Below are 220063 nucleotides of genomic sequence, written 5' to 3' on the forward strand. Positions count from 1 at the left end.
GGACCTACAAAGTGCGTGGCGCCCAGGCCCAGGTCGAGCAGAACGATGCCAACCTGCAGCAAGTGCAGCAGCAGGTGGCGCTGGAGGTGCTGCGGGCCCACGCGGACGCAATGTCAGCCCTGGGCAATCTCGACACGGCGAACGATCTGCTCACTGCGGCCGAGGCGTCGATGCAGAGTTCACGCCGCCGTTATGACAAGGGCGTGGCCGACCTGGTGGAGCTGCTGTCAGCGCAGGGAACCCTGGCCGAAGCCCAGCAGGAGCACATCCGCAGCATTGCCGAGTGGCACGCCGCACGACTGCGCCTGATTGCGGCCACCGGTCAGATCAGCCCGGCCGATGCGCCTTGAGATCTCCGGCTCGCCTGCGGGTTCTCCTGCGGACAGACCGCGTGGAACCACTGCCTAGAATCAGCCGCCATGCGCGCCTGGCTTCTGTTTCTCTTCACCCTCTTCAGCACCGCCCTGGGGGCCGCGCCCGTGGAGCCGGCCTGGCTCCACGCCTACGCCGCCTTCAGCGAGCCCAAGTACCCGGCTGACTTCCAGCACTTCGACTACGTCAACCCGGCCGCGCCGCGCACCGGCACGCTCAACCTGCGCAACCCGGACCGGCGCAGCAGCTTCGACAAGTTCAACCCCTTCACCATCAAGGGCAACGCGCCGGCCGGCGTCGGGCTGTTCATGTTCGAGAGCCTGGCCACCCGCTCGATGGACGAACCGCAGACCCTGTACGGCCTGCTGGCGGCGCAGATGGCGGTGGCGCCCGACCTGTCGGCCATCACCTTCCGCATCCACCCCCAGGCGAAGTTCTCCAACGGCGACGTCGTCACCGCCGACGACGTGGTGCACAGCTTCCAGCAACTCACCAGCGCGCAGGCCGCGCCGGGCGTGCGCATCGGGCTGGCCGATATCGACCGCGTGGTCGCGCTGGACGCCCGCACCGTGCGCTTCGAGCTGAAGGAACGCAAGATCGACGCGCTGTTTGCCGCCGGCGGCATGGCAGTGTTCTCCAGGAAATGGGGAGCGGGCAAGAAGTTCGACGCCATCGTCACCGAGCACCCGATCGCCAGCGGCCCCTACCTGATCGACGCGGTCGACATGCCGCGCCGCATCGAGTTCAAGCGCAATCCGGCCTACTGGGCCAGGGATCAGGGCGTGCGGCGTGGCCACTTCAACTTCGACCGCATCATCTACCGCATGTACTCGGACCCGGCCGTGGCGGCCGAGGCCTTCAAGGCCGGCGAATTCGACCTGATGAAGGAATACAGCGCGCGCGCCTGGGTGCGCCAGCACCAGGGCGTGAAGTGGCGCGACGGCCGCATCGTCAAGGCCAGCCTGCCGACGGCCTGGGGCCAGGGCCTGCAGTCGCAGAACTTCAACCTGCGCCGGCCGCAGTTCCAGGACGCCCGCGTGCGCGAGGCGCTGACGATGGCCTGGGACTTCGAGCGCCTCAACCGCTACGGCCAGTACCAGCGCTCGCACAGCCTGTTCAACAACTCCGAGTTCGCGGCGCAGGGCGAGCCGTCCGCCGCCGAGCTGGCGCTGCTGGAACCCTTCCGTGCCGAGTTGCCCGCGCAGGTCTTCGGCCGCACCTACACCGCCCCGGTGCACGGCAACGCCCAGGCACTGCGCGCCAACCTGCTGCGCGCGCGCGACCTGCTGGCGCAGGCCGGCTGGAAGGTCGCGCCCGATGGCGTGCTGCGCAACGCCAAAGGCCAGCCCTTCGAGATCGAATACCTCGAACCCAGCCAGCCCGGCCGCAACACCGATTTCCAGCACAACCTCAGCAAGCTCGGCATCACGCTCAAAGAGCGCGTGGTCGACTTCGCGCTCTACCGCCGCCGGCTCGAAGCCTACGACTACGACCTGATCACCATCGTCGAGGGCGACTTCACCCTGCCCAGCGCCGGCGACCTCAAGGCCACCTACGGCAGCGCCACGGCCGACGAGCCCGGCGGCAACAACCTGCGCGGCGTCAAGAGCCGCGCGGTCGACGCGCTGATCCAGGCCATCGCCGACGCCAAGACCCGCGACGAGCTGCGCACCGCCTGCCGCGCGCTCGACCGCGTCGTGATGTGGAGCTTCTGGCAGATCCCCGAGCTCTACCTCAACAAGGAACGCGTCTCGTACTGGAACCGCTTCGGCATTCCCGCCGTGCAGCCGGGCTACTTCTCGATCGACTCGGACGCGCCGTGGCCGCTGTGGACGTGGTGGGTGAAGGAGGGTGCGAAGTGAGGCAAAGATCAGTTCCGTCATTCCCGCGTACGCCGCTGACCTTGCCGCCCAGACCCCCGTCATTCCCGCGCAGGCGGGAATCCAGTGCTGCCTCATGCAGGGCGGCATGGCCGTTTCACCACTTCATCGTTACAGCGCCTGGATTCCCGCCTGCGCGGGAATGACGGGAAAAAGGTCTGATCCCATGCTCGCCTACATCCTCAAGCGCGTCCTGCTGATGCTGCCCACCCTGCTGGGGGCGCTGACCATCACCTTCATCGTGATCCAGTTCGTGCCGGGCGGGCCGGTCGAGCAGCTGATGGCCGAGGCGCGGCAGACGCAGAAGGGGGGCTCGGGTGGTGAGGGCGGCGGCTACAAGGCCAGCCGCGACATCGACAAGAAGCAAATCGAGGAACTCAAGGCGCTCTACGGCTTCGACCAGCCGGCGCATGTGCGCTTCATGGACATGCTGGGCCGCTTCGCGCGCTTCGACCTGGGCCGCAGCTTCATGTTCAACAAGGACGTGTGGAGCCTGATCAAGGAGAAGCTGCCAGTCTCGATCAGCCTGGGGCTGTGGAGCTTTCTGCTGTCCTACCTGGTGTCGGTGCCGCTGGGCGTGGCCAAGGCGGTGCGCGATGGCTCGCGCTTCGACGTGGCGACCACGCTGCTGGTGCTGGTGGGCTATGCGATTCCTGGCTTCGTGCTGGGCGTGCTGCTGATCGTGGTGTTTGCCGGCGGCACCTACCTGGACTGGTTTCCGCTGCGCGGGCTCACCTCCGACAACTGGGCCACGCTGAGCTGGACAGCGCGCATCGCCGACTACTTCTGGCACCTGGCGCTGCCGCTGGTGTGCATGACCATCGGCAGCTTTGCCGTCACCACGATGCTGACCAAGAACACCTTCGTCGAGGAGATGCGCAAGCAGTACGTGCTGGTGGCGCGCGCCAAGGGCCTGTCGAGCCAGCGGGTGCTCTACAAGCACATCTTCCGCAATGCGCTGATTCCGCTCATCACCGGTTTCCCGGCAGCGTTCGTGGGGGCGTTCTTCGCCGGCTCGGTGTTGATCGAGAACCTGTTCTCGCTCGACGGCCTGGGCCAGCTGGGCTACGAGGCGGTGATCCGGCGCGACTATCCGGTCGTGCTCGGCTCGCTCTACTTCTTCACGCTGATCGGGCTGGTGGTCAAGCTGGTGTCGGACCTGCTGTACGTGGCGGTCGATCCGCGCGTGCAGTTCACGAAGGCGGGGCGCTGAAGCATGGCTGGATCTACTTCGCTTTCTCCTAATCAACGGGCGTGGGCGCGCTTCAAGCGCAACCGCATCGGCTATGTCTCGCTGTGGCTGTTCGGCATCTTGCTGGTGCTGTCGACGCTGGCCGAACTGGTCAGCAATGACCGGCCGCTGCTGGTGCGCTACCAGGGCGAGTTCAGCCTGCCGATGCTGGCCAATCCGCCCGAGACCGCCTACGGCGGCGACTTCGCCACGCCGACCGACTGGAAGGACGACTTCATCGTGCAGCGCTTCCAGCAGCCGGGCAACTGGGCGCTGTCGACGCTGAACCCGCACTCGGCCACCTCGCTGAACTACTTCGACCCGCTGCCCAGCCCGATGCCGCCGAGCGCGCTCAACTGGCTCGGCACCGACGCGCAGGGCCGCGACATGCTGGCGCGGCTGATCTACGGCTTCCGCATCAGCATCTGGTTTGCGCTGGCGCTGACGCTGGCGGGCACGCTGCTGGGCATGGCCGCCGGCGCGCTGCAGGGCTATCTGGGCGGGCGGACCGATCTGGTGCTGCAGCGGCTGATCGAGATCTGGGGCGCGGTGCCCGAGCTGTACCTGCTGATCATCTTCGCGTCGATCTTCGAGCCCTCACTGCTGCTGCTGCTGGTGCTGCTGAGCCTGTGGGGCTGGATGGGCCTGAGCGACTACGTGCGCGCCGAGTTCCTGCGCAACCGCAACCTGGAATACGTCAAGGCGGCGCGTGCGCTGGGGCTGTCGCGGCGGCAGATCATCTGGCGGCATGTGCTGCCGAACTCGCTCACGCCGGTGATCACCTTCCTGCCGTTCCGCATGAGCGGGGCCATCGTCGCGCTGACGTCGCTGGACTTCCTCGGCCTGGGCGTGCCGGCCTCGACGCCGTCGCTGGGCGAACTGCTGCGCCAGGGCAAGGCCAACCTGGACGCCTGGTGGATCATCGGCCCGACTTTTGCGCTGCTGGTGCTGACCATGCTGGCGCTGACCTTCATCGGCGAAGCGCTGCGCGACGCTTTCGACACGCGCAAATCATGACCCCAGACACCCCGATTCCTGCCGCGCCGCTGTTGAGCGTCGAGGGCCTGACGGTCAGCTTCGGCAGCCAGCGCGTGGTCGACGGCGTGAGCTTCGCGCTCGCGCCCGGCGAGCGGCTGGCACTGGTGGGCGAGTCGGGCTCGGGCAAGTCGATCACCGCGCTGTCGCTGCTGCGGCTGGTGGATGCGGCGCAGACGAGCGGCGCGATCCGCTTCGACGGCGTCGACCTGCTGCAGCACAGCGAGCGCCAGATGCGCGGCCTGCGCGGCCGCGACATCGCCATGATCTTCCAGGAGCCGATGACGGCGCTCAACCCGCTCTACACGGTGGGCAACCAGATCATCGAGGTGCTGGAGCTGCACGAGGGCCTGCGCGCCAACGCCGCCCGCGCCCGTGCCATCGAGCTGCTGGCGCGCACCGGCATTGCCGAGCCCGAGCGCCGGGTCGACGCCTACCCGCACGAACTCTCCGGCGGCCAGCGCCAGCGCGCCATGATCGCCATGGCGCTGGCCTGCAAGCCGCGCCTGCTGATCGCCGACGAGCCGACCACCGCGCTCGACGTGACGGTGCAGGCGCAGATCCTGGCGCTGCTGACCGAGCTGCAGCAGGAGTTCGGCATGGCGCTGCTGCTCATCACCCACGACCTGAACCTGGTGCGCCGCCACAGCGACCGCGTCGCGGTGATGGAGCGCGGCCAGCTGGTCGAGACCGGCCCGACCGAAGCCGTCTTCGCCCAGCCCCAGCACGCCTACACCCGCCACCTGCTGGCGAGCCGGCCGCAGCGGCTGGTGGAAGCCGCGCCGCCCAACCCCACCACGGTGCTGCGCGCCCAGGGCGTGAAGGTCGATTTCGCCATCGCCCAGGGCCTGTGGCGCAAGAAGGTGTTCAGCGCGGTGCGCGACGTCAGCCTGACAGTGCCGCGCGGCCAGACGCTGGGCATCGTCGGCGAATCGGGCTCGGGCAAGACCACGCTGGGCATGGCGCTGCTGGCGCTGCAGCCGCTGGCGGGCGGCACGGTGGAGCTGGCGCTCGGCGGCGGCACCACCAGCCGCATCGACACCGCCGACGCCCGCAGCCTGCGCGCACTGCGCCGGCGCATGCAGGTGGTGTTTCAGGACCCGTTTGCGTCGCTGTCGCCGCGCCAGACGGTCGGCCAGATCGTCGGCGAGGGGCTGGCGCTGCATTGCCCCGAGCTGAGCGCCGAACAACGCACCGTGCGCACCCTGGCCGCGCTGGGCGACGTCGGCCTGAACACCAGCGGCAACCTGCACGACCTGCTCGGCCGCTATCCGCACGAGTTCAGCGGCGGCCAGCGCCAGCGCATCGCCATCGCCCGCGCGCTGGTGCTGAAACCCGCGCTGCTGGTACTGGACGAGCCGACCTCGGCGCTCGATGTGTCGGTGCAGCAGCAGGTGCTGACGCTGCTGGCGCAACTGCAGCGCGAGCACGGCCTGAGCTACATCTTCATCAGCCACGACCTGGCGGTGGTGCGTGCCATGTCGCACCAGGTGCTGGTGATGAAGGACGGCCAGGTGGTCGAGCGCGGCAGCACCGAAGCCATCTTCCGCACCCCGCAGCACGCCTACACCCAGGCGCTGCTGACGGCGGCGCTGGGCGCGCGGTCGCAGCCTCGTCATTCCCGCGAAGGCGGGAATCCAGAAGCTCGGTGACGGTGAGTGCGCCTGGATTCCCGCCTTCGCGGGAATGACGGTCAAGCCTCGCGGTCCCAGCCGGCGCCGTCCTCGGTCAGCATCGCGTCCAGCGGCACGTCGTGCGGCTCGGCCTTCAGCCACGGAATGAAACCGTGCGCGTAGCCCACGCCGGCGGTGTAGGGCATGGGCTTGAGTGAAGCCAGCGTGCGGTCGTAGAAGCCGCCGCCGTAGCCCAGCCGCACGCCGTGGGGGCCGAAGCCGACGCAGGGCACCAGCAGCAGTTCGGGGTGGAACTGCTCGGTGTCCTTGGGCTTCAAGATGCCGTAGGCGTCTTCCTCCATCGGGCAGCCGGGGTACCAGACGTGGAAGCGCAGCTGCTTGGTCTTCTTGTCGATCACCGGCAGACCGATGCGGCGGTTGGCCTCGCCCTCGGTCCAGCGGTAGAGCGCGGGCAGCGCGTCGAACTCGCCCTTGATGGACCAGAACGCGCCGATGCTCTGCTCCTTGCGCGTCAGCAGCCAGACGCGCAGCACCTCCTGCAGTTGCACCGAGCGCTGGTGGCGGTCGCTCATCGACATGCGTTCGGCCTGCAGTTGCTTGCGCAGCGAGGCCTTGTCGCGCGGCGGTTCAGGCAGTTGGAAGGTGGACATGCGGTCGGGCCGAAGCGGCAGAGGCAAAGGAATGCCGATTGTGCGGTCACGCCCCGGCGGCATCAAGCCTGCAGCGGGCCGCCAGCGCGTCCAGCCCGCGGGCCAGCCGGCTCAGGAGCCGCGCCAGGCCGTGCGCCGCCCAGTGAAGTGCACGCGGTACGGCCCGGCCCTGTGGTTGCCAGTGCCAGCTCACCCCGGACGCCGTCTTTCCAGCCTCCCAGGCACTGAGCGTGACTTGCTCGCCCACCGCCAGCGGCAGGGCGCTGCCGGCGGGCAGCACGTGGTCGGTGAGGTGGCCCGGGCGGGTCAGCCACAGCGCGCCGTCCTGCACGTGCAGGACGCCGGCACGGCGCACGCGCCAGTGCTGCACACCCACGGCACCGAGGTGGGATTGATGCGCAGCAAGCAAGTCTTGAAGGTGGCTCATGGGGCGCTCCGGTGGCGTTAGGATGATGGGATCATCTGCAGAAACAGGAGCATCGTCCAATGAGATCGGTCGTGATGATTGATGCGCCTGGCGCATGAGCAGCCGGCAACGGCCGCTGTCGCTGCAGGCGCTGCGGGCCTTTGAGGCCGTGGCGCGGCACCTGAGTTTTCGGGTGGCGGGCGAGGAGCTGTTCCTGACCCAGTCGGCCATCAGCCGCCAGATCAAGGGCCTGGAAGAAGAGCTGGGCGCGCAGCTCTTCCAGCGCGACACCCGCCAGGTGGCGCTGACTGGCGCCGGTGCCACGCTGCTGCGCGCGGTGCAGCCGGGGCTGGAGCGGCTGGACCTGGCGGTGCGCCAGATCCGCAGCGCGGGCGCGCGGCCCCGGGTCAGCGTGACCACGTTTGCCTCGTTCGCGACGCTGTGGCTGATTCCGCGGCTGGAGGCCTTCCAGCGCCAGCAGCCGGCGCTGGACATCCGCATCGCCGCGCACGACGCGCTGCACGACATGGACGATCCCGACATCGACATGGCGCTGCGCTACTGCCACCCCGATGCCGCACCGCCCGGCGCGCTGCGCCTGTTCGACGAGGTGCTCACCCCGGTCGTCAGCCCCTGGTACCTGGAGCGCGCCGCCCGCGGCGAGGTGGCGCCGCTGCGCACGCCGGCCGATCTGGCGCAGCACACGCTGCTGGAGGTCGAGGCGCTGCACCTGGGCAGCAGCGGCTACCGGCGCTGGGAGCACTGGCTGGCCGAGCGGGGCCTGGCCGCGCTGCAGCCGCAGCGCTGGGTCTACCTCAACTACGACCACCAGCGCGTGCAGGCGGCGCAGGTCGGCCAGGGCGTGGTGCTGGCGCGGCTGCCGCTGGTGACCGAGATGCTGGCGCGCGGCGAGCTGGTCGAGCCCTTCGGCCCCGCCGGCCGCGACGCCGTGCCCTATGGCTACTGGCTGATCCTGGCCAGCAGCTCGGCGGCGCGGCCCGAGGTGCTGAAGCTGCGCGACTGGATGGCGACACAGGCCGCGCAGGTGCGCGCCGCCATCGACATGGCGGCGACCTGAAGCGCAGGGCAGCACAGGAATCGCCGGGCGATGCGCCAGGGTGATGATTCAGGTACATACAGCGGCAAGCTTTGCGACCTATGCTTGACGCTGTCGAGTCCGCCGCGTGCGGACGCTGTTCCGAGATCACCGCCATGAAGCACGTCCCCGCCACCTTGCCCCTCCTGCTCGCCGGCCTGTCGCTGGCCGCAGCCGCTCAAACTGCGCAGCCTCCGGTCGATGCCGGCGCGCCCGCCGTGGTCGACTCACGCCCGGCCGACCTGCGGCCGCTGGACGCGCGCCTGCTCGATGCGCGCGAAGCCCTGCGCAAGAAAGACCGCGCCCGGCTCGCTGCCGCACGCGATGAGCTGACCGCCGCCCGTCACCCGCTGGCACTGTGGGCCGACTACTGGGAACTCAACAACCGCCTGACCGACGCCAGCCAGCCCGAGCTGGAAGCCTTCTACGCCCGCTGGCCGGGCAGCTACGTCGAAGACCGGCTGCGCAACGACTGGCTGCTCGAGCTGGGCCGGCGGCGCGACTGGCGCAACTTCAGCGCCGAGTTGCCGCGCTTCCGCATGGCCGACGACCGCGAGGTCGCCTGCTACGCGCTGGTCATCCGCCACCTCAACGGCGAAGACGTGCGCAGCGCCGGCCGTACCGCCTGGCTCAGCCAGCGCGAATCCGGCGACGGCTGCAACCTGCTGGCCGCCACGCTCTACGACGCCCGCAAGCTGACCTCGGCCGACGTCTGGCTCAAGGCCCGCCTGAGCGCCGAGACCGGCCGGCTCAAACTGACAAGGGAAGCGCTCGCGCTGCTCAACGACGGCACGCTCGACAAATCACTGACCGAGCTGTGGGACCAGCCGCTGCGCTTCCTGGCCAGGAAGGCTGACGCCAACCACCGCACCGGCGCCGAGTTGACCGTGCTGGCGCTGGTGCGCCTGGCCACCAGCGACCCGGCCGCCGCCGCCGGCCAGCTCGAAGAGCGCTGGGCGGGCCAGCTCTCGCCCGACACCCTGGCCTGGACTTGGGCCGCCGTGGCCAATCAGGCCGCCCGCAAGCTGCAGCCCGAAGCCGACGCCTGGTTCCAGCGCGCACTGGCCGTGCCTCAGGCACGCGAGGTCGACTGGAGCGACGACACCCTGGCCTGGCGCGCCCGCGCCGCGCTGCGCGCCACCGACCCCGGCCGCTGGCAGCGCGTGGCCGATGCCATCAGCGTGATGGGCCCCGCCGCCCGCGCCGAGCCGACCTGGGTCTACTGGCGTGCCCGCGCCACCGCTGCCACCGCCCGGCCCGGGGCCGACGGCGAAGCCCAGCGCCTGGCCGCGCAGGCACTGATGGAACACATCGCCGGCGACTATCACTTCTACGGCAAGCTGGCCGCCGAGGAACTCGGCCGCGCCCAGACCCTGCCGCCGCGCCCCGCGCCGCTGACGCCGGACGAGCGCCGTACCGCCGACCAGAAACCCGGCCTGAACCGCGCGCTGCAGCTCATCGCCATCGGCCTGCGCAATGAAGGCGTGCGCGAGTGGAACTTCAGCATCCGCGAACTGAGTGACCGCGACCTGCTCGCCGCCGCCCAGCGCGCCTGCGACCGCGAGGTGTGGGACCGCTGCATCAACACCAGCGAGCGCACGCGCAGCGAGATCGACATGGCGCAGCGCTTCCCCACGCCCTACCGCGCCGAAGTGCTGGCCGCCGCCACCGAAGTCGGGCTGGAGCCGGCCTATATGTACGGGCTGATCCGGCAGGAGTCGCGCTTCATCAGCGATGCGCGCTCGCACGTCGGCGCCTCGGGCCTGATGCAGGTCATGCCTGCCACCGCCAAGTGGACGGCCAAGAAACTCGGCATGAACTTTTCGCCCGAACAGATCACCGAACGCGCCACCAACCTGCGCCTCGGTGCGGGCTACCTGAAGCTGATCCTGGACGATTTCGAAGGCTCGCAGGCGCTGGCCGCCGCCGCCTACAACGCCGGCCCCGGCCGCCCGCGCCGCTGGCGCGAAGGCCCGGTGCTGGAAGTGGCCGCCTGGGCCGAGAACATTCCGTTCAGCGAAACGCGCGACTACGTCAAGAAAGTGCTCTCCAACACCAGCTACTACGCGGCCTTGATGGGGCAGCGCACCGCGGTCAACCTCAAGCAGCGGCTGGGCGCGGCGGTCGCACCGCGCAACGTCACCGCCACGATCGAAAACAAGGACCTGCCCTGACATGAAAAAAATCCTGATCCTCGGCGGCACCGGCTTCGTCGGCAGCGCACTGGTGGCCCACTGGGCGCAAGAACGCGCCGAAGCGGCCAGCGGCGACACCCAGACGCTGCGGATCCCGAGCCGCCGGCCGCAGCGCGCCAAGGCCCTCGCCATCCAGCCCGGCGTCGAGTTGTGCACCGCCGATGTGCACGACCCGGCGCAACTCGACCGGCTGCTGGCTGGCTGCGACGCGGTGGTCAACCTGATCGCCATCCTGCACGGCAGCGCGGCGCAGTTCGACGCCGTGCACGTGCAGCTGCCCGCCCGCCTGGCGCAGGCCTGCCAGCGGGCAGGCGTGAAGCGGCTGGTGCATGTCAGCGCGCTGGGCGTGCCCGATGAAGGCGGCACCGCGCCGTCGAACTACCTGCGCAGCAAGGCGCGCGGCGAGCAGGTGCTGCGCCAATCCGGCCTGGAGGTGACCGTGCTGCGCCCGAGCGTGATCTTTGGCGAGCAGGACCGTTTCATCAACCTCTTCGCCGGCCTGCAGGCGCTGGCGCCCGTGATGCCGCTGGCCGGCGCGCACGCCCGTTTCCAGCCGGTGTGGGTGGGCGACGTGGCCGCCGCGCTGCTGCGCTGCCTGCACGACCCGGCCACCCTCGGCCAGACCTACGAATGCGCCGGCCCGCAGGTGCTGACGCTGGCGGAGCTGGTGCGCCTGGCCGGGCGCTGGTCCGGCCACGCCCGCCCGGTGCTGCCGCTGCCCGAATGGGCTGGCCGCGTGCAAGCCGCCGTGCTGGGCCTGGCGCCGGGCGAGCCGCTGATGTCGGCCGACAACCTGGCGTCGATGCGCGTGCCCAACGTCGCCACCGGCCGCCTGCCAGGGCTGGAGGCGCTGGGCATCCGCGCCGCGTCGCTCGAAGCCGTCATGCGCCCGTGGCTGGCCGAGCACGCCGCGCACCAGTGGCCGCGCCTGGATGTCTGGCGCTCCACCGCCGGACGATGAAGCCCGCCGCCCGACTCCCCGCCGGCGCCCGCGCGCTGCTGGTCGGCGGCGCGGTGCGCGATGCGTTGCTGGGCCGACCGCAAGGCGACCGCGACTGGGTCGTCGTCGGCACCACGCCCGAACAGATGGCCGCCGCCGGCTTCCTGCCCGTCGGGCGCGACTTTCCGGTCTTCCTGCACCCGGCCACGCATGAGGAATACGCGCTGGCCCGCACCGAGCGCAAGACCGCCGCCGGCTACCACGGCTTCGTCTTCCACACCGGCGCCGAGGTCACGCTCGAAGACGACCTGGCGCGCCGCGACCTGACCATCAACGCGATGGCGCAGGACGAGAGCGGTGCGCTGCTCGACCCGCTCGGCGGCGCGCGTGATCTGGCCGCGCGCGTGCTGCGCCACGTCGGCCCCGCGTTCACCGAAGACCCGGTGCGCATCCTGCGGCTGGCGCGCTTCGCGGCGCGGTTTGATGACTTCACGGTCGCGCCCGAAACCATCGCGCTGTGCCGGCAGATGGTTGCGGCCGGCGAGGTCGACGCGCTGGTGCCCGAGCGCGTCTGGCAGGAACTCAGCCGCGGCCTGATGGAAGCGCGCCCGAGCCGCCTGCTGCAGGTGCTGCGCGACTGCGGCGCGCTGGCACGCCTGCTGCCCGAGGTCGACCGCCTCTACGGCGTGCCGCAGCGCGCCGATTACCACCCGGAGGTCGACACCGGCATCCACCTGGAAATGGTGCTCGACCAGTCCGCCCGCATGAACCTGCCGCTGGCGGCGCGCTTTGCCTGCCTCGGCCACGATCTGGGCAAGGGCAACACGCCGGCGGATATCCTGCCGCGCCACCTGGGCCACGAGGGCCGCAGCGTCAAGCTGCTGGTGCCGCTGTGCCAGCGCCTGCGCGTGCCGACCGACTGCCGCGAGCTGGCCGAACTGGTCGCCCGCGAGCACGGCAACATCCACGCCAGCCTCAACCTGGGCGCCGAGGCCACCGTGCGCCTGTTCGACCGCTGCGACGCCTGGCGCCGCGCCGACCGTTTCGCGCTGGCGCTGCAGGCCTGCGAGGCCGATGCGCGTGGCCGGCTGGGCCTGGAAGAGCAAAGTTATCCACAAGCGGGCCGCCTGCGCGAAGCCCTGGCCCGCGCGCTGGCGCTGGACGCCGGCAGTGTGATTGCTGCAGCGCAGGCGCGTGGTCTGAAGGGGCCGGATCTGGGCCGTGCGCTGACGGTGGCGCGCGTAGAAGCCGTTGAAACAACCTGTGGATAACCAGGTTTCTGTCATTCCCGCGCAGGCGGGAATCCAGAAGCTCGATGGCGGTTAGTGCGCCTGGATTCCCGCCTGCGCGGGAATGACAGAATTCACTTGCTCACAAAGTTATCCACAACCCTGACGCACCTATAACCACCGTGCCAGCGCCGCCGCAATCAGGCTGAGCAAAATGGTCGAGCCGAACGGAAAGTACCAGTGCCGCCCCGCCACCCGCACCTTGAAATCACCCGGTACGCGCCCCAGGCCGATCTTCTCCAGCCAGCCCTGCAGGCCGTTGAAGACCAGGAAGCTGAGGGTGAAGATGATGAGCCAGCGCATGGATGGGTTGCCTCGGCGTGAGGTCAGAGCGTGTGGCTGCGGTCGCCCTGCACGAACCCGAGCGGGTCGAGCGGGGTGCCGGCAACGGCCAGGGCGATGACCTTGAAGAGTTCGCCCATCTCGTGCTCGGTGACCAACTTCTGCGCCATGGCGCGCTGGCGCAGGTCGGCGCTGGCCAGGTCCTGCAGCAGGCCGCAGTTGAACAGGAAGCGGGCCTGGCTGGTGTAGCCGAGCACGTCCATGCCGGCGTCCTGCGCGGCCAGCGCTATTGACGTGAAGTCGACGTGGGCGGTGATGTCCTTGTCGCCGACGTCGACCAGCGGGTTGCCGTCGGCCTGGTGCGCGCGGTGGCACATCAGCGTGCCGCCATGGCGCTGCGGCAGGTAGAACTCGTGCTCGGGGAAGCCGTAGTCGATGAAGAAGGCCGCGCCGCGCGTCAGGGTGGCCGCCAGCGTGGTGATGAAGGCGCTGGCGATGCGCGGCAACTCGGTCACGGTGCCAGGCACGAAGGCGGCCTCAACGGGCAAACGCAGGTCGGTCGGGCGATCGGCGTAGGTGAAGGCGCCAGTGGCATCAAGCGCCACGCCGCGCTCGAACCACTGCGCGCCGTCAAACGCCAGCAGCGCCACGGGCATGGCGTCGAGCACCTCGTTGCCGACCACCACGCCTTCGATCTGCGCCGGCAGCGCGTCCAGCCAGCGCACCTTGTCCACCTGCGCCGGCACGGCGGCCTGCAGCGTCAGCGCCTGGCGTTCGCGCAGCGTGCCGGACAGGTCGACGATGGTGTAGCGGCTGATCTGGTCGCCCAGCGCGCCGATCAACTGCGCGGCGAGCGCGCCCGAGCCGGCGCCGAACTCCCAGACCTCCGCCGTGCCGCTGGCCTGCAGCGCCTGCTCGACCTGGCGCGCCAGGGCGCGGCCGAACAGCGGCGACATCTCGGGCGCGGTGATGAAGTCGCTGCCGGGCGTGGTGGCGGTGGCCGGAAAGGCGCCGAACTGGCGGTCGCCGCGGCTGTAGTAGCCCAGGCCGGGGGCGTAGAGGGCGAGCTCCATGAAGCGCTCGAAGCCGATCCAGCCGCCGGCGGCGTCGATCTCGGCGGCGATGCGCCGGCCGAGTTCGCTGACATGCGCGCTGGCTTGGCCCGCCACCCCGGACGGTTGGGGGGCGCTGGCTACACTGGTGGGTTGTTGGTTGGTATTCACTCTGGGATTGTAGAAAGCCGATGCCTGCGCCTGTTTTGACTGTCCGTCCCGTCGCGTTGGTGACCGGCGCCGCACGCCGCCTGGGGCGCGAGATTGCACTGGAACTGGCGCGTGCCGGCCACGACATCGCGCTGCATTACCGCGGCGCGGCGGCCGAGGCCGAGCAGACCGCCGCCGACCTGCGCGCCCTCGGCGCCCGCGCCGAACTGTTCCAGGCCGACCTGGCCGACGAGGCTGCCTGCCGCGCGCTGCTGCCGGCCGTGCTGGCCGCGTTTGGTCGGGTGGATGCGGTGGTGAACAACGCCTCCACCTTCGAATACGACGACCCGGCCAGCTTCAGCTTTGCCGCCATGGACCGCCACATGCGCGCCAACACCGCGCCGGCGGTGCTGCTGGCGCAGGCGCTGCACGCGCATCTGGTGGCGCGCGACGGCCATGGCTGCGTCGTCAACCTGCTCGACCAGAAGCTGGCCAACCTCAACCCGGATTACTTCTCGTACACGCTGTCCAAGGCCGCGCTGCAGGCCGCCAACCAGATGCTGGCGCTGGCGCTCGCGCCCCGGCTGCGGCTGGTGGGTGTGTCGCCGGGCGTGACGCTGGTCTCGGGCCCGATGGACGAGACCGAGTTCGCCGCCGCGCACCAGCTCACGCCGCTGGGCCGCTCTTCGACCCCCGCCGACATCGCCCGCGCCGTGCGCTTTGCGATTGAATCTCCCGCCCTCACCGGCACCACACTGATGATCGACGGCGGCCAGCACCTGCTGGGCCAGCCGCGCGATGTGCTCTATCTCGTCAAGGAAAACTGAATGCACAGCCTGCTCATCCACCCGGCCCTGATGGACTGCCGACGCGTTTTCCTGAGCGATTACGCCATCTGGATCAACATCGGCGTGCACGACTTCGAGAAGCGCGGCGAACAGCGCGTGCTGATCAACGTCGACCTGTTCGTGCCGCTGGCTGAAACCACGCCCACAGCCGACGAACTCGACGAAGTGGTCGACTACGACTTCATCCGCCGCACCGTGGGCGAGCGCGTCTCGCGCGGCCACATCCAGCTGCAGGAAACGCTCTGCGACGACATCGTCACGCTGATGCTGGCCCACCCCAAGGTGCGCGCCGCGCGCGTGTCGACCGCCAAGCCCGACGTCTACCCGGACTGCGCCGCCGTGGGCGTGGAGGTGTTCCGGATCAAGGAGGCCGCATGATGAGCGAAGTTGTCCACAGCCCCGCCGCCGACAGCCGCGCCGCGCTGGAGACCAACAAGCTCTCCAAGCGCCTGCACCGGCTGGTGGGCCAGGCGATCACCGACTACAACATGATCGAGGATGGCGACCGCGTCATGGTCTGCCTGTCGGGCGGCAAGGACAGCTACGGCATGCTGGATGTGCTGCTCAACCTGCAGCAGCGCGCGCCGATCCAGTTCAGCCTCGTGGCGGTCAACCTCGACCAGAAACAGCCCGGTTTCCCCGAGCACGTGCTGCCCGAGTACCTCAAGAGCCGCGGCGTCGAGTTCCACATCGAGAACCAGGACACCTACAGCATCGTCACCAAGCTCATCCCCGAGGGCAAGACGATGTGCAGCCTGTGCTCGCGGCTGCGGCGCGGCATCCTGTACCGCGTCGCGGGCGAGCTGGGCGCGACCAAGATCGCGCTCGGCCACCACCGCGACGACTTCCTGGGCACCGTGTTCCTGAACATGTTCTTCGGCAGCAAGTTGAAGGGCATGCCGCCCAAGCTGGTCAGCGACGACGGCAAGAACACCGTGATCCGCCCGCTGGCCTATGTGGCCGAGACCGATCTGGAGCGCTGGGCCGAGCATCGGCAGTTCCCGATCATTCCGTGCACGCTGTGCGGCAGCCAGGAAAACCTGCAGCGCGTGCAGATCAAGAACATGCTGCGCGAGTGGGAGAAAAAGCACCCAGGCCGCGTCGAGAACATGCACCGCGCGTTTGCCAACGTGGTGCCGTCGCACCTGCTGGACCGGCAGCTGTTCGGCTTCGAGACGCTGGTGCCCACCGGCGTGGCCGACGCTGCAGGCGACAAGGCCTTTGACGAGGACGAAGACGCCTGCGCGCCCAGCGTGCCAAGCTCGGACGCCGGCTTGAACGCCGCGCAGGTGACGATCCCGCTCGACCAGATCGGGCGACGCTGATTTCATCCACCCACCCCGGAAGGAACGCCATGCACGCGAACGCCCTGTTGACCCGCTGGAGCCGCGCCGCCGCGCTGCTGCTGGCCGCCGTGGTGCTGACCGGCTGCGCCGCCTTCAACCAGGTCGGCGTCGATGTGGCGAGCTTCGGCGCCTGGCCCACCGGGCGCGCTGCCGGCGCGTTCGCGTTCGACCGCCTGCCTTCGCAAACCGACGGCGGACCGGCGCAGGACACGCTGGAAGCCGCGGCGCGTGAGGCGCTGGAACGCGTCGGCTTCAGCGCCGCCACCGACGCAGCCCGCGCCGACGTGCTGGTGCAGGTCGGCACGCGCGCCGGCAGGCTGATCGATCCGTCGGGCAGCAGCATCGGCTGGGGTGTGGGAATAGGGACGGGTGGGCGCTCGGGCGGACGGGTCTCCGGTGGCGTGAACCTGGGTTTCCCGATCGGCACGGCGCCCGGCTCGCTCTACTTCGGCCCGCCGGGCTGGCCTGACAACTACAGCCGCGATTACCGCGAGGCGTCGCTGCTGCTGATCGACCGGCCAAGCCGCAAGGTGCTGCTGGAGTTGCGCGCCCGCGCCGAAGGCCGCCTGTCGGGCGATGCACTGCTGGCGCCGCTGTTCGAGGCCATGCTGCAGGGCTTCCCGGACATCGCGCCGGGCACGCGCCGCGTCACGGTGCCGCTCGACCCGACGCGCTGACGGCGCCAACCACGCCGGGCGCGCCCGCCACAGGCACGAAGCTGCGCAGGTCGGCAGCCCAGCCGAGCAGTTTTCCGGCCACGTTCTCGCGCTGTGCCGGCGTGGTGCGGCGGTGCAGTTCGGCGATGAAGCGGCACTGGTAAGCCATCAGCGCTTGGCGCTGGCTTTTCTGGGCTTCGCTGGCGGGTTGGGTGAAGCGCTGCAACCAGGCCTGCACCTGTTCCTGGCGCTGACGCGGGTGCTGTGCCGCCGCACCGAGCTGGGCAAAGCGCTCCAGCGTGTCGCGCTGGCGGGCCTGGCGCTCGGTCAGCCAGCGCTCGGCGTCCCAGGGCGAGCGGCGTACCTGCTCGGCCAGAAAGTCGCGCTGGCTGCTGTCGAGTCGGCCGTAGAGCGATTCGATGCGCTCCTGCACCCGGTCGATCGCCGCCTGTTCGCGCTGGCGCGGGTCGCGCGGCAGTTGTTCATCGCGCCAGGTGGCGTCGTTCTTGGCGAAGCGCGCTTCCAGGTGGCGCAGTTGCTGGGGCGTCAGCGTCGGCAGCAGTTCGGCCATGGCCGGCACCAGCGGCTGCAGATAGGCGTCGCGGCGCTGTTCGAGCTTCTGCCACCAGCCGCAGACCTGCTCGGGCGTGACTTCCTGGCGCGCTTCCTGTGCGGCCTGCTCCAGCAGGGCAACGTCGCCCGCCAGCCCCTGCCCAACCACCGCGCCTTGGCGGTGCACCACCAGCCACTGATCGAGCGCAGCGCGCACCTGGCGGCCCTGGGTCTCGTCGAGGTCGAGGTAGCGATCGACCCACCAGGTACCGAGCCGGGCGCCCTGGCCGTAGCCCAGCCGCAGCGTGCTGCAGCCGCACAAGACCAGGGCAAGCGCGGCGAGGGTCACGGTTCTGGTCCAGCGCCGGTTCAGCCGACACGATCGGCTGCCGATAATCCGGGATTCCCCAAACAAGATCCATCGAGAGGATGAGCGCATGAGGCTAGATGTCGTGATCATGGCGGCCGGCAAGGGCACGCGGATGAAATCTGCCCGCCCCAAGGTTCTCCACCCATTGGCTGGGCGGCCTTTATTGCAACACGTCCTGGAGACGGGTGCCGGCCTGGGGGCGGATCGCCTCATCACCATCACCGGCCACGGCGCCGAGTCGGTCGAAGCCGCCATGCGCGCCGCGCTGCCCACCGCACCGCTGGCCTTCGTGCGCCAGGAGCCGCAACTCGGCACTGGCCATGCGGTGCAGCAGGCGATTCCCGCGCTGGGCCCGGATGACCAGGGACCCGGCGTCACGCTGATCCTCAACGGCGACGTGCCGCTGGTGCGCGCCGAGACTGCCCGCGCGCTGGTCGCCGCGTGCAGCGGTGAAAAGCTCGCACTGCTGACGGTGCAACTGGCCGACCCGACCGGCTATGGCCGCATCGTCCGTGACGCAGCGGACCACGAACGCGTGCTCGCCATCGTCGAGCACAAGGACGCCACGCCCGCGCAACGCCAGATCACCGAGGGCTACACCGGCATGATGGCCGTGCCGACCGCGCAGCTCAAGCGCTGGCTGGCCAACCTGCGCAACGACAACGTGCAGAAGGAGTACTACCTGACCGACATCGTCGCCATGGCCGAGGCCGACGGCGTGCCGGTGGTGGCCACGCTGGCCCAGAACGAGACCGAGGTGCTGGGCGTCAACAGCCCGCTGCAGCTGGCCGAACTGGAGCGCCGCTTCCAGCGCCAGCAGGCCGACGCGCTGATGGAAGCCGGCGTGCGCCTGATGGACCCGGCCCGCTTCGACCTGCGCGGCACGCTGGCCTGCGGGCGCGACGTGGCCATCGACGTCAACTGCGTCTTCGAGGGCACGGTCACGCTGGGCGACGATGTCAGCATCGGCGCGAACTGCGTCATCCGCAACGCCGTCATTGCGGCCGGCGCGGTGATCCACCCGTTCACCCACATCGACGGCGAAGCGCTGGGCGTGGAAGTGGGCGAGGGCGCGCTGATCGGCCCGTTCGCCCGCCTGCGCCCCGGCGCCAAGCTGGGCGCCGAAGTCCACATCGGCAACTTCGTCGAGGTCAAGAACAGCACGCTGGCGCGCGGCGCCAAGGCCAACCACCTCGCCTACCTGGGCGACGCGACCGTGGGCGAGCGCGTCAACTACGGCGCCGGCAGCATCACCGCCAACTACGACGGCGCCAACAAGCACCGCACCGTGATCGAGGCCGATGTGCATGTGGGCAGCAACTGCGTGCTGATCGCGCCGGTGACGCTGGGCGCGGGCACCACGGTGGGCGGCGGCTCGACCATCACCAAGGACGTGCCAGCCGGCAGCCTGGCGGTGGCGCGCGGCAAGCAGGTGGTGTTGAGCAACTGGACGCGGCCGGTCAAGGCCAAGAAGTAAGGACGGCACGCAGTCACGCACGCAGCCCGCCGCCATGGACCCGCTCTCGCCCCGCCAGATCCGCACGCCCGACGTTTCCGCGCCGGTGCATGCGACGCGGCCGGCGTCCCCGCGTGACGCGGAGCCGGGCGGGCCGGGCGTGGGCCAAGGCGCGCGCAACCCCTTGCTGCACCCCACGCACCACGAGCGCCTGGGCGTGCCGCCCGACGCCGATGAGGTGACGCTGAGCGAGGCCTATCAGCGCGCAGCCTCTGAGCAAGGGGCGGAACAGGCCATCGGCCAGGACGCCGACGCCACCTGGCCGCAGCCCGGCGTGCCCGAAACTGCCGCCGCCAAGCAACGCCAGTTGAAGCTGGCTTACGACGTGCTGCAAGACCCGCAGCGCCGCGCCGTCTACGAACAATGGCTGGCGCGCGAGCAGCAGAAACTGCAGGCCGCAGCAGGTGGATCGGCACGGTGGCGTTGGGCCTTGACCCTCACGGTGATCGCCGTGCTGGTGCTGGCGGTGTGGGCGCTGGCGTAGACACGCTCAGCGAGCGACCCTCAGCGCGGCGTCTCCGGCAACTCGATCTTGACTTCCAGCACTTCCAGGTTGTCCTGACGCTCCAGGTGCACCTTGATGTCCTGCAACTGGATCTGCACGTACTTGGAGATCACTGCCAGCAATTCGCGCTGCAGCGCCGGCAGGTAGTCAGGCGTGCTGCTGCTGCGGTCGCTGCGCTCATGGGCGAGGATGATCTGCAGGCGCTCCTTGGCGACGCTGGCCGTGTGTTTTTTCTCACCGAGGAAAAGGGACATCAAGCTCATCGCATCACCTGCCGCCAAAGACGCGCTTGAAGAAGCCGGGTTTGACGGCTTCGGTGAAGCGGATCGGGCAGTCGCGCCCGAGGAAGCGCTCGACCAGATCCTTGTAGGACTCGGACACGTCGGTGCCCTTGATGTGGATCACGGGCACGCCCTGGTTGGAGGCGTCGAGCACGGCTTCTGACTCCGGAATCACGCCGATCAGCTTGATGCGCAGGATGTCCTGGATGTCATCGAGCGACAGCATCTGCCCGCCCTGCACGCGGGTCGGGTTGTAGCGGGTGATGAGCAGGTGCTCCTTGATCGGCTCGCGGCCTTCGATCGCCCGCTGCGTCTTGGACGCCAGCATGCCCAGGATGCGGTCGGAGTCGCGCACCGACGACACCTCGGGGTTGGTGACCACCAGCGCCTCGTCGGCAAAGTGCATGGCCATCAGCGCGCCGGTCTCGATGCCCGCGGGCGAGTCGCAGACGATGTACTCGAAGCCCATGTCGGACAACTCGGACAGCACGCGGGCCACGCCGTCCTGCGTCAGCGCGTCCTTGTCACGCGTCTGCGAGGCCGCCAGCACGTAGAGGTTCTCGCACTGCTTGTCCTTGATCAGCGCCTGGTTGAGGTTGGCTTCCTGGTGGATGACATTGATCAGGTCATAGACGACGCGGCGCTCGCAACCCATGATCAGGTCGAGGTTGCGCAGGCCGACGTCGAAATCGATCACGGCGGTCTTGTGACCCGCCAGCGCCAGGCCGGTGGCGAAGCTGGCGCTGGTCGTGGTCTTGCCTACGCCGCCTTTGCCGGAGGTGACGACGATGATTTTGGACATCGTGAGGTCTCTGCTTTCTTTTTATAGGAATGGGGTGGGGCGGGCCGTACTCAGGACTTGATCGGCTCGATCACGAGTCGCTCGCCGTCCATGCGCACTTGCGCCGGCTTGCCTTGGATATCGGCAGGAAAAGGCACATCGACGGTGCGATAGGTGCCCGCAATCGAGATCAGCTGCGCTTCCATGCAACTGCTGAAGATCCGCGCCTGGCTGTTGCCCTTGGCACCGGCAATGGCCCGGCCGCGCAAGGGTGCGTAGACGTGGATGCTGCCGTCGGCAATCACCTCGGCACCGGCGCTGACCATCGCCAGCATGACCAGATCGGTCCCGCGCGCATAGATCTGCTGGCCCGAGCGCAGCGGCCGGTCGACCACCAGGGCGGGCAACAGCCTGGCTGCCTCGGGCGCCGCGTTGGCCGCCTGGTGCACCGCCTGCTCCAGGGCCGTGATCTGTGCGGCGAGCATCTCGGACGGGTTGTCCACAGGCATGCTGCTGCCCGTGCGAATGCCGGCTTCATCAGGCGCCTCGGCCAAGCCGGCCGCGCGGGCGGCGGCCATCTGGTCGACGTTGCCACCACAGGCCGCCAGCGGCAGCAGGTGGTATTTACGCAGCAGCGCAATCAGCGCAGGCAAGTCCAGCGGCGTGGTGGCCTCTCGAACCCGCGCCAGGTCGATCAGCAGCGGATCGTTGTCGAACAGGCCGGGAGCATCCGCCGCCTGGGCCTGCAACTCGCGCGCAAGCTCGGTCAAGTCAGGCGACTTGAGCGCCAGAGAGGTCAGCGTCAGCGAAGCGCTCTTCAATTCAAGCGTGGACACAGTCTTTTGGCGACGAAAGGCAAGGGCCATGACGTTTACGAGTTGGTTGCTTGCAGTTTAGCGGCCAGATGTTCCAGCACGGTGGCGTCCAGACGGCCGCCTTGGCGCACCAATTCGAGCTGACGCAAACCAAATGCACGAAAAATCTCGACATGCCCTGGGCCCAGCGCTGACAACGCGGCCAACTGACGCGCCACCACCGCCGCATCTCCGCGCGAAATTGGCCCCGACTGCGCGCCCACCAAGCCCCGCGACGCAGCCGCATCGAGCGTGCCGCGCGCCAGCGGCAGCAGCGCGCGCAGCGCGTCGGCCTCATTGACACCCAAGCTGGCCCAGACCTGCGTGGCCTCATGCAGCAGCGCCAGCAGGTAGCTGGCCGAATAGGCCGCCGCCGCGTGATAGCGCGCCCGCGCCCCGGCCGGCAGGCGCAGCGGCTGCAGGCCCAGGTCGGCCGCCATGCGCTGCAGTTGCGCCAGCAGCGCGCCGTCGGCCTCGATCGCCGCGCTGCAGCCGGCCAGCGTGGTGTGCGCCGGGTCGGAGAAGATCTGCAGCGGATGCAGGCCGCCGATGGCCGCGCCCGCGTCGGCCGCCGCCTGCAGCGCGCTGACCTCGGTCGCGCCGCTGCAGTGCACCACCGCCACGCCGGGCCGCCAGCGCAGGCTGGCCACCGTGGCTGCGATGGCGTCGTCGGGCACCGTCAACACCACCAGCGCGGCACGGTCGACCGCATGCTGGACGCTGCAGGCCAGGCCCGGGTCGCCCAGCCGCTGCGCCAGCGCCCGGGCCGATTCGAGCCGCCGACTGGCTACCGCCACCAGCGGCCAGCCAGCGTGCTGCAAGGCGCCGCTCAACACCTGGGCGACGCGGCCGGCGCCGATGAAGGCCAGACGCGGCCGGGCAGGGGAATCGGGGTTCTGCTCCATGAGCGTGAGTGTGCAGGATCGCCACCGCGACACAATGCGGACAACACCCGGAGCCTGCTGCATGAACATCCCCGAGCTGCAATCCCGCCTGCGCGCCTTCTCGGCCGAGCGCGACTGGGAGTCCTATCAAACGCCCAAGAACCTGGCGATGGCGATGGTGGTCGAGGCCGCCGAGCTGCTGGAGATTTTCCAGTGGCTCACGCCCGAGGAATCGCAGCAGCTGACGCCCGAAGTGCAGCAGCACCTGGGCGAGGAGATGGCCGACGTGCTGGCCTACCTGCTGCAGATCGCCGACCGCTGCGGCGTCGACGTGGCCGCCGCCGTGGAGCGCAAGCTGGCACTCAACGCCATCAAGTACCCGGCGCGGCCGCAACGCCCCAAACCGCCCGCGCCGGTGGCAGCGCCAGCCGCCATCCCCGTGCTCGACTACACCGCGCCCGACACGCCCGAGCGCTTCTGCCGCAGCCTGCGCGAAACCGGCTTCGCGGTGCTGACGCAGCACCCGATCGCGCAGGCGCTGGTCGAGCAGATCTACGCCGAGTGGTCGGCCTTCTTCGACCTGCCCGCCCGCCACGCCTACGCGTTCGATGCCGCCACGCAGGACGGCTACGTCAGCACGGCGCTGTCCGAGACCGCCAAGGGCCGCACTCAGAAGGACCTGAAGGAGTTCTTCCACCTCTACCCCTGGGGCCGCTACCCGGCCGAGGTGTCGGACGCCGCGCAGCGCTACCGCGTGCAGGCCGAGACGCTGGCGGCGCAGCTGCTCGACTGGGTCGACGCGCACCTGCCGGCTGACGTGCGCGCGCGCCTGTCGATGCCGCTGCCGCAGATGATCGAGGCCAGCCAGCAGAACCTGCTGCGCGTGCTGCGCTACCCGCCGCTGACCGGTGACGAGCCCGCCGGCGCGGTGCGCGCCGCCGCGCACGAAGACATCAACCTGCTCACTGTGCTGCCCGCCGCCAGCGAGCCCGGCCTGCAGGTGCTGGGCCTGGACGAGGTCTGGCGCGACGTGCCGTGCGACTTCGGCATGCTGGTCATCAACACCGGCGACATGCTGCAGGAGGCCACCGGCGGCTGGCTGCCCTCGACCACCCACCGCGTCATCAACCCGAGCGGGCCGGCGCGGCTCAAGGCGCGCGTCTCGCTGCCGCTGTTCCTGCATCCCCGGCCCGAGGTGCGCCTGTCCGAGCGCCACACCGCCGGCAGCTACCTGGCCGAGCGGCTGCGCGAGCTGGGCCTCAAGGCCGCTTAGAACACTGAGTCATTCCCCACCGTCGTGCTTTTCCTGGAGTCCGCATGAGCTACGTTTTTGAACCCTCGCCCCGCGTCACCGTGCCGGTGGCGGGCAGCACCGATCTGTTTCCGGTGCGCCGCATCTACTGCGTCGGCCGCAACTACGCGGCGCACGCGCGCGAAATGGGGTTCGATCCGGACCGCGAGCCGCCGTTCTTCTTCTGCAAGCCCGACAACGCGCTGGTCGTCGTGCCGCCCGGCCAGACGGTGGATGTGAGTTATCCACCGCTGAGCAGCGACTACCAGCACGAGATCGAACTGGTCGTGGCCATCGGCCAGGCCGGCCGCAACATCGCGGTCGAGCAGGCGCTAGCGCACGTCTGGGGCTACGCCGTCGGGCTGGACATGACGCGCCGCGACCTGCAGCTCAAGCTGCGCGACAAGGGCCGGCCGTGGGAGCTGGGCAAGGCGTTCGACCAGTCGGCGCCGATCGGCGAACTGCATGCGGCGGCACAGGTCGGCCACCCGGCCACGGGTGCGATCTGGGTGCAGGTCGACGGCGCGGACCGCCAGCGCAGCGACATCGCCAAGCTGATCTGGTCGGTGCCCGAGGTGATCGCCAACCTGTCGACCTACTTCGAGCTGCAGCCCGGCGACCTGATCTTCACCGGCACGCCCGAAGGCGTGGGCAGGGTCGAACGCGGCCAGACGATGCGCGGTGGCATCGACGGCCTGGGTGAACTGGCCGTGCGCGTCGTCTGAGCGACGCACAGGCAGGTCTCACCCGCCGGGGTCAGCGTGGGCGGCCTGGACCGCCGCGTGACGGGCCACGCGGTCCACGAGCATCACCGCGACCCTCGCCACGCGCGTCGTCCCGGCCCGGACGGCCACCCCGGCCGGACGGACGGGGATCGCGCTCGAAGCGGCGCGGCGCGGCGGCGTCTTCAGCGGCCTCGCGGCGGGCGATGTCGAGCAGCGCGTCGAGCTTGTCTTCAGGCACGTCTTTCAACGCGCAGAAGTTGGCCCGCGTCAGCGTGGTCTTCTCGAAATCGCGCAGCAGGCCGGCGCGGTTGTAGCGCTGCTGGCCTTCCAGCGCACGCTGCTGATCCTCCAGCGCGCGACGCTCCTGGGTCAGGTTGCGGCGACGTTCGAGTTCCTCGTTGGCGACCTGGCGGTGCTCGTCGCTGACCTCGCCGGCGGGCTGGCCCGCCAGGTCGTAGCGCTGGGCCGACTTGGCCAGCGCCAGCAGGTAGGACGTGCTGCCGGTGTGGCGGCGCAGGAAGGCCGACAGCGCCGGCTTGCTGAACTCGCCGGGCGCAGCGGCCTGGATGTCGGCCTGGATGCGCAGCTTGACCGGCTTGGGCGAGCCGGTGAACAGCAGCGGGAAGCGGGCCTTGATCGCCTGCGCCACGGCCGCGTGGTCGATGCTGGCACGCGGTGCCGCAGGGGCCGCACCAGCCGGAGCCGGCTCGGCTTCAGCAGCCGCGCCGTCTTCAGCCGCAGCGTCAGCGGTCTCGTCATCGGCAGGAAGCTCGGCGGCCGGGGCGGCCTCCGAGACGGATTCCGCCACCGGCAGCGCCTCGGCCACGGCAGCGGCTGCCGTGTCAGGAACCGGAGTGGAATCGGCCGCTTCCGGCTGCGGCGTGGGAGTAGCGGACATGGGTGCAATTCAAGCGGGAAGGGCGCCGATTGTGCCGTTGTTATGCCGTTGTCTGGCGTGGGGCCTACAACAGCTTGGTCACGAGCTTGAAATCGGGGTCTTCGCTGCAGTGGCCGACCTTGAATCCCAGCCCCTGCATCAGCCGCAGCATGTTGGGGTTGTTGGCCAGCACCATGCCGACGATTTCGCTCAGGCCGCGGCTGCGGGCGATGTCCATGATGGCCTGCATCAGCCGCGTGCCCAGGCCCTGGCCCTTGTAGGCGTCGGACACCACCAGCGAGAACTCGCAGCTGGTCTGGTCGGGGTTGGTGATGTAGCGCGACACGCCGATGATCTGCTCGGTATCGGTGAAGCCACCCTCGCTGTCGGGCGTGCGCTCGCGGTGCACGGCGACGAAGGCCATCTCGCGGTCGTAGTCGATCAGCGTGTAGCGCGCCAGCATGCGGGCAGGCAGCTCGTGCATGGCGCTGGCGAAGCGGAAGTAGCGGCTCTCCTGCGACAGGCCGCGCGTGAAGGCCTGCAGCATCTCGGCGTCGTCGGGGCGGATCGGGCGGATGGTGTAGAGGTCACCGCCCTTCATCGGCCACTCGCGCTCCTGGCTGGCCGGGTAGGGCGGGATCGCCAAGTGTGGATAACTCTCGGGCAGGCCGGGCGGCGCCGGGCCGATGACGATGCGGGCGTCCACCGCCACCGCGCCGTCCTCGTCGACGATGATGGGGTTGATGTCCATCTCGCGCAGCTGCGGCAGCGCGCAGACCATCTCGGACACGCGCAGCAGGATCTGCTCGATGGCGCCCTGGTCGACCGCCGGTGCGCCGCGCCAGACCTCCAGGGTCTCGGCGACGCGGGCGCGCTCGATCAAGCGGTGCGCCAGGAACTGGTTGAGCGGCGGCAGCTCCATGGCGCGGTCGGCGATCAGCTCGATCATGGTGCCGCCGGCGCCGAAGGTAATGACCGGGCCGAACGGGTCGTCGGTGGTCAGGCCGATGTAGACCTCGCGGCCGCGCCGCTTGGCCGCCATCGGCTGGATGGTCACGCCGTTGAGGCGGGCGTTGGGCTGGGCGCGTTTGACGGCCGCGAGCATGTCGTTGTAGCTGTCGCGCACCTGGGTGGCGCTGGCGACGTTGAGCACCACGCCCTGCACGTCGGACTTGTGGCTGATGTCGAAGGTGTCGATCTTGAGCGCCACCGGGTAGCCCAGCTGGCTGGCGATCAGCATCGCCTCGTTGGCGCTGCGTGCCAGCATGGTGCGGGTGACCGGGATGTGGAAGGCCGCCAGCAGCGCTTTCGACTCCATCTCGGTCAGCACCTGGCGGCGCTCGGCCAGCACGGCCTCGATCAGCAGGCGTGCGCCTTCGGTGTCAGGCTGCGCCGGCAGCGACAGCGGCGGCGGCGTCTGCTGCAACAGCTGTTGATTCTGATAAAAGCTCGCGACGTTGTGGAAGGCGTCCACCGCCGCCTCGGGCGTGCGGAAGGTCGGGATCGACTGGGCGTTGAGCAGGGCGCGGGCCTCGCGCACGCTGTCCTCGCCCATCCAGCAGGTCAGCAGCGGCTTGGCGACCAGGTTGAAGCTCTCGCACACGGCGCGGGCGATGGCGGCGGCGCACTCGACCGGGTCATCGCAGGGCTTGGGGCTGTAGATCACCATGACGCCGTGCACGCCATGCTCCTTGGCGCAGGCCAGCAGCGCGGCGCGGTAGTGCTCGGCGCTGGCGTCCTCGCCCAGGTCGATGACCTGCTCCAGCGTGGCGTGGGCCCCCAGCTTGGGCGCCAGTTCGGTGCGGGTGGTGTCGCCCAGTTGCGCCACCGCCAGGCCCAGCTCGTTGGCCCGATCAGCGCCCAGCACGGCCGGCCCGCCACCGTTGGTGATGATGGCCAGCGTGCGACCGACCGGCCGGAAGCGCGAGGCCAGGCACTTGGCGGCCGAAAACAGCTGGGTGAACGAGCGCACCCGCACCACGCCGGCACGGCGCAGCGCGGCCTCGAACACATCGTCGGAGCCGACGATGGCGGCCGAATGCGTCAGCGCTGCGCTGGAGCCCGCCGGCTTGCGGCCCGCCTTCATCACCACCACCGGCTTGGCGTAGGCGGCCGCGCGCATTGCGCTCATGAAGCGGCGTGCGCTGTGGATACCTTCCATGTAGACCAGGATGCTCTGGGTGGCGGCGTCGTGGGTCAGGAAGTCCAGCACCTGCGGCAGGTCGACCACGGTATTGGGGCCGAGCGAAACCACCGCCGAGAAGCCGACACCGTTGCGCTGCGCCCAGTCGAGGATCGATGCCGTCAGCGCACCAGACTGCGACACCAGCGCCAGCGGCCCGCGTGCCGCCAGCCGCCCGACGGCGCTGACGTTGAGCTGCAGGTGCGGCCGCTGGAAACCCAGGCTGTTGGGACCGAGCAGGTGCATGCCGTGGCGGCGCGCAATCGTCTGCAGTTCCTGGCAGGGCGCGCTGGCCATGCCGGAGGAGATCACCAGCGCCGCGCGGCAGCGGATGCGCCCGGCAATCTCCAGCGCGGCGGCCACCTTGTCCACAGGCAGGGCGATGACGGCCAGGTCGGCGCGGGCGTGCACCAGTTCGCTCAGGGTGCCGGTCATCTCGGTGTCGAGATGCGTGATGTGGATATCTTCAGGCCCGGCCTGCAAGGCCTGGAGCAGCGCGCGCGCCTGCGGCGCCACCGTGTCGGCCTGGGCCGGATCGCCCGCGAAGACGACGATGGACTTGGGCGAAAACAGCGGGGTCAGGAAATGGACGTCCAAGGAGTGATCCGTAGCTGATCTGTGAATGGGTCAGCATACGTCAGCCCGGAGCGTCCGACGCTCAGCAAAAAGGGCAGAGGCCCTGACCGCGTGGCGGCCGTGCACTCTGCCCTGTGGATAACGCAGCGGCGACGCTGCGGGTCCGTGAACGACCGATCAGCGCACCACGCCGATGTTGGTCTGCTTGCCGTCCTTGTAGCTGTGCAGGGTCAGCGCACCGTTCTTGATGTCGCCCTTGTCGTCAAAGGAGATCAGGCCCGTGACACCCTTGTAGCCGGTGGTCTTGGCCAGCACCGGCAGGTACTTGGCCGGGTCCGAAGAGCCGGCCTTGACCATGGCCGCAACCATGACGTTGAGCGAGTCGTACACGTAGGGCGAGTAGATCTGCACATCGACGCCGAACTTGGTCTTGAAGTTGGCACGGAAATCGGCCATGCCCTTCATGGCGGCCGAGTCCTTGTCGTCGATGCCGCCGGCTTCGGCGCACACCACCTGGTCGTCGTCCATCGCGCCACCGGCCAGCTTGGGCAGTTCGCCCGAGCAGATGCCGTCGCCGCCCATGAACTTGGCCTTGATGCCCAGCTGCTTCATCTGGCGCAGCATCGGGCCGGCCACCGCGTCCATGCCGCCGAAGAAGACCACGTCGGGCTTCTTGGCCTTCAGGTTGGTCAGGATGGCGGTGAAGTCCGTGGCCTTGTCGTTGGTGAACTCGCGTGCCACGGTCTTGCCGCCTGCGCCCTTGACGCCCTTCTCGAACTCGTCGGCCACGCCCTGGCCGTAGGCCGTGCGGTCATCGATCACCACGATCGACTTGCCCTTGAGCTGGGTCACGGCGTACTTGCCGAGCGTGCCGCCCAGCTGGCCGTCGTTGGCGACCACGCGGAAGGTGGTCTTGAAACCTTGCTGGGTGTACTTCGGGTTGGTGGCCGAGGGCGAGATCTGCGGAATGCCGGCGTCGCTGTAGATCTTGGACGCGGGAATCGAGGTGCCCGAGTTCAGGTGACCGATGACGCCCATGACCTTGGAGTCGACCAGCTTCTGCGCAGCGGCCGTGCCTTGCTTCGGATCACCACCGTCGTCTTCTGCCAGCAGTTCGAACTTGACCTTCTTGCCACCGATGGTGACGCCTTTGGCATTGAGCTCGTCAATGGCCATGCGGGCACCGTTTTCGTTGTCCTTGCCGAGGTGGGCAATCGCGCCACTGGTCGGGCCGACGTGACCGATCTTCACCACCTCTTGAGCGGAAACAAAACCTGCCGACCCCAGAACAGCCGCAGCGATCACGACGTTGAACTTGAACTTCATGGAGGAACCTTCCAACTGTGTTGAACAAACTAAGACAGGCGTAGAGCGTACCAAGTTACGTGCCAACCCTGACCCGGTGTTTGTTCTGACATCGGCTCAACAGCTGTTGCTCACGTGTCAGCTTGAAGCGCGTGAGCGACTTCGTTTGAAGATTTCTTCGACTTTCTGGTGATGTCTTCTTAGTTGGTATTTCTATTTTCATAAATTAGTAGTCATAGTAGAGGCTCGTACCTCCTGTGGGTAAGTCAATTTTTCTTTTGAAAATCAAATACTTAATGCTTTGCTAAGCATGTGGGTTGTACCCGGGACAAGCGCGGGACTCACAGACAACAACTTGGCCGCAGGCACACTCCCGGTGGATAAACCCACAGCTGTTCACGAGTTGCCCACAGTGTTGTCACTTGACAGAGCGGGGCTGCACCTGTTTGATGCGGGCTTCTCATTCACAGCTGTGTAAAACCGACATGGGCACCCCTGCCAACCCCCAGAAATTTGCCGTCGTGAACGGCCCGAGCCTCATCGACGGGACGGGGGCCTTCGCGGCCGAGGCCATTCCCGCCCGGCGCAAGATCGGCGAGATCCGTGGCGAGACCATCAGCGTCTACGAGGCCTGGGAGCGGGCCAAGAAGCTCGAACGCATCATGATCGTGGAGGTCAACGAGCGTCGCGCGATCGATGCCTCGCGCTCGACCGACCCGCTGCGCTACACCAACCACAGCTGTAGTCCCAACGCCGTGCTGCGCATTCGCCAGGGCCGGGTCGAGATCTACGCCATGCGCGCCATTGCCCTGGGCGACGAGATCACCTGCAACTACGGCGAAACGCACCACGAAGGCAAGCTGACGTGCCAATGTGGTGCGCCCAACTGCATCGGCAAGCTCTGACCCCCTGGGTTTCGATGTTCCATGTCCACTGACTGTGGAGAACTGGATTCATGCGCTGGTTGATCAATGTGCTCAAAGCCCTGCTGGTGCTGATGGCCCTGCTGTCCTTGCTGGCCTACGCGCTGCCCGAGCGTCGCCAGATCGAGCGCAGCCGGGTGATCGTGGCCAGTGCCGAGCGGATCTGGCCGCTGGTCATCGAGTCGCGCCGCTGGGCCGCCTGGTCGCCCTGGTATGCCAAGGACCCGGCCATGACGCTCAGCTACAGCGGCCCGGTCAGCGGCGCCGGTGCGCAGTGGTCGTGGACCAGCGCCAGTCAGGGGCGCGGTACCGTGCGCTTCGAGTCGGCCGAGCCGCTGCGCCGCCTCAGCTACAGCCTGGTGTTCGAGGACATGGGCAGCACCGCCAGCGGCGATATCCGGCTCGAACCTGTCACGGGTGGCACCCGCGTGACCTGGACCTTCGAGACCCGCCTGGGCAGCAATCCGCTGATGCGCTGGTTGGGTCTGGTGCTGGATGGCATGCTGGGCGCCGACTTCGAGGCGGGTTTGGCCAAGCTGGCGAGCCTGGCCCAGCCGCCTGACTGAAGCCGCCTGCCCACTTGTCCACAGGTTTCAGCTGTCGAGTTCGCGCACCAGTCGGGTGGCGGCGCTGTGTGAGAGGCGCAGCAACTGGGCGATTTCATCGATGTCATCGGGCAGCGCCGGGTTGTCCCAGCCGGCCGCGGAGTGACGCGCGAGTTGCACCGCCAGCCGCACGGTGCAGATCTGTGGATAAATCAGCGCCTGGCCTTCGGCCTTGTCGTCGGTCAGGCGGATCAGCAGCTCGGGCAGGTGCCAGGCGCGCATCAGGTTCTGCTCAAGCGCGCCCAGCGTGACGTTGAGCACGGCGCGCTGCAGGTCGGCCGAGCGCAGCGTCGGGTCGGCCTGGCGTCGCTGCGCGAGGTCGGTGGCCAGCGCCGGGGCGTGGCACCACAGCAGCATTTCGGCAAAGTCGTGCAACAGCGCGGCTTCCTGCAGGATGGCCGCATCGCCGTCCATGCGGTGCACCGCAAAACCCAGTGCAAAGCGGGCCGCGCGATGCGAGCGCTGCAGCACCTTGTCCAGCCCCTCGCGCGCCTGTGGATAAGTTGTCAACAGGTTTTCAACAGACTCCAAGGTGCTGAATGTCCGAAAGAATGGGCCGATGCCCATCATCATCACCGCCGCCGTGACGGTCTCGGCATCGGTGATCTGCTGAGCGCGGCGGTGGGTCGATACATGCACCAGCAGTTGCAAGGTCATCAGCGGATCGCCCGCGATGGCCTCGCTGACCATGTGCGCGTCCACGCTGCCGTTGGCGTCCTCGATCTCGGCCAGATGCTGCAGTTCGGCAGCCGTCTCGGCCAGCACGGGAATGCGCAGCTGGCGGAAGGCGGCGGTCCAGGCGTTCAGATCGGGCAGGGGCTGGGTCAACATGGTGCGACGGCGAGGGGTGTGAAAGGTTTATCGGTGCCTGGCGGACAGGGCTTGAGCCGGAGGAACCCGCATGTCCTGCATCAAGTCTGATGCGAGGTGTTTGGACTAGCATGATGCATGGAAGTCGACACCGCCACCCCCGATCTTGCCCTGCGTACCGTGCGTCCCCTGCAGCCCCTGGTGTGGCTGGAGCGTGCCTGGCACGACATCCGTGCCACACCATGGCTGAGCCTGGGCCACGGACTGGCGCTGGCGCTGTTCGGTGGCACGCTGATGGCGCTGGCGCATCACCGCTTCTGGGTGCTGGCCGGAGCGTTTTCGGGCTTCATGATCGTGGCGCCGGTGCTGGCCACCGGGTTGTACGCCCTGAGCCGTGCGCTGGAGCGCGGTGAGCGCGGGGACTGGCGCACGGTCTGGGCGGTGTGGCGCTCCTTCGATCGACGCCTGGTGGCGTTCGGCCTGCTGCTCGGCCTGGCGGGCACGGGCTGGGTGCTGACGTCGGCGGCGCTGATCACGCTCTATGCGCCAGCGCCGATCGCCACGCCGCTTGATTTCCTGCGCGAGGTGGTCGTGGCGCGCGATTCCTGGCTGTTCGAGGTCTGGCTCGGGCTGGGTGGCCTGCTGGCGGCGCCGGTATTTGCCTCCAGCGTGGTGGCGATTCCGATGCTGCTGGATCAGCCCGTGAGCCTGCGAACCGCCGTGCTGACCAGCTGGCGCAGCGTGGTCGAAAACCCGCTGCCGATGGCGGTCTGGGCAGCTCTCGTGATGAGCTTCACCTTGCTGGGCTTGGCGTCGCTGCTGCTGGGACTGATTGCCGTGGTGCCAATGCTGGGCCATGCCAGCTGGTACGCCTACCGTGATCTGGTGGCGCAACGCTGAGCGGGGCACATCATGTTTGGCTACAACGAAGAACAGATCGCCCAGTTCGGTCTGACGATTGGCGTCAGCGCCTTCATGATCTACATGCTGTTCGTGATCGCACAGCTGGCGCGCGAGTCCAAGGCCGGGCGCTTCGGCACCTTCGTGCTGTTCCTGGTGCTGTCGTTTGGCATGCTCGGCTTCGTGGCCAAGAGCATCATCGCCTGGGTGCTGAAGATGTAGCGCCCAGGCCGGCCCCGGGCGTCACGCTTACAGCACGATCTTGACCATCGGGTGGGTCGACAGCGTGCGGTACAGCTCATCGAGCTGTTCGCGGCTGGTGGCGTTGATGGTGAGCGTCAGCCCCAGGTAGTTGCCGGCCTTGCTGGGACGCTGCTCGATGCTGCCGGCGTCGAAGCCGGGGTCGAACTGCAGCGCCACCTGGGTGATGGCTTCGATGAAGCCCTCCACGCGCGCGCCCATCACCTTGATCGGGAAGGCGCAGGGGTATTCGATCAGGGACTGCTCGGGGGGAATGTCGCGCATGGGGTGACCTGTGTGAGGGAGGGCGGGTTCGTCGATCAGCGGATCATCAGGCGCAGGCTGTCCCACAGGCGGCCGAACAGGCCGGCGGCGGGCACCGCCTCGGTCACGGTCAGGGGCAACTCGGCCACCAGCTTCTGGCCGTTCATGACCTTGAGCGTGCCCACTTGCGGGCCGACCGTCAGCGGCGCCAGCAGCGGCTCCTTGTGGGTGATCTGGCTCTTGAGCTGTGCGCCTTCGCCGCGCGGCACGGTCACGATCACCGGCTGCAGCAGGCCGAGCTTGGCCTGGGCGCTGGCGCCCTTCCAGACCTGCGCGGTGGCGATGGTCTGCCGGGCGTCATAGAGCTTGACGGCATCCCAGGCGCTGTAACCCCAGTTGAGCAGCTTCTGCGCCTCGACGGCGCGCGCTTCCTTGGACGATGCGCCCAGGATCACGCTCACCAGCCGGCGCTGGCCGCTCGGGAAGTCACGACGGGCGGTGGCGATCAGGCAGTAGCCGGCGGCGTCGGTGTAGCCGGTCTTGAGGCCGTCGACGCTCGGGTCACGCCACAGCAGCAGGTTGCGGTTGGTCTGCTTGATCTTGTTGTACTGGAATTCCTTGATCGTGTAGAAGCGTGCCTCTTCCGAGAAGTCCTCCAGCAGGCGCGTGGCGATCACCGCCAGTTCGCGCGCGGTGCTGACGTGGCCGGGCGCAGGCAGGCCTTCGGGGTTGCGGAACTGCGTGACCTTGAGGCCGAAGGCCTGGGCCTGGCGATTCATCATCGCGACGAAGTTCTCCACCGAGCCGCCCACCGCTTCGGCCAACTGCACCGTGGCGTCGTTGCCGCTCTGCACGATCATGCCCTTGATGAGGTCCTCGACCTTCACCTGCGTGCCGATCTGGATGTACATGCGCGACGCGTCGGTCATGCCGGTGCGCCAGGCGCGCTCGGACACGGTCAGGTTCTGGTCGAGGCTGAGCTTCTTCTCGCGCAGCGCCTGGAAGACCAGGTAGGCGGTCATCAGCTTGGTGAGCGATGCCGGCTCGATGGTGACGTCGGCCTCCCGCTCGGCCAGGGCCTTGCGGGCGCCCACGTCGTAGAGGAAATAGGCGCGTGCGGCGATCTCGGGCGCCGGCACTTGTGCCAGGGCGGTTTGGGGGGCCAGGTGAGCGGCGGCCAGCAGGGCCAGTCCGGCAAGCAATTTTTTCATCGGGATCGGTTCAGGAGAGAAGTCGGTAGGCAAGAAGCGGCAGGCCGCTCTCAGCGCCAGCTGCGCACGATCAGGTCGCGCAGCGGGGTCAGCTGGCCGTGGAAGAAGTGGCCGATGCCGGGCATCACGATCACCGGCAGTTGTTGCGGGCGGGCCCAGTCGAGCGTGGCCGAGAGCGGCACGACCTCGTCGGCCTCGCCGTGGATCACCACCGTGTCGGCGGGAACCGGGGCGGGTGTGGCGCGCTGGGTCGACGGGCCGACCAGCAGCAGGCGCTCGGCGGCCTGGTCACCGATCAGTTGTGCGGCCGCCAGCGTCGTCACATAGCCGCCGAACGAGAAGCCGGCCAGTGCCAGCGGCAGGCTGGGTTCGCGCAGGGCGGCGACCACGGCCAGCAGGTCCTCGGCCTCGCCGCGGCCTTCGTCATGGGTGCCTTCTGTGGCGCCCACGCCGCGGAAATTGAAGCGCACCGCCCGGTAGCCCAGCAGCAGAAACGCCCGGGCGATGGTCTGGGCGACCTTGTTGTCCATCGTGCCGCCGAACAGCGGGTGCGGATGCGCGATCACCGCCACGCCGCGCAGCACGGTGCCGGCGGCGGGGGAGTCGATGGCGCATTCGATCGCACCCACTGGCCCGGCGATCAGCCGGCGTTCCGTCTGTGAATTCATCGGCCGACGTCGGCGTCGAGCACCAGCCGCTCGACCACCTGGCCGTTCTTGAGGTGCGACTCGACGATCTCGTCGATGTCGCTGTTGTCCACAAACGTGTACCAGGTGCCTTCCGGGTAGACCACCGCCACCGGCCCGCCCGAGCAGCGGTCCAGGCAGCCGGCCTTGTTGACCCGCACCTGGCCGGGGCCGGCGATGCCTTCGGCCTTGACGCGCGACTTGCAGTGGTCGAAGGCTGCCTTGGCGCCCAGATCGGCGCAGCAGGCTTCACCGTTGTCGCGCTGGTTGAGGCAGAAGAAGATGTGGCGTTGGAAGTAGCTGCTCATGGGCCGATTGTAGAAGTCGACTCGTCGCGGTGGCCCGGGCGCCTGCCGGCCTGCGCCAGCAGAAACAGCAGCGCGGCAAACGGCCACAGCCAGCCGATCCATTGCGCCAGACCATGGAACCGGATGAAGCGGCCCTGCTCCCAGGCCTGCAGCGAGAGCCAGAAATAGGGGTCGACCCCGGCCTGGTTGACCAGTGCGATCAGCGCGGTGATGGCGATCAGCCCCAGCGCGGCCACCTGCTGGCGTGGCAGCCAGGCCAGGCCGACGCCCAGCAGCGCCGCGCTCGCCAGCGCCGGGCCGACCGGCGGGCTGAGCCAGGTCAGCGCATGCTCGGGGCCGAAGTTCAGCGCGTTCGACAAGGTGGTGGCCGCAGGCCCCAGCACCAGCGCGCCGGCCAGCATCACGAGCCGGTGCAGCGGCCGGCGCGACATCACGAACGCCACCCAGCACGGCGCGAGCTGGCCCAGCGTGATCACCAGCAGTTCCATGCCCGGGGGCAGCGGCTCCGCCACCACCTGCGGGTCGGGCAGAGGGATCCAGCCGGCGGCGGCGGTGTCGGCCAGCCAGCCGTCGACCAGCACTGCCAGCCGCCCCAGCCCCTGGCCCAGCCCGAGCGGCGCGGGGGGCGGAAACAGCAGGCTGATCGGCCAGGACAGCAGCAGCGCCAGCCCGGCGGTGCCGTGGGGCACGAACCAGCGGTCGCGCAACTGCTGCCAGTAGCGCAGCCCGCCCAGGTGGTGGATCAGCAGCGCCAGCGCCGCGCCCACCGCGCTGCCGGCGCTGTTCAGGGCCCAGTCGATCCGCGATGGCACCCGCTGCGGCAGCAGGTGCTGCAACTCCTCCAGCGTCAGCGACAGCAGCACGCCCACCAGCGTGGCGAACAGCCAGCTCACCGCGCGCGCCTGCCCGGCGCGCAGCCGGCTGATGGCCAGCAGCAGACCCAGCGGCTGATAGGCCAGGAAGTTGGACCACAGATCGAAGCGCGAGGAGGGCGTCACCGGCAGCCACAGCAGCTTGAGACCTTCAGCGCCGTTGATGTGGCTGGGCCAGCTCCAGGGGCTGAAGGGGTGCAGGCTGGCGTAGACGATCAGCGCCAGCCAGGCCAGTGCCAGCGGCCCGGCCGAGGAGCGGTACGTGGCAGGCGCCATCCAGCCGCAGCCGCCTCAGAACGGCTTGACCGCCACCAGCACGACGATGGCGGCGAACAGCAGCACGGCCACCTCGTTGTAGACGCGGTACCAGCGGTGGCTGCGGGTGTTGGCGGCCATCTCGAAGCGGCGCAGCAGCCGGCGGTTGCCGTGGTGCAGGCCGATCACCAGGATGACCAGCGCCAGCTTGGCGTGCAGCCAGCCGTTGCCCGCGCCGCGCCACAGGCCGAAACCCAGCCAGAGCCACAGGCCGCTGGCCAGCGCCACGGCCATCAGCAGGGTCGAGAAGCGTTGCAGCTTGCGCGCCATGAGCAGCAGGCGTTCGCGTTCGGCGTGGCTGTCGGGCGCGACCATCGCCAGGTTGACCAGGATGCGCGGCAGGTAGAACAGCCCGGCAAACCAGCTGGCGATGAAGATGATGTGCAGGGCCTTGACCCAGAGATAGGCGGAAGTCATCCGCCCATCATAAGCAGGCGATGCGGCTTACTTGGAGGCGGCTGCAGCCGGTGCGGCTGCGCACTTCTTCATGAAGCTGTTCTTGGCGGCGCCGGCCAGGGCCTTGCCGTTCTTGTCCACCGCCTTGGCTTCGCAGGACGCTGCGCCCGACTCGGCCTCGCACTTTTTCATGAAGCTGTTCTTGGCAGCGCCGGCCAGGGCCTTGCCGTTCTTGTCCAGCGCCTTGGCTTCGCAGGCCGCGTCGGCGGCATGGGCGCCCATGGCCAGGGTGGACAGGGCGAGCGCGACGATCGAGATGAGTTTTTTCATGGTGTGAGGTCCTCGGGATGACGATTGACGAAGGCACGGCGTCAGAGCGGCGCCGCATTTAAAGAATACGACGTGGATGAGCGAGCGCCTCGTGCGCCGCATGCAGACGGCGCACCAGCACGCGGATGAAGGCCTCGTCGAACAGGTGGCGGCAGGCGGGACTCAGGCGCGCGAGTGTCTCGGGCGTGAAGGAGATGGTGGTGGCCGCCTCGGTGATGATGATGTCGGCGCTGTGGCGGCGCAGTTCCGGGTTGGGCGCCAGATACGCCATCTCGCCCACCGAGGTGCCGGTGCCCAGCTCGGCCACGCGCCGCCCCTCGCGGTAGACCTCGACCGCGCCGGCGGCAATGATGTAGAAGACCCGGCCTTCCTCGCCCTTGTTGTAGAGCGGATGGCCGACCGAGAAGCGCTGCCACTTGGCGCGGTGCACCACCTCCCACAGCGCCACGTCGCCGAACTGGCTGAAGAACTCCAGCGAGCGCAGCAGGTTGAAACGCTCGGAGTCCAGCACGCCCTGCAGCGCGCCGCGCGGCACGTGGTGCGAGGTGATCAGCTGCGACAGCGCGTCGCCCAGATCGTCCCAGGAGTTGTAGCGGTGCTCGGGCCGCTTGGCCAGGCAGCGCTGCACGACCTGGTCGAACGCCGTGCTCACGCCGGCGCGCTGGCCGACCAGGCTGGGCGCGGGCGTGTTGCAGATCTGGTGCATCAGGCTCGCCTGGCTGGCGGCCTCGAAGGGCGCGCGCCCGGCGATCAGGTGATAGAGCACCGCGCCGAGCGAGTAGATGTCGGCGCGCGCATCGAGCTGGCTGCCGTCGATCTGCTCGGGCGACATATAGGCCAGCGAGCCGACGCGGTGCACCTGCGTGGCGTCGGAGGTGAGGTTGAGCGCGCTGCCGAAGTCGGTGATCTTGACGTCGGTGACCTGGCCGTTGACCTCCACCGCCAGGATGTTGGCCGGCTTGACGTCGCGGTGCACCAGCCCTTGGCGGTAGCAGTAGCCCAGCGCCATCGCGCACTTGAAGCCGATTTCCACCACCTGCTCCAGCGCCAGCAGCTGGCCGCCCTGGCAGTAGGCGCGCAGCGTGGTGCCGGGCACGTACTCCATCACCACGTACGGCTCGCGCGGGTCGGGCACGGCGTCGTAGATGTCGACCACATTCGGGTGGTGCAGCCGGCCGGCGAGTGCGGCCTCGGAGGCGAAGAAGCGCGAGAACACGTGCCCGTCCAGCGCATCGCTGAGCATGTTGGCGCGCACGCGCTTGACGGCGACCTCGCGGTCGTTGAACTCGTCGTGGCAGAGGAAGACCTCGCTGGTCGTGCCCTCGCCCAGGCGGCGAATGACGCGGTATTTGCCGATGCGTTCAGGCTGTCCTGGGACGCGCGCGGCGGGTTCGGTGAGGTCGATCATGATGAGTCCGGAGTTACACACGGAGTTTTTCACCACCGCCCGGGGGCGGCAAGTGAGGAATGCGCCGATCACCCCACCCGTAGAATGACAGCATGATTCAAGCCAAAGAGGAATTGCTCGTTGCGTTGGGCCAGGCCCTGGTCCAACTGGCGCCCGAAAGCGTGATTGTTCCCGCTTTTGAGAACCCCAAGCAGGCCGCCCACGGCGACCTGGCTTGCACCGCCGCCATGCAACTGGCCCGCCCGCTCAAAAAGAACCCGCGCGAAGTGGCGCAGGCGCTGATCCAGGCGCTGCAGTCACAGCCGGCCACACAACGCTGGGTCGAGGGCATGGACATCGCCGGCCCCGGTTTCATCAACCTGCGCCTCAGGCCCGAGGCCCGCCAGCAGGTGGTCGGCGCCGTGCTGGCCGCTGGCGACGGCTTTGGCGTGCGCCCGAGTCACGGCCGCCGCGCGATGGTGGAGTTCGTCTCCGCCAACCCGACCGGCCCGCTGCACGTCGGCCACGGCCGCCAGGGCGCGCTCGGCGACGCGATCTGCAACCTCTACGCCACGCAAGGCTGGGCTGTGCACCGCGAGTTCTATTACAACGACGCCGGCGTGCAGATTGCCACCCTGGCCACCTCCACGCTGGCGCGCCTGCGCGGCTGGAAGCCAGGCGACGCGCAGTGGCCCGAATCGGCCTACAACGGCGACTACATCGGCGACATCGCCACCGATTTCCTGGCCGGCAAGACCGTCAAGGCCGATGACCGCGAGTTCACCGCCTCGGGCGACGTCGACGATCTGGACGGCATCCGCCAGTTCGCCGTCGCCTACCTGCGCCACGAGCAGGACCTGGACCTGCAGGCCTTCGGCGTGCGCTTCGACCACTACTACCTCGAATCCAGCCTCTACAGCAGCGGCCGGGTCGATGAGGCGGTGGCCAAGCTGAGCGCCGCCGGCAAGACCTTCGAAGAAGGCGGCGCGCTCTGGCTGCGCAGCACCGACTACGGTGACGACAAGGACCGCGTCATGCGCAAGTCCGACGGCGGCTACACCTATTTCGTGCCCGACGTGGCCTACCACATCCACAAGTGGCAGCGCGGCTTCGACAAGGTCGTCAACATCCAGGGCAGCGACCACCACGGCACCATCGCGCGGGTGCGCGCCGGCCTGCAGGCCGCGGGCGTCGGCGTGCCGCAGGGCTGGCCCGACTACGTGCTGCACAAGATGGTCACGGTGATGAAGGGCGGCGAGGAGGTCAAGATCTCCAAGCGCGCCGGCAGCTACGTGACGCTGCGCGACCTGATCGACTGGACCAGCCGCGACGCGGTGCGCTTCTTCCTGATCAGCCGCAAGGCCGACACCGAATTCATCTTCGACGTCGACCTGGCGCTCAAGGCCAACGACGAGAACCCGGTCTACTACGTACAGTACGCGCATGCGCGCATCTGCTCGGTGCTGGACGCCTATGCGCGTGACCGCAGCGGCGATCTGGCCACGCTCGCCGGCGCCGATCTGAGCCTGCTGGTGGCGCCGACCGAAGCGGCGCTGATGAACAAGCTGGCCGACTACCCCGAGATGCTCGGCCGTGCGGCGGCTGACCTGGCGCCGCACGACGTGGCCTTCTACCTGCGCGACCTGGCCGCGTGCTTCCACAGCTACTACGCGGCCGAGCGCTTCCTGGTCGACGACGCCGCGCTGATGCGCGCACGCATGGCGCTGCTGGAGGCCACCGCCCAGGTGCTGCGCAACGCGCTGGCCGTGCTGGGCGTGGGCGCCCCGCGCAAGATGTAATTTCAGGAGCGAGCGGTCATGACGCGTCAATCAAATTCGGGTGTGAAGCGGGGTGCACAGCGCGGCGGGTTTGCGCTGGGTGCCGTCATCGGACTGCTGATCGGCCTGGCGCTGGCGCTGGGCGTGGCGCTCTACGTCACCAAGGCGCCGGTGCCGTTCGTCAACAAGGTGCCGCAACGCACCGCCGAGCAGGACGCCGCCGAGACCGAGAAGAACCGCAACTGGGATCCCAACGCGCCGCTGGCCAGCAAGACCCCGGCCCGCGCCGCCAGTCTGCCGGCAGACAGTGCCTCTGGCGCTGTTGCCGCCCCGCCTGCATCGGCCGTGCTGCCCGCCGTGGCCGCACCAGCGGCCAGCCGCGCTGCGTCAGCAGTGGATAAAGCTGCTGATAAGGCTGTGGACAAGTCGGCCAGGGACGCACCTGGCGCGTTTCAGTACTTCGTGCAGGTGGGCGCGTACTCCAAGCCCGACGATGCCGAGCAGCAGCGCGCCAAGCTCGCCATCACCGGTCTGAGCGCGCGAGTCACCGACCGCGAACAGAACGGCCGCACCGTCTACCGTGTCCGGCTCGGGCCTTACGAGGCCCGCGAAGACGCCGACAAGGCCCGCGAACAGGCCGCCGCCGCAGGCTATGCCGAAGCGGCGCTGGTCCGTGTGGCGCGCTGAACTGCATACCCCCGCAACATTCAAGGAAACGAGTCATGAAGCGTCGTGAATTCATCGGTCAGACCGGTGCCCTGCTGGGTCTGGCGGGCGTGTCGGGGCTGGCCTCGGCCCAGGCCGGGTTCCAGGAAGGCAAGCACTACGTCAAGCTGGGCCAGCCGCTGGCGGTGACGGCACCTGCCGGCAAGATCGAGGTGATCGAGTTCTTCTGGTACGGCTGCCCGCACTGCAACGTCTTCGAGCCGACGCTGGATGCCTGGGTCAAGAAGCTGCCTGCCGATGTGGCCTTCCGCCGCATGCACGTGGGCTTCCGCCCCAACTTCGAGCCGCAGCAGCGCCTGTTCGCCACGCTGGAGGCGCTGGGCCTGGTCGAGAGCCTGCACCGCAAGGTTTTCTTCGCCATTCACCAGCAGGGCCAGAAGCTCGACAAGCCCGAACTGATCTTCGATTTCATCGAGAAGAACGGTGCCGACCGCGCCAGGTTCACCGAGATGTACAACTCGTTCGGCATCCAGTCCAAGGTGCGCCAGTTCTCGCAGCTGTCGGCGGCCTACAAGATCGATGGCGTGCCGTCGATCGGCATCCACGGCCGCTTCTACACCTCGCCCGCGCTGGCCGGTGGCGAGGGCGCACCCGAGAGCGAAGGCGCCACGCGCGCCCTGGCGTTGACCGATCAGCTGGTCGCGCGCATTCGCAAGGGCGGCTGAGCGTGCCGTTTTGCCCTGTGCTGATTCGCTTCGCCCTGATCGCTGCGGTCCTGATCGCGGCCGCCGTGCCGGCCCAGGCTGAGCGAGCCGACCGTGATCTGCCGCTGCAGTTCGATGCCGGCCAGTTGCGCATCGACGGCAAGAAGCGCGTCAAGCTGCTGAGCGGCGGCGTCGAGATCCGGCGCGGCACGCTGCTAATCAAGGCACGCGAGGTCGAATTGCGCGAAACGCCGCAAGGCCAGATCGTGCTGGCGCTGGGCAGCGAGGCCGAGCCGGCCAGCTTCGAGCAGAAGCGCGACGGCATCGACGAGCTGATCAACGGCCAGGCCCAGCGCATCGAGTACGACGCCACCACCGAGACCGTGCGCTTCACCCAGCAGGCGCGCGTGCGGCTGCTGCGCGCAGGCGTGCTGGCCGACGAGATCAGCGGCCAGACCATCACCTACGACCAGGCGCGTGACGCCTTCGACGTGCAGGGCGGCGCCGCAGGCGCCAGCGGCACGGGCCGCGTGCGCGGCGTGGTGACGCCACGCCCGGCGGCCAGCGCATCTGCACCGGGGGGCGCCCGTTGAGCGGCGTGCCCGCCACGCCGGCAAGCCTGACCGAGAGCCGCCTGGAGGCCACCGGCCTGCAAAAGAGCTATGGCGCGCGCAAGGTCGTGAAAGACGTGCACCTGGCGGTGCGCAGCGGCGAGGTGGTCGGCCTGCTCGGCCCCAACGGCGCCGGCAAGACCACCAGCTTCTACATGCTGGTCGGGCTGGTGCGGGCCGATGCCGGCCAGATCCGCATCGACGGCGCGCCGGTGCAGCGCCTGCCGATCCATGAGCGCGCCCGGCTCGGCCTGTCCTACCTGCCGCAGGAGGCGTCGATCTTCCGGCGCCTGACGGTCGAGGAAAACATCCGCGCCGTGCTGGAGTTGCAGCGCGACGCCCAGGGCAAGCCCTACAGCGACACCCGCATCGAGCAGCTGCTCGACGGCCTGCTGGCCGACCTGTCGATCGAGCGGCTGCGCGACAGCCCGGCGCCGGCGCTCTCGGGCGGCGAGCGCCGCCGCGTCGAGATCGCCCGCGCGCTTGCCACCCAGCCGCGCTTCATCCTGCTCGACGAGCCGTTTGCGGGGGTCGACCCGATTGCGGTGATCGAGATCCAGCGCATCATCGGTTTCCTCAAGAACCGGGGCATCGGCGTGCTGATCACCGACCACAACGTGCGCGAGACGCTGGGCATCTGCGATCGCGCCTACATCATCAGCGAAGGCCGGGTGCTGGCCGAAGGCCGCCCGGCCGACATCGTCGAGAACCCTGACGTGCGCAAGGTTTACCTCGGCGAGCATTTCCGCATGTAACGCCACCAAGAGCTGATTCCCGTGAAACCGTCCCTGCAGGTCCGCCTCTCGCAGCATCTGGCGCTCACGCCCCAGCTGCAGCAATCCATCCGCCTGCTGCAACTCTCGACCCTGGAGTTGCACCAGGAAGTCGAGCAGATGCTCGAACAGAACCCCTTCCTGGAAGCCGAGGACGACAGTTCCGGCTCCGGTGCCACGCCCGATCCTGAAACGGCGCCGCCGGCCGAGCGCACCAGCGCCGCCGACGAATCCTGGGAGCGTGACCGCAGCGCGCCCGACACCTCCGGCGAGTCGGCCATCGAGTCCTCGGCCGGCAGCGGCGAGGGCGAACCGGGCGCCGAGCAGCTCGACTTCAGCTCCACGCCCACCGCCGACGACTGGGACAGCAACGGCGACCGCGACGACTACCACGGCAGTTCCGAGCTGCCCGGCTCCCGCAACGCCGCGCCGGACGACGACGACAGCGACTGGAGCGAGCGCTCCACCTTCACGCCCAGCCTGCCCGACCACCTGCGCGACCAGCTGCTGGGCATGCGCCTGGCGGCCGAGGACATCCTGCTGGTCGAGTCGCTGATCGACTCGCTCAACGAAGACGGCTACCTGGCCGACGGTCTGGACGAGATCGCCGAGCGCCTGGCCACCGGCCTGGAAGCGGTCGAGGTGGCTGAGCTGGGCGTGGCCGCCATCCCGCCCGACCCGGCGGTGGCTGCCCAAGTGGCCGCCGAGCTGCGCGAAGACCTGATGGACCGCCTGCGCGTCGCGCTTGGCTGGCTGCAAAGCCTGGAGCCGACCGGCGTGGGCGCCCGCGACCTGGCCGAATGCCTGGTGCTGCAGCTGCGCGAACTGCCCGCGAGCCCGGCGCAGTCGCTGGCGCAGACCATCTGCCAGAGCCATCTGGCGCTGCTGGCGCGGCGCGACGTCAAGAAACTGACGGCAGCCACCGGTGCCGATGAGGACCTGATCCGCGACGCGCAGAGCCTGATCGTCAAGCTCGAACCCAAGCCCGGTCGCCGATTTGCGCGCGCCGAGGCCAACATCGTCGTGCCCGACGTGATCGTGCAAAAGAGCGGCCGCGGCTGGAAGGTGGTGCTCAACCCCGACGTGATGCCCAAGCTGCGCATCAACGACATGTACGCCCAGGTGCTGCGCCAGCACCGCAGCGGCACGCGCGGCACGGCCGATGCCAGCGGCGCGACGCTGTCGGCCCGCCTCCAGGAGGCGCGCTGGTTCGTCAAGAACATCCTGCAGCGCTTCGACACCATCCAGCGCGTCTCGCAGGCCATCGTCGAGCGCCAGAAGGGCTTCTTCACCCACGGCGAGATCGCGATGAAGCCGCTGGTGCTGCGCGAGATCGCCGATGAACTCGGCTTGCACGAGTCGACCATCTCGCGCGTGACCACCGCCAAGTACATGAACACGCCGTTCGGTACCTTCGAGCTGAAGTACTTCTTCGGCAGCTCGCTCAACACCGAGGCCGGCGGCAACGCCAGCAGCACGGCGGTGCGGGCGCTGATCAAGCAGTTCGTTGCGGCCGAGGACGGCAAGAAGCCGCTGTCGGACAGCCAGCTGAGCGCGATGCTCGAAGAGCAGGGCATCCAGGTCGCGCGCCGCACCGTGGCCAAGTACCGCGAGGCGCTCAAGATCGCCCCGGCCAATCTGCGCAAGGAAATCTGAGGCGACGCCCGCGCGTGAACCGGTTCCGGGCAGCGTGTCCCGGTCTGGGTCGGCGGGGGCCCGACCTTGGTGCACAGGGCCCGCCCGCGTGCGGAACCTTGAGCGCCAGGACGAGAGTGGGCGCTGACTTTACGGTGAGAAAAGGCACCTCTTGTTGTCGAACTGCCTCGGCAGTGTGACTTAGCGCACCCCGGAAACACTTGGGTTCAATTTTGCGCGTTTGCCTGGGTGGCGCGGCACGGCCTCTGCATAGAGCATGGCGTGAGATGAGGAGACCCGGCCATGACCACCCCTGCCCCGACGATCGAAAACACCCCGAACAGCACCGTCCCCAGCGTCGCCACCCGATCCCAGATTGCCACGCGCATCCATCAGCTGCTGCTGACCGAGTTGGGCGAAGACGTCGATATTTCCCTGCTGCTGGGCCCGCCCGACTACGCCCGCGCCGTGGTCAGCCTGTGCCGCTCCTGCGGCAGCGATGAACTGGCGCGTTTGGCTGAGCAGTTCCAGCGCCTGAGCGCCGAAGACACCCAGCGCCAGCGCTCCCAGCAGGTCACGCGCTACGGCGCATCCGCGGCAGCGGTCAAGGCTGACACGCGCCTGGGCTGAGCCAGCGCTCCATCTGCTGCTGCCGGTCATTGCCCCAGAACGGCTCCCCATCGATGATGAAGAACGGGGCGCCGAACACGCCGGCAGCAATCGCCGCGTCGTTCTCCTGGCGCAGCTTGTCCTTCCAGACCGGGTCGGCACAGACCGCAGCCGCCTGCCCGGCGTTCACGCCGAACTCTGCCGCCAGTGTCGCGAGCGCATCCGGCCGGCTCAGGTCGATGTTGCGGGTGAAGTAGGCCCGCAACCCGGCGTGCGCCCAGGCTGCCGCGCGTTGCGGGTCTTGCGCGTCCAGCCACCAGAACAGCCGGGCGGCGTTCTGGGTCGAAATCGGAAACGGCGAGGGCATCACCATCGGCACATCGGCCATGCGTGCCGAGCGGGCGAAGTCGTGCAGCGAGTATTCGCGCTTGAGCGGGTGCGATACCGGGCTTTTCAGTTCGGCGGCCTGAAAAGTTGCCCCCAGCAGGATCGCGTGCCAGCGCACCGTGCGGCCGTGCCGCAGGGCCAGGTCGGTGATCCATTCCGAGGCGATGTAGGAATAGGGCGACGAGAAGTCGAAATAGAACTCGATGGCGGCGGGCGTTGGGCTGTGTGCATTCATGCTGATACCTTAGGCGCGCGCGGAGCGGGTGTCCATCAGGCGCAGCCCTGCGTCAGCGTGTGCTGGAGTGGCGGCTCAGGCCGGGTGGATGCTGTCGAAGCTGGAGTCGGGCTGGTCGATCTGGTGCTCCAGCCCGTAGCGGATCAGCGCGGCCATATTGGGCAGCTGCAGCTTGTCCTGGATGCGGCTCTTGTGGGTGCTGACGGTCTTCACCGACAGGTGCAGCACTTCGGCGATGTCGGTGATGCGCTGGCCGGCGACGATGCGTTGCAGCACATCCAGCTCGCGGTCGGTGAGCGCATCATGGCGCGGTGCCCGCGCTACGCCGTTGAGCTGCTGCACCACGCGCTCGGCCATGCTGGCGGTCACGAAGGCGCCGCCGCCGGCCACCTTGCGCACGGCGGCGACCAGTTCGGTCGCTGCGCTGTCCTTGGTGAGATAGCCGTTGGCGCCGGCCTTGAAGGCGCGCAGCGCGTACTGCTCCTCGGCGTGCATGCTCAGCACCAGCACGGCGATCTGGGCGTCGTGCGCCTTGATGCGGCGGATCAGGTCCAGCCCGTTCATGTCGGGCATCGACAGGTCGACCAGCGCCAGATCGACGTGCTGGCGCCGCAGGCACTCCATCGCCTGGAACCCGGTGCCGGCCTCGGTGATGTTCCATTCGCTGGTGATGGGACTCAGGATGCGCTTGATGCCTTCGCGCACGATGGTGTGGTCATCGACCAGCAGCAGCTGCAAGTGGGGATGGCCCTGAGGGATGTTCATGTGCGCTCCTGCAGGGTGTGACCATCGGCGGCGCGGCGCAGCGGCAGCCGCACCGTGATGCTGCGTCCGCCACCGGGCGTGGCGCCCAGTTCCAGCTGGCCGCCCAGCATGTGGGCCTGCTCGCGCAGGGCCTGAGTGGGGTCGGCGTAGGTGTCTTCATCCGGGTCCACATCCGGGACCGGGATGGCAGGGTGGCTGTGCCGGCCCCCGGTCCAGTGGTCCGCGCGGGCGGCGGGCCAATCGTCACCGTTGCCCTGCACGACCAGTACCAGCTCGCCTGGCCACTGTTGCAGCGCAATGCAGACCTTGTCGCCACGTGAGTGGCTCTCCAGATGAGCCAGCGTTTCCTGCACCATGCGGTAGAGCGCCACCGAGGTGCGCTCGCCCAGCGGCGGGTCGCTGTCGTCGAGGTGGAGCTGGATGTCGATGCCGTTGCGCCGGGCCGAGTCGCGTGCCAGCCAGTCGATGGCCGCGTTCAGTCCCAGGTCGTCGAGCACCAGCGGACGCAGGTCGGTGGCGATGCGGCGCACGGTGGCCACGGCCACGTCCAGGCTTTCGAGCATCGTGTCGACATGGGCCTCGCTGGTGGCCTGGTCATGCGCCAGGCGCGTGCCTGCCAGTTCCATCTTCAGCGCGCTCAGGCGCTGGCCCAGCTCTTCGTGCAGTTTGCGGGCAACGTGGCGGCGTTCATCCTCGCGGGCATTGATGGTGGTGGTGGTGATGCGCCGGTCCATCTCGGCCTGCTTGCGCAGGGTGATGTCGGTCAGCGTCAGGCGCAGCAGCGGTTCGCCCTGGCGTTGCATCACCCGCAGGCAGTCGAGCTGCCCCTGCCGCAATTCGCCACCCTGCAACTGCAGCGTGAGTTCAATCCGCTGCACCCCTTCGTTCTGCAGCGTGTGCAGCCGGTGCAGGTGCCAGCGGTCGCCGTCTGCGCTTGCGATGAAGCAGGCCAGATTGCGCAGCAGCAGCGCCGGGCGTTCCTGGCCGAGCAGCGCTGCGCCGGTCAGGTTGACCTCGACCACCGCCCCGCTGGCATCCAGCGTGAAATAGCCCACCGGCGCAAAGTCGTAGAGATCGACATAGCGGTCGCGTGCGGTCGCCAGATCAAGCTGCGTGCGGCGCAGCTCCTCGTTCTGCATCTTGAGCTCGATCTGATGCACCATCAATTCATGGACCAGCGCTGCGTTGGAAAACGTGGGCCGGCGCCGGCGAGCGGTGGAGAGTGCCGTGGCGTGGGTCTTTCGCATGGTTCTGCGCATGGTTCAGCATTCGCCCGCTGCGCAGGGTGGCGTAGGCGCAGTCGAGGACAGGAGAGGAAGTCTTACCACCAGTCGGGTGCCGCCACCCGCGCCGGGCTCTATCTGCATGTGCCCGCCCAGCATACGGGCGCGCTCGCGAATGCCCCTCAGGCCAAGCGAATGATCCAGCGATGGCGGCGCCGAGAAACCAATGCCATTGTCCTGCACGCTGAGCACCAGGTCCTGGTCCTGCCTCAACAACTCGATCTCCACGGTGGTGGCCCGCGCATGGCGGGCCACATTGGTCAGCGCTTCTTGAACGATGCGGTAGAGCACGATGGAGGCTGCTGCGCTGACAGGCGGTTCGGTCTCCTCGAAATGAACGACCACCTGAATGCCGATGCGGCGTGACGACTCGCTCGCCAGCCACTCGATAGCCGCATGCAGCCCCAGGTCGTCCAGCATCGTCGGCCGCAGGTTGGCGGCGATGCGGCGGACCGAGGCCACCGTGTCGTCCACCATGCCCAGCATGGCTTCGATGCGCTCATGCGGCACGCCTTGCAGCTGTGTGGGCAGAAGCAGGCTGGCGAGTTCCATCTTGAGTGCTGTCAGCCGCTGGCCCAGTTCGTCGTGAAGTTCACGCGCGATGTGGCGGCGCTCTTCTTCAAGGCGAAAAATCATTTTTTTCATTTGCGTCCCCTGGCTTGTCTTTGCATGATCAACGCCTCTTCCCTCGCTCCATCCTAGGACACCTCCCACGGTGCGTGTTCCGTGTCGTTTTGCCTGAACCTGATCTCGGTCAACAAGAACAGGCGTTCGGACAATTCTTAATGCACGTCAGAAAACATCCGCTGCAAGTCGGCCTGAGCGCCGATAGCCTTGTGGCGCCGCCTGTCGCAAGCTGTGAACTGCGTTGGATCACGTCCCGGTCCGCAACCCAAGCCCGCAACAGGAGATCCCGATGGTCCACAACATTCAACTGCGCGATGACAGCTTCCAGGTCAAGAGCGTGATGCGCCGTGTGGGCGCGAGCGCCAGTACGACGGGAGAGCGCAGCAACCTGGCCGACCTGCTGAGGTTGCTGGATGACGCGCAGGATGCCAACGCCTGTGTGGCGGCCCACCCGATCAGCATCGACGCACACGTGCTGGCCGAGGTGGTGGTGCCGCTGCGTCGCCTCCATGCCGGCGAAATGCTGTTCCACGAAGGCGCGCGGGTGGAGTCGATCTACTTCGTGCGCGCCGGCACGTTCAAGGCGTTTCGCACCGCCGAAGACGGCTACGAGCAGGTGCTGGGCTTCTCCGGCCGGGCCGAGGTGCTCGGCTTCGATGCCCTCTGCATGAACCACCACCCCAACGCCGCCGTGGCACTGGAGGACGCCAGCGTCTACAGCGTGCAGGTGCGCGACATGTACACGCTGGGCCAGCGCCTGCCGGCGCTCGACCGGGTGGTGCACCTGGCGGCCAGTCGCGCGCTGGCGCGCCGGGGCGAGCTGGCCGACGTGATGGCCGCCGTGGCCGCCGAGGTGCGTCTGGCGCGTTTCCTGGTGCAGCTGTCGCAGCGCATGGCGGCCTGCGGCCAGTCGCCCTACCGCTTCCATCTGCGCATGGGCCGGCGCGACATTGCCAGCCACCTGGGCGTGGCGCACGAGACGGTCAGCCGCTCCTTCGGCGCGCTCACGAGTTGGGGCCTGGTGAACGTGCACAACCGCGAGGTCGAGATCCTGGCGCTGGAGGCGCTCAAGTCGTTTGCGCGCAGCACGCGCGGCACGCTGGAGGAGGCCCGTCGCCCGCAGGCGCCCAACGGCCATCACGGCCACAGCGGGCCGAATGGATCGATGGGTGCCAAGAGCCCCTCGGCCATCAGCGCCGGTTTGTCTCGGGTGACGCCACAGCCGCAGTAAGCCGCGATGAACGCGCCCGCTGCGTCCTTTTCACCGCTGCCCAATGACGTCATCGCCCTGGTGCCGATGCGCAATGTGGTGCTGTTCCCGCATGTGCTGATGCCGATTGCGGTCGGCCGCGCCAGGTCGATCGCGGCGGTGCAGTACGCGCTGCAGGCCAAGGCGCCGCTGGGCATCGTGCTGCAGCGCGATGCCCAGGTCGATGACCCGGGGCGCGAGGCGCTGTGCGACGTGGGCACACTGGCCGAGGTGGTGCAGCACGTCGAGTCGCACGAGCAGCTGCACCACGCGGTCTGCCATGGCGTGCAGCGCTTTCGCATCGAGGCGATGGTGGAGGGCTACCCGTTTCTGGCCGCCCGCGTCCAGCGCATCACCGAGCCGGCGCAGGTCTCCACCCAGGCCGAGGCGCTGGGGCTGCAGCTGCGCGAGCGGGCCATCGAGATCCTGTCGCTGCTGCCCGGCGTGCCGGCCGAGCTGGCGCACTCGCTGCAGGCGGCACGGGCGCCGTCGCACCTGGCCGACATCGTGGCCAGCCTGATCGACGCGGAGGTGGTTGAAAAACAGCTGTTGCTGGAAACCGTCAGCACCGAGGAGCGGCTGCAGAAGGTGCTGCAGATCCTGTCGCGCCGCATCGAGGTGCTGCGCCTGTCGCAGGAAATCGGCGAGCGCACCAAGGAGCAGATCGACGACCGCCAGCGCAAGTTCCTGCTGCGCGAGCAGCTCAAGACCATCCAGAAGGAGCTGGGCGAGGGCGACGAAGCGAACGACGAGGACATCGAGCAGCTGGCCGAGGCCATCACCCGCGCCGGCATGCCGCCCGAGGTCGAGGCCCACGCTCGCAAGGAGCTGGCGCGGCTGCGCCGCATGGCCGATTCGTCGGGCGAGAACTCGATGCTGCGCACCTGGCTCGAATGGATGACCGAACTGCCCTGGGCCACGCCGCCCGAGGCGCCGATCGACCTCAACGCCGCACGCCAGGTGCTGGAGGCAGACCACTACGGGCTGGAGCGCATCAAGCAGCGCATCGTCGAATACCTGGCGGTGCAGAAGCTCAACCCGCAGGGCCGCGCGCCCATCCTGTGCTTCGTCGGGCCGCCCGGTGTGGGGAAAACCTCGCTCGGCCAGAGCATCGCCCGTGCGCTGGGCCGGCCGTTCGTGCGCGTGTCGCTGGGCGGCGTGCACGACGAGGCCGAGATCCGCGGCCACCGCCGCACCTACATCGGCGCGCTGCCCGGCACCGTCATGCAAAGCCTGCGCAAGGCCGGTACGCGCCACTGCGTGATGATGCTCGACGAGGTCGACAAGGTCTCGTCCAGCGCGCACGGCGACCCGTCGGCGGCGCTGCTGGAGGTGCTCGACCCCGAGCAGAACAGCACCTTCCGCGACAACTACCTGGGCGTGCCCTTCGACCTGAGCCGCGTGGTGTTCATCGCCACCGCCAACGTCATCGACAACGTGCCGCCGCCGGTGCGCGACCGCATGGAGGTGATCGACCTGCCCGGCTACACCCAGGAAGAGAAGCTGCAGATCGCCCGCGCCTACCTGCTGCGCCGCCAGCGCGAGGCCAACGGCCTGCGCGAGTCGCAGTGCGAGCTGACCGAGGCGGCGCTGCGCAGCCTGGTGGCCGACTACACCCGCGAGGCCGGCGTGCGCCAGCTGGAGCGCGAGATCGGCCGCGTCATGCGCCACGCCGCCATGCGGGTGGCCGAAGGCTCGGCAGAGAGCGTGCGCGTGGACGCGGCCGATCTGGACACCCTGCTCGGCCCCGCCCGCTACGAGCACGAAACCGCGCTGCGCAGCAGCCTGCCGGGTGTGGCGACCGGGCTGGCGTGGACGCCGGTGGGCGGCGACATCCTGTTCATCGAGGCCACGCGCGTCTCGGGCACCGGCCGCCTGATCCTGACTGGCCAGCTGGGCGACGTCATGAAGGAAAGCGCGCAGGCCGCGCTGACGCTGGTGAAGTCGCACGCCGCCGTGCTGCACCTGCCCGCCGGCATGTTCGACCACGTGGACGTGCATGTGCACGTGCCCGCAGGCGCCATTCCCAAGGACGGGCCGAGCGCGGGCGTGGCGATGTTCATGGCGCTGGCCTCGCTGTTCACCGACCGCGCCGTGCGCCACGACGTGGCCATGACCGGCGAGATCAGCCTGCGCGGCCTGGTGCTGCCGGTGGGGGGCATCAAGGAAAAGGTGCTGGCCGCGCAGCGCGCCGGCCTGCGCCGGGTCATGCTGCCGGCACGCAACCAGAAAGACCTGCGCGACGTGCCCGACTCGACCCGCAGTGCGCTGGAGTTCATCTGGCTGAACACGGTGGACGACGCCATCCGCACTGCGCTGGGCAGCGTCGAAACGCGGCTGCGCGGCGAGGGCTTTGAACTGGTCTGAGCTTGCGCCAGCGCACGGCGGCCTGATGCAGGCGTGGCCACACTGGGGCATTCAACGCGAGGAGCGCCGCCATGAAGCAGCCACTGCAGATCCATTTCCTCGGCATGCAACCCTCCGGCGCGGTCGAGGCCGCCGTACGCCAGAAGGTCGAACACCTGGAGCGCTTCTGCCCCGACCTCATGTCGTGCCGCGTGGCAGTCGAGTTGCTGCAGAAGCACCAGCACCAGGGCCGGCCCTACGGGGTGTGTGTCGACCTGACGTGGCATGGCCACGAACTGGTGATCAACCGCGTCCAGCATGAAGACGTGTACGTCGCGCTGCGCGAAGCCTTCGACGACATGAAGCGCCAGATCGAGGACGTGATCCGCAAACGGCGTGACCAGGAAAGGCAAGCCCCCGGCGCATTGCAGGACGAAGTGCCCGCCGAAGTCGAGAAAGCTCAGCGCGTGAGCCAGGGGAAGAACCATGCCGGCTGAAGCCTATGCCGCGCTGTCGGATCCGCTGAGCGCGGGCGCCATCTGCACGCGCATCGTCACGGTGGCGCCCCGGCAGATGGCCGTGGACGAGGCCGCCCGGCTGATGCGCACCCACCACGTGGGCACGCTGGTGGTGGTCGACGAGGCTGGGCCGGGCCGCAAGGTGGTCGGCCTGCTGACCGACCGCGACATCGTCACGGGCATCCTGGCGCCGGGGCTGGATCCGGGCATGATCCGGGTCGAAGACCTGATGAGCACCGATCTGGTGCTGGCGCGCGAGTCGGACTCGATTCTTGACGTGCTGGGCCAGATGCGCCGCAAGGGCGTGCGCCGCGTTCCGGTCACGGACGAACTCGGCGTGCTGGTCGGCCTGGTGGCGATCGACGATGTGCTGGAGGTGCTGGCCCAGGCGCTGCAGCGGGTGGTTCAGGTCCTGGACCGCGGCCGCCAGCGCGAGCCGGAGGTGCGGCCATGAACCTGCCGGTCGATGACGATGGCCCTGGCGAGATCGTCGCCCGGCCTGACGGCTACCACTGGACGGCGCCCGACGGTACGCAGGAGTTCGGCCCGTTCGAGACGCTGGAGCAGGCACAGAACTTCCGCAACACCTTCGACGACAACGCCCCCGCTCCCACCGAAACCCTGCAGGAAGCCGAGGACGAGATCGGCATCGCCCAGTGGCTGGACCCCGAGACCGGCCAGCCGGCCGAGGGCCAGTGCCCGCCGCACCTGGACGAGGATTGAGCGCGGTCTGCCCCCATGCTGCTGTTTTCGCTCGACCCTGACAGCAGCTTGGCCCCCGCGCTGGCGGCTGAACTGGCGGCGGTGATCTCACCGCATGAGGATCGCGCCTTCGAGGACGGCGAGCACAAGCTGCGCCCGCTGGTGGATCCGCGCGGGGCGGATGCCTACGTCATCACCAGCCTCTACGGCGATCTGCAGGACAGCCCGCACGACAAGCTGTGCCGCCTGCTGATCTTCCTGGCCACGCTGCGCGAGCATGGCGCGGCGCGCGTCACGGCGGTGCTGCCCTACCTGGCCTATGCCCGCAAGGACCGGCAGACCCAGCCCTTCGATCCCGTCACGTTGCGCTACGTGGCGCAGTGGCTGGAGGCGGCCGGCTTGGCACAGCTGATCGTGCTGGAGGCGCACAACCTGGCCGCGTTGCAAAACGCCTTCCGTTGTCCGACCTGGCATCTGCAGGCTCACCACGCGTTCGATGCCGCGGTGCCTGACCGGGTGGGCGACCGTCCGCTGGCCGTGGCTTCGCCCGACCCGGGCGGCGTCAAGCGTGCCCAGCTGTGGCGCGAATCGCTGGCGCTGCAGCTGGCGCGCCCGGTGGGCTTTGCAATGGTCGACAAGCGCCGCAGCGCGGGCGTGGTTCGCAGCGACCCGCTCGTGGCAGGCGACGTGGCCGGCATGGCGGTGCTGCTGCTCGATGACCTGATCGCCAGCGGCGACACCATGCGCCGTGCCGCGCTGGCCTTGCGCGAAGCGGGGGCGAGTGAAGTCATCGCCTGCGCCGCGCACGGCCTCTTCACCGGCCCGGCGCCCGATGCGCTGGCTGACCCCGCCGTGGCCCAGGTGTGGGTGACCGACAGCGTGCCGTCCTTCCGGCTGGACGCTGCCGCGCCCGTGCGCACCAAGCTGCACATCGTCTCGGCCGCGCCGCTGTTCGCGCAGGCCATCAAGGCGAGCCGGGACGCCTGGTGGCGTTGAAGGTCTGCAGGCCGGGCAGGGCGGCCAACGCCTGGTCGATGTAGCGCTGCGCCTGCGGCTGCCACTTCTCCGGTGTGCGTGGCGGTACTTCCAGCAGATGGGCCAGCGCCAGCCGGGCGCGCAGCAACGCGCGGTGCGCGGTGTAGAAGGACATCAGTGCGGGTGATGGCGCATGGCCCAGTGCGGCAGTGCAGCGGCTCGTCAGCCGGTCGCCGATCCAGCCGGCGCCCGCCAGCCGGCACTCCAGCGCCAGAAAAGCCAGCTCGTCATACGGATCGACCTGGCGCAGCGCGGCGTTGAACTCCAGGCCGTCAATGATCAAGGGTGTCACCCCGCACGCCTGCGCCGGGTCCGCCAGCAGGCAGACGTGCTCCGGGCGCAGATCGCCGTGGCCATCGACGACATGGCGGTGCCGTACCCGCGCTTGCAGTGGCCCGGCGTGCTGCGCCAAGGCCGCGTCGACGCCGGCCAGTGCCGGCAGGACGAGTCGCAGATCGTCCTGAAACTGCGGCAACTGCAGCACGGCACGGTTGGCCGCCTGCTCACGCTGAAAGCGGCCGAGATAGTCCTGCGGCGTCAGCCATGTTTTGGGTGCACGCAGGTAGAAGGCCGTGAGCACGGCGGCCAGCGCATCGATATCAGCGGCTCGAACCTGGCCCCCGCTCATCAGGTGCGACAGCATGCGGTCGGCCGGCAGTCGGCGCATGTGGACCAGCCAGTCAAGGGTCTGACCTGAGGTGGCAAGATGCGATTCAGGCACCAGTGACAGGCTCCCATCATGAGCCTGCAAAGCCATCAGGCCAAGATAGACACCAGGCGCCAGGCGGTGATTCAGCCGCAGCTCCTCCCGGCAATAGAACTCGCGCGCGGCCAGGGTCGAGAAGTCCAGAAACGGATGGCGCACCGGCTTCTTCAGCTTGAACACCTGTTCGCCGGCGAAGAACAGCCACGACATGTGGGTCTCGCAACAGTCGGGCGGCTGTGGCAGGCCGGGGTACGCTGCAGCTGAACGCAGAAAGCGCAGCCGGACGTCGTATGACGGCGGTTCAAGGGCTTCGGGCTTCATGCATCGCCTTGCTGGACAAGGGGGTTGAACGTGTCCGGGTGAACGGACGGACAAGCCTAGTCGCTGCATCGCCGCGGGGGGATGCTGCGGCGCAAGGATGGATCGCTGGGCCCCTCGGACGCTGCTGGGTGTGGCGGCCAGTCAGAATGGCGGCATGTGACCTGCACCGGGCGGGCGCGCACCACCCCCCGCCGCATGAGCCGCATCCTCATCATCGAAGACCACGCTGAAATCCGCCGCCTGATCCGCTGGACGCTGGAGCCTGAAGGCCATGAGATCCACGAAGCCCTCAACGGCGTGCAAGGCCTGCGCGAGGCGCTGATGCTGCGCCCGGACCTGATCGTGCTGGACGTGATGCTGCCCGGCGGCCTGGACGGCTACGAGGTCTGCACGCGCCTGAAGGCCGACCCCGACCTGAAGCGCATTCCCGTGGTGCTGCTGACCTCATTGGGTCAGGAGCGCGACCGCAAAGCGGGCTGGCGCGCCGGGGCCAATGCGCACCTGGCCAAGCCCTTCATGCCGCTGGAACTGGTCGACGAGGTGGCGTTTCTGCTGCAGCCATCGGCCCAGGCCTAGGCCGAAATTCAGACTCGGGCTCAGGCCAGTGCGCGGCCGATCAGGATCTTCTGCACGTCGGACGTGCCTTCGTAGATCTGGCACACGCGCACGTCGCGGTAGATGCGCTCGACCGGGAAATCGCTCACGTAGCCGTAGCCGCCCAGCGTCTGGATGGCCGCCGAGCAGACGCGCTCGGCCATCTCGCTGGCAAACAGCTTGGCCATCGCGGCTTCCTTCAGGCAGGGCAGGCCGGCGTCCTTCAGGCTGGCGGCGTGCCAGATCAGCTGGCGCGCGGCCTCGATCTGCGTGGCCATGTCGGCCAGGCGGAACTGCACCGCCTGGTGCTGGAAGATCGGCTGGCCGAAGGTGATGCGGTCCTTGCTGTAGGCCAGCGCCGCCTCGAACGCCGCCCGCGCCATGCCCACCGCCTGCGCGCCGATGCCGATGCGGCCACCCTCCAGCCCTGACAGGGCGATCTTCAGCCCCTGGCCCTCCTCGCCCAGCCGCCAGGCGGCGGGAATGCGGCAGTTCTCGAAGTTGATCTGTGCCGTGTCGCTGCTGTGCTGGCCCAGCTTGTCTTCCAGCCGCGCGACCGTGTAGCCAGGCGTGGCGGTGGGCACCAGAAAGGCGCTGATGCCTTTCTTGCCGGCGGCCTTGTCGGTTACCGCCATCACGATCGCCACGTCGCCGTTCTGGCCGCTGGTGATGAACTGCTTGACGCCGTTGAGGACGTAGTCATCGCCATCCCGCACCGTGGTGGTTCTGAGCCCACCCGCCTCCGAGCCGACATGGGGCTCGGTCAGGCAGAACGCGCCCAGCCAGTCGCCACGCGCCAGCGGCTTCAGGAATTGCTCTTTCTGTGCCGCGTTGCCGAACGCCATCAGGATCGAGCAGACCGGGCAGTTGTTGACGCTGACCACGGTGGACGTGCCGCCGTCGCCCGCCGCAATCTCTTCCAGGATGAGGGCCAGCGCCAGATAGTCCAGCCCGGCGCCATCGTGCTCGGCGGGCACCGCCACGCCGTAGCAGCCCAGCGCCGCCAGGCCCTTCAACTGCTCGGCGGGGAAATGGTGCTCGCGGTCCCAGCGCGCCGCGTGCGGGGCGATCTGGTCCTGCACATAGGCGCGCACGGCGTCCTGCACGGCACGGTGGTCTTCGCTGAGCAGCATGGCGGGTCTCCGGTGGATTTTTTCGGGTCTGGTGGGGGAGTCAGGCGACCAGTTCGCGCAGTGCCGTCACCAGCGCGGCGCATTCCGCTGGCGTCCCGATGGTGATGCGCAGATAGGGGGCGATGCGCTCGGGCTGGCTGAAGTGGCGCACGATGATGGCGCGCTCGCGCAAGCCCTGTTGCAGCGCCGCGCCGCTGTGCTGCGGGTGGCGCGCGAAGATGAAGTTCGCCTGCGAGGGCAGCACCTCGAAGCCCAGCGCCGTCATGTCGGCCACCAGCTGCTCGCGGCTGGCGATCACGGCGGCGCAGGTCTGCTCGAAATACGCGGCATCTTCGATGGCGGCCTGCGCGCCCACCAGCGCGAGCCGGTCGAGCGGGTAGGAGTTGAAGCTGTCCTTGACCCGCGCCAGCGCCTCGATCAGCGGCGCCTGGCCCAGCGCGTAGCCCACTCGCAGGCCGGCCAGCGAACGCGACTTGCTCAGCGTGTGCACCACCAGCAGGTTGGGGTAGCGCGGCACCAGCGCGGCGGCCGACTCGGCACCGAAATCGACATAGGCCTCGTCGATCACCACCGGTATGTCGGGCCGGGCCTGCAGCAGGCGCTCGATCTCTGCCAGCGCCACGCCGCAGCCGGTGGGCGCGTTGGGGTTGGGGAAGATCACCGCGCCGGCCTGACCGTCGGCACTGGCGGCGATGTAGTCGTCGATGTCGAGCTGCAGCTGCGCATCCAGCGCCACGGTGCGCGGCGTGATGCCGTGCAGCCGGCAGTAGGTCGGGTAGAAGCTGTAGCTGATGTCGGGGTAGAGCAGCGGCTTGGGTTGGCCGGTCGCATCTTCGTGCTTGAGCAGTGCCATGAAGGCATGCGCCAGAACCTCGTCCGAGCCGTTGCCCACAAACACTTGGTCCGGGCTCAGACCATGAGCCTGGGCGATGCTGGCGCACAAGGCGCTGGCGCTCGGGTCGGGGTAGAGGCGCAGGCTGGCGGCGTCATCACCCAGCACGGCCTGGATGGCCTGCAACACGCGTGGACTGGGCGGGTAGGGGTTCTCGTTGGTGTTGAGCTTGATCAGCTGTGCCAACTTGGGCTGCTCGCCCGGCACGTAGGGCTTGAGCTGGTGGACCAGGGCGCTCCAGTAAGGACTCATGGATGGGACTCGGGCAAAGAGGAAAGTGAAAGCCGCAGTGCCAGCCCGGCAAACAGCAGGCCGGACGCGCCTTGCAGCGCACGCAGCGTGGCAGGCTGTGGCTGCCAGCGCCGCAGTGGCGCGACCAGCAGCACCAGCGCGGTCAGGAACAGCGCGCTCTGCAGCACGAACCACACACCCAGCGCCAGGAAGGCCAGGGTCTTGTGCGGCGCATCGGCGGCAATGAACTGCGGCAGCAGCGCCAGGAAGAAGATCGCCACCTTGGGGTTGAGCACATTGGTCAGCAGGCCCTGGCGGAAGGTCCGCGCGTGGCTGCAGGTCTGCTGGCTGTTTGGCGCGGGTGACTTGTCCACAGCCGCCTGCGGCATCAGCGCGCTGCGCAACAGGCCGAACGCCAGCCAGAGCAGATAGGCTGCGCCGGCCCACTTGATGGCGTTGAATGCTGCGGCCGAGGCCGCCATCAACGCCGCCAGCCCGAAGGCCGCGCCCAGCGCGTGCACGATGCAGCCGGCGCTGATGCCTGCCGCAGCCGCCAGCCCGGCACGGACGCCCTGCTGCAGCGTGCGGGTCAGCGTGAAGATCAGGTCGACGCCCGGCGTGGCGTTGAGCACCAGCACGGTCAGGCTGAAGAGGGCGAGGTCCTGCAGTCCCAAGGCGTTGAACAGCATCACAGCATCTCCACCGCCAGCGCGGTGGCTTCGCCGCCGCCGATGCACAGGCTGGCCAGGCCGCGCTTCAGGCCGCGTTGCTTCAGCGCGCCGAGCAACGTCACGACGATGCGTGCGCCCGAGGCACCGATCGGGTGGCCGAGCGCGCAGGCGCCGCCGTGGACGTTGACGATCTCGTGCGGCAGCTGGAAATCAGACATGGCGGCCATGGTGACGGCGGCGAAGGCTTCGTTGACTTCCCACAGGTCGACGTCGCGGGCCTGCCAGCCAGCCTGGGCGAGCGCCTTGCGGATGGCGCCGGCGGGCGCGGTGGCGAACCAGGCCGGTTCCTGCGCGTGAACAGCATGGCTCACGATGCGAGCCAGTGGCGTGATGCCTTGCTGGCGCGCCGTGGATTCACGCATCAGTACCAGCGCGGCGGCGCCGTCGCTGATGCTGCTGGCGTTGGCGGCGGTGATGGTGCCGTCTTTCTTGAAGGCGGGTTTCAGCCCGGCGATCTTGTCGAGCTTGGCCTTGAAGGGCTGCTCGTCGTGGCGGATGACGGTGTTGCCGCCCTTGCCTGACAAGGTGACGGGGGCGATTTCCCAGTCGAACGAGCCGTCTTCGTTGGCCTGCCGGGCGCGCTGGGTCGAGGCGATGGCGTAGGCGTCCTGCGCCTCGCGCGTGAAGCCGTATTTCTCGACGCACGATTCGGCGAACACGCCCATCGCTTTGCCGCGTTCATAGGCGTCTTCGAGGCCGTCCATCGCCATGTGGTCGAACAGCTGGGCGGCGCCGTACTTGATGCCCTTGCGCGCGAACATCAGGTGCGGCGCGTTGGTCATGCTTTCCATGCCGCCGGCGACGATCACATCCGCAGAGCCGGCGGCCAGCATGTCGTGGCCGAACATCATGGCGCGCATGCCGGAGCCGCACATCTTGCTCAAGGTGACGGCGCCGGCGCTCAAAGGCAGGCCAGCTTTCAGCGCCGCCTGCCGCGCGGGCGCCTGGCCCTGGCCTGCCATCAGGCAGTTGCCCATCAGTACTTCATTGAGGGCCTCTGGCGCCACGCCGGCGCGCTGCACGGCGGCGGCAATCGCCACGGCGCCCAGCTCCCAGGCCGCGAGGCTGCTGAAGTCGCCCAGCAGGCCGCCGATGGGCGTGCGCGCGGCGGAGGCGATGACGATGGGGTCATGGTTCGCGGTGGATGCGTTCGACATGGCGGGCTCCGGTTCAGGGCAAGGCGGTGACATGGCGTGACTGGGCAAAGCGCTTGTGCGGTTCGTAGGGGAAGACGTCGTGCACGTGGCCGGCCTGGATGCGTGCCTGGCAGCCCTGCCAGAAGGCGGCGTCGAGCAGGTCGGCGTGGTGCTGCATGAAGACGCGGCGCACGCTGGCGTTGCCGAGCAGGAAGGGGCCGAAGGTCTCGGGGAAGACGTCGCGCGGGCCGACGGCGTACCAGATCTCGCCGGACATTTCCTCTTCCTCCGTGCGCGGCTCGGGCACGCGGCGGAAGTGGCAGTCGGTGAGGTACTCGATCTCGTCGTAGTCGTAGAACACCACCTTGCCGTGGCGGGTGACGCCGAAGTTCTTCCACAGCATGTCGCCGGGGAAGATGTTGGCCGCCACCAGGTCCTTGATGGCGTTGCCGTATTCGATGACGGCGTGTTCGACCTCGGCCGGCGTGGCTTCCTGCAGGTGGAGGTTGAGCGGGATCATGCGGCGCTCGATGTAGACGTGGCGGATCACCAGCGATTCGCCATCGTCCTCGATCAGGCTGGGGCAGAAGTGCTGCAACTCGGCGATCAGCTCGTCGTCGAAACGCTCGCGCGGGAAGGCCACGTTGCTGTACTCCAGCGTGTCGGCCATGCGGCCAACGCGGTCGTGGGTCTTGACCAGCAGGTACTTGCGCTGGATGAGCTCGCGGCTGGTGTCCTTCTGCGGCGGGTAGAAGTCCTTGATGACCTTGAAGACGAAGGGAAAGCTCGGCAGGTCGAACACCAGCATCACCATGCCCTTGATGCCCGGCGCGATGCGGAAGCGGTCGCTGCTGTGGCGCAGGTGAGCCAGGAAATCGCGGTAGAACGCGTTCTTGCCCTGCTTCTGCAGGCCGAGGGCGCTGTAGAGCTCCCAGCGCGGCTTGCGCGGCATCAGGCTGCGCAGGAACTGCACGTAGGCGCTGGGGATCTCCATGTCGACCATGAAGTAGGCGTGCGCAAAGCTGAAGAGCACCAGGAGTTCGTCCTCGCCGAACAGCGCGGTGTCGATCTCCAGCCGGCCGGCGGCGTTGTGCAGGATCGGCAGCGCGAACGGCGTCTCGCGGAAGCCGTTGACGATCTTGCCGACCAGATAGGCGCCCTTGTTGCGGTAGAACAGCGACGACAGCACCTGGATCTGGAAGTTGGCGCGCAGCCGGGTGCTGTCGCGCGACTGGCGCTGGAGTTCGCCCAGCACCAGGCCGATGTCGCGGTCGAGGTCCTCGAACGGGCGCTGCAGGTCGAAGTGCTCGACCACCTGGCGCAGCATCTGGCGCAGGTTGTCGCGCGTGGGGTAGCAGGCGCGGTAGGTGGGAGTGGCCTGGGGCTCGTCGTTCTCGATGTACTCGGTGCTGACGGCCGGCCGCACGAAGATGAAGTCGTTGTTGAAGTAGCGGTGGTGCAGGATCTTGGTCGTGACCGAGTTGAAGAAGGTCTCGGCCAGCTCGGGCTGGTGGTGGTTCACCAGCAGCCCGATGTAGTGCAGCTTGATCTGCTGCCAGGTGTCGCCGGGCAGCGTGGCGGCCTTGAACTCGGTCTGCAGGCGCTCGGCGGCCTCGCCGACCCGCGTGTCGTAGAACTCGATGCGCTCGCGTTGGGCACGCTGCTGGCCGTGCCAGTCGGCCTGTTCGAAGCGGCGCTTGGCGTCGGCGCTGGTGGCGCGGAACAGCCGGTAGTGGCGGTCGAAGCCCTCCAGCAACGCAGTGGCGATGTCGAAGGCTCGCGTGTCGTTGAGTTGCTGGGGGAACATCGGTCCGCCCCGATCAGCCGGCGGCGGGGGCCAGGTAGCGTGCGCTCAGCGCCTGCAGCGCGGTGGCATAGGCGGGCTGCACGTCCTCGGCCTTGCGCACCGTCATGCGCAGGTCCTGCAGCAGGCCGTTGTGCAGGCCGTAGACCCAGCCGTGGATGACCACTTCCTGGCCGCGATACCAGGCGTCCTGCACGGCGGTGGTGTGGCAGACGTTGCGGGCCTGCTCCAGCACGTTGAGTTCGACCAGCGCGTTGACGCGCTGCTCGGGCGCGACCTGCTCCAGCAGAGCCTCGTGCAGGAAGCGCACGTCCTTGACGTGGCGGATCCAGTTGTCGACCAGGCCCAGGCGCAGGTCGTTCAAGGCCGCCTTGACGCCGCCGCAGTTGCTGTGGCCTACGACGATGATGTGCTGCACCTTCAGCCCGTCGACGGCGAACTGGATCACCGACAGCGCGTTCAGGTCCGAGTGCGCCACCACGTTGGCGACGTTGCGGTGCACGAACAGCTCGCCGGGCAGCAGGCCGACCAGCTCGTTGGCCGGCACGCGGCTGTCGGCACAGCCGATCCACAGGTATTGCGGCGTCTGCTGTTCCAGCAGGCGGGTGAAGAAACCAGGCTCGTCCTGCTCCGTCTTGGCGGCCCAGGTGCGGTTGCTGGCAAACAGTTCTTGCAGTTCAGTACTCATGGTGGGGATTGTTGCGCAGGCGGGTGTCCGCGCGGTTTCAGCGCGCGATCAGCGTGTTGTTCAGGGTGTCATTCAGTGCCGCACGTCGTCGCGGCCGGTCACGGTCATCAGGGTGGCGTTCATGGTGGCCACCAGCTGTTCTTCGTCGGGCCGGCTCGGGTGCGGTTGCCACGCGCGCGCGTCGGTGACGCTGATGGTGCGGCCGGCCTTGGTGACCTCGGCCTCGACGCGGATGCGCGGCCCGCGCGCGGGGCTGAGCAGGTTGATCTTGAACTCGATGCTCAGCACGCCCGCGTCCGCCGGCATCAGCGTGGCCGCCGCATAGCCGCAGGCCGAGTCCATCACCGCCGCCAGCATGCCTGCGTGGATGAAGCCGTGCTGCTGCGTCAGCTCGGGGCGGTGGTCCAGGTTCATCACGATGCGGCCGGGGGTCACGTCCAGCAGCTGCGCACCGAGGGTGCGCATGGCACCTTGCAGGGCGAAGGAGGCGCGCACGCGGGCGTCGAAGTCGGGGTCGGCGGGAGGGCGGTGTGACATGGCTTCAGGTCTTGGCGTGGGTGTGGGTGCTGTTGTGGGTGCGGGTGTCCGTGTTCTGCGCTTCGGCGATCAGCTGGTGGCAGCGTTCTTCATGCTGGGTGATTTCGGCCAGCGTGATCTCGATGTCTTCGAGCTGCTGCGCCAGCTGCTGGCGATGCTGCTGCAGCACGGCCAGAAAGGCCTGCAGCTGCGGTGCGGTGTCGGCGGGCGACTCGTACATGTCGACCAGCTGCTTGATCTCCTGCAGGCTCAGGCCCAGGCGCTTGCCGCGCAGCGTGAGCTTGATGCGGGTGCGGTCGCGCTGGGTGTAGACGCGGTTGCGGCCGTCGCGGCTGGGCGTGAGCAGGCCGACGTCCTCGTAGAAGCGGATGGCGCGCGAGGTGAGGTCGAACTCCTGCGCCAGCTCGGTGATGGTGAAGGTCGTGCTGGCGGAAGACGTGGCAGAGGCGGGCGCGCTGGGGTCGGCGGTCAGGGTCATGAGGCTCTCGGTAAACTTCCGTTGACGTCAACGTCAATTCAAAAAATCACCGCCAGTCTAAACAGGAAATCCGATGGCCAACGCACTCGAACATCAATTGGTCTATCCGCACGGCGACACCCTGCCTGCCCCTGGCACGACGCTGGAGGTGGCGCCCGGCGTGCGCTGGCTGCGCATGGGCCTGCCGTTCGCGCTTGACCACATCAACCTGTGGCTGCTGCGCGATGAGATCGATGGCCGCGCTGGCTGGACGGTGGTCGACTGCGGCATTGCCAACGACGCCACGCGGGCCAGCTGGGAACAGATCTTCGCCTCGCCCGAGCTGGAAGACCTGCCGGTGCTGCGCGTCATCGTCACCCACATGCACCCGGACCACATCGGCCTGGCGGCCTGGCTGTGCGAGCGCTGGAGCACGCCCGGGCAGGATTGCCGGCTCTGGATCAGCGCCACCGACTGGAACGCCGCGCGCATGGCGTCGGCCAACACCACCGGCTTTGGCGGCGAGGCGGCGGCGCAGTTCTTCGGCAGCCACGGCCTGACGGACCCCGAGAACCTGGCCAAGGTGCGCGCCCGTGGCAACTACTACGGCAGCATGGTGCCGGCGGTGCCGGGGCGCTTCAGGCGCCTGCTGGACGGCATGACGCTGCGCATCGGCGGGCGCGACTGGCGCTGCTGGGCCGGCTACGGCCACGCGCCTGAGCACATCAGCCTGCACTGCGCCGAAACGGGCGTGATGCTGGCCGGCGACATGGTGCTGCCGCGCATTTCCACCAACGTCAGCGTGATCGACATCGAGCCGGAGGCCGACCCGCTGCCGCTCTACCTCGACTCGCTGGAGCGCCTCAAGGCGCTGCCGGCCGATACGCTGGTGCTGCCGGCCCACGGCAAGCCATTTCGCGGCCTGCACGAGCGTATCGCCCAGCTGCAGGGCCACCACGACGAGCGGCTGGCCGAAGTGCTGGCCGCCTGCACCGAGGCGCCGGGCTCGGCCCAGGACATGCTGGCCGTGCTGTTCAAGCGCCCGCTCGACCTGCACCAGACCACCTTCGCGATGGGCGAGGCCATCGCCCACCTGCACGCGCTGTGGCACGCCGGCCAGCTGCGGCGCGTGCGGGATGCCCGCGGCGTGTGGCGCTTTGCTGCGGCCTGACCTGTACGGCCTGATCAGGCCGTTGTGCGGCGCGGGCTGCCGCTGACCTCGACCCGCGCCGCCAGTTCATGGGCGAACTCCACGAAGGCGAGCGAGCCTTTGGCATTGGGGTCGAACACCACGCCAGGCAGACCGTAGCTGGGTGCCTCGGCCAGCCGCACGTTGCGCGGGATGATGGTGTTGAACACCTTGTCGCCGAAGTGGTTCTTGATCTGCTCGCTGACCTGCTGCTGCAGCGTGATGCGCGGGTCGAACATCACGCGCAGCAGGCCGATCAGCTGCAGGTCGCGGTTGAGGTTGCCGTGCACCTGCTTGACGGTGTTGACCAGGTCGGACAGGCCTTCCAGCGCGAAGTACTCGCACTGCATCGGCACGATCACGCCGTTGGCGCAGTTCAGGCCGTTGAGCGTGAGCAGGCTGAGCGACGGCGGGCAGTCGATCAGCACGAAGTCGTAGTCGTCGCTCGCCTCGGCCAGCGCGAGCTTGAGGCGGCGCTCGCGCTGCTCCAGCGTGACGAGTTCGATCTCGGCGCCGGCCAGCTCGCGGTTGGCGCCCAGCACGTCGTAGCCGACCCGCTCGCAGTGCAGGCGGGCCTCACGCACGCTGGCGCTGCCCAGCAGCACGTCGTAGATCGACAGCGTCAACGCGCGCTTGTCCACGCCCGAGCCCATGGTGGCATTGCCCTGCGGGTCCAGGTCGATCACCAGCACGCGGTAGTTGATGGCGGCCAGGCCGGCGGCCAGATTGACGGTGGTGGTGGTCTTGCCGACGCCACCCTTTTGGTTGGCGATGCAGAAGATACGGGCCATGGATGCGGTCAAAGTGAGGGCGTGAACAGAACGTAGGTGATCGACAGGATGCAACTCAGCTGCGCACCAGGCGCAGGCCGAAGCCGATCATGCACAGCCCGGCGCCGCGCTGCAGCCACTGGCTCAGGCGCTGATGCTGCCGCACGCGCTGCGCCACCTGCGCGGCCAGCGCGCACAGCGCCAGGCAGTAGGCGGCGGTGATCAGCGCAATGGTCACGGCCATGGCCGCAAACGTGGGCAGGCCGCGGTGCGTGGCCGGGTCGATGAAGAGCGGAAAGAAGGCCATGTAGAAGATGATGGCCTTGGGGTTGAGCAACGTGATCAGCAGGCTCTGGCGAAAGTAGTGGCCCGGGCTGATGCGCACCGGGCTGGCGTCCTCACCGGGCTGGGCCCGCACCAGCTTCAGGCCGATCCACGCCAGGTAGGCCGCGCCACCCCAGCGCAGCGCGTCGAACCAGTTCGGGTGGGTGGCCAGCAGCGCCGCCACGCCGGCCACCGCCAGCCACAGCAGGATCTGGTCGCCCACGATCACGCCCATCATCGCCGCCATGCCGGCTTTCATGCCGCCGTGTCCGGTCGAGCGCAGCAGCGCAAAGTTGCCCGGGCCGGGAATGGCGAGGAAGACCACGATCGCGGCGCAGAAGGCGCCATAGTCGGCAATGCCCAGCATGGTGTGACTCCAGAGTGAGGTCGATCGACTGTGGATAAGTGGCAATGTGACTCAGGCCGCGCGCCGGGGCCGCAGCCACAGCAGGCAGCGCTCGGCGTCCAGGCCCGGCACGGCCAACGGTTCCACGTGAAACACTTCCACGTCGGCGGGCAGGGCGTCGATCTCGGCCTGCGGGTGCTGGCCCTTCATCGCCATCCAGACGCCATGCGGCGCCAGCAGATGGCGCGTCAGGTTGACGAAGTCCGCCAGCGACGCAAACGCGCGCGAGGTGATCACGTCCCAACCACCCGCCGGCAGCGCCAGCTGCTCGACCCGGCTGTGCAGCCCGGCCAGATTGCGCAGCTTCAACTCCGCAGCCACCTGGCGGATGAAGCTGACCTTCTTGCCGACGGTGTCGACGCAGCTGACCTGCAGCGCCGGATCGATGGCTGCCAGCACCACGCCAGGCAGGCCGCCGCCGCTGCCGACGTCCAGGATCTTGGCGCCGCCGCCAAGGCCCATCGTGCCGAGCTGCCGGCGCAGCGGGGCCACGACGGTCAGGCTGTCGAGCAGGTGGTGCGTCAGCATCTGCTGCGGGTCGCGCACGGCGGTCAGGTTGTAGACCTTGTTCCAGCGCTGCAGCAGGTCGAGGTAGCCCAGCAGCTGCGCGGTGGCGGCCTCATCCAGCGGCACGCCCAGCGCCGCAGCGCCGGCGATGAGGGATTCTTCAGGCGGCTTCTGCATAACCCTTGAACTTGTTCTTTTTCAGGTGGACCAACAGCAGCGAGATCGCCGCCGGCGTGATGCCCGACAGGCGCGTGGCCTGTCCCAGCGTTTCGGGGCGGTGCTTGGTGAGCGTCTGGCGTACCTCGAAGGACAGGGCAGTGACCTGCGCGTAGTCCAGCTCGGTCGGCAGCGCCAGGTGCTCGTAGTGCGCGGCGCGCAGCACCTCGTCGTTCTGCTTGTCGATGTAGCCGGCGTACTTGGTGGCAATCTCGATCTGCTCGATCACCGCATCGGCCAGCACCTGGCCCAGCTCGACATGCAGAGTTTCACGTGAAACAACGATGTCGGGCCGCGCCAGCGCCGCCACTTCGGTGAGTGCGTCATAGCCGATGCCGGGGCGGCGCAGCAGGTCGGTCAGGCTGTATTCGTGGCCGAGCGCCACGCCCAGAATGCGCTCGGAATCTGCTGCCGCCAGGATGCCCGGGTGCACCCAGGTGCTCTTGAGCTTCTCTGTTTCACGTGAAACAGCGTCGCGCTTGCGGTTGAAGGCGGCCCAGCGCACATCGTCGACCAGACCGATGCTGCGGCCGATTTCGGTCAGGCGCATATCGGCGTTGTCCTCGCGCAGCTGCAGGCGGAACTCGGCGCGGCTGGTGAACATGCGGTAGGGCTCGGTCACGCCCTTGGTGATCAGGTCATCGACCAGCACGCCCAGATAAGCCTGATCGCGGCCGAAGCGCGTGGCCGCCTTGCCCTGCACCTGCAGCGCAGCGTTCATGCCGGCGTATAGGCCTTGCGCGGCCGCTTCTTCGTAGCCTGTGGTGCCGTTGATCTGGCCGGCGAAGAACAGTCCGTTGATGGCCTTGGACTCGAAGCTCGACTTCAGCTCGCGCGGGTCGAAGTAGTCGTATTCGATCGCGTAGCCGGGCCGCAGGATGTAGGCGTTCTCCAGGCCCGGCATGGTGCGCACGGCGGCGAGCTGGATGTCGAAGGGCAGGCTGGTGCTGATGCCGTTCGGGTAGAACTCGTGCGTGGTCAGGCCTTCGGGTTCCAGGAAGATCTGGTGCGAGTCCTTGTCGGCGAAGCGGTTGATCTTGTCTTCGATGCTCGGGCAGTAGCGCGGACCGACCCCTTCGATCACGCCGGTGAACATCGGGCTGCGGTCGAAGCCGGTGCGCAGGATGTCGTGGGTCTGCTGATTGGTGTGCGTGATCCAGCACGGCACCTGGCGCGGGTGTTGCGCGGCGTTGCCGAGGAAGCTGAAGACCGGCACCGGTGAGCTTGGAGGCGCTCCGTCGGCTGACGGGACGCCATCACCCGGCTGCTCGGTGCACTTGCTGAAGTCGATGCTGCGGCCATCGATGCGCGGCGGCGTGCCGGTCTTGAGCCGGCCCTGCGGCAGCTTCAATTCCTTCAGCCGCGCCGACAGGCTCACCGCCGGCGGATCGCCCGCGCGGCCGGCGGGGTAGTTGTTCAGGCCGACGTGAATCTTGCCGTCGAGGAAAGTGCCCGCCGTCAGCACCACCGCACGGGCGCGGAAGCGGATGCCGATCTGCGTCACCGCGCCCACCACCTGGTCGCCTTCGACCATCAAGTCATCCACCGCCTGCTGGAAGATCCACAGGTTCGGCTGGTTTTCCAGCCGCTGGCGGATGGCGGCCTTGTAGAGGATGCGGTCGGCCTGGGCGCGGGTGGCGCGCACGGCAGGGCCTTTGCTGCCGTTGAGGATGCGGAACTGGATGCCCGATTCATCGGTGGCCGCCGCCATCGCACCGCCGAGCGCATCGACCTCCTTCACCAGGTGGCCCTTGCCGATGCCGCCGATCGACGGGTTGCAGCTCATCTGCCCCAGCGTCTCGATGTTGTGCGTCAACAGCAGCGTGGCGCAGCCCATGCGCGCGGCGGCCAGCGCGGCCTCGGTGCCGGCGTGGCCGCCACCGACCACGATCACATCAAAATTTTGCGGATACAGCATCACACCAGCCTCAGAACGTCGAGAAACTCCCCAGCGCGGGGCAGCCCGCAATTTTAGGCGGCGCCTGTGGATAAGTCACCGCCGCATTGACATGGCCGCACCGGCGCGCCCACAATCGTCCCCGCTCCGGGGTGCGCGTGAATTGACGCGCTGAGATGGTGATGGCACCAAACCCGCGAACTTGATCCGGTTCATACCGGCGTAAGAAGAGCTGTCAGCGCCTGAGTCCCTCACCTCTGTTTCACGTGAAACACCTCGGACGCTGATGACCCGGAGCCCACCCGCAACCCGCAACAGGAGCTCCGAAATGAATGCACCCGATCCCCACGCCCTTGCCAACGTCCAGGCCGCCGCTGCCACCTTTGAAGAAACGCTGGCGCTGACGCGAGAGCCGTTTCCGGCCTCCACCAAGGTCTACGTCGAAGGCAGCCAGCCCGGCGTGCGTGTACCGATGCGCGAGATCGCGCTGACCAACGGCGAACGCGTCACGGTCTACGACACCTCCGGTCCCTACACCGACCCGGCCGCCGCCATCGACGTGCGCCAGGGCCTGGCCGTCACGCAACGCGCCGGCTGGATCGAAGCCCGTGGCGACACCGAAACCTACACCGGCCGCACCCGCGTCGTGCTCGACGACGGCGGCAAGAACGAAGAGCGCGATAGCCGCCGCATCGACGCCCTGCGCGCCCAGGCTGCGGCACTGCAGCGCACGCCGCGCCGCGCCAAGGCCGGTGCCAACGTGACACAGATGCACTACGCCCGCCAAGGCATCGTCACGCCCGAGATGGAGTTCATCGCGCTGCGCGAGAACGGCAAGCGCGAGTGGATGCGCGAATACCTGGGTGACGCCGAGCGCGAGGCGCGCCTGAAGGGCAACGCGATGGGCGCGCGCATCCCCGACATCATCACGCCCGAGTTCGTGCGTGACGAGGTGGCGCGCGGCCGCGCGGTGATCCCCGCCAACATCAACCATCCCGAGGTCGAGCCGATGATCATCGGCCGCAACTTCGGCGTGAAGATCAACGCCAACATCGGCAACTCGGCCGTGACGTCGAGCATCGAGGAAGAGGTCGAGAAACTCGTCTGGGCGATCCGCTGGGGCGCCGACAACGTCATGGACCTGTCCACCGGCCGCAACATCCACACCACGCGCGACTGGATCGTGCGCAACTCGCCGGTGCCCATCGGCACCGTGCCGATCTACCAGGCGCTGGAGAAAGTCGGCGGCGTCGCCGAAGACCTGACCTGGGAAATCTACCGTGACACGCTGATCGAGCAGGCCGAGCAGGGCGTCGACTACTTCACCATCCACGCGGGCGTGCGGCTGCCGTTCATCCACCTGACCAGCAAGCGCCGCACCGGCATCGTTTCGCGCGGTGGCTCGATCCTGGCCAAGTGGTGCATCACGCACCACAAGGAAAACTTCCTGTACACGCACTTCGACGAGATCTGCGACATCATGAAGGCCTACGACGTGACCTACTCGCTGGGCGATGGCCTGCGCCCGGGCTCGGCGTCGGACGCCAACGACGAAGCGCAATTCGCCGAGCTGAAGACGCTGGGCGAATTGACCCAGATCGCCTGGAAGCACGACGTGCAGACCATGATCGAAGGCCCCGGCCACGTGCCGATGCACCTGATCCAGGCCAACATGGACGAGCAGATCAAGCACTGCCACGAGGCGCCGTTCTACACGCTCGGGCCCTTGACCATCGACATCGCGCCCGGCTATGACCACATCGCCAGTGCGATCGGCGCCGCCATGATCGGCTGGATGGGCACGGCGATGCTCTGCTACGTCACGCCCAAGGAGCACCTCGGCCTGCCGGACCGCGACGACGTCAAGCAGGGCATCATTGCCTACAAGATTGCCGCCCATGCTGCCGACATCGCCAAGGGCCATCCGGGCGCCCGCGCCCGCGACGACGCCATGAGCAAGGCGCGCTTCGAGTTCCGCTGGCACGACCAGTTCAACCTCGGCCTCGACCCGGACACGGCCAAGGACTATCACGACGAAACGCTGCCCAAGGACTCGTCCAAGGAAGCGCATTTCTGTTCGATGTGCGGCCCCAAGTTCTGCTCGATGAAGATCACGCAGGACGTGCGCGACTACGCCGAGCAGAAGGGCCTGAGCGAGGCCGAGGCGCTGTCGGACGGCATGGCGGCCAAGTCCGCCGAGTTCAAGGCCGTGGGCGGCGAGCTCTACATTCCCATCCAGCCCATTCAAGGCTGATTCGGGCTGACATCAAGAAAAGGACGCGGGTGATGAAGATCGGTATTGCGGGTGCAGGGTTGCTGGGCCGTCTGCTGGCTTGGCGTTTGGCGCAGGCCGGGCATGCCGTGAGCGTCTTCGACCCCGCGCCCGGCCCGGGCGCGCGCTATGACCAAGTGCATGGCCAATTCGATGGCCAGCCGCAGGCGGCGGCCTACACGGCGGCGGGCATGCTCAGCCCGCTGGCTGAGCTGGACAACGCCGGGCCGGAGATCGCGGTGCTGGGCTGGCGCTCGATTGCGCTGTGGCGCGACATCGCCGCCCAGCTTCCACAACAGCCGTTCTTCAGCGCCCGTGGCAGCCTGCTGCTGGCGCACCGGCCTGATCTGGGTGCCGCACAGCGGGTGCTGGCCAGGCTGACACATCCTCATCCCGCCTTGATGAACACACCACAGGCTCAAGCATTGAGCCTGTCAGAACTGGCTGAACTGGAGCCTGCCATCCAGGGCCCGACCCACGCCTGGCTGCTGCCGGGCGAAGGCCAGATCGACCCGCCTTCCACGCTCGATGCCTTGCAGGCCAACGCGATGGGCGTGCAGTGGCACTGGTCGAGCCGCGTCCGTGATGTGCGCGCCGCAGGGCAGGGCGGGACGATCACGCGGGAAGACGGTGCGCAGCATCACTTTGACCATGTCTTTGACGTGCGTGGTGTGGGCGCCCGGCCCGATCTGCCGGTGCGCGGCGTGCGCGGTGAAACCGTCTGGCTGCATGCGACTGGCCACGGCCTGACCCGCCCGGTGCGCCTGCTGCATCCGCGCCACCGCGTCTACCTGGTACCACGTCCGGGCGACGTGGTGGTGGTGGGCGCGAGCGAAATCGAGAGCGAAGACCGCAGCCCTGTCAGCCTGCGCAGCGCCGTCGAGTTGATGGCGGCCGCCCACAGCCTGATGCCGGCGCTGGCCGAGGCGCGCATCCTGCGCCTGGATCACAACCTGCGCCCGGCCTTGCCGGACAACGATCCACGCGTGTTGCAGGACGGCGCCTGCACGCGCATCAACGGCCTGTTCCGCCACGGCTGGCTGCTGGCGCCGGCGCTGGTGGAAGATGCGCTGCAGGCCTGCGGGTTGGCGACGCGCGGTCTGAACGAAAATTCCGTCATCGAATCCCAGTGACACCTGTCCCGCCCATGACCGACTCCATCACCGTCTGGCTTGAAAGCCAGCCCCATCCGCTGCCAGTGGGCACCACGCTCGATACGCTGGTGGCCACGCTCCAGCACGAGCCGCAGGCCGTCACCACCGCCATCAACGGCGATTTCGTCGCCCGCGGCCTGCGCGCCCAGCGCGTGCTGCAGGACGGTGACCAGGTGCTGCTGTTCCAGCCCATCGTGGGCGGTTGAATCCCTGTCTTCGGCCCCGACCCTTCACAAGAGCACCATGACTGACACCACTTCTGCGCCTGCGGCCGACACCTGGCGCGTCGGCGACGTCACCCTCGGCAGCCGTTTTCTACTCGGTACGGCGGGCTATCCGTCGCCGCAGGTGCTGGCGGATGCCATCGTTGCCTCCGGCACGCAGATCGTCACGGTCGGCCTGAAGCGCCAGCTGGCGGCGGCCGGCGACAACGGCTTCATCACCATCATCCGCCAGGCCATGGCGACCACCGGCGCACGCCTGCTGCCCAACACCGCCGGCTGCCGCAGCGCGCGCGAGGCGGTGCAGCTCGCCCACATGGCGCGCGAGCTGTACGACACCGACTGGGTCAAGCTCGAAGTGGTCGGCGACGAATACACGCTGCAGCCCGACCCGTTCGAGCTGGTCAGCGCCGCTGCGCAATTGGTGCGCGACGGCTTCACGGTCTTTCCATACTGCACCGACGACCTCGTCACCTGCCGCCGCCTGCTCGACGCCGGTTGCCCGCTGCTGATGCCCTGGGGCGCGCCGATCGGCTCTGGCCAGGGCCTGCTCAACCCCTACGCGCTGCGCACGCTGCGCGAGCGCCTGCCCGACACCACGCTCATCATCGACGCCGGCATCGGCGCGCCTTCGCACGCCGCGCAGGCGCTGGAGATGGGCTTTGATGCAGTGCTGCTCAACTCGGCGGTGGCCCAGGCGCGGGACCCGGTCGTGATGGCGCGTGCCTTCGGCCGCGCCGTGCAGGCTGGGCGCGAGGCCTATACCGCCGGCGTGATGGCCAAGCAGGACAGCGCCGTGGCCAGCACGCCGGTGACCGGCCAGCCTTTCCTGATTGGATGAGCACGATGACTGACGCAGCAACCCGTCCGCCCGTGATCTGGAGCATCGCCGGCAACGACAGCGGCGGCGGCGCCGGCCTGAGCGCCGACCAGCGCGCCGCCGACGCCTTCTGTGTGCACCTCTGCCCGGTGGTGGCAGCGGTCACGGCGCAGAACAGCGTCGCGGTCACGCGGGTGGCGCCGGTCGAGGCGGAGCTGCTCGACGCACAGCTGGCTGCCCTGGCCGCCGACCTGCCGCCCGCCGTCATCAAGACCGGCCTGCTGGGCAGCGCCGCCACGGTGGCAGTGGTGGTGCGCTGGGTCGATGCGCTGCGCGTGCGCGGCCCGGTCGCGCTGGTGGTCGATCCGGTGCTGGCCTCCAGCACCGGCGCCTGCTTTGCCGACGCGGCCACGCTGGCGGCCTACCGCGAGTTGCTGCTGCCGCGCGCCACGCTGATCACGCCCAACCGCGCCGAGGCTGCGCTGCTGCTGGACCGGTCTGCGGCGGTGACTGATGACATTCCGGCGCTGGCGCAGGCGCTGCTCGCGGCGGGCGCCGGGTCGGTGGCGATCACCGGCGGTGACAGTGCTGATGCAACCGGCCGTGTGATCGACTGGATCGCCACCCCGCACGCGCAGGGCTGGCTGGGCTCGCCGCGCGTGGCCACGGCGCACAGCCACGGCACCGGCTGTACTTTTGCCACCAGCGCGGCTGCCGCCTTGGCGCTTGGCTTTGTCACCGCCGATGCCCTGGTGCTGGCCAAGATGGCGACGACGCAGGCGCTGCGCCACGGCACCGCCGCAGGCGCCGGGCGTGGCCCGGTACGCGCCGTGCCCGGTTTCACGACCGACCCGAGCCTGCTGCCGCAGATGTCGTGGGGCGAGGCGCCGGTGTTTGCCGAGCTGCCGTCGGTCTCAGGCCGCGAGGCGCCGCAGCTCTACGCCATCGTCGACCACGCCGACCGCCTGCCCGCGCTGCTGGTGGCCGGCGTGCGTACGCTGCAGTTGCGCATCAAGACGCCTCAGGCGCCCGACGCGGCGTGGTGGGTCGATCTGCGCGAACAGCTCGTCCGTGGCATTGCGCTGTGCCGCGAGGCCGGCGTACCGCTCTACATCAACGACCACTGGCAGCTGGCGCTGGAGCTGGGTGCCCAGGCGCTGCACCTGGGCCAGGAAGACCTGCTGGCGCTGGACGAAGCTGGCCGCGCCGCGCTGCGGGCGCAGCAGGCGCGGGGACTGAGCCTGGGCATCAGCTCGCACAGCCTGTGGGAGCTGGCGCGGGCCCGTGCCATGGCGCCGGCCTACGTCGCCTGCGGCCCGGTCTGGCCGACGCTGACCAAGGCCATGCCGTGGGTCGCGCAAGGCCTGGACAACCTGGGCTGGTGGTGCCACATGGCGGGCATGCCGGTGGTGGCCATTGGCGGCATCCTGAGCGCCGACAAGGTCGAGATCAGCGCGCGCTGCGGCGCCGCATTCGTGTGCGTGGTGCGCGGCCTGGGTGAGGAGCCCGGGCGCGTCGTGCCGCAACTGCAGTCGGCTCTGGCAGCAGGCTCAGCCGCTGAGCCACTGGTGCGGCCGACCTGGCCGCATCCGAGTCTGTTGAACATGGGCTGACACGACCTGCAGCTGAAGGTGCTCCGACAGGGCCGGGCCAGGAGTTCAGCAGGCGGCTGACGCTGCGACGGCAAACGGGTCCACCAGCACCTTGCACTGCGTGGTGCGCTGGCGCAGGGCCTCGAAGGCGGGGGGCAGGTCGGCCAGCGCGATGGTGTCGGAGATCAGCGCCTGCGGGGCAAAGCGGCCGCCGTCGAGCGCATCGATGGCGGTGCTGAACTCGCGCATGCTGAAGAACACCGACATGACGATGCGCACCTCCTTCGAGATGGCGCGGAACGCATCGAAGTGGTCGCGCGCCGTGCACAGCCCCAGCACCAGCACCGTGCCGCGCGGGCGGACCAGGCCGATGCACTGGTCGATCAGGCCGGGCTTGCCGACGCACTCGAAGACGATGTCCGGGTCGCCGCCCAGGCGGTCGCGCGTGCGCGCCGCCAGTTCGCTGGCCGGGCCGTCTTCGGCGCTCAGGAAGGCGCTGGCGCCCAGTTCCATGGCGCGGGCCTCCTGGTGGCGGTGCAGGTCGTTCACCACCACCGCACCCGCGCCCAGGCGCCGGGCCCAGAACGCCACCGCCAGGCCGATGGCACCGGCGCCCACCACCAGCACGCGGTCGCCGGGTTTCAGGCCGGCCTGCATGACGCCGTGCAGCGCCACGGCCAGGGGCTCCGCCAGTGCGCCATCGGCCGCCGAGATGCCCCACGGCAGCTTGCGGCACTGGCGGCCGGCCACGGCGGCGTACTGGGCGTAGCCGCCGCCGATGAGCTGCATCTGCGCGCACCACGCCGGCTCGCCGCGCCGGCAGCTGTCGCAGGCGCCGCAGCCGGACAGCGGCGCGGCGGTGACCTGATCGCCCACCTTCAGGTCCGTGACCGCCGAGCCGACCTCCAGCACCTCGCCCGAGAACTCGTGGCCCAGCACGTCGCCGGGGCGGGCGCCGAACACCGGGTCTTCGGTGATGTGCAGGTCGCTGCCGCAGATGCCGCAGCGGCAGACCTTGAGCAGCACCTGGTCGCGGTCAGGTTCCGGGTCGGGCAGCTCGGCCAGGCGCAGCGGCTGGCGCAGCGCGTCGAAGAGGGCGGCTTGCATGGCGGCAGTCCTTTCAGTCGGTGCGGCCGAGCATCTGGCCGCCGTCGATCACCAGCTGCGAGCCGGTCACGAACGACGACGCCTTCGACGCCAGGAACAGCGCCAGCGGCTTGATCTCGTCCGTTTCGGCGACGCGGTGCATTGGCACTCGCACCTGGAAAGCCTCGCGGTCGGCCGCATTGCGCAGCCGCCCGCCGGCGATGTTGGTGATGAAGGGGCCGGGCGCGATGGCGTTGACGCGGATGCCGTAGCGCGCCAGCTCCATCGCCGCCTGCCGCACCAGCGAGGCCGCGCCGGCCTTGGCCGGCATGTAGGGCGTGCCGACGATGGCCTCGTTGATGATGGCCGCGTTCGACGTGGTGACGACGATGCTGCCGCGGCCTTGGGGCTTCATCAGCTTGACCGCTTCGCGCAGGCTGGTGAAGACCGAGGTCAGGTTGGTGGCGATCACCGCGTCCCAGTGGCGCTCGTCGAGCAGTTCCAGCGCGCCGTCGGGGTTGCGCTCGTTGTCGGGCGTCAAAAAGCCCGGCCCGGCGTCGATGCCGGCGTTGGCAAACAGCACGTCCAGCCCGCCATGGGCCGCCGCGCTGCGCGCGAAGGCGGCGTGCATCGCGGCGCGGTCGGTCACGTCGACCACCTCGGCGCGCACCTCGCCGCCGGCCGCACGCAGGCGGGTCACGGCCTCGTCGAGCCGGCTGGCGTTGAGGTCGAACAGGCTGACGCGCGCGCCGTGTTCGGCCATCACCTCGGCATAAGCCAGGCCGATGCCGCTGGCCGCACCCGTGACGATGCAGGCCAGGCCGCGCACGTCAAACGAATCCAGGGTTCTGCTCATCGTCACTCCTCCCGGTTCGTGTGTCAGAGGAACAGCGTCTTGTTGATCGGCAGGCCCTTCTCGCGGCAGTACGAGACGTAGTGGTTGATGAACCAGAACACGTCGACGGTTTCGGTGAACACGCCCTTGTCGTCGAAGAACTCGATCGCGCCCTGCAGCCAGAACATCGCCTTCATGCCGTTCGGGTCATCGGAGTACAGGGTGTGGGCGGTGCCGGGCATCTCGTAGACGAAGCTGCCGGGGCTGGCGACCCAGTCGTACTCGTAGTAGCCCCAAGTGCCCTCGAGCGTGATGGCCGAGACCGCGCCGCGGTGGCGGTGCGTGCCGATGCGTCCGCCGCCCTTGACCCACAGGATGTTGCAGGCGGTGCCGGTGCGCACATCGAAAGCCAGGTGGCGGATGGCCGCGCTGTCGCCAAACGGCACCCACGGCGAGTCCACCTCGGACGGGCCGATGTGGCCGCCCTCCAGGCCGAACTCCTTGATCATGGCCGCGTGCGGCTCGGGCGGCAGCTGGACGATCTGGCCGGCATTCTTCGGTGCATTCATCGGTGCATTCATCGGGGTCTCCTTCGGGGGTGTTCTCGGGTGGAAAAGCAGGGGGATTCAGTCCGGCCGGATCAGCCGCCGTCGCAGCGGGAACCACGGCGCATCGACGCGCTGGCACCACAGGCCCCAGAGGCCCTGGCGGGCAAACAGCGCCATGCCCAGCGTCATCAGGCCCAGCACCACCATGTAGGTGGCGCCGAAGCGGCCGAACAGGCGGTCGGCGGCGAAGTACAGCAGCGCGCCGATCAGCGGCCCCTCGATCGTGCCGATGCCGCCCACCATGACGATGAAGATGCAGACATTCGCCCAGTTGGCGTCGAATCCAGCCGACGGCGAGATGCGCAGCGCGCTCAGGTAATACACCGCGCCGACCATGCCGGTGCCGACGGCTGCCGCGACGTAGATCAGGAAGCGCAGCCGCTGCACGTCCACGCCCTGGCTGGCGGCGGCGACCGGGTTGTCGCGCATGGCGGTCAGGGCCAGGCCGTAGCGCGAGCGCAGCAGTGCGTAGCTGCCGCCCACGGCCAGCAGCAGCATGGCCGCCGCCATCCAGACGGTGCCCAGCTCGCGCTGCTCCAGGCTGTACTGGCCCATGGCACGCAGCGTCATGCCCGAGCCGCTGCCGACGTAGTCAAAGGTGGAGGTGAACAGCCGGCAGACCTCCGACACCACCCAGGTGCCGATGGCGAAGTACGGCCCGTCCAGCCGGTGCAGCAGCGCATAGGCCGGCACCGCCAGCAGCGCCGGCACGACCAGGCACAGCGCCGACGCCAGAAAGGGGTCGATGCCGAACTTGTTGGCCAGCACGAACATCGCGTAGCCCGCCATGCCGATGAAGGCCTGCTGGCCCACCGACACCAGACCGGCGTAGCCCGCCAGCAGGTTCCACATCTGCGCGAGCACGATGTAGCAGCTCAGCTCGACCACCGCGCGGATCACGCCCGAGTCGGCCCACCATGGCAGGCTCAGCATCACCAGCAGGGCCAGCGCGCTCAGGCTCAGCGCGATACGGCTGGAGGCGGTGTGGCGCTGCACCTGCGCGGCGCGGTGCGCCGCCGGTGCGGCTGCCAGGGGGGAGGGGTTCATCACGGCGCTCATGGCTCAGGTCCTGCGCGACATCAGCCCTTGCGGGCGAACGGCCAGCACGGCCAGAAAGACGAGGTGGCCACTCAAGATGCCCCAGCCCGCATCGAGCCGGAAGCCGATGGCCTGCGTCACGCCCAGCACCATCGCGCCCAGGAAGGCGCCCCAGATCGAGCCCATGCCGCCGATGATCACGGCCTCGAAGGCGTAGATCAGCTGCGCCGGGCCGTCCGCGGGCGACACCGTGGCGCGCAGCGACTGGCACACGGCCGCCACGCCCAGCAAGCCCACGGCCAGGGCGGTGGCGCCGGCATAGACCTTCTTCGGGTTGACACCGCTGATGGCCGCTGCCTCGGGATCGGCCGCCGCGGCGCGCAGCGCGCGGCCAAAGCCGGTGTAGCGCATCAGCACGTCGAGGCCGGCACTCATCAGCAGCGAGGCCGCGAAGATCTGCAGCGGCAGCACGCCGATGAACAACTCGCCGATGCCGACGCTCTCGAACTCCAGCCCGCCGCCGGGCAGCGAGCGGGTGTCGGCCGACCAGACCTGCAGCATCAGGTTCTGCAGCGCGATCGACAACCCGAAGGTGGCGATCAGCGAGGGCAGCGGGTCGGTGCCCAGCACGCGGTTGAGCACCGTGCGCTGCAGCAGCCACCCGAGCGCCATCGCGATCGGCACCAGCATCGCCACCACCATGTACGGGCCGATGGCCAGCGCGCCGGCCAGCGTGGTGCCCAGCAGCGCCAGGAAGATCATGATGTCGCCGTGCGCGGTGTTGACGATGCGCATGACGCCGAACATCAGCGCCATGCCGAGCGCGTACTGCGCATACATGCCGCCCAGCAGCAGGCCCTGGATCAAGGCGTCAAGCCACTGCATGGTCGGCTCCGAAGTAGGCGCGGGCGATGTCGCCGCGGTCGATCTCGGCCGAGCGGCCGGTCAGGGTGATGCGGCCTTCGAGCATGCAGTAGAGCCGGTGCGAGGCCTTGCGCGCCAGCGCCACGTCCTGCTCGACCAGCACGATGGCGGTGCCGGTGGCGGCGATGTCGGGCAGCGCGGCGTAGATCTCGCGGATCACCAGCGGCGCCAGGCCGAGCGAGAGTTCGTCGCACAGCAGCAGGCGCGGCTGGCTCAGCAGCGCGCGGCTGATGGCCACCATCTGCTGCTGCCCGCCCGAGAGTGACTCCACCGGCACGCGCCGCTTGTCCTTCAGGATGGGAAACAGCGCCTGCACGCGCGCCAGCGTCCAGGGGCTGGCGGCGCTGGCGGTGAGCGCGCGTGCATGGTCGATGGCCACGCGCAGGTTGTCCTCCACCGTCATGCCGGTGAACAGGCGCCGGCCTTCGGGCACCAGCGCCAGGCCGCGCTGCACCATCTGGTGCGGCGCGCTGCCGCCGGCGGGCTGGCCGTCAAAGTGCACCATCGCCGGCGCCACCGGCAGCAACCCGGTCAGGCTGCGCAGCAGGGTCGACTTGCCGGCGCCGTTGGCACCGATCAGCGCGACCACCTCGCCCGGCGCGATCTCGAAATCGATGCCGAACAGCGCCTGGAAGTCGCCGTAGCGGGCGTCCAGGCCGTGGGTTGAAAGCAGGGGAGCGGTCATGCCTCGATTCCCATGTAGACGCGTTGCACCTCGGGGTCGGCCATCACGGCCTGCGGGCTGCCTTCGGCGATCTTTTCGCCGAAGTTCAGCACCAGCAGCCGGTCGGCCACCGCCATCAGCGCGTTGAGAACGTGCTCGATCCAGATCACCGTGACCTGGCGTTCGCGGATGCGCCGCACCAGCTCGACCAGCTGGCGCGACTCCTCGTCGGTCAGGCCGCCGGCGATCTCGTCGAGCAGCAGCAGCCGGGGGCCGCTGGCCAGCGCGCGCGCCAGCTCCAGCCGCTTGCGGTCGAGCAGCGTCAGTGCGCCGGCCAGCTGATTGGCCTTGCTGCCCAGGCCGCAGTCCTCGAGGATGGCGGCGCAGCGGTCGTTGGCGGCGCGCTCGCTCAACTGGCCGCCGAACATGGCTGCCACCAGCAGGTTCTCGAACGCCGTCATGCCGCCGTAGGGACGCGGCACTTGATAGGTGCGGCCGATGCCGCGCTGGCAGCGCCGGAAGGGTGGCTCGCCCTTGAGGCGCTCGCCGGCAAAGGCCAGCTCGCCGGCGTCCAGCGCCACGTCGCCGCTGATGAGGTTGAACAGCGTGGTCTTGCCCGCGCCGTTCGGCCCGAGCACGCCCAGCACCTCGCCGGGCCGGACTTCGAAGCTGACCTCGTGGATCACGCGCACCGCGCCGAAGGACTTGCTCAGTCCGCGGGCGGTCAGGATCGGCGTCGGGCTCATGCTTGCCCCTTCCTCATCAACGACGACGTCTTCATCACACCCCGATCAGCTGCAGCTTGCCTTCGGGCGTCACCAGCTTGCTCGCGCTGTTGTCGACGATGCGCAGGTCGTACTTGTGGTTCTTGCCCTTGACCCACTGCCCGCCCAGCACCGGTGTCTTGCCGATGTTGGGGTGCGGGCCACCCTTGAAGCTGACCGGGCCGGCCACCGTGGTGACGTTGGTCTCGGCGATGGCCTGGCGGATCGACTCGCGGCTCATCGGGTCCTTGCTGCGCTTGAGCACATCGATCGCCACTTCCCACAGCGCATGGGCGTAGCCGATCGGCTGCGTCCACTGCTTCTTGGTCGCGGCCTCCCAGTCGGCCGCCAGCTTCAGGCCGGTCTCGCCGGTGAGCGACGACTTGAACGGGAAGGCCGGCGTCCACCACACCTCGGTGCTCATGCCCAGGCCCAGGTCGCCCATGGCCTCGACGCTCGAGGGGAACAGCAGCGCCGCGGCCACGGTCACGATCTTGGGCTTGAACTGCTGCTGGCGCGCCTGCGTGATGAAGGTCTTCAGGTCGGCCGGGTAGCTGATGCCACCGATGATCTCCACGCCGGCGCGCTTGTACTCGCTGATCTGGGCCGAGAAGTCGTTCGTCAGCGGCTGGAACGAGGCCGGGATCACCGTCTGGAAGCCGGCCTTGGCCACGGCGGGCGGCAGGCCCCATTCCTTGTTGCCCCAGGCCTCGCCATCGGCATTGCGCGGGAACAGCATGCCGACCTTGCGGTTGGTCTGCACCGAGTTCCACATGCCGGTGAAAGCGGCCAGCACGTCCTCCAGGCCCCAGAAGAAGTGGTACGTCCACTTGAACGGCTTGTCGTTGGAGCCGCCGCGCGGGAATACGAAGCTCTGCCACGGTGCCTGGCTCGACAGGCAGGGCACGCCGTTCAACTCGCATTGATCGGACACCGGGTTGATCGCATCCGTGGTGCTGGCCGGCAGCATCAGGTGGATCTTCTCGTTGAGGATCAGGTTGCCCGCCAGCTCGGCGGCCTTGTTGGGGTTGGACTGGCTGTCGCGCACCAGGATCTCGACGGCGTACTTGGTGCCGTTGATCGTCAGGCCGTCCTTGAGCAGCGCCTGGATCTTGCCGACCGTGTACTTGTCAGCCTCGCCGAAAGGTGCCAGCGGCCCGGTCAGCGGGCTGATGTAGCCGATGCGGATTGTCTTGGTCTGCGCCAGCGCCAGGCCCGGCAGGCCGGCGGCCGCCGCGGCGGCGCCCAGGCCCTTGAGCACATGGCGGCGCGAGGGGGCGATGCCATCCGGGGTCGAGCTGGCTTGCGGTGTGGTGTTCTCGTTCATCTTTGTCTCCTTCAGTGATTTCATCGTTCAGCGGGCGGGGGGCAAGGTACGGGGGAAACAGGTCAGACCGTCAGGTAGCCGCCATCGACCGGCACGATGGCGCCGGTCATGAAGCCGGCCGCCGGCGTGCACAGGAAGACAATCACGGCGGCCACCTCGGCCGGGTCGCCCCAGCGCGCCAGCGGCGTGCGTTCCAGGATGCGGGCGCTGGCGGCGGCATCGGCCTGCAGGCCTTCGCTCAGCGGCGTGCGGATCCAGCCCGGCGCCACGGCGTTGACGCGCACGCCGACCGGCGCATAGGCCTGCGCCAGCGACTTGGTCAGCTGCACCACCGCGCCCTTGCTGGCGGCATACGCCGGCCGGTCGGCGCTGCCGAAGGTGCTGTACATCGACGCGATGTTGACCACCGCACCGCGCCGCTGCGCCAGCGCTGGCAGTGCGCGGGTGCAGGCGCGCAGGGTGGCGCCCAGGTTGAGGCTCAGCACCGCGTCGAACTGGTCGGGCTCGTACTCGTCGCGGTCCAGGCTGATGCCGGCGGCGTTGACCAGCACGTCCAGCTCGCGCAGCGCATCGAGCCGCCGCGCGGCCTGCTCGGGCTGGCGCAGGTCGAGCTCGCTGCATTCGATGCGGTCATGGCAGGGCGCGTGCGGTCCGCCGGCCTTCAGGCCCAGCGCCAGCACCTGCGCGCCCAGCTCGGCCAGCAGCAGCGCGGTGGCCGCGCCGATGCCCGAGGTGCCGCCCATCACCACCGCCGTCCTGCCGGCGAACAGATCGCTCTGGAAGCTCATGGCCGGGTTCAGCGCAACCGCCGGTCGACGGCGTCGGCGTTCGGGATGCCCGGGGTCTTTTCCATGCTGTGCCGCCCTGTCTCGTGGTCATGAGGTGAGCGGCCAGTCTATTTTTCGAACCCCGTCCGGCCTTGCATCACGCGGCCACGATGCTTGTCCAGAACGGACCAGGCACCCCGAGAAAACCCGGGGCGGCCGAGTCCGTTCGGAGCCGGCGGGATCAGGCCTTCTTGATGAATTCGGACTTCAGCTGCAGGGCGCCGAAGCCGTCGATCTTGCAGTCGATGTCGTGGTCGCCATCGCTCAGGCGGATGTTCTTGACCTTGGTGCCGACCTTGACCACCGCCGAGGAGCCCTTGATCTTCAGGTCCTTGATGACGGTGACCGAGTCGCCGTCCTGCAGCACGTTGCCGTGCGCGTCCTTCCAGACCCGCGCCGCTTCTGCGGCGGCGGCGGGCGCCGCGCGCCACTCGTGGGCGCATTCCGGGCAGACGAGCTGGTCGCCGTCCTCATAGGTGAACTCGGAATGGCATTGGGGGCAAGACGGCAGGCCGCTCATGAGGTGTCCGTTTCAAGGGTCAAACGGCCAGTGTAAGGAGCCGTCCCGGCGCTGCTGCGGTCGCCTCATGCCTTGCCGGCCTGGTCCGCCGCATGCACCAGCTTGCGCGCCATGCTCCAGCGGTGCACCTCGCTCGGGCCGTCGTAGATGCGGAAGGCGCGCATGTCGGTGAAGATGCGCATCACCGCCGTTTCGCCGGTCACGCCCTGGCCGCCGAGCATCTGCACGCAGCGGTCGACCACGCGCCACTCGGCCTCCGAGCACACCACCTTGGCGCGGCTGGATTCGAAGTTGCACTTCTCGCCCTGGTCGAGCAGCCACGCGGTGTGCCAGATGTGCAGGCGCGCGGTGTGGAGGTCCATGTCGTTGTCGGCCAGCATGAAGCCGACGCCCTCGTGCTCGGCCAGCGGCCGGCCGAAGGCCTGGCGGCGGCGGGTGTAGTCGAGCGCGATGTCGTGCGCGCGCCGCGCCTGGCCGAGCCAGCGCATGCAGTGGGTGAGGCGCGCCGGCGCCAGCCGCACCTGGGCGTAGCGGAAGCCCTTGCCGACCTCGCCCAGCACGTCCGATGCGGGCACGCGCAGGTCATCGAAGCGCAGCACGCCGTGGCCGCCGGCAAAGCAGCGGTCCATCGCGTCCATGTTGCGCTCCAGCGTGATGCCGGGGCGGTCCATGTCGGTCAGGAACATGGTGGCCGAGCCATCTTCCATGCGTGCCATCACGATGGCGTAAGTCGCCCCTTCGGCGCCGGTGATGAACCACTTGCGGCCGTTGATGAGGTAGTCGTCGCCATCCTGCACCGCCGTGGTCTTGAGCATGCTCGGATCGGCGCCTGCGCCCGGATCGGGCTCGGTCATCGCGAAGCAGCTGCGCGTGTGGCCGGCCACCTGCGGTGCCAGCCAGCGCGCCTTCTGCGCCGGCGTGGCGACCTCTTCCATCAGGTGGATGTTGCCCTCGTCGGGCGCGTGGATGTTGAGCGCCGTGGGCCCCAGCCAGCTGTAGCCGGCCTCCTCGAACACCACCGCCTTGGCGATATGGCTCAGGCCCAGGCCACCCAGCTCGACCGACGCGTGCGGCGTCAGCAGCCCGGCGGCGCGGGCGCGCTCGACCAGCTCCTGGCGCAGCGCGTCGTGCGGGCCGTGGTGGTCCTGGCGCGGGTCGCGCTCCAGGGGCATGACCTGCTCGGCGATGAAGCGCCGCGTGCGCTCGCGCAACTCAAGCAGTTCGGGAGGGAGTGAGAAGTTCATGGGGTGGGCGCTCTCTGTTGGCGGCTGGATTCTGGCTCGCCCCGGTCGAATATGAACTCCCCTCACACCCTGTGGCGTCGCGTCACCCCAGCCAGCCCTTGATGCGGCCGGCCAGCGCTTCGCGGCTGATGCCGTAGCGGTCGTGCAGCGTGGGCAGTGCGCCGGCGTCGAGGTAGGCATCGGGCAGGCCGGCCAGCTGGAAAGCCGCCGGTTGCACGCGATGGCGCAGCAGCGCGCTCGCCACCGCTTCGCCCAGGCCGCCGATCACCGAGTGGTTTTCTGCCACCACGACCAGTCGTGGCTTGGCGCCGACCGCCGCGATGATGGTGGCCTCGTCCAGCGGCTTGATCGTCGGGCAGTGCAGCACCGCCACGCCGATGTGGTCGGCAGCCAGCGTCTGCGCGACTTCGAGCGCGCGCATGGTCATGAAACCGCTGGAGATCACCAGCACCTCGTTGCCCTCGCGCAGCATCTTGGCTTTGCCCAGCTCGAACGTGTAGTCGTATTCGTCGAGCACCAGCGGCACGTTGCCACGTGCCAGGCGCATGTAGACCGGGCCCTTGTGCGCAGCGATCTGCGGCACGGCCTGCTCGAGGTCGAGCGCGTCGCAGGGGTCGACGATGGTCAGGCCCGGGATGGCCCGCATCATGGCGATGTCGTCGGTCGCCTGGTGGCTGGGCCCGTAGCCGGTGGTCAGGCCGGGCAGCGCACAGCACATCTTGACGTTGAGGTTCTCCTCGGCGATCACCTGATGGATGAAGTCGTAGGCGCGCCGGGTGCCGAACACCGCGTAGGTGGTGGCAAACGGGATCAGGCCTTCCTTGGCCATGCCGCCGGCCGCGGCCATCAGCAGCTGCTCGGCCATGCCCATCTGGTGGAAGCGCTCCGGGTAGGCCTGCGCGAACAGGTGCAGGTCGGTGTACTTGGCCAGGTCGGCCGTCATGCCGACGATCTCGGGCCGGTTGGCCGCCAGCTCGACCAGCGCCTTGCCGAACGGTGCGGCCTTGACGCGCTGCCCTTCGGAGGCGATCGAGGCGATCATGGCCGAGGTGGTCAGGCGCGGCTTCTTCTCGGTGGCCGCGGTGGCAGTGGCGGTGGCAGTGTTCACGGCGCTCATGCTTGCGCTCCTTCAGCTTGCGATTGATCGAGGATCTGCAGCGCCTGCTGCCACTCCGGCGGGTCGACGCGGATGAAGTGGTTCTTGTCGCGCGTCTCTAGGAAAGGCACGCCCTTGCCCATCAGCGTGTCGAACAGGATCACGCGCGGCTGGGCTTCGGTGTGGTGGCGGGCGGCGTCGAAGGCGGCCAGCACCGCCGGCAGGTCGTTGCCGTCGACACGCTGCACGAACCAGCCGAACGCGGCCCATTTGTCGGCCAGCGGCTCGAAGCCCATCACCTTGCTCGACGGGCCGTCGGCCTGCTGGTTGTTGATGTCGACGAGGCAGATCAGGTTGTCCAGGCGGTGGTGCGCGGCGCCCATCGCGGCCTCCCAGACCGCGCCTTCGTCGAGCTCGCCGTCGGACATCGAGTTGTAGATGAAGGCCGGGTTCTTCTTGTGCTTCAGGCCCAGCGCCATGCCCACGCCGATCGCCAGGCCCTGGCCCAGCGAGCCGCCCGAGATCTCCATGCCGGGCGTGTAGGTGGCCATGCCCGACATCGGCAGGCGGCTGTCGTCGCTGCCGTAGGTCTCGAGTTCGCTTTCGGGGATGGTGCCGGCCTCGATCAGCGCGGCGTAGGAGGCGATCGCGTAGTGGCCGTGCGAGAGCAGGAAGCGGTCGCGGCCTTCCCATTCGGGTTCGTCGGGGCGCAGGTTCAGCGCGTGGCCGTAGGCCACCGCCAGCACGTCGGCCCAGCCCAGCGCCTGGCCGATGTAGCCCTGGCCCTGCACCTCGCCCATGCGCAAGGCATTGCGGCGGATGCGATAGGCCACTTGTCGAAGCTCGGCCAGTTCGGCCCGTTCAGCGGTTGTCGTCGTCATGGAAATCTCCGTGAAGAAAGGTTGGGCGCGGGTCATTTCAGGATGCTGGCCGGCACGTAAGAGACCAGGGCCAGCACGCCGAAGGCGACCAGGTAGAAGGGCCCGAGTTCGCGCACCGTCTGGCCGACCTTGACCCGGGCCAGCGCGCTGGTGATGAACAGCGTGGTGCCCACCGGCGGCGTGTACAGGCCGATGGCCAGGTTCACGACCATCATGATTCCGAGCTGCGTCATGTCCATGCCGATGCTCTGGGCCAGCGGCACGAACACCGGTGTCAGCAGCAGCACGGCGGCGGGCAGGTCGATGAACATGCCCATGAACAGCATCAGCAGGTTCATCAGCAGGATCACCAGCCACTTCATCTCCACGTTCTGCTGCACCCATTGGGCGATGCCCTGCGGCATCTGGTCGAAGGTCAGCAGCCAGCCGATCGCGGCCGAGGCCATGATCACCAGCAGCACCACGCCCGTGGCCAGCCCGGCATGCACGACCGCCTCGTCGAGCCGGCGCCAGCTCAGGTCGCGGTAGATCACCGCCGAGACCAGGCCGGCGTAGAGCGTCGACAGCACGGCCACTTCGGTGGGCGTGGCGATGCCGAAGCGCAGGAAGATGATGATCAGCACCGGCAGCACGACCGCCGGCAGCGCGTACAGCAGATGCCTGCGGAAGGCGGCGCCGTTGAACGGCGTGGTGTCACGCGGGAAGTTGCGGCGCCGGCCGACCCACCAGCAGACCGCCATGAAACCGCCGCACATCAGCAGGCCGGGCAGCACGCCGGCGACGAACAGCGAGGCGATCGACGCGTTCGCGGTCAGCGCGAACAGGATCATCGGGATCGACGGCGGGATCATGATGTCGATGGTGGCCGCGGCCGCCAGCGTCGCCGCCGAGAACGCCGCCGGATAACCGAGCCGCTTGTGCCAGGGGATCAGCAGCGAGCCGATCGCCGAGGCGTCGGCCACCGCCGAGCCGGAGACGCCGCCGAACAGCGTCGACGACAGCACGCCCACCTGCGCCGGGCCGCCGTGGAAGCGGCCGATCAGCGTCGACAGCACGCCGACCAGCGCTTCGCCGAGCTTGCCGCCCATCATCAGCGTGCCGGTCAGCATGAAGAACGGGATCGCGATCAGCGGGAAGCTCTGCACCTGCGCCACCATCTGCTGCACCAGCAGGTCGAGCGGCACGCGGTCGGAGGTGGCGGCGGCGGTCATCGCCGCCAGCAGCAGCGCGTGGGCGATCGGCATCGCGGCCACGGCCGCGCCGAGGAAGACGAGAAGGATGAGGGCACTCATGGTGTTCTCCGTGGCATCAGGGGTTCACCAATGCGCCGTCGGCACGTTGGGTTCGGCGTTGTGCACCGGCTCGGTCGAGCTGTGCCAGACCTGCCAGGCCGACTGCAGTGCCAGCAAGGCGAGCAGCGCCATGCCGGCCATCACGCAGGCGTAGGTCAACGAGCCGGGCACCTGCAGGATCGGCGACTTCTCGTCGTGCACGATGTCGAGCATGCGATACGTCGCGACGGCCAGCGTGGCGTACAGGCCCGCGACCACCGCCCAGCTCACCACCCCGACCTGACGCCGCACCGCAGCCGGCACGGCCTCCATCAGGAAGGTGGTCGCGATGTGCGCGCTGTGCACCGCCGCCATCACCACGCCGGCCATCACCAGCCAGGGGAACAGCAGCTCCGGCACCTCGTTGGCCCATTGCAGGCTGGTTCCCTGGGCATAGCGCAGCACCGTGTTGGCCACCAGGATCACGAAGATCGCGCCCGTGCTCAACCACAGCACGATACGGCACAAGGCCACCACGGCCCGTTCGACCGGGTTTCGTTCGACAGCATTCATGTCAGTCTCCTCAGCCACTCCGATCAGCGATCAGCTCACTTGGCGCGAGCGGCGGCGATGACCTTCTTGACGTACAGGCCGATCGGCGTCGCCAGCCACTTGTCGTCCACCGCGGCGGTCGCCTTCTCGAACGCCGCCTTGTCGACCGTGCTCACCTGCACGCCCTTGGCCTTGAGCTCGCCCAGCAGCTTGTCGTCGACTTCCTGCGAGTGCTTGCGCTGCAGCGCGGTGGCCTCGGCGGAGGCCTCGGTGACGGCCTTGCGATCGGCCTCGGACAGCCGGTCCCAGGTGCGCTTGCTCATCAGGAAGGGCGTCATCTGGAACATGTGGCTGGTCAGCGCCAGATGCTTCTGCACCTCGTAGAGCTTGCTGGCGTGGATGTTGACGAGCGGGTTCTCCTGGCCGTCGACCACGCCCTGCTGCAGCGCCACGTAGAGCTCGGCGAACTTGATCTGCTGGGCCTCGGCACCGAGCGCCTGCATGATGTCGACCAGCACCGCGTCGGGCGGCGTGCGCATCTTCAGGCCCTTCATGTCCTCGACCTTGGTGATCGGCCGCTTGCTGTTGGTCATGTGGCGGATGCCGTTGTCCCAGTAGCCGAGCACGACCAGCCCCTTCTCGGCGGACTTGTCGCTCAGTTCCTTGCCGAGCGGGCCGTCGAGCAGCTTGAAGGCCTGCGCCGCGTTGCCGAACAGGAACGGCATGCCGTAGGCGGCGTACTCGGGCACCGCATTGGCGACCGCGCCCTGCGAGTTGGCCGACATGTCGAGCGCACCGGTGCGCAGCGCCGTCACCATCGCGGCATCGTCGCCGAGCTGGGCCGACGGCGCGACCTGCACCTCGATGCGCCCGCCGGTCTTGGCCTTGAGCACCTCGGCGAACTTGACCGCGGCTTCATGGCGCGGGTTGCCCGGCGCCGCGCCGTGGCCGAGCGTCAGCTTGACGGTCTGCGAGTGCGCAGTCATCGGCAAGAGGACGGCGGCGGCCAGGGCCAGCAGGGTGCAGTTGAAGTGTTTGCGTTGCATGGTTTTGTCTCCTTATGGCTTGAACAGAGGGTGGGCGAAGCTCAATGGATCAGCATGCCGCCGTTCACGTCGAGCGTGATGCCGGTGCAGTACAGCGACAGGTCGCTGGCCAGGAAGACGCAGGCGCCACCGATGTCGTCGGCACGGCCCAGGCGGGCGAGCGGAATCGTCTCGGCGATCTCGGCCTTCTTCTCTTCGGTCAGCTTGCCCTTGATGATGTCGGTGCCGATCAGGCCGGGCGTGATGCAGTTGACCCGGATGCCTTCAGGGCCGAACTCACGCGCCATCGCACGCGCCAGGCCGAGCACGCCGGCCTTGGCGGCCGAGTAGTGCGGGCCGCCGAGGATGCCGCCGCCGCGCTGCGCCGACACCGACGAGATGCAGACGATCGAGCCGCTCTTCTGTGCCTGCATCGCCGGCAGCACCGCCTGCGACATGTAGAGCGTGCCGCGCAGGCTGACGTCGAGGATGCGGTCGTAGTCGGCGCCGGTGATGTCGAGCGTCTTGGCAGGCTGCGTGATGCCGGCGTTGTTGACCAGCACGTCGATGCGGCCGTAGGCCTGCAGCACCGCGGCTGCGGCGGCGTCGCACGAGGCCTTGTCGGTCACGTCGGCCACAAGACCCAGGTGCGGGCCGAGGTGGCCGGAGCCGAGCTGCGCGGCGGCTGCGGCCGGCTCGGCGCGAGCCAGATCGAGCACGACGACACGGGCGCCCTGGGCCGCCATCAGGCGGGCGGTGGCGAAGCCGAGGCCGTTGACGCCGGCGCCCCCGGTGATGACGGCAACTTTATCTTTGAGCAGCATGTCTGGGTGTCCTGTGGGAGGTGAAGAGATCGGGCGGGGCGCGCTGGTTTCTACGGCGCTTGGGACGAATCTTCGACCTCTGCATGCATGACGACAAGCGATGCTTTTTCAATCTAAGATGACAAAACGTCACTCAACAACAGGGTTGACCCCATGCCCTTCATTCCGCCCATCACCAACCTGCAGGCCTTCGAAGCAGTGGCCCGGCGCCGCAGCTTTGCGCTCGCGGCAGCGGAACTCCATCTCACGGCTTCCGCGATCAGCCACCAGGTCACGCGGCTCGAATCGCACCTGGGCGTGCGCCTGTTCGAGCGCAGCGCGCACGGCGTGCGCATCAGCCCGGCGGGTGAGCTGTACCTGTCGCGCGTCGGCGGCGCGCTCTCGGCGATTGCCACGGCGACGGAGGATCTGCGGCAGGGCGTCAGCAACAGCCTCTACGTGCACTCGGCGCCGAGCATCGCGAGCCTGTGGCTGATGTCGCGCCTGCAGGGCTTCGCGCAGGCCTGGCCCGACATCTCGCTCAACCTGTCGTCGGCGCACACGCCGAGCGACTTCGAGCTCGGCCAGTCGGACATCGACATCCGCTACGGCGTGCCCAACTGGCCGGGGCTCGTGGTCGAGCCGCTGTTCGAGGAGCGCATCGTCCCGCTCGCCAGCCCGGCGTTCATCCAGGCGCATCAGCTCAAGCGTCCCGAGCACCTGCTCGGCGTCAAGCTCATCCAGAGCAACGTCAGCGTGGTGCAGTGGTCCGACTGGTTCGCGGCCTATACGGACCAGCGCGCGCCGGACCGGTTCACCGTGCGCTTCGACCGGGCCCAGATGTCACTGGACGCCGCGACCCAGGGCCTCGGGGTGGCGCTCGAAAGCGCGACCATCGCGGGCCGGCACATCGCCGAGCGCAAGCTGCGGCCGGTGTTCGGGCTCGACAAGGCGATCAAGGTCAAGGCGCACTTCGCGGTCTACCCGCCGCGCCACGCCAAGCGGCCCGCGGTGGAAGCGTTCCTCGCATGGCTGCACCGGGAAGCGGTCAAGGGATAGGGTCTTCAGCGGCAGCGCCCGGGCGCTGCCGCAATGCTCCAATGCCCCGGCCCGCCTCAGGTTTCTCCGCAGGATCGCCCGTGAAATTCATCCACACCGCCGACATCCACCTCGACAGCCCGCTCACCGGCCTGTCGGCCTACCCCGACGCGCCGGTCGCGCTGCTGCGCACGGCCACGCGCGATGCGTTCGAGGCGCTGGTGGGCGTGGCGCTGGCCGAGGCGGTCGACTTCATGGTGATTGCCGGTGACCTCTACGACGGCAGCTGGCGCGATTTCAACACCGGCATCTTCTTCGCGCGCCAGATGGGCCGCCTCAGCGCGGCGGGCATCCCGGTCTACCTGCTGCTGGGCAACCACGACGCCGACAACGAGATGACGCGCAAGCTGCAGCTGCCGGAGAACGTGCACCTGTTCTCGGCGCGCAAGGCCGAGACCTTCCAGATCCCGGCGCTGAAGGTCGCGCTGCACGGCCGCAGCTTCAAGGACGCCGCCACGACCGACAACCTCGTCACCCACTACCCCGCACCGCGCGCCGGCTGGCTCAACATCGGCGTGCTGCACACCGCGCTGGAAGGCAACAGCGCGCACGCCAGCTACGCGCCGTGCTCGATGGCCGAGCTGCAGGCGCTCGGCTACCAGTACTGGGCGCTGGGCCACGTGCATGAGCGGCAGATCTGGCCCGGCGGCGGCGCGGCCGGCCCGGCCACGGTGGCGTTTCCCGGCAACCTGCAGGGCCGCCACATCCGCGAGACCGGCGCGCGTGGCGCGCTGCTGGTGAGCGTGGACGGCGCCGAGATCACCGCCGTCGAGCCGCTGCCGGTGGACGTGCTGCGCTGGCACGCGCTGGCGGTGGACGCGAGCCGCGCCGCCACGCTGGCTGACGCCGTGCGGCTCACCGGCAGCGCCCTGGCCGCGCTGCTGACTGCGCAGGACCACGCCTTGCCGCTGGCGGTGCGTGTCACGCTCACCGGCGCCAGCGCCGCCCACGGCGAGCTGTTCGGCCTGGAGCGCCAGCTGCGTGGCGAGGTGCTGGCGCAGGCCGCCGCGCTGGACGCGCAGCGGCTGTGGATCGAGAAGGTCGTGATCAATACCCAGCCGCCCGCCGCGCCGGCTGACGCGTCTGATGCCACCGCCCACGCCGGCGCGCTGGCCGAACTGCAGACGCTGCTGGCGCAGGCCGGCAATGACGAGGCCTTTCTGCAAGGCCTGCAGGACGATCTGATGGCGATGGTCGGCAAGCTGCCGCTGGAGCTGGTGCAGGCACTGCCTGAACTGGCGGCGGTGCGCGCCGGCGACCTGCGCCCGCTGGTGCGCGACACCGGCACGGCGCTGGTGTCGCAACTCGCCCACCCTGCTTGAAGGCCCGGCCATGCGCATCGACCACCTCGACCTGATCAAGTACGGCAAGTTCACCGACCGGCGGCTGGCATTTCCGGCCGCCGAGCGTGATTTCCACGTCATCGTCGGCCCCAACGAGGCCGGCAAATCGACCGTGCGCGCGGCGGTGCAGGACCTGCTCTACGGCATTCCGGCGCGCACCGTGCACGGCTTCATCCACCCGATGACCGAGCTGCGCCTGGGCGCGCTGCTGCAGCACGGCGGCACCGCGCTGGCGCTGCACCGCACCAAGGGCAACAAGAACACGCTGCGCACCCCTGCCGACGTGCCGCTGCCCGAGGCGGCGCTGAGCGCGCTGCTGGGTAGCAGCGACCGCGACTTTTACGCGCAGATGTTCGGCCTCGACCACGACAAGCTCGTCAAGGGCGGCGACAGCATCCTGCAGGCGTCCAACGACCTCGGGCAGATCCTGTTCCAGTCCGCCGCCGGCATTGCTGGCCTGGGCGAGTTGCGCCAGCAGCTCGACGCCGAGGCCGGCAAGCTCTGGGCGCCGCGCCGCGCCGCCGACCGGGCCTACTACCAGGCCGCCGACGCGCTGGACGCCGCCACCGCCGCCGTCAAGGCCGCCACCGTGCGCAGCCGCGACTGGGCCGATGCGCAGACACGCCTGGCCGAGCTGGACACCGCGCAGCGGCAATCGCGCGATCAACTCACCGCGCTGCGCACCCGCCGCGCGCAGCTGGAACGCGTGCGCCGCGTGCTGCCGCCGCTGGCCGCGCTGCAGGACATTGGCACGCAACTGCAGGCGCTGGCGGCCGTCGTGCCTTTGCCGCCCGACGCCGCCGCCACGCTGGCCCGCGCCGAGACCGAACTGGCCATGGCCCGCGACGCCCAGGCGCTGCACCAGGCCCAGCAGCAGGCCGCCGCGCAGGCGCTGGCCGGGTTGCGGCTGGATGCCGACGCACTGGCCCGCGCCGCCGACATCACCGCGCTCAACGAACAGCGGCTGCAGTACCGCGCCCACGCCGGTGACATCGCCCGCCGGCAGCTGGAAGTGGACGCGCTGTGGAAACAGGCGCAGGACCTGGCCGCTGCGCTCGGCTGGCCGGCGGCGCAGGAAGACGCGCTCTGGCCGCGCCTGCCCGCCCCGCCACTGCGTCGCACGCTGGAGCGGCTGATGCGCGAGCACGGCGCGCTGCACCAGGCCCAGGCCACGGCCGCCCGCGCCGAGGTCGACAAGCGCGACGAACTCGCCCGCACCCAGGCCCAGCTCGCCGCCCTGCCGCAGGGCGAGGCGCCGCTCGGCCTGCAGGTGGCGCTGCAGGGCGCGCGCCAGCTGGGCGATGTGGCGCAGGCGCTGCGCGAGCGCGCGGCTGATGTCGAGCGCAAGAGTGCCGCGCTGGAAGCCGGTGCCGCGGCGCTCGGCCCCTGGCGCTGCGAAGTGCCGGCGCTGCGCGCGCTGCAACTGCCCGCCGCCGATACGGTCGAAGCCCATTTGCAGGCGCAACGCGAAGCCGCTGCCGAAGCGCGCAGCCTGAACGCCCGCGCTGCCAGCCTGGGCGAGCAGATCGCCGCACAGACGCTGGCCGTGGCGCAGTACCGCGAGGCGCATCAGCCCGTCACGCGCGACGCCGTGCTGCACGCCCGCGCGCAGCGCCAGGCCGTCTGGGCGCAGATCCGCCACGCTTCGGTCACGCTCACCGAAGCCGGCCCGGTCTACGACACGCTGGTGCAGCAGGCCGACCACGCCGCCGACGCCCGCCACGACACCGTGCAGCAGGCCAGCGAACTGCAGTCGCGCCAGCAGCAACTCGCCCGGCTGCAACTGGAGGCCGACGGCGTGCAGACGCGGCTGGCCGAGCTGGCCACCGCCGACGCCCGCCACACCGCCGACTGGGCCACGCAGATCCAGGCCTGCGGCTTGCCCGGCCTGGCGCTGTCTGCTGTGACCGGCTGGGCTGAAGCTCGCCGCCACGCCCTGGCCGCCGCCGACGCGCTGGCGCTGGCCGAGCAGGCGCAACGCCAGGCCCAACAAGCCGCCGCAGCAGCAGACGCCGCGCTGGCGCAGCAATTGGCCGCGCTGGGCCAGTCCACGACAGACGGCACGCTTGCCACCCGCCTGCTGCAGGCTGAGGCGCTGCTCAAGCGCCTGGATGACGCCGCCGGCCAGCGCCGCACGCTGACGCAGCATCTGGCCGATGGCCAAGCCGCGCTGGCGCGCCACACCGCCGCGCATGCGGCTGCCAGCCTCGCGCTGCAAACATGGCAAGCGGCCTGGGATCAGGCGTTGAGCCAGTCCGGGCTGCAGGGCGACTTGGCCGAGATCGAAGCGGCGCTGGCGCTGATCGGCCAGCTCGACGACGCTCGCACGCAGATGCGCCAGATTCGCAGTGACCGCATCGCCACCATGCAGGCCGATCTGGCCGGGCACGCGCAGGCGGCACGGCAACTGGCGGCGGCGCTGGATGCCAATCTGCTGGAGCGCCCGGCGACCGAGATCGCGCTGCAACTGGCCGAGCGCCTGCAGCAGGCGCAGCAGGCGCAGGCCGAGCACCAGCGCCTGCAGGCCGAGCATCAACAGGCGCAGGCCCGCGCTGCCGACGCCCAGGCGCGCCAGCGCAACGCGCAGGCCACGCTGCAGCCGCTGCTGGCGCGCGCAGGCGTGGCTACGCCCGCTGAGCTGGCCGAGGCGATTGCGCAGTCCGACCGCCAGCGCAGCCTGCTGCAACACCAGGCTCAGGCCGAGGCCCTGCTGCGCGACAGCGGCGATGGCCTGAGCCTGGCGCAGCTGCAGGCCGAGACCGCCACGATCAACCCGCTGGCCTTGCCCGCCGAGCTGCACGAACTGCAGGCCAGCGAGGCCACGCTGGTCGATGCGGCACAAATATTGGCCGTGCGCCGCAGCGAGGCCAGCGCCGCCCTGGGCCGCATCGCCGGCCACGCCGACGCCGCGCAGGCCGAGGCGCAGCGCCAGGAAGCGCTGGCGCAGATGGGCGAGGCGGTGCAGCGCTACCTGAAGGTGCAGACCGCCGCGCGCCTGCTGAAGTGGGCGATCGAGCGTTACCGCGAGGCCCGCCAGGGGCCGATGCTGAGCCGCGCCAGCGCGATCTTCGCGGCGCTGACGCTGGGCTCGTTCGAGCGCCTGGCGGTGGACTTCGACGCCGAACCGCTCAAGCTGCAGGGCCGCCGGCATGACGGCCAGCTGGTCGACATCGGCGGCCTGAGCGAAGGCACGCGCGACCAGCTCTATCTGGCGCTGCGGCTGGCCGCGCTGCACCTGCATCTGGACCCGGCGCAGGGGGATGGACTCGGCCCCAGCGCCAGCAGCGGCCACGCGCTGCCCTTCATCGCCGACGATCTGTTCATCAACTACGACGACCGCCGCGCCAGCGCCGGCCTGCACGCGCTGGGCGAGCTGTCGCGCCACACCCAGGTGCTGTTCCTGACCCACCACGACCACCTGCTGCCGCAGGTGCGCGAGGTGTTCGGCGCCGCGGTCAACGTGGTCGAGCTGTGATCACGCCCTGATCAGAAATCCACCACATCCACCGTCACGCCCTTGAGCGCCAGCGCCCAGCGGGCCACGGTGGCGGCTTCGCGGTTCGGGAACGGCCACCACAGCACGTGCCAGCTGCCACCGACGTTGAGCACCTCGATCTGCGTTGCCTCGCTCGGGGCCGACAGCGTGGCGGCGGCGGCCTTGAAGCGGATCAGCAGCTGCTCGGCCTCGGCGCGGCTGCGCGGGCCCCGGCTCATCAGCGCGTAGATCTGCTGCGGCGCCACGCTGGAGGCGGGTGCGCCGCGCGGGCGGGTCGTTGCGGTTGACGCCGGTCCTGAGCTTTTGGCCGGACTTGACGGCGGACTTGACGGCGGTGGCGCGCTGGCCGCAGCGTGCACCGCTTCCGATCCATGCGCGGCGGCCGCCGAGGCAGGGGACGATGCGGCAGCCGCCGCCACGCCGGAGCCCGACGTGGCCTCGTGGGGTGCTGCTGCGGGCGGAGCCGTCCGCGACGCGGCGTCTTCAGCGTCTACCGCATGGGATGCGGCGGTTGCGGTCGCGTGAGGCGCACTGGCGGGCTCACTCGCTGAGCGGGCTGCTGCCGTGGCCTGGTGGGGTGCCGTTGGTGCGGTGTGATGCCTGGTCCGTGTCAGCCACAACACCGCTGCCAGCAAGGCGATCAGCGCGAGCGCCAGCCCGGCCGCCACCGCCATGCGCCGCCGCTCCAGCGGCCGGCGGCCCAGCACCGCGCCCGAGCCATCGGCCGCCAGCAGCACGCGGGTCTTGACGCCGCCGTGGTCGATGGCGGCGGTCAGCAGGTGCAGGCGCTGCAGGGCCGTTGCGTCTGCCGGGTCGACCGCCACTTCGCGCTGCGGCCAGTCGGCTTCGCCGGGGCGTTGTGGCTGGCCGTGTTGCAGCGCAAAGCGGGCGATGCGCGCGGGGCTCAGGCCGGGGATCAGGTCTTCGCTGAAGAGGGCGAGTGGCGCGGGGGCTGCCGGCGGCATCGCGCGCAGCTTTTGCGGCAGCTTGCTGCGCACCGGCTCAGGCAGGCGGTCCAGCAGCTTGAGCAGCGGGGCCAGCTTGGTCGTTACCACAGGCACATCCGGCGCATCGGGCGCTGCCGCTGCCGTCTCGGCAAACGGCAGGCTGACCGTGCCGATGGCCTGCACCGCGCCGCCCTGCAGTCGCCTCGCCAGCGGATGGCGGTGCTGCCAGGCGGCGACGTGGCTGGCGATGTCCTTGAGCGTGGCCAGCGGGGGTGGCGGTCTGGGCTTCATCGGCGTGGCAGCAGTCCGGTGGCCAGCGAGGTGCCCAGCAGGATCACCACGCCGCCGCCGATCATCGACAGCGTGAGCGATTCATGCAGGAACAGCGCGCCCCACAGCGTGCCGAACACCGGCACCAGGAACGTGACCGTGATGGCGCGCGCGGCGCCGATGCGCGCGATCAGCCGGAAGAAGATCAGGTAGGCCAGTGCCGTGCTGGCCAGGCCCAGTACCAGCACGGCGGCCCACGGGCCGACGCCCGGCATCTGCGCCGGCCAGGCGTGCCACGCCAACGGCAGCAGGAGGGGCACCGCCACCAGTTGCGAGCCGGTGGCGTTCACCAGCGGCGATACGTCGCCCAGGTGGCGCTTGGTGAAGTTGGCGGCAAAGCCGTAGCAGGCGGTGGCCCCCAGCATGGCCAGCACGGCCCAGCCCGAGCCGCCGGGCTTGAAATCCGCCTTGTCGGCCGCCAGCACCAGCACGCCGGCAAAGCCCAGCGCCAGGCCGAACAGGCGCAGGCGGCTCAGCCGGTCCTTGAGCCAGAGCGCGCCGATCAGCGCGGTGAAGATCGGCGTGCTGGCGTTGACGATGGACGCCAGCCCGGCGGTGATCGACAGCGTTGCCCAGGCGATCAGCATGAAGGGGAAGGCGGAGTTGAACAGCCCCATCACCGTGATCGGCCCGGCGCGCTCGCGCAGGCCGGCCCACTGGCCGCGCCAGAGCAGCAGCGGCAGCAGCAGCAGCGACGCAATCGTCACGCGCAGCCAGATCAGCGGCACCACGCCGAAGGCCGGTGCCGCATAACGCAGGAACAGGAAGGAGCCGCCCCAGAGCGCGCCCAGCAGCAGCAGGTCGGCCAGGTCGCGCGGCTTCATGCGTGGCCCCGCGCTCGGGGGCAGAAGGGAGGGGGGGCAGAGGGGAAAGCGGGGGACGTTGTTGTGGATGCGGGCATGCCGCAATTGTCCCCCTGCGGGTGTCACTTCTTCATGTCATCCATCTTCATGTCGTCCTTCATCATTTCGTCTTTCTTCATGCCGTCCTTGGTCATCATGTCCTTCTTCATGGTGTCCTTTTTCATGTCGGTCTTCATGTCCGATTTCATGGCGTGCTTCTTCATGCCGTCTTTCGCCATGCCGTCCTTTTTCATGGCGTCTTTCTTCATCATTTCTTCCTTCTTCATCATGTCGTCCTTGGCCATGCTGTCCTGGGCCAGGACGTGGCCGGTGGAGATCAGCAGGCAGGCGGAGAAGGCGGTGGCAATGAGCTTGTTCATGGGGAGTTTTCCTGTTTCAGGGGTTGGGGAAGGGGTGGAGCGGGACAAGGAAAAGCGGGATGAGGAAATCAGGCGCCGGCACAGACCGGCGTGGCCAGGGCCTGCAGCACGCGGGCGCTGCCTTCTTGCTGCACGAAGGCCACCAGCGACAGGCGCTTGCGGTTCCAGCCGGGGTCGAGCGTGAGTTCGCGCTGCAGGCTGGCGCTGCCGGTGCTGCTGTCACTGAGGCGGATCGGGCCGAGCCACTGGCGCACCACGGCGTTGTGCGACAAGGTGGTGCCGCCGTTCTCGCCGCGCGCCACGCGCGAGACCAGGCCGTCTTCGGCCAGTGCGACGTAGAGCTGTGCGGCATCCCCCGGGCTGGTTCGGCTGGCGTCGGCAGAAATGGCCAGCGTGCCCTGGGGTGTCAGGCGGGTCTTGAGGCGGATCTCGGCCGCTGCCGGCTGGGCGTTGATGCGGCGCACCTCGTCGCGCAGCGTGCCGCGCCATTCGCGCACCTCGCCGCCGCTGACGAAGAAGTGCGGCGTGTAGACCGTCTTGTGCTGGTTGGCCGTCACCAGCGCGCGGTGGCGCTGGCCGAAGGCGGGCTGGGCATAGGGATCCTTCCAGCCGATGTAGTCCCAGTAGTCCACGTGCAGCGACAGCGGCACGACCTCGGCCTGCGGGTCGAGGGTCTGGCGCAGCGTGCTGAGCTGCTTGTCCGCTGGCGGGCAGCTGGAGCAGCCTTCCGAGGTGTACAGCTCGACGAGCGCCGCCGTCTTCGGCCCGCTGCGTGCCTGGCAACTGGACTGGGCGATGGCGCCGAGGTGGGTCGACAGCATCAAGCCGAGAGCCAGTGCGTTGCGCAGCAAGGGGTTGGGGCGGTTGCAGATCTTCATGACCTGTAGTCGCCAGCGAGGTGGATGGCTTACGCTGAAGGTCAAAAAATTTTCGCGGTGTGCGGACAAGATGAGTTGCCGATAATCGCAACCTATGCAGCTCATCCGTTCACTCCGCACACGCGCCCGCTGGGCGTTGGCGTGGCTGGTGCTCGTGCTGGCTGCGGGCGTGTTGAGTCCGGTGTTGGCGGCGCAGCGGGGAGACTTCCTCGACAGCTTCTGCACCACGCCCACCACGTCCGACCGCGCCGGCGTGTCCGCCCCGGACACCGGTGCCGTGCCGGATCACAACGTCCTGAAGTGCCCCCTGTGCTGGAGCGTCTCGGCGCTGCCGCCAGCCCCGTCGGGGGCCCCGGACCGCCTGATCGAGCCCGAGCGCTACACGCGCAGCCGCCTCAGCCCCTCACTGCATGCGTTGGCGCCAGGCTTCGAGCCGGCGCGCGGCCCGCCCCGGGCCTGAGCACGCGGCCGCCTCGCGGCCCAGCCCCATCGTCTCATCATGTTTTTTGCGGATCGGCCCGGCAGCAAGCCGGCGATCCATGCCGACCTGCGCGCTAAGTGCAGCGCAGGTGCGCGCGTCCCTGAATGCTTCGGAAATCCCTCATGTCTTCATCGCTGTCTTTTCTTCGCCGGACCTCTGTTGTGGCGGCCTTGGGCTTGGTCTGTTTCTCGACCGGCGCAGCCGCCCACGCCTCGCTCGACGAGCCCGTCGCGCTGGCCGGCACTTACTACAAGGCGGTCGTCAACATCGGCCACGGCTGCGATGGCGCGCCGGTGCACACCGTCACCGTGCGCATTCCTGCCGGTTTCAAGGGCGCCAAGCCGGTGCCCAAGCCGGGCTGGAAGCTCGACATCACCCGCGCCGCGCTGGCCAAGCCCTACACCAGCCACGGCAAGACCATCACCGACGACGTGGCCGAAATCCGCTGGACCGCGCTGACCCGCGACGCCTGGCTGCAGGACGCCTGGGCCGACAGCTTCGCGTTGCGCGGCCAGTTGCCCGACCAGCCCGGCGCGCTGTGGTTCAAGGTGCTGCAGACTTGCGAGAGTGCCGCCATCGACTGGGCCGAGGTGCCCGCCACCGGCCTGTCCACCCGAGGCCTGAAGGCCCCGGCCGTGCTGCTGGAGGTGCTGCCCTCGCAGCCTGCCGCTGGCGGCCATGCCCATTGATTTCACACAACGCCCGCCACACGTCCTGCCATTTCCCAAGGAGCCTCCCATGAACCTTTCCCGTCAAATCACCGCCGCCCTGCTGGGCCTGGCCTGCGCGACCCCGCTGCTGGCGCAGAACATCGAAGTCAACGGCGCCTGGGCGCGCGCCACCGTCAAGGGCCAGAAGTCCACCGGTGCCTTCATGGACCTGATCGCCCACGAGCCGCTGCGCCTGGTCAGTGTGTCCAGCCCGGTGGCCGGTGTCGCCGAGGTCCACCAGATGAAGATGGACGGCGACATCATGAAGATGAGCGCCGTCGGCAGTGTGGAACTGCCCGAGCACAAGACCTTCTCGCTCAAGCCGGGCGGCTTCCACGTCATGCTGATGGACCTGAAGACGCCGCTGCCCAAGGACAGCAGCATCCCGCTGACGCTGGTGTTCAAGGATGCCAAGGGCGTCGAGACCCGCACCGAGGTCAAGGTCCCCGTGCTGACCACGGCGCCCGGAGGCGCTGCGGCCGCTGGCGGCCACGGCGAGCACAAGCACTGAGGCTGCACTGACGCCCGCACTGAGATGCGCGCGTGGTCCGCGCGCGCCAGTGTCATGGGGCGCGTGTCAATATGGCCGTGGGCGGCAGATTGGCGCCGCCTGCCCTCCACCCTGACCTTCACGACGCGACGCCCATGACCACGACGCCTACCCCTGAGCAACGCCCGCCCGTCCCGCCCTTCACGCTGGAGACCGCCACCCGCAAGGTGCGCGGCGCCGAAGACGCCTGGAACACCCGCGACCCCGAGGTCTGCGCCCGCGTCTACACCGAGGACACCGTCTGGCGCAACCGCGCCGAGTTCCCGGTCGGGCGCGAGCAGGTCAAGGCCTTCCTGGCGCGCAAGTGGGCGCGCGAACTCGACTACCGGCTCATCAAGGAGCTGTGGGCCTTCACCGACCACCGCATCGCGGTGCGCTTCGCCTATGAAAGCCACGACGAATCGGGCCAGTGGTTTCGCAGCTACGGCAACGAGAACTGGGAGTTCAACGAGCACGGCTTCATGCAGCGCCGCTTTGCCAGCATCAACGACCTGCCGATCACGCCGGGCGAGCGCCTGTTCCACTGGCCGCTCGGCCGCCGCCCTGACGATCACCCGGGTCTGAGCGAATTGGGACTGTGAGGCTGCCGGCGCCGCAACAGCCCGGACAATCGCGGCCATGCACACCCTGCAACAACTGCGCTCCGGCGCGCTGGCCGGCACGCGCCGCCTCGACCTGTCCTGCGGCCTGAGCGAGTTCCCGCGCGAGATCTTCGCGCTGGCCGACACGCTCGAAGTCCTCAACCTCTCCGGCAACCGGCTCACCACGCTGCCGCACGACCTGCCGCGCCTGAAGCGGCTCAAGGTGATCTTCTGCTCCGACAACCCGTTTACCGAGCTGCCGCCGGTGCTGGGCGACTGCGCGGCGCTGGAGATGGTCGGCTTCAAGGCCAACCGCATTGCCCACGTGCCGGCCGAGTCGCTGCCGGCGCCGCTGCGCTGGCTGATCCTGACCGACAACGACCTCGCCGAGTTGCCTGATGCGCTCGGCCAGCGCCCGCGCCTGCAGAAACTGATGCTGGCCGGCAACCGCCTGCGCGCGTTGCCGGATCTGTCGCGTTGCACGCAACTGGAATTGCTGCGGCTGGCCGCCAACCGCTTCGAGACCTTGCCGCCCTGGCTGCTGGACTTGCCGCGCCTGAGCTGGCTGGCGCTGGCGGGCAACCCGCTCGGTGCCGATCACGCGGCACCGCCGGCGCGGGCCGACATCGCGCGCATTGCGTGGTCCGAGTTGCAGCTGCAGCACGCGCTGGGCGAGGGCGCCTCGGGCGTGATCCACCGCGCGCTGTGGCAGCGGGCTGAGCAGCCCGCACAGCCTGTCGCCGTCAAGCTCTTCAAGGGCGCGATGACCAGCGACGGTCTGCCCGATTGCGAGATGGCCGCCTGCATCGCCGCCGCCGGCCACGCCGGGCTGATCGACGTGGCCGGCGTGCTGCACGATCACCCCGAAGGCAGTGCCGCGCTGGTGCTGGCGCTGCTCGACCCCAGCTTTCGTGCGCTGGCCGGCCCGCCGAGCCTGGCGTCGTGCACGCGCGATGTCTACGCCGACGGCCTGCGCCTGCCGGTGGCGTCGGCGCTGAGCATCGCCCGCCGCATCGCCGACGTCGCCGCCCACCTGCACGCCCAAGGCCTGATGCACGGCGACCTCTATGCCCACAACCTGCTCTGGAATGGTGACGTGCAGCAGCCGCAGTGCGTGCTGAGCGATTTCGGCGCCGCGTCGTTCTACGACCCGGCCAGTGTGGCAGCGGCGGCGCTGCAGCGCCTGGAAGTGCGCGCCTACGGCTGCCTGCTGGAAGAGTTGATCGAGCGCGTGGCGGTGGATCACTCTGCGCCTGCCGATGCCGCCTGCCTCACCACTCTGACCGCACTGCGCGACGCCTGCCTGCAGCCACAGGTGCTGGCGCGGCCGACGTTTGCCGAGGTCGTCGCGGCGTTGGCACAAGTCTGAGTCGCTCAGCCGCCTCGCCACCAACTCCACAGATACGCCAGCGCCACCCCTGCCGCCGCCAGCGCCGTCAGCAGCACCGCGCCGGCGGCGGCGTCCTTGGCGAACTTGATCTCGGCGTGGCGCTCCGGGTGCAGCCGGTCGGCCAGGGCTTCAAGCGCGGTGTTGAACATCTCGGCGGCCAGCACGGCGCCGCTGGCCAGGGCGGCGAGTGCCCACCACAGCGGTGCGGCGTGCGTCAGGCCCAGCACCAGCGCGGCGGTCAGGGCGCCGGCCAGCTGCACGCGCAGGCTGCGCTCGCGCCGCAGTGCGACGGCCAGGCCGCTGAGCGCATGGCCGAGCCGGGCGGCAAACGACTGGCCTTTGTAGGGCGGCGGGTTCATCGTGTCTCCTCCACCGCCCACCACGCCGGCAGCAGCGCGCGCACCTCGCGGCGCTGGAAACGGTCGTCCAGCAGATGGATCACGCCCTGATCGGCGGTGGTGCGGATCACGCGGCCGGCGGCCTGCACCACCTTCTGCAGGCCGGGGTACAGATAGGTGTAGTCGAAGCCGCGCCCGGCCAGCGCGTCGGTCTGGTCGATGCGCTGTCGCAGCTGCTCATTGACCGGGTTGACCTGCGGCATGCCGAGCGTGGCGATGAAGGCACCGATCAGGCGCTCGCCCGTCAGGTCGATGCCCTCCGAGAACGCGCCGCCCAGCACCGCAAAGCCGATGCCGCGCCCGTCCGGCGTGAAGCGCGCCAGGAAGTCGGCCTGCGCCGCCTCGCTCATGCCGCGCTGCTGCAGCCAGACCGGCACCTCCGGATGTGCGGCGGCCAGCGCGGCGGCGACGCGGTCCAGGTAGTCGAAGCTGCTGAAGAACGCCAGGTAGTTGCCCGGCCGCGCCGCGTACTGCCGCGCCATGCGCGCCACGATGCGCGCCAGCGAGGCGTCGCGGTGGCGGTAGCGGGTCGAGATGTCACGGGCGATATGCACATCGAGCTGCGCCGCGGCAAACGGCGACTCGACATCGATCCACGCCGTGTTGTCCGGCAGACCCAGCAGATCGGCGTAATAGCCTTGCGGCTGCAGCGTGGCCGAGAACAGGGTCACCGTATGAGCCACTGCCAGCCGGGGCTTCAGGTATGGCGCCGGCACGACGTTGCGCAGGCTCAGGCGCGGGCTGGCGTGGGTAGGGCGCTCCAGGTCGTAGAGCGAATGCGCGCCAGCTGATTCCGACAGCCGCACCAGCTGCAGCGCGTCAAAGGCGAAGTCGAGCAGCGCGGCGTTGGGCTCGGTTGGATGCTCGGCCAGGTGGTTGAGGATCACGGTGCCGGCCTGCTGCAGCGCGGTGGTGAGCGCCTCGGGCGCGTCGGCCAGCACCTGGTAGTCGAGCGGCTGCTCGGCCAGCAGCGCCTTCCAGCGCCGCAGCACGCGGTCGAGCGCCTTGCGCACCTCGGCCGGCGGCGCGGTGCGGCGCAGGCGCTGCAGGCGGTCGGCGTCGAAGTCGGCGCTGTACATCTTGCGGGCGCGCTCGACCAGGTTGTGCGCCTCGTCGACCAGCAGCGCCACGCGCCAGCCCAGCACCTGGGTCAGGCCGTGCAGCAGCGCGGCGCTGTCGAAGAAGTGGTTGTAGTCGCCCACCACCACGTCGGCCCAGCGCGCCAGTTCCTGCGTCAGGTAGTAGGGGCAGATGGCGTGCTGCGCGGCCAGTTCGCGCACGCTGGCCTTGTCCCAGGCCGGCAGCGCGAGTGCGGCCTGCCGCGCCGCCGCCAGCCGGTCATAGAAGCCCTGTGCCAGCGGGCATGAGGCGCCGTGGCAGGCCAGCTCCGGGTGCTCGCAGGCCTTGTCGCGCGCCACCAGTTCCAGGCTGCGCAGCGGCAACAAAGGTTGCGCCGCCCGCAACGTCACCAGCGCATCGAGCGCCAGCGCGCGGCCCGAGGTCTTGGCGGTCAGGAAGAACACCCGGTCGATCTGCGCGCCGGGCAGCGCCCGCAGCAGCGGAAACAGCGTGCCCAGCGTCTTGCCGATGCCGGTGGGCGCCTGCGCCATCAGGCAGCGGCCGGACACAGCGCTGCGGTAGACGGCTTCGGCCAGCGGGCGCTGGCCGTGGCGGAAGTCGGCGTGCGGAAACGGCAGCGTCGCCAGCGCGGCGTCACGCGCCGTGCGGTGTGCCAGTTCCTGTTCGGCCCAGGCCAGGAAGGCCTGGCAGCGCTGCTCGAAGTGCGCCTGCAACTCCGTTGCGCTGCAGGCGCGCGTGAACACGGTTTCGCTCTGGCTGAGGATGTCGAAGTACACCAGCGCCAGCTCGACCTCGGTGCGCCCGTCCTGCTGGCACAGCAGGTGGCCGTAGACCATGGCCTGCGCCCAGTGCAGCGCGCGGTGGTTGTCGGGCTGGCGTTCCAGGCTGCCGCGGTGGGTCTTGATTTCTTCGAGCCGGCCGCGCATCGCGTCAAAACCATCGGCCCGGCCGCGCACGCGCAGCGGGCCGAATTCGCCGCTCAGGCTCACCTCGGCGCGGTAGCCGGCCCCGCGTCGCGCCACGACCACGGCGTGGCCCTCGATGCCTTCGAGCGCGGTGGGCGAGGGCGTGAAGCGCAGGTCCAGATCGCCCACCTTGGCGGTGAATTCGCACAGGGCGCGGACGGCGACGGTGTAGGGCATGTCCGGATTGGAGCAGGTCGCACGCACAATCCCGCTCCCTTTTCCCTGCTCCCTGTTCCAAAACAATGCCAAGAAACCTGTCTAAGTTGCTCGTCGTCGTCCTGGCGATGTTCTGCACCGCGCCCGCCGTGGTGCAGGCCCGCCGCAACCCCGACCGCGTCGCCACGGAAGCCATCTCGCTGTACGCGCCCGAGCAGCGGCGCTCGACCTTCGACGGCTGCAAGGCGGTCTTTCCGGGCGGCAAGCCGCTGGCGCTGGACGTGGTGCCGGCGCGCTGGAAGCCGCGCGGCCTGTGCTCCAACACCTTCGCGGTGCTGCATTCCGGCCTGAGCAAGACGCCGCTGGTGGTGGTCGAGCGCCTGAGCCGCCAGATGCTGCTCGACGCCCGCGACGAAGAGCGCACCGACGAGTTCTACCCCGACCCGCGCCTGCCCCGAAGCGAGCGCGCCGACCTGAGCGATTTCAAGGGCAGCGGTTTCGACCGTGGCCACATGTCGCCGGCAGCCGATCAGCCCGACGTCACGGCGATGGCGCAGTCGTTTGCACTCTCGAACATGATTCCGCAGGACCGCATCAACAACCAGCGCATCTGGGCCCGGCTGGAGATGGACACGCGCAAGTACGCGATGCGCGCCAAGGGCGATGTGTTCGTGTTCTCCGGGCCGCTGTTCCGCAAGACGCCGCAGGCCACCATCGGCGACAACCGGGTCTGGGTGCCCAGCCACCTCTTCAAGCTGGTGCACGACGCCCAGACCGGGCGGACCTGGGCCCATGTGCTGAGCAACGATGCCACGCGCTATGAAGGTCCGCCGCTGTCCTACGCCGAGTTCGTCCAGCAGACCGGCTGGCGGCTGCTGCCCGGCGCGCAGTAAGCCGGCGTTGGCCGGCGGTTGACCGTCTGCCGCGCAGGCCGGCGGCCCTTGCGGCATCATCAGCGCCCCACGCCGATACGCCCATTCACTTCCGCCAGGCCAGAACCATGAAACCCATCTACACCGCTGCCGCCAACCGCTACGAGTCCATGCCTTATCGCCGCTGCGGCGCCAGCGGGCTGAAGCTGCCGGCGCTGTCGCTGGGCCTGTGGCACAACTTCGGCGACACCACGCCGCTCGCCGTGCAGCGCGAGATGGTCACCACCGCCTTCGACCTGGGCATCACCCACTTCGACCTGGCCAACAACTACGGCCCGCCCTACGGCAGCTCGGAGATCAACTTCGGCCGCATCCTGCGCGAGGAGTTGAAGCCTTACCGCGACGAGCTGATCATCTCCAGCAAGGCCGGCTGGGACATGTGGCCGGGCCCGTACGGCCAGGGCGGCGGCTCGCGCAAGTACGTGCTGGCCAGCCTGGACCAGAGCCTGCAGCGCCTGGGGCTGGACTATGTGGATATCTTTTATTCACACCGCTTCGATGCTGAAACGCCGCTGGAGGAGACCGCCGGCGCACTGGCTCAGGCCGTGCGCCAGGGCAAGGCGCTCTACATCGGCATCTCGTCCTACTCGCCCGGCAAGACGGCCGAGATGGCCCGGCTGTTGAAGGCCGAAGGCGTGCCGCTGCTGATTCACCAGCCGAGCTACAACCTGCTCAACCGCTGGATCGAGGGGGGCCTGCTCGACACGCTGACCGAACACGGCGCCGGCTGCATCAGCTTCACCGCGCTGGCGCAGGGGCTGCTGTCGGACAAGTACCTCAACGGCATTCCGGCCGATGCGCGCATCAACCGCCCGGGCGGCGGCTCGCTGATGGCCGCGCACCTGAGCGAGGCCAACCTGGCCAAGGTGCGCGCGCTCAACGGCATCGCCCAGCAACGCGGCCAGAGCCTGGCGCAGATGGCGCTGGCCTGGGTGCTGCGCGATGCGCGCATGACGACCACGCTGATCGGCGCCAGCAGCGCCGCGCAGATCCGCGAGAACGTCGGCGCGCTCGCCAACCTGGCGTTCAGCGCCGAGGAACTGGCCGAGATCGACCGCCACGCGCAGGAAGGCGGCATCGACCTGTGGCGCGCGCCGAGCAGCGACTGGGTTTGAGCGCGGACGCTTCCCGGTTACTTGAGGCTGGGAAAGTCTTCCTCGAAGAATTCGCCCTCGGCGCGTGAGGGGGCGGCGCGCCGTTGCACTTCCAGCGTGCGCAGCTGCACGCGGCGGATCTTGCCGGAGATGGTCTTGGGCAGCTCGCTGACGAATTCCAGCCGGCGCACGCGCTTGTAGGGCGCGAGCTGCTGGCGCGCGAAGGTGAAGATGGCCTCGGCCAGTTCACGGCTCGGCGCCGTGCCGGCCACCAGCATCAGGAAGGCCTTGGGCACGGCCAGCCGCAGCGGGTCGGGGCTGGGCACGACGGCGACTTCGGCCACCGCCGGGTGTTCCATCAGCGCGCTTTCGAGCTCGAACGGGCTGATGCGGTAGTCGGAGGCCTTGAACACGTCGTCCGCCCGGCCGACGAAGGTGATGTAGCCGTCGGCCGCGCGGCTGGCGACGTCGCCGGTGCGGTAGTAGCCGTCGCGCATGACTTCGGCGGTTTTCTCGGCGCTGTCCTGGTAGCCGGCCATCAGGCCGAGCGGGCGCTGGCCGTGGCAGTCTTGCAGGGCGATGCAGACCTCGCCCTCGTCGGCTTCGCGGCCGTCGAGGTCGAGCAGCGCGATGCGGTAGCCGGGCAGCGGCCGGCCCATCGAGCCGGGCTTGAGCGGCTGGCCGGGCGCGTTGCCGATCTGCGCGGTGGTCTCGGTCTGGCCGTAGCCATCGCGCAGCGTGATGCCCCAGGCGGCGCGGATCTGCTCGATGATTTCGGGGTTGAGCGGCTCGCCCGCGCCGATCAGCTCGCGCAGCTGCAGGCGGCTGCGGTGCGAGGCCAGATCTTCCTGGATCAGCATGCGCCAGACGGTGGGCGGCGCGCACAGGCTGGTGACACCATGCTGTGCCAGTGCGGCCAGCAGGTTCGGTGCGCTGAAACGGGCGCTGTTGTAGATGAAGACGCAGGCGCCGGCGTTCCACGGCGCGAAGAAGCAGCTCCACGCGTGCTTGGCCCAGCCGGGCGACGATATGTTGAGGTGCACGTCGCCCGGTCGCAGCCCGAGCCAGTACATGGTCGACAGGTGGCCGACCGGGTAGCTCTGGTGCGTGTGCAGCACCAGCTTGGGCTTGGAGGTGGTGCCGGAGGTGAAGTACAGCAGCAGCGGATCGGTGGCCAGCGTCGCGCCGTCGGGTGTGAAGTGGGTGCTCGCCTGCGCGCTGTCGTCGAATGGAAGCCAACCCATCGCTGCGCTGTTGGCCACATCACCCACGGCGATGCGGGTGTAGTCGCCCGGCAGCGGCGCGAACTTGTCGACCTGCGCGCTGGCGGCGATCACGTGGCGCACGCCGCCGCGCTCCAGGCGGTCGCGCAGGTCTTCGGTGGTGAGCAGCGCGGTGGCGGGAATCAGCACCGCGCCGAGCTTGATGGCCGCGAGCATGATTTCCCACAGCGCCAGCTCGTTGCCGAGCATCAGCAGCACGCGGTCGCCGCGCCGCACGCCCGCAGCGCGCAGGAAGTTGGCGACCTGGTCCGAGCGCTGCGACAGCTGGCTGAATGAGCGTCGCACCACGCTGCCGTCCTCGCCGACGATCTGCAGCGCGGTGGCGTCGTTGCCGCGCGCCAGGGTGTCGAAGTGGTCGAGTGCCCAGTTGAACTCGGTCAGCACCGGCCAGCGGAACTGCGCCACGGCGGCGGACTGGTCGTCGCGCAGCGCCAGCAGCTGGTCGCGGGCGGCGAGGAAGGCATCGAGTGAGGTCATGGTGGCGTCCGGAGACTGGCTGAAAGGGCCGGCTCAAGATACCCGACGCGCACCGCGCCGCCCATGCGGACTTTCATGAGGGCGCTAAATTCAGGCCCCCCGATACGAATGGCATCCGATGAACTCCAGCACCGACCCGCAGGCCAGCGTTCTGGCCGCCCTGATCACCGCCCGGCACACGCAGCAGCGCGCCGATCACCATGCGCTGCCGTGGCAGGCCATCGACCTGGACGCGGCTTACGCGCTGCAGCATCAGCAGGGCGCAGCGCTCGGCTGGTTTGACGCTGAGGTGCCGCGCGCCTGGAAATCCGGCGGTGGCACGCTGGCCGGCATCACGCATGCGCCATTGCCGGATGCGGGCGTGGTCGGCAGCCCGGCCGATGGCCGGCATTGGTCGTTGCATCAGCGCGGCATCGAGGCCGAGGTGGCGCTGCGCCTGGGCCGCAGTGTCGATGCGGCCACCGCCGCTACGCTGGATCGCGCCTGCGCCGAGGCGCTGATCGACGCCATGTGCGTCAGCATCGAGGTGGTCGACAGCCGCTGGACCGACGGCTGGAGCGCCACGCCCACGCTGCTGCGCCTGGCGGATCTGCAGTCGCACGGCGCGCTGGTGCTGGGTGCGTGGCAGCCGTATTCAGCGCGCGACTGGGCCGCACAGGTGTGCGAGGTTCACATCGGCACGCAGACCCCGCAACGCTTTGTGGGCACCCACCCGCTGGGTGACCCGGCGGCGGTGCTGCCGGCCTGGTTGCGGCACCTGACCCGCGAGGGCGCCACGGTGCCGGCGGGCACCGTGGTCACGACCGGCTCATGGGTCGGCTTGCTGGAAGCTCAGGCGGGTGATGCGGTGCGGGTGGCGTTCGACGGCCTCGGCGAGGCCGCGCTGCAGCTCTGAGCGCCGGGCCTGCTCAATCCCAGGTGAAGCGGCCGAAGCAGCCGATCACGCGGGCGCTGTAGGGATAACTCAGCGTCTGGCTGCCGCTCACGGTGCGCTTCTCGTAGCTGGCGTTGCAGCCCAGCGCCAGCGCACGCATGGCCTGATAGGCGGCTTCCAGCGAGACTTGCTGGAGCTCGTCCTCGCCCTGCACTTCCAATCCCAGGCCGGCAGCAGCGTTTTCCAGGTCGCGCTGCGTCTGCTGGAAGCGGGCGGTCAGCTGGACCTTGTCGGTGGCTTTCCACTGCGCGCTCAGGTCGAGTCGGGTGCTCAGGCGGGCGTCGGTGCTGCCGGTGCCGTTGAAGAGTTCCTGGCTGCCGGTGTCGGTGTCTCTGAGCAGTCCGGCGCGCAAGCTGAGCTTGCCGGTGGGTTGCCACTGCACGCCCAAGGCGCCGGACCACAGGCGTGAGTTGCGCAGCAGCGATTGGCTGTGGCTCTCTTGCGACCGCGTCAGGCGCAGATCCACCGCAGTGGCGCCGCTCAGGCGCAGCCCCACCACGGTCTCGATGTCATTGCGGTGAAAGCGGTCCGCACCCAGCGTGGTGCTGTAGCGCGGGTAGCTGCCGTTGGTGCGTCGCACCAGGCCGCGCACGCTCAGGTCGGGCTGTGGCTGCCAGCGCACGCCCACGTCCATGGCCAGGCGCCGCTGTTCCTGGTTGGCGAAGACCGTCGAGGAAAAGCGCCGGTCGTAGCCGGCCAGCCCGCCTTCCAGCGTCCATTCGGTCACCACGCCTACGCGGGCGCGGGCGAACGTCGTGCTGGTGCGCTCGATGTTCTTGCCCTGCGCGGCCAGCACGCTGTTGGTGCTGTCACGGTACAGCTGCTGCGAGTGCGTGGCGCCGACCTCACCTTGCCACCGGTCTGCCGTCGCCCAGTCCCAGGTCAGGGAGGCATTGGGGCTGGTGTAGTTCAGGGCTGAATTGCTGCTGTAGCGCGAAGCCTGCAACCCGGCACTGGCGCGCAGGCGCTGTCGACCGATGGGCTGATCCACGCTCAGCCCCAGGCCGGTGGTGCTGATGGTGTCGGCCGAGGCCGCAGCATCCCGTACGCGCAGCACGTTGCTGTCGCGGGTCAGCGACTGGCTCACGGTCAGCGCGTAGGGGTCGGACTCGGCATGAGCCAGACCCAGGTAGCCCAGAAGGGCCATCGCGGTGCAGAGTTTCAAGGGCAAGGCTTGCATTCGGTGAATCTCAGTAAGCGGTGCGGTCAAAGAACATCTGCTTTGCCGTCCGGAAAATGATGAGCAGGTCAAACCCCAGCGACCAGTTGCGCAGGTACTCCAGATCGTATTCGACGCGTCGGGCCATCTTCTCGACCGTGTCGGTCTCGCCGCGCAGGCCGTTGACCTGCGCCCAGCCGGTGATGCCGGGCTTGACCTTGTGGCGCGCCATATAGGCCTTGACGATCTTGCGGTACTGCTCGTTGTGCGCCACGGCGTGAGGCCGTGGCCCCACGATGCTCATGCTGCCCTGCAGGACGTTGACGAACTGCGGCAACTCGTCGAGCGAGGTGCTGCGGATGAAGGCGCCAAATGGCGTGATGCGGGCGTCTCCACGCTGGGCCTGCTGCATCACCGGGCCGTTGTCCATGACGGTCATCGAACGGAACTTGTAGACCTTGATGATCTGTCCATCCAGCCCGGTGCGGCTCTGCTTGAAGATCACCGGCCCGGGTGAGCTGCGCTTCACGCCCCAGGCCACCAGCAGCAGGATTGGCGAGATCAACACCAGAATCAGCGACGCCAGCCCGAGGTCGCTGATGCGCTTGAGCAGGCTGTTCACCCCCGTGAACGGCGAACTCAGCAGACCCACGACCGGCACGCCATCCATGTCCTCCAGGCGCCCCTGGATGATGCTGACGTCAAACACGTCCGGCACGAAGTGCAGCGACGCCGTGGTGTTCTGCAGCGAGGCCATCAGGTTGAGGATGCGCGGCTGCGAGGTCAGCGGTAGCGTGATGAAGACGTCCTTCACGCCTTGTGCCTCGATGTAGGCCGGCAAATCAGACAGCTTGCCGTGCAGCACCTCGCCCGGCGGCAACTCCAGGCGGTCCAGCGTCCGGTCATCGAAGAAGCCCAGCAACTCGCGGCCTTCTGCCTTGCGCTGCGCCAGCATCTGCGACACCCGGGAACCCATGCGGTTGACACCCACCACGACGGCCGGCCGCCTGGCCTCGGGAGACGCCGCCCGGCGGCGTAACCACTCTGCCCCGATGACAACGCAAACCCACTGCACCAGCGGTACGCCCATTGCCCAGGCGGCGAGCATGCGGTGGTCGAACTCATGCAGACTGCCCGTGGCGTAACCCAGCAGCAGCAGCACAGCCAGCAGCCCGATCCAGCTGAAGACGATGTCGATACCGACCCCCACGCCCCGGCGGCCGAAACGATTCACGCCCGGAAACATCATCACCAGCAACAGCAACACCATGGCGCGTGCAGGGCCACCGAAGGGTTCATTAAAAACGTCATGCGCAACGATCAGCCCCAGCGCCGCAACGCTGGGTTCCAGCACCGCAGCCACCAACGTCGCCACAGAAGGTGGCGCAGTCAGGAACAGCTTGCTGGCGCTCCGGTCATTCGTCACGGCGACTCCCCATGCTTTTCGCCTTTGCAACTACAACACCGCATTTCATTTCTCTTTCTCCCTGTAGCGTCGCAGCATGCGTATGCTGAGAACACTTATTTATTGATTGTTCACCAGAAAAACAGTCTGTCTCATGTGAAGCGTCCAAAGCGGGTCTGTCCGTGCAGTCGTACCTATTCGTACGTTGCAATCTATCGATTTCTCGCAACACAGCGCATGCATGCGAACCCATGAATGTCGTGGTACATGGAGCTTATCGATGAACTCCCACCTCGAAAAGCCTCTGAACGGGGGAGTGGGAGAAAAGCAGATGGCGTTGTGTTGCGTGCGGCCTTGCCGTGAAGACTTACCGCCCACTCCTTGTTGTGTGATGACCCCTGCATTTCGGGGGGCAGCAGGCTGGATTCACGCCGGTAAGATGTTGTTGTCTATTTGCCTCACACCTTGTGGTGCTGAGTCATGTCATCCCAAGGAGTCGTTGTCTCATGTCGCTGGTTCGTTCCTCTTCTTCCCCATTGACCCTGCGCCGTGGTGCCAATTTTCTCGGAATCGCTGCTGCTGTGGCGATGTTGGCTGCTTGTGGTGGAGGCGACAAAAAAGGTGCGACGCAGGTCGCAGCCAAGGTCAACAAGGAAGAAATTTCCGTCCACCAGATCAACTTCGTGCTGCAGCGCCAGCCAGGCCTCAAGCCTGAGCAGGCCAAGGCTGCCAGCAAGCAGATTCTGGAAACATTGATCGATCAGGAACTTGCCATTCAACAGGCCACAGAGAACAAGCTCGATCGCGAGCCGAATGTGGTGATGGCTATTGAGGGTGCGAAGCGGGAGATCTTGGCGCGTGCCTATGCAGACAAACTGGCTGCAACAGCTTCCAAGCCTACGGACGAGGATGTTGCGCAGTACTACAACAGCAAGCCGTCTCTGTTCGCACAGCGCCGAGTCTATGTCCTTCAAGAGTTCAATATCGAAGCCAGTGGCGAAGCAGCTAATGTGCTTGGTCCTATCGCACAGGCTTCCAAAAGCAGCAGCGATCTGGCCAAGCAGCTCACCGCTGCCAACATAAAGTTCAATACACGTCAGATTAGTCAGCCTGCCGAGAACCTGCCGCTGACGCTGATTGATCGTATCGGCGCGCTCTCTGACGGTCAGAGTCTCACGTTGCCTACTCCCACCGGCGTCAACGTCGTCTTTGTCAACAGTGCCAAATCTCAGCCCGTGGCGCTTGCGCAAGCAAGACCGGCCATTGAGCAATTTCTGCTGAATGACCGAAAACGCAAAATCATGACCGATGAAATAAAGCGTCTGAGGGCTGCTGCGTCTGTTACCTACGAGGGGCAGTTCGTTGGTGGTCCAAATGCTTCAGCATCTGCTGCCAGCCAGTGATGTCTAGGCGTTGTAGCGATGTCGCTATAACGCTGCTCAATGCCACTTTCGTCACCCAGAGATACCGCCCATATGAGTCACGCTGCTTTTTTGCCACATGCTTCACTTGAGCGTCTGAGGTATGTCTTGAGTTGGATGTTGCTGTGTTTGTCGTCTTGGTTGGTTGTCATGCCAGGGCCTGCGCGCGCTCAATCTACCAAGCTGGATTACGTGATCGGTTCGGGTGACATGCTGCGTATCAGCGTGTATCAAAGCCCTGACCTCACGCTGGAGACCCGTGTTTCCGAGAACGGCACCATCAGTTATCCGCTGCTTGGAACCGTTACGCTGGGCGGCCTGAGCGTGGCACAGGCTGAACTGTCCTTGGCAGACGGCTTGCGTAAGGGTAATTACCTGCGCCAACCACAGGTCAGTGTCTTGCTGCTTCAGGTGCGTGGCAATCAGGCATCAGTTCTTGGTATGGTCAATCGGCCCGGGCGTTTTCCCATCGAAGTCAGCGGCATGCGTCTGTCTGAGTTGTTGGCGACAGCCGGTGGTGTTGCGCCAGGTGGCAGTGACATCGTGACTCACTCAGGGATTCGCGATGGCAAGCTTGTTTATCACAGTATCGATATTGGGGCTTTGTTGACGCGAGGTGGCAGTGAACAAGATCCGGTGATGCTCAACGGCGATACGCTTTATGTGGAGCGAATGCCTCTGGCCTATATCTATGGCGAGGTGCAGCGCCCTGGCAGCTTTCGTCTTGAACGTGGGATGACCCTCATGCAGGCTTTGGCGTCTGGTGGTGGCGTCAGTCAGCGAGGCACCGCCAAAGGGATCAAGGTGCATCGCCGTAATGGTGCTACGGTGCAGGAACTCGAGCCTGCGCTGACAGACACGTTGCGGGAAGGCGATGTGGTTTACGTACGCGAAAGTCTGTTCTAACCCTGCTGCGCGTGCCCTGTTTTTCACCGCCCTGAGGCCGATGTCATGACCTTTTCCCAATTTTTGTCGATCCTCAAGGCGCGCTGGATCTCCGCTTTTCTGGTGCTTGTATTCACTGTGGGTGCCACACTGGGCGTCAGTCTGTTGCTGCCAAAAAATTACACAGCTAGCGCCGCCGTGGTGCTCGATGTACGCTCGCCCGATCCGATTGCCGGCATGGTGTTAGGGGCCATGGCTATGCCTGCCTATATGGCTACGCAAGTGGATATTTTTCAGAGCGATCGTGTTGCCCAGCGTGTGGTGCAAGGCCTGCGTCTCACGGAAGATGCCATAACCCGACAGAAGTGGCTTGATGAGACTGAAGGTCGTGGCAGCTTCGAAGCTTGGCTGGCTGAACTTATCAAGAAGAAACTCGACGTCAAGCCTTCGCGCGAGAGTAACGTCATCAACGTCAACTATACAAGTCCTGACCCGCGGTTTGCCGCTGCTTTGGCAAACGCTTTTGTGCGCTCCTACATGGATGTCAGCATTGGTCTGCGCGTAGCGCCTGCCAAGCAGTACAACGAGTTTTTTGATGCCCGCGGCAAAGAGTTGCGCGAGGCACTTGAGCAATCCCAAGCCAAGCTTACTGCGTATCAAAAGACTAGCGGCATACTGGCAACTGATGAACGCTTCGATATTGAAAGCCAGCGTCTCAACGAGCTGAGTTCCCAGTTGGTTGCGCTGCAAGCACTCTCTGCGGAATCGACCAGTCGTAGCAACCAAGCCCGCAACCAAGCCGATCAACTGCAAGACGTCATTAATAACCCCGTAGTGGCTGGTCTGCGGAGCGATGTGTCACGTCAAGATGCTCGTCTTCAGGAATTGAGTGCCCGTCTGGGTGACGCACATCCGCAAGTGCTCGAACTCAAGGCCAATATTGCCGAATTGCGTCAGCGCATCGAGAGCGAGACGCGTCGCGTGAGCGGTAGCGTGGGTATCAACAACACCATCAACAAGCAGCGGGAAGCCGAAGTACGCGGCGCCTTGGAGTCCCAGCGTGCCAAGGTACTAGCCCTCAAGCAGCAACGAGATCAAGCCATGGTTCTGATCAAAGAAGTTGAAACTGCTCAACGTGCCTATGACCAAGTCGTGGCTCGCGCCAGCCAGACCAATCTGGAGAGTCAGAACACGCAGACCAATATCTCCATACTAACGCCAGCTACGGAGCCTGCCACGCCTTCTTCGCCCAAAATATTTCTGAATACGCTGCTGAGCATATTCTTGGGAGCATTGCTGGCCATCGGGTTTGCCTTGATGCGTGAATTGGTGGACCGTCGCGTCCGCTCCCCAGAAGACTTGATCGAAGCGCTTGACCTGCCCTTGCTGGGCAGTTTGCCCAAGCCCATGCGCTCAGGTTTTGGCAATAGTGGGACGGCTATGGTGTTGCCGAGCAACATGCTTGCGCGTTTGCCTCGTCCTGGTGCCTGATGTGCGTAACTGCCTTCGCCATTGCTGACACATCGTGCTGCCTGATCCGGAGTCCTCCATGAACTTTACCAACCGTAAGATCCGCACACCGAATAATGGACCGACGCTGGTCCACAGCGCGGACGATGTGCATTCATCGGGTGAGCAAGACCGCAGCATTGGCGACATCATTCGTCAGACTAAAAATCTCTCAGAAGCACAGGTCGACGCCATACTTGAGCAGCAGCGCTCTAGCGGCATGCGCTTCGGTGAGGCTGCTGTGGCACTGGGTCTAGCCAGCAATACCGACATCGTCTTTGCACTCAGTCAGCAATTTCACTACCCTTATACCCCTGAAGAGCGCCGCACCACTCGTCCTGAGTTGATCGTTGCGGCGCAACCCTTTAGCAAGCAGGCGGAAGCCTTCCGCGCTATTCGCAGCCAGTTGATGATGAGGGTTTTTAACCCAGAGGAGCCGCGCCGTGCGCTGGCCGTTATCAGCCCTGACGCAGGAGATGGCAAGACCTTCTTCGTGGCGAACCTCGGCATTGTGCTGGCTCAACTGGGCGGCCGCATCTTGGTGGTTGATGCTGATTTGCGCGGCCCGCGCTTGCATGAAGTCTTTGGTGTGCCCAACACGACCGGTCTGAGTAGCATCCTCAGTGGGAGGCAAGAAGATAACGTCATTTACCAAGCGCCAGATATCCCCAGCCTTTACGTCATGCCGGTTGGGGTTACACCGCCTAACCCGCTGGAACTGCTGGAGCGTCCTGCTTTTCGCCTGCTGATGGGTGAACTGGTTGGGAAGTTCGATCACGTCATCGTTGATACCCCTGCTAGTCAATACGGTAGTGATGCCACTGTAATTGCCAGCAAATGTGGCGCCGCGCTTGCTCTGGCGCGTAAGAACAAAACCCGCATTAATCAGCTCAACGAGTTGGTTGCCACCGTGGCTGCCAGCGGTGCGAAATTGGCGGGTGTGATCATCAACGAGCTCTGACGAGCATCTGCAGTAAAGCTATCAACCGTCAGTAAGCCTGAACGGGTCAATGCAGCGTTGACGCCAACTCTTGCACAGCAAGACAGCATGTCACCCCATTCAGGGGTGATGGGTGGTCAAGGTTGTTAGGCCCAGATCTATTGAACCTTCCATCTTGACTGCTGCGAACCGTGATTCAAGTCTCTACTGATCCGTTATCACAGACCACGTTGTCTGAGGGTGATCCGACACTGCCGTTGTTCTCTGCCCCAAAACCGCCCAACACATCCCTGTTGCCATGGTTGATGGTCGGCATGGGGCTTCTTGCCATGTATGTGCCCACTTTTTGGGATCTATTCCATGGACTCTGGCGTACTGATCAGCAAGGACAAGGTCCCGTCGTGCTCTGCATCAGCTTGTGGCTTATTTGGCGCGCATGGCCCAATTTACTAGCTTTACCTGAGCAACCTCAGCGGACCATCGGATGGTTTTTTCTTGTCTTCGGGCTTTTGCTTTATTTTTTCGGACGGTCACAAGCTATTCAGATGGCGGAAGTCGGAGCACTCCTTTGGCTGTTAATTGCAGTTCTCTTGATATTGCGAGGTGTACAAGCGGTTAAGTTAATTTGGTTTGCCTTGTTTTTCATGATATTTATGATTCCTCTGCCTGGGTTTATTATAGATTCGCTGACTCAGCCTTTAAAGTTGGCAGTGTCATTCGTGGCTGAGGCGATTCTTCATACGGCAGGTTATCCAATAAGTCGTACTGGCGTTATTTTACAGGTGGGGCAGTATCAATTGCTGGTGGCAGATGCTTGTGCTGGCCTACAGACGCTTTTTACATTAGAGGCGCTGGGGTTGCTTTATCTTAATATGATTAAATATGAGAGTCCTGCACGAAACATATCGCTTGCAATGTTAATCATCCCAATTAGTTTTGCGGCAAATGTGATTCGCGTGGTCGTTCTTACGCTTGTAACGTATCACTATGGAGATGCGGCTGGACAAGGGTTCGTTCACGATTTTGCAGGCATAGTATTATTTATGGCCGCATTACTGCTGACGATTGGGGCTGATGCCAGCATTCGTATGCTGATTTCTAGCCGGTCTGGTATTGTTAAATTATGAAAAAAATATCAATATTGAATTCTGTTGTAATTTTTTTGGCAATGTGTGTCACGTCAATTCTGACGCCTATGGCCAAGCCTATTTATAAAATGGCTGACCTGCGAGCTGGGCTATTGTTGGAAGATGTTATTCCAAAAAGATTTGGGCAATGGAGAATGTTGCCCGTGTCCAACATGGTTGTGCCTAATCCACAAACCACGGAAAATCTCAAAAATATATACACTCAACTATTAATGCGGAGTTATGTGAATTCGAGAGGTGATGTGGTAATGTTGTCACTCGCCTATGGCGAAGATCAGCGTTCCGACATGGCTGTGCATTATCCTGAAGTATGTTATCCAGCGCAGGGCTTCAGTGTCCTATCCAATAATTCGGATCTATTGAGTACTGTGCAGGGAACGATACCAATAAGAAGACTTGAAACCAAGCTTAATCAGAAGCGTTATGAGCCGGTAACATATTGGACTACAATTGGAAATAAAGTTTCTTTAGGTGGCCTAGACAAGCGATTGATTGAGCTCGAGTATGGTGTAAAAAGACAAATACCAGATGGACTGCTGTTTCGAATTTCTTCAATTGACTTTGATACTAAAAATGCATTTAAGTATCAAAATGATTTCGCTATAGATTTAATATCTGCGGTTGAGGGTGGCACTAGAGATTGGTTGATAGGGAAACGATAAAATGCCACTTATATCTTCATTTAAATGAATTATAAGGATTTTACTTGGGCGTATAGCGCCCAACTTCTTAATTCTGGGGCTGCTCTTATACTCCTGCCGTGCACTCTTCGTTATTTTAGTGGCGAAGAAATGGGTCTTTGGTATTTATTCATATCTCTGGCAGGAATTTCTCAATTGATGGAACTTGGGCTGCAGCCAACAATTGCACGTCAAGTTTCATATGTGTACGCTGGGGCGTCGACAATTCAGGCACAAGGCTTGCCAAGCATAAGTAAAAATAAGTCGCTCAATGTGGATTTATTGGGCGATTTATTTTTTTCGGCTTACTTTTGTTACCTGATCTTGTCAGTGGCTGTCGCTATTGTTCTTGTAGTGGGCGGCAGTTTTTACCTGACGAGCTTGCCACATAATAGTATCGGTAGATTTTCAATATTGCTACCGTGGATTTTTTATGCAGCCGGGGCTGTTATCTCATTTGGCGGAGGTGTGTATAGTGGTTTCTTGCAAGGCAGAAATCAAATAACAGTAGCCAATAAAATATTGGCTCATAGCAAGATATTGATGGTGACGGGAACTGTAGTTGCATTGATCTCAGGTTTTGGTTTATTAGGTGCAGCCGTATGTTATATGCTCTCTATGATTTATTATCGAATTTGTATCAAAAAAGCATATCTTTCATTGACTCATCCGGAGTCACGGATCGATCAAAAAAAATCTATGACACAAATCAGACCGTTATGGTTAAGCGCATGGCGCCTTGGCATAGTACAGATTGGTTCTTTTCTTCTCTTACGAGGTAATTTATTTGTCGCAAGCTTGTTCTGCGATTTGTCAGCTATAGCTAGCTACGGATTGACGCTGCAAATTTTGAGCCTGCTTAGTTCAATGGCCACCATTTTTAATGGGCTGAAAATGCCACACATGATCGCTTTACAAATGGCTGGACATATTAATGAGTTAAAAAATATATTCGCTGCATCAATCATCAGTGCTGCCACATTTTATGTGGCGGGGGCCTTGTTTGTGATTGGACCAGGAATTATCGTATTAAATTACATAACAAATAAAACACAGTTGCTCGACTTCCCATTATTGATATTGGCGATCTTGGTTTATTTTCTGGAGATGGTGCATTCAATTAGCGCAGCTTTCTTAACAACGTTTAATCGCATTCCATTCTTGTGGGCATCACTGGCATCAGGATTCGGAGTTGTACTCTTGAGTTTTTTACTAATGCAGTTTTCAGATTTTGGAATAGCGGCTGCTGTTATATCACAAGGAATTGTTCAGCTGATTTATAACAATTGGAAGTGGCCCCGTGAAGCCATATTGAGCTTGGAAACAAATGCTTTTGAGTTGGTTTCGCTTGGAGTCGTTGAGCTAACCAATAAATTAAATCGAGGCTGGAGTAAAATATGAAATCTCTTTGTGAGTTGCCTGTCTATTATAAAAAATCCCGTCCTGAAATGGTGGATTTTCTTCCTGAAAATGTCAAATCCATTCTTGAAATTGGCTGTGGTACGGGTCAGTTCAGAAAAAATATCGGATTCGATTGTGAGTATTGGGGGGTTGAACCTGAGATTAATGCGGCTCAAGTAGCAATCAAGAGCCTGACACGAGTTTTGATCGGAACATTTGAGCAGGTTCAAGGATTAATCCCTGAAAAAAATTTTGATGTCGTCATATGTAATGATGTCATTGAGCATATGGTTGATCACGAAAAGTTTTTAAGCGAAATTGTCTCAAAAATAAACCCGGGCGGGGTTTTGATTGGATCTATTCCAAACGTTAGATACATAGAAAATATTTATTCTCTGTTGGTGAAAAAAGAATGGCGCTATGAAGATGAAGGAATTCTTGATAAAACTCATTTGAGATTTTTTACGGAAATAAGCTTTAAAAACTCTCTTGAGTCGCGTGGATTAAAAATAATTAAATTTCATGGAATTAACCGCCTATCTATTAACAGTTCGACGGCGAAAAAATTATTCCGTAGTTTGTTTTTTATGCTTATGACAGTAGCATTTGGTGCTGATTCAAGATGTTATCAGTTCGGGTTTTCGGTTAGAGTTGATCACTAAGTTTAAATTAATAATATAATATAATATATTTATGTTATGGTTGTAATTGGGTATCATTTTTATGAAGACAATAGCAAGCGATTTTTTTCGCTCATGCGTAAGCTTTGCTTTGAGTTTCCAGGTTCATCTTCAATAGTTGTTCAGAATAGTTCTATTAAATCCAATTTAAATTTGGATGGACTTAATAAATCTAAGGTTATCTCGTACTGCGGGGAAGGTTGGGAGTTTGGCGCCTATCAGCTTGGTCTTGACTGCATAGAGAATGAGCTATTTAATGACGGCGTCATTATTATAAATGATACGGCATCAATAAATTACCCTCTTTATGACGATGATATAATAAATATTATAGGGCTAATTGGAGAGTATTGTGTGTCATCAGTGCCTGTATTGATCGGTAAAGTAGAGTTGCCTGCACGTCCGATGACAATGTATGAGCGGAAACTTGAGCAGTGGGTGCGCACAAATATTTTTTATTTAAACTTCGCAGCAATTTGCGCGATAAATAAAAAAATCTATGATGAAGAATTGTTTCAAAGTGTGACTTTTGATGGGGAAAACTTAGGTTTCCCAAAAATTATTGGAGGTGATATGAGGGAATACATTAAAAATTGGATGGTGCCTCGTGAAAATATTTATAGTTGGAGCGAGCATGTTGGTGTTCGTAATATCGATAAATCTATTGTGCGGGGAAAGACTGGATCCATTCTTCATGAAAAGAGATTGGCTTCATTGGTGCAATATGCTGGTGGGGAGATTTTGAGTTATTCAATGCCTGCGAATTCCTTGCGTTCAAAATTTAGAGATAAAATTTTTTACTTTAAGAAAAAATATCTTTAGAATTAAAATGTGCTTTCTATTTTTAACGGGAATTTAATTTCCTAATTCGTAGCCTGCCTCAGCAGGCTCCCCCCATGAGCCAGTGCGGCCGTAACCTGGGTTTGTTTCATCACGGAGCGACCCCATGGCTTTCAACCCAATCCAGTTCCAGCACGGCATGTCGATCCCCGAGTTCATGAGCAGCTTCGGCACAGAGGAGCAATGCGCTGAGGCAGTGCGAATTGCGCGCTGGCCGCAGGGCTTTCGCTGTCCGCGCTGTGACTCGGCCGATCACTACGTGGTTGGCCACGGGGCCCGCAAGCTGTTCCAGTGCAAGGGTTGCCGGCATCAGACGTCGCTGACGGCGGGCAGCCTGATGGAATACACCAAGCTGCCGCTGACGACCTGGTTCCTGGCGCTCTACCTCATCAGCCAAGCAAAGACCGGCCTGTCGTCCCTGGCGCTCAAGCGTCAGCTCTGGGTGAGCTACCCCACCGCGTGGCTGATGCACCAGAAGATCAACCAGGCCATGGCCCAGCGTGACAGCACCCACCGCCTGAGCGGCAGCGTTCAGCTCGACGACGCTTATCTCGGTGGCGAGCGTGCTGGCGGCAAGGCCGGCCGGGGCTCCGAGAACAAGGTGCCCTTCGTGGTCGCCGTCTCGCTCAACGAGCAGGTGCATCCGATGTACCTCAAGCTCCACTTGGTCAGCGGCTTCACGCTGGATGCGATCAGCAAATGGGCCAAAGCTAACTTGGCGCCGCAGACCCGCGTGCTCAGTGATGGCCTGGGTTGCTTCGCCGCCGTGACCGATGCCGGGTGTCTGCATACGCCGATGGTCGTGGGCCCGCTCAAGCCGCGCGATCTGCCTGAGTTCAAGTGGGTCAATACCGTGCTGGGCAATTTGAACACCACGTTGGCCGGAGCCTTCCATTCGCTGAACTACCGCAAGTACGCCGCCGGCTACCTCGCCTCCTTCGCCTATCGCTTCAACTGGCGATTCGACTTGCGCGGCCTCGTCGCGCGCCTCTTCGTCGATGTCGTCCGCAGTAAACCAGCTAAGGAATCGGTCGTCAGGTCGCCTGCTGAGGCAGGCTGCTGACCAGGATAATTTTTGGATTTATTGTGTATGAACATCCCTGATAATTTTGTATGTGACCATGAGATGCCCATAGTATGGATGGTTGTAGATCAACTTCCTTACCCACCTAGAAATGGAATAACGCTTCCTATTTATAATTATTTAATGGGCTTGAAGAGTAACTACGTAATTAGGTTGTTGTTGTTGGTCGATGATTGTGCACTACCGTCAGCCGATTTTTTAGAAAAAAATATAGAATTGTTTGGTAGTTTTTCAATTATAAAATTGAACCGAGTTAAAAAAATTCGGCGCATGATAAATGAAATTTTTTATAATGAAATGTTTCAGCATGGATGGGAAAATCCAAAGTGGGTGTGTAACAATATTTTAGAAAAGCCAAATTTCATATTGGTGTCTCCGATTAGTGCGGTTGCAAAGTGGCGCCAAGCGCAAAAACTTTACGGGTTGAATATAAATGAAATAAATATGATTGCTGCAATCAATGATTGCACGGCGGCTGAATATAAAAATAGACATTTTTCAGAAGCAAGAGGGTTGCGAGCTTATTTCAAGAATCGAGTTGATTGTATTCGGGCGACTAAAATTGGAAAAATTGAAAGAGATTTACTTCTGCCATATAGTAATATTTTTCTTCAAACAGACGCTGACATGCAAGCAATGAAATCATTGGTCGACGAAGATTTTTCAAAAAAAATTCGACTAATTCCGAATGGTATAAATAATAAATTATTTGATTTGGTGTGTGATGATGCTACGACTGAAAAGAGAATAATATTTGTTGCCGAATTGAGTGGCGAATACTCTAATACGGTGCGTTGGCTTGTTGTGTCAGTGTGGCCAATTATTTCGCTGAAATATCCGGATGTAAAGTTTATAATTGTTGGGCGTGGTGCCTCATCTGAGTTGTTGGATTTATTTAATAACGCAAAAAATGTTGAATATAAGCCTTATGTTGATGATTTGACAGAAATTTACAGCCATGCGTCCATAGCATGGAGTCCTATATTTAAAGGCTACGGACTAATAAATAAAACAATTGAAGCCATGGCTTCGGGTGTGCCTGTCATTGGAGGTCTTGCCACATTTAATGGAATTCCGGAATTCCAATCTGGCGAGCACGGCCTAGTTTGTACAGGTCAAACTGAGCAAGAATTGGCCGAAAAAACCATATTGTTGCTTGCTGATGAAGTCGCGCGTAAAAGAATTGGTGTGGCCGGTCGAGATATTTTAAAAAATAGATTTAATTGGGCGCGATCTATTTCTATGATTGAAGCAGTTTTCTCCGATGATGCCAAAGGTTATCAGGAGTTATTTGATTCTGATTCTGATTCTGATTCTGATTCTGATTCTGATTGTGGTTAAGGTTGGAGTTGGGTTATGACGTTCAATAATAGTAATAAAGAATTTTCCTTGCAATATAGAATAGAAAAAGAGACAATTTTCCTGCTCGGCATGTTCTCTGGATATATGATCTTGCTGAGTTTGGCTGTGTTGATAAATTCAGGCCTAATTAAGGCTTTAGCAAATATTTTTGCAGTTGGAATATTTTTTGCATTGCTTATTAAGTTTATTTTTAAGCGTCAAAAAACTTCGCAGCCTATAGTTTTCGTGGTATTGTTTGCTATATATTTGACAGGAATTTCTTGCAGTATTGCTCTAAATCCGCAGCGTATTATTTATGCGGATTTACTAAAAATATTAATTTCCCCTGTGTTCTTGTTCTTCGGAGTCGCATTTGAATCGACGCGACAGATTCCTCTTTGGAGTACGAAGTCGGCAAAAAAAATTTTTTGGTCGATGGTTTTTATCCCTTTGATTGTTTTGATTGTTCAGATTTTTAGTGCCGGATTTTCGTTGAGTTCCATTCAGGAAATATCAATATTCGAAAATAGAAACAACGCTGCATTTTATGCATTAATGATTGTGGCTATGTATGGGGTTTTGTCGTTTAAACCCATTAAAAGTTTTGGGGCGTATATTTTCCTAGGGGTAGTTTTTGGGACGTTAGGGGTGTTATTGTCTATATTCTTATCGTTAATGATAAGTATTGGGAAGAAGAAAGATTTTTATATTGTTGCCATTTCTTTGGCATGCGTGATGCTAATTTATTTGGCCATGAGCGATGCACTTGTATTTTCCAGAATTTATCCGGTTGTTAATAGTATTGGGTTAATTTTGGATGGGCGAATTGACTTAAGAACGGTTTCATTTGGTGAGCTTGTGTTGCTATTAAAAACAACAGATCTTTCTTTTTTGTTTCGGCTAAAACATTGGTTGAATTTGGCTGACATTTTTTTTAATGCTTCCATGTATGAATGGCTTTTCGGTTTTGGATTTGGTTCCTCGGTCCTGCTGTCAGATATTAATTTGGTACCGCACAATGATTACATCAAATTTTTATTTGAATTAGGCGGATTGGCATTTATTGCATTTCTTGGAATGATGTGTTCGATAGTGTTTTTTTGTGGTCGTCGGTGGGAGTGTGTCCCCTTGTTAGCAATTGTTTTGTATTTGTTTTCTGAAAATTTGGTTAATAATTTTATCGCGATGTCATTATTTTATTTTGTTGCGGGTGTCTATTGGAATAATTCTAGAATAATTTTTCTTAAAAATTAATGCGGCGCAGTTGCGGTGCTATTTGAAAGTAAATTTTGCCAAGTATATTGAATATCAATAACTATCATTATCGCCGAGGCGGTAGTGATGCGGTTTATTTTGACCATGCTGAGCTCATGCGTCAAATAGGGTGGGATGTTGGATTTTTTTCAATGCACCACGAAAATAACTTAAAAACACCGTGGAGTAAATATTTTGTAGAGGAGATTGAGTTTGGAAAAAATTATTCCCTGGTTAAAAAGATGGCAATGGCTTCGAAAGTTATTTATTCTTTTGAGGCTCAAAAAAATCTCTTAAATCTACTAAGAGATCATAAGTTTAATGTTGCTCATCTGCACTGTATTTATCATCATTTGTCGCCCTCTATATTGCCGATATTGGCCGATGCTGGAGTTCGAGTTGTCTTGACTGCGCATGATTTGAAAATTGCTTGCCCAGCTTATAAGATGTTAAACAATGATGGTATTTGTGAGCGTTGTCGTGAAGGTACAATTTTTAATATAGTCCGTTATCGTTGTATAAAAAATTCGTTGGCTGCTAGCAGTATTGTTGCGATGGAAAGCGGTCTTCATAAGTTTTTGAGAACATATCAAAATTATGTTGACCGAATAGTCGTTCCAAGTAAATTTTTCTTCGAAAAACTTGTTGAGTGGGGTTGGAGTAGAGAGAAGCTTATTTACATACCGAACTATGTAGATAGAGAAATGTTTGTGCCTCATTATAGAGTTGGGAAGTACTTTGTTTATTTCGGTCGACTTTCTTCTGAAAAAGGAGTCTCTACTCTAATTAAAGCTGCTGTCAAAGCAAATGTAAAACTTTTTATTGTTGGAACCGGGCCTGAAGAAGTTGCTTTGCGAAAAATCGCATCTGGCTACCAAGAAAATATTGTTTTCCTGGGTTATAAATCAGGGCAAGAGTTACGTGAAATAATTCAGGGTGCAAGAGCTGTCGTTTTGCCTTCTGAGTGGTACGAGAATGCTCCTATGAGTATTCTTGAGGGTATGGCTCTTGGAAAAATTGTGATTGGTTCTGATATCGGAGGTATTCCTGAGCTTGTTAAAAATAATGAGACAGGATGGCTTTTTGAAAGTGGCTCGCCTGACGCTTTGAGTCATATTCTGGAAAAAGCTTCGGTGATGGATGATCGTGTGCTAGAGGCAATGGGTTTCAATGCCAGAACTGATGTTGTCGCTAGGTTTGGCCGTGACTCTTACAAGCAAGCTATGGTTAATCTATATGCTGAGCTTGGTGTTTTTTGAGTTATTGAAATAATATATGCTTAATTTGGGGCGTAGAGCAATTTGTTTGTGGGCTGTATCGGTGGGGTTTTACTGTCATGCTGGTTCTGTTGATGTTCCACTTTCAAAGCTTTTGGAGATTTATAAAGATCAATATCATAGGCATGAAATGTTCCCTTTGGGGGTGCCAAAGTCGTATGATTGGTCGACCCACCCTAGATTGGGTGCAGGTAATAATACAGGTTCGTTCTCTGCAATAACAGGATGGGGTCAGATATTTTGGGCTGAAAATTCTGCTAGTGATTCTTCTTTGGTGCAGATTAGAAAATTCAAAACATTTACGTGTCAGGGAATAAGCCGTGAATGGTCTCTTGTGCAGGATGGAGGCATCGAGGGACGACAATTCATGCCCGATTATTCTGAAAATTACAATGAATTACCAAGAGTATTTGGTAATTCAATGGGTGTGACCACTGTGGGTTTTGATTTGGGAAGGGCCTTTCATTTTTGGCCTGGCGCGGGGCGAGCCGACGTCAAAAAATTGGATTTTTGTGGTGTATTAGTTGTGGCTGAAGTTAGGGCCTTAAGTAAGGCTGGTGATAAATTCGAAGTGGCTAAAAGCCCTTTGTTAGTTGGCTTTGGTGCTGATTACTGGTTAAATAAAACCGCACCTTGGGATAACTATAAAACCAACCGGGATTTGGCAATTGGCCGGTTGAGAGTTATTACTTCTGATTGGACTTGGTTTGGAATGACAACAGCTGCTGAAGTTGATATAAAAAAATTATCGCAAAATGGGTATGAAATTAAATAAATTTTTGTTTTGTTAGGGTTGACCTTGAAAAAAAGAACCTTAAGAATTCTTGGTACTCGTGGTATACCTGCTTCGCACGGGGGATTTGAAACTTTTGCTGAATGTTTATCGCTCGCTCTCGTTAAGCGTGGATGGCGTGTTATTGTTTACTGTCAAGATAAAGGCATTGGCCCAATTTCTGAAGATGAATGGCAAGGTGTTGAACGAATACATATACCTGTGCTTGGTGAAGGTTCAATCAGTTCTATTGTTTTTGATTGGAAGACAGTCATGCATGCGTCCAAGTGTGGTGATTTATGTTTGACTCTGGGTTATAATACTGCCGTTTTTTGTGTTTGGCTTAGGTTGAAAAACATACCAAATATAATTAATATGGATGGTATAGAGTGGTCGCGCGCTAAATGGGGGAAAATCGCTAAGGCTTGGTTTTGGCTGAATGATTGGGTCGGATGCTGGTTAGGAAGTCATTTGGTTGCAGATCACCCGGAAATAAAACGTCATCTGTCTTCGCGTGTGAGGGCAGAAAAAATTACTACTATTGCGTATGGCGCTGATGCTATCGGCTCCGTTTCTGTTGAGCTGTTATCAAAGTTTGATTTGACGCCCGGTAAATATTTGACTTTAATTGCCCGACCAGAGCCGGAAAATTCTATTCTCGAAGTGGTTGAGGGTTTTTCTCGCAAAGCCCGCGGTGTTGATTTGGTGCTTCTTGGGAATTATTACGAAAGCAATTCATATCATTGCTCCGTACGTGCGGCGGCAAGCTCTGAAGTGAAGTTTGTAGGAGCAATTTATGATAAACCGACGTTGCATGCCCTGAGAAAGTACAGTGTGGCTTATGTCCACGGGCATCAAGTGGGCGGAACCAATCCTTCTTTGGTGGAGGCGTTGGGTGCTGGCAACGCAGTGATATCGCATGACAATCGTTTTACCCGTTGGGTAGCGGGGACTGGTGCACGATATTTTACTGATGCTGACGGTTTTAGGCGTGTCTTAGAAGCCTTGTTGTCCGACCCTGAGGCGCTCGCAGCGATGCGTATTGAAAGTTACTCTAGGTTTGAGGCCCAGTTCACTTGGCCAAAAATCATCGATCAATATGAGGAACTTTTGATAAAGTTCCTGCCGCGTGATGCGGAAAAAACAGTATAGATTCGGGATCAAATGTGTCGGTTTTTCCATTGAAGATACCACTGGTAAAGCCTGATTTACCGCTGTATGCTGAAATTGCCCCTATGCTGGAAGATGCAATATCCAGCGGGCGCCTTACCAATTTCGGTCGATATTCTGCTCAGTTTGAGGCGCTCGTATCTGAACGGCTTGGAAGCGGGTGTTACGCTGTTTCTGTGTCATCAGGTACTGTCGCGCTGATTTTGACGCTGCAAGCTTTAGGAGTTGGGCCAGGATCGGAGGTGATCTTACCGAGTTATACTTTTACTGCGACAGCACAGGCGCTTCTTTATCTTGGTGCTATCCCAGTTTTTGCGGAGGTGAGAGCTGATCTGACGATTTGTCCTGATGATTTAGCAAAAATATTGGAACGTACTCCAAGCGTGGTAGCTGTGGTGGGTGTTCATGTCCATGGTGTCGTGTGCGATATTGAAGCAATTGCTGCTGTTGTGCGCCAAGCTGAATCAAAAGCAGGGCAAAAAATTGCGTTGATATTTGATGCCGCGCATGCATTTGGTGCTGAACGCAACGGTATTAAGGCTGGTAATTTTGGCGATGCAGAGGTGTTTTCTCTTTCTGTTACGAAGGTTCTTGTTTGTGGCGAAGGTGGACTAATCACCACGAAAAATGCAGCATTAATTGAAAAGTTGCGTACTATGCGTAACTATGGCGTTGCCAGCGCATACAACGCTACAGAGATGGGACTCAACGGCAAGTTTTCAGAATTGCACGCCGCTATCGGTTGCATCAACATTACGCGTCTAGACTCAGTGCTCGTGCAACGTCAGCACAAGGCTGCGCGTTATCGCGCTTTGCTGGCTAAGCAAGTGCCGGGCATCAGCTTTTCACCATTGCCTGCAACAGTTTTTCCTACTTGGAAAGATTTCAATATTTTTCTGCATGCCGATCAAGCCCTGCGTCGTACGGAGATCGTTGCTAGACTGCAGGTTCAAGGAGTAGAGACACGCGCTTATTTTTCACCGCCTGTACATCGGCAGACTCACTTTCGCCGGTATACAACACGTGCTTTGCCGGTGACTGATGATGCATCTGCACGGGTTCTGACGCTGCCGTTCTTCACCAGTATCTGCGATGAGCAGGTAAATCAGGTTGTTCAGGCATTAAAAAACGCTGTGGCAGACTGAATCCTACTGGTACGTTCAGGATCATTCTGAGGGCTCTTGAATCCCTGTGCGATCACGTGCTTGTACCAAGCCGTGGTGTAGGTATGTGGTTCGTCTACTAGCATGCCATCTTTCAGTTGCTGAGAAATTTGCAACGAGGCTTGCGCTATAGTCGATTGTGGCGACCAGCCTAGAACATCCGTTGCTTTTCTGAAACTCACACGGTAGTCGCGCCGATCAGGATCGTGGCCGTCAGTTTTGATGGTGACGCGGTCACCCAGTGTTTTTTGAACGCTCTGTCGCACCACATCCGCCACATCACAGATACGCACATTGCTTTGCCCGATGTTGAATATCTGCCCTCTAACTTTTGTACGATCTGCTTGAAGCGTTGTGATGATGGCGCGCGCCACATCGGCGACATGCACATGAGGCCGCCACTGGATGCCGCCACCGTGTAAGGTAATCTGACGTTGGCGCACCGCTGATAAGGTCATGGTGTTAACCACAAGATCAAATCGCATGCGGCGTGACGCACCATAGACCGTGCCAAGGCGCAAGACAGTGGCGCACAGGCCATGAACTACTTGTTCCAGAACACCTTGTTCGGCACTGACCCCTGCGCGTGCATAGGCTGTCAGCGGGTGGGGAGGTGTCAGCTCATCTACCTCGTCACTGGCTGCTTGCCCATAAACTGAGCAACTGCTGACCAGCACATGATGCTGTACTTTGCACGCATTGGCCAGAAAAGCTAGGCGAACGCGAGCACGATGGTTAACACGCTCGGTGAGCGCAGGGTCGAGCTCGGCTGAGGGGTCATTAGAGATGGCTGCCAAATCAACAATTGCATCGACATGCTGAAGATGAACCGGCTGCAGCGCCACCACATCTGATCGCAGCAGACTGAATCTCGGATGTGTTGTAAACGGGGCTAGAACCTCTTCGCCAAAGTGCATCAAATCAACTGCTAGTACGCTATAGCCGGCATTTAATAATTGATGTACCAATACTGATCCGATATAGCCAGCAGCTCCGGTCACCATAATACGAGGCAGTGCGCGTGTTGACATAAATTGCCCCGTGATTTTTTTGCGTGTGATCATTGATGAGGTGTGCCAAGCTAGCCGCTAGGCTGATTCTTATCGCGTTCTTGATTTCTGACACCCCGCGAATAAGGGGGTATTGATCATCTGCGTGGCCGTTGGTGATTTGGCGTAGCTCGTCTTAAAGACGACGAACGTCCGAGGGGCAATCTATAGGTGTTGCCTTGATCTCACGTTTTTTGGCGAGCCTGATTCAACCTGTAGTGCTCTGGCGCCGCCGAGCGATGAAACCTAGTGCTGCTAACCCGGCGAGCAACAGGCTGCTGGGGTGGTCTGCACCGGAGTTGATTCCGACGCTCTGCTTCAACTGAGGTGGCACTGCGTGAGCGTTATACGCCCAAGGCGCGGTGGATGCAGGGTGTAACAGATCTGAAAAAGAGGCCCGGTCCTGTGTTGCCTGAGTGCGGTGCAATGGCTGTGTATCGGTCGCATTGGCGTGGCTGGACACACTGATAAGTAGCAGCAGTGTCAGTTGAAAAATTTTCATGGCAATGACGACATGGTGTGCTTAAGCTTCATACGATGAAGGTAACCTGAACTTTCATTTTGGGGTGCTGGTGAGTGATGTTCTCTGAGAAAAAGACCCGAAAACCTGCTTGTTCTTGCGTTGGGCATTCGCAATTGCTGGGAACACGCAAGAAATTTTTCAATCAGCCCACCCCAGGCACCCGCCTCGCCGCCTCCGCCACAAAACCCTCAAACGCCTCCAGCAGCGGCTCATAACGCGCCGCACGGGCCGGCTCCAGCTGCTGCAGCGCCAGGCAGGTGGCTTCCAGCGTGGAGAGCTGATCCGGGCGGTGGGCGCGGCGCAGCGCGGCGTAGGCGGACGCAGGCGGATCGCGCAGCGGCCAGCGCGGCAGTGCCAGCAGGCGCGGGTTGAGGCACAGCATGCGCAGGCTTTTGCGCCAGGTGGCGTCCAGCACGACCAGGCGGCGCGGGGGCTGCGCGGGATCGGCCAGCGGGCCGGGCGCGGATTCGGTGATGGGGTAGAGCAGCGCGGTCCTGCCGCTGTTCGGGCCGTCGTTTGGTCCCAGCCAGGCGGCCAGGGCCTCGTCGGCAAAGGTTTCGCCCACTTCGAGCCGGCTGTGCTGCAGGCTCAGGTGCAGCAGTCGGGCGCTGCCCTTGGCCTGATCGGCTTCCAGCGGGTGCTGGAGGATCAGCACCTCAACCTCATTGGGCGTGGCGCGCAGCCAGTGGCAGATGCAGGTGCGCGCCGGGCGCAGGCAGTGGGCGCAGCGCGGGCGCATGTTGTGGATAACTTTGTTGAAAAGTCGATCGGCGCCCGGGCTGTCTCAGAGCCGGCTGAGCAGTTCGGCCTTCTTGGCGGCGAACTCGTCGTCGCTGAGGATGCCTTTGGCGCGCAGGTCGGCGAGCTTCTCGATCGTGGCGAAGACGTCCTGGCTGCCGCTGGAGGAGTTCTGGAAGGCCGGCGGCGCGAGGTCTTGCGGGTACGAGACGGAGGCGGTGTTGAAAGTCTGTGCCGGCGCAGAAATCGGCGTCGGCGCCCTCACCGGTGCGCCGTTGACCGACACCACCGGCAGGCTGGCCACGTCGATCAGCCCGTACTGGCTGCTGAAGCCCAGCGTGCCGCCGACCGACTGCGCCTGCGAGAAGCCGCCGATCTGGTGGTCGAGCGTGTCGTAGACGGTGACGTTGCCGCCCAGGTCGATCACCAGCCGGTGCGCCTGGGCGAAGTAGGCGTAGCGCACGTTGTTCTGCGCGCCGGTGCTGTTGGGCCAGCGCAGGTCGGCCGGCCACCAGTCGCCTGATTGACCGGGCGCGCCGTGCGGCTGCGGCACGAACAGGCTGTCGCCGCTCTGGTAGATCAGGTTGGACAGCTCCGAGCACAGCGCGTCGACGCGGCCCTTGAGGTAGTTGTTGAACATGTCCGACACCATGGTCATGCCGCCGCGCATCCACTGGCCGGAGCCGGAGAACTCGGGGTGGTTGAACTGCGCCATGCCGCCGTTGCCGTTGATGACGGCGTCGAGCATGCTGCGCGTGGCGTCGAGGCTGAAGCCGTGCCGCCGGGCGATGTCGCTGAGGGTCTCCAGACCGGCGGGGGAGAGTTGACGCATGGAAGTGGTGCTCGCTGATGAGGCCAGAGGGGACAAGATGGCGCCGATTCTGACGGACCCGCGCTGAAGGGCCATCCGTTGACGCACAGACCGTGCCCGCGCAACCACGGCATCATGGGCTGATGATTGCCCTCTCCGTTCTTGACCTCGCCCCCATCGCCGAAGGCAGCACCGCCGCCATCGCGCTGAAAAACTGCCTCGACCTGGCCCAGCACGCCGAGCGCTGGGGCTACCGGCGCTACTGGCTGGCCGAGCACCACAACATGGACGGCCTGGCCTGCTCGGCCACCGCCGTGCTGATTGGCCATCTGGCCGGCGGCACGCAGACCATTCGCATCGGCTCGGGCGGCGTGATGCTGCCCAACCATGCGCCGCTGGTGGTGGCCGAGCAGTTCGGCACGCTGGCCACGCTCTACCCGGGTCGCATCGATCTGGGCCTGGGCCGCGCGCCCGGCACCGACCAGGCCACCGCCCGCGCGCTGCGCCGCCACCTGCAGGTCGACGATGCTGACGGTTTCCCGCAGGACGTGCTGGAGTTGCAGCGCTACCTGGGCGAGTCTCAACCGGGCCAGGCGGTGCGCGCCATTCCCGGCACCGGCACGCAGGTGCCGATCTGGCTGCTGGGGTCGAGCCTGTACAGCGCCCAGCTCGCTGCCTATCTGGGCCTGCCGTTCGCGTTTGCCTCGCACTTTGCGCCCGACCAGTTGATGCAGGCGCTCGACATCTACCGCGCCAACCACCGGCCCAGCGCCGCGTGGCCGAAGCCGCATGCCATGGTCGGCCTGAACGTGATCGCCGCCGAGACCGACGCCGAGGCCGCCGTCCACTACACCTCCATCCAGCAGCGTTTCCTGGGCATGGTGCGCGGCCAGCGCGGGCCGCTGCCGCGCCCGGTGCCGAGCATGGACGGCCTGTGGAACGACGCCGAGCGCCGCCAGGTCGAGCGCATGCTGGCCGTGTCGGTGGTGGGATCGCCCGACACCGTGGCGCAGGGTCTGCGTGCGCTGGTCGAGTGCACCGGGGCGGACGAGCTGATCGTGGCCGGCGCCATGCACGACCACGCCGCGCGGCTGCGCTCGTACGAGATCACCGCGCAATGCGCGGCGGTGTGCTGATCGAGTTGGTCATGTGGCGGCGGCCCCCATCAGGGCGATGGACGCGCCAAACCCGCACGCAGGACAATGCAGGTTATGAACGCGCAGCGCATCACCCTCTCGATGACCGACCGCTCGGCGGGCTACGACAGCCACCCGGGCCGTGTCAGGCTGGCCGCACTGGCTGATTTCAGCCGTGAAGTCAGTGACTTCCTGGCTGGCGAGTCCCGCGAGGTGGATCCAGCGTCACTCGACGTGGCGGTGATCGCAGGCTCCTTGGCGATCCAGACCGAACCCATCGCTGCCGCGCCCACGCTGTTCAGGGACTTGCGCCTGCTGGCGTCTGGCCCGTTGCTCGGTGGTCTGGATAGCAAGCGCCGCAAGGTGCTCGAACAATGGCAAAAACGTACGCGCAAGACTGTCGGGTTGTCGTTTCGCATTGCAGCGCCGTTTCTTGAGCGCCAGGTCGAAGTCCACGCCAGCACCGACTTTCATGCCGATGACGCTGATCAGTGGGTACGTGTCGAGCGGTATGTGCACGGCGAAGTGACCGACCTTGGGGGCGCTGGCCAGCCTAATGCGCATGTGAGACTGCCCAGCGGCAAGATGCTGCGGGTAGGTGCCGAGCGCGCCACTTTGCAGGTTGATCAGCAAAATCGTCTCTACAAACCGGCCATGCTGAGGGTGCGCGCCGACTACAACTTGTTGACGCACGAGTTGCGCAATGCGCAATTGATCGAATTTGTCGAGTACGCCCCCCGCTTCGATGAACAGGCCTTCGATCGCCAGACCCGCCGCGGTGCGCAAGCCTGGAAAGACGTCGCTGACGTCAGTGGCTGGGTCGATGATTTGCGTGGGAACGCCTCATGATCGACAGCGTCCTGCTCGACGCCAGCTTTCTGATTTCTCTCAGCGACCCTAACCGGGTGAACCACGAAACCGCCAAGTCGTACTACCGCGAGTTCATCCAGCGCGGCGTGCCGATGTTTCTCTCGACCATCGTGGTGTCCGAGTTCGAGGTGCGGCAGCCGATCACCGACCTCGAGTTACGCAATTTCATGGTGCTGCCGTTCAACATCGATCACGCCAGGGCCTGCGGCCTGACGCTGCGCGACTGGGAGCGCGATGCCGACGACGACCGCGTGCGCGTCAAGGATGACCTGAAGTTGATCGCGCAATGCGAATGCCAGGCGATTTCGCACCTCGCGACCGAAGACGGGCGCTGGCTGGTCCGTGCGATCGATCGACTCGCTGCGGCCGGACGCGTGGCGCCCAAGCCGCTGCTGCTGAAGGCCGGCTTCGATGCCGCCTTGTTTGAAAACGGCCAGACCCGTCTGTTGCCCTGACGGCTGTGTCGGTGTGAGCCCGGCCGACACCGTAGATTCCCCCTTGCACGATGGGTGCGCCGACTCTGTAATGGCGGTTCCGCGACCCGCCGAGGAGGCACCATGAACCCCCGCAAAATCCTGGTCGCCCAAGGCGGCGGCCCGACGGCCGTGATCAACCAGTCGCTGGTGGGCGTGGTGCTCGAAGCGCGCCGCCACCGCGGCGTCGAGCTGGTCTACGGCGCCCGCCACGGCGTGCGCGGCATCGTCAACGAAGACCTGGTCGACCTGACGCAGGAGACCAGCCACAACCTCGAACTGGTGGCGGCTACGCCGGCCTCGGCCTTGGGCTCGACGCGCGACAAGCCCGACGAAAAATACTGCGCCGAGATCTTCAAGGTGCTGCAGGCGCACGAGATCGGGCAGTTCTATTACATCGGCGGCAACGACTCGTCGGACACCGTGCGCATCGTCAGCGAGCAGGCGCAGGCTGCCCACTACGCGCTGCGCTGCATCCACATCCCCAAGACGATCGACAACGACCTGGTCGGCAACGACCACACGCCGGGCTTCCCGAGCGCGGCGCGTTTCGTGGCGCAGGCCTTTGCCGGCGCCAACCTCGACAACGCGGCGCTGCCGGGCGTCTACGTCGGCGTGGTGATGGGCCGGCACGCGGGCTTCCTGACCGCCGCATCGGCACTCGGCAAGAAGTTCGCCGACGACGGCCCGCACCTGATCTACCTGCCCGAGCGGGTGTTCGAGGTCGAGAAATTCCTCGCCGACGTCAAGGCCACCTACGAGCGTTTCGGCCGCTGCGTGATCGCGGTCAGCGAAGGCATCCACGACGCCGCCGGCACGCCCATCATCAGCACGCTGGCCAAGGAGCTGGAGCACGACGCCCACGGCAACGTGCAGCTCAGCGGCACCGGCGCGCTGGCCGACCTGCTGTGCGAGGAGATCAAGCAGCGCCTGGGCATCAAGCGCGTGCGCGGCGACACCTTCGGCTACCTGCAGCGCAGCTTCATCGGCTGTGTCAGCGATGTCGACCAGCGCGAGGCGCGCGAGGTCGGCGAGAAAGCGGTGCAGTTCGCGATGTGGGGCGGCCCGGATGGTTTGACTTCGGGCTCGGTGGCGATCAAGCGCGCCGGCTACTACGCCGCCGACTACGAGTTGCTGCCGCTGTCGGCCGTGGCCGGCAAGACGCGCACGATGGAAGACGAGTTCATCGCGCCGTGCGGCACGGACGTCACCGATGCCTTCCGCCTCTACCTGCGGCCGCTGCTCGGCTCGGGCATGCCCGATGCGTTCCGGCTGCGGCCCAATCCGGTGGCGAAGGTGTTGAACCGCTGAGCGGCTTCAGCCGCGAAGGGCGCTGCCCGGTGGCGTCGCTGTTGTTGGCAGCACCACCTCCAGCCCGCACTTGGCCCGGTGCACGCTGAAGAAGCAGCGCACGTTGCGCACATTGCTGTCGGTATTGAACAGGCGCTGCGCCAGCGCCTGGTAGGCCGGCATGTCGGCCACCTGTGCAATCAGCACGAAATCCGGCCCGCCCTGGGTGCGGTAACACTGCTGGATGCCGATATCCCCCACAGCGCGCGCCTCGAACGCGGCCAGTCGCTCGGCGGCCTGCACGTCGAGCGTGATCTCGACGATGGCGGTCAGGCCGTGGCCCAGCGCCTCGGGCGAGAGCACCGCCACGGTGCGCTCGATCACGCCGGCGTCGGCCAGCCGCTTGACGCGCCGCAGGCTGGTGGCGGGCGAGACGTACACGGCCTCGGCCAGCGTCTGGTTGGAGCGGCCCGCATCGCGCTGCAGCTCGGCCAGCAGGCGCAGGTCGATCTCGTCCATCGGGATGCGGGAGTTCATGAAATAAATATCCGAATAAATTCAGGAATCGAACGATAAATTCATTGCTTGAGGCGTGAATTTTATTGTTGCGAAATTCCGTGAATTTTGACGATTAATTTCTAAGGTGTTCCCCTAGGATCGCACTCCATTGCAATCGGGCTTGGCCCGGAAACGGAGTTCAACCATGTGTGGCATCGTCGGCGCAGTCAGTCAACGCAACATCGTCCCCATCCTGCTGCAGGGTCTGCAGCGGCTGGAATACCGCGGCTACGACTCGTGCGGCGTGGCCGTGCAGCAGGGCGGCGAACTGCGCCGGGCGCGCAGCACCTCGCGCGTGGCGGAGCTTGAGGCGCAAGTGCAGCAAGAGGGCGTCGAAGGCCTGGTCGGCATTGCCCACACCCGCTGGGCCACCCACGGCGCGCCGGCGGTGCACAACGCCCACCCGCACTTCAGCCACGGCACCGGCAATGACGCCAAGTCGGCCAAGGCCGGCCGGATCGCGCTGGTGCATAACGGCATCATCGAGAACCACGACGAGTTGCGCGCCGAACTGCAAGGCCGCGGCTACGAGTTCACCAGCCAGACCGACACCGAGGTCATCGCCCACCTGATCGACTCGCTCTACCAGGGTGACCTGTTCGACGCGGTGCAGCGCGCGCTGCCGCAACTGCGCGGCGCCTACGCAATTGCAGTGTTCTGCCGCGAAGAGCCCCAGCGCGTGATCGGCGCCCGCGAAGGCTCGCCGCTGGTGCTGGGCGTGGGCAAGGGTGAGAACTTCCTGGCGTCCGACGCCATGGCGCTGGCCGGCGTGACCGACCAGATCGTCTACCTGGAAGAGGGCGACGTGGTCGACCTGCAGCAGGGCAAGTACTGGATCACCGCGCGCGCCGAAGGCGACACGCGCAGCCGCGTCGAGCGTCCGGTCAAGACCGTGCACGCCCACAGCGGTGCGGCTGAACTCGGCCCCTATCGCCACTACATGCAGAAGGAAATCTTCGAGCAGCCGCGCGCCATTGCCGACACGCTCGAAGGCGTGGTGGGCATCACGCCCGAGTTGTTCGGCGACGGCGCGGCCGAGGTCTTCGGCCAGATCGACAAGATCCTGATCCTGGCCTGCGGCACCAGCAGCTACAGCGGCCTGACGGCCAAGTACTGGCTGGAGTCGATCGCCAAGATCCCTACCCAGGTCGAAGTCGCCAGCGAATACCGCTACCGCGAGAGCGTGCCCGACCCGAAGACGCTGGTCGTCACCATCAGCCAGAGCGGCGAGACCGCCGACACGCTGGCCGCGCTCAAGCACGCCCGCAGCTTAGGGATGGAGCAGACGCTGACCATCTGCAACGTCGCCACCAGCGCCATGGTGCGCGAGTGCAAGCTGGCCTACATCACCCACGCGGGCGTGGAGATCGGCGTCGCGTCGACCAAGGCCTTCACCACCCAGCTGGTGGCGCTGTTCCTGCTGACGCTGACCCTGGCCAAGCTGCGCGGCCAGCTGCCCGAGACCGGCGAAGTCGCCGCCCTGCGCAACCTGCGCCACCTGCCCGCCGCCGTGCAATCGGTGCTGGCGCTGGAGCCGCAAATCATGGCCTGGGCCGACGCCTTCGCCAGCAAGCAGAACGCGCTGTTCCTGGGCCGGGGTCGCCACTACCCGATCGCGCTGGAAGGCGCGCTCAAGCTCAAGGAAATCACCTACATCCACGCCGAGGCCTACCCGGCTGGCGAGTTGAAGCACGGCCCGCTGGCGCTGGTCGACGCCGCCATGCCGGTGGTCACCATCGCGCCGAACGACCAGCTGCTGGAGAAACTCAAGAGCAACATGCAGGAAGTGCGCGCCCGCGGCGGCGAGCTGTATGTGTTCGCCGACGCCGACAGCCGCATCGCCAACAGCGAAGGCCTGCACGTCATCCGCATGCCCGAGCACTACGGTGCGCTCAGCCCCATCCTGCACGTGGTGCCGCTGCAGCTGCTGGCGTATCACACGGCGTGCGCGCGGGGCACCGATGTGGACAAGCCGCGTAACTTGGCGAAGTCGGTGACGGTGGAGTAACCGGCCTGGGTTGAGCTGCACGGGCTGGGGAAGTCCCGTGCGGTCATTTGCACTTTCATCCCCTAGCATCCAGGCGCTGATCCGGCACAACACTGCGGAATCGACGCCACTCCCGGCAGTTGGCTTCCGGCACAGGAGGAGCGAACAGCGCCATGAAGCCGCCACCGAACCGTCAGGCACCGCCCCCAGGGCGGCCCCAAAAGCCGCTCAGCCAACCGCTGTTCTACGGCAGCGTCACGGTCACGCTGGTCAGCGCGGCCACGCTGATGGGCCTGGCGCTGCAAGGCATCTCGACCGAAGAATTTGGCTACGGGCCGCACCTGCTGATCCTGCTGGTGGTGGCCATCTTCATCGTCGCGTCGCTGGCCATCACCGAGATCATCCCGTGGCGTTCGCAAAGCCTGCGCGACTGGCAGCGGCCCAAGGTGCTGGGCAGCTTCATCGGTTTGATCATGGGCGCACTCGGCTTGGCGGCCGGGCTGACGCCGATCTTCAGCCCCAAGCAAGCCACCGAACAATCGGTGCTCGAACTGCAAAGAGACACCCAGGCCACCGGACAGGCCGTGAACGAGGTGCAACAGCGCCTGGAGGAGGCCGGCGTGACCCGCGGTACCCAGTCGCTGGTCGAGCGCCACATCAACGGCATCTGGGGCGAACCCGGCTGCCAGGTGACGTACGAACTGGCGCTCGACCGCGGACTGTTGACCATCGCATCACGCCAAAGCGTGGCTGGCCAGCCGCCGCTGAAGATGGAGCTGCAAGCCGAGCCCGGCACGGGCGCTCGCCTGGTCACCAGCGTGGTGTCGCCCCCGCCACAGCGGGGCGATGCGCACGAGTTTGTCTACCAGCAAGCCGGCACGCGGGAGTTCCTCACCTGGGTGATCAAGCGGCGAGAGATCTCGCTGCAACTCGACCGCTGCCGGCAGGGTTGAGCCATGCAGCGCCTCCTCTCGCCCCTCATACGCCCTCTGCTGGCCACTGTCAGCGCGCTGCTGACCGCGCTGGCCTTGGCGCAAAGCCCGCCGGTCACGCCCGACGATGTCCGCGCGCTGGCAACGCGTTTTGGCCTGACGCCCGCGCAAGCCCGTGCGGTCTACCAGCGCCTGGATGCGAACGACGAGCTCGTCGCCCAGCTGGCGCGCCAGCTGGGCGTGCAGCGCCAGACCCTGCGCGCCATCGCCCTGGAGCTGGACGCCCGCAACCCCGGCCTGGATGCCGAAACCTTCATCAACAACATCCGCGCCCTGGCCGACAAGGCGGCCAGCGCCCAGCAAACCCTGGCCGGCTTGCAACAGACCGTCGAGTCCCTGGACCCCGGCGGCGAACGCAGCCGCGCCCTGGCCATCCTGAAGCAGGCCCAGGCCGCGTTCGACGCCGGCCGCCTGCAAGAGGCTGAAGCCGCCTTTGCCGAGCTGGCCTTCCTGCGCCGCAGCGAGCTGGGCGGCGCACGCAAGGCCTGGCTGGCCGCCACCGACCTGCAAGCCCGCTCCGCCGCACTGCGCGGCGACCTGGAGGCCGCCGACCGCATCCGCACCGCCAAGTCCGCCGAACTGGCCCGCCAGCGCCAGGAAGACGAGCGCGAGCAGTGGCGCAATGAACTGGCCAGGGCCGGTGAGTGGTACGACCGCGGCGACCGCCTCGGCCGCAACGCCGACCTGCTGCGGGCGCTTCAAATCTACCGAGACGACGTCCTGCCCCTGGCCCCACGCGAGCGCGTGCCACTGGACTGGGCGACGACCCAGAACAACCTGGGCGCTGCGCTGTCGACGCTGGGCCAGCGCGAAAGCGGCACGGCGCGGCTGGAGGCGGCCGTGCAGGCCTACAGCGCCGCCCTGCAGGAGCGCACCCGCGAGCGTGTGCCGTTGAACTGGGCGACGACGCAGAACAACCTGGGCAATGCGCTGCGGACGCTGGGCGAGCGCGAGAGCGGCACGGCGCGGCTGGAGGCGGCGGTGCAGGCCTACAGCGCAGCACAAGCGGTGTACACGCAGGAGACAGCGCCTGTGCGGTTCACCCGGCTGGCAGAGGGCATCGCAGAGGTGTCAGCGCTGATCAAGGCCAGGCGAGCGGTGGATTGACAGCACCGTCAGCGAGGGCAGGCCTTGTTGCCTTGCAAGTTGGCGCCCTCCTTCCCGTTGAACCGCCACTCACCCCCGCTCAATCCGCCGCCGCCCCCGCCTGCGGCCGATACTTGGCCAGCCAGTCGCGGGTGAAGGTGAAGCGTTCGGCGGTGAAGACGGCGGTGAAGCAAGGTTGGGCGTTGCTTTGGCGTTGCAGGGTGATGTATTGCCATTGGCCGGCGCGGCGCAGCATCAGCACCTGTTGCGGCAGGTGGCCGCCGCGCTCGTAGAGCGGGTAGCTGTCGCATCCCATGTGATCATGTCCCCATTCGCAGCTGGCCGCTGTTCCGAGCAAGGGACTTGATGCGCGGCGTGTTGGAAGCGCTGGCGGTCGCTGGCGTCGAGCAGGGCGCGCTCGGCACTGACGACCAGGCGCAACAGCTTGTCGCGGTCGGAGCCCGACATCACCAGCATCAGGTTGACCTGGGTAGGCTTGTTCATCTGGTCCCGTGCCGACTTCAGCGCCGTCATCGCTGCCTCGCTGGTCAAGGCGTGCTGGGCTTCGTCGATGATCAGCGTCACGGGCTTGCCGGCCACCTGTTTCAAGCGACGCAAGCAGACGCTGACCATCTGCAACGTCGCCACCAGCGCCATGGTGCGCGAGTGCAAGCTGGCCTATATCACCCACGCGGGCGTGGAGATCGGCGTGGCCAGCACCAAGGCCTTCACCACCCAGCTGGTGCCGCTGCAGCTGCTGGCGTATCACACGGCGTGCGCGCGGGGCACCGATGTGGACAAGCCGCGCAACCTGGCGAAGTCGGTGACGGTGGAGTAAAGCCGGGCCGGGCGGCCTGTCACGCGCCTTTCAAATTGCACCCGTATGGTCCTCAGCTTCACAGTTGTAACCCCGGGTGACCATGAAAAACGCTTCTTCGATGCTGCCGCGCAGCCTGTCCCTGTTGCTGCCGGCCGTGGCGCTGGCGGCCTTGTCGGCATGTGGTGGGGGGAGTGATGACAGCACCACCGCTTTCAGCTTCAAGACGCTGAACGGTGCTGCTCCCCTGGTCATCGGCCACCGCGGCGCCAGCGGCGAGTTGCCCGAGCACACGCTGGAGTCCTACGCGCGCGCCATCGCCCGCGGCGCCGACTACATCGAGCCCGACCTGGTGCTCACCAAAGATGGCGTGATGATTGCCCGCCACGAGCCCATGCTCGACGACACCACCGACGTGGCCCTCAAGTTCGGCGTCGAGCGCAAGACCACCAAGATGCTCGACGGCGTGTCGACCACCGCCTACTTCGCCAGCGACTTCACGCTGGCCGAGATCAAGACGCTGCGTGCCAGGCAGTCGCGCGCCGGCCGCTCCACCGCTTTTGACGGCCTCTACGACATCCCGACCCTGGCCGAGGTGATCAATCTGGCCCAGACCCAGGGCGCCGCCGCCGGCCGCACCGTGGGCATCTACCCCGAGACCAAGCACCCGACCTTCCACGCCGGCCTCTTCGGCGCCAATGTGTTCGAGGACAAGCTCGTCGCCACGCTGCACCCGATCTACGGCAACGTTGCCAGCGCGCCGGTGTTCATCCAGTCGTTCGAGGTGGCCAATCTCCAGTACCTCAACACCAAGACCAACCTCAAGCTGGTGCAGTTGATCGACGCCGATGATGTCAAGGCCGATGGCTCGATGTCGCTGGTGGCGCCGTATGCCCAGCCGTATGACTTCGTCGTCAAGGGCGATGCCCGCAAGTTCTCCGACCTGTTGACCGATGCCGGCCTGACCTTCGTCAAGACCTACGCCGATGCCATCGGCCCCTGGAAGCCCTACCTGGTCAAGACGGTGGATGACGGCGTCGAGCGCACCGGCGACACCACGCTGACGATCAACGACCGCCGCGTCGACGGCAGCACCGGCGTCATCGAGGCCGCCCACGCCAAGGGCCTGCTGGTCCACACCTGGACCTTCCGCAACGACGCCAGCGGCTACGGCTTCAAGGACCCGCAGGCCGAAATGACCTACTACATGAAGCTCGGCGTTGACGGCCTGTTCACCGACTTCCCCGGCACCGGCATCGCCGCCCGCAACGACGTGAAGTAAAGCGCTGACTAGCGTTTCAACACCGGCCGCAATGCCACCCCCGTGTGGCTGCGGCGCTTGACCACCGCCTCCGGCGTGCCGGTCACGACGATCTGCCCGCCGCCCGAGCCGCCCTCCGGCCCCAGGTCGATGACCCAGTCGGCTTCGGCGATGACGTCCAAGTCGTGCTCGATCACCACCACGCTGTGGCCGGCGTCGACCAGGCGGTGGAGCACCTTGATGAGCTTCTCGACGTCGGCCATGTGCAGGCCCACCGTGGGCTCGTCCAGTACGTAGAGCGTGTGCGGTGCCTTCTGGCCGCGCCGCGTCACGTCGTCGCGCACCTTGCTCAGCTCGGTGACGAGCTTGATGCGCTGCGCCTCGCCGCCCGACAGCGTCGGTGAGGGCTGGCCGAGCGTCAGATAGCCCAGGCCGACGTCCTGCAGCAGTTGCAGCGGGTGGGCGATGCTGGGCATGGCGGCGAAGAACTCGACCGCCTCGTCGACCTCCATCTGCAGCACGTCGCCGATGCTCTTGCCCCGCCAGGTCACGGCCAGCGTTTCGGGGTTGAAGCGGGCGCCGTGGCACAGGTCGCAGCCGACCTTGACGTCGGGCAGGAAGGCCATCTCGATGGTGCGCAGGCCCTGGCCCTCGCAGCCGCCGCAGCGGCCCTGGCCGGTGTTGAAGCTGAAGCGGTTGGACGCGTAGCCGCGCGCCTTGGCTTCGAGCGTTTCGGTGAACAGCTTGCGGATGGTGTCCCAGAAGCCGATGTAGGTGGCCGGGCAGCTGCGCGGGGTCTTGCCGATCGGGGTCTGGTCGACCTCCAGCACGCGGTCGACGTTGCTCCAGCCTTCCAATCCCGTGCAGCCGACCCAGGCCGGTCGCGGCGTGGTCTCGGCCTTCTTGCCCAGCGCCTTGTGGGCGACGACGGCCTGCACATTGGCCAGCAGCACGTCGCGCGCCAGCGTCGATTTGCCCGAGCCGGACACGCCGGTGACGGCTACCAGGCGCGCCAGCGGCACATCTACATCGACGTTCTGCAGGTTGTGCAACTTGGCGCCGCGGAGCGTCAGGCTGGGCGTGTCGGCATCGACCGGGCGACGCGCTTTGAGCGGGTGCTTGAGCGGCGCGTTCAGGAAGCGGCCGGTGATCGAGTCCGGGTTCGCCATCAGCTCCGCCGCCGTGCCCTGGGCCATGACGCGGCCACCGCGCTTGCCGGCGCCGGGGCCGATGTCGATGATGTGGTCGGCGCGGCGGATGGTGTCCTCGTCGTGCTCGACCACCACCAGCGTGTTGCCTGATGAGCCCAGCTTGTGCAGCGCGTTGAGCAGGATCTGGTTGTCGCGCGGGTGCAGGCCGATGGTCGGCTCGTCCAGCACGTAGCAGACGCCCTGCAGGTTGCTGCCGAGCTGCGCCGCCAGGCGGATGCGCTGCGCCTCGCCGCCGCTGAGCGTGGGCGCGGCGCGGTCGAGCGTCAGGTAGCCCAGGCCGACGTCGTCCAGGAAGCTGAGGCGGCTCTTGATCTCGGCCACCACGTCGCGGGCGATGGCCGCTTCGCGGCCGTCGAGCTTTTGCTTCGCCGTCCAGCGCGCCGCGTCGTTGACGGCCAGCGCGGCCAGGGCCGAGATCGACTCGCCGCGGAAGCGCACCGCGCGCGACACCGGGTTGAGCCGCGCGCCGCTGCAGGTGGCGCAGGGCGCGTCGACCAGGTCGTCGACCTCGGGTTCGCCAAAGGTCTTTTCGCGGCCCTTGTCGTGGTCGTCCTGCACGCTGTCGTCGAGCGCCTTGCGCTGCTCGCGCGTCAGCGTCAGCCCCGTGCCGACGCAGTCGGTGCACCAGCCGTGCTTGCTGTTGTAGCTGAACATGCGCGGGTCCAGCTCGGGGTAGCTGGTGCCGCAGGACGGGCAGGCGCGCTTGATGGAAAACACCCGCGCCTTGCTGCGGAAGGCGCTCGACATGAAGCCCGCCGCCAGCGAGGCCTCGGTCGCCTTGGCCGTGGTCGCGGCCTTCAGCGGCGTCAGCAGGTGCAGCACGCCCTTGCCGTGTTCCAGTGCTTCGGCCAGCTTGGCGCGCAGTTCGGCCTCGTGGCCGGCCTCGACCTGCAGGTGGGCCACCGGCAGCTCGATGGTGTGTTCCTTGTAGCGGTCGATCTTGGGCCACTTGTCGGTCGGCAGAAACTCGCCGTCGACGCGCAGGTGGGCGTAGCCCTTGCCCTTGGCCCACTTGGCCAGATCGGTATAGACGCCCTTGCGGTTGATGACCAGCGGCGCCAGCAGCGCGATGTGCTGGCCCCGGAAACCGCCCGCCTCCGGCGTGCGCAGCAACTGCGCGGCGATCTGCTCGGGCGTCTGCGGCTGCACGGCGGTCCACTCTTCGTGCGGCGCGTGGAAATCGCTGCAGGCCGGGCAGTACTGCGTGCCCAGCTTGACGTAGAGCAGCCGCAGGAAGTGCCAGACCTCGGTGGTGGTCGCCACCGTGCTCTTGCGCCCGCCGCGGCTCAGGCGCTGCTCGATGGCCACGGTGGGCGGAATGCCGTAGACCGCATCGACCTCCGGCCGCCCGGCCGGCTGCACGATGCTGCGGGCGTAGGCGTTCAGGCTCTCCAGGTAGCGGCGCTGGCCCTCGTTGAACAGGATGTCGAAGGCCAGCGTCGACTTGCCCGAACCGCTGACGCCGGTGACCACGCTGAACTTGCCACGCGGAATGTTGACCGACAGGCCCTTGAGGTTGTGCTCGCGGGCGTTGACGATCTGGATCATGTCGTCGGTCAGGCGCTTGGTTTCGTCGCGCCGCGCCTTGACCAGCAACTGCAGCGGCCGGCCTTCCTCCACCGCCAGGCCGCCTTCGCCCAGGCTCAGGTCGTACTCGCGCAGCGCCTGGCCGGTGTGGCTGGTCGGGTGGGCGCGCAAATCAGCCGGCGTGCCTTCGGCCACCAGCTCGCCGCCGGCCTCGCCGCCGTCCGGGCCCAGGTCGACGATCCAGTCGCTGGCGCGCACCACGTCGAGGTTGTGCTCGATCACCAGCAGGCTGTGGCCGGCTTCCAGCAGCTTGCGGAAGGCGCGCATCAGCTTGGCGATGTCGTCGAAGTGCAGGCCGGTGGTCGGCTCGTCGAACAGGAACAGCGTGCCCTTCTTGGCCAGCTTCTGCTTGCTCGACGATGCCGACTTGGCGGCCTCGGCCAGGAAACCGGCGAGCTTGAGGCGCTGGGCCTCGCCACCGCTCAGCGTCGGCACCGGCTGGCCGAGCTTGACGTAGTCGAGGCCCACATCGGCCAGAGGCTGCAGCGCGCGCACCACCTCACGGTCGTCGGCGAAGTAGCGCACGGCGTCGGCAATCGTCAGCTCCAGCACGTCGGCAATCGACATGTCGCGGCCCAGGCGCTCGACCTTGACCTCGCGCAGCTCGGCCCGGTAGCGCGTGCCGTCGCAGTCCTGGCAGCGCAGGTAGACGTCGCTGAGGAACTGCATCTCGACATGCTCTAGCCCCGCGCCGCCGCAGGTCGGGCAGCGGCCATCGCCGGCGTTGAAGCTGAACATGCCGGCGGTGTAGTTGCGCTGCTGCGCGGCGGGCAGGGCGGCAAAGATGTCGCGCAGCGTGTCGAAGGCGCCGACGTAGCTGGCCGGGTTGGAGCGCGCGGTCTTGCCGATGGGGCTCTGGTCGACGAAGACGGCGTCGCTCAGCCAGTCGGCGCCCAGCAGGCGGTCATGCGCGCCGGGCGACTCGGAGGCCTGGCCGAAGTGGCGCGCCAGCGCCGGGTAGAGCACGTCCTGCATCAGCGTCGACTTGCCCGAGCCGCTGACGCCAGTCACGCACACCAGCCGCTGCAGCGGAAATTCGACCGTGACGTTGCGCAGGTTGTGCTCGCGCACGCCTTCCAGAATCAGCCGCGGCGTGCTGTCGAGCACCGGCCGCGTCAGCCCCAGGCCGATCTTGCGGCGCGCGCCCAGGTAGGCGCCGGTCAGCGTTTCGGCGCCCTTCAGGTCCTCGGGCGTGCCGTCAAACACGATGCGCCCGCCTTGCGTGCCCGGGCCGGGACCGAGGTCGATGACGCGGTCGGCCGCCAGCATCACCGCCGGGTCGTGCTCGACCACCACCAGCGTGTTGCCGGCGTCGCGCAGGCGCAGCATCGCGGTGTTGATGCGGTGCATGTCGCGCGGGTGCAGGCCGATGCTGGGCTCGTCCAGCACGAACAGCGTGTTGACCAGGCTGGTGCCCAGCGCGGTGGTCAGGTTGATGCGCTGCACTTCGCCGCCGCTGAGCGTGCGGCTCTGCCGGTCCAGCGACAAATAGCCCAGGCCGACGTCGCACAGGTACTTGAGCCGGGTGCGGATCTCGTCGAGCAGCAGCTGCAGCGCGTCGTCGAGCATCTGGCTGGGCAGATCCAGCTTGTCGAAGAACACGCGCATGCGGTCGATCGGCAGCAGCATCAGGTCGTGCAGGCTCAGGCCCGGCAGGGCTTCGAGCTGGTCGCGTGACCACTTCACGCCGACTGGCAAGAAGCGCTTGGCGGGCGGCAGGCCCAGGTCGGCCTGGGCTTTCTCGCCCAGGCGCCAGAGCAGCGATTCGGTCTTGAGCCGCGCGCCGCCGCAGTCACCGCAGGGCGTGTAGCTGCGGTACTTGGACAAGAGCACGCGGATGTGCATCTTGTAGGCCTTGCTCTCCAGGTACTCGAAGAAGCGCTTGATGCCGTACCACTGCTTGCTCCACTCGCCGCCCCAGTTGGGTGAGCCATCGATCACCCAGCTCTGCTGTGCCGGACTCATCTGCGCCCAGGCGGTGTCGCGCGGGATGCCGGCGTCGCCGGCGTAGCGGATCAGGTCGTCCTGGCACTCCTTCCAGGCCGGCGTGGTCAGCGTCTTGATGGCGCCGCCGCGCAGCGTCTTGCGCGCGTCCGGGATCACCAGCCCGAAGTCGACGCCGATGACGCGGCCAAACCCCCGGCAGGTCTCGCAGGCGCCGAAGGCCGAGTTGAACGAGAACATCGCCGGCTGCGGCGCGCTGTAGCGGCGGTCGCTCTCCGGGCAATGCAGGCCCTGGCTGTAGCGCCAGCGTTCGTGCTCGCCTTCGTCGGCGATCACGTAGACGGTGCACCGCCCGCTGCCACGCTTGAGCGCCGCTTCCAGCGCCTCGATCACCCGCGCCTTCTCAGCCTTGCGGATGCGGAAGCGGTCGGCCACCACGTCCAGCAGCTTGCGCGGGCCAGTCACGGTGGCGACTTCGCGTTCGGCCTGCACCTTGGTATAGCCGCTGGCGGAGAGCCACTGCTCGATCTCCTCGGGCGAGGTGCCGGCCGGCAGTTCGACCGGGAAGGTCACCACCAGGCGCGGATCGCCGGCCGCCTCGGACCGCTGTACCAGGTCGGCGTAGATGGTCTCCGGGTCGTCCTCGCGCACCGGCTGGGCGGTGTCGGCATCGAACAGTTGGGCCGCGCGGGCGAACAGCAGCTTGAGGTGGTCGTTCAGCTCCGTCATCGTGCCGACCGTGCTGCGGCTGGTGCGCACCGGGTTGGTCTGGTCGATGGCGATGGCGGGCGGCACGCCTTCGACCGAATCCACCGCCGGGCGGTCCATGCGGTCGAGGAACTGGCGCGCGTAGGCGGAGAAGGTCTCGACGTAGCGGCGCTGGCCTTCGGCGTAGAGCGTGTCGAACACCAGGCTGGATTTGCCCGAACCGCTCGGGCCCGTCACCACCGTCAGCTCGCCGGTGCGGATGTCCAGGTCGAGGTTCTTGAGGTTGTGCTGGCGTGCGCCCCGGATGCGGATCAGGCCGGTCGAGCCGGCGGCGGGTTTCTGTTCGTTCATGCTGCCCAACGCTGGTGTCTCCCGGGAGCCGGGTGGAACATTCTAGGAAGTCAGGGTTGTCCTTGTTGGCGTGGGGTAGGGTGCGCCTGCTATTGTGTTTCCGATGGTTTTGGAGCCCCCGAGGAGACATGAAGCTGCGTGGAAAGTTGTTGCTGGTGGCGATCGTGCCGCTGGTCGCGTCGCTGGCGCTGACCGCCTATGCGCTGCGCCAGCAGCAGTACGACCTGGCCCGGCGCCAGGCCGAGCTGGTGCGCAGCGCGGCCACCGAGACGGCGCAGTCGGAGCTGCGCCACTACATCGCGCTGGCGCTCAGCACCATCAGCCCGCTCTACAACACCGGCCGCGATGATGCCGAGATCAAGCGCCTGGCCATGAAGCAGCTGGCCCAGCTCGACTACGGCCCCGACGGCTATTTCTTTCTGTACGACTTCGACGGCACCAACCTGATGCACCCGCGTCAGCCCGATCTGGTGGGCAAGAACCTGATGGGCATGCGCGACCCGCGCGGCATGTTCGCCATCAAGGCCATGATCGAGAAGGCCGAGACCGGCGGCGGCTTCGTCGCCTACACCTGGAACAAGCCGTCCACGCGCGAACTGACGCCCAAGCTCGCCTACGTGACCGGGCTGGAGCGCTGGAACTGGATGCTGGGCACGGGGATCTACACCGACGACCTCGACCGCGTCATGCGCCAGCTCGACCGGCAGATGGAGGCCAATGTGGTCTCGACGATGCAGTGGCTCGGGCTGGCGGCGGCGGCGTCGGTGGTGATCATCTTCGTGAGCTTTCTGGGCATCGGCATCACCGAGCTGCGCGCGGCCGACGCCAAGCTGACGCTGCTGGCGCGCAAGCTGGTGCAGTCGCAGGAAGAGGAGCGCGCCTGGCTGTCGCGCGAACTGCACGACGGCACCAGCCAGACGCTGGTGTCGGTCAAGCTGCTGACCGAATCGGCGCTGGACCGCCTGCCGGCGCAGGAAGAGAAAGTGCGCCCGGTGCTGCAGCGTGCGCTCGACCGGCTCAATCAGGCGCTCAACAACGTGCGCGACATCTCGCACCACCTGCGTCCGGCCGAGCTCGACACGCTCGGCCTCACCACCGCGCTGCGCGAACTGGGCGAGGAGATGTGCACCGCCGCCCGCATGAGCTTTGAGCTGACGGCGGCCGACGACGCGGCCGAGCTGCCCGACGCCATCAAGACCACGCTGTTCCGCGTCAGCCAGGAGGCGCTGACCAACGTGCTCAAGCACGCCCGCGCCCAGCAGGTGCACATGAGCCTGGAGCAGGACGCGACCGGGCTGCGGCTGTGCATCGAGGACGACGGCCGCGGCTTCGACAGCGACGCCATGGCCCAGCACCCGCGCCACGGCATCGGCCTGCGCAACATGCGCGAGCGGCTGATGGCGGTGGGCGGCAGCCTGCAAGTGACGTCGCGCCCACAGCGCACCGTGGTGGTGGCCGAGGTGCCTGCCGCCGCCCTGCGCCGTTTTGCCCAAGTGACCTGAACCCATGACCGAACCGAGTACCCCCGTGATCCGCGTGCTGCTGGTCGACGACCACCCCCTGGTGCGCGACGGCCTGTGCGCCCGCATGGAACGCCTGGACGACATCCGCGTCGTGGGTGAGGCCGGCAACGCGCCCGAGGCGCTGCAGCGCGTCACCGACTGCCAGCCCAGCGTCGTGCTGATGGACATCGGCATGCCGGGCGTCAACGGCATCGAGCTGACCCAGCAACTGCTGGCGCGCGACTCCGGCCTGATCGTGCTGATGCTGAGCATGTACGACAGCGCCGAGCACGCGCAGCGCGCCATGGCCGTGGGCGCGCGCGGCTACGTGTTGAAGGACTCGCCCTCGGGCGAGATCCTGGCCGCCATCCGCACCGTGGCCGCCGGCGGCACCTACCTCAGTCCGGCGATGGCCGCGCGCCTGTTCCGCACGCCGACGCCGAGTTCGCGCACCGCGCTGTCCGAGCGCGAGCAGGAAATCCTGTCGCTGCTCGGCCAGGGCCAGTCGAGCAAGCAGATCGCCCGCGTGCTCGACATTGGCGTGCGCACGGTCGAGACGCACCGGCAGAACATCCGTCGCAAGCTCGACCTGGCCGGCCAGGCCGAGCTGATCAAGTACGCGGTCGAGCATGGGAGTCATGCCCCCTAGGGTTTGCGAGAACAGGGTTGTGGAGTGCGTGATGACGCGGAGCGCCACTGCGTAGTGCGACGGACGCGCGCCGTCGCTGCGCTGGGCATCATGCAGTCATTCCCCTTCAGGAGACTTCGCATGCAAACCACCCGCCGCACCTTCGCCGTTTCCATGACGCTGGCCATCAGCGCGATGACCGCCGGCCTGTCCGCCCACGCGGCCGACCCGATCAAGATCGGCGTGGCGGGCCCGTTCACCGGCGGCTCGTCGTCGATGGGCGTGAGCATGCGCGACGGCGTGCGCCTGGCCGCCGACGAGATCAACAAGGCCGGCGGCGTGCTGGGCCGCCAGCTGCTGCTGGTCGAGCGCGATGACGAGGCCAAGAACGAGCGCGGCGTGCAGATCGCCCAGGAACTGATCAACAAGGAAAAAGTCGCCGTCACGGTCGGCTTCATCAACACCGGCGTGGCCCTGGCCGCGCAGCGCTTCTATCAGGAAGCCAAGATTCCGGTCATGAACAACGTTGCCACCGGCTCGGTGCTGACGCAGCAGTTCAAGGACCAGCCCGAGAACTACATCTTCCGCAACGCCGCGCACGACAGCATCCAGGCGCCGATGATCGTGGAAGAGGCCACTGTGCGCCGCGGCTACAAGAAGGTCGCCATCCTGGCCGACAGCACCAACTACGGCCAGCTCGGCCGCTCCGACCTGGAGAAGGCGCTGGAGCTCAAGGGCATCAAGCCCGTGGCGATCGAGAAGTTCAACATCAAGGACGTCGACATGACGCCGCAGCTGTTGAAGGCCAAGGAAGCCGGCGCCGAGGCGATCCTGACCTACGCCATCGGCCCCGAGCTGGCGCAGATCGCCAACGGCATGACCAAGCTGGGCTGGAAGGTGCCGATGGTCGGCTCGTGGACGCTCTCGATGGCCAACTTCATCGACAACGCCGGCCCCGGCGGTGAAGGCGCGCGCATGCCGCAGACCTTCATCCAGGAGCCGACCACGCCCAAGCGCCAGTCGTTCATCATCAATTACCTGAAGACCTTCAACCCGAAGAACGCCCGCATCGACTCGCCGGTGTCGGCGGCCCAGGGCTACGACTCGATCTACCTGCTGGCGGCCGCCATCAAGCAGGCCGGCTCGACCGACGGCCCGAAGATCAAGGACGCGCTTGAGAACCTGAAGGCCCCCGTGGACGGCGTGGTCACCACCTACAACAAGCCCTTCACCAAGACCGACCACGAGGCGATCACCGCCAACATCCCCGTGTTCGGTGAAGTCAAGGGCTCGCGCGTGGTCTATGCCTACCCGGATGACCAGAAGAAGGCCTCCGAAGTGCGCGTCAAGGACGTCAACGCCAAGGGCGCCCTGATCCAGAAGAAGTAAGCGGCCCCCGGCCGTCGTGCGCCGCCAGCCAAAAACTGGCGGCGTTTTCCTGTGTGGCGCTGACAGCGCCACCGCCTCCGTTTCCACGGGGGCCCCCTAGCGAGAAATGCCCATGCAGATTTTCACGCAACTCGTTTTCAGCGGTATCGCGCTGGGCATGATCTACGCGGTCATCGCCTTCGGCTACCAGCTGACCTTTGCCACCTCCGACACGCTGAACTTCGGCCAGGGCGACGCCCTGATGCTGGGCGCGCTGGTCGGCCTGTCGCTGGTGCTTTTCGGCGTCAACTACTGGCTGATGATTCCGATCGTCTGCCTGTTCGGCGCGGCGCAGGGCGCCGTGGTCGAGTGGATCGGCGTGCGTCCGGCCATCAAGATGAAGTCGGAGTTCGGCTGGATCATGTCGACCATCGCGCTGGGCATCATCTTCAAGAATGTGGCCGAGAACGTCTGGGGCCGCGATGACCTCAAGTTCCCGTCGCCGCTGCCCGAGTCGCCGATCAAGTTCCTGGGCGCCAACATCCTGCCGATGGAAATCCTGGTGGTGGGTGGCGCGCTGCTGATGATGCTGGCGGTCGAGCTGTTCAACCGCCGCTCGATCTACGGCAAGGCCGTGGTCGCCACGTTCAACGACCGTGACGCCGCCAAGCTGATGGGCATCAACACCAGCCTGGTGATCACGTTCAGCTACGCGCTGTCGTCGATGACGGCGGCCTTCGCCGGCGTGCTGATCGCGCCGCTGACGCTGACCGGCGCCACCATGGGTGCGGTGCTGGGCCTGAAGGCGTTCGCGGTGGCCATCATCGGCGGCCTGAACAGCGGCATGGGCATCGTGGTGGGCGGCATCATTCTCGGCGTGGCCGAGACGACCACCGGCTTCTACCTGTCCACCGGCTACAAGGATGTCCCCGGCCTGGTGCTGCTGCTGCTGGTGCTGGCGGTCAAGCCCGCCGGCCTGTTCGGCAAGACGGCCATCAAGAAGGTTTGAGCATGAAACCGACCCAAAAAATCCTGGCCCTCGTGGCCGTGGCGGCCCTGTTCGCCTTCCCGCTGGCGGTGCACAACCCCTACTACATCCACCTGCTCGAGACCATCATGATCTACGCGATCGTGCTGTTCGGCCTCGACATCGTGGTGGGCTACACCGGCCAGGTCTCGCTGGGCCATGCCGGCCTGTTCGGCATCGGCTCCTACACGGCGGGCGTGCTGGTGTTCAAGCTGGGGCTGTCGCTGTGGCTGACGATTCCGGCGGCCATTGCCGTCACGGCGGTGTTCGGCGCGCTGCTGGCGCTGCCGGCGCTCAAGGTCACCGGGCCGTACCTGGCGATGGTGACGCTGGCGTTCGGCACCATCATCCAGATCCTGATCAACGAGATGACCTTCCTGACCGAAGGCCCGCTCGGCATCACGCTGACCAAGCCTTCGCTGTTCGGCCACAAGCTCGACGAGCGCGAGTTCTTCTGGGTCGTGGCGGTGATGCTGGTGCTGTCGCTGGTGTTCGTGCACCGCGTGCTGCGTTCGCACCTGGGCCGGGCGTTCGAGGCGCTGCGCGGCAGCCCGGTGGCGTCGGACTGCATGGGCGTGTCGGTCTACAAGTACAAGGTCTACGCCTTCGTGATCAGCGCGGGCCTGGCCGGCCTGGCGGGTTCGCTCTACGCTTACTCCGAGCAGTACATCAGCCCCAACACCTACAACAACGAGCTGACGGTGCTGTTCCTGCTGGCCATCATCATGGGTGGCCGCAAGACCCGCAGCGGCGCGCTGCTGGGCGCGGCCATCATCGTGATGCTGCCCAAGCTGCTCGATGACATCACGATGTTCCGCTACGTCTCGGTGCTGATGGCGCTGGTGGTGGCCGCCGGTGCGCTGGTGGCCTTCAAGCGCGGCAAGATGGAACTGCGCCAGGCGGCGGTGCCCGTGGTGGGCACGGTGGCGCTCGCGCTGCTGTCGTTCAAGCTGGAGACCATGACCGACTGGCGCCTGTCGATCTTCGGCCTGATCACGCTGTTCGTCGTCTACTACCTGCAGGACGGCATCATCGGCTTCATGCGCGCGGCGCTCAACCTGCCGCGCCACAGCCATGACCTGCCCACTGACGTGGCCCAGCTGGGCGGTGACCCGGTCTCGCAGGCCGCACGCGGCAACGGCGAGCCGGTGCTGCTGACGGCCAAGGGGGTGCTGATGCAGTTCGGCGGCCTGAAGGCGCTCAACAACGTCGACCTGGTGGTCAAGCGCGGCAGCATCCACGGCCTGATCGGCCCCAACGGCTCGGGCAAGAGCACGATGATGAACGTGCTCACGGGCATCTACGTGCCCACGGCCGGCAGCATCGAGTTCGGTGGCCGCTCGGTGGTGGGCCGTACCTCCAGCGACATCGCGCTGTCGGGCATCGCCCGCACCTTCCAGAACGTGCAGCTGTTCGGCGAGATGACGGCGCTGCAGAACGTGCTGGTCGGCCTGCACCACAGCTTCGACAGCAACCTGGTCGACGTGGCGCTGCACACGCCGCGCTACAAGCGCGAGGACACGCACGGCACGGCCCGCGCACTGGCGCTGCTGCAGTTCGTCGGCCTGGATGCGCTGGCCAATGAAGAGGCGCGCAACCTGCCCTACGGCAAGCAGCGCCTGCTGGAAATCGCCCGCGCGCTGGCGCTCGACCCGCAACTGCTGCTGCTCGACGAACCCGCCGCCGGCCTGACCGCGCCCGACATCAAGGAGCTGATCGCCATCATCCGCAAGATCCGCGAACACGGCCTGACCGTGGTGCTGATCGAGCACCACATGGACGTGGTGATGGGCCTGTGCGACACCGTCTCGGTGCTCGACTTCGGCCAGAAGATCGCCGAGGGCGAGCCTGCCGCCGTGCAGGCTGACGAGAAGGTCATCGAGGCCTATCTGGGCGGCACGGCAACGTAAGCGCCAAGGAGAACAAGATGCTCAATATTCAAAACCTCTCGGCCGGCTACGGCAAGGTGCAGGTGCTGCACGGCATTTCCATGGACGTGCCCAAGGGCAAGGTCGTGACACTGATCGGCTCCAACGGCGCCGGCAAGACCACCACCATGCGCGCCATCTCCGGCATGATCCGGCCCACCGGCGGCGAGATCAGCCTGAATGGCCAGCGCATCGACGCGATGGAGTCCTACGACATCGCCAAGCGCGGCCTGGCGCATTCGCCTGAAGGCCGGCGCGTGTTCGCCACCATGAGCGTGACCGACAACCTGACGCTGGGCGCCTTCCCGCGCCTGACCGGCAGCCGCCCCAAGGGCGACGTCAAGGCCGATCTGGAGCGCGCGCTGGAGCTGTTCCCGCGCCTGAAGGAGCGCCGCACCCAGCTCGCCGGCACCCTGTCGGGCGGCGAGCAGCAGATGCTGGCGATGGCGCGCGCCGTGATGCTCAATCCGGACGTGGTGCTGCTCGACGAGCCGTCGATGGGTCTGGCGCCGATCCTGGTGGAAGAAGTCTTCCGCATCATCGCCCGCCTCAAGAGCGAGGGCGTGACCATGCTGCTGGTCGAGCAGTTCGCCGCCGCCGCGCTGGCGGTGGCCGACTACGGCTACGTGCTGGAAAACGGCACCATCTCGCTGCACGGCCCGGCCGACCGGCTGCGCGATGACCCGGCAGTGCGGGCGGCCTACCTGGGCGGCTCCCACTGAGCGTGGCCCCGGACACGACAGGCGCCGCCGCGTCCCGCACGCTGGGTGGCGCCTACAATTCGGACTCACTTTTTGAGCCTGTCTGCCGTGTCTGCTGCCCTGTTTGAATCCCGTCTTCACTCCCTGCCCCTGCTGGCGCGCGGCAAGGTACGCGACAACTATGCGGTGGGCAACGACCGCATCCTGATGATCGCGAGCGACCGCCTGTCGGCCTTCGACGTCATCATGGGCGAGCCGATTCCCGGCAAGGGCGCGCTGCTGACGCAGGTGGCGCTGTTCTGGTTCGCGCGCCTGGGCCACATCATCCCCAACCACCTGACGGGCGAAGATCCGCTGTCGGTGGTGGCGCCTGATGAGGTCGAGCAGGTGCGAGGCCGTGCCATGCTGGTCAAGCGCCTCAAGCCGCTGCCGGTCGAGGCGGTGGTGCGCGGTTACCTGGCCGGCAGTGGCTGGAAGGAGTATCAGGAGAGCCAGTCGGTCTGCGGCGTGGCGCTGCCGGCCGGCCTGACCAATGCGGCCCAGCTGCCCGAGCCGATCTTCACCCCGGCCACCAAGGCCGAGATGGGCGACCACGACGAGAACATCAGCTTCGAGCGCATGGTCGACGTCATCGGCGCCGATCTGGCGGAGCGCGTGCGCGCGGTGTCGATCGAGCTCTACCGCACAGCCGCCGAACTGGCGCTGACGCACGGCATCATCATTGCCGACACCAAGTTCGAGTTCGGCCTGGACGAGCACGGCACGCTGACGCTGATGGACGAGGTGCTCACGCCCGACTCCTCGCGCTACTGGCCGGTCGAGGGCTACCCGGCCGCGCTGGCGGCGGGCGCCAATCCGCCGAGCTTCGACAAGCAGTTCGTGCGCGACTGGCTCGAAGCCGTGCGCATCGACGGTCAGCCCTGGAACAAGCAGGCGCCAGCACCGGCCCTGCCCGCCGAGGTGATCGACCAGACCGTGGCCACCTACCGTGAAGCGCTGGCCCGCCTGGGCGCCTGAGGCCACAAGCCGAGCGCCTCAGCCATGAAACGCCTGCTGGAGTCATTCGACAGCGCGATTGCGCAATCGCGCATCCCACGTGAAATGCCTCTGCTGCGCGCCGAGCGCGCCGTGATCTACGCCCGCCTGGGCGAGCTGGACCTGGCGCGCCAGGAAGTGGTGTCACTGCGCGCGCTGCCCAAGACGGAGGCTCATGCCTCGCTGGCGGCGTGGCTGTGGCTGGCTGAAGGGCTGGCGGACTACTACGACAACCTGGGCGCCAGTGCCCGCGATCGGGTTCAGCGCGCGCTGGGACTGGCCGCCACGCTGCGCGTGCCGCGCCTCCATGCGCTGGCGGCGGCCTGGCTGGCGCACATGGATTTCCGTGTGCATGACTACGCTGCCATGATCGAGCATCTGCGGCTTGCGCTGAGGCTGGCTGCCGACGACCACCACAGCGCCCGCGCCCGGGTCTGCACCGTCATGGCCTGCGCGACCCACTACATCGGCCGTGAAGACCTGGCGCAGCCCTGGTACACCGCAGCCCGCCATCACGCCTATGCCGAGGGCGATGGCGCCACGCTCAGCTCCATCATGTTCAACATGGCCTTGATGCGCATCGTCTGTGTGCGGGTTGACGACGCCTTCGGCCAGCGCGACGAGGTGGCGATGCGCCGTGCGCTGATGAGTGCCGAGGCCTCGGTGTTCCTCGACCAGAGCCTGGAGATCAAGGCGCTCAGCCACCATCCCGCGATGCTGCGTGCGCAGTTGCTGACGGTGCAGGGCGCTTATGCGGAAGCCCTTGCGATCTACGAGCGCGACATGGCACCCGCCATGGACGAGGGCCTGGCCCATGCCGAATGCCTCTACCAGGCCGACCGGGCGATGTGCCTGCTGGAACTCGGCCGCAGCGACGAGGCGCTGGTGGCGGCGCGCCGGGCGGGCTCGGTGTTCATCGTCGCCACCGAGATCGAGGAGCGGGCCGTGGCGCACGCCATGCTGGCGCGCGTTTTCGGCCGGCTCGGCCTGACCGATGAAGCGCAGCGCGAACTGCGCGACGCTGCCGAGGTCTATGCCGAATTGCAGGCCAGCCGTGTCGGTCTGGTGACGGCGCTGGAGAGCAGCGACCTGCAGCGCTACAGCGCCTTGGCCACCACGCACTGAGCGGCGCTCAGCCCTGAGCCAGGTTCAGAACAGCACCATGCTGAGCCGGCGGCGGTACTGGTCGATGACCGGGTCACCCGGCACCACGGCGGCCTTGCCGGTGAGTTCGAGCGTGCTCCTGGCTTCGGTGCTGGCCTTGGGGGCTGGCTTGCTCATCATCTCGAGGATGGCGACGTAGAGCTTGCGGGCGCGGCCATCAGCCCAGGCCTTGTCGCGCATCAGGATTTCGAGCAGTTCGTCCATCGCGTCGGTGTGGGCCTGCAGCGCGAACAGGCGCTGGGCGCGCTCGAAGCGGGCGTCGAAATCGCGCTTGTTGGTGGCAATCGCGGCGTCGATCTCGGCCAGCCCGCGACCGTTGCGCGCGGCCTCGCAGGCGTCGAGCCAGAGGCCGAGCGCGGCGATGTGGGTGTCGAGCATCGCCTTGCCGGCGATCGGCTCCCAGGCGCGACGTGCGTCGGCCGGGCGGCCGAGTTGCAGCAGCAGCTTGATGTAGTCGAAGCGCGCGGCGTCGTTGGCCGGGTCGATGGCGACGGCCTCCTGCAGCCGGCCGAGTGCGGCGTCGGTGTCGCCCTCATCGGCCAGCGCGGCGGCTTCCTCGACCTCGGCTTCGGCTTCGAGCGTGGCCACGCTGGGCACATGCTTGTCGAGGAAGGTGCGGATCTGGTCGGGCGGAATCGCGCCGACGAAGCCGTCGACCGGCTGGCCCTGGCTGAACATGACGCAGAACGGGATCGAGCGCACGCCGAACATCTCGCTCAGCTGGGAGGCGATCTCGGGCACCTCGTCGCTGTTGAGCTTGGCCAGCACGAAGCGGCCGGCGTACTCGGCCTCGAGCTTTTCAAGAACCGGGCCGAGTTGTTTGCACGGGCCGCACCAGGGCGCCCAGATGTCGAGCAGCACCGGTTGCTGCAGCGAGCTTTCGATCAGTTCGGTTTGGAAGTTTTGTAATGTGATGTCGATCATCGCGGGCCGCCTAAAATCACGCTTTTGCCTAGTCCGGAGCTTGCTGTGAACAGCGTCTCGCCCGTGGTTGGCATCGTCATGGGATCCAGCAGTGACTGGGACACCATGAAGAACGCCGCTCAGATTCTCGCCGACTTCGACGTGCCTCACGAGGCACGAGTCGTCTCCGCCCACCGCATGCCCGACGACATGTTCACCTATGCCGAGGCGGCGCGCGGGCGTGGCCTGCAAGCCATCATTGCCGGCGCCGGCGGCGCCGCGCACCTGCCCGGCATGCTGGCGGCCAAGACGCCGGTGCCCGTGCTGGGCGTGCCGGTGGCCAGCAAGCACTTGCAGGGCGTGGACTCGCTCCACTCCATCGTGCAGATGCCCAAGGGCATTCCGGTGGCGACCTTTGCCATCGGCGTGGCCGGTGCTGCCAACGCCGCGCTGTTTGCCGTGGCGCTGCTGGCGCTGCACGACGAGCGCCTGCGCGCCAAGCTTGATGAATACCGGCGCGCGCAGACCGAGGTGGCGCGTGCCATGACCCTGGAAGGCTACTCTGCGTGAGTGATCGAGTGAGTGATTTCCCCGTCCTGCTGCCCGGCACCGCCGTGGCACACCCCGGCGCCGCGCCGCGCCTGGCCACGCTGGGCGTGATGGGCGGCGGTCAGCTCGGCCGCATGTTCGCCCACGCCGCGCAGCAGCTGGGCTTTGACGTGGCCGTGCTCGACGCCGATGCCCGCAGCCCCGCCGGCCTGGTCGCGCAGGTGCATGTGCAGACCGGCTATCTGGACGAGACCGGGCTGGCGCAGCTGGCCGCGCACGCCGACGCCATCACCACCGAATTCGAGAACGTGCCCGCCGCCGCGCTGCGCCGCCTCGCCCAACAGCGTCCCGTCGCACCCTCGGGTGACGCGGTGGCGGTGTGCCAGGACCGTGCAGCCGAGAAAGCCCACTTCGTGGCCTGCGGCGTGCCCTGCGCCCCGCACGCGCTGATCGAAACCGCCGCGCAGCTGGCCGCCATCGATCCCCAGCTGCTGCCGGGCATCCTCAAGACCGCGCGCATGGGCTACGACGGCAAGGGCCAGGTGCGCGTGGCCGATGCCGCTGAGCTGGCCGCCGCCTGGGCGCAGCTCGGCGGCGTGCCCTGCCTGCTGGAGAAGCGCCTGGCGCTGGCCGGCGAGCTGAGCGTGATCGTCGCGCGCGGCCACGACGGCGCCACGGTGCACCTGCCGCTGCAGCAGAACCTGCACCTGGACGGCATCCTGGCCGTCACCACCGTGCCGGCGCAGAACTGCAGCGCCGAGCGTCAGGCCGAAGCCGTGGCCTCGGCCGAGCGCATCGCCGCGTCGCTGGGCTATGTCGGCGTGCTGTGCGTCGAGTTCTTCCTGCTCGACGACGGCCGGCTGGTCGCCAACGAAATGGCGCCGCGCCCGCACAACTCCGGCCACTACAGCGTCGACGCCTGCGATGTGTCGCAGTTCGAGCTGCAGGTGCGCACCCTCGCCGGCCTGCCGCTGGTGGCGCCGCGCCTGCATTCGCCGGCGGTGATGCTCAACCTGCTGGGCGACCTTTGGTTTGATGCTGACGGCGGCGAGCGCACGCCCGACTGGGCGCAGGTGCTGGCGCTGCCCGGCGCGCACCTGCACCTCTACGGCAAGCTCGACGCCCGGCGCGGCCGCAAGATGGGCCACCTGACCCTGACCGCCGCCACGCCCGAGGCGGCGCGTGCGGTGGCGCTGCAGGCTGGCGCGCTGCTCGGCCTGCCGCCGTTCTGAGCGCGGCCGAGTTCTCCATGGCCCGCATCCTTGCCGCCCGTTCTGACGCCGATCTGGCCCGCGCCCTGCCCGACGCGGTGGCGCGGCTGGTGACGGGCGACCTGCTCGCCTTCCCGACCGAAACCGTCTACGGCCTGGGCGCCCGCGCCGATCAGGCGGACGCCGTGGCCCGGATCTTTGCCGCCAAGGGCCGTCCGAGCGACCATCCGCTGATCGTGCACGTGGCTGACGCGGCCGGCGCCGAGGTCTTTGCCGCCGAGCTGCCGCCGGTGGCGCGCCGCCTGATGGCCGCCTTCTGGCCCGGCCCGCTGACCGTGATCGTGCCGCGCCGCGCCGGCATCGCGGCGGAATCGGCCGGTGGCCAGTCGAGCATCGGCTTGCGCTGCCCGTCGCACCCGGTCGCGCTGGCGCTGCTGCGCGCCGCCGCCGCAGCGGGCGTGCCCGGCGTGGCCGCGCCGAGCGCCAACCGCTTCGGCCGCATCAGCCCGACGCGGGCCGAGCACGTGGCGAGCGAATTCACCGATCTGCCCGACCTGCTGGTGCTCGACGGCGGTGATTGCGAGGTCGGCATCGAGTCGGCCATCGTCGACTGCAGCCGCGGTCATCCGGTGCTGCTGCGGCCGGGGCGGCTGACGGTGGCGCAGATCGAGGCCGCTGCGGGTGAGCGCTTGCTCGCGCGCGACGCCCAGGCGCCGCGCGCTTCGGGCACGCTGGCCGCACATTACGCGCCGCGCGCCAAGCTGCGGCTGATGAGCGCGGCGCAGATGGCCGCGGCGCTGCCGGTGTTGCAAGATTCTTTGCTGGATTCTTTACCTGCCCGCCATCCGGCCCCGCCAACGCTGGCGCTATATTCCCGCGCACCGGTGGCCGGGGCGTCGCCCGGGCTGCTGCAACGCCGCATGCCGGATGACGCCGCCGCCGTGGCGCACGAGTTGTTCGCGGTGCTGCGCGAGCTGGATGCGGCCGGCGTGGCGCTGATCTGGGTCGAGGCGCCGCCGGCCGATGCAAGCTGGGACGGCGTGCGCGACCGTCTGGAGCGCGCCGCAGCCGCCTGAGAGCGCCTGCGGGCGCCGCCCTACTGATTTCCTGGAGTCTCGATGTCCTCTTTGCTGTCCACCTTCCTTCGCCGGCTGACCTGCCGTGCGCTGCCCGTCGTGGGCGCGGCCCTGCTCGCTGCCTGCGGCGGCTCCACCCGGGTCGAGGACTTTGCGCCGACCCAGATCGTCACCTTCGGCGACGAGTTGAGCCTGGTCCAGCCCGATGGCAAGAAGTGGTCGGTCAACGGCTTCGACTCCACCAGCCTCGCCGACTGCGAAGTGCTGCCGGTCTGGACCCAGACGCTGGCGACCAGCTTCGGCTTCGCCTACAGCGGCCTGGTCGCGGGCTGCCTGCCGTCGAACGTGGCGGTGGCCAACGGCGTGATGAGCGCGGCGGCCAATGTCCGCGTCGCCGGCGTGGCTCAGCAGGTGAGCGACTACCTGGCCGCCGGCAAGACCTTCACCCCCACCACGCTGGTGACGATCCAGGGCGGCATGCACGACGTGCTGGACCTCTACGCCGCCCTGCTGGCGGGCACGACCGACCGGGCTTCTGCGCTGGCGGCAGCGCTGGCGGCGGCGCAGGTGCAAGGTGCGGCGCTGGCCGCGCAGGTCAACGCCATCACCAAAGGCGGTGCCGGCGGCCGCGTGATCTACGCGACCGTGCCGGCGCTGGGCCTGTCGCCCAAGGCGATCAAGGACCAGACTGCCGGCGCCTGCACTGCCCTGGGCCAGAGCTGCGTGACATTGCTGACCGACCTGACCGCCGCCTTCAACGAGGCGCTGCGCGTCAACGTGACCAACGACGGCCGCTACGCCGGCGTGCTGCAGACCGACGAATACCTGCTCACGATGGTCAACGTGGCCCAGGCCAATCTCAGCTCGAACATCTACGGCCTGAGCAACGTGACCGAAGCGGCCTGCCTGAGCACCGCCGCGCTGCCGGCCTGCGATACCACCACGCTGGTGAGTGGCGCGGCCGGCAGCGGCACCAAGTACCTGTGGGCCGATGACCTGCGCCCCGGCCCGGCCTGGCACGCCCGCGTGGCGACTTTTGCAGTCGCCCGCGCGCGCAACAACCCGTTCTGATGCGCGTTCCGGGCTGAGCGCCCGGTCACTGCTCCAGCGTCCAGCGCACCACGCTTTCCAGTACGGCGCGGCCGGTGTCGCTGCTGACCTGCGGGTCGTTGATCAGCGCCACCACCAGCCGGTGCCGGCCGGCCGGCGTGTGCACGATGCCTGCCAGCCCTGCAACCTGATGGAGCGAGCCGGTCTTGAGGTGCGCCTGCGCGGCCACGCTGCCCAGGCGCCGCGCGGTGCCCTCGACGCCGGCCAGCGGCAGCGAGCCGAACAGCTCCGGCATCCACGGCCGCCGCCACGACCACTGCAGCCACGCGCCCAGGCATTGCGGCGTGATGCGCTCTTCACGTGACAGGCCCGAGCCCTTGTCCAGCACCATCTCCTGCGCGCCGCAGCCCACCTGCGGCAGCAGCGCCTGCACGCTGGCGCGGGCGCTCTCCAGCTGCGCGGGCGCCGCCGGGCTGAGCGCCAGCAATACCTGCTGGGCGATGACGTTGTTGCTGTGCTTGTTCATGTCGCGCAGCACCTCGGCCAGCGGTGGCGAGGTGAAATCCAGCGCGGGCGTCAGCGCCAGCAGCGCCTCGGGCACGCGACCTTCGCGCACGCGGCCGGACAGGCGCCCACCCAGAGCCTGCCACTGCGCGGTGATGGCACGCGCTGCGAAGTTGGCGGCGCTGTCGGCGTGCGCCACCGGCCAGCTGCGCTCACCGCACAGCACCGGGTAGCTGCCGCCCAGGCGCCAGTGGGCCGGATCGCTGAAATCGGCCTGCAGGCCGGCGCGCCAGTCGTTGCACGGCCCGCTGGCCAGCGGCACGCTGGCGCTGACGTCGAAGCCGGCCAGCGCGGGCTCGGCGCTCACGCGTGCCACGCCGGCGCCCGGCTCGGGGCGGAACTGCAGGACGACGCTCTTCTGGTTGATCAGCAGCGCATCGGGCTGGACGTTGTACGGCTTGAGCGGCTCACCGTCGAAGGCGCCCGGGTCGACCGGCGCCAGCGCGTAGGCGCTGCGGTCGATCACGATGTCGCCGGCAATCTCGCGCACGCCCAGCTGCTGCAGCTGGCGCAGCAGCAGCCAGAGCCGCTCGCTCACCAGCCGCGGGTCGCCGCCGCCCTTGAGGTAGACCGAGCCGGCCAGCAGGCCTTCTGAAGGCACGCCATCCAGGTAGACCGCCGTGTGCCACTGGAACGCTGGTCCGAGCCGCTCCAGCGCCGCCGCGCTCGTCACCAGCTTCATCAGCGAGGCGGGTGCCACCAGCCGGTCGGCCTGATGCGCCAGCAGCGGCGTGGCCGCACCCGCTTCGGCGGCCCAGATGAACAGGCTGCCGGGCGGCAACTGCGCGCGCGTCAACGCGGCGCGAATGCTGGCGGGCAGGAGCGTCGGGGTGTCCTTGGCGGGCGGCTGGGCGCTGGCGGGCGTCGACATCAGCGTGGCGGCGAGCAGGGCGGCGGCGATGAGCGCGTGGCGAGGGATGACCATGCCGCGCATGGTACGAAGCCGGCCCGAACTGCGCCGCAGCCCGCCTTACACTGACGGCCCCATGAGCAGCACGCCCCGCCTTCTGGCCCTCGACACCGCCACCGAAACCCAGCACCTGGCGCTGGTGGTGGGCGACGCCGTCTTCAGCCGCACGCTGGCCGGGGGGGCGCAGTCCTCGGCCACGCTGCTGCCGGCGCTGCAAGCCCTGCTGGCCGACGCGGGCGTGGCGCTGGCCGACCTGGACGCCATCGGCTGGGGCCGCGGCCCTGGCGCCTTCACCGGCCTGCGCACGGCGTGCGCCGTTGCCCAGGGGCTGGCGGTCGGGCTGGACAAGCCGCTGCTGGCGCTCGACACGCTGGCGCTGGTGGCCGAAGCCTCACACCAGCAAGGCGCCGGCGCCGAGGTCTGGGCCCTGACCGACGCCCGCATGGGCGAGATCTACGCCGCCCGCTGGACGCGCCAGGCCGCCGGCCACTGGACCTCCGCCGCGCCGGTGTCGCTCTACACCCCGGCGGCATTGCGCGAGGCCGTGCTGGCCGCGCCGGCCGACCTGGCCGGCAACGCGCTGCCGGTGCATCCTGCGGTGTTTGCCGATCTGGGCCTGCCGCTGTGGCCGGACGCCGCCCCGGACGCCGCCGCGCTGGCCGTGCTGGTGCGCGGCGCCCACGCGCGTGGCGAAGGCAGCGACGCCGCGCTGGCCCTGCCGCTCTACGTGCGCGACAAGGTCGCCCAGACCCAGGCCGAGCGCGACGCCGCCCGCGCAGCCGCGCTGCCCGCCGCGACATGACGGCGGGGCTGCGGTCGCTGACGGTGGCCGATCTCGACGCCGTCATGGCCATCGAGGTGCAGGTCTACTCCTTCCCCTGGAGCCGGGGCAACTTCATCGACGCGCTGTCCGCCGGCTACCTGATGCTCGGCCGCTTCGACGCCACCGGGCACCTGCAGGCCTATATGGTCGCGATGGCGGGTTTCGAGGAATGGCACCTGCTCAACCTGAGCGTGGCGCCCGACCACCAGGGCCACGGCCTGGCGCTGGGCCTGCTGCGGCAGCTGATCGCGCACGCCCGTGCCACCGCCTCGCCCTGCCTGTGGCTCGAAGTGCGGCCCAGCAACAAGCGGGCGCGGGCGGTGTATGCGCGTTTCGGCTTCGAGCAGATCGGCCTGCGGCGCGGCTACTACCCGGACCATGGCGGCCAGCGTGAAGACGCGCTGGTGCTGCGGCGCCTGCTGAACCTGGAGGCTCCCGATGCCCTTGACTGAGCGCCAGCAAGCCCTGCTGCAGGAGATGGGTATCCGGCAGTGGCCGGCCTGGCCCGGTGGCGAGGCGGCTGCGGCTGTGCCGGCTGACGTGCCGACTGACGCGCTGGCTGAACTGCCTGTCGTCGCCGCGCCGGTAGAGGCCCGCGCCCAGCATCCCGAAACTCCCGTTGCGCCTCCCGCTCCTCGCATGCCACCGCCCGCTCGCGCGCCCAGTCCGCCGCCTGCGCCCGCGCAATCCGCCATGCTGCTGCCCGACGTGGATCTGCACCCCGAAATCGCCCGCATGGACTGGGCCGAGCTGGAGGCCACCGTGTCGGCCTGCCGCGCCTGCGGCCTGTGCGAGAGCCGCACGCAGACCGTGTTCGGCGCCGGCCACCGCCAGGCGCAGTGGATGCTGGTCGGCGAGGCGCCCGGCGAGCAGGAAGACCTGCGCGGCGAGCCCTTCGTCGGCAAGTCCGGCCAACTGCTCGACAACATGCTGCGCGCCGTCGGCCTGACTCGCGGCGATGACGGGGCGGCAGCGGCGCGGCAGGTCTACATCGCCAACGTCCTCAAGTGCCGCCCACCGGCCAACCGCAACCCGCAGCCGGCCGAAGTGGCGCGCTGCGAGCCTTACCTGCGCCGCCAGGTCGCGCTGGTGCAGCCCAAACTGATCCTGGCGATGGGCCGCTTCGCGGTGCAGTCGCTGCTGCAGACGCAGGAACCCATTGGCCGCCTGCGCGGCCGCGTCCACCACTACCAGGGTGTGCCGGTGGTGGTGACCTACCACCCGGCCTACCTGCTGCGCAACCCGCTCGACAAGGCGCGGTCGTGGGAAGACCTGTGCCTGGCGCGCGAGGTGTGGCGCAGTGCTCGGGACGAGGCCGCCGCCGGCTCGTGACGCTGCCGGCTCAGTGTCGGCTGCCCAGATAGCGCTTGCGCCAGAAGAACGCCGACAGGCCCAGGCCCACCGACGCCATCGCCACCATCGCGGCCCAGAAGCCGGTGGCGCTGTGGATGAGCGGCAGGAAGTCGAAGTTCATGCCGAAGATGCCGGTGATGAGGTTCAGCGGCAGGAAGATCGCCGTCAGCACGGTGAGCGTGCGCATGATCTCGTTGGTGCGCTGGCCGAGCGCCGAGAAATGCATCTGCACGGCGCTTTCGGCCGACGATTCCAGCCGCCGTACGTGGCCATGCACGCGTTCGATGTGCTCCAGCACGTCGCGTGAGCGCAGGCGCAGCAGTTCGCGCTCACGCGCGGATGCATCGCCTTCGACGGGTGGCCATTCGTCGAGCGCGTCCATCCACTCCTGCACGGCGCTGCGCTGGTCTTCGCAGATGTCTTCGAGCAGGTGCAGCGTGTTGCGCGACTCCAGCAGCGCCTGCCAGTTGACGCGCTTGCTGCGTGGCCCGAGCAGGTCGCGCTGCAGCGTGGTGAACTGGCGCGTCAGCTGGCGGCGCAGTTCCAGGTAGCTGTCGACCATGTGGTTGACGATGCGCAGCATCAGGTCGGCGGCACTGGGTGGCAGCCGGGCCGAGCCGGTGGCGGCGGCCGGCGTCTGCATCAGCCGGGCGGCGAAGTGCTCGCGCACTGGGCAATCGGCGGGGTGGACGCTCAGCAGCAGGCGGTCGAACACCGCCAGGCCGACCGGGTTGGTGTCGATGCTGCGCAGCGCCTCGATGGCGCCGCTGACGCTGTCGAACTCGCCCTCCGCAAAGGCCGCGCTGCGCCCGGCGCCCACGGCCAGCCGGCGAAACACCATCAGGTCGTACCAGGAGGTCGACTCGAAGTGCGACGGCAGCTGCGCGTTGAGCAGGTCCGACACGTGCAGGTCGACCAGCGGCGCCTCCACCCAGCGCTGCAGCGCGACCTGCACGGTGGCGAGCCGGGTCTCGAACTCCGGGCGGCTCAGCGCCACCCACAGGAAACCGTGCGCGGGCAGTGCCTCGGGCAACTCGTCGAGTTCGCGGCAGCGTTCGTCGATCAGGAAGACGCGCATGGCGTCAGGTGTCGTGACGGTCAGCTCTGGCGCAGCGCACGGGCGGCGTCGAGCGCGAAGTAGGTCAGGATGCCGTCGGCGCCGGCGCGCTTGAAGGCGAGCAGCGACTCCATCATCACCGCGTCATGGTCGAGCCAGCCGTTCAGGGCGGCGGCCTTGAGCATGGCGTACTCGCCGCTGACCTGGTAGGCGAAGGTCGGCACGCGGAACTCGTCCTTCACGCGGCGGACGATGTCCAGGTAGGGCATGCCGGGCTTGACCATCACCATGTCGGCGCCTTCGGCGATGTCGAGCGCGACTTCGCGCAGCGCCTCGTCGCTGTTGCCCGGGTCCATCTGGTAAACCTTCTTGTTGCTCTTGCCCAGGTTGCCGGCCGAGCCGACCGCGTCGCGGAAGGGGCCATAGAAGGCGCTGGCGTACTTGGCGCTGTAGGCCATGATGCGGGTGTGGATGAGCTTGTGCGCTTCCAGCGCCTGGCGGATGGCGCCGATGCGGCCGTCCATCATGTCGCTGGGGGCGACGATGTCGACGCCCGCCTGCGCCTGTACCAGCGCCTGCTGCACCAGCACCTCGATGGTCTCGTCGTTGAGCACGTAGCCGGTGTCGTCGAGCAGGCCGTCCTGGCCATGGCTGGTGTAGGGGTCGAGTGCGACGTCGGTCATGAGGCCGAGTTCCGGGAAGCGCTTCTTCAGCTCGGCCACCACGCGCGGCACCAGACCGTCGGGGTTGGCAGCTTCGCGGCCATCGGGCGTCTTGCCTTCGCTGCCAAGCACCGGGAACAGCGCCATCACCGGAATGCCCAGCTCGACGCACTGTTCTGCCACCGGCAGCAACTGGTCCAGGCTGCGGCGCTGCACGCCCGGCATGGAGCCGACGTCCTGCACCAGGCCCTGGCCTTCGAGCACGAAGACGGGGTAGATCAGGTCGTGCGGGCTGAGCCGGTGCTCGCGCACGAGGTTGCGCGTGTAGGTGTCACGGCGCAGGCGGCGCGGGCGGGACAGGGGGTAGGGTGCAGGCAGAGTCATCGTGCGTTGGGCGAAGGCATAGGGGATGAAACCTACGTGACATTACCGATCAGCAAAGTGCTGCTGAGGCTGCTAAAATTCCGCTTGGATGATACGTCGCAAGGCGGTCATCTCCTGCTTTTCCTCCCTGAGCAGGAGTCTTACCGTGTGACAGCGTTAAGACTTTCCAGCCCCAGCGTATCGCTGGGGCTCTTTTTTTGCCCGAACGAAAACCGGCCTGAAGAGGCCGGTGCAGTGTGCAAGGGAAAAAAGAAGGCAGCCGTGTACTGTCTCTTGAGACCAAGTGACCCCGCCGCCGATCAGCGCGGTTGACCCTCGACGATGGCGCGAAAGGCCGGATGCCCGCCGGGCAGGCTGTGCTCGTCGTGGGTGATGACCTCGACCGAATCCAGTTGCGTGGGCTGGGTGGCATGCAGATCATCGAACCAGGTGCTGCGTGGCGGATCCTTGCGGTCGCTGGGGGGCAGAACGCCCACGCCCGTGCCGGTGTTTGCCGTGCTGTCACGGTAGCGACCGCCCAGGTCGCGGCTCAGGTCGAGCGGGCTGGTGTCCGGACCCACATCAGGCTCGACTTCCAGATGCGCCATGTCGGGCGCGAATGCCTTGCGTACGGCAGAAGGCTCTGGCAGTAGCGCCTCGTTCCATACATGCAGCGGGATGCCGGCGGCGCGCAGAACCCGCTCGACGCGTGAGCGGCGCTTGCGGGTGCGATCGGACTCGACCCGGTCAGATGCGCGCACTTCAATCACCGCAATCACGTTCGAGGCGCGGTCGCAGATCATCAGATCGACAGCGACATGGCCAATGCGCCTCAGCCATTCCACATAGGAGTTGCGTGTCGGCACCTTGATGAACTGGGACAGCGGCACCTGCGCCAGGATCAGGTGGCCAGGCAGGGCACGCACCAGCACGTCAAGCGCGCGCTGTTGGCGCAGGGTCAACACGCGGGTGGCTTCCGGCGCCCAGCCGATCACGGTATCGACCGCATCCAGTGCGCGCGGCCGACCCGTTTTGGCGGTGCTGCGCGTCGATGCACCGCCATATCGCTGCCAAGTCCACAGGACCAGCACCAGGACAGCCAAAGCCACCCACATCCACATGAGAGAAGCTCCCTCGACGATCAGTTTTTCCATTTCGTCAAGGTAGCGGCATGCCTCTCAGTCGTCAATCCTGCCAATGGTGTGATTGATGTAACACAAATGACCGCAAATGATTGTCGAGCATGGGTTTCAGAAACCCATGCCCGGCATGCCGCGTTTGGCACCGCCCATGCGTTTCATCATCTTCATCAGGCCGCCGCCCTTCATTTTTTTCATCATGTCGCGCATCTGCTCGAACTGCTTGAGCATGCGGTTGACGTCCTGCACCTGCACGCCGGCACCGGTGGCGATGCGGCGCTTGCGGCTGGCCTTGATCAGGTCGGGCTTGCGGCGCTCCAGCGGCGTCATCGAATTGATCATGCCTTCCATGCGGCGCACGTCCTTCTCGGCCTTGCCCATGTCGGCCTGGCCGGCCTTGGCCGCCATCTCGGCCGGCAGCTTGTCGATCAGACCCGACAGCCCGCCCATCTTCTTCATCTGGCTGAGCTGGGCCAGGAAGTCGTTCAGGTCGAAACCTTCGCCACTCTTGACCTTGTCGGCCAGCTTCTGCGCGGCCTCCAGGTCGACGCCCTTCTGCACCTCCTCGACCAGCGCCAGGATGTCGCCCATGCCCAGCACACGGCCGGCGTGGCGCTCGGCGTCGAAGACCTCCAGGCCGTCGATCTTCTCGGACACGCCGGCGAACTTGATCGGCGCGCCGGTGATCTGCCGCACCGACAGCGCCGCGCCGCCGCGCGAGTCGCCGTCGAGCTTGGTCAGCACGATGCCGGTCAGCGGCAGCGCCTCCTTGAAGGCGCGCGCGGTGTTGATGGCGTCCTGGCCCTGCATCGCGTCGACCACGAACAGCGTTTCGACCGGATTCAGCGTGGCGTGCAGATCCTTGATCTCGGCCATCAGCGCTTCGTCGATCGCCAGCCGGCCGGCGGTGTCGACCAGCAGCACATCAAAGTAATGCTTGCGCGCGTAGTCGATCGCGGCCAGCGCGATGTCGTGCGGCTTCTGGCCCGCGTCGCTCGGGAACCACTCGGCGCCGGCCTGGCGGGTCACGGTCTTGAGCTGCTCGATGGCGGCGGGGCGGTAGACGTCGGCGCTGACGGTCAGCACCTTCTTCTTGCGGCGCTCGATCAGGTGCTTGGCCAGCTTGGCGGTGGTGGTGGTCTTGCCCGCGCCCTGCAGACCCGCCATCAGGATGATGGCCGGCGGCGTGGTGGCGAGGTTCAGGTCCGCCACGCCCGCGCCCATGGTCGCAGCCAGCTCCTTGTGCACGATGCCCACCAGTGCCTGGCCGGGGTTGAGCGAGCCGACCACCTCCTGGCCGAGGGATTTCTCCTTGACGCGGGCGATGAAGTCGCGCACCACCGGCAGCGCCACGTCGGCCTCCAGCAGCGCCATGCGCACTTCGCGCAGCATGTCCTGCACGTTGGACTCGGTGATGCGGGCTTGGCCGCGCATCGTCTTGACGAGTTTTGACAGGCGGTCTGAAAGGGCTGAAGCCATGGGGGCGGATCTCGGAAAGAGCGGCAGGGAATGCGGCAGGAAAGGGCGGCCAGAAGCGCCGGCGGCCCGAAAGTACACTGTGCAAGTGATTCTATCGAGCGCCTCTTCGTCGTCCTTTTCGCTCTGGTCGGCCGTGCCGGCCGGGCTGGGCCTGCTGGCTTATGCGCTGGCTGCCGCACCGGGGCGGGCCGCATGGCAGCGCTGGGTGCTGCCGCTGGCCTGGGTCGCGCACGGCACGGCGCTGCTGGCGCACCTGCTCGGCATGGGGCTGGCGGGTGACGGTGCGCGCTTCGGCTTCGCCCCGGCGCTGTCGGCCACGGTCTGGATGGTGCTGGCGGTCCACGCCATCGAAAGCCGTTTCCTGCCGCTGCCCACCGTGCGGCGCTGGCTGGCGCTGCTGGCGGGTGCCTCGCTGGGGCTGGCGCTGATTTTTCCGGGCGATGCGGCGGTGCACGCCGGCTCGCCCTGGGCGCCGCTGCACTGGCTGCTCGGCCTGGCGTCCTACGGCCTGTTCGGCGCGGCGGTGCTGCACGCCGCGCTGCTCGACCGGGCCGAGCGCGCCTTGCGCACGCGCCGCACCACGCCTGTCGCGCCCGGTGCCGTGGTGGCCGGCGGCATGCCGCTGCTGACGCTGGAAAAGCTCACCTTCCGCTTCGTGGCCGCCGGCTTCGTGGTGCTGACGCTGGCGATCGCGCTGGGCGTGTGGTTCATGCCGGCGTGGCGCTGGGATCACAAGACGGTGTTTTCGCTGCTGGGCTGGTTCGTCTTTGCCGGCCAGCTGGTCGGGCGGCAGGCGTTTGGCTGGCGTGGCCGGCTGGCCACGCGCTGGCTCTACGGCGGCGCGCTGCTGCTGCTGCTGGCCTACGCCGGATCGCGCTTCGTCTTTGAAGTGCTGCTGCACCGCTCGCCTGCGTTGCCCGGAGCCTGAGCATGAAGCTGTTCTTGCTGATTGCACTCCTGCTGGCCGTGGTATGGCTGCTGCGCGGCCAGCGCCGCAGTCCGCCGGCCCGCCGGCCTGACGCTGCACCGCCGAAGCCGACCCACGCGGCGCCGTCCACCGCCGCGCGTCCGATGGTCCGCTGTGCCCACTGCGGCGTGCATCTGGCGCAGGACGAGGCGCTCATCGCGCGCGGCCAGTCCTACTGCGATGCCGCTCACCGAGACGCCGGCCCGGAGCGCCGTTGATGAAGGCCCGCGCTGCGGCGCCGCCTGAGTTCAGCGCGACCGGTCCGTCCCCGGAAGACCTCGGCAGCGTGCCGTTGCCGGATGCGGCCGATCTGGCGCCCACCGCCGCCGCCCCCGCCACCTTCCTGCGCATCTTTCGCGGCTTCACGCTGGCGCGCGCCGTGCTGGGCGTGCTGCTGCTGGCGGTGCAGGGCGCGATGGTGGTCTATTCCAGCAGCCAGCCATCGACGGGCGTGCTGCTGGTGTGCGTGGCGTATGCGGCGGTCAGCCTCGGGCTGTCGGCCTGGGCGCTGTCGCCGGCGGTCACGCGGCACGGCACGCCGCTGAACGCCAGCGGCCGGCTGCGGCCCCGCTGGGCGCTGCTGACGCTGGGTGTCGACCTGACCTGCTTCGGCGCACTGCTGGTCTGGGCCGCCGAGGGCAGCGGGCTCAACATGGGCGCACTGTTCGCCCTGCCGGCGTTGATGGCCGCCGCGCTGCTGCCGCGCCGGCTGGCGCTGGCGGTGGCCGCCGGGGCGGTGCTGCTGCTGTTGGCGGCGGCCTGGCTGCGCGGGCTGGCGGGCGTGGGCGGGGATCTGGCCGCGCAGCTCAGCCAGGCCGGCCTCACCGGCGCGGCCATGTTCGGCATTGCCTTCGTCACCACCGAGCTGGCCGACCGTCTGGCGCGCCAGACGGTCACGGCGCGCCAGACGCTGGTGCTGGCGCGCGAGCAGGCGCTGCTCAACCAGCTGATGATCGAGGAGATGCAGGACGGCGTCATGGTGGTCGACCACGCCCTGCAGGTGCGGGCGGCCAACCCGGCGGCGCTGGCGCTGATCGGGGCCGACCGGCACGGCGCGAGCGGCCCGGCCGGCTTCGCGCTGCGCGAACAGCCCGCCTGGCAGCCGCTGTGCCGGGCGCTGGAATGGGCTTACGCGCAGGGCTTCTGGCCGCCGGACGGCCAGGCGCTCAACCTGCGGCTGGGGCAGGAGCCGCATGTCGAGGAGCGCAGCGTGCGCCTGCGGCTGCGCTTCACGCGCCGGCTCGACGGCGGCGCCGGTGCGGCGCTGTGCGTGCTGTTCATCGAGGACATGCGGCAACTGCACGCGCGGGCGCGGCAGGAAAAGCTCGCGGCGATGGGGCGCGTGTCGGCCGGCATCGCGCACGAGATCCGCAACCCGCTGGCCGCCATCTCGCAGGCCAACGCGCTGCTGGCCGAGGACCTGCTCGACCCGGCCCAGCGGCGCCTGGCGCGCATGGTGGCCGACAACGTCGAGCGCCTGCAGCGCATCGTCGACGACGTGCTCGAAGTCGCGCCCGGCCAGCAGCGCGAGGCGCCGGTGATCGACCTGGCCGCGCACACCGCCGCCGTCTGCCAGGAATGGGCCCGCACCGTGGCGCTGCAGCCGGCCGGGCGGCTGCACATCGACGTCGGCGCCGAGCCGCTGACGGTGCGCTTCGAGCCCGATTCGCTGCGCCGCGTGCTGATCAACCTGCTCGACAACGGCCTGCGCCACGCCAGCGACGCGCCGCAGGCGCTGCTGGTGCGCGCCCACGCCCGCGGCCAGGACGACGTGCTGCTGTCCGTCACCAGCGACGGCGCGCCGATTGCCGCCGACATCGAGCCCTATCTGTTCGAGCCGTTTTTCTCGACCCGCAGCCGCGGCAGCGGCCTGGGCCTCTACATCTGCCGCGAACTCTGCGAGCGCCACGGCGCCGCCATCGACTACCGCTCGCGCGGTGCCGGCGCCCGCCACCGCAATGTCTTTGTATTGACCGTGCCGCGCGCCGCGCACGGCCCCACGGCGGTCAGGCCGCCCACCCCGAGCTTGCCGACGCCATGAGCCTCCTGCCCCCGAACGCCCCCCGCCTGCTGGTCGTCGATGATGAGCCCGACCTGCGCACGCTCTACGAACTGACGCTGCTGCGCGAGGGCTATGACGTCGAGAGCGCCGGCACCGTGGCCGAGGCCTGGGCGGCGCTGCAGGCGCAGAGCTTCGGCGCCGTCATCACCGACATGCGCCTGCCCGACGGCACCGGGCTGGAGCTGCTGCAGCGCCTGGAGCGCGCCGGCCGGCCCGAGCGCTGCATCGTCATCACTGCCTACGGCTCGGCCGAAAACGCGGTGCAGGCGCTCAAGGCCGGCGCCTACGACTACCTGACCAAGCCGGTCGACCTCAAGCAGTTCCGCAGCGTGGTCGCCACCGCGCTGGGCCGCGAAGTGCGCCGCGACGGCGCCCGCGTGGCGTCGGGCGCGGTCGAGCACGACGCGCTGCGGCGCATGGTCGGCGCGTCGGCGCCGATGCAACAGGTGCGCGCGCTGATCGACAAGGTGGCGCGCAGCATGGCGCCGGTGCTGGTGCAGGGCGAGTCCGGCACCGGCAAGGAGCTGGTGGCGCGCGCCATCCACCAGGTCAGCGCCCGCGCGGCGCAGCCTTTCATCGCCGTCAACTGCGGCGCGATCCCTGAGCATCTGCTGGAAGCCGAGTTCTTCGGCTACCGCAAGGGCGCCTTCACCGGCGCCGCCGAAGACCGCGAGGGCTTCTTTCAGGCCGCGCACGGCGGCACGCTGTTCCTGGACGAGATCGGCGACCTGCCGCTGGCGATGCAGAGCAAGCTGCTGCGCGCGGTGCAGGAGCGCGCGGTGCGTCCGGTGGGTGCCGTGCACGAGCAGCGTGCCGACGTCCGCATCATCAGCGCCACCCACAAGGACCTGGCGCTGGAGGTACAGGCCAGCCGCTTCCGCCAGGATCTGTACTACCGCCTCAACGTGATCCAGATCCGCGTGCCGCCGCTGCGCGAGCGCCGCGATGATTTGCCCGAGCTGTGCCGCCGCGTGCTGGAGCGCATCGCCGCCGAGGCCGGCAGCCCCGAGGCGGCCTCGCTGTCGCCCGAGACGCTGGCGCGGCTGGCCGCGCACGACTTTCCCGGCAACGTGCGCGAGCTGGAAAACCTGCTGCACCGCGCGGTGGCGCTGTCGGGCCGGCCGCACATCGAGCTGGAAGACCTGGACCTGCCGCTGGCCTTGCCGGAGCCGGCGGCTCCACCTGCGTTGGCGCCGCGGGTCGAGCCGGTTCAGGCGGATGTGCCGGCGAACTTGCCATCGAGTCCGCAGCCGGCTCCACCGCCGCCGCCTGCTGCTGCTCCGCCCGCCAGCGTGCCGGCCGATCTGACCGGTTATCTGGACGAGGTCGAGCGTGCCGTGCTGCTGCGCGCGCTGGAGCGGCACCGCTACAACCGCACCGCCGCCGGCGCCAGCATGGGCCTGACGCTGCGGCAGATGCGCTACCGCATGGCGCGACTGGGCATCTGTCTGGATGGCGAGTCCCGCACCGGTGACGAGGCTGACGTTGCGGAAGACTGAGCGCCGCCCGCTCTGGGCCGACGGCTGGCACCGCGACGCCCGCCGCGTGCCGAGCCCGAACCACGGCGAGCGGCCGGCCAGCGCGGTGCTCAGCCTGGCCGTGGTGCATTCCATCAGCCTGCCGCCCGGCCGGTATGGCGGCGACGCGATCGAGCGGCTGTTCACCAATACGCTCGATGCGGCCGCGCACCCCTACTTTGCCCAGATCGCCGGGCTGCAGGTGTCGGCGCACTTCCTGATCCGCCGCGATGGCACGCTGCTGCAGTTCGTGCCGGTCACGCGGCGCGCCTGGCACGCGGGGGCGTCGAACTGGCGCGGTGTGGCCAACTGCAATGACTATTCAGTCGGCATCGAGCTCGAAGGCCTCGAAGGCCGGCGCTTCGAGGCCGCGCAGTACCGCCGCCTGGCGGCGTTGCTGCGCCAGGCGCGCCAGCGCTGGCCGCTGGTCGAGGCGGTGGGGCACGAGCACATCGCCCCTGGGCGAAAAAACGACCCCGGCGCGGGTTTTGACTGGGCGCGACTGCGACGTTTGTTGCGCGGAAGCGGCTTGCAAAGCTGGCCTGCTGTGTGATAGGCGGTTTTGCTGGTACAGAGGCGCTGAACGCTATAGATAGCAGAAATCCTGCGCTAGCACACTAGCGGTAGTGTCTGCCTGTTGAGGGGCGGGCGGTTTTGCGGCAGAATCGCGGTCTTCTCGAGACCTTCGGTCTTGGTCTGCCTTGCCTCCGATGAGGCCCTTGTGGGCTTGATCGCTGCGGTGCCCCGGCACCGGTCCCAGATCCCCTTTTTGCGGCTTGCGGTGCGTGCTCTGCACGTGCCCAAACCCGTTTTTCAGCGTTTTCAGAAAGAGCCTTCGCCCCATGCACACCGCTGCCACAGCCGTTACCAATATTGCCCTCGGCGCCAGCGGTGAAGCCACCGCCACGGCGTCGGCCTACGTGGGCTACCAGATCATTCGCCGCAACGGTGCCGTGGTGGCGTTCGAGCCGCACAAGATCGCGGTCGCGCTGATGAAGGCTTTTCTGGCGGTGCATGGCACGCAGGGCGCGGCCTCGGCCAGCGTGCGCGAGACGGTCGACGGCCTGACCGAATCGGTGGTGCGCGGCCTGCTGCGCTCGCGTCCGAGCGGTGGCAGCTTCCACATCGAGGACGTGCAGGACCAGGTCGAACTCGGCCTGATGCGCGGCGGCCACCACGACGTGGCGCGGGCCTACGTGCTGTACCGCGAGCGCCGTGCGCAAGAGCGCGCCAGCCAGGGCCGTGCCCCGGTGGCCGCCGAGCCGGCGCTGATGGTGACCGACCGCGGCCAGCGCGTGCCGCTGAACCTGGGCACGCTGGCCGCGCTGATCGAAGCCGCCTGCGCCAACCTGGGCGCCGAGGTGATCCCCGCGCCGGTGCTGGCCGAAACCCGCCGCAACCTCTACGACGGCGTGCCGATCGACGAGGTCTACAAGGCTTCGATCCTGGCCGCGCGCACGCTGATCGAGAAAGACCCGGGCTACACCCGCGCCACCGCCCGCCTGCTGATGCACACCATCCGTCGCGAAATCATCGGCGAAGAGGTGACGCAGGCGCAGATGGCCACGCGCTACGCCGAGTACTTTCCGACCTTCATCCAGAAGGGCATTGCCGCCGAGTTGCTCGACGCGCGCATGGCCGAGTTCGACCTGCCGCGCCTGGGTGCCGCGCTCAAGGCCGAGCGCGACCTGAACTTCGACTACCTCGGCCTGCAGACGCTGTATGACCGCTATTTCCTGCACATCAAGAAGCAGCGCATCGAACTGCCGCAGGCCTTCTTCATGCGCGTGGCCATGGGCCTGGCGCTCAACGAAGCCGACCGCGAAGCCCGCGCGATCGAGTTCTACGAGGTGATGTCCTCGTTCGACTTCATGTCGAGCACGCCGACGCTGTTCAACGCCGGCACGCGCCGCTCGCAGCTGTCGAGCTGCTACCTGACGACCGTGCCCGACGACCTCGAAGGCATCTACGACGCCATCAAGGACAACGCGCTGCTGAGCAAGTTTGCCGGCGGCCTGGGCAACGACTGGACGCCGGTGCGCGCGCTCGGCAGCCACATCAAGGGCACCAACGGCGAATCGCAAGGCGTCGTGCCCTTCCTGAAGGTGGTCAACGACACGGCCGTCGCGGTCAACCAGGGCGGCAAGCGCAAGGGCGCGGTCTGCGCCTACCTGGAGAGCTGGCACCTCGACATCGAAGAATTCCTGGAGCTGCGCAAGAACACCGGCGACGACCGCCGCCGCACCCACGACATGAACACCGCGAACTGGATTCCGGACCTGTTCATGCGCCGCGTGATGGAGGGCGGCCAGTGGACGCTGTTCTCGCCCGCCAACACGCCTGACCTGCACGACCTGTTCGGCCAGGCGTTCGAGAAGGCCTACGTTGCCTACGAAGAGAAGGCCGACCGCGGCGAACTGACGCCGTTCAAGCGCATCCGCGCCGTCGACCTGTGGCGCAAGATGCTCTCGATGCTGTTCGAGACCGGCCACCCCTGGATCACCTTCAAGGACGCCTGCAACGTGCGCAGCCCGCAGCAGCATGTCGGCGTGGTGCACTCGTCGAACCTGTGCACCGAGATCACGCTCAACACCAACGACAGCGAGATCGCGGTCTGCAACCTCGGCTCGATCAACCTGGCCCAGCACCTGAAGGACGGCCAGGTCGACCAGGCCAAGCTGCAGCGCACGGTATCGACGGCGATGCGCATGCTCGACAACGTCATCGACATCAACTACTACGCCGTCAAGAAGGCGCGTGACTCCAACATGCGTCACCGCCCGGTCGGCCTGGGCCTGATGGGCTTCCAGGACGCGCTCTATGAGCTGCGCCTGCCCTACGCCTCGAACGAGGCGGTGGAGTTTGCCGACCGCTCGATGGAAGCGATCTGCTATCACGCCTACTGGGCTTCGACCGAACTGGCCGCCGAGCGTGGCCGCTACGAGACCTACACCGGCTCGCTGTGGGACCGCGGCATCCTGCCGATCGACTCGATCGCGCTGCTGGCCGAGCAGCGCGGCGGCTACGTCGACGTCGACACCAGCACCACGCTGAACTGGGGCGCATTGCGCGAGCGCATCGCCCAGCACGGCATGCGCAACAGCAACTGCGTGGCGATCGCGCCGACGGCGACCATCAGCAACATCATCGGCGTCGACGCGTCGATCGAGCCCTGCTTCGGCAACCTGTCGGTCAAGAGCAACCTGTCGGGCGAGTTCACCGTCATCAACGAATACCTGGTGCGCGACCTGAAGGCCCTCGGCCTGTGGGACGACGTGATGGTGATGGACCTCAAGCACTTCGACGGCAGCCTGCGCAGCATCGACCGCGTGCCCGACGAGCTCAAGCGCCTCTACGCCACCGCGTTCGAGGTCGAGACCGTCTGGCTGGTCGAAGCCGCCGCGCGCCGCCAGAAGTGGATCGACCAGGCGCAGAGCCTGAACATCTACATGGCCGGCGCCTCGGGCAAGAAGCTCGACGAAACCTACAAGCTGGCGTGGCTGCGTGGTCTCAAGACCACCTACTACCTCCGTACCATGGGCGCGACCCACGCCGAGAAGTCGACCGTCAAGGCCGGTGCGATGAACGCAGTGTCTTCTAGCCAGACCGCCTACGTGGCCGCTGCCGCACCGGTGGCCGCAGCCTCAGCGGTTGAGCCTGCCACCGACGTCAAGTTCTGCGCCATTGACGATCCGGGTTGCGAAGCCTGCCAGTAAGGGGTGTCCACCACACCAGGCGTCAATAAACGCTTGGTGTTTGGACACAACATTCCGATAATTAAAGTCATTAGAAGGTCCGCCATGCTGGTCTGGGACGAAACGCCTCTCTCCTCACAAGCTCCCGTGAGCCTCACCCCGCCGAAAGTCGATCGCGACGCTTCGGTTCCAATGCCCTCCGCTGCCCCTCAGGCCGCGCGTGGTGCCGACCTCATCGCTGCCGCCCTTGTCGATCGTCTCCGAGCCGCAAATCACGACGCCGTCTGCCGCTGCAGCGCCCGTCGAAGCCAGCGAGACGCGCCGCGTCAACGCGGCCGACAAGCGCATCATCAACGGCCAGACCGACGTCAATCAGCTCGTGCCCTTCAAGTACAAGTGGGCCTGGGAAAAGTACCTCGCCACCTGCTCGAACCACTGGATGCCGCAGGAGATCAACATGAGCCGCGACATCGCGCTCTGGAAAGATCCCAACGGCCTGACCGACGACGAGCGCCGCCTCATCAAGCGCAACCTCGGCTTCTTCACGACCGCCGACTCGCTGGCCGCCAACAACATCACGCTGGGCACCTACCGCCACATCACGGCGCCCGAGTGCCGCCAGTTCCTGCTGCGCCAGGCGTTTGAAGAAGCGATCCACACCCACGCCTACCAGTACATCGTCGAGTCGCTGGGTCTGGACGAGAGCGAGATCTTCAACGCCTACAACGAGGTCAAGTCGATCCGTGACAAGGACGAGTTCCTGATCCCGTTCATCGGCGCGATCATGGACCCGCACTTCAAGACCGGCACGCCCGAGGCCGACCAGACGCTGCTGAAGTCGCTGATCGTCTTCGCCTGCCTGATGGAGGGCCTGTTCTTCTACGTCGGCTTCACGCAGATCCTGGCGCTGGGCCGCCAGAACAAGATGACCGGCGCGGCCGAGCAGTACCAGTACATCCTGCGTGACGAGTCGATGCACTGCAACTTCGGCATCGACCTGATCAACGCCATCAAGCTCGAGAACCCGCACCTCTGGACGGCCGAGTTCAAGGCCGAGATCAACGCGCTGTTCCTGAAGGCCGTCGAACTGGAATACCGCTATGCCGAGGACACCATGCCGCGTGGCGTGCTGGGCCTCAACGCCGCCATGTTCAAGGGCTATCTGCGCTACATCGCCAACCGCCGCGCGGTGCAGATCGGCCTGGACGAGTTGTTCCCCAATGAGGAAAACCCGTTCCCGTGGATGAGCGAAATGATCGACTTGAAGAAGGAGCGCAATTTCTTCGAGACCCGCGTGATCGAGTACCAGACCGGCGGCGCGCTGTCCTGGGACTGAGGCTCATGCCCTGTCCTTCGCAGTGACCCCCACAGGCCTCCTTGATCACCGTCTCACGCTCATACCCCACCGTGTTCGTGATGGCCGGGCGCTGCTTCATGCGCGACCCGCGCCGAGTGAATCATCGGGCTGCATCCCAAGCCCGATATCTTTTCAACTGGATCTAGGAGAACAGTGATGGCATCTGCGAAAAAGGCAGCCCCGAAGAAGACCGCCGAAGCGGTCGAGAAGGCGGTCCCCGCCAAGAAGTCCGCCGCAACGGCGAAAAAGGCCGCTGCGGCCGTTGTGGCCGCCGCACCGGCTGCCCCGGTGAAGAAGGCCACTGCGCCTGCCAAGAAGGCTGCACCGGCGAAGAAGGCTGCAGTGGTTGAGGTTGTGGCCGCACCGGCTCCTGCCCCGGCCAAGAAGGCATCGGCGAAAAAGGCAGTGGCACCCGCTGCCGCGCCCGTGGCCGCTGAGCCTGTCAAGAAGGCCGCTGCACCGGCCAAGAAGGCAGCGCCTGCCAAGAAGGCTGCTGCGGCTCCGGTGGTCGAAGTGGCTGTGCCGGCCAAGAAGGCCGCCGCACCCGCCAAGAAGGCGGCTCCGGCCAAGAAGGCTGCTGCGGCGCCTGTCGCCCCCGTGGTGCCTGTCGTGGCGCCTGCCAAGAAGGCTCCTGTGCCCAAGGCCGCCGCGAAGAAGGCTGTGCCGGCCAAGCCGGTTGCGGCTGAAAAGGCGCCGGCCAAGAAGACGGCAGCCAAGAAAGTCGCCAAGAAGGCAGCGCCTGCGCCGGTGACGTCGTCGGCCAAGACCACGCTGAACCCTCAGGCCGCGTGGCCCTTCCCGACGGGCGACAAGCCCTGATCGATCGACGAGCCATCGTCGTCATGCAAAAAGCCCGGCTCGCCGGGCTTTTTTGTGGGAGCAGGAAGCTGCGCTGCTGCGGCGTCAGAGGCCGAGCGCCACCGGGTCCAGCTGGTGGTTCTGCGTGCCGTGGCTGGCGATCTTGATGGCGCCCAGGCGGTTGCCCAGTTGCACGCAGCGCACGAGGTCCCAGCCGCGCTCCAGACCGAAGAGCAGCGCGGCGCGGAAGGCGTCGCCGCAGCCGGTCGGGTCGAGCACTGCCTCGGCCTGCACGCCGGGCACGCGCGTGACCTCGCCGTTGACCCAGACGTCGCAGCCCTCGGCGCCCAGCGTCACGACCAGGCCGCGCAGGTGTGAGCGCGACAGGCTGGCCAGATCGCTGCCGGTGCGGTCGCACAGCATGCGGCCTTCGTAGTCGTTGACCGCGACCCAGCTGGCCAGCTGGATGAAGTGGCGCAGCTCGTCGCCGTCGAACAGCGGCAGGCCCTGGCCCGGATCGAACACGAACGGGATGCCGGCGGCGGCCATCTGTTCGGCGTGCACGATCATGGCCTCGCGGCCGTCGGGCGCGATGATGCCGATCGCCAGGTCACCCGGCTCGGCGGGCACCTTCAGGCGCGCGGCGTGTTCCATCGCGCCGGGGTGGAAGGCGGTGATCTGGTTGTTGTCCAGATCGGTGGTGATGTGGCATTGCGCGGTGTAGCTCTCGGGCAGCAGCTCGATGTGACGGGTGTCGATGTCGAGCTTTTGCAAGCGGTTGAGGTAGTCCGCGCCATCGGCGCCGATGGTGGCCATGATGCGCGGCTCGCCGCCCAAGGCCTTGAGCGAGTAGGCGATGTTGCCGGCGCAGCCGCCGAACTCGCGCCGCAGCGTCGGCACCAGGAAGGACACGTTCAGGATGTGAATGTGCTCGGGCAGGATCTGCTGCGCAAAGCGGCCGGGGAAGGTGGCGATCGTGTCAAAGGCGACAGAACCGCAAATCAGCGCGGGCATGGGCACTCCATCAAAAAGAAAGCGCCCGGCGGGCGCGTTGTGAGGGATTGTCGCTGTCGCTCGCGTCTGTCGCGTGCCACTTCAGCGTTGTGCCACTTGCGTGTTGCCGGGCACGCTGGATTCACCTGCAGCGACGGTCCCCAGCGTCAAGGTCACGACCACGGCAATCAACCAATCTGTCCAGCGGCTTTTCATCATCGCACCCCAAAGTGAAAAATCTCAGCTTCATGATGCCCGCGTTTTCGCGTGCCCGGGTGTGAGGGATGTGTGCAATTGATGGGGGAAACCCCGGTATTTCAGACGCGGTTTCAAAGAGCGTGATTTCTGTCGCAGCCGCTGTTCAGCTCAGGCGCTCGCCGTTGACGAAGGTGGCCAGCTCGCCGGGTTGCAGCGCGATCCAGCTTTCATCGCGGGTGAGGGGTTCGGTCACGACCACGGCCACCCGATCCTGGGGCGTGGTCTGGGTGGCGAAGTCGATGGTCAGGTCTTCGTCCTGCAGCTGCGCGGCGGCAAACGGGTGGCGGCGCAGCACGTAGTGCAGTTTGGTCGAGCAGTGCGCCCACAGCGCCTCGCCGTGGCTGAGCAGGAAGTTGAAGGTGCCGTGGCGCGCGATGACGGGCGCCAGTTCGGCCAGCGTCTGGGTGAGCGCGGGCACCGAGGGCAGGCTGGCGTGGTTCTTGGCCAGCTCCTGCATCAGCCAGCAGAAGGCGCGTTCGCTGTCGGTCTGGCCCACCGGGCGGAAGGCGGCATGCAGCTTGGGATGGAAGTCGATCAGGTTGCCGTTGTGCGCAAACACCCAGTAGCGCCCCCAGAGTTCACGCATGAAGGGGTGGGTGTTCTCCAGCGTCACCACGCCCTGGGTGGCCTTGCGGATGTGGGCCAGGATGTGGCGGCTGCGGATCGGGTAGTGGCGCACCATCTGCGCCACCGGCGACTCGGCGGCGCTCTGGTGGTCGACGAACAGCCGCACGCCGGCGCCCTCGAAGAAGGCGATGCCGAAGCCGTCCTTGTGCTCCACCGCGCGCTGGGCGAAGCCGGTGAAGCTGAAGACCAGATCGGTGGGGGTGTTGGCGTTGAGGCCGAGCAGCTGGCACATGGCGCGCGCCTTACTGCGTCAGCAGCTTGAAGACGCCGCGCACCGACATCAGGTGGCCGGGGTTGCTGGTCTCGTTGAGCACGCCGCTCATGCGCCGCAGCATGCGCGGGCTGCGGCGGGCGCGCCAGATCACCAGATCGGCCAGCCACGGGTGCTGGTTGACGCGGTTGGCCTTCTCGTAGAGGCTGAACTTGGGCGCCAGGCCAGCCAGCTGGTTGGCGTAGTCGGCGCGCACGGCGGCCTCGGCAGACTGGCGGGTGCGGCCGCGCAGCAGCGCCTCGGCGGCCAGGATGCCGGTTTCCAGCGCCTTGCCGATGCCTTCGCCGGTGAAGTCATAGGTGGCGCCCACCGCCTCGCCGGTGGCGAGCAGGCCGGGCCGGCCGCTCTGCGCGCCTGTGAGCGTGCAGCGCAGCGGCGCGCCCTTGAGCTCGCCCTGCAACTCGCCGCCCTGCATCAGCGCGCGTGCCGGGGCGTAGACCTGGGTGAAGGCGTCGAAGACCTCGCGCAGGTTGGCGTCGGCCGCCGTGCCCTTGCCGCCTTTGCCGTGGCTGAAGAACGCGCCCACACCGATGTTGTAGATGTCGTCGCCGCACGGAAAGATCCAGCCGTAGCCCGGCCGCAGCGCCTGGTGCCAGACCACGTCCATGGTGGTCTGGCGGCCGGCCAGCGCCGGGTTGCGCACGTAGCCGCGCAGGGCGATGCCGCTGGGCGTGCGGCGCTCGCACAGGCCGGTGCCGATCATGGGCTGCATGTTGGCGCCGGTGGCCAGCACAACCCAGTCGGCCTGCACATCATGGCTGGCGCCGCCCTGGCGCAGGCGGGCGCCGATCACCCGACCGGCGTCTTCCAGCACCGCTTCGAACTTCACCGGCGTGTGCAGCTTCGCGCCACTGCGCCGGGCGTGCCGCACCAGCAGGTCGTCGAGCTTGCGGCGCGGCAGCACCGCCAGCGTGCCGGGTACATCGACCTGACCGCCGCGCGGGGCGACGCAGCGCACATGGCTGACGGCGTGGGCCTGCGCCATCACCTCGTCGAGCACGCCCAGGCGCCGCAGCGCGGCGTGCGAGTCGGGGATCAGGCCGTCGCCGCAGATCTTGTCGCGCGGAAAGTCATGCTGGTCGACCAGCAGCACGTCCCAGCCCGCCTGGGCGAGCAAGGTGGCGCAGGCGCTGCCCGACGGGCCGGCGCCGACCACCAGCACCTCGCAGCGTGCGGGCAGGGCGGTGCCCGAAGGGGTGGGCGATGCGGGCGAGGGTGTTGCGGCAGTCGTGGGCATCTTGGGCTCTGGCAGGGACGGAATCAAAGGGATTCTAGGGAGCCACACCCGGCGCGGACTGCATTTGACCGCGCTCAAGCTCCCGGCGAATGGCTGGGCGCAGCATCGGCGCATGACCTCTCTTTCAGCTTCCAACCCGGCGCATGAGCCGTTTCGCGTCCTGCTGCTGCAACGCCGCGAGGCCTTGCTGAGCAGCCTGAGCCTGCATCAGGACGGCGCCAGCCGCGTGCAGCATGCGCGCGACCTGCTGTCCGCCGAAGCCGACGGCAACCACAGCACCAGCGATGCCGACCGCACGGTCGACCTCAGCCTGACCGATCACGAGCAGCGCGAGCTGGCCGAGATCGGCGCTGCGCTGGCGCGGCTGGATGCGGGTCGGTACGGCCTCTGCGCCGATTGCGGTGCCGACATTGCCGTGGCACGGCTGCAGGTGCAACCGCAGGCGTTGCGCTGCCTGGCGTGCGAGGCAGCCGCCGAAGCGCGCACCGGCAGCCTGCCGCCTGCGCGCCTCTGAGCCGTCCGGCTCAGCGCAGCGAACTGCGGCGCACCACCAGCTCGACCGGCAGGGTGCACGGCGCCACGGCCTGGCCGGCCACGATGTCCAGCAGCGCTTTCACGATGGTGACGCCCGCGGCCGTGATCGGCTGGTGCACGGTGGTGAGGGCTGGCTCGGCGTGCGCGGCCCAGGTGATGTCGTCGTAGCCGACCACTGCCACATCGCCCGGCACGCTCAGGTGGTGGGCGCGCAGCGTCTGGATCGTGCTCATGGCCAGCACGTCGCTGCAGGCGAACACGGCGTCCAGCGGCGTGCCGCGCGCCAGCAGCGCGTTCAGGCCGGTGGTGGCCTGGGCCGTTTCAAAGGGCACCTGGATCAGCAGGTTGTCCTGCGGCGCCAGGCCGGCCTCGGCCAGCGCGAGGTGGTGGCCGCGCAGGCGCTGCTCGACCTCCGGCAGCGACGGATCGCCCATGAAGCCGATGTGCCGGCAGCCGCGTTCCAGCAGATGGCGCGTGGCCAGCAGGCCGCCGTTGACGTTGTCGCCGCCCACGCTGCAATAACGCTGGCCCGGCATCTGCGCGCCCCACACCACCAGCGGCACCTTGCGCGCGGCGAGCGTGTCGAGCTGCTCGGGGTGGTGCCACTGGCCGATCAGCACGATGCCGATGGCCACGCCCGATTCGTAGAGCTGGCCGGCGCTGTCGAGCCGGTCGGCGTCGACGCGCGACAGCAGCAGGTCGAAGCCGCTCTCGGTCAGTGCATCGGCCAGGCTGCCCAGCATGGCCAGGAAGAATGGGTCCGACACATGCTGGCGGCTGCGTGCGTCATAGGGAATCACCACCGCGACCGTGCGGTTGCGCTTGGTGCGCAGGTTCTTGGCACCGGCGTTGACGGTGTAGTTGAGCGACTGCGCCAGCGCGCCGATGCGCTCGCGCGTGGCCAGGCTGATTTCCTCGCTGTGGTTCAGCGCCCGCGAGACGGTGGCGACCGAGACGCCGGCCAGCCGCGCGATGTCCGCCATCTGCGGCCGCTGCCGGATTTCCGGCTCCGGCGCGGCGTTTTTGGACCGGGTCTTGGCGCCTGCGCTCATGGCTCAAGGGTGGCGGGTGGCTCCGTGACGGGTACGGACGCATCCACAGACGGCGCGTCCAGCGCGCACCACTGCTGCAAGGTCAGCGCCGCATCACCGATGCCGATGCGCTTGAGCGACGAGAACAGCGCGATGCTGACGTCCGACGCCTCCGTCGTCAGCTCGCCCAGCACGGCCTGGGCCTTGCGCAGCGAGTCGTCGGCTTCCTTGCGCGACAGCTTGTCGGCCTTGGTCAGCAGCACCAGCAGGCGCACTTCGCCGTTGCGCACGCGAGGCGCCACGAAATCGAGCAGCTGCAGGTCCAGCGGCGTGAAGCCGTGGCGCGAGTCGACCATCTGCACCACGCCCGACAGGTTGCGGCGCACCGCCAGGTAGTCGGCCATCACGGCCTGCCAGCGCAGCTTGGCGCTGCGCGCCACCGCCGCGTAGCCGTAGCCGGGCAAGTCGGCCCAGAGCGCCTGCGGCGCGTCCTTGGGGCCGACCTCGAACAGGTTGATGTGCTGGGTGCGCCCCGGCGTCTTGGAGGCATACGCCAGCTGGCGTTGTTGCGCCATGGTGTTGATGGCGGTGGACTTGCCGGCGTTGGACCGGCCCACGAAGGCAATCTCCGGCAGATCGTGCGCCGGCAGTTGCTCCAGCTTGCTGGCGGTGGTCAGGAATCGTGCCGTGTGGGTCCAGGCCAGCGCGGCGCGCGTGGCGTCTGCGCCACCGTCGGGAGTAGGGTTGGTGGTGCTCATCGGACGGCATTGTAAAATCCTAAGGTTTCGCGTCTGACGCATTCATCAAAACTGTTAAATCGGCCTGGTCTCGCGACGGGCTCTCCACACTCATGAAATCGCCCATCAAGTCGCTTTTTGCCTCACTTGCTGCTCTGGCCGCCGTTACCTTGGCTGCGCCTTCGTGGGCGGCCGAGTCCAAAGCCGAGTTCAAGCCCGACCTGGCCAAGGGCGGCGCCATCTCAGCCCAGGTGTGCGCGGCCTGCCACACCGCAGATGGTTCGCGCGGCACGCCGGCCAACCCGATCCTGCAGGGCCAGCACGCTGAATACCTCGTCAAGCAGTTGACCGAGTTCAAGGCCGGCAAGCGCGACAACGCCATCATGAAAGGCTTCGCCTCGGCCCTGAGCGACGAAGACATGAAGAACGTCGCCGCCTTCTACGCCAGCAAGCAGGCCAAGCCCGGCTTTGCCAAGAACAAGGACCTGGTCACGCTGGGCGAGAAAATCTACCGCGGCGGCATTGCCGAGCGCAGCATTCCGGCCTGTGCCGGCTGCCACAGCCCCACGGGCGCAGGCCTGCCGGCCCAGTACCCGCGCCTGTCGGGCCAGCACGGTGACTACACCGAAGCGCAGCTCAAGGGCTTCCGTGACGGCATCCGCAAGAACAACGCGCAGATGACCGGTGTGGCCGCCAAGATGAACGACCGCGAAATCAAGGCCGTGGCCGACTACATCGCCGGCCTGCACTGATCCGGCTGCGCGCCCCCTGGCGCACTGATTTCCCTTCTTTGCTGAAAAGGCCGGTCGTTGACCGGCCTTTTTGCTGGCTCAGCCTGTCTTAAGCCTCGCTCCGTATCATTGCGCCCGCCATGTCATCTACCGCCGGTCTGGAAGTCAAACGCGCCTCGCGCCGCGTGCAGGACATCGTCGAGCTGCTCTCGTCGATGCGCTTCGCCATTGCGCTGCTCACGCTCATCTGCATTGCCTCGATCATCGGCACGGTGGTCAAGCAGCACGAGGCGCCGGTCAACTACGTCAACCAGTTCGGGCCGTTCTGGGCCGAGGTGTTCGGGCGCCTGGGCCTCTACGCGGTCTACAGCACGCCGTGGTTCCTGCTGATCCTGGCGTTCCTGGTCACCTCGACCACGCTCTGCCTGGCGCGCAACACGCCCAAGATCCTGGTCGACCTGAGGACGTACAAGGAGTCGGTGCGCGAAGGTTCGCTGAAATCCTTCCACCACCGGGGCCAGGGCGAACTGGCGCTGGGGCGCGACGCGGCCATCACCCGCGTCAGCGAGTTGCTGTCGGCCGGCGGCTGGCGCGCCAAGGCGCAGGTGCGCAGCAACGGCGTCATGGTGGCGGCCAAGCAGGGCGCCATCAACAAGCTCGGCTACCTGGCGGCGCACAGCGCCATCGTGCTGATCTGCATCGGCGGCCTGTTCGACGGCGACCTGATCGTGCGCGCCCAGATGGCGCTGCTCGGCAAGACCGCCTACAGCGGCGGCGGGCTGATCAAGGACATCGCGCCGCAGCACCGGCTCTCGCCGCAGAACCCGACCTTCCGCGGCAACCTGTTCGTGCCCGAGGGCGCACGTGCCAGCACCGCCATCATCAACCTGTCCGATGGCGTGGTGCTGCAGGACCTGCCGTTCGACATCGAGCTGAAGAAGTTCATCGTCGAGTACTACGACACCGGCATGCCCAAGCTGTTCGCCAGCGAGATCATCGTGCGCGATCCGGACGGCACCACCAGCAGCGCCACCGTCAAGGTCAACGAACCCTTCATCCACAAGGGCGTGGCGATCTATCAGTCCAGCTTCGAGGACGGCGGCTCCAGGCTGCAGTTGCGTGCCCAGCCCTTTGGCCGTCCCGGCCCGGCGTTCGTGGTCAAGGGCGAGGTCGGCAGCAACACCACGCTCACGCCTGCGGGCGACGGTGCCCAGGCGCTGCAGCTGGAGTTCACCGGCCTGCGCGTCATCAACGTCGAGAACCTGGCCTCCGGCACGGTCGGCCAGAACGGCACCGGCGTCGACGTGCGCGGGGTCGATCTGGTCAACTCGCTGCAGAAGCACATGGGCTCGGGCGCGCAGGCGCCAGCCGACAAGACACTGCGCAACGTCGGCCCGTCGGTGAGCTACAAGCTGCGCGACGCCGCAGGCCAGGCCCGCGAATACAACAACTACATGCTGCCGGTCGAGCTGGATGGCCAGCGCGTCTACCTCAACGGCGTGCGCGATACGCCCGCGCAAGCCTTCCGCTACCTGCGCATTCCGGCGGATGACCGCGACAGCCTGGCCGACTGGCTGCAGCTCAAGGCTGCGCTGGCCGATGCGGGCCTGCGCCAGAAGGCCGCAGCCGCCTACGGCCGCAAGGCCACGCCGGCCGACAAGCCCGAGCTCGCCGCCCAGCTGCAGACCTCGGCCGAACGCGCGCTGGCGCTGTTCGCCGGTGCCGAGCCGGGCAAGACCGGCGCCGCCCCCGCCGCCGGCCTTCAGGCGCTGCAGGACTTCATCGAGGCCAACGTGCCCGAGGCCGAGCGCGCCCGCACCTCCGACGTGCTGATCCGCATCCTCAACGGCAGCCTGTTCGAACTGCTCAACCAGGGCCGCACGCAAGCCGGCCTGAAGCCGCTGGAGACGGGTGACGCCACCCAGCGCTTCATGCAGCAGGCGGTGCTGTCGCTGTCGGACTCGTTTGCCTACCCCGCGCCGCTGCTGTTCAGCCTGGACAACTTCGAGCAGGTCCAGGCCAGCGTCTTCCAGCTGACGCGCGCACCGGGCAAGACCCTGGTCTACCTGGGCTGCGCCTTCCTGATCGTCGGCGTCTTCTCGATGCTCTACGTGCGCGAGCGCCGCCTGTGGGTCTGGATCGAAGGCCCGGCGGATGCCACGTCGTCGCGCGTGCTCCTGGCGCTGTCGGCCACCCGCCAGACCATGGACACCGACCGGGAGTTCGACACCTTCAAGCTCGCGCTGCTGGGGCCGCCGCCCGTTGCGGCGCCGCCTCCTGCGTCGCCCGTCTCCCCCGCTGCCTGAATGACGCTCCGCCTGCGTCGACTGCCATTTTCCTGAGGTTGCCATGACCACCACCACGACCACCCTGAGCCTGGGTCGCCCGTCCTACTGGAGCCGCCTGGGCGTGTTCGACTGGGTTTTTGCACTGCTCATCGTGCTGGGCGCCGGCTACGCCTGGCAACGCTACGGCGCGGCCATGGACGGCTACGAGCGCGGCATCCTGATCTGCGCCGTGCCCAGCCTGATCGGCCTGGGCTGGTTCTGGGGCCCGCTGCGCCTGCTCACGCTGGGCGTGGGCGCCGTCTCGCTGCTGGCCATGGCGCTCTACCTGCGCCAGATGGACAGCTTCGGCGCCGATCTGGCCGCAGCCGACAAGGTCTTCTGGCTCAAGTACCTGCTCTCCAGCCAGAGCGCCATCCTGTGGATGAGCCTGCTGGTCTTCATGAGCACGCTGTTCTACTGGGGGGGCTACTTCGCGGGCCGCGGCTCGGACGCGGCGCAGCGCATCGGCTCCGGGCTGGCCTGGGCGTCGGTCTTCATGGCACTGGTCGGCACCTTCGTGCGCTGGTTCGAGAGCCACCAGATCGGCGCCGACATCGGGCACATCCCGGTCAGCAACCTCTATGAAGTGTTCGTGCTGTTCGTCTGGATGACGACGCTCTTCAGCCTCTACTTCGAGCAGCGCTACGCCACCCGCGCGCTGGGCGGCTTCGTGATGCTGATCGTCAGCGCAGCGGTCGGCTTCCTGCTCTGGTACGCCGTGGCGCGTGGCGCCCAGCAGATCCAGCCGCTGGTGCCTGCCCTGCAGAGCTGGTGGATGAAGATCCACGTGCCGGCCAACTTCGTCGGCTACGGCACGTTTGCGCTGGCGGCCATGGTGGCGCTGGCCTATCTGGTCAAGACTGCACCGGTGCGCACGCTCTGGACCGGCCTGGTGGCGGTGCCCGGCGGTGTGCTGGCCGTGCTGCTGCTGTTCTGGGCTTTTGGCGATCTGGGGCCGGACACCACGGCGGCCGTCACCAAGTCGGCCCGGTTGCTGGGTGGCTGCATGGCGCTGTTCGCCTTCACCATCGTGGCGCGCCGACCCATCAACGCCAGCACGCCGCCGGTCGAGATCCTTGACGACCTGATGTACAAGGCCATCGCGGTCGGTTTTGCCTTCTTCACCATTGCCACCATCCTGGGCGCCTTCTGGGCTGCCGAGGCCTGGGGCGGCTACTGGAGCTGGGACCCGAAGGAAACCTGGGCGCTGATCGTCTGGCTCAACTACGCCGCCTGGCTGCACATGCGCCTGATGAAGGGCCTGCGCGGCGCGATGGCGGCCTGGTGGTCGCTGGTCGGCCTGGTGGTCACCACCTTCGCCTTCCTGGGCGTGAACATGTTCCTGAGCGGCCTGCACTCCTACGGCCAGCTCTGATGTGATGAGGCGCCCGGCCTGACGGAATCTCCTACAGCCCCGCCATCGGCCTGCCGATAAAGCGGGGACTACCAAGGATCCCGTCATGCCCTACGTCCTGCGCAACCCCCAAGGTCAGATCGACAGCGTGCACCGCCAGCCGGTGCCCGGCTCGCAACGGCTGCCCGACCAGCACGCGGAGTTGCGCGAGCTGATCGGCGATGTACCGCACGACACGCCACGCGACGCGGCCTTCGCCGACCTCGACGCCGGCCTGATCCGCGTGCTGGAGGACCTGGTCGACGTGCTGGTCGCCCGCAACGTCATCCGCATCACCGACCTGCCGGTCGGTGCGCAGCAGAAACTCTTTGCGCGCAAGAACTTCCGCGACCGCTTCAAGCTCAACTCGCTGCAGCTGTTCGACGAGGCCTCGACGCTGGGCACCGGCCTGATTCCCTCGATGCACAGGGACGAGACCTCGCTGCTGAGCGGCTTTCCCGACGCGCTGTAAGAATCGGCCCGCTGCACCGACTGAAGGTGCAGTGCAGGTCGCCCGCGGGCCGCTGCCCGTCTCGGGCAGCGCGCAGCGACCTCTTCAGGAGCGCTGCATGTCCATCCGCCAATTCGGCCGTCCCGATCGGGGCCACGACCACCCCGTCCCCAGCGAAATCACCTCGCCCGAGCTGTACGCCAGCCGGCGCGACTGGCTGCGCCTGGGCGCCGCAGGCGCGCTGGTCGGCCTGGGCGGTGAGGTGCTGGCCCAGGGCAGCGCTCCGGTCATCGCCCGCCCCGGCAAGCTCGCCGCCCTGACGACCCGCGCCAGCAGCGTCAGCGGCGCCAACGTGATGGAAAAGCCGACGCCCTACAACGACGCCAGCACCTACAACAACTTCTACGAGTTCGGCACCGACAAGTCCGACCCGTCGCGCAACGCCGGCAAGCTGCGTACCCGGCCGTGGACCGTCACCGTCGAAGGCGCCTGCGCCAGGCCGGGCACGTTCGACATCGACGCGCTGCTCAAGCTCAGCGCGTTGGAAGACCGCATCTACCGCATGCGCTGCGTCGAAGGCTGGTCGATGGTGCTGCCGTGGGTCGGTTACTCGCTGGCCGAGCTGCTGAAGAAAGTCGAGCCCACCGGCAACGCCAAGTTCGTGGAGTTCGTGACGCTGGCCGATCCGCAGCAGATGCCCTTTGTGGGTTCGCGCGTGCTCGACTGGCCCTACGTCGAAGGCCTGCGGCTCGACGAGGCCATGCACCCGCTCACGCTGCTCACCTTCGGCATGTACGGCGAGGTGCTGCCCAACCAGAACGGCGCACCGGTGCGGCTGGTGGTGCCCTGGAAGTACGGCTTCAAGAGCGCCAAGTCGATCGTCAAGATCCGCCTGGTCGAGAAGCAGCCCGCCACCGCCTGGGTCAAGGCCGCCGCGCAGGAATACGGCTTCTACTCCAACGTCAACCCGGCCGTCGACCACCCGCGCTGGAGCCAGGCGACCGAGCGCCGCATCGGCGAGGACGGCCTGTTCGCCAAGAAGCGCCCGACGCTGATGTTCAACGGCTACGAATCCCAGGTCGGCCAGCTCTACGCCGGCATGGACCTGCGCAAGGCCTTCTGATGGCTGCCGCCTCCTCCCCGGCTGCCCAGCCCGTGGCCCCTTCGCCCCAGGTCCGCAACGCCCCGCCGGCCTGGCGGCTGTGGCTCGGGCGCGTGGCCGGCCACGCGCTGGCCAAGCCGCTGCTGCAGGTCTTGCTGCTGCTGCCGCTGGCCGGCTGGGTCTGGGGTGGTTTCAACAACGGCCTGGGCGCCAATCCGGCCGAGACCATCCTGCGTGGCACCGGCCTGTGGACGCTGCGCCTGCTGGCACTGACGCTGTGCATCACGCCGCTGCGGCAGTGGCTGCAGGTGCCGGTGTTCGCGCGCTGGCGCCGCATGCTGGGTGTGACGACCTTCGGCTACGGCGTGCTGCACTTCCTGTCCTACGCCTGGCTGGACATGGGGCTGGACCCCGAAGCCATCGCCCGCGATTTGTACAAGCGCCCATTCGCGCTGGTTGGCTTCCTGGCGCTGCTGTGCATGGTGCCGCTGGCGGCCACGTCGTTCAACCGGGCGATCAAGTTCATGGGCGCGGCGCGCTGGCAGAAGCTGCATCAACTGGTGTGGGCGACCGCCGCGCTCGGCCTGCTGCACTTTTTCTGGAAGCTCGCCGCCAAGAGCCGCGTCGATGAAATGCTGGTCTACGTGCTCTGGTTTGCGCTGCTGGTGGCCGCGCGCCTGGCGTGGAAGCGCCGCACGCAGCGGCTCAGCCGGCTCAAAGCCGCACACACCTAGACCGACCCTGCCAGGCGCCTGGCCAGCTCATCGCGCTTGGCGACCGCCGCGATGTCGCCGTTGCGGGCGGCCATGTCGTACCAGTAGTGCGCCAGGCGCAGGTCGGCGTCGGCGCCCAGGCCGGTTTCCAGCATGGAGGCGAGCAAATATTGCGCGCCCACGTCGCCCCCTTGCGCGGCCAGCCGGTACCAGTGCAGCGCCTGGGTGGGATCGGCGGTGATGCCCCGGCCCAGGTAATAGGCGGTGCCGACCGCGACCTGGGCCTCGACGCTGCCGGATGCGGCGGCGATCTGGAACCACTCCAGCGCCTTGGCGGGATCGGGCTGGCCGAGCTGGCCGCTGTCATACAACTCGCCCAGACCGTTCTGCGCGGTCACGAAGCCCGCAGAAGCGGCGCGGTGCAGATGCACCAGCGCCTGTTTCGGGTTGGCGCGCGGCAGTTCGCGGCGCAGGTGCATCACGCCCAGGTTGTAGTCGGCAGCGGCCACGCCGGCCCGCGCCAGCCGGGTGAAGGCCGCGTGGGCGCGCTGCAGCCGGCCGCGCTGGTAGTCCGCCACGGCGGCGTCCAGCGCCTTTTGCGTTGCGGGCAGCAGCACGGCAGCTTCCTGCGCTGTGGTGGCCGGGGCTTTGTCCGCAGCGGCATGCACCGGTGACCCTGTGGTCAGCGCCGCACAGAGCAGGCTGGCGGCGAGCGCTGCGCCGGGCCGGCGCACGAAGGGGTGGAGGCGGGTGGGTGGATTCATGGAATTCACGATAACCCGCCGCTCCACGCCCGGCTCAAAGGCCCAGAATGACCACATCACCGGCGCGCTCGATCAGCCAGACCAGCGCCAGCAGCGCGATCAGTGCCGAGCCGCCGCGCATCAGCACCCATTGATAGAACCACGTGCCGCGCAGCCGCCACGCCAGCGGCAGGAACAGCGCCACCAGCAGCAGCTGGCCCAGCTCCACCCCCAGGTTGAAGCCCACCAGCGGTGCCGCCAGTCCGCTGCCACCCAGCCCCAGGTCCTTGAGCACCGCCGCGAAGCCGAAGCCGTGCACCAGGCCGAACAGGAAGGTCAGACGCCAGCGCTCGCGCACCATCGGCACCAGGTTGTTGAGCGCGGCCAGCACCACGCTGGCGGCAATGACCGATTCGACCCAGCGCGACGGCGGGTCCAGCACGTCCAGCACCGCCAGCGCCAGCGTGATGGAGTGCGCCACCGTGAAGGCGGTGACCACCCGCAGCACGTCCAGCGCCATGCTGCGGGCGTTGTCGCCCGCGACCCAGTCCGCCCGGTGGCGGCTCGGGGTGCGCAGCGTCAGCACCGCCGGCAGCAGCAGCGCCAGCAGGAACAGCACGTGGTCGGTACCGATCAGGATGTGGTGCACGCCCTCGCCGATGAAGCCGCCCAGGCTCTGTGGCGTGTGGGCGGCTGTAGCGGCCTGGGCGCTGATCTCGAACGTCTGGCGCGCCGTGTCCGGGCCGAAGACGGTGCTGCGGCTGGCGCCGTCGTGCGCCAGCCGCAGGATGCCGCGGTGGCTGGGGTCGGTGTCGGCAAACAGCGTGTAGTTCACGGCCAGCGACTGGATGGCGGCCGGGCAGGTCCAGCGCCGCGTCAGCACGGCGTAGCGGCCGTCGCTGTGCTCGTCGAGCTGCGGCGTGCCGGTGGCGGTGGCCACGCAGGGCTGGCCGTGGGCCTGCAACTGCACCGAGCGCGCCGCCAGCGCCTGGAAATCGGCCCAGCGCGAGCGCACTTCGCCCCAGCTGAGGCGGCCATCTGCATCGGCGTCCAGGTTCAGGTCGCGGTCGAGGTCGCGCAGCGCGATGTCCAGGCGCTCCTGCACCTCGGCGCCTTGCACCTGCAGTTGCAGATAGGCGTCGCTGGCCTTGTGGGCGTGGGCGGGCACGGCGCAGAGCAGTGCGGCCAGCAGCAGGGTGAGGATTCGCATCAGGGGTTTCCGGAAAAAGGGGTTCAGCGCGCCAGTTCAGCGCACGGCCAGACGCACATCGCTCAGCCCGGTGGCGCGCACAAAGTCGCGCACCGGCTGGGCGGCGTCGGGCCGTTGGGCGGCCTGCGCGGCCTGCAGCAGGATGCGGGCGTCGGCGGGCTCTTTCTGGATCGCCCAGTTGGCCTCGGCCAGCGTCAGCGCCTGCGCAGGGCGGTTGCGCAGTTGCAGCTCGAAGCGCGCCTCTTCGCGGCGGTGGGTGCTGTCGTTGCGCTCGCGGGCGGCGTCGAAGCGCGCCTGCAGCGTGGCGATGGATGCGGCGGCCGCCGCATCGGCCTGCCGCTGCTGCGCAATGGCCAGGCGCAGCAGCAGGGCGTCGGCATCTTCGCGGCCGGCCAGCAGTTTCATGACTTCGGCGTCGCGCTGGCGGTCGAGCAGCCAGTCGGCGTAGGCGGCCAGCGTGTAGACGTCGCGGCTGTCGCGCAGCGCCTGTTGATAGAGCGCGCCGGCCTGGGCGCTGCCCCGGCGCTCGGCCAGCTCGGCGCGCACCAGCGCCAGCCAGCCGGACAAGGCCACGCCGCCGCGTTGGGCGATGCCGGCCAGCGCCGCGTCGGATTCCTTCGGGTGGCCGGTCAGGCTCAGCAGCTCGGCCCGGCAGACTTCGCCAGGCACTTGGGTGCTGGCGCCCAGGCTGGCGTAGCGCGGCGCCAGCAGGCGGGCGCAGCCGGCGTCGGCCTCGGCAAAGCGGCCCTGCACCTGCAGGATGGAGGCGCGCGTCAGCTCGGCCTGCGCCTGCAGTTCCAGCGGCGCGCCGGCATCGGCCCGCACGGCGTCCAGATCGGTCAGGGCGCTGCCGAAGTCGTGCTGGCTCTGGCGCACGATGGCGCGCAGCAGCCGCACCGGCGCGGGCGGCGCGGGCAACTTCCACCAAGGGGCGAGGGCGGCTTGCGCCTGGCCCAGCTCGCGCGGGTCGCCGTCCTGGCGGGCGCGGGCGATGGCCTCGCGTGCCGCGCGCAGCGCCAGGCCCAGGTTCTGCGGCTGGCGCTGCAACTCGGCCCGCTGGGTACGCTGCTGCGCGGCGGTGCCGAGGGAGAGCCGTTGCTTGAGCGTCTCGACCACCTCGTCGTCGCTGGCCGGCACGAAGGGCTTGGCGGCGGCGGCGGCGCACAGGCACAGCAGCGCCGTGGCGATCAGGCGGGGCAGCGGTCGGGGCGGGGTCGAAGACATGGCATGGGGGATTTTTTCAGGGCGTGGATGTGAGCGCGGCGCCGGTCGCGGGTGCGAGTCGGCGCCGCGCTCGTTCGGGGCAGTGGCTTACGGGATCGCCTTGGGCTCGGCCGTGTCGTCGGTCGCCACCGTGTCGGGCACGGCGACCGGCTCCAGCGCGTCGCTGGTGGTCGGGCTGGCGTCGCTCAGCGCGTCAGCATAGTTGGTGGCCGCTTCCGGCGAGGTCGCCACCTCGGCGGGTACCGCTTCGGTGACGGCGGGCGCGGCCACCGTCACCTCGCTGTCGCCGCAGGCGGCGAGCAGCGCGGTGGCCGACAGCATCAGCAGGCAGAAGAGTTTGCGCATGGTGGGTGCTCCTTACTTGGTGCCGCCGATGGGGGTGGCCAGGTAAGGGAAGCCCGGCAGGAACGACGCCTTGATGGCCGCCGACGACTGGTCCACCGCGTCATGCAGCGCTGCCGAGGTGGCGCCCAGCGGCACCTTGGACACGTTGCAGGCCGAGGTCAGCGTGGTGTCCGCCGCCCCGCCCGCGCCCGGGATCACGAAGCTGTTGAGGCCCAGCACGTTGTCGTTGCTGCTGGCGGTGATGCCGCCGATCGTGCCGGCGCTGTTGATCACGCACAGGCCGCCGGCGACGGCCACCAGGGCGATGTCGACCACGTCATCGGCCGGGCGACGGCCGTTCGGGAAGCCGGCCAGGTCGGTGGCGGCCGACAGGTTGGCGGCGCCGCCCACCTTCAGCACTTCACCGGCCACGCCCAGCCGGTTCTGCGCGGCCAGGGGCACGGCGGCGATGGCGGTGTTCAGGCGCAGCATTTCCGCCGGGGCCACCTTGCCGCTGGTCGGGTTGGGCTTGTTGACGCCGCCCAGGCCGGTCAGGAAGACGTTGAGCAGGTCGGTGCGCGGGAAGTTGGTCGGCGCGATCTTGCCGGCCGCCGTGCCACCGAAGGCCGGGTCGGCGTCCAGCGCGATTTCCAGCAGCTTGGGCAGCGTCGGGTTGGTCACGTAGCTGGCGAACTGCAGGTCGCCCGAGGGCTTGGAGGCGTTGAACTTGTCCTTGTCGGGCAGGCCGATCACGACCTCGTTGACCAGCGGGTTGCCCAGGCGCGAGACCTGGGTCCAGGCGCCGCCGGCCTTTTCGCTGGCGTGGTGGCCGGACTTGGGCGAGCCGTTGAGCAGGCGCGCCTGGCGCAGGCTGGCCGTGGTCCAGCCGCCGATGACCGGGTCGGTGACGCCGCCCTTGCCGACGGTGGTCAGGCACGAGGCGGGCACTTCCAGTGCCAGCGTGGTGACGTTCTTGTCGTCGATCGTGCTGGTCAGTGCGCCGATGTTGGCCGGGTTGGTGATGACGGCGACCGGTGCGTTCACCAGGTCGAAGATGGTGCCCAGGTTGACGGCAAACGGGTCCTTGCGCTGGCCGACGAAGACCTTGCCTTCGCCGCAGCCGGGAATGTTGACGGTGTGGACGTGCTTGGCCGCGTAGCCGGCGTAGTCGGGAATGGTCTTGATGCCGATGTTGTCGACCGGCTTGTCGAAGCTGGTGCCGCCGGCGGCGCTGGTGAGGGCGGACTTGCTGCCCTTGCGGCGGTCGCCGCGCACGATGTCGACCGTGAAGGTCTCGTTCAGGTTCAGCACCGGGGACTTGGCGACCGAGGTGGCGCCCGCGATCTGGCCGGCCTGGATCAGCGGGATCGCGACGTCGGTGGTGGCGCCGGCCGTGCCGATGGGCAGCTTCACGCTGTTGAGCGTGTTCTTGAAGCGGAACTGGAAGGTGATGTCCTCGACGCCGTTGCCGTTGTTGTCGACGTGGATCTCGTAGAGCGCGTTCGGGTCCATCGAGAAGTAGTTCGGGCCACCGTACGCGTCCTGCAGCGGCTGGTAGTTGGCGATCAGCGTGACGAAGCCGGACTTGCCCGCCTCGTAGCTGTTGAACATGTAGAAGTCGCTGGCGTCCACCTTGGGCGCGCTGGTGATGAACGGCGCCTCCCGGTGACTGGAGGCCATGGCGGGCAGCGCAGCGGCACCCAGGCTGGCGATGGCGGCCAGGGCGAGCACGTTCTTGCGGAAGTCGCGGGTTTGAATCATGGAAAGTCTCCTAGGGATTTGCGAAAGGGCGGCTGCGGTGTTGGCTGCCGTCTGAACACCTTTACGCACCCCTCAGAGAACTGGATGCGCGCTTTTTCAGATGCAAGAGGTTTATCGGCGCTAACGTGCGCTGCACGAGTGCTCCTATACCCTTGGTGCGCTCCGAGACAATCCACCGTTGCCCCCTTGCTCTTCTTCCGCGATGCAACTCCACCACCTCGCCCGCCAGCCCTACGAGCCCGTCTACGCCGCCATGCGCGCCTTCACCGAGGCCCGCACGTCCGACACGCCCGACGAGTTGTGGCTGTGCGAGCACGACCCGGTCTACACCCAGGGCCTGGCCGGCAAGCCTGAGCATGTGCTGGGCGCGGGCGATGTGCCGATGGTACAGACCAACCGCGGTGGCCAGGTCACGTACCACGGCCCCGGCCAGGTGGTGGCGTATCCGCTGGTCGATCTGCAGCGGCTGGGCATTTACGTCAAGGAATACGTCTACCGGGTGGAGGAGGCGGTGATCCGCACGCTGCGCGGCTTCCATGTCACCGGCCACCGCGTCAGCAGCGCGCCGGGCATCTATGTGCGGCTGGACGATCCGTTCGACCACCGCGCGCTCACCGGTCCGGCCGATCCGCGCGATCCGTTCCGCGGCCTGGGCAAGATTTCGGCGCTCGGCATCAAGGTCAGCCGCCATTGCACCTACCACGGCGTGGCGCTGAACGTGGCGATGGACCTGTCCGCCTTCGACCGCATCAACCCCTGCGGCTACACCGGCCTGCGCACGGTTGACTTGGCTACACTCGAAATCCAAGTTGACTGGGCCGAAGCTGCGGCCCGACTCGGCGCCGAACTGACCGTTCTGCTGAGCCCCTGAACCGCCTCCGCGCCGCTCCGATCCCTGAGCGCCCGCGTCCGAGGCGCCTGACCCAAGGCCACCGCCCCATCGACGCCATGTCCAACGAAAACACCACCCGCGAGGCGCAGACCGGCGCCAGCTATGACGCCACCGTCAAGCAGAAGTCCCAGGCCAAGACCGCCCGCATCCCGATCAAGATCGTGCCGGCCGAGACGCTGAAGAAGCCCGACTGGATCCGCGTCAAGGCCGGCTCGCCCACCACGCGCTTCTACGAGATCAAGCAGATCCTGCGCGAGAACAAGCTCAACACGGTGTGCGAGGAGGCCAGCTGCCCCAACATCGGCGAGTGCTTCGGCAAGGGCACGGCCACCTTCATGATCATGGGCGACAAGTGCACGCGGCGCTGCCCGTTCTGCGATGTGGGCCACGGCCGCCCGGACCCGCTGGACGTGAACGAGCCGATGAACCTGGCCAAGACGATTGCCGCGCTCAAGCTCAAGTACGTCGTGATCACCAGCGTCGATCGCGATGACCTGCGCGACGGCGGCGCGGGCCACTTCGTCGAATGCATCCGGCTGATCCGCGAGCATTCGCCGCAGACGCAGATCGAGGTGCTGGTGCCCGATTTCCGTGGCCGCGACGACCGCGCGCTGGAAATCCTCAAGGCCGCGCCGCCGGACGTGATGAACCACAACCTCGAGACCGCGCCGCGCCTGTACAAGGAGGCTCGCCCGGGCTCCGACTACCAGTTCAGCCTCAATCTGCTCAAGAAGTTCAAGGCGCTGCACCCCAACGTGCCGACCAAGAGCGGCGTGATGGTCGGCCTGGGCGAGACCGACGAGGAAATCCTCCAGATCATGCGCGACATGCGCGCCCATGACATCGACATGCTGACCATCGGCCAGTACCTCGCGCCCAGCGGCCACCATCTGCCGGTGCGCCGCTACGTGCACCCGGACACCTTCAAGATGTTCGAGGCCGAGGCCTACAAGATGGGCTTCACCCACGCTGCCGTGGGCGCCATGGTGCGCAGCAGCTACCACGCCGACCAGCAGGCGCACGAAGCCGGCGTGGCCAACGCGGTCTGATCGATCACCTTCCTGACGCCCGAAGGACTGCCATGCCCACGCCGAACCCGATGCTGAACTTGACCCGCCGCCAGACCCTGCTGGCGCTCGGCCTGCTCAGCCCCACCGCGTGGGCGTTGGATCTCAGTTCCGCCGACGCCACCGCCGGCCTGCGCGCGGCGCTGACGCGCGGGGCCGAGGCGGCGGTGGCTGGCCTCGGTCAGGCCGACGGCTTTCTGGGCAACCCGAAGGTGCGCATTCCGCTGCCGGCGTGGCTGGAAAAAGGCGCGCAACTGCTGCGCGCGGCTGGCCAGGGCCAGCGGGTCGACGAGCTGGAAACGGCGATGAACCGCGCCGCCGAGGCGGCCGTGCCCGCCGCCAAGCCGCTGCTGCTGGACGCGGTCAAGTCCATGAGCGTGACCGATGCGCAGGCGATCCTGAAGGGCGGCGACACCTCGGTGACCGACTTCTTCGCCGGCAAGACCCGTGAGCCGCTGGGCGTCAAGTTCCTGCCCATCGTCAGCCAGGCCACCGCCCAGGTCGACCTGGCCCGGAAGGCCAACGCGGTGATGGGCAAGCTCGGCCAATTCGGGCTGGGCGGCAAGCAGCCGCAGACCATCGAGCAGCACGTCACCGCCCGCGCGCTCGACGGCCTGTTCCTGATGATCGGCGAGGAAGAACGCAAGATCCGCCAGGACCCGGTTGCCACCGGCAGCGCGATCCTGAAGAAGGTGTTCGGCGGGCTGCGCTGACGCGCGTCCCCCAAAAGACGGGCTCAGCCCTCGGCCAGCAGCTGGTCCAGCAGCGTGTGCAGTTGCTCGAAATCGGGCTCGCCGACGTAGCGCTTGACGATCTCGCCGCGCTTGTTGAGCACGAAGGTGGTGGGCGTCAGCTGCACCTTGCCGTAGCGCTTGGCGATCTCGCCGGTGTTGTCGATCGTCACCTGGAAGGGCAGCTTGCGCGATTCGGCGTAGTTGACGACGTAGGCCGGCGGGTCGTAGCTCATGGCGACCGACAGCGTCTCGAAGCCGCGCGGTGCGAACTTCTGGTGCGTGGCGATCAGCTCGGGCATTTCCTTCATGCAGGTCGTGCAGCTGGTGGCCCAGAAGTTGACCAGCACGACCTTGCCGCGCAGTGCATCGCTGCTGCGCTGGCTGCCATCGAGCAGGGTGTAGTTGACGCTGGGCGCGCGCTCATTGCCGTTGAGGGCCACGAAGGCCGTTCCGGCAATGGCGGCCACCAGGGCGGCGGCGATGGCAACTCGGGCGAACTTCATGGGCACTCTTCCAATCCGGCATGCGGCAACTGCAAGCCGCGAAGTTTACGAGGCCGGCCTGAGGCCCGTGATCGCGCGGGCCATGCTTTGGCTTAGCATCCGCCATCCCAGTTCCGCCCGGCCCCAGGCCTTGCAGCATGTCCGCATCCCTTTTTGTTCGTGGCTATGAAGTCGTGATCGGCTTCGAAACCCACGCCCAGCTGTCCACCGCGTCGAAGATCTTCTCCGGCGCCTCGACCCGTTTCGGCGCCGAGCCCAACACCCAGGCCTGCGCCGTCGACCTGGCGCTGCCCGGCTCGCTGCCGGTCATGAACCGGGGCGCGGTCGAACGCGCGATCCAGTTCGGCCTGGCCGTGGGCGCCACCATCGCGCCGATGTCGATCTTCGCGCGCAAGAACTACTTCTACCCCGACCTGCCCAAGGGATACCAGATCAGCCAGTACGAGACGCCGGTGGTGCAGGGCGGCTCAGTGCCGTTCTTCGTCGACGGCCAGCCGATGCGCGTCAACCTGACGCGCGCGCACCTGGAAGAAGACGCCGGCAAGTCGGTCCACGAAGACCTGCACGGCATGACCGGCATCGACCTCAACCGCGCCGGCACGCCGCTGCTGGAGATCGTGACCGAGCCGGACCTGCGCTCCAGCAAGCAGGCGGTCGAATACGCCCGTGCCCTGCACACGCTGGTGGTCTGGCTGGGCATCTGCGACGGCAACATGCAGGAAGGCAGCTTCCGCTGCGACGCCAACGTGTCGGTGCGCAAGCCGGGCGAGCCGTTCGGCACGCGGCGCGAGATCAAGAACCTCAACAGCTTCCGCAACCTGACCCAGGCGATCGACTACGAGGTCAACTGGCAGATCGACCAGATCGAGGACGGCCACACCATCCAGCAGGCCACCGTGCTGTTCGACCCGGACAGCGGCGAGACCCGCATGATGCGCACCAAGGAAGACGCGCACGATTACCGCTACTTTCCCGACCCCGACCTGCCGCCGCTGGTGATCGCGCCCGAGTGGATCGAGCGCGTCAAGGCCGGGATGCCCGACCTGCCCGGCGCGCTGGCCGAGCGCTTCCAGCGCGACCACGGCCTGCCCGCCTACGACGCGGCCATGATGACCACCAGCCGCGCCACGGCCGAGTTCTATCAGGCGGCCACCGCCGCCTGCAGCCAGCCCAAGCTGGTGGCCAACTGGGTGATGGGTGAGGTCAGCAAGCGCCTGAACGCCGAAGACCGCGACATCGCCCACAGCCCGGTCAGCCCGGCGCAACTGGGCGCGCTGATCGGCCGCATCAGCGACGGCACCATCTCCAACAACGCCGCGCGTCAGGTGTTCGAGGCGCTCTGGACCGGCGAGGCGACCGACGTCGACACCGTCATCGAAGCCCGTGGCCTCAAGCAGATGAACGACACCGGCGCACTCGAAGCCATCGTGGCCGAGGTGCTGGCCGCCAACGCCAAGTCGGTCGAGGAGTTCCGCGCCGGCAAGGAAAAAGCCTTCAACGCGCTGGTCGGCCAGGTCATGAAGGCCAGCAAGGGCAAGGCCAACCCGGCGCAGGCCAACGACGTGCTGAAGAAACTGCTCGGCGCCTGAGCGATCGAGCGACACCTGGCCTGTGCGCAGGCCGGGTGGCTCAGCGCGTCGCGGCGGCCCCGTTCGTCACGGGCCCCAGGCTGCCCGGCTTGGCGCCGTTCCACAGCCGCTGCAGCCGCGCGAATTCCTCGTCGTAGAGCGCACCGATGCGCGCCATCTCCGCCTCGTGGCTCTGCATGGAGGTGTGCTGTGCCTCGCGGCTGGCCTGGTTGTCGTCGAGCCGGCTCTGCAGCGGGCGCGGCAGGGTGCGGCCCTTGTAGAACTCGGCTTCTTCTTCGAGCTTGCGGCGCTCGCGCTGCAGGTCGGCCAGGCGCTTCTCATTGTTCGTGAGTGCCAGCCGCAGCGGCTCCAGCGCGGTTTGGCGCGCACGACGGTGCTCGGCCTCGGTCGGAAAGCGCGACAGCAGGTTGCGGTCGTGGCGGGCCAGGTCTTTCTGGCTCGACTCCTCGATCTGGCGCCGGCGCCGCGCCTCTTCCTGCGCGGCTTTTTCTTCTTGTGTCAGGCTGGGCGGCACGATGCGGCGCACCGAGCCGTCGCTGTTGCGCAGTGCCTGTTCGCGGTCGAGGCACTCGGCAATCGGCCGGTCGGAGGTGAGCCGGCGGCCGCGCGCGTCGGTGCAGGTGTAGATCTCGGCCTGCGCCGCGCCGGCCAGGGCCAGCAGGCACAGGGCCGCCGCGCCGGCCGCCGGGTTCACACCGTCACCCCGTAGCGGTCGCGGTAGGCCTGCACCGCCGGCAGGTTGGCGGTCAGCGCCGGGTCGCTCTGGTGCTGCAGATAGGTCAGCAGATCGGCCAGCGTGGCGATGGCCACCACCTGCAGGCCGAGTTCGCGCTGCACGAACTGCACGGCGGAGTGCTCGGCGTCCACCCCACCTTCGCTGGCTTTTTCCTGCCGGTCCAGCGCGATCGTTACCGCGTGCGGCGTGGCGCCGGCGGCGCGGATCATCGTGATCGACTCGCGCACCGAGGTGCCGGCCGAGATCACGTCATCGATGATCAGCACCCGCCCGCGCACCGGCGCGCCCACCAGCGTGCCGCCTTCGCCGTGGTCCTTGGCTTCCTTGCGGTTGTAGGCGTAGGGCACGTTGCGGCCCAGCCGCGCCAGCTCCACCGACACGGCCGCTGCCAGCGTGATGCCCTTGTAGGCCGGGCCGAACAGCATGTCGAACTCCAGCCCCGAAGCGATCAGACGCCGTGCATAGAATTCGGCCAGACGGCCCAGCTTGGCGCCGTCATCAAACAGACCGGCATTGAAGAAGTAGGGCGACAGCCGCCCGGCCTTGGTCTTGAATTCCCCGAACCGCAACACGCCGGACTGCACCGCGAAAGCCACGAAGTCCTGGGCCAGCCCATCGTCATCTGCGGGGTGGGTTGCGTTGGTGTTCGTCATCTTGAAAGGTCCGTTGTGTCGTCTGTATTTCGTCTCGTGAGCCTGAACCTCAATGGCATCCGTTCAGCCACCAGCAAAGGACTTTTACCTTGGTTACAGACTCAGCAAATTGATTGTATGGGGGTGCAGGAACTCAAGGCCCAGGCGGCCGATGTGGTCGGCGCCTTCGACCAGCTGCACGACCTGAAGGGCCACTTCCACTACGCCGAGAAGAAGGGCTACTCGGGCGTCGGCCTCTACACCCGCCACGAGCCGAGCGAGGTCATCGTCGGCCTGGGCGACGCCGCCTTCGACGCCGAAGGCCGCTACGTCGAAACCCGCTTCGACACGCCCGGCCGCAAGCTCTCCATCATCAGCTGCTACTTCCCCAGCGGATCTTCAGGCGACGAGCGCCAGCAGGCCAAGTTCCGCTTCCTCGACCTGATCTACCCGCGCCTGCTGGCGCTCAAGGCCGGGCGCGAGTTCATCCTGACCGGCGACGTCAACATCGCCCACCAGGAAATCGACCTGAAGAACTGGAAAGGCAACCTCAAGAACTCCGGCTTCCTGCCCGAGGAACGCGCCTGGATGACCCGGCTGCTGACCGAGGCCGGCCTGGTCGACGTCTACCGCCACCTGCACCCCGAAGCGACTGACGCCGCCTACACCTGGTGGAGCAACCGCGGCCAAGCGCGCGCCAAGAACGTCGGCTGGCGCATCGACTACCACCTGGCCACGCCCGGCATGGCCGCGCTGGCCCGGTCGGCGTCGATCTACAAGGGCGAGTGGTTCAGCGACCACGCGCCGTTGACGATCGACTACGACTTCACGTTGTAGTCCCCGCTCGCAGGCCGCTCAGCAGGCGCGACGAGTCGCGCGCAGGTGGCAGTCCGAACGCCCGGGCGTATTCCCGGCTGAACTGGGTCGGGCTCTCGTAGCCCACGTCGAACGCGGTCGTGGCCACGCTGGCGCCTGTCGAGATCAGCAGCGTCCGCGCCTGGAGAAGCCGCACGCGCTTCTGATACTGGAGCGGGCTCAATGCCGTGACCGCCTTGAAGTGGCGGTGGAACGCCGAGACGCTCATGGACGCCTTGTCGGCCAGCGCCTCCACCCGCAAGGGCTGCGCGAAGTTGCGGCGGATCCATTCGATGGCCACGCTCACCCTCGCCATCGCGGTGTCGGGCGTCGCGATGGCGCGCAGCATGCCGCCGTGCGGGCCCTGCAGCACGCGGTAGAGGATTTCGCGTTCGTAGACCGGCGCCAGCGCCGGGATGTCGCCCGGCCGCTTCATCAGGCGCAGCATGCGCACCCACGCGTCCATCAGTTCCGGCGTGACGGCGGCGACCGAGAAGCCGGCAGGCCGCCCTTGCGCGCAAGCAGATCCAGGCAGATCGCTGAGGAGGCTTGCCAGGATCTGCCGATCGAGCAGCAGCGCCACCGCGAGGTAGGGCTCCCCGGTCGCCGACGGGCGCAGCACGCCTGCGGCCGGCAAGCCGACCGACATCGCGAAGTAGGTCGCAGGGTCGTACTCCAGCGTACTGTCGCCGACGGTCATCGATTTGCTGCCCTGCAGGATCACATTGACCATCGGCTCGTAGACCGCGTTGAGCTCGTGCTCGGGGATCCGGCCCTGCACCATCGCGACACGCGGGATGCCGGTCGTGGTCAAGCGGCTTTGCGCCCCCTTGGCCAGTTCGCGGAGCTCCGCCAGATGTTCTTCCATGGTCGGGATCAGACCGGAAATTCGGAACCATCACAAGCGCGAAAGCAGGATTGGGCAGGAATGAAGGAGAAACGGGCAGGCGCCGTTGGCGCGCCCCGACTACCGTGCAGGCATCGTCCACCGCACGGAAGAAACCATGCGCATCGTCGCCCGCCACAACCTCTGAACGGAGACTCTCCATGCTCGATCACCTGTTCCTGTCCGTGCGCGACGTGCCGCGCTCCGTTCGCTTCTACGAGGCCACGCTGACGCCGCTGGGCATCACGCAACGGCACGACTACGACGGCAAGGACGGCCCGCCCGGTCACCCCGACCTGAAAGGCTTCGGCGCTGCCGGCCGCATGTTCTTCTGGCTGCGTGAAGGCCTCGCCCAGGGGCCCTCGGTGCATGTCGGCTTCGTCGCCGACAGCGTCGCGGCGGTCGATGCCGCCTACGCCGCAGCGATGCAGGCAGGCGCCACCAACGCCGGCGCGCCCGGCGCGCGCCTGCACTACGACCCGCGCTACTACGCCGCCAACGTGCTCGACCCCGACGGCTACAGCCTGGAGTTCGTCTACAAGAGCTGGCAGCACGCGCGATGAGCCTCCTGGTCTACGGCGCAGCCGGGTACACCGGCCGCATGGTCGCCTGCCACGCGAGAGCCTGCGGCCTCGACATCGTCCTCGGAGGACGCGACGCCGCGAAGCTGGCACCGCTGGCCGATGAACTGGGCGTGGCCTGTCGCGTCTTTCACGTTGAAGGAGGCGCCGCGGTCCAGGCGCTGGGCGGCGTGCAGGTGCTGTTGAACTGCGCCGGCCCCTTTGCGCGGACGGCAGAGCCGCTGATGCGCGCCTGCATCGAAGCTGGCGTCCACTACCTCGACATCACCGCCGAGATCGGCGTCTACCGCCTGGCCGAGCGACTCGGGGCCGCTGCCGCCGAAGCAGGCGTCATGCTGCTGCCGGGCGTGGGCTGGGACGTCGTGCCCACCGATTGCCTCGCGGTGCAGCTGGCGGCGCGCGTCGAGAGCCCGACGTCGCTGCGCATCGCACTGCAGGTGGCGGGCTCCATGTCCCGCGGTTCGGCCATCAGCGCGCGGGAAATCGTGGCCGCGGGCCTCCTCACCCGCGTGGCCGGCGACCTCGTGCAGACGCCGCACGCGCCGCCCCGTTGCTTCGACTTCGGTCACGGCCCGGTGGCCTGCGCGCCGCTGTCCTTCGGCGACCTCGTCACGGCCTGGCATTCCACCGGGATCGGGGACATCGCGATGTTCGTGAACGTGACCGGCGACGCGTTTCCGACGGGCGACCTCGCCTCGCTGCCCGACGGCCCGAGCGAGCAGCAGCGTGCCGACCAGCCGGCGCGCGCGGTCGTCGAGGTCACCGGCGCAGACGGCACCGTCGTCCGATCCGTCATCGAAACCGTGAACGGCTACGCCTACACGCCGCTGGCGGCGGTCGAAGCCGCGCGCCGCGTCATCGGCGGCGCGGTCCGGCCCGGCTTCGAGACGCCGGCCCGTGTGTTCGGCCCAAGCTTCGCGCAAGCGATCGCCGGGACGCGTGTGCTCGACCTGCCTTGACCGCCCCGTTGCACCGACCCCCTGGCCATTCGCGCTTCGCCTCAAGCCCGCAAAACCCATGAACGACCTCATCACGTTGGCCGCCTGCCACGACCTTATGCAGAACCGCTACGACGTCGACCTGGTGCGGCGCGGGGAGGGCTGGGTGATCCAACGGGTGGCGATCGACAACGTCTGGCGCTCGGGGGATCCAGGCGTGCCCGCCGGAATCTGATGTCGAACCAGCCGGGATCGACGGTCGGCGCCAGCATCAACCGGGATACCGTCAACTTCGGCGCCGGCGCGCGACGGCGGAATCTGTAGGTTTTCTGTCGGATCGACGACCACTTGGCCACGCCCGGCCTGGCCGCGCTGGCCCGGTCAGCGTCAATCTACAAGGGCGAGTGGTTCAGCGACCATGCGCCGTTGACGGTGGATTACGAGCTCCGGATTTGAGCGGGCTGCGGGTTGAGTGTCCGGAATCGGCTAGGAACTGACGGTCACGCAGGTCCGCTGTGAGAGCCTTCACCGGGCGGGCAGTATCACCACGCGATCCTTGCCACCCTTCCTCGCGCACCATCAGCGCGCGGTGGGTAAAGTCGACGTCCTTGACCCGAAGTTGCCGGTCCAGCACCTTGTCGTAGAGAAAGATCAGTGCGGACAGGGCCTGCCGATGGGTCGACGCGGACAAGCCCTTCTGCGCGGCCAGGTGCATCAGGAAACCCTCCACTTCCGCCTTGCCCATCTCGGCCGGGTGCCGCAGCCCATGAAAACGGATGAAGGCCCGCGCCCAGTACACATAAGCTTCTTCGGTGCGCAAGCTGTAGTGCAACAGCCTGATGCGCTCTCGAAGCTGGTCCAGCAGCCGACCGGACTTCAAGGGCGGCAGGGCCACCGCCGAAGCCACAGGTCGCAAGTCCATGCGTCCGGGCGCCTGAGCTTGTCGCGTAAACGCCATGGTTACCTCCCTTGGCAAGGCGGCGCGCTGTCGACAAAATCGTAAATAAGCGCCGCGTTTGACGGCAAATTTAGTACTGTATGAACATACATACAGTCAACAGGGAGGAAAGTCAGATGCGACAAGCACATAGGCCACGTCAGGCGCACCCGATTAGGGCGACAGTTGCCGTGTTAGGCGACTGTCGTCTATAACACGTCGGGCATCGGAGGAAAAATGACCGAAGCGATTTCGCTCAAATGGTTCAGCATGCGGATCGATCCGGGAGATACGCCCGCGGTCATCACAGATAGGCTGCAGCGCAAGGGAATAGACCTGAAACTGCTTCCGCAGAGTGTCTATGTACTCCGATTGGGTGGGAAGTTTTCGATCGACTACAAGGATCAGCAGCACACGCCGGTTGTCTACATTGGGGAAGGCAGATTCCGCGGGCGCATGAATTCGCATCGGAAATGGTTAAAGAGGTTGCATGCTCTGATTGCAGAAACGCCGCTTCAAGTTAAATTCTGCTTCCCGCGTGACCCTGATGAAAAAGCGCTGCACCGGGAACTGGAAGCTTTTCTGCTTGCAAAATTCAAAAAGAAATATGGTGCCTTGCCACTACAGAATAAGCAGCACGAGCGTGTGAACACCGCTGTAAAATTTCAAGATAAAACACTTGGCCAAGTATTAGGGCCAGGTTCCGGTAAACAGTTCGTGTGGGCCCTCCGTCCGCTTAAGGCACCGGGAACTGGAAGCTTTTCTGCTTGCAAAATTCAAAAAGAAATATGGTGCCTTGCCACTACAGAATAAGCAGCACGAGCGTGTGAACACCGCTGTAAAATTTCAAGATAAAACACTTGGCCAAGTATTAGGGCCAGGTTCCGGTAAACAGTTCGTGTGGGCCCTCCGTCCGCTTAAGGCCAACGACTTTGCAAAAATCGAGTAGCCGATGCCCAACCCATCATTCCACCGGACCACCTTCGGCGGCCGGTGAATTCAAACGTTAGGCGTCAGAATCCGAACCATGCCGTACTATCACGTTATTGCAGCGACAACCGCAGATCCAAGCAGAAAGGTTTGCATCGCCACGGACTTGAGCGAGCGTGAACTCAAGAAGCTTGTTGTTCGGCCGTATCGACGCGGACAAGCCATTGTCGTCGCAGGCAACATCTACCCACCGTCAGAACTTCGTGAGATTCGCATTGTCAGGACCTCAACCGATGCCGAACTAACACTCGACTCCGCCTCTTATGAAGCAAACCAAGAGTTTGCTAGGATGGAAACGAAAGCTCCGTCCAATGTCTTTATCATACCATTTGCAGGCTATGGAACAGAGGATCTGCCTGAACTTGGCGAAGTGGTCACAACGGATTTTATTAAGTCTGCCCCTGGGACAGGCGGCATACTGTCAAGACTCGGAGTTATATCTGAGCATCCATTGCTGGCTGTCGTGTTCACCGCAATAGTTGGGGTGGCTTTCGCCACATTCGACAGTGAATTGAAGACCTTCATGAAATCCTTGTTCAAGTCGCAGTGAGCCGACTGACGCCTAACCCCTCGCTCAAGCGGCACGCCGTCGTCTCCCGCTTAGCTCGAACGTTGAGCGGCAGCTCCCAGGCGCTGAATTCGCGCTCTGTTTGGACCGCTCCGGGTCGATAGGCGCCAACCAGATCAAGGTCATTCGTGCAATGACTGCCACCTCGCCACGCCCGGCATGGCCGCGCTGGCCCGGTCAGCGTCGATCTACAAGGGCGAGTGGTTCAGCGACCATGCGCCGTTGACGGTGGATGACGGCTTCAGTTTGTAGGCGCGTGACGATCTGCCCTCGGCGCCTTATCGCCAGTTCTCGCCCTGCATGATTCTTCTCATGAACTCATCGAACATGGGCACGGTGAATGCCGTGTCTCCGTGGTTGGGGCTCCAAACCATGCCCTTTTCTATGAGCGAACTCCGCGTGGGCGCCAGCGACGAGACTTTCGCGTCGTAGCAGGTTGCAATGTCGCCAGACCGGTGGGGGCCAGGTCCGAGTTCTGCCATGGCCCGCAGATACTTCTTTTCCTTTGGGGTCAGCCGATCAAAGCGAACGCGAAAAAAGCTCTCATCGAGCGCTGCAATCGCGGTGCATGACGCGGACTCGACATCGGCCAATGTGATCGGCGAAGATGCCGCCGCTCGCCATGTATGACTCCCCCATTGCTGCAGGAAGTACGCGTAGCCCTGTGTCACGCGCAGGATTTGCGCCAAGGCGTCAGGAGTGATCTGGACCGCTTCATCTTCGAGCGGCTTTTTTATGGCCCGGCTTGCAGCGGGAGGTGGCAGGGGGCCGATTTCCGGGAAGTCAAACAAGCGCTCGGCATAGGACTTGGCATTGCCCATGCGCCCGCGCAGCTGGGGCAGGCCCGCGCCGACAAGAACCACAGGCAAGCGCCGCTGCTCCGTTCTGTGCATGGCCGTGATCAGTGCGGCAAGTTGTGCCTCTTCGACGTACTGCAATTCGTCGATGAAGATGGCCAGGGCCGTGCCGGCGTACTTTGCCGCCAGCCCCACCTGTTCGATAAGCGCTTGGAGGTCATGTTCCAGGTCGCCGTTGTCCGCCAGTCCTGGCTCCGCGTCGTAGTCAAGGCCGACTTCAATATCGCCGTAGGTCACTTTGAGCTTGCTGGCGAAACCTGCAAGCGCACGCAAGCCGCGAATCGCATAGTCCTTCGCCGCAGCCACCTGGCTCAGTCGCAAGAGCGCCTGACGCAGCTGTGGCGCCAACAGAGCAGGCAGGGAGCGACCTTCCGGGGCTTCGATTCGAACCGTGTGGATGCCCGCCGCTTCTGCATCCTCTCGAATGCGATCAAGAAGCACCGTCTTGCCGACGCCGCGCAAACCCACGAGCATCGCGCTCTTGGCCGGACGGCCGATCCTGGCCCGTTCAAGCGCGATATGAAGCGACGTGCGCAACTCGTCACGGCCGGCAAGTTCAGGAGGCGGTGTGCCTGCTCCTGGCGCAAATGGGTTGCGAATTGGGTCCATGCACAGGAGTTTATAGCTTTGTTTTAAAGATTTCTGTTTTTACATAACTTCTAAAACATCACTATAAAGCGACGGGTGCGAGACCCTGCCACCGTGCATCCACTGCATGAAGATACGGCCGCTGCGGGCGTGCGCGGCCTCGGTCACCTGACCGAGACTCGCCTGCTGCCGGCCAAGACGCAGCGCTTCATCGAGTTCCTGCAGGAGCGGCTGGGCCAGCCGCGCGAGGTGGGGCGGGCATGAGGGCGTGACTCCCGGCAACTCCCTCTGTCGGGTGGCAGGCGCAGGCTTCGCCGTGCGCGGCGGCCACCAGTTCATGGAGGATGCCGCAGGCGCCATGGGTGGGCTGGCCCTGGCAACGCGAGCGCAGTTCCACCAATTGTTGCTCCAGCGCGCGCATGCTGTCGAGGCGGGCACGCACCCGGCTCAGCTGGGCGTCGACCAGTCCGTCGACATCGCCGCAATGGCGAACCGGATCGTCCACGAAGTTCAGCAGGCGCGTGATGTCCGGCAAGGGCATGTCGAGTGCGCGGCAATGGCGGATGAACGACAGCCGCTCCAGGTGCGCGGGACCGTAGTCGCGGTAGCCGTTGCTCGACCGGGCGGGCGCTTGCAGCAGGCCCTGCTTCTCGTAGAACCGGATGGTTTCCACCTCGACGCCGGTGGCGTGGCTCAGGGCCTTGATGCGCATGGCGGGCTTGTCCTTTCCCGGTCTGGGGGTAGAGCTTGACACTGTAGTGACTTCAGGGTTTCCAATGCAAGCTCTCTTCAGGAGTTCTCCATGTCTGCCCACTGTTGCGAACACGATCTCCCCAAGCCGGCGGCCCTCACCAACCTGCGGCGCTACCGGCGCGTGCTCTGGATCGCGCTCTGGGTGAATGCCGCCATGTTCGCGGTCGAATTGTTCGCCGGTTACCGCGCCGGCTCGCTGGCGCTGCTGGCCGATGCGATCGACTTTGCGGGCGACGCCATGAACTACGGCGTGTCGCTGGCCGTGCTGTCGGCAGCCCTGACGTGGCGCGCCCGGGCCGCGCGCGTCAAGGCCGCCAGCATGATGGGCTTCGGCCTGTTCGTGCTGGCGCACGCGCTCTGGAGTGCGTTCAACGGCGCGCTCCCGGACGCCGCGACCATGGGGGCCACCGGCACGCTGGCCCTGCTGGCCAACGTGGGGGTGGCGTGGATGCTCTACGCCTATCGTGAGGGGGACGCCAACATGCGCAGCGTCTGGCTCTGCACGCGCAACGACGCCCTCGGCAACCTGGCGGTGATGGGCGCCGCCCTGGGCGTCTTCGGCACGGGCTCGGCCTGGCCTGATTTGGCCGTGGCAGCGTTCATGGCCAGCCTGGCCTTGCATGGCGGCTGGGCCGTGTGGCGGCAAGCCGGCCGTGAGCTGGCGCTGGGGGACACTCATGGCCATGACTGATTCAAAACCAACCGACGCTGCAGCAAGGCCGCTGTTCCTGGCCTGGTGCGTGGCACTGGCGGCCACGCTGGGGGCGCTGTTCCTGGGCGAGGTGATGGGCATGACGCCTTGCGTGCTGTGCTGGTATCAGCGCATCGCCATGTTTCCGCTGGCCGTCATTCTGTTTGTCGGGCTGATGCCTTTCGACCCCCGCTGCGCCCGCTATGCCTGGCCACTGGTGGGGGCCGGCGCCCTGATGGCGGCGTATCACTGCTTGCTGTACTGGGGTGTGATTCCCGAGGATCTGGCGCCGTGCCGCCAGGGCGTTTCCTGCAAGGATGCGCAGTTGCAGCTGGCGGGCTTCGTACCCATTCCCTTGTTGTCCCTGCTGGCCTTCGGGCTGATCGGGGCGCTGTTGTCGATGACCCGAAGAAAGGTGACTTCATGAATTTCAAGCGCATGGCCCTTGCGACGCTGCTGGTGGCCGCTGGCGCCTTTGCGGTGGGTGCTTACTACTACCAAGGCCAGAGCCGCGAACAGGCGACCCAGGCGGTCCAGGACAACCGGCAGGCCCTGATCCGTCCGCATTCGCCGGTCCTGGGCAACGCTGAGGCCAAGGTCACGATCGTCGAATTCTTCGATCCGGCCTGCGAAAGCTGCCGCGCGTTCTATCCGATCGTCAAAAGCATCGTCCGCTCCAACTTCGGGGAGGTGCGGCTGGTGCTGCGCTACGCGCCCCTGCACCAGGGCTCGGACATTGCCATCCAGATTCTGGAGGCCGCCCGCCAGCAAGACCTGTTCTGGCCGGTGCTCGACAAGGTGATCGAGACCCAGCCGATCTGGGCCGACCACGGGCGGCCCGACCCGGCCCGCATCTGGGATCTGGTGCAGGGCACCGGCCTGGACATCGCGCGCGCCAAGGTGGCGGTGCAGGACCCCGCCATCCAGCAGATCCTGCAACAGGACATGGCCGACATGGCGGCCCTGAAGATCGCCGGCACACCGACCTTCTTCGTCAACGGCAGGCCGCTGCCGCGCTTTGGCGCCGAAGAGCTGCAAGCGCAGGTCCAGGCCGAGTTGAAGCGCGCCCGCTGATCCGCGCCCCGGGCCGGGTCGGCCGGCCAGTCTCGATAGACTCTGTCCCGTTCCTTCCCCACAGACTGCGACAAGAGGCTCTATGGCAAGCTTGGCATGGTGGCAATCGGCCACTTTCTATCAGATCTATCCGCGCAGTTTTGCCGATGGCAACGGCGATGGCATCGGTGACTTCAAGGGCATGACGGCCGGGCTGGATCACCTGCGGGACCTGGGCATCGACGCGGTCTGGCTCTCGCCGCACTTTCCGTCGCCCTATGTGGACTGTGGCTACGACATCGCCGACTACACCGGCGTGGCGCCCGAGTACGGCACGCTGGACGAGTTCAAGACCTTTCTGGCCGAGGCGCACGCCCGCCAGATCCGTGTCGTGCTCGATCTGGTGCTCAACCACTCGTCCGACCAGCATCCGTGGTTCACCGAATCGCGCGCCAGCGTCGACAACCCCAGGCGCGACTGGTACATCTGGCGCGATGGCGTGGAGGGCGGCCCGCCCAACAACTGGCTGTCGATCTTCGGCGGCTCGGCCTGGACGCTCGATCCCGCCACCGGCCAGTATTACTACCACGCCTTCCTCAAGGACCAGCCCGACCTCAACTGGCGCAACCCCGCACTGAAGGCCGCCATGTGGGACGCGGTGCGCTTCTGGCTCGACCTGGGCGTGGACGGCTTCCGGCTCGATGCCATCGGCACCTGCTTCGAGGACCCCGAGTTGCGCAACCACACCGTCGAGCTGCTGCCCGGCGAAGGCAACGCGCCGTTCACCGACCACCAGCGCTTCCAGCAGGTGCTGATGTACCAGTCGCAGCAGCCCGGCGTGCACGAGCTGATGAAGGAGCTGCGCGCCCTGATCGACACCTACCCCGGCGACCGCGTGCTGATCGGCGAGGACGAGGACGTGGCGTACCACGGCAACGGCCGCGACGAGCTGCACATGGTCTTCAACTTCGGCCTGATGCGCGCCAAGCGCCTGTCGCCCGCGCACATCCGCGCCAACCAGGCCGAGCGCCTGGCCGTGCTGGCCGACAACTGGCCCTGCAACACGCTGGGCCACCACGACGGCCGCCGGCTCTGGTCGCGCTATGGCGACGGCGTGCATGACGCCGAACTCGCCCGCCTGCACCTGGCGCTGCTGGCCACGATGCGTGGCACGCCCTTCATCTACAACGGCGACGAGATCGGCCAGACCGACCTGGTGCTCGACCGCCTGGAGCAGTTCCGCGACACCGCCGCCACCGCGGCCTACCGCCGCATGACAACCGTGGGCGGCGTGGCACCGGACGAGGCGCTGGACAAGATCCGCACCGAAAGCCGCGACCGCTGCCGCGCGCCCGTGCAGTGGCGCAACGCGCCCAACGGCGGTTTCTGCCCGGCAGGTGTCGAGCCCTGGCTGCCGGTCAACGCCGACTACGCCAGCGGCGTGAACGTCGAGGATCAGGCGGCCGATCCGGCCTCGCTGCTGAACTTCTGCCGCCGCGTGCTGGCGCTGCGCCGCGCCACGCCGGCCCTGGTGGCGGGCGACTACACCGCGCTGGGTGCGGCCCACGATGCGGCCCATGACGACGTGCTGGCCTTCCTGCGCCACGACGCCGCCAGCGGCCAGACGGTGCTGGTGGCGCTGAACTTCTCGGCCCAGGCGCAGACCAGCACCACCGGGCTGGGCGGCCGGGCGGCCCGCGTGCTGTTCTCGACCGATGCGGCCCGGCCGGCGTCCTTGGCCTCTGCGGCGATCGGGGTATTGAGCCTGGCGCCGCACGAGGTGCTGGTCGCCGAGTTGAGCTGAGGCTGCGCCGCGCATGCATCGCACCCTCTTCAACACGCCGGGCGTTAGCCCGCTGCTGCGGGCCGGCTCGCTGGCCTTTCTGCGCCTGAACGGCTGGAAGGTCGAAGGCGCGTTGCCCGCCAGCGCGCGCAAGGCGGTGCTGATCGCCGCGCCGCACACCAGCAACTGGGACCTGCCCTACACGCTGATGGTCGGCTTCGCGCTCAACCTGAACCTGTACTGGATGGGCAAGGCCAGCCTGTTCGGCCCGCCCTTCGGCGCGGTGATGCGCTGGCTGGGCGGCATTGCGGTGCACCGCGAGCGCAGCAACAACTTGGTCGCCGCCTCGGCCCAGGCGCTGCGCGAGGCCGAGGGCGCGCTGCAACTGGTCGTGCCGCCCGAAGGCACGCGCGGCAAGACGCGGCACTGGAAGACCGGCTTCTACTTCATCGCGCTGCAGGCGCAGGTGCCCATCGTGCTGGCCTACATGGACTACGAGCGCAAGGTCGCCGGCCTCGGCCCCGAGTTCACGCCCACCGGCGACGTCGACCGCGACATGGCCGAGATCAAGCGCTTCTACGCCGGCGTGAAGGGCCGCAACGCGGACCAGTTCGACGTGTAGCGCAGCAACCGCTCAATCGCCCTTGAAGCCGGTGGCCTTGACGACGGCGGCCCAGCGGCCGGCTTCGGTCTTGAGCATGCGTTCGGTCTCGGCGCGCGTGGTGCCCAGCACGCTGAAACCCGCTTCCTGGAGCTTGGTGCGGATCTCGGGCGACTGCACCGCCGCGACGATCTGCCGGTTGAGCAGGTCGAGCGTCGCCGCTGGCGTGCCCGCCGGTGCGAACACCGCAAACCAGGCCGAGAAGTCGATGGCCGGCAGGCCGGCCTCGGCGAAGGTCGGCACGTCGGGCAGCAGCGGCGTGCGCTGCGGCGCGGTGGTGGCCAGCGCACGCATCTTGCCGCCCTTGATCTGCGCGGCACCCAGCGCGGTGGAGACGAAGGCGGCGGCCACATC

At 66.7% G+C, this 220063-nt stretch carries 218 protein-coding genes, 3 pseudogenes and 1 riboswitch (2 of these 222 cut by a window edge); of the genes and pseudogenes, 125 read left to right on the forward strand and 96 right to left on the reverse strand.

The annotated features are described in order from the left end of the window. From AC5IG3_RS09915 to AC5IG3_RS09935, 5 genes are all read left to right on the forward strand, one after another. Nucleotides 1–350, forward strand: the 3' portion of a protein-coding gene (locus AC5IG3_RS09915) for a TolC family protein (protein ID WP_491906135.1). It extends 1072 nt beyond the left edge of the window; the window shows 350 of its 1422 coding nt (coding positions 1073–1422); its start codon lies beyond the left edge, outside the window; the stop codon is at nucleotides 348–350. Nucleotides 351–419: 69 nt separating this feature from the next. Then, the gene (locus tag AC5IG3_RS09920; RefSeq protein WP_491906136.1) at nucleotides 420–2234 is read left to right on the forward strand and encodes an extracellular solute-binding protein; all 1815 of its coding nucleotides are present in this window, start codon (nucleotides 420–422) and stop codon (nucleotides 2232–2234) included. Nucleotides 2235–2418: 184 nt separating this feature from the next. Beyond that, a complete protein-coding gene (locus AC5IG3_RS09925; RefSeq protein ID WP_491906137.1) occupies nucleotides 2419–3465 on the forward strand; it encodes a microcin C ABC transporter permease YejB in 1047 nt (348 codons plus the stop codon). A 3-nt stretch (nucleotides 3466–3468) separates the two neighbouring features. Then, nucleotides 3469–4500 carry an ABC transporter permease gene (locus tag AC5IG3_RS09930; RefSeq protein ID WP_491906138.1) on the forward strand — a complete coding sequence of 344 codons (1032 nt, stop codon included), beginning with the start codon at nucleotides 3469–3471 and terminating at the stop codon, nucleotides 4498–4500. Then, nucleotides 4497–6170 (forward strand): ABC transporter ATP-binding protein, encoded by a 1674-nt coding sequence (locus tag AC5IG3_RS09935; protein WP_491906139.1) that lies wholly within the window; start codon nucleotides 4497–4499, stop codon nucleotides 6168–6170. Before AC5IG3_RS09930 ends, AC5IG3_RS09935 begins: the two co-directional genes overlap by 4 nt. A 41-nt stretch (nucleotides 6171–6211) precedes the next feature. On the opposite strand, the gene AC5IG3_RS09940 is transcribed toward AC5IG3_RS09935, so the two are convergent. Continuing rightward, on the reverse strand, nucleotides 6212–6802 hold the full coding sequence (locus tag AC5IG3_RS09940; protein WP_491906140.1) for a 5-formyltetrahydrofolate cyclo-ligase: 591 nt from the start codon (nucleotides 6800–6802) through the stop codon (nucleotides 6212–6214). Nucleotides 6803–6848: 46 nt separating this feature from the next. Continuing rightward, the gene (locus tag AC5IG3_RS09945) at nucleotides 6849–7229 is read right to left on the reverse strand and encodes a DUF2917 domain-containing protein (protein ID WP_491906141.1); all 381 of its coding nucleotides are present in this window, start codon (nucleotides 7227–7229) and stop codon (nucleotides 6849–6851) included. A 94-nt stretch (nucleotides 7230–7323) separates the two neighbouring features. Here AC5IG3_RS09945 and AC5IG3_RS09950 point away from each other — a divergent pair, with 94 nt between their 5' ends. From AC5IG3_RS09950 to AC5IG3_RS09965, 4 genes are all read left to right on the forward strand, one after another. Further along, the gene (locus AC5IG3_RS09950; RefSeq protein ID WP_491906142.1) at nucleotides 7324–8286 is read left to right on the forward strand and encodes a LysR substrate-binding domain-containing protein; all 963 of its coding nucleotides are present in this window, start codon (nucleotides 7324–7326) and stop codon (nucleotides 8284–8286) included. A gap of 134 nt (nucleotides 8287–8420) precedes the next feature. Continuing rightward, nucleotides 8421–10478 (forward strand): lytic transglycosylase domain-containing protein, encoded by a 2058-nt coding sequence (locus tag AC5IG3_RS09955; RefSeq protein WP_491906143.1) that lies wholly within the window; start codon nucleotides 8421–8423, stop codon nucleotides 10476–10478. Between the two features lies 1 nt (nucleotide 10479). Beyond that, nucleotides 10480–11460 (forward strand): complex I NDUFA9 subunit family protein, encoded by a 981-nt coding sequence (locus tag AC5IG3_RS09960; protein WP_491906144.1) that lies wholly within the window; start codon nucleotides 10480–10482, stop codon nucleotides 11458–11460. Continuing rightward, complete coding sequence (locus tag AC5IG3_RS09965; protein ID WP_491906145.1) at nucleotides 11457–12710, forward strand: multifunctional CCA addition/repair protein; 1254 nt, start codon at nucleotides 11457–11459, stop codon at nucleotides 12708–12710. Before AC5IG3_RS09960 ends, AC5IG3_RS09965 begins: the two co-directional genes overlap by 4 nt. A 129-nt stretch (nucleotides 12711–12839) precedes the next feature. On the opposite strand, the gene AC5IG3_RS09970 is transcribed toward AC5IG3_RS09965, so the two are convergent. Together AC5IG3_RS09970 and AC5IG3_RS09975 are read right to left on the reverse strand one after the other, a co-directional pair. Then, nucleotides 12840–13031 (reverse strand): DUF2905 domain-containing protein, encoded by a 192-nt coding sequence (locus tag AC5IG3_RS09970; protein WP_491906146.1) that lies wholly within the window; start codon nucleotides 13029–13031, stop codon nucleotides 12840–12842. Nucleotides 13032–13054: 23 nt separating this feature from the next. Then, nucleotides 13055–14233 carry a class I SAM-dependent methyltransferase gene (locus tag AC5IG3_RS09975; RefSeq protein WP_491906147.1) on the reverse strand — a complete coding sequence of 393 codons (1179 nt, stop codon included), beginning with the start codon at nucleotides 14231–14233 and terminating at the stop codon, nucleotides 13055–13057. 20 nt (nucleotides 14234–14253) lie between these two features. Between AC5IG3_RS09975 and AC5IG3_RS09980 the strand changes: the two genes are divergently transcribed. From AC5IG3_RS09980 to AC5IG3_RS09995, 4 genes are read left to right on the forward strand one after another with little or no spacing between them, the layout of a single operon-like run. Next, on the forward strand, nucleotides 14254–15039 hold the full coding sequence (locus AC5IG3_RS09980) for an SDR family oxidoreductase (RefSeq protein WP_491906148.1): 786 nt from the start codon (nucleotides 14254–14256) through the stop codon (nucleotides 15037–15039). Beyond that, nucleotides 15040–15438: a dihydroneopterin aldolase gene (locus tag AC5IG3_RS09985; protein ID WP_491906149.1), complete on the forward strand. Its 399-nt coding sequence runs from the start codon at nucleotides 15040–15042 to the stop codon at nucleotides 15436–15438. It abuts the gene before it with no gap. After that, entirely contained in the window at nucleotides 15438–16385 is a 948-nt protein-coding gene (gene ttcA / locus AC5IG3_RS09990) for a tRNA 2-thiocytidine(32) synthetase TtcA (RefSeq protein WP_491906150.1), read from the forward strand. The genes AC5IG3_RS09985 and ttcA overlap by 1 nt, the downstream gene beginning before the upstream one ends. Nucleotides 16386–16414: 29 nt before the next feature. Beyond that, nucleotides 16415–17083, forward strand: a complete 669-nt coding sequence (locus AC5IG3_RS09995) for a DUF4136 domain-containing protein (RefSeq protein WP_491906151.1) — start codon at nucleotides 16415–16417, stop codon at nucleotides 17081–17083. Here AC5IG3_RS09995 and AC5IG3_RS10000 read toward each other — a convergent pair. Then, nucleotides 17055–17963, reverse strand: a complete 909-nt coding sequence (locus tag AC5IG3_RS10000) for a DUF6279 family lipoprotein (protein WP_491906152.1) — start codon at nucleotides 17961–17963, stop codon at nucleotides 17055–17057. The two genes, AC5IG3_RS09995 and AC5IG3_RS10000, sit on opposite strands and share 29 nt — an antisense overlap. Before the next feature lie 88 nt (nucleotides 17964–18051). On the opposite strand from AC5IG3_RS10000, the gene glmU reads away from it, so the two are divergent. Further along, nucleotides 18052–19461 (forward strand): bifunctional UDP-N-acetylglucosamine diphosphorylase/glucosamine-1-phosphate N-acetyltransferase GlmU, encoded by a 1410-nt coding sequence (glmU, locus tag AC5IG3_RS10005; RefSeq protein ID WP_491906153.1) that lies wholly within the window; start codon nucleotides 18052–18054, stop codon nucleotides 19459–19461. 34 nt (nucleotides 19462–19495) lie between these two features. Next, nucleotides 19496–19984 (forward strand): J domain-containing protein, encoded by a 489-nt coding sequence (locus tag AC5IG3_RS10010; RefSeq protein WP_491906154.1) that lies wholly within the window; start codon nucleotides 19496–19498, stop codon nucleotides 19982–19984. Nucleotides 19985–20004: 20 nt separating this feature from the next. Here AC5IG3_RS10010 and minE read toward each other — a convergent pair whose 3' ends face one another. Genes minE through AC5IG3_RS10030 form a run of 4 tightly spaced genes read right to left on the reverse strand, consistent with a single transcriptional unit; the run spans nucleotide 20005 to nucleotide 22826 of the window. After that, complete coding sequence (gene minE, locus AC5IG3_RS10015; RefSeq protein WP_491906155.1) at nucleotides 20005–20268, reverse strand: cell division topological specificity factor MinE; 264 nt, start codon at nucleotides 20266–20268, stop codon at nucleotides 20005–20007. A gap of 4 nt (nucleotides 20269–20272) precedes the next feature. Beyond that, entirely contained in the window at nucleotides 20273–21088 is an 816-nt protein-coding gene (gene minD, locus AC5IG3_RS10020; protein WP_491906156.1) for a septum site-determining protein MinD, read from the reverse strand. Nucleotides 21089–21138: 50 nt separating this feature from the next. Continuing rightward, nucleotides 21139–21933, reverse strand: coding sequence for a septum site-determining protein MinC (gene minC / locus AC5IG3_RS10025; RefSeq protein WP_491906157.1), 795 nt, complete (start codon nucleotides 21931–21933; stop codon nucleotides 21139–21141). A gap of 5 nt (nucleotides 21934–21938) precedes the next feature. Next, on the reverse strand, nucleotides 21939–22826 hold the full coding sequence (locus AC5IG3_RS10030) for a Rossmann-like and DUF2520 domain-containing protein (RefSeq protein ID WP_491906158.1): 888 nt from the start codon (nucleotides 22824–22826) through the stop codon (nucleotides 21939–21941). 61 nt (nucleotides 22827–22887) lie between these two features. On the opposite strand from AC5IG3_RS10030, the gene AC5IG3_RS10035 reads away from it, so the two are divergent. Both AC5IG3_RS10035 and AC5IG3_RS10040 read left to right on the forward strand, forming a co-directional pair. Next, a complete protein-coding gene (locus tag AC5IG3_RS10035; protein WP_491906159.1) occupies nucleotides 22888–24078 on the forward strand; it encodes a 2OG-Fe(II) oxygenase family protein in 1191 nt (396 codons plus the stop codon). A gap of 44 nt (nucleotides 24079–24122) precedes the next feature. Next, entirely contained in the window at nucleotides 24123–24821 is a 699-nt protein-coding gene (locus AC5IG3_RS10040; RefSeq protein ID WP_491906160.1) for a fumarylacetoacetate hydrolase family protein, read from the forward strand. A gap of 31 nt (nucleotides 24822–24852) precedes the next feature. Here the strand turns inward: AC5IG3_RS10040 and AC5IG3_RS10045 are convergent, their stop codons facing one another. From AC5IG3_RS10045 to AC5IG3_RS10055, 3 genes are all read right to left on the reverse strand, one after another. Then, the gene (locus tag AC5IG3_RS10045; RefSeq protein ID WP_491906161.1) at nucleotides 24853–25719 is read right to left on the reverse strand and encodes a ProQ/FINO family protein; all 867 of its coding nucleotides are present in this window, start codon (nucleotides 25717–25719) and stop codon (nucleotides 24853–24855) included. 64 nt (nucleotides 25720–25783) lie between these two features. Then, entirely contained in the window at nucleotides 25784–28477 is a 2694-nt protein-coding gene (locus tag AC5IG3_RS10050) for a bifunctional acetate--CoA ligase family protein/GNAT family N-acetyltransferase (protein ID WP_491906162.1), read from the reverse strand. 156 nt (nucleotides 28478–28633) lie between these two features. Further along, a complete protein-coding gene (locus tag AC5IG3_RS10055) occupies nucleotides 28634–29782 on the reverse strand; it encodes a branched-chain amino acid ABC transporter substrate-binding protein (protein WP_491906163.1) in 1149 nt (382 codons plus the stop codon). A 464-nt stretch (nucleotides 29783–30246) separates the two neighbouring features. Here AC5IG3_RS10055 and AC5IG3_RS10060 point away from each other — a divergent pair, with 464 nt between their 5' ends. After that, entirely contained in the window at nucleotides 30247–30666 is a 420-nt protein-coding gene (locus AC5IG3_RS10060) for an SET domain-containing protein (RefSeq protein ID WP_491906164.1), read from the forward strand. Between the two features lie 50 nt (nucleotides 30667–30716). After that, the gene (locus AC5IG3_RS10065) at nucleotides 30717–31250 is read left to right on the forward strand and encodes an SRPBCC family protein (RefSeq protein ID WP_491906165.1); all 534 of its coding nucleotides are present in this window, start codon (nucleotides 30717–30719) and stop codon (nucleotides 31248–31250) included. A 27-nt stretch (nucleotides 31251–31277) separates the two neighbouring features. Here AC5IG3_RS10065 and AC5IG3_RS10070 read toward each other — a convergent pair whose 3' ends face one another. Next, nucleotides 31278–32120, reverse strand: coding sequence for an HDOD domain-containing protein (locus tag AC5IG3_RS10070; RefSeq protein ID WP_491906166.1), 843 nt, complete (start codon nucleotides 32118–32120; stop codon nucleotides 31278–31280). Nucleotides 32121–32237: 117 nt separating this feature from the next. On the opposite strand from AC5IG3_RS10070, the gene AC5IG3_RS10075 reads away from it, so the two are divergent. After that, nucleotides 32238–32999 carry a DUF2189 domain-containing protein gene (locus tag AC5IG3_RS10075; protein ID WP_491906167.1) on the forward strand — a complete coding sequence of 254 codons (762 nt, stop codon included), beginning with the start codon at nucleotides 32238–32240 and terminating at the stop codon, nucleotides 32997–32999. A gap of 12 nt (nucleotides 33000–33011) precedes the next feature. Further along, complete coding sequence (locus AC5IG3_RS10080; protein WP_491906168.1) at nucleotides 33012–33221, forward strand: DUF2788 domain-containing protein; 210 nt, start codon at nucleotides 33012–33014, stop codon at nucleotides 33219–33221. A 27-nt stretch (nucleotides 33222–33248) separates the two neighbouring features. Here the strand turns inward: AC5IG3_RS10080 and AC5IG3_RS10085 are convergent, their stop codons facing one another. Genes AC5IG3_RS10085 through AC5IG3_RS10120 form a run of 8 tightly spaced genes read right to left on the reverse strand, consistent with a single transcriptional unit; the run spans nucleotide 33249 to nucleotide 39029 of the window. Next, nucleotides 33249–33524 (reverse strand): DUF493 family protein, encoded by a 276-nt coding sequence (locus AC5IG3_RS10085; protein WP_491906169.1) that lies wholly within the window; start codon nucleotides 33522–33524, stop codon nucleotides 33249–33251. Between the two features lie 35 nt (nucleotides 33525–33559). After that, nucleotides 33560–34714 carry a D-alanyl-D-alanine carboxypeptidase family protein gene (locus AC5IG3_RS10090; protein ID WP_491906170.1) on the reverse strand — a complete coding sequence of 385 codons (1155 nt, stop codon included), beginning with the start codon at nucleotides 34712–34714 and terminating at the stop codon, nucleotides 33560–33562. 50 nt (nucleotides 34715–34764) lie between these two features. After that, a complete protein-coding gene (locus AC5IG3_RS10095; RefSeq protein ID WP_491906171.1) occupies nucleotides 34765–35382 on the reverse strand; it encodes an alpha/beta hydrolase in 618 nt (205 codons plus the stop codon). Then, nucleotides 35379–35708: a (2Fe-2S) ferredoxin domain-containing protein gene (locus tag AC5IG3_RS10100; RefSeq protein WP_491906172.1), complete on the reverse strand. Its 330-nt coding sequence runs from the start codon at nucleotides 35706–35708 to the stop codon at nucleotides 35379–35381. The genes AC5IG3_RS10095 and AC5IG3_RS10100 overlap by 4 nt, the downstream gene beginning before the upstream one ends. Further along, nucleotides 35705–36856: a VanZ family protein gene (locus tag AC5IG3_RS10105; RefSeq protein WP_491906173.1), complete on the reverse strand. Its 1152-nt coding sequence runs from the start codon at nucleotides 36854–36856 to the stop codon at nucleotides 35705–35707. Before AC5IG3_RS10105 ends, AC5IG3_RS10100 begins: the two co-directional genes overlap by 4 nt. 15 nt (nucleotides 36857–36871) lie before the next feature. Next, the gene (locus tag AC5IG3_RS10110) at nucleotides 36872–37312 is read right to left on the reverse strand and encodes a CopD family protein (RefSeq protein WP_491906174.1); all 441 of its coding nucleotides are present in this window, start codon (nucleotides 37310–37312) and stop codon (nucleotides 36872–36874) included. 27 nt (nucleotides 37313–37339) lie between these two features. Next, the gene (locus AC5IG3_RS10115; protein ID WP_491906175.1) at nucleotides 37340–37621 is read right to left on the reverse strand and encodes a hypothetical protein; all 282 of its coding nucleotides are present in this window, start codon (nucleotides 37619–37621) and stop codon (nucleotides 37340–37342) included. Between the two features lie 58 nt (nucleotides 37622–37679). Next, a complete protein-coding gene (locus AC5IG3_RS10120; protein WP_491906176.1) occupies nucleotides 37680–39029 on the reverse strand; it encodes a protein kinase domain-containing protein in 1350 nt (449 codons plus the stop codon). A 92-nt stretch (nucleotides 39030–39121) separates the two neighbouring features. On the opposite strand from AC5IG3_RS10120, the gene argS reads away from it, so the two are divergent. The 7 genes from argS to AC5IG3_RS10155 all read left to right on the forward strand — a co-directional run bounded on the left by argS (nucleotide 39122) and on the right by AC5IG3_RS10155 (nucleotide 45805). Then, entirely contained in the window at nucleotides 39122–40807 is a 1686-nt protein-coding gene (argS, locus tag AC5IG3_RS10125) for an arginine--tRNA ligase (protein WP_491906177.1), read from the forward strand. A gap of 18 nt (nucleotides 40808–40825) precedes the next feature. After that, complete coding sequence (locus AC5IG3_RS10130) at nucleotides 40826–41473, forward strand: SPOR domain-containing protein (protein ID WP_491906178.1); 648 nt, start codon at nucleotides 40826–40828, stop codon at nucleotides 41471–41473. 35 nt (nucleotides 41474–41508) lie between these two features. After that, a complete protein-coding gene (locus AC5IG3_RS10135; RefSeq protein WP_491906179.1) occupies nucleotides 41509–42177 on the forward strand; it encodes a thiol:disulfide interchange protein DsbA/DsbL in 669 nt (222 codons plus the stop codon). Nucleotides 42178–42179: 2 nt separating this feature from the next. After that, nucleotides 42180–42749, forward strand: coding sequence for a lipopolysaccharide transport periplasmic protein LptA (lptA, locus tag AC5IG3_RS10140; RefSeq protein ID WP_491906180.1), 570 nt, complete (start codon nucleotides 42180–42182; stop codon nucleotides 42747–42749). Continuing rightward, on the forward strand, nucleotides 42746–43522 hold the full coding sequence (lptB, locus tag AC5IG3_RS10145) for an LPS export ABC transporter ATP-binding protein (protein WP_491906181.1): 777 nt from the start codon (nucleotides 42746–42748) through the stop codon (nucleotides 43520–43522). Before lptA ends, lptB begins: the two co-directional genes overlap by 4 nt. A gap of 21 nt (nucleotides 43523–43543) precedes the next feature. Then, a complete protein-coding gene (rpoN, locus tag AC5IG3_RS10150; protein ID WP_491906182.1) occupies nucleotides 43544–45196 on the forward strand; it encodes an RNA polymerase factor sigma-54 in 1653 nt (550 codons plus the stop codon). Between the two features lie 282 nt (nucleotides 45197–45478). Continuing rightward, nucleotides 45479–45805 (forward strand): hypothetical protein, encoded by a 327-nt coding sequence (locus tag AC5IG3_RS10155; protein ID WP_491906183.1) that lies wholly within the window; start codon nucleotides 45479–45481, stop codon nucleotides 45803–45805. Here AC5IG3_RS10155 and AC5IG3_RS10160 read toward each other — a convergent pair. The 4 genes from AC5IG3_RS10160 to AC5IG3_RS10175 form a co-directional block, all read right to left on the reverse strand. Continuing rightward, on the reverse strand, nucleotides 45780–46406 hold the full coding sequence (locus tag AC5IG3_RS10160) for a 2-hydroxychromene-2-carboxylate isomerase (RefSeq protein ID WP_491906184.1): 627 nt from the start codon (nucleotides 46404–46406) through the stop codon (nucleotides 45780–45782). The two genes, AC5IG3_RS10155 and AC5IG3_RS10160, sit on opposite strands and share 26 nt — an antisense overlap. 75 nt (nucleotides 46407–46481) lie before the next feature. Then, on the reverse strand, nucleotides 46482–47171 hold the full coding sequence (locus tag AC5IG3_RS10165; RefSeq protein WP_491906185.1) for a response regulator: 690 nt from the start codon (nucleotides 47169–47171) through the stop codon (nucleotides 46482–46484). After that, the gene (locus AC5IG3_RS10170; protein ID WP_491906186.1) at nucleotides 47168–48418 is read right to left on the reverse strand and encodes a PAS domain-containing sensor histidine kinase; all 1251 of its coding nucleotides are present in this window, start codon (nucleotides 48416–48418) and stop codon (nucleotides 47168–47170) included. Before AC5IG3_RS10170 ends, AC5IG3_RS10165 begins: the two co-directional genes overlap by 4 nt. A 15-nt stretch (nucleotides 48419–48433) precedes the next feature. After that, nucleotides 48434–49099 carry a sensor histidine kinase gene (locus tag AC5IG3_RS10175; protein ID WP_491906187.1) on the reverse strand — a complete coding sequence of 222 codons (666 nt, stop codon included), beginning with the start codon at nucleotides 49097–49099 and terminating at the stop codon, nucleotides 48434–48436. Nucleotides 49100–49370: 271 nt separating this feature from the next. Between AC5IG3_RS10175 and AC5IG3_RS10180 the strand changes: the two genes are divergently transcribed. From AC5IG3_RS10180 to AC5IG3_RS10205, 6 genes are all read left to right on the forward strand, one after another. Further along, complete coding sequence (locus AC5IG3_RS10180) at nucleotides 49371–50312, forward strand: Crp/Fnr family transcriptional regulator (RefSeq protein WP_491906188.1); 942 nt, start codon at nucleotides 49371–49373, stop codon at nucleotides 50310–50312. 6 nt (nucleotides 50313–50318) lie between these two features. Continuing rightward, entirely contained in the window at nucleotides 50319–52697 is a 2379-nt protein-coding gene (gene lon / locus AC5IG3_RS10185) for an endopeptidase La (protein WP_491906189.1), read from the forward strand. A 71-nt stretch (nucleotides 52698–52768) separates the two neighbouring features. After that, nucleotides 52769–53173 carry an HPF/RaiA family ribosome-associated protein gene (locus AC5IG3_RS10190; RefSeq protein WP_491906190.1) on the forward strand — a complete coding sequence of 135 codons (405 nt, stop codon included), beginning with the start codon at nucleotides 52769–52771 and terminating at the stop codon, nucleotides 53171–53173. Then, complete coding sequence (locus tag AC5IG3_RS10195) at nucleotides 53163–53648, forward strand: CBS domain-containing protein (RefSeq protein ID WP_491906191.1); 486 nt, start codon at nucleotides 53163–53165, stop codon at nucleotides 53646–53648. Before AC5IG3_RS10190 ends, AC5IG3_RS10195 begins: the two co-directional genes overlap by 11 nt. Beyond that, entirely contained in the window at nucleotides 53645–53917 is a 273-nt protein-coding gene (locus AC5IG3_RS10200) for a hypothetical protein (protein WP_491906192.1), read from the forward strand. The genes AC5IG3_RS10195 and AC5IG3_RS10200 overlap by 4 nt, the downstream gene beginning before the upstream one ends. Before the next feature lie 15 nt (nucleotides 53918–53932). Further along, nucleotides 53933–54892, forward strand: coding sequence for a ribose-phosphate diphosphokinase (locus AC5IG3_RS10205; RefSeq protein ID WP_491906193.1), 960 nt, complete (start codon nucleotides 53933–53935; stop codon nucleotides 54890–54892). On the opposite strand, the gene AC5IG3_RS10210 is transcribed toward AC5IG3_RS10205, so the two are convergent. Beyond that, the gene (locus AC5IG3_RS10210; RefSeq protein WP_491906194.1) at nucleotides 54861–55847 is read right to left on the reverse strand and encodes a hypothetical protein; all 987 of its coding nucleotides are present in this window, start codon (nucleotides 55845–55847) and stop codon (nucleotides 54861–54863) included. The genes AC5IG3_RS10205 and AC5IG3_RS10210 overlap by 32 nt on opposite strands. A 306-nt stretch (nucleotides 55848–56153) precedes the next feature. Here AC5IG3_RS10210 and AC5IG3_RS10215 point away from each other — a divergent pair, with 306 nt between their 5' ends. Then, on the forward strand, nucleotides 56154–56534 hold the full coding sequence (locus AC5IG3_RS10215) for a response regulator (RefSeq protein WP_491906195.1): 381 nt from the start codon (nucleotides 56154–56156) through the stop codon (nucleotides 56532–56534). 20 nt (nucleotides 56535–56554) lie between these two features. Here AC5IG3_RS10215 and AC5IG3_RS10220 read toward each other — a convergent pair whose 3' ends face one another. The 8 genes from AC5IG3_RS10220 to AC5IG3_RS10255 all read right to left on the reverse strand — a co-directional run bounded on the left by AC5IG3_RS10220 (nucleotide 56555) and on the right by AC5IG3_RS10255 (nucleotide 64182). Continuing rightward, nucleotides 56555–57685, reverse strand: a complete 1131-nt coding sequence (locus AC5IG3_RS10220) for an acyl-CoA dehydrogenase family protein (RefSeq protein ID WP_491906196.1) — start codon at nucleotides 57683–57685, stop codon at nucleotides 56555–56557. A 40-nt stretch (nucleotides 57686–57725) separates the two neighbouring features. Beyond that, the gene (gene hisC, locus AC5IG3_RS10225; RefSeq protein ID WP_491906197.1) at nucleotides 57726–58829 is read right to left on the reverse strand and encodes a histidinol-phosphate transaminase; all 1104 of its coding nucleotides are present in this window, start codon (nucleotides 58827–58829) and stop codon (nucleotides 57726–57728) included. Beyond that, complete coding sequence (locus tag AC5IG3_RS10230) at nucleotides 58826–59497, reverse strand: LysE family translocator (protein WP_491906198.1); 672 nt, start codon at nucleotides 59495–59497, stop codon at nucleotides 58826–58828. Before AC5IG3_RS10230 ends, hisC begins: the two co-directional genes overlap by 4 nt. After that, on the reverse strand, nucleotides 59497–60696 hold the full coding sequence (locus AC5IG3_RS10235) for an acetyl-CoA C-acyltransferase (RefSeq protein WP_491906199.1): 1200 nt from the start codon (nucleotides 60694–60696) through the stop codon (nucleotides 59497–59499). Before AC5IG3_RS10235 ends, AC5IG3_RS10230 begins: the two co-directional genes overlap by 1 nt. A gap of 13 nt (nucleotides 60697–60709) precedes the next feature. Beyond that, nucleotides 60710–62482, reverse strand: a complete 1773-nt coding sequence (aceK, locus tag AC5IG3_RS10240) for a bifunctional isocitrate dehydrogenase kinase/phosphatase (RefSeq protein WP_491906200.1) — start codon at nucleotides 62480–62482, stop codon at nucleotides 60710–60712. A gap of 13 nt (nucleotides 62483–62495) precedes the next feature. Continuing rightward, nucleotides 62496–63167, reverse strand: a complete 672-nt coding sequence (gene can, locus AC5IG3_RS10245) for a carbonate dehydratase (RefSeq protein WP_491906201.1) — start codon at nucleotides 63165–63167, stop codon at nucleotides 62496–62498. A gap of 72 nt (nucleotides 63168–63239) precedes the next feature. Next, entirely contained in the window at nucleotides 63240–63704 is a 465-nt protein-coding gene (locus tag AC5IG3_RS10250) for a PaaI family thioesterase (RefSeq protein ID WP_491906202.1), read from the reverse strand. Nucleotides 63705–63708: 4 nt separating this feature from the next. Beyond that, a complete protein-coding gene (locus AC5IG3_RS10255) occupies nucleotides 63709–64182 on the reverse strand; it encodes a MerR family transcriptional regulator (protein WP_491906203.1) in 474 nt (157 codons plus the stop codon). A gap of 73 nt (nucleotides 64183–64255) precedes the next feature. Here AC5IG3_RS10255 and AC5IG3_RS10260 point away from each other — a divergent pair, with 73 nt between their 5' ends. Next, on the forward strand, nucleotides 64256–65332 hold the full coding sequence (locus AC5IG3_RS10260) for an MBL fold metallo-hydrolase (protein WP_491906204.1): 1077 nt from the start codon (nucleotides 64256–64258) through the stop codon (nucleotides 65330–65332). Nucleotides 65333–65346: 14 nt separating this feature from the next. Here AC5IG3_RS10260 and AC5IG3_RS10265 read toward each other — a convergent pair whose 3' ends face one another. The 4 genes from AC5IG3_RS10265 to mnmG are packed head-to-tail and all read right to left on the reverse strand — an operon-like array spanning nucleotide 65347 to nucleotide 69491. Then, on the reverse strand, nucleotides 65347–66141 hold the full coding sequence (locus AC5IG3_RS10265; protein WP_491906205.1) for a ParA family protein: 795 nt from the start codon (nucleotides 66139–66141) through the stop codon (nucleotides 65347–65349). 55 nt (nucleotides 66142–66196) lie between these two features. Beyond that, on the reverse strand, nucleotides 66197–66811 hold the full coding sequence (locus tag AC5IG3_RS10270) for a LysE family translocator (RefSeq protein WP_491906206.1): 615 nt from the start codon (nucleotides 66809–66811) through the stop codon (nucleotides 66197–66199). Nucleotides 66812–66862: 51 nt separating this feature from the next. Beyond that, nucleotides 66863–67534, reverse strand: a complete 672-nt coding sequence (rsmG, locus tag AC5IG3_RS10275; protein WP_491906207.1) for a 16S rRNA (guanine(527)-N(7))-methyltransferase RsmG — start codon at nucleotides 67532–67534, stop codon at nucleotides 66863–66865. Beyond that, nucleotides 67518–69491: a tRNA uridine-5-carboxymethylaminomethyl(34) synthesis enzyme MnmG gene (gene mnmG / locus AC5IG3_RS10280; RefSeq protein WP_491906208.1), complete on the reverse strand. Its 1974-nt coding sequence runs from the start codon at nucleotides 69489–69491 to the stop codon at nucleotides 67518–67520. The genes rsmG and mnmG overlap by 17 nt, the downstream gene beginning before the upstream one ends. A gap of 117 nt (nucleotides 69492–69608) precedes the next feature. Next, nucleotides 69609–69716, forward strand: a riboswitch (TPP riboswitch). Between the two features lie 82 nt (nucleotides 69717–69798). Between mnmG and thiC the strand changes: the two genes are divergently transcribed. Genes thiC through thiD form a run of 5 tightly spaced genes read left to right on the forward strand, consistent with a single transcriptional unit; the run spans nucleotide 69799 to nucleotide 75550 of the window. Continuing rightward, the gene (thiC, locus tag AC5IG3_RS10285; RefSeq protein ID WP_491906209.1) at nucleotides 69799–71724 is read left to right on the forward strand and encodes a phosphomethylpyrimidine synthase ThiC; all 1926 of its coding nucleotides are present in this window, start codon (nucleotides 69799–69801) and stop codon (nucleotides 71722–71724) included. A 32-nt stretch (nucleotides 71725–71756) separates the two neighbouring features. Then, the gene (locus tag AC5IG3_RS10290) at nucleotides 71757–72875 is read left to right on the forward strand and encodes an FAD-dependent oxidoreductase (protein ID WP_491906210.1); all 1119 of its coding nucleotides are present in this window, start codon (nucleotides 71757–71759) and stop codon (nucleotides 72873–72875) included. 14 nt (nucleotides 72876–72889) lie between these two features. Then, nucleotides 72890–73102 (forward strand): sulfur carrier protein ThiS, encoded by a 213-nt coding sequence (thiS, locus tag AC5IG3_RS10295; RefSeq protein ID WP_491906211.1) that lies wholly within the window; start codon nucleotides 72890–72892, stop codon nucleotides 73100–73102. 37 nt (nucleotides 73103–73139) lie between these two features. Beyond that, nucleotides 73140–73958 (forward strand): thiazole synthase, encoded by an 819-nt coding sequence (locus AC5IG3_RS10300; protein ID WP_491906212.1) that lies wholly within the window; start codon nucleotides 73140–73142, stop codon nucleotides 73956–73958. 5 nt (nucleotides 73959–73963) lie between these two features. Then, complete coding sequence (gene thiD, locus AC5IG3_RS10305; protein WP_491906213.1) at nucleotides 73964–75550, forward strand: bifunctional hydroxymethylpyrimidine kinase/phosphomethylpyrimidine kinase; 1587 nt, start codon at nucleotides 73964–73966, stop codon at nucleotides 75548–75550. 45 nt (nucleotides 75551–75595) lie between these two features. On the opposite strand, the gene AC5IG3_RS10310 is transcribed toward thiD, so the two are convergent. From AC5IG3_RS10310 to AC5IG3_RS10390, 17 genes are all read right to left on the reverse strand, one after another. After that, nucleotides 75596–76636 (reverse strand): zinc-dependent alcohol dehydrogenase, encoded by a 1041-nt coding sequence (locus tag AC5IG3_RS10310; protein WP_491906214.1) that lies wholly within the window; start codon nucleotides 76634–76636, stop codon nucleotides 75596–75598. Nucleotides 76637–76649: 13 nt separating this feature from the next. Further along, nucleotides 76650–77471 carry an SDR family NAD(P)-dependent oxidoreductase gene (locus AC5IG3_RS10315; protein WP_491906215.1) on the reverse strand — a complete coding sequence of 274 codons (822 nt, stop codon included), beginning with the start codon at nucleotides 77469–77471 and terminating at the stop codon, nucleotides 76650–76652. Between the two features lie 23 nt (nucleotides 77472–77494). After that, nucleotides 77495–78031, reverse strand: a complete 537-nt coding sequence (locus AC5IG3_RS10320; protein WP_491906216.1) for a 2,4'-dihydroxyacetophenone dioxygenase family protein — start codon at nucleotides 78029–78031, stop codon at nucleotides 77495–77497. 45 nt (nucleotides 78032–78076) lie between these two features. Further along, nucleotides 78077–79105 carry a branched-chain amino acid ABC transporter permease gene (locus AC5IG3_RS10325; RefSeq protein ID WP_491906217.1) on the reverse strand — a complete coding sequence of 343 codons (1029 nt, stop codon included), beginning with the start codon at nucleotides 79103–79105 and terminating at the stop codon, nucleotides 78077–78079. Nucleotides 79106–79120: 15 nt separating this feature from the next. Next, on the reverse strand, nucleotides 79121–79981 hold the full coding sequence (locus AC5IG3_RS10330; protein WP_491906218.1) for a branched-chain amino acid ABC transporter permease: 861 nt from the start codon (nucleotides 79979–79981) through the stop codon (nucleotides 79121–79123). Continuing rightward, the gene (locus tag AC5IG3_RS10335; protein ID WP_491906219.1) at nucleotides 79968–80705 is read right to left on the reverse strand and encodes an ABC transporter ATP-binding protein; all 738 of its coding nucleotides are present in this window, start codon (nucleotides 80703–80705) and stop codon (nucleotides 79968–79970) included. Before AC5IG3_RS10335 ends, AC5IG3_RS10330 begins: the two co-directional genes overlap by 14 nt. Then, complete coding sequence (locus AC5IG3_RS10340) at nucleotides 80702–81430, reverse strand: ABC transporter ATP-binding protein (protein ID WP_491906220.1); 729 nt, start codon at nucleotides 81428–81430, stop codon at nucleotides 80702–80704. Before AC5IG3_RS10340 ends, AC5IG3_RS10335 begins: the two co-directional genes overlap by 4 nt. Nucleotides 81431–81464: 34 nt before the next feature. Beyond that, nucleotides 81465–82775 (reverse strand): ABC transporter substrate-binding protein, encoded by a 1311-nt coding sequence (locus AC5IG3_RS10345; RefSeq protein ID WP_491906221.1) that lies wholly within the window; start codon nucleotides 82773–82775, stop codon nucleotides 81465–81467. A gap of 62 nt (nucleotides 82776–82837) precedes the next feature. Further along, nucleotides 82838–83563 carry an SDR family NAD(P)-dependent oxidoreductase gene (locus AC5IG3_RS10350; RefSeq protein ID WP_491906222.1) on the reverse strand — a complete coding sequence of 242 codons (726 nt, stop codon included), beginning with the start codon at nucleotides 83561–83563 and terminating at the stop codon, nucleotides 82838–82840. Nucleotides 83564–83783: 220 nt separating this feature from the next. Next, nucleotides 83784–84122: a zinc ribbon domain-containing protein YjdM gene (locus tag AC5IG3_RS10355; RefSeq protein ID WP_491906223.1), complete on the reverse strand. Its 339-nt coding sequence runs from the start codon at nucleotides 84120–84122 to the stop codon at nucleotides 83784–83786. A 65-nt stretch (nucleotides 84123–84187) separates the two neighbouring features. After that, nucleotides 84188–85366 (reverse strand): acyl-CoA dehydrogenase family protein, encoded by a 1179-nt coding sequence (locus AC5IG3_RS10360; protein ID WP_491906224.1) that lies wholly within the window; start codon nucleotides 85364–85366, stop codon nucleotides 84188–84190. 82 nt (nucleotides 85367–85448) lie between these two features. Beyond that, entirely contained in the window at nucleotides 85449–86483 is a 1035-nt protein-coding gene (locus AC5IG3_RS10365) for a transketolase family protein (RefSeq protein WP_491906225.1), read from the reverse strand. Continuing rightward, complete coding sequence (locus AC5IG3_RS10370; RefSeq protein ID WP_491906226.1) at nucleotides 86480–87343, reverse strand: transketolase; 864 nt, start codon at nucleotides 87341–87343, stop codon at nucleotides 86480–86482. Before AC5IG3_RS10370 ends, AC5IG3_RS10365 begins: the two co-directional genes overlap by 4 nt. 32 nt (nucleotides 87344–87375) lie before the next feature. Further along, a complete protein-coding gene (locus tag AC5IG3_RS10375) occupies nucleotides 87376–88635 on the reverse strand; it encodes a TRAP transporter large permease (protein ID WP_491906227.1) in 1260 nt (419 codons plus the stop codon). Between the two features lie 24 nt (nucleotides 88636–88659). Next, nucleotides 88660–89187, reverse strand: coding sequence for a TRAP transporter small permease (locus AC5IG3_RS10380; RefSeq protein WP_491906228.1), 528 nt, complete (start codon nucleotides 89185–89187; stop codon nucleotides 88660–88662). Between the two features lie 35 nt (nucleotides 89188–89222). Then, nucleotides 89223–90212 (reverse strand): TRAP transporter substrate-binding protein, encoded by a 990-nt coding sequence (locus AC5IG3_RS10385; protein WP_491906229.1) that lies wholly within the window; start codon nucleotides 90210–90212, stop codon nucleotides 89223–89225. 41 nt (nucleotides 90213–90253) lie between these two features. Next, nucleotides 90254–91015, reverse strand: a complete 762-nt coding sequence (locus tag AC5IG3_RS10390) for an SDR family NAD(P)-dependent oxidoreductase (RefSeq protein ID WP_491906230.1) — start codon at nucleotides 91013–91015, stop codon at nucleotides 90254–90256. A 153-nt stretch (nucleotides 91016–91168) separates the two neighbouring features. Between AC5IG3_RS10390 and AC5IG3_RS10395 the strand changes: the two genes are divergently transcribed. The 3 genes from AC5IG3_RS10395 to AC5IG3_RS10405 all read left to right on the forward strand — a co-directional run bounded on the left by AC5IG3_RS10395 (nucleotide 91169) and on the right by AC5IG3_RS10405 (nucleotide 96910). After that, entirely contained in the window at nucleotides 91169–92053 is an 885-nt protein-coding gene (locus AC5IG3_RS10395; protein WP_491906231.1) for a LysR substrate-binding domain-containing protein, read from the forward strand. An 80-nt stretch (nucleotides 92054–92133) separates the two neighbouring features. Further along, nucleotides 92134–93414 (forward strand): metallophosphoesterase family protein, encoded by a 1281-nt coding sequence (locus tag AC5IG3_RS10400; RefSeq protein WP_491906232.1) that lies wholly within the window; start codon nucleotides 92134–92136, stop codon nucleotides 93412–93414. A 10-nt stretch (nucleotides 93415–93424) separates the two neighbouring features. Continuing rightward, the gene (locus tag AC5IG3_RS10405; protein ID WP_491906233.1) at nucleotides 93425–96910 is read left to right on the forward strand and encodes an ATP-binding protein; all 3486 of its coding nucleotides are present in this window, start codon (nucleotides 93425–93427) and stop codon (nucleotides 96908–96910) included. Nucleotides 96911–96921: 11 nt separating this feature from the next. Here the strand turns inward: AC5IG3_RS10405 and AC5IG3_RS10410 are convergent, their stop codons facing one another. The 4 genes from AC5IG3_RS10410 to AC5IG3_RS10425 form a co-directional block, all read right to left on the reverse strand. Then, complete coding sequence (locus AC5IG3_RS10410; RefSeq protein ID WP_491906234.1) at nucleotides 96922–98169, reverse strand: hypothetical protein; 1248 nt, start codon at nucleotides 98167–98169, stop codon at nucleotides 96922–96924. Beyond that, nucleotides 98166–99032, reverse strand: a complete 867-nt coding sequence (locus tag AC5IG3_RS10415; RefSeq protein WP_491906235.1) for a DMT family transporter — start codon at nucleotides 99030–99032, stop codon at nucleotides 98166–98168. The genes AC5IG3_RS10410 and AC5IG3_RS10415 overlap by 4 nt, the downstream gene beginning before the upstream one ends. Nucleotides 99033–99133: 101 nt before the next feature. Continuing rightward, nucleotides 99134–99430, reverse strand: coding sequence for a pentapeptide MXKDX repeat protein (locus AC5IG3_RS10420; RefSeq protein ID WP_491906236.1), 297 nt, complete (start codon nucleotides 99428–99430; stop codon nucleotides 99134–99136). A gap of 68 nt (nucleotides 99431–99498) precedes the next feature. Continuing rightward, entirely contained in the window at nucleotides 99499–100308 is an 810-nt protein-coding gene (locus tag AC5IG3_RS10425) for a DUF1223 domain-containing protein (protein WP_491906237.1), read from the reverse strand. Between the two features lie 94 nt (nucleotides 100309–100402). Between AC5IG3_RS10425 and AC5IG3_RS10430 the strand changes: the two genes are divergently transcribed. The 5 genes from AC5IG3_RS10430 to AC5IG3_RS10450 all read left to right on the forward strand — a co-directional run bounded on the left by AC5IG3_RS10430 (nucleotide 100403) and on the right by AC5IG3_RS10450 (nucleotide 103999). Continuing rightward, nucleotides 100403–100768 carry a DUF2946 family protein gene (locus tag AC5IG3_RS10430; RefSeq protein WP_491906238.1) on the forward strand — a complete coding sequence of 122 codons (366 nt, stop codon included), beginning with the start codon at nucleotides 100403–100405 and terminating at the stop codon, nucleotides 100766–100768. Between the two features lie 182 nt (nucleotides 100769–100950). Further along, complete coding sequence (locus AC5IG3_RS10435; RefSeq protein ID WP_491906774.1) at nucleotides 100951–101478, forward strand: YcnI family copper-binding membrane protein; 528 nt, start codon at nucleotides 100951–100953, stop codon at nucleotides 101476–101478. Between the two features lie 49 nt (nucleotides 101479–101527). After that, the gene (locus tag AC5IG3_RS10440) at nucleotides 101528–102010 is read left to right on the forward strand and encodes a copper chaperone PCu(A)C (protein ID WP_491906239.1); all 483 of its coding nucleotides are present in this window, start codon (nucleotides 101528–101530) and stop codon (nucleotides 102008–102010) included. A 134-nt stretch (nucleotides 102011–102144) separates the two neighbouring features. Further along, the gene (locus AC5IG3_RS10445) at nucleotides 102145–102630 is read left to right on the forward strand and encodes a nuclear transport factor 2 family protein (protein ID WP_491906240.1); all 486 of its coding nucleotides are present in this window, start codon (nucleotides 102145–102147) and stop codon (nucleotides 102628–102630) included. A 37-nt stretch (nucleotides 102631–102667) separates the two neighbouring features. Beyond that, a complete protein-coding gene (locus tag AC5IG3_RS10450) occupies nucleotides 102668–103999 on the forward strand; it encodes a leucine-rich repeat-containing protein kinase family protein (protein WP_491906241.1) in 1332 nt (443 codons plus the stop codon). Nucleotides 104000–104004: 5 nt separating this feature from the next. On the opposite strand, the gene AC5IG3_RS10455 is transcribed toward AC5IG3_RS10450, so the two are convergent. Together AC5IG3_RS10455 and AC5IG3_RS10460 are read right to left on the reverse strand one after the other, a co-directional pair. Then, a complete protein-coding gene (locus tag AC5IG3_RS10455; protein ID WP_491906242.1) occupies nucleotides 104005–104379 on the reverse strand; it encodes a diacylglycerol kinase in 375 nt (124 codons plus the stop codon). Further along, nucleotides 104376–106640 (reverse strand): ATP-dependent DNA helicase, encoded by a 2265-nt coding sequence (locus AC5IG3_RS10460; protein ID WP_491906243.1) that lies wholly within the window; start codon nucleotides 106638–106640, stop codon nucleotides 104376–104378. Before AC5IG3_RS10460 ends, AC5IG3_RS10455 begins: the two co-directional genes overlap by 4 nt. 86 nt (nucleotides 106641–106726) lie before the next feature. Between AC5IG3_RS10460 and AC5IG3_RS10465 the strand changes: the two genes are divergently transcribed. Beyond that, nucleotides 106727–107512: a DNA/RNA non-specific endonuclease gene (locus AC5IG3_RS10465; protein ID WP_491906244.1), complete on the forward strand. Its 786-nt coding sequence runs from the start codon at nucleotides 106727–106729 to the stop codon at nucleotides 107510–107512. Nucleotides 107513–107619: 107 nt separating this feature from the next. Then, nucleotides 107620–108666, forward strand: a complete 1047-nt coding sequence (mgrA, locus tag AC5IG3_RS10470) for an L-glyceraldehyde 3-phosphate reductase (RefSeq protein WP_491906245.1) — start codon at nucleotides 107620–107622, stop codon at nucleotides 108664–108666. Between the two features lie 17 nt (nucleotides 108667–108683). On the opposite strand, the gene AC5IG3_RS10475 is transcribed toward mgrA, so the two are convergent. Then, nucleotides 108684–110405, reverse strand: coding sequence for an AMP-binding protein (locus tag AC5IG3_RS10475; protein ID WP_491906246.1), 1722 nt, complete (start codon nucleotides 110403–110405; stop codon nucleotides 108684–108686). A 118-nt stretch (nucleotides 110406–110523) separates the two neighbouring features. Between AC5IG3_RS10475 and AC5IG3_RS10480 the strand changes: the two genes are divergently transcribed. Beyond that, nucleotides 110524–111300: a fumarylacetoacetate hydrolase family protein gene (locus AC5IG3_RS10480; protein WP_491906247.1), complete on the forward strand. Its 777-nt coding sequence runs from the start codon at nucleotides 110524–110526 to the stop codon at nucleotides 111298–111300. A gap of 13 nt (nucleotides 111301–111313) precedes the next feature. Here AC5IG3_RS10480 and AC5IG3_RS10485 read toward each other — a convergent pair whose 3' ends face one another. Further along, nucleotides 111314–112510 (reverse strand): porin family protein, encoded by a 1197-nt coding sequence (locus tag AC5IG3_RS10485; RefSeq protein ID WP_491906248.1) that lies wholly within the window; start codon nucleotides 112508–112510, stop codon nucleotides 111314–111316. Between the two features lie 19 nt (nucleotides 112511–112529). After that, nucleotides 112530–113924 carry an undecaprenyl-phosphate glucose phosphotransferase gene (locus AC5IG3_RS10490; protein ID WP_491906249.1) on the reverse strand — a complete coding sequence of 465 codons (1395 nt, stop codon included), beginning with the start codon at nucleotides 113922–113924 and terminating at the stop codon, nucleotides 112530–112532. A 485-nt stretch (nucleotides 113925–114409) separates the two neighbouring features. Here AC5IG3_RS10490 and AC5IG3_RS10495 point away from each other — a divergent pair, with 485 nt between their 5' ends. From AC5IG3_RS10495 to AC5IG3_RS10570, 16 genes are all read left to right on the forward strand, one after another. Further along, nucleotides 114410–115306, forward strand: a complete 897-nt coding sequence (locus AC5IG3_RS10495) for an EpsD family peptidyl-prolyl cis-trans isomerase (RefSeq protein WP_491906250.1) — start codon at nucleotides 114410–114412, stop codon at nucleotides 115304–115306. A 72-nt stretch (nucleotides 115307–115378) separates the two neighbouring features. After that, nucleotides 115379–116230, forward strand: a complete 852-nt coding sequence (epsE, locus tag AC5IG3_RS10500; protein WP_491906251.1) for a polysaccharide export protein EpsE — start codon at nucleotides 115379–115381, stop codon at nucleotides 116228–116230. A gap of 45 nt (nucleotides 116231–116275) precedes the next feature. After that, on the forward strand, nucleotides 116276–117700 hold the full coding sequence (gene epsF / locus AC5IG3_RS10505) for a chain length determinant protein EpsF (RefSeq protein WP_491906252.1): 1425 nt from the start codon (nucleotides 116276–116278) through the stop codon (nucleotides 117698–117700). Nucleotides 117701–117758: 58 nt separating this feature from the next. After that, nucleotides 117759–118679, forward strand: a complete 921-nt coding sequence (locus AC5IG3_RS10510; protein WP_491906253.1) for a polysaccharide biosynthesis tyrosine autokinase — start codon at nucleotides 117759–117761, stop codon at nucleotides 118677–118679. A 170-nt stretch (nucleotides 118680–118849) separates the two neighbouring features. After that, nucleotides 118850–119785 carry an exosortase B gene (xrtB, locus tag AC5IG3_RS10515; RefSeq protein WP_491906254.1) on the forward strand — a complete coding sequence of 312 codons (936 nt, stop codon included), beginning with the start codon at nucleotides 118850–118852 and terminating at the stop codon, nucleotides 119783–119785. Continuing rightward, the gene (gene epsI, locus AC5IG3_RS10520; protein ID WP_491906255.1) at nucleotides 119782–120468 is read left to right on the forward strand and encodes an exosortase-associated protein EpsI, B-type; all 687 of its coding nucleotides are present in this window, start codon (nucleotides 119782–119784) and stop codon (nucleotides 120466–120468) included. Before xrtB ends, epsI begins: the two co-directional genes overlap by 4 nt. A gap of 24 nt (nucleotides 120469–120492) precedes the next feature. Further along, nucleotides 120493–121887 carry an O-unit flippase-like protein gene (wzx, locus tag AC5IG3_RS10525; protein ID WP_491906256.1) on the forward strand — a complete coding sequence of 465 codons (1395 nt, stop codon included), beginning with the start codon at nucleotides 120493–120495 and terminating at the stop codon, nucleotides 121885–121887. Continuing rightward, nucleotides 121884–122549, forward strand: a complete 666-nt coding sequence (locus AC5IG3_RS10530; protein ID WP_491906257.1) for a class I SAM-dependent methyltransferase — start codon at nucleotides 121884–121886, stop codon at nucleotides 122547–122549. The genes wzx and AC5IG3_RS10530 overlap by 4 nt, the downstream gene beginning before the upstream one ends. A 93-nt stretch (nucleotides 122550–122642) precedes the next feature. Then, a complete protein-coding gene (locus tag AC5IG3_RS10535; protein ID WP_491906258.1) occupies nucleotides 122643–123389 on the forward strand; it encodes a hypothetical protein in 747 nt (248 codons plus the stop codon). Between the two features lie 124 nt (nucleotides 123390–123513). After that, a complete protein-coding gene (locus tag AC5IG3_RS10540; protein WP_491906259.1) occupies nucleotides 123514–124470 on the forward strand; it encodes an IS1595 family transposase in 957 nt (318 codons plus the stop codon). A 27-nt stretch (nucleotides 124471–124497) separates the two neighbouring features. Next, nucleotides 124498–125832: a glycosyltransferase family 4 protein gene (locus AC5IG3_RS10545; protein WP_491906260.1), complete on the forward strand. Its 1335-nt coding sequence runs from the start codon at nucleotides 124498–124500 to the stop codon at nucleotides 125830–125832. 15 nt (nucleotides 125833–125847) lie between these two features. Next, nucleotides 125848–127086 (forward strand): hypothetical protein, encoded by a 1239-nt coding sequence (locus tag AC5IG3_RS10550; protein WP_491906261.1) that lies wholly within the window; start codon nucleotides 125848–125850, stop codon nucleotides 127084–127086. Nucleotides 127087–127133: 47 nt separating this feature from the next. Further along, the gene (locus AC5IG3_RS10555) at nucleotides 127134–128345 is read left to right on the forward strand and encodes a glycosyltransferase family 4 protein (RefSeq protein ID WP_491906262.1); all 1212 of its coding nucleotides are present in this window, start codon (nucleotides 127134–127136) and stop codon (nucleotides 128343–128345) included. Between the two features lie 16 nt (nucleotides 128346–128361). After that, the gene (locus AC5IG3_RS10560) at nucleotides 128362–129138 is read left to right on the forward strand and encodes a hypothetical protein (protein ID WP_491906263.1); all 777 of its coding nucleotides are present in this window, start codon (nucleotides 128362–128364) and stop codon (nucleotides 129136–129138) included. 24 nt (nucleotides 129139–129162) lie between these two features. Further along, nucleotides 129163–130287, forward strand: coding sequence for a DUF1972 domain-containing protein (locus tag AC5IG3_RS10565; RefSeq protein WP_491906264.1), 1125 nt, complete (start codon nucleotides 129163–129165; stop codon nucleotides 130285–130287). A gap of 14 nt (nucleotides 130288–130301) precedes the next feature. After that, complete coding sequence (locus AC5IG3_RS10570) at nucleotides 130302–131450, forward strand: DegT/DnrJ/EryC1/StrS family aminotransferase (protein ID WP_491906265.1); 1149 nt, start codon at nucleotides 130302–130304, stop codon at nucleotides 131448–131450. On the opposite strand, the gene AC5IG3_RS10575 is transcribed toward AC5IG3_RS10570, so the two are convergent. The 4 genes from AC5IG3_RS10575 to AC5IG3_RS10590 all read right to left on the reverse strand — a co-directional run bounded on the left by AC5IG3_RS10575 (nucleotide 131420) and on the right by AC5IG3_RS10590 (nucleotide 134610). After that, nucleotides 131420–132532, reverse strand: coding sequence for an NAD-dependent epimerase/dehydratase family protein (locus tag AC5IG3_RS10575; RefSeq protein WP_491906266.1), 1113 nt, complete (start codon nucleotides 132530–132532; stop codon nucleotides 131420–131422). The genes AC5IG3_RS10570 and AC5IG3_RS10575 overlap by 31 nt on opposite strands. Before the next feature lie 193 nt (nucleotides 132533–132725). Further along, entirely contained in the window at nucleotides 132726–133019 is a 294-nt protein-coding gene (locus AC5IG3_RS10580) for a PEP-CTERM sorting domain-containing protein (protein WP_491906267.1), read from the reverse strand. Between the two features lie 163 nt (nucleotides 133020–133182). After that, nucleotides 133183–133779, reverse strand: a complete 597-nt coding sequence (locus AC5IG3_RS10585) for a tRNA-uridine aminocarboxypropyltransferase (protein WP_491906268.1) — start codon at nucleotides 133777–133779, stop codon at nucleotides 133183–133185. 45 nt (nucleotides 133780–133824) lie between these two features. Continuing rightward, nucleotides 133825–134610: an SHOCT domain-containing protein gene (locus AC5IG3_RS10590; protein WP_491906269.1), complete on the reverse strand. Its 786-nt coding sequence runs from the start codon at nucleotides 134608–134610 to the stop codon at nucleotides 133825–133827. Between the two features lie 122 nt (nucleotides 134611–134732). Here AC5IG3_RS10590 and AC5IG3_RS10595 point away from each other — a divergent pair, with 122 nt between their 5' ends. The 4 genes from AC5IG3_RS10595 (at nucleotide 134733) to AC5IG3_RS10610 (ending at nucleotide 138379) form a co-directional block, all read left to right on the forward strand. Beyond that, entirely contained in the window at nucleotides 134733–135725 is a 993-nt protein-coding gene (locus AC5IG3_RS10595; protein ID WP_491906270.1) for an LLM class flavin-dependent oxidoreductase, read from the forward strand. A 75-nt stretch (nucleotides 135726–135800) separates the two neighbouring features. After that, entirely contained in the window at nucleotides 135801–136574 is a 774-nt protein-coding gene (locus AC5IG3_RS10600) for a hypothetical protein (protein ID WP_491906271.1), read from the forward strand. Beyond that, nucleotides 136571–137050 carry a hypothetical protein gene (locus tag AC5IG3_RS10605; RefSeq protein ID WP_491906272.1) on the forward strand — a complete coding sequence of 160 codons (480 nt, stop codon included), beginning with the start codon at nucleotides 136571–136573 and terminating at the stop codon, nucleotides 137048–137050. Before AC5IG3_RS10600 ends, AC5IG3_RS10605 begins: the two co-directional genes overlap by 4 nt. Nucleotides 137051–137152: 102 nt before the next feature. Next, a complete protein-coding gene (locus AC5IG3_RS10610) occupies nucleotides 137153–138379 on the forward strand; it encodes a 6-phosphofructokinase (protein WP_491906273.1) in 1227 nt (408 codons plus the stop codon). Nucleotides 138380–138385: 6 nt separating this feature from the next. On the opposite strand, the gene AC5IG3_RS10615 is transcribed toward AC5IG3_RS10610, so the two are convergent. After that, a complete protein-coding gene (locus AC5IG3_RS10615; protein WP_491906274.1) occupies nucleotides 138386–138895 on the reverse strand; it encodes an Lrp/AsnC family transcriptional regulator in 510 nt (169 codons plus the stop codon). 166 nt (nucleotides 138896–139061) lie between these two features. Between AC5IG3_RS10615 and glmS the strand changes: the two genes are divergently transcribed. The 3 genes from glmS (at nucleotide 139062) to AC5IG3_RS10630 (ending at nucleotide 143002) form a co-directional block, all read left to right on the forward strand. Then, entirely contained in the window at nucleotides 139062–140924 is a 1863-nt protein-coding gene (gene glmS, locus AC5IG3_RS10620) for a glutamine--fructose-6-phosphate transaminase (isomerizing) (protein ID WP_491906275.1), read from the forward strand. Between the two features lie 152 nt (nucleotides 140925–141076). After that, nucleotides 141077–141856, forward strand: coding sequence for a hypothetical protein (locus AC5IG3_RS10625; RefSeq protein ID WP_491906276.1), 780 nt, complete (start codon nucleotides 141077–141079; stop codon nucleotides 141854–141856). 3 nt (nucleotides 141857–141859) lie between these two features. Beyond that, complete coding sequence (locus AC5IG3_RS10630) at nucleotides 141860–143002, forward strand: hypothetical protein (protein ID WP_491906277.1); 1143 nt, start codon at nucleotides 141860–141862, stop codon at nucleotides 143000–143002. Nucleotides 143003–143081: 79 nt separating this feature from the next. Here AC5IG3_RS10630 and AC5IG3_RS10635 read toward each other — a convergent pair whose 3' ends face one another. Both AC5IG3_RS10635 and AC5IG3_RS10640 read right to left on the reverse strand, forming a co-directional pair. Next, nucleotides 143082–143237: a hypothetical protein gene (locus tag AC5IG3_RS10635; RefSeq protein ID WP_491906278.1), complete on the reverse strand. Its 156-nt coding sequence runs from the start codon at nucleotides 143235–143237 to the stop codon at nucleotides 143082–143084. Then, on the reverse strand, nucleotides 143237–143566 hold the full coding sequence (locus AC5IG3_RS10640) for a hypothetical protein (protein ID WP_491906279.1): 330 nt from the start codon (nucleotides 143564–143566) through the stop codon (nucleotides 143237–143239). Before AC5IG3_RS10640 ends, AC5IG3_RS10635 begins: the two co-directional genes overlap by 1 nt. Nucleotides 143567–143597: 31 nt before the next feature. On the opposite strand from AC5IG3_RS10640, the pseudogene AC5IG3_RS10645 reads away from it, so the two are divergent. Together AC5IG3_RS10645 and AC5IG3_RS10650 are read left to right on the forward strand one after the other, a co-directional pair. Then, nucleotides 143598–143783: pseudogene (locus tag AC5IG3_RS10645) on the forward strand (SIS domain-containing protein); the annotation flags it as partial. A gap of 118 nt (nucleotides 143784–143901) precedes the next feature. Continuing rightward, nucleotides 143902–145080: a glycerophosphodiester phosphodiesterase gene (locus tag AC5IG3_RS10650; protein ID WP_491906280.1), complete on the forward strand. Its 1179-nt coding sequence runs from the start codon at nucleotides 143902–143904 to the stop codon at nucleotides 145078–145080. Between the two features lie 8 nt (nucleotides 145081–145088). Here AC5IG3_RS10650 and uvrA read toward each other — a convergent pair whose 3' ends face one another. Continuing rightward, nucleotides 145089–150860: an excinuclease ABC subunit UvrA gene (uvrA, locus tag AC5IG3_RS10655; RefSeq protein WP_491906281.1), complete on the reverse strand. Its 5772-nt coding sequence runs from the start codon at nucleotides 150858–150860 to the stop codon at nucleotides 145089–145091. A 128-nt stretch (nucleotides 150861–150988) separates the two neighbouring features. On the opposite strand from uvrA, the gene AC5IG3_RS10660 reads away from it, so the two are divergent. The 8 genes from AC5IG3_RS10660 to AC5IG3_RS10695 all read left to right on the forward strand — a co-directional run bounded on the left by AC5IG3_RS10660 (nucleotide 150989) and on the right by AC5IG3_RS10695 (nucleotide 160174). Beyond that, nucleotides 150989–152362: a cache domain-containing protein gene (locus AC5IG3_RS10660; RefSeq protein WP_491906282.1), complete on the forward strand. Its 1374-nt coding sequence runs from the start codon at nucleotides 150989–150991 to the stop codon at nucleotides 152360–152362. A gap of 4 nt (nucleotides 152363–152366) precedes the next feature. Continuing rightward, complete coding sequence (locus AC5IG3_RS10665) at nucleotides 152367–153011, forward strand: response regulator (RefSeq protein WP_491906283.1); 645 nt, start codon at nucleotides 152367–152369, stop codon at nucleotides 153009–153011. Between the two features lie 153 nt (nucleotides 153012–153164). Then, nucleotides 153165–154379 carry an ABC transporter substrate-binding protein gene (locus tag AC5IG3_RS10670; protein ID WP_491906775.1) on the forward strand — a complete coding sequence of 405 codons (1215 nt, stop codon included), beginning with the start codon at nucleotides 153165–153167 and terminating at the stop codon, nucleotides 154377–154379. A 112-nt stretch (nucleotides 154380–154491) separates the two neighbouring features. Then, nucleotides 154492–155367, forward strand: coding sequence for a branched-chain amino acid ABC transporter permease (locus AC5IG3_RS10675; RefSeq protein ID WP_491906284.1), 876 nt, complete (start codon nucleotides 154492–154494; stop codon nucleotides 155365–155367). Nucleotides 155368–155369: 2 nt separating this feature from the next. Then, on the forward strand, nucleotides 155370–157295 hold the full coding sequence (locus tag AC5IG3_RS10680; protein WP_491906285.1) for a branched-chain amino acid ABC transporter ATP-binding protein/permease: 1926 nt from the start codon (nucleotides 155370–155372) through the stop codon (nucleotides 157293–157295). Between the two features lie 17 nt (nucleotides 157296–157312). Beyond that, complete coding sequence (locus tag AC5IG3_RS10685; RefSeq protein WP_491906286.1) at nucleotides 157313–158035, forward strand: ABC transporter ATP-binding protein; 723 nt, start codon at nucleotides 157313–157315, stop codon at nucleotides 158033–158035. An 87-nt stretch (nucleotides 158036–158122) separates the two neighbouring features. Beyond that, nucleotides 158123–159031, forward strand: a complete 909-nt coding sequence (locus AC5IG3_RS10690) for a phosphoribosylaminoimidazolesuccinocarboxamide synthase (protein ID WP_491906287.1) — start codon at nucleotides 158123–158125, stop codon at nucleotides 159029–159031. Between the two features lie 24 nt (nucleotides 159032–159055). Beyond that, nucleotides 159056–160174 carry a hypothetical protein gene (locus tag AC5IG3_RS10695; protein ID WP_491906288.1) on the forward strand — a complete coding sequence of 373 codons (1119 nt, stop codon included), beginning with the start codon at nucleotides 159056–159058 and terminating at the stop codon, nucleotides 160172–160174. A gap of 24 nt (nucleotides 160175–160198) precedes the next feature. On the opposite strand, the gene AC5IG3_RS10700 is transcribed toward AC5IG3_RS10695, so the two are convergent. Next, the gene (locus tag AC5IG3_RS10700) at nucleotides 160199–161137 is read right to left on the reverse strand and encodes a tetratricopeptide repeat protein (protein ID WP_491906289.1); all 939 of its coding nucleotides are present in this window, start codon (nucleotides 161135–161137) and stop codon (nucleotides 160199–160201) included. Nucleotides 161138–161215: 78 nt separating this feature from the next. Here AC5IG3_RS10700 and purE point away from each other — a divergent pair, with 78 nt between their 5' ends. From purE to AC5IG3_RS10720, 4 genes are read left to right on the forward strand one after another with little or no spacing between them, the layout of a single operon-like run. Then, complete coding sequence (gene purE, locus AC5IG3_RS10705; RefSeq protein ID WP_491906776.1) at nucleotides 161216–161686, forward strand: 5-(carboxyamino)imidazole ribonucleotide mutase; 471 nt, start codon at nucleotides 161216–161218, stop codon at nucleotides 161684–161686. 26 nt (nucleotides 161687–161712) lie between these two features. Beyond that, nucleotides 161713–162897: a 5-(carboxyamino)imidazole ribonucleotide synthase gene (locus AC5IG3_RS10710; RefSeq protein WP_491906777.1), complete on the forward strand. Its 1185-nt coding sequence runs from the start codon at nucleotides 161713–161715 to the stop codon at nucleotides 162895–162897. A gap of 17 nt (nucleotides 162898–162914) precedes the next feature. Further along, nucleotides 162915–163952, forward strand: a complete 1038-nt coding sequence (locus AC5IG3_RS10715; protein WP_491906290.1) for an L-threonylcarbamoyladenylate synthase — start codon at nucleotides 162915–162917, stop codon at nucleotides 163950–163952. Nucleotides 163953–163994: 42 nt separating this feature from the next. Beyond that, nucleotides 163995–165023 (forward strand): hypothetical protein, encoded by a 1029-nt coding sequence (locus AC5IG3_RS10720; protein WP_491906291.1) that lies wholly within the window; start codon nucleotides 163995–163997, stop codon nucleotides 165021–165023. 25 nt (nucleotides 165024–165048) lie between these two features. On the opposite strand, the gene dacB is transcribed toward AC5IG3_RS10720, so the two are convergent. After that, nucleotides 165049–166491, reverse strand: coding sequence for a D-alanyl-D-alanine carboxypeptidase/D-alanyl-D-alanine endopeptidase (dacB, locus tag AC5IG3_RS10725; protein ID WP_491906292.1), 1443 nt, complete (start codon nucleotides 166489–166491; stop codon nucleotides 165049–165051). 61 nt (nucleotides 166492–166552) lie between these two features. Between dacB and tsaB the strand changes: the two genes are divergently transcribed. The 3 genes from tsaB to AC5IG3_RS10740 are packed head-to-tail and all read left to right on the forward strand — an operon-like array spanning nucleotide 166553 to nucleotide 168631. Next, nucleotides 166553–167278, forward strand: coding sequence for a tRNA (adenosine(37)-N6)-threonylcarbamoyltransferase complex dimerization subunit type 1 TsaB (tsaB, locus tag AC5IG3_RS10730; protein ID WP_491906293.1), 726 nt, complete (start codon nucleotides 166553–166555; stop codon nucleotides 167276–167278). Continuing rightward, nucleotides 167275–167751: a ribosomal protein S18-alanine N-acetyltransferase gene (gene rimI / locus AC5IG3_RS10735; RefSeq protein WP_491906294.1), complete on the forward strand. Its 477-nt coding sequence runs from the start codon at nucleotides 167275–167277 to the stop codon at nucleotides 167749–167751. Before tsaB ends, rimI begins: the two co-directional genes overlap by 4 nt. Further along, nucleotides 167738–168631 carry a uracil-DNA glycosylase gene (locus AC5IG3_RS10740; RefSeq protein ID WP_491906295.1) on the forward strand — a complete coding sequence of 298 codons (894 nt, stop codon included), beginning with the start codon at nucleotides 167738–167740 and terminating at the stop codon, nucleotides 168629–168631. The genes rimI and AC5IG3_RS10740 overlap by 14 nt, the downstream gene beginning before the upstream one ends. 10 nt (nucleotides 168632–168641) lie before the next feature. Here AC5IG3_RS10740 and AC5IG3_RS10745 read toward each other — a convergent pair whose 3' ends face one another. From AC5IG3_RS10745 to ffh, 4 genes are all read right to left on the reverse strand, one after another. Further along, a complete protein-coding gene (locus AC5IG3_RS10745; protein ID WP_491906296.1) occupies nucleotides 168642–169730 on the reverse strand; it encodes a magnesium transporter CorA family protein in 1089 nt (362 codons plus the stop codon). A gap of 20 nt (nucleotides 169731–169750) precedes the next feature. Continuing rightward, entirely contained in the window at nucleotides 169751–170755 is a 1005-nt protein-coding gene (hemB, locus tag AC5IG3_RS10750; RefSeq protein ID WP_491906297.1) for a porphobilinogen synthase, read from the reverse strand. Nucleotides 170756–171054: 299 nt separating this feature from the next. Next, the gene (locus AC5IG3_RS10755; RefSeq protein WP_491906298.1) at nucleotides 171055–171888 is read right to left on the reverse strand and encodes a DUF2726 domain-containing protein; all 834 of its coding nucleotides are present in this window, start codon (nucleotides 171886–171888) and stop codon (nucleotides 171055–171057) included. 96 nt (nucleotides 171889–171984) lie between these two features. Next, nucleotides 171985–173352, reverse strand: a complete 1368-nt coding sequence (gene ffh / locus AC5IG3_RS10760) for a signal recognition particle protein (protein WP_491906299.1) — start codon at nucleotides 173350–173352, stop codon at nucleotides 171985–171987. Nucleotides 173353–173437: 85 nt separating this feature from the next. Here ffh and AC5IG3_RS10765 point away from each other — a divergent pair, with 85 nt between their 5' ends. The 8 genes from AC5IG3_RS10765 (at nucleotide 173438) to AC5IG3_RS10800 (ending at nucleotide 183769) form a co-directional block, all read left to right on the forward strand. Then, nucleotides 173438–174280 carry a cytochrome C assembly family protein gene (locus AC5IG3_RS10765; protein ID WP_491906300.1) on the forward strand — a complete coding sequence of 281 codons (843 nt, stop codon included), beginning with the start codon at nucleotides 173438–173440 and terminating at the stop codon, nucleotides 174278–174280. A gap of 2 nt (nucleotides 174281–174282) precedes the next feature. After that, entirely contained in the window at nucleotides 174283–174537 is a 255-nt protein-coding gene (locus AC5IG3_RS10770; RefSeq protein ID WP_491906301.1) for a PP0621 family protein, read from the forward strand. Further along, nucleotides 174537–176360 carry a sensor histidine kinase gene (locus AC5IG3_RS10775; protein WP_491906302.1) on the forward strand — a complete coding sequence of 608 codons (1824 nt, stop codon included), beginning with the start codon at nucleotides 174537–174539 and terminating at the stop codon, nucleotides 176358–176360. The genes AC5IG3_RS10770 and AC5IG3_RS10775 overlap by 1 nt, the downstream gene beginning before the upstream one ends. Further along, nucleotides 176357–177880 carry a sigma-54-dependent transcriptional regulator gene (locus AC5IG3_RS10780; protein ID WP_491906303.1) on the forward strand — a complete coding sequence of 508 codons (1524 nt, stop codon included), beginning with the start codon at nucleotides 176357–176359 and terminating at the stop codon, nucleotides 177878–177880. Before AC5IG3_RS10775 ends, AC5IG3_RS10780 begins: the two co-directional genes overlap by 4 nt. Next, the gene (gene ampD / locus AC5IG3_RS10785) at nucleotides 177834–178451 is read left to right on the forward strand and encodes a 1,6-anhydro-N-acetylmuramyl-L-alanine amidase AmpD (RefSeq protein WP_491906304.1); all 618 of its coding nucleotides are present in this window, start codon (nucleotides 177834–177836) and stop codon (nucleotides 178449–178451) included. Before AC5IG3_RS10780 ends, ampD begins: the two co-directional genes overlap by 47 nt. A gap of 289 nt (nucleotides 178452–178740) precedes the next feature. Next, nucleotides 178741–181614, forward strand: a complete 2874-nt coding sequence (locus tag AC5IG3_RS10790) for a ribonucleoside-diphosphate reductase subunit alpha (RefSeq protein ID WP_491906305.1) — start codon at nucleotides 178741–178743, stop codon at nucleotides 181612–181614. Nucleotides 181615–181816: 202 nt separating this feature from the next. Continuing rightward, the gene (locus AC5IG3_RS10795) at nucleotides 181817–182929 is read left to right on the forward strand and encodes a ribonucleotide-diphosphate reductase subunit beta (protein WP_491906306.1); all 1113 of its coding nucleotides are present in this window, start codon (nucleotides 181817–181819) and stop codon (nucleotides 182927–182929) included. 177 nt (nucleotides 182930–183106) lie between these two features. Beyond that, the gene (locus AC5IG3_RS10800) at nucleotides 183107–183769 is read left to right on the forward strand and encodes a histone H1 (RefSeq protein WP_491906307.1); all 663 of its coding nucleotides are present in this window, start codon (nucleotides 183107–183109) and stop codon (nucleotides 183767–183769) included. 84 nt (nucleotides 183770–183853) lie between these two features. On the opposite strand, the gene AC5IG3_RS10805 is transcribed toward AC5IG3_RS10800, so the two are convergent. From AC5IG3_RS10805 to AC5IG3_RS10815, 3 genes are all read right to left on the reverse strand, one after another. Continuing rightward, nucleotides 183854–184762 carry a carbohydrate kinase family protein gene (locus AC5IG3_RS10805; RefSeq protein ID WP_491906308.1) on the reverse strand — a complete coding sequence of 303 codons (909 nt, stop codon included), beginning with the start codon at nucleotides 184760–184762 and terminating at the stop codon, nucleotides 183854–183856. Between the two features lie 340 nt (nucleotides 184763–185102). Next, nucleotides 185103–185858, reverse strand: coding sequence for a class II glutamine amidotransferase (locus AC5IG3_RS10810; RefSeq protein ID WP_491906309.1), 756 nt, complete (start codon nucleotides 185856–185858; stop codon nucleotides 185103–185105). Nucleotides 185859–185868: 10 nt separating this feature from the next. Next, nucleotides 185869–187134 carry an NAD(P)/FAD-dependent oxidoreductase gene (locus tag AC5IG3_RS10815; protein ID WP_491906310.1) on the reverse strand — a complete coding sequence of 422 codons (1266 nt, stop codon included), beginning with the start codon at nucleotides 187132–187134 and terminating at the stop codon, nucleotides 185869–185871. A gap of 112 nt (nucleotides 187135–187246) precedes the next feature. On the opposite strand from AC5IG3_RS10815, the gene AC5IG3_RS10820 reads away from it, so the two are divergent. After that, nucleotides 187247–187648 (forward strand): TraR/DksA family transcriptional regulator, encoded by a 402-nt coding sequence (locus tag AC5IG3_RS10820; protein WP_491906311.1) that lies wholly within the window; start codon nucleotides 187247–187249, stop codon nucleotides 187646–187648. A 10-nt stretch (nucleotides 187649–187658) separates the two neighbouring features. On the opposite strand, the gene AC5IG3_RS10825 is transcribed toward AC5IG3_RS10820, so the two are convergent. Both AC5IG3_RS10825 and yihA read right to left on the reverse strand, forming a co-directional pair. Further along, on the reverse strand, nucleotides 187659–188720 hold the full coding sequence (locus AC5IG3_RS10825; RefSeq protein WP_491906312.1) for a LacI family DNA-binding transcriptional regulator: 1062 nt from the start codon (nucleotides 188718–188720) through the stop codon (nucleotides 187659–187661). Then, the gene (gene yihA / locus AC5IG3_RS10830; RefSeq protein WP_491906313.1) at nucleotides 188717–189457 is read right to left on the reverse strand and encodes a ribosome biogenesis GTP-binding protein YihA/YsxC; all 741 of its coding nucleotides are present in this window, start codon (nucleotides 189455–189457) and stop codon (nucleotides 188717–188719) included. The genes AC5IG3_RS10825 and yihA overlap by 4 nt, the downstream gene beginning before the upstream one ends. Nucleotides 189458–189549: 92 nt before the next feature. Between yihA and AC5IG3_RS10835 the strand changes: the two genes are divergently transcribed. The 6 genes from AC5IG3_RS10835 to msrQ all read left to right on the forward strand — a co-directional run bounded on the left by AC5IG3_RS10835 (nucleotide 189550) and on the right by msrQ (nucleotide 196174). Next, complete coding sequence (locus tag AC5IG3_RS10835; RefSeq protein ID WP_491906314.1) at nucleotides 189550–190188, forward strand: c-type cytochrome; 639 nt, start codon at nucleotides 189550–189552, stop codon at nucleotides 190186–190188. Nucleotides 190189–190307: 119 nt separating this feature from the next. Then, a complete protein-coding gene (locus AC5IG3_RS10840; RefSeq protein WP_491906315.1) occupies nucleotides 190308–192473 on the forward strand; it encodes a cytochrome c biogenesis protein ResB in 2166 nt (721 codons plus the stop codon). A gap of 43 nt (nucleotides 192474–192516) precedes the next feature. Further along, on the forward strand, nucleotides 192517–193869 hold the full coding sequence (gene ccsB / locus AC5IG3_RS10845) for a c-type cytochrome biogenesis protein CcsB (RefSeq protein ID WP_491906316.1): 1353 nt from the start codon (nucleotides 192517–192519) through the stop codon (nucleotides 193867–193869). A gap of 85 nt (nucleotides 193870–193954) precedes the next feature. After that, complete coding sequence (locus AC5IG3_RS10850) at nucleotides 193955–194359, forward strand: hypothetical protein (RefSeq protein ID WP_491906317.1); 405 nt, start codon at nucleotides 193955–193957, stop codon at nucleotides 194357–194359. Between the two features lie 97 nt (nucleotides 194360–194456). Continuing rightward, nucleotides 194457–195461, forward strand: coding sequence for a protein-methionine-sulfoxide reductase catalytic subunit MsrP (gene msrP, locus AC5IG3_RS10855; RefSeq protein ID WP_491906318.1), 1005 nt, complete (start codon nucleotides 194457–194459; stop codon nucleotides 195459–195461). Continuing rightward, nucleotides 195461–196174 (forward strand): protein-methionine-sulfoxide reductase heme-binding subunit MsrQ, encoded by a 714-nt coding sequence (msrQ, locus tag AC5IG3_RS10860; RefSeq protein ID WP_491906319.1) that lies wholly within the window; start codon nucleotides 195461–195463, stop codon nucleotides 196172–196174. Before msrP ends, msrQ begins: the two co-directional genes overlap by 1 nt. Here the strand turns inward: msrQ and AC5IG3_RS10865 are convergent. From AC5IG3_RS10865 to AC5IG3_RS10885, 5 genes are all read right to left on the reverse strand, one after another. Beyond that, nucleotides 196171–196917: a tetratricopeptide repeat protein gene (locus AC5IG3_RS10865; protein WP_491906320.1), complete on the reverse strand. Its 747-nt coding sequence runs from the start codon at nucleotides 196915–196917 to the stop codon at nucleotides 196171–196173. The genes msrQ and AC5IG3_RS10865 overlap by 4 nt on opposite strands. 34 nt (nucleotides 196918–196951) lie before the next feature. Then, a complete protein-coding gene (locus tag AC5IG3_RS10870) occupies nucleotides 196952–198106 on the reverse strand; it encodes a HupE/UreJ family protein (RefSeq protein ID WP_491906321.1) in 1155 nt (384 codons plus the stop codon). Between the two features lie 36 nt (nucleotides 198107–198142). Further along, nucleotides 198143–199330, reverse strand: a complete 1188-nt coding sequence (locus tag AC5IG3_RS10875; RefSeq protein WP_491906322.1) for a hypothetical protein — start codon at nucleotides 199328–199330, stop codon at nucleotides 198143–198145. Between the two features lie 87 nt (nucleotides 199331–199417). After that, on the reverse strand, nucleotides 199418–199675 hold the full coding sequence (locus AC5IG3_RS10880; RefSeq protein WP_491906323.1) for a hypothetical protein: 258 nt from the start codon (nucleotides 199673–199675) through the stop codon (nucleotides 199418–199420). Nucleotides 199676–199687: 12 nt separating this feature from the next. Continuing rightward, nucleotides 199688–201415, reverse strand: a complete 1728-nt coding sequence (locus AC5IG3_RS10885) for a DUF4331 domain-containing protein (RefSeq protein ID WP_491906324.1) — start codon at nucleotides 201413–201415, stop codon at nucleotides 199688–199690. A gap of 202 nt (nucleotides 201416–201617) precedes the next feature. Between AC5IG3_RS10885 and lipB the strand changes: the two genes are divergently transcribed. The 3 genes from lipB to AC5IG3_RS10900 all read left to right on the forward strand — a co-directional run bounded on the left by lipB (nucleotide 201618) and on the right by AC5IG3_RS10900 (nucleotide 204087). Beyond that, a complete protein-coding gene (lipB, locus tag AC5IG3_RS10890; protein ID WP_491906325.1) occupies nucleotides 201618–202286 on the forward strand; it encodes a lipoyl(octanoyl) transferase LipB in 669 nt (222 codons plus the stop codon). Between the two features lie 77 nt (nucleotides 202287–202363). Next, entirely contained in the window at nucleotides 202364–203356 is a 993-nt protein-coding gene (gene lipA / locus AC5IG3_RS10895) for a lipoyl synthase (RefSeq protein ID WP_491906326.1), read from the forward strand. 32 nt (nucleotides 203357–203388) lie between these two features. Continuing rightward, on the forward strand, nucleotides 203389–204087 hold the full coding sequence (locus AC5IG3_RS10900) for a DUF4197 domain-containing protein (RefSeq protein WP_491906327.1): 699 nt from the start codon (nucleotides 203389–203391) through the stop codon (nucleotides 204085–204087). Nucleotides 204088–204110: 23 nt separating this feature from the next. On the opposite strand, the gene AC5IG3_RS10905 is transcribed toward AC5IG3_RS10900, so the two are convergent. After that, nucleotides 204111–204611, reverse strand: coding sequence for a peroxiredoxin family protein (locus AC5IG3_RS10905; RefSeq protein WP_491906328.1), 501 nt, complete (start codon nucleotides 204609–204611; stop codon nucleotides 204111–204113). Nucleotides 204612–204748: 137 nt separating this feature from the next. On the opposite strand from AC5IG3_RS10905, the gene gatB reads away from it, so the two are divergent. Continuing rightward, nucleotides 204749–206200, forward strand: coding sequence for an Asp-tRNA(Asn)/Glu-tRNA(Gln) amidotransferase subunit GatB (gene gatB, locus AC5IG3_RS10910; RefSeq protein ID WP_491906329.1), 1452 nt, complete (start codon nucleotides 204749–204751; stop codon nucleotides 206198–206200). A gap of 40 nt (nucleotides 206201–206240) precedes the next feature. Here the strand turns inward: gatB and AC5IG3_RS10915 are convergent, their stop codons facing one another. Both AC5IG3_RS10915 and pyrE read right to left on the reverse strand, forming a co-directional pair. Then, nucleotides 206241–206894 carry a DUF4124 domain-containing protein gene (locus AC5IG3_RS10915; RefSeq protein ID WP_491906330.1) on the reverse strand — a complete coding sequence of 218 codons (654 nt, stop codon included), beginning with the start codon at nucleotides 206892–206894 and terminating at the stop codon, nucleotides 206241–206243. Continuing rightward, nucleotides 206891–207589: an orotate phosphoribosyltransferase gene (gene pyrE, locus AC5IG3_RS10920; RefSeq protein WP_491906331.1), complete on the reverse strand. Its 699-nt coding sequence runs from the start codon at nucleotides 207587–207589 to the stop codon at nucleotides 206891–206893. The genes AC5IG3_RS10915 and pyrE overlap by 4 nt, the downstream gene beginning before the upstream one ends. A 15-nt stretch (nucleotides 207590–207604) precedes the next feature. Here pyrE and AC5IG3_RS10925 point away from each other — a divergent pair, with 15 nt between their 5' ends. After that, a complete protein-coding gene (locus tag AC5IG3_RS10925) occupies nucleotides 207605–208405 on the forward strand; it encodes an exodeoxyribonuclease III (protein ID WP_491906332.1) in 801 nt (266 codons plus the stop codon). Here the strand turns inward: AC5IG3_RS10925 and AC5IG3_RS10930 are convergent. Then, nucleotides 208395–209291, reverse strand: a complete 897-nt coding sequence (locus AC5IG3_RS10930) for an AraC family transcriptional regulator (RefSeq protein ID WP_491906333.1) — start codon at nucleotides 209289–209291, stop codon at nucleotides 208395–208397. The two genes, AC5IG3_RS10925 and AC5IG3_RS10930, sit on opposite strands and share 11 nt — an antisense overlap. 179 nt (nucleotides 209292–209470) lie before the next feature. On the opposite strand from AC5IG3_RS10930, the gene AC5IG3_RS10935 reads away from it, so the two are divergent. The 4 genes and pseudogenes from AC5IG3_RS10935 to AC5IG3_RS10950 all read left to right on the forward strand — a co-directional run. Beyond that, nucleotides 209471–209872 carry a VOC family protein gene (locus AC5IG3_RS10935; RefSeq protein WP_491906334.1) on the forward strand — a complete coding sequence of 134 codons (402 nt, stop codon included), beginning with the start codon at nucleotides 209471–209473 and terminating at the stop codon, nucleotides 209870–209872. Continuing rightward, nucleotides 209869–210849 carry a saccharopine dehydrogenase family protein gene (locus tag AC5IG3_RS10940; protein ID WP_491906335.1) on the forward strand — a complete coding sequence of 327 codons (981 nt, stop codon included), beginning with the start codon at nucleotides 209869–209871 and terminating at the stop codon, nucleotides 210847–210849. Before AC5IG3_RS10935 ends, AC5IG3_RS10940 begins: the two co-directional genes overlap by 4 nt. Nucleotides 210850–210907: 58 nt before the next feature. Continuing rightward, a complete protein-coding gene (locus AC5IG3_RS10945) occupies nucleotides 210908–211063 on the forward strand; it encodes a hypothetical protein (RefSeq protein WP_491906336.1) in 156 nt (51 codons plus the stop codon). A 98-nt stretch (nucleotides 211064–211161) separates the two neighbouring features. Further along, nucleotides 211162–211284 (forward strand): annotated as a pseudogene (locus tag AC5IG3_RS10950) (exodeoxyribonuclease III); the annotation flags it as partial. Here AC5IG3_RS10950 and AC5IG3_RS10955 read toward each other — a convergent pair. Next, nucleotides 211238–211750 (reverse strand): phage integrase N-terminal SAM-like domain-containing protein, encoded by a 513-nt coding sequence (locus AC5IG3_RS10955; RefSeq protein ID WP_491906337.1) that lies wholly within the window; start codon nucleotides 211748–211750, stop codon nucleotides 211238–211240. The pseudogene AC5IG3_RS10950 and the gene AC5IG3_RS10955 sit on opposite strands and share 47 nt — an antisense overlap. A gap of 252 nt (nucleotides 211751–212002) precedes the next feature. Between AC5IG3_RS10955 and AC5IG3_RS10960 the strand changes: the two genes are divergently transcribed. The 3 genes and pseudogenes from AC5IG3_RS10960 to AC5IG3_RS10970 all read left to right on the forward strand — a co-directional run. Further along, entirely contained in the window at nucleotides 212003–212578 is a 576-nt protein-coding gene (locus AC5IG3_RS10960) for a hypothetical protein (protein WP_491906338.1), read from the forward strand. A 214-nt stretch (nucleotides 212579–212792) separates the two neighbouring features. Next, on the forward strand, nucleotides 212793–213305 hold the full coding sequence (locus tag AC5IG3_RS10965) for a hypothetical protein (protein ID WP_491906339.1): 513 nt from the start codon (nucleotides 212793–212795) through the stop codon (nucleotides 213303–213305). A gap of 153 nt (nucleotides 213306–213458) precedes the next feature. Beyond that, nucleotides 213459–213575 (forward strand): annotated as a pseudogene (locus tag AC5IG3_RS10970) (exodeoxyribonuclease III); the annotation flags it as partial. 26 nt (nucleotides 213576–213601) lie between these two features. On the opposite strand, the gene AC5IG3_RS10975 reads toward AC5IG3_RS10970, so the two are convergent. Next, complete coding sequence (locus AC5IG3_RS10975; protein ID WP_491906340.1) at nucleotides 213602–214789, reverse strand: DUF8462 domain-containing protein; 1188 nt, start codon at nucleotides 214787–214789, stop codon at nucleotides 213602–213604. Between the two features lie 93 nt (nucleotides 214790–214882). Here AC5IG3_RS10975 and AC5IG3_RS10980 point away from each other — a divergent pair, with 93 nt between their 5' ends. After that, nucleotides 214883–215032 carry a hypothetical protein gene (locus AC5IG3_RS10980; protein WP_491906797.1) on the forward strand — a complete coding sequence of 50 codons (150 nt, stop codon included), beginning with the start codon at nucleotides 214883–214885 and terminating at the stop codon, nucleotides 215030–215032. On the opposite strand, the gene AC5IG3_RS10985 is transcribed toward AC5IG3_RS10980, so the two are convergent. Next, a complete protein-coding gene (locus AC5IG3_RS10985) occupies nucleotides 214977–215480 on the reverse strand; it encodes a Cd(II)/Pb(II)-responsive transcriptional regulator (protein WP_491906341.1) in 504 nt (167 codons plus the stop codon). The genes AC5IG3_RS10980 and AC5IG3_RS10985 overlap by 56 nt on opposite strands. 90 nt (nucleotides 215481–215570) lie before the next feature. Here AC5IG3_RS10985 and AC5IG3_RS10990 point away from each other — a divergent pair, with 90 nt between their 5' ends. From AC5IG3_RS10990 to AC5IG3_RS11010, 5 genes are all read left to right on the forward strand, one after another. Beyond that, nucleotides 215571–216212: a cation efflux transmembrane domain-containing protein gene (locus AC5IG3_RS10990; protein ID WP_491906342.1), complete on the forward strand. Its 642-nt coding sequence runs from the start codon at nucleotides 215571–215573 to the stop codon at nucleotides 216210–216212. After that, complete coding sequence (locus AC5IG3_RS10995) at nucleotides 216175–216639, forward strand: disulfide bond formation protein B (RefSeq protein ID WP_491906343.1); 465 nt, start codon at nucleotides 216175–216177, stop codon at nucleotides 216637–216639. Before AC5IG3_RS10990 ends, AC5IG3_RS10995 begins: the two co-directional genes overlap by 38 nt. After that, nucleotides 216636–217286: a DsbA family protein gene (locus AC5IG3_RS11000; RefSeq protein ID WP_491906344.1), complete on the forward strand. Its 651-nt coding sequence runs from the start codon at nucleotides 216636–216638 to the stop codon at nucleotides 217284–217286. Before AC5IG3_RS10995 ends, AC5IG3_RS11000 begins: the two co-directional genes overlap by 4 nt. Before the next feature lie 82 nt (nucleotides 217287–217368). Beyond that, nucleotides 217369–219069 carry an alpha-glucosidase gene (locus AC5IG3_RS11005; RefSeq protein WP_491906345.1) on the forward strand — a complete coding sequence of 567 codons (1701 nt, stop codon included), beginning with the start codon at nucleotides 217369–217371 and terminating at the stop codon, nucleotides 219067–219069. A gap of 13 nt (nucleotides 219070–219082) precedes the next feature. Continuing rightward, nucleotides 219083–219670 carry a lysophospholipid acyltransferase family protein gene (locus tag AC5IG3_RS11010; protein WP_491906346.1) on the forward strand — a complete coding sequence of 196 codons (588 nt, stop codon included), beginning with the start codon at nucleotides 219083–219085 and terminating at the stop codon, nucleotides 219668–219670. 12 nt (nucleotides 219671–219682) lie between these two features. Here the strand turns inward: AC5IG3_RS11010 and AC5IG3_RS11015 are convergent, their stop codons facing one another. Beyond that, nucleotides 219683–220063, reverse strand: the final stretch of a protein-coding gene (locus AC5IG3_RS11015) for a Bug family tripartite tricarboxylate transporter substrate binding protein (protein ID WP_491906347.1). It continues 597 nt past the right edge of the window; the window shows 381 of its 978 coding nt (coding positions 598–978); its start codon lies off the right edge, out of view — the gene reads right to left on this strand; its stop codon occupies nucleotides 219683–219685.

It is taken from the genome of Leptothrix sp. (in: b-proteobacteria) (assembly GCF_965250675.1).
Lineage (GTDB): Bacteria > Pseudomonadota > Gammaproteobacteria > Burkholderiales > Burkholderiaceae_C > Sphaerotilus.

Bases quoted from the DNA above. Each gene is read 5' to 3' on its own strand.
- AC5IG3_RS09920 (WP_491906136.1), top strand. From the start codon at position 420: ATGCGCGCCTGGCTTCTGTTTCTCTTCACCCTCTTCAGCACCGCCCTG.
- AC5IG3_RS09925 (WP_491906137.1), top strand. From the start codon at position 2,419: ATGCTCGCCTACATCCTCAAGCGCGTCCTGCTGATGCTGCCCACCCTG.
- AC5IG3_RS09930 (WP_491906138.1), top strand. From the start codon at position 3,469: ATGGCTGGATCTACTTCGCTTTCTCCTAATCAACGGGCGTGGGCGCGC.
- AC5IG3_RS09935 (WP_491906139.1), top strand. From the start codon at position 4,497: ATGACCCCAGACACCCCGATTCCTGCCGCGCCGCTGTTGAGCGTCGAG.
- AC5IG3_RS09940 (WP_491906140.1), bottom strand. From the start codon at position 6,802: ATGTCCACCTTCCAACTGCCTGAACCGCCGCGCGACAAGGCCTCGCTG.
- AC5IG3_RS09945 (WP_491906141.1), bottom strand. From the start codon at position 7,229: ATGAGCCACCTTCAAGACTTGCTTGCTGCGCATCAATCCCACCTCGGT.
- AC5IG3_RS09950 (WP_491906142.1), top strand. From the start codon at position 7,324: ATGAGCAGCCGGCAACGGCCGCTGTCGCTGCAGGCGCTGCGGGCCTTT.
- AC5IG3_RS09955 (WP_491906143.1), top strand. From the start codon at position 8,421: ATGAAGCACGTCCCCGCCACCTTGCCCCTCCTGCTCGCCGGCCTGTCG.
- AC5IG3_RS09960 (WP_491906144.1), top strand. From the start codon at position 10,480: ATGAAAAAAATCCTGATCCTCGGCGGCACCGGCTTCGTCGGCAGCGCA.
- AC5IG3_RS09965 (WP_491906145.1), top strand. From the start codon at position 11,457: ATGAAGCCCGCCGCCCGACTCCCCGCCGGCGCCCGCGCGCTGCTGGTC.
- AC5IG3_RS09970 (WP_491906146.1), bottom strand. From the start codon at position 13,031: ATGCGCTGGCTCATCATCTTCACCCTCAGCTTCCTGGTCTTCAACGGC.
- AC5IG3_RS09980 (WP_491906148.1), top strand. From the start codon at position 14,254: ATGCCTGCGCCTGTTTTGACTGTCCGTCCCGTCGCGTTGGTGACCGGC.
- AC5IG3_RS09985 (WP_491906149.1), top strand. From the start codon at position 15,040: ATGCACAGCCTGCTCATCCACCCGGCCCTGATGGACTGCCGACGCGTT.
- ttcA (WP_491906150.1), top strand. From the start codon at position 15,438: ATGAGCGAAGTTGTCCACAGCCCCGCCGCCGACAGCCGCGCCGCGCTG.
- AC5IG3_RS09995 (WP_491906151.1), top strand. From the start codon at position 16,415: ATGCACGCGAACGCCCTGTTGACCCGCTGGAGCCGCGCCGCCGCGCTG.
- glmU (WP_491906153.1), top strand. From the start codon at position 18,052: ATGAGGCTAGATGTCGTGATCATGGCGGCCGGCAAGGGCACGCGGATG.
- AC5IG3_RS10010 (WP_491906154.1), top strand. From the start codon at position 19,496: ATGGACCCGCTCTCGCCCCGCCAGATCCGCACGCCCGACGTTTCCGCG.
- minE (WP_491906155.1), bottom strand. From the start codon at position 20,268: ATGAGCTTGATGTCCCTTTTCCTCGGTGAGAAAAAACACACGGCCAGC.
- minD (WP_491906156.1), bottom strand. From the start codon at position 21,088: ATGTCCAAAATCATCGTCGTCACCTCCGGCAAAGGCGGCGTAGGCAAG.
- minC (WP_491906157.1), bottom strand. From the start codon at position 21,933: ATGGCCCTTGCCTTTCGTCGCCAAAAGACTGTGTCCACGCTTGAATTG.
- AC5IG3_RS10030 (WP_491906158.1), bottom strand. From the start codon at position 22,826: ATGGAGCAGAACCCCGATTCCCCTGCCCGGCCGCGTCTGGCCTTCATC.
- AC5IG3_RS10035 (WP_491906159.1), top strand. From the start codon at position 22,888: ATGAACATCCCCGAGCTGCAATCCCGCCTGCGCGCCTTCTCGGCCGAG.
- AC5IG3_RS10040 (WP_491906160.1), top strand. From the start codon at position 24,123: ATGAGCTACGTTTTTGAACCCTCGCCCCGCGTCACCGTGCCGGTGGCG.
- AC5IG3_RS10045 (WP_491906161.1), bottom strand. From the start codon at position 25,719: ATGTCCGCTACTCCCACGCCGCAGCCGGAAGCGGCCGATTCCACTCCG.
- AC5IG3_RS10055 (WP_491906163.1), bottom strand. From the start codon at position 29,782: ATGAAGTTCAAGTTCAACGTCGTGATCGCTGCGGCTGTTCTGGGGTCG.
- AC5IG3_RS10060 (WP_491906164.1), top strand. From the start codon at position 30,247: ATGGGCACCCCTGCCAACCCCCAGAAATTTGCCGTCGTGAACGGCCCG.
- AC5IG3_RS10065 (WP_491906165.1), top strand. From the start codon at position 30,717: ATGCGCTGGTTGATCAATGTGCTCAAAGCCCTGCTGGTGCTGATGGCC.
- AC5IG3_RS10070 (WP_491906166.1), bottom strand. From the start codon at position 32,120: ATGTTGACCCAGCCCCTGCCCGATCTGAACGCCTGGACCGCCGCCTTC.
- AC5IG3_RS10075 (WP_491906167.1), top strand. From the start codon at position 32,238: ATGGAAGTCGACACCGCCACCCCCGATCTTGCCCTGCGTACCGTGCGT.
- AC5IG3_RS10080 (WP_491906168.1), top strand. From the start codon at position 33,012: ATGTTTGGCTACAACGAAGAACAGATCGCCCAGTTCGGTCTGACGATT.
- AC5IG3_RS10085 (WP_491906169.1), bottom strand. From the start codon at position 33,524: ATGCGCGACATTCCCCCCGAGCAGTCCCTGATCGAATACCCCTGCGCC.
- AC5IG3_RS10090 (WP_491906170.1), bottom strand. From the start codon at position 34,714: ATGAAAAAATTGCTTGCCGGACTGGCCCTGCTGGCCGCCGCTCACCTG.
- AC5IG3_RS10095 (WP_491906171.1), bottom strand. From the start codon at position 35,382: ATGAATTCACAGACGGAACGCCGGCTGATCGCCGGGCCAGTGGGTGCG.
- AC5IG3_RS10100 (WP_491906172.1), bottom strand. From the start codon at position 35,708: ATGAGCAGCTACTTCCAACGCCACATCTTCTTCTGCCTCAACCAGCGC.
- AC5IG3_RS10105 (WP_491906173.1), bottom strand. From the start codon at position 36,856: ATGGCGCCTGCCACGTACCGCTCCTCGGCCGGGCCGCTGGCACTGGCC.
- AC5IG3_RS10110 (WP_491906174.1), bottom strand. From the start codon at position 37,312: ATGACTTCCGCCTATCTCTGGGTCAAGGCCCTGCACATCATCTTCATC.
- AC5IG3_RS10115 (WP_491906175.1), bottom strand. From the start codon at position 37,621: ATGAAAAAACTCATCTCGATCGTCGCGCTCGCCCTGTCCACCCTGGCC.
- AC5IG3_RS10120 (WP_491906176.1), bottom strand. From the start codon at position 39,029: ATGATCGACCTCACCGAACCCGCCGCGCGCGTCCCAGGACAGCCTGAA.
- argS (WP_491906177.1), top strand. From the start codon at position 39,122: ATGATTCAAGCCAAAGAGGAATTGCTCGTTGCGTTGGGCCAGGCCCTG.
- AC5IG3_RS10130 (WP_491906178.1), top strand. From the start codon at position 40,826: ATGACGCGTCAATCAAATTCGGGTGTGAAGCGGGGTGCACAGCGCGGC.
- AC5IG3_RS10135 (WP_491906179.1), top strand. From the start codon at position 41,509: ATGAAGCGTCGTGAATTCATCGGTCAGACCGGTGCCCTGCTGGGTCTG.
- AC5IG3_RS10155 (WP_491906183.1), top strand. From the start codon at position 45,479: ATGACCACCCCTGCCCCGACGATCGAAAACACCCCGAACAGCACCGTC.
- AC5IG3_RS10160 (WP_491906184.1), bottom strand. From the start codon at position 46,406: ATGAATGCACACAGCCCAACGCCCGCCGCCATCGAGTTCTATTTCGAC.
- AC5IG3_RS10165 (WP_491906185.1), bottom strand. From the start codon at position 47,171: ATGAACATCCCTCAGGGCCATCCCCACTTGCAGCTGCTGCTGGTCGAT.
- AC5IG3_RS10170 (WP_491906186.1), bottom strand. From the start codon at position 48,418: ATGCGAAAGACCCACGCCACGGCACTCTCCACCGCTCGCCGGCGCCGG.
- AC5IG3_RS10175 (WP_491906187.1), bottom strand. From the start codon at position 49,099: ATGAAAAAAATGATTTTTCGCCTTGAAGAAGAGCGCCGCCACATCGCG.
- AC5IG3_RS10180 (WP_491906188.1), top strand. From the start codon at position 49,371: ATGGTCCACAACATTCAACTGCGCGATGACAGCTTCCAGGTCAAGAGC.
- lon (WP_491906189.1), top strand. From the start codon at position 50,319: ATGAACGCGCCCGCTGCGTCCTTTTCACCGCTGCCCAATGACGTCATC.
- AC5IG3_RS10190 (WP_491906190.1), top strand. From the start codon at position 52,769: ATGAAGCAGCCACTGCAGATCCATTTCCTCGGCATGCAACCCTCCGGC.
- AC5IG3_RS10195 (WP_491906191.1), top strand. From the start codon at position 53,163: ATGCCGGCTGAAGCCTATGCCGCGCTGTCGGATCCGCTGAGCGCGGGC.
- AC5IG3_RS10200 (WP_491906192.1), top strand. From the start codon at position 53,645: ATGAACCTGCCGGTCGATGACGATGGCCCTGGCGAGATCGTCGCCCGG.
- AC5IG3_RS10205 (WP_491906193.1), top strand. From the start codon at position 53,933: ATGCTGCTGTTTTCGCTCGACCCTGACAGCAGCTTGGCCCCCGCGCTG.
- AC5IG3_RS10210 (WP_491906194.1), bottom strand. From the start codon at position 55,847: ATGTCGTGGCTGTTCTTCGCCGGCGAACAGGTGTTCAAGCTGAAGAAG.
- AC5IG3_RS10215 (WP_491906195.1), top strand. From the start codon at position 56,154: ATGAGCCGCATCCTCATCATCGAAGACCACGCTGAAATCCGCCGCCTG.
- AC5IG3_RS10220 (WP_491906196.1), bottom strand. From the start codon at position 57,685: ATGCTGCTCAGCGAAGACCACCGTGCCGTGCAGGACGCCGTGCGCGCC.
- hisC (WP_491906197.1), bottom strand. From the start codon at position 58,829: ATGAGTCCTTACTGGAGCGCCCTGGTCCACCAGCTCAAGCCCTACGTG.
- AC5IG3_RS10230 (WP_491906198.1), bottom strand. From the start codon at position 59,497: ATGCTGTTCAACGCCTTGGGACTGCAGGACCTCGCCCTCTTCAGCCTG.
- AC5IG3_RS10235 (WP_491906199.1), bottom strand. From the start codon at position 60,696: ATGTCGAACGCATCCACCGCGAACCATGACCCCATCGTCATCGCCTCC.
- aceK (WP_491906200.1), bottom strand. From the start codon at position 62,482: ATGTTCCCCCAGCAACTCAACGACACGCGAGCCTTCGACATCGCCACT.
- can (WP_491906201.1), bottom strand. From the start codon at position 63,167: ATGAGTACTGAACTGCAAGAACTGTTTGCCAGCAACCGCACCTGGGCC.
- AC5IG3_RS10250 (WP_491906202.1), bottom strand. From the start codon at position 63,704: ATGTCACACCGCCCTCCCGCCGACCCCGACTTCGACGCCCGCGTGCGC.
- AC5IG3_RS10255 (WP_491906203.1), bottom strand. From the start codon at position 64,182: ATGACCCTGACCGCCGACCCCAGCGCGCCCGCCTCTGCCACGTCTTCC.
- AC5IG3_RS10260 (WP_491906204.1), top strand. From the start codon at position 64,256: ATGGCCAACGCACTCGAACATCAATTGGTCTATCCGCACGGCGACACC.
- AC5IG3_RS10265 (WP_491906205.1), bottom strand. From the start codon at position 66,141: ATGGCCCGTATCTTCTGCATCGCCAACCAAAAGGGTGGCGTCGGCAAG.
- AC5IG3_RS10270 (WP_491906206.1), bottom strand. From the start codon at position 66,811: ATGCTGGGCATTGCCGACTATGGCGCCTTCTGCGCCGCGATCGTGGTC.
- rsmG (WP_491906207.1), bottom strand. From the start codon at position 67,534: ATGCAGAAGCCGCCTGAAGAATCCCTCATCGCCGGCGCTGCGGCGCTG.
- mnmG (WP_491906208.1), bottom strand. From the start codon at position 69,491: ATGCTGTATCCGCAAAATTTTGATGTGATCGTGGTCGGTGGCGGCCAC.
- thiC (WP_491906209.1), top strand. From the start codon at position 69,799: ATGAATGCACCCGATCCCCACGCCCTTGCCAACGTCCAGGCCGCCGCT.
- AC5IG3_RS10290 (WP_491906210.1), top strand. From the start codon at position 71,757: ATGAAGATCGGTATTGCGGGTGCAGGGTTGCTGGGCCGTCTGCTGGCT.
- thiS (WP_491906211.1), top strand. From the start codon at position 72,890: ATGACCGACTCCATCACCGTCTGGCTTGAAAGCCAGCCCCATCCGCTG.
- AC5IG3_RS10300 (WP_491906212.1), top strand. From the start codon at position 73,140: ATGACTGACACCACTTCTGCGCCTGCGGCCGACACCTGGCGCGTCGGC.
- thiD (WP_491906213.1), top strand. From the start codon at position 73,964: ATGACTGACGCAGCAACCCGTCCGCCCGTGATCTGGAGCATCGCCGGC.
- AC5IG3_RS10310 (WP_491906214.1), bottom strand. From the start codon at position 76,636: ATGCAAGCCGCCCTCTTCGACGCGCTGCGCCAGCCGCTGCGCCTGGCC.
- AC5IG3_RS10315 (WP_491906215.1), bottom strand. From the start codon at position 77,471: ATGAGCAGAACCCTGGATTCGTTTGACGTGCGCGGCCTGGCCTGCATC.
- AC5IG3_RS10320 (WP_491906216.1), bottom strand. From the start codon at position 78,031: ATGAATGCACCGATGAATGCACCGAAGAATGCCGGCCAGATCGTCCAG.
- AC5IG3_RS10325 (WP_491906217.1), bottom strand. From the start codon at position 79,105: ATGAACCCCTCCCCCCTGGCAGCCGCACCGGCGGCGCACCGCGCCGCG.
- AC5IG3_RS10330 (WP_491906218.1), bottom strand. From the start codon at position 79,981: ATGCAGTGGCTTGACGCCTTGATCCAGGGCCTGCTGCTGGGCGGCATG.
- AC5IG3_RS10335 (WP_491906219.1), bottom strand. From the start codon at position 80,705: ATGACCGCTCCCCTGCTTTCAACCCACGGCCTGGACGCCCGCTACGGC.
- AC5IG3_RS10340 (WP_491906220.1), bottom strand. From the start codon at position 81,430: ATGAGCCCGACGCCGATCCTGACCGCCCGCGGACTGAGCAAGTCCTTC.
- AC5IG3_RS10345 (WP_491906221.1), bottom strand. From the start codon at position 82,775: ATGAACGAGAACACCACACCGCAAGCCAGCTCGACCCCGGATGGCATC.
- AC5IG3_RS10350 (WP_491906222.1), bottom strand. From the start codon at position 83,563: ATGAGCTTCCAGAGCGATCTGTTCGCCGGCAGGACGGCGGTGGTGATG.
- AC5IG3_RS10355 (WP_491906223.1), bottom strand. From the start codon at position 84,122: ATGAGCGGCCTGCCGTCTTGCCCCCAATGCCATTCCGAGTTCACCTAT.
- AC5IG3_RS10360 (WP_491906224.1), bottom strand. From the start codon at position 85,366: ATGAACTTCTCACTCCCTCCCGAACTGCTTGAGTTGCGCGAGCGCACG.
- AC5IG3_RS10365 (WP_491906225.1), bottom strand. From the start codon at position 86,483: ATGAGCGCCGTGAACACTGCCACCGCCACTGCCACCGCGGCCACCGAG.
- AC5IG3_RS10370 (WP_491906226.1), bottom strand. From the start codon at position 87,343: ATGACGACGACAACCGCTGAACGGGCCGAACTGGCCGAGCTTCGACAA.
- AC5IG3_RS10375 (WP_491906227.1), bottom strand. From the start codon at position 88,635: ATGAGTGCCCTCATCCTTCTCGTCTTCCTCGGCGCGGCCGTGGCCGCG.
- AC5IG3_RS10380 (WP_491906228.1), bottom strand. From the start codon at position 89,187: ATGAATGCTGTCGAACGAAACCCGGTCGAACGGGCCGTGGTGGCCTTG.
- AC5IG3_RS10385 (WP_491906229.1), bottom strand. From the start codon at position 90,212: ATGCAACGCAAACACTTCAACTGCACCCTGCTGGCCCTGGCCGCCGCC.
- AC5IG3_RS10390 (WP_491906230.1), bottom strand. From the start codon at position 91,015: ATGCTGCTCAAAGATAAAGTTGCCGTCATCACCGGGGGCGCCGGCGTC.
- AC5IG3_RS10395 (WP_491906231.1), top strand. From the start codon at position 91,169: ATGCCCTTCATTCCGCCCATCACCAACCTGCAGGCCTTCGAAGCAGTG.
- AC5IG3_RS10405 (WP_491906233.1), top strand. From the start codon at position 93,425: ATGCGCATCGACCACCTCGACCTGATCAAGTACGGCAAGTTCACCGAC.
- AC5IG3_RS10410 (WP_491906234.1), bottom strand. From the start codon at position 98,169: ATGAAGCCCAGACCGCCACCCCCGCTGGCCACGCTCAAGGACATCGCC.
- AC5IG3_RS10415 (WP_491906235.1), bottom strand. From the start codon at position 99,032: ATGAAGCCGCGCGACCTGGCCGACCTGCTGCTGCTGGGCGCGCTCTGG.
- AC5IG3_RS10420 (WP_491906236.1), bottom strand. From the start codon at position 99,430: ATGAACAAGCTCATTGCCACCGCCTTCTCCGCCTGCCTGCTGATCTCC.
- AC5IG3_RS10425 (WP_491906237.1), bottom strand. From the start codon at position 100,308: ATGAAGATCTGCAACCGCCCCAACCCCTTGCTGCGCAACGCACTGGCT.
- AC5IG3_RS10430 (WP_491906238.1), top strand. From the start codon at position 100,403: ATGCAGCTCATCCGTTCACTCCGCACACGCGCCCGCTGGGCGTTGGCG.
- AC5IG3_RS10440 (WP_491906239.1), top strand. From the start codon at position 101,528: ATGAACCTTTCCCGTCAAATCACCGCCGCCCTGCTGGGCCTGGCCTGC.
- AC5IG3_RS10445 (WP_491906240.1), top strand. From the start codon at position 102,145: ATGACCACGACGCCTACCCCTGAGCAACGCCCGCCCGTCCCGCCCTTC.
- AC5IG3_RS10450 (WP_491906241.1), top strand. From the start codon at position 102,668: ATGCACACCCTGCAACAACTGCGCTCCGGCGCGCTGGCCGGCACGCGC.
- AC5IG3_RS10455 (WP_491906242.1), bottom strand. From the start codon at position 104,379: ATGAACCCGCCGCCCTACAAAGGCCAGTCGTTTGCCGCCCGGCTCGGC.
- AC5IG3_RS10460 (WP_491906243.1), bottom strand. From the start codon at position 106,640: ATGCCCTACACCGTCGCCGTCCGCGCCCTGTGCGAATTCACCGCCAAG.
- mgrA (WP_491906245.1), top strand. From the start codon at position 107,620: ATGAAACCCATCTACACCGCTGCCGCCAACCGCTACGAGTCCATGCCT.
- AC5IG3_RS10475 (WP_491906246.1), bottom strand. From the start codon at position 110,405: ATGACCTCACTCGATGCCTTCCTCGCCGCCCGCGACCAGCTGCTGGCG.
- AC5IG3_RS10480 (WP_491906247.1), top strand. From the start codon at position 110,524: ATGAACTCCAGCACCGACCCGCAGGCCAGCGTTCTGGCCGCCCTGATC.
- AC5IG3_RS10495 (WP_491906250.1), top strand. From the start codon at position 114,410: ATGTCGCTGGTTCGTTCCTCTTCTTCCCCATTGACCCTGCGCCGTGGT.
- epsE (WP_491906251.1), top strand. From the start codon at position 115,379: ATGAGTCACGCTGCTTTTTTGCCACATGCTTCACTTGAGCGTCTGAGG.
- epsF (WP_491906252.1), top strand. From the start codon at position 116,276: ATGACCTTTTCCCAATTTTTGTCGATCCTCAAGGCGCGCTGGATCTCC.
- AC5IG3_RS10510 (WP_491906253.1), top strand. From the start codon at position 117,759: ATGAACTTTACCAACCGTAAGATCCGCACACCGAATAATGGACCGACG.
- epsI (WP_491906255.1), top strand. From the start codon at position 119,782: ATGAAAAAAATATCAATATTGAATTCTGTTGTAATTTTTTTGGCAATG.
- wzx (WP_491906256.1), top strand. From the start codon at position 120,493: ATGAATTATAAGGATTTTACTTGGGCGTATAGCGCCCAACTTCTTAAT.
- AC5IG3_RS10530 (WP_491906257.1), top strand. From the start codon at position 121,884: ATGAAATCTCTTTGTGAGTTGCCTGTCTATTATAAAAAATCCCGTCCT.
- AC5IG3_RS10535 (WP_491906258.1), top strand. From the start codon at position 122,643: ATGCGTAAGCTTTGCTTTGAGTTTCCAGGTTCATCTTCAATAGTTGTT.
- AC5IG3_RS10540 (WP_491906259.1), top strand. From the start codon at position 123,514: ATGGCTTTCAACCCAATCCAGTTCCAGCACGGCATGTCGATCCCCGAG.
- AC5IG3_RS10545 (WP_491906260.1), top strand. From the start codon at position 124,498: ATGAACATCCCTGATAATTTTGTATGTGACCATGAGATGCCCATAGTA.
- AC5IG3_RS10550 (WP_491906261.1), top strand. From the start codon at position 125,848: ATGACGTTCAATAATAGTAATAAAGAATTTTCCTTGCAATATAGAATA.
- AC5IG3_RS10560 (WP_491906263.1), top strand. From the start codon at position 128,362: ATGCTTAATTTGGGGCGTAGAGCAATTTGTTTGTGGGCTGTATCGGTG.
- AC5IG3_RS10575 (WP_491906266.1), bottom strand. From the start codon at position 132,532: ATGATCACACGCAAAAAAATCACGGGGCAATTTATGTCAACACGCGCA.
- AC5IG3_RS10580 (WP_491906267.1), bottom strand. From the start codon at position 133,019: ATGAAAATTTTTCAACTGACACTGCTGCTACTTATCAGTGTGTCCAGC.
- AC5IG3_RS10585 (WP_491906268.1), bottom strand. From the start codon at position 133,779: ATGCGCCCGCGCTGCGCCCACTGCCTGCGCCCGGCGCGCACCTGCATC.
- AC5IG3_RS10590 (WP_491906269.1), bottom strand. From the start codon at position 134,610: ATGCGTCAACTCTCCCCCGCCGGTCTGGAGACCCTCAGCGACATCGCC.
- AC5IG3_RS10595 (WP_491906270.1), top strand. From the start codon at position 134,733: ATGATTGCCCTCTCCGTTCTTGACCTCGCCCCCATCGCCGAAGGCAGC.
- AC5IG3_RS10600 (WP_491906271.1), top strand. From the start codon at position 135,801: ATGAACGCGCAGCGCATCACCCTCTCGATGACCGACCGCTCGGCGGGC.
- AC5IG3_RS10605 (WP_491906272.1), top strand. From the start codon at position 136,571: ATGATCGACAGCGTCCTGCTCGACGCCAGCTTTCTGATTTCTCTCAGC.
- AC5IG3_RS10610 (WP_491906273.1), top strand. From the start codon at position 137,153: ATGAACCCCCGCAAAATCCTGGTCGCCCAAGGCGGCGGCCCGACGGCC.
- AC5IG3_RS10615 (WP_491906274.1), bottom strand. From the start codon at position 138,895: ATGAACTCCCGCATCCCGATGGACGAGATCGACCTGCGCCTGCTGGCC.
- glmS (WP_491906275.1), top strand. From the start codon at position 139,062: ATGTGTGGCATCGTCGGCGCAGTCAGTCAACGCAACATCGTCCCCATC.
- AC5IG3_RS10625 (WP_491906276.1), top strand. From the start codon at position 141,077: ATGAAGCCGCCACCGAACCGTCAGGCACCGCCCCCAGGGCGGCCCCAA.
- AC5IG3_RS10630 (WP_491906277.1), top strand. From the start codon at position 141,860: ATGCAGCGCCTCCTCTCGCCCCTCATACGCCCTCTGCTGGCCACTGTC.
- AC5IG3_RS10635 (WP_491906278.1), bottom strand. From the start codon at position 143,237: ATGCTGCGCCGCGCCGGCCAATGGCAATACATCACCCTGCAACGCCAA.
- AC5IG3_RS10650 (WP_491906280.1), top strand. From the start codon at position 143,902: ATGAAAAACGCTTCTTCGATGCTGCCGCGCAGCCTGTCCCTGTTGCTG.
- uvrA (WP_491906281.1), bottom strand. From the start codon at position 150,860: ATGAACGAACAGAAACCCGCCGCCGGCTCGACCGGCCTGATCCGCATC.
- AC5IG3_RS10660 (WP_491906282.1), top strand. From the start codon at position 150,989: ATGAAGCTGCGTGGAAAGTTGTTGCTGGTGGCGATCGTGCCGCTGGTC.
- AC5IG3_RS10665 (WP_491906283.1), top strand. From the start codon at position 152,367: ATGACCGAACCGAGTACCCCCGTGATCCGCGTGCTGCTGGTCGACGAC.
- AC5IG3_RS10670 (WP_491906775.1), top strand. From the start codon at position 153,165: ATGACGCTGGCCATCAGCGCGATGACCGCCGGCCTGTCCGCCCACGCG.
- AC5IG3_RS10675 (WP_491906284.1), top strand. From the start codon at position 154,492: ATGCAGATTTTCACGCAACTCGTTTTCAGCGGTATCGCGCTGGGCATG.
- AC5IG3_RS10680 (WP_491906285.1), top strand. From the start codon at position 155,370: ATGAAACCGACCCAAAAAATCCTGGCCCTCGTGGCCGTGGCGGCCCTG.
- AC5IG3_RS10685 (WP_491906286.1), top strand. From the start codon at position 157,313: ATGCTCAATATTCAAAACCTCTCGGCCGGCTACGGCAAGGTGCAGGTG.
- AC5IG3_RS10695 (WP_491906288.1), top strand. From the start codon at position 159,056: ATGAAACGCCTGCTGGAGTCATTCGACAGCGCGATTGCGCAATCGCGC.
- AC5IG3_RS10700 (WP_491906289.1), bottom strand. From the start codon at position 161,137: ATGATCGACATCACATTACAAAACTTCCAAACCGAACTGATCGAAAGC.
- purE (WP_491906776.1), top strand. From the start codon at position 161,216: ATGGGATCCAGCAGTGACTGGGACACCATGAAGAACGCCGCTCAGATT.
- AC5IG3_RS10715 (WP_491906290.1), top strand. From the start codon at position 162,915: ATGGCCCGCATCCTTGCCGCCCGTTCTGACGCCGATCTGGCCCGCGCC.
- AC5IG3_RS10720 (WP_491906291.1), top strand. From the start codon at position 163,995: ATGTCCTCTTTGCTGTCCACCTTCCTTCGCCGGCTGACCTGCCGTGCG.
- dacB (WP_491906292.1), bottom strand. From the start codon at position 166,491: ATGGTCATCCCTCGCCACGCGCTCATCGCCGCCGCCCTGCTCGCCGCC.
- tsaB (WP_491906293.1), top strand. From the start codon at position 166,553: ATGAGCAGCACGCCCCGCCTTCTGGCCCTCGACACCGCCACCGAAACC.
- rimI (WP_491906294.1), top strand. From the start codon at position 167,275: ATGACGGCGGGGCTGCGGTCGCTGACGGTGGCCGATCTCGACGCCGTC.
- AC5IG3_RS10740 (WP_491906295.1), top strand. From the start codon at position 167,738: ATGCCCTTGACTGAGCGCCAGCAAGCCCTGCTGCAGGAGATGGGTATC.
- AC5IG3_RS10745 (WP_491906296.1), bottom strand. From the start codon at position 169,730: ATGCGCGTCTTCCTGATCGACGAACGCTGCCGCGAACTCGACGAGTTG.
- hemB (WP_491906297.1), bottom strand. From the start codon at position 170,755: ATGACTCTGCCTGCACCCTACCCCCTGTCCCGCCCGCGCCGCCTGCGC.
- AC5IG3_RS10755 (WP_491906298.1), bottom strand. From the start codon at position 171,888: ATGGAAAAACTGATCGTCGAGGGAGCTTCTCTCATGTGGATGTGGGTG.
- ffh (WP_491906299.1), bottom strand. From the start codon at position 173,352: ATGGCTTCAGCCCTTTCAGACCGCCTGTCAAAACTCGTCAAGACGATG.
- AC5IG3_RS10770 (WP_491906301.1), top strand. From the start codon at position 174,283: ATGAAGCTGTTCTTGCTGATTGCACTCCTGCTGGCCGTGGTATGGCTG.
- AC5IG3_RS10775 (WP_491906302.1), top strand. From the start codon at position 174,537: ATGAAGGCCCGCGCTGCGGCGCCGCCTGAGTTCAGCGCGACCGGTCCG.
- AC5IG3_RS10780 (WP_491906303.1), top strand. From the start codon at position 176,357: ATGAGCCTCCTGCCCCCGAACGCCCCCCGCCTGCTGGTCGTCGATGAT.
- ampD (WP_491906304.1), top strand. From the start codon at position 177,834: ATGGCGAGTCCCGCACCGGTGACGAGGCTGACGTTGCGGAAGACTGAG.
- AC5IG3_RS10790 (WP_491906305.1), top strand. From the start codon at position 178,741: ATGCACACCGCTGCCACAGCCGTTACCAATATTGCCCTCGGCGCCAGC.
- AC5IG3_RS10800 (WP_491906307.1), top strand. From the start codon at position 183,107: ATGGCATCTGCGAAAAAGGCAGCCCCGAAGAAGACCGCCGAAGCGGTC.
- AC5IG3_RS10805 (WP_491906308.1), bottom strand. From the start codon at position 184,762: ATGCCCGCGCTGATTTGCGGTTCTGTCGCCTTTGACACGATCGCCACC.
- AC5IG3_RS10810 (WP_491906309.1), bottom strand. From the start codon at position 185,858: ATGTGCCAGCTGCTCGGCCTCAACGCCAACACCCCCACCGATCTGGTC.
- AC5IG3_RS10815 (WP_491906310.1), bottom strand. From the start codon at position 187,134: ATGCCCACGACTGCCGCAACACCCTCGCCCGCATCGCCCACCCCTTCG.
- AC5IG3_RS10820 (WP_491906311.1), top strand. From the start codon at position 187,247: ATGACCTCTCTTTCAGCTTCCAACCCGGCGCATGAGCCGTTTCGCGTC.
- AC5IG3_RS10825 (WP_491906312.1), bottom strand. From the start codon at position 188,720: ATGAGCGCAGGCGCCAAGACCCGGTCCAAAAACGCCGCGCCGGAGCCG.
- yihA (WP_491906313.1), bottom strand. From the start codon at position 189,457: ATGAGCACCACCAACCCTACTCCCGACGGTGGCGCAGACGCCACGCGC.
- AC5IG3_RS10835 (WP_491906314.1), top strand. From the start codon at position 189,550: ATGAAATCGCCCATCAAGTCGCTTTTTGCCTCACTTGCTGCTCTGGCC.
- AC5IG3_RS10840 (WP_491906315.1), top strand. From the start codon at position 190,308: ATGTCATCTACCGCCGGTCTGGAAGTCAAACGCGCCTCGCGCCGCGTG.
- ccsB (WP_491906316.1), top strand. From the start codon at position 192,517: ATGACCACCACCACGACCACCCTGAGCCTGGGTCGCCCGTCCTACTGG.
- AC5IG3_RS10850 (WP_491906317.1), top strand. From the start codon at position 193,955: ATGCCCTACGTCCTGCGCAACCCCCAAGGTCAGATCGACAGCGTGCAC.
- msrP (WP_491906318.1), top strand. From the start codon at position 194,457: ATGTCCATCCGCCAATTCGGCCGTCCCGATCGGGGCCACGACCACCCC.
- msrQ (WP_491906319.1), top strand. From the start codon at position 195,461: ATGGCTGCCGCCTCCTCCCCGGCTGCCCAGCCCGTGGCCCCTTCGCCC.
- AC5IG3_RS10865 (WP_491906320.1), bottom strand. From the start codon at position 196,917: ATGAATCCACCCACCCGCCTCCACCCCTTCGTGCGCCGGCCCGGCGCA.
- AC5IG3_RS10870 (WP_491906321.1), bottom strand. From the start codon at position 198,106: ATGCGAATCCTCACCCTGCTGCTGGCCGCACTGCTCTGCGCCGTGCCC.
- AC5IG3_RS10875 (WP_491906322.1), bottom strand. From the start codon at position 199,330: ATGTCTTCGACCCCGCCCCGACCGCTGCCCCGCCTGATCGCCACGGCG.
- AC5IG3_RS10880 (WP_491906323.1), bottom strand. From the start codon at position 199,675: ATGCGCAAACTCTTCTGCCTGCTGATGCTGTCGGCCACCGCGCTGCTC.
- AC5IG3_RS10885 (WP_491906324.1), bottom strand. From the start codon at position 201,415: ATGATTCAAACCCGCGACTTCCGCAAGAACGTGCTCGCCCTGGCCGCC.
- lipB (WP_491906325.1), top strand. From the start codon at position 201,618: ATGCAACTCCACCACCTCGCCCGCCAGCCCTACGAGCCCGTCTACGCC.
- lipA (WP_491906326.1), top strand. From the start codon at position 202,364: ATGTCCAACGAAAACACCACCCGCGAGGCGCAGACCGGCGCCAGCTAT.
- AC5IG3_RS10900 (WP_491906327.1), top strand. From the start codon at position 203,389: ATGCCCACGCCGAACCCGATGCTGAACTTGACCCGCCGCCAGACCCTG.
- AC5IG3_RS10905 (WP_491906328.1), bottom strand. From the start codon at position 204,611: ATGAAGTTCGCCCGAGTTGCCATCGCCGCCGCCCTGGTGGCCGCCATT.
- gatB (WP_491906329.1), top strand. From the start codon at position 204,749: ATGTCCGCATCCCTTTTTGTTCGTGGCTATGAAGTCGTGATCGGCTTC.
- pyrE (WP_491906331.1), bottom strand. From the start codon at position 207,589: ATGACGAACACCAACGCAACCCACCCCGCAGATGACGATGGGCTGGCC.
- AC5IG3_RS10930 (WP_491906333.1), bottom strand. From the start codon at position 209,291: ATGGAAGAACATCTGGCGGAGCTCCGCGAACTGGCCAAGGGGGCGCAA.
- AC5IG3_RS10935 (WP_491906334.1), top strand. From the start codon at position 209,471: ATGCTCGATCACCTGTTCCTGTCCGTGCGCGACGTGCCGCGCTCCGTT.
- AC5IG3_RS10940 (WP_491906335.1), top strand. From the start codon at position 209,869: ATGAGCCTCCTGGTCTACGGCGCAGCCGGGTACACCGGCCGCATGGTC.
- AC5IG3_RS10945 (WP_491906336.1), top strand. From the start codon at position 210,908: ATGAACGACCTCATCACGTTGGCCGCCTGCCACGACCTTATGCAGAAC.
- AC5IG3_RS10955 (WP_491906337.1), bottom strand. From the start codon at position 211,750: ATGGACTTGCGACCTGTGGCTTCGGCGGTGGCCCTGCCGCCCTTGAAG.
- AC5IG3_RS10960 (WP_491906338.1), top strand. From the start codon at position 212,003: ATGACCGAAGCGATTTCGCTCAAATGGTTCAGCATGCGGATCGATCCG.
- AC5IG3_RS10965 (WP_491906339.1), top strand. From the start codon at position 212,793: ATGCCGTACTATCACGTTATTGCAGCGACAACCGCAGATCCAAGCAGA.
- AC5IG3_RS10975 (WP_491906340.1), bottom strand. From the start codon at position 214,789: ATGGACCCAATTCGCAACCCATTTGCGCCAGGAGCAGGCACACCGCCT.
- AC5IG3_RS10985 (WP_491906341.1), bottom strand. From the start codon at position 215,480: ATGCGCATCAAGGCCCTGAGCCACGCCACCGGCGTCGAGGTGGAAACC.
- AC5IG3_RS10990 (WP_491906342.1), top strand. From the start codon at position 215,571: ATGTCTGCCCACTGTTGCGAACACGATCTCCCCAAGCCGGCGGCCCTC.
- AC5IG3_RS11000 (WP_491906344.1), top strand. From the start codon at position 216,636: ATGAATTTCAAGCGCATGGCCCTTGCGACGCTGCTGGTGGCCGCTGGC.
- AC5IG3_RS11005 (WP_491906345.1), top strand. From the start codon at position 217,369: ATGGCAAGCTTGGCATGGTGGCAATCGGCCACTTTCTATCAGATCTAT.
- AC5IG3_RS11010 (WP_491906346.1), top strand. From the start codon at position 219,083: ATGCATCGCACCCTCTTCAACACGCCGGGCGTTAGCCCGCTGCTGCGG.